Here is a 228,623-nt window from a genome sequence, read left to right as displayed (position 1 = left end):
AATCACCGACCCACTCCTCGACATTGCCGGAGAGGTCGTCGATGCCGTCGGGGGTCCGCCCGGAGACGAGCGAGCCCACGGGCGCGAGCTCGAGGAAGCCGTCGCTGCCGTCGAGCTCGTCGTACGACAGCCGCCCGTGGTTCGCGTGGAAGGGGTTGTAGACATGGCCCCACGGGTAACGACGCCCGGCGAGGCCGCGCGCCGCCCGCTCCCATTCGGCCTCGGTCGGGAGGCGACCGCCGGCCCAGGCGCAGTAGCGCTGCGCGTCGCTCCACGAGACGAGGACCACCGGGAAATCCGGCCGATCGAAGCGCTGCCCGCCGGAGGCATAGGGTGGCTCCGCGCAGAGTCCGGCCGAGACGCACCGGCGGTAGCCGGCGACGGTCACCTCGGTGCGGTCGATCCAGAAATCCGACAGGTACACCTCGTGCGGCACGAGCTCGTTCGCGAAGGCCGCCTCGGTCTCGTCGACGCACAGCTCACCCGCCGGCTCGAGCTTGCAGAGCGTCACCGCGTGCGCGATCTCGACCTCGCTCGAGCCCATCGTGAAGCTGCCCGCGCGCACGAGGACGGCAGGGGGGCCGGGCGCGCGCAGCGAGACGACGCTCGCCGGCGAGCGCCCGCGCTGGCCGACGGCGCCCGCCGGGAGCGCGGCCTCCGAGCCCGCGGGCAGGCGAGGGGCGCGGCGCGAGCGCGGAGGGGCAGCCACGCTGACCATGGAGACCGCGAAAAGCGAGGCCAGCGTGGCCAGCGTGAGGAGGGCCGCCGGACGCATGTCGGAGGCGTAGCATGCTCCAGGCTTGCGGACTGTTTCTGCCTCTTCTGACCTCGACCGGGGCGGCGGCCGCCAGTCGTCTGGGACGTCGTGAGCGCGCGCCGGCCGTCGAGCGCTGGGTCTGGCGACGCGCGTCGAACGCCGCGTGACGGCGCGCGACGCGCCGCAAAAGTGCGCTGGGCGCCGAGGAGCGATAGACTCGAGGGGCTCGATGCCAACCCTTATGGATAACGCGAACACGATGAGCGCGGAGGTCGACGCCGCGGTGATCGAAGAGCTGCATGAGGCGTTCGAGAGCGGAGAGCTCTTGCTCTTCGTGGGCGGGGGCATCTCGGCCGCGGCCGGGCTGCCGACGTGGCGCCAGCTCGTCGACCTGCTCGTCGAGAGGGTGCGCGAGCAGGTCGGCGACGAGGTCGTCGTCGCCGAGGTCGCGTCGCTCGCGCGATCGCAGCGCTACAGCGAGGCGCTCGCCGCGGCGGAGCACGCGCTCGGCGCGGCGGAGTTCAACGCGTTCGTCGAGGACGCGCTCGACGACGAGGGGCTCGAGCCGCCGCGGATCGCGATCGCGATCGCGGCGCTGCGGGACAAGCTGCGCGCGGTGCTCACCACGAACCTCAACCACCTGCTCGAGCGCGCCTTCGCGTTCGAGTGGGAGACGATGTGGCGCATCACCGACGAGGTCGCGTGGCGCCGTCGGTTCATCCTCAAGCTGCACGGCACGCTGAAGGAGCCGACCAGCTGGGTGTTCGCGCGCGAGCGCTTCCTCGCGTCGATCGCGGCCCCCGACGTCCGCAGGTCGCTCACGGCCGTGCTCTCGAAGTGCCCCGTGCTCTTCATCGGCTTCGGGCGCGCCGACAGCAACTTCGACGAGATGCTGTCGGACATCCACGCGCTGTCGGGCAGCTCGCCGCCGCCCCGCTTCCTGCTCGTCCCGAGCGCGAGCCTGACGCCGTACCGGCGCGCGATGCTCGTGGGCATGGGCTTCCGTCTCATCCCCTACGACACGCCCGACGGCAGCCACGACAGGGCGCTCGCGATCCTCGAGCGCATGAGCGCGCCCCGCTTGCGCGCGAGCGCGTCGCGCGCGTCGCGCTCGATCGTGCCGCCCCCGATCCCCGACCTGGAGCTGCCGCCCTCGTCGTCGTCGCCGCTCGGCTTCCCGTCGTACGATCTCCCGTCCGACCTGGCGGCCTACGACGACACGGTCACGATCCCCGGGGCGATCGATGCGCCGCGGCGCGAGCGGGCCTCCGAGCCGCCGGCGAGCCCGATCGAGGTGTTCTTCTCGTACTCGGAGAGCAACCGCGAGCTGCGCGACAAGCTCGAGACGCACCTCGCCATCCTCAAGCACAAGGGCGTGATCCGCGGCTGGCACGACGGCGAGATCGGCGCGGGCGAGGAGCGCGACCTGGCGATCGCCGAGCACCTCGAGACGGCGAAGATCATCCTCCTGCTCATCAGCGCGGACTTCCTGGCGTCGGACTTCTGTTACGACGTCGAGATGCAGAAGGCGATCGAGCGCCATGAGCGGCGGGAAGCGCGCGTCATCCCGGTCATCCTCGACGCCTGCGACTGGGAGGGCGCGCCCTTCGGAAAGCTGAAGAGCCTGCCGAGGGGCGGGCGACCCGTGACGAGCTGGGTCAACCAGAGCGAGGCCTTCACCGACATCGCCAAGGGCATCCGAGAGCAGGTCGAGCAGCTCAGCCAAAACCCCTCCTAGGCTCACCGACCGCCGGCGCCCAGCCGGTGAGCCACTCAGAGGTGCCGCCGCCCCCCGGGATCTGGAGCGTCCCGGCGTGGACAGGCCGGAATCTGGCCGCGCGCGACGCGCTGCTCGCCGAGATCGGCGCCACGCTCGCGAAGCGCGGCATGGCGCCGCTCTGCGGGCTCGGAGGCACCGGCAAGACCAAGCTGGCGATCGAGTACGCGTACCGCAACGCCAGCGCCTACGACATCGTCTTCATGATCGACGGCCAGAGCGCCGCGACGATGGACGCCGCCTTCGTCGCGCTCGCCGCCGAGATGCGGCTGCCCGACCACGAGCAGTTCGACGCGTCGCGCGCTGTCGCGGCGGTGCGCAACAGGCTCGGGCGCCGCGGGCGCTGGCTCCTCCTCTTCGACGGGGTGCGCGATCCCGTCGAGGTCGAGCCATACGTCCCGAGCGTCTCGCACGGCGGTCACATCCTCGCGACGTCGCAGAACCCCATCTGGCGCGGGCTCACCACGGTCAACGTGCGAGGCATCGAGCGTGCCGAGTCGGTGAACTTCCTGCTCCGGCGCACGGGGGAGACCGACGCGGAGGCGGCCGACGCGCTCGCGGAAGAGCTCGGCGATCTGCCGCTCGCCCTGGCGCAGGCCGGCGCGTACATCGAGGAGACGGGGCGCCCGCTCGCCGAGTACCTCGCGCTGTTCCGCCAGCGCCCGGCCGCGCTGCTGGAGCGTCCGGTCAGCTTCCCGGTCACCGTCGCGACGGCGTGGGAGAGCGCGCTCGCCGCGGTGTTCAGCCACCAGGCCGCCGCGGAGCTCCTCAGCCTGTGCTCGTTCCTGCCGATGGACGCGATCCCGCGGCGGGCGCTCAGCGAGTACGATCCGCTCGCGCTCGACGACGCGATCGCGATGCTGCGGCTGCACTCGCTGATCGAGGTGCGACCGCACGCGCTCAGCGTCCACCGCCTCGTGAAGATCGTCGTCCGCAACCAGCTGCGGCGGGACGACCGGCGCCAATGGATGGAAGCGGCGCGCCGCATCGTCCAGGCTTCCGGCAGGTTCTTCCCTGGCACGGAAGAGGAACGCGAAGGTAGGACGGAGCCGGATTCGACGTAAGGCACACCCCCCGAAGAAGATGGAGGTTCGACCCACATGTATCCGCCGAGAGCGTCATATACCGTCTCTTCCTGGGTCTTTCCCGACCGCGTATTCTCGTTGCGCTTCAGGTCCGTCGTGAGACCTTAAGGCCCGCGAGAGGAACTATGGTTGCCTTGGCGACGAGCCCCGCCGACGTGTTCTTCTCCTACTCCCCCAGGGACGAGGACCTGCGGCCCAAGCTCGAGACGCACCTCGACGCGCTCAAGCGGCAAGGGGTCATCCGGACGTACCAGGGCTTCGCGCTCGGCGGGGCGAAGGAGCGGCGGGAGGTGATCGCGGCGAGGCTGCGCGAGGCGCGCGTCGTGCTGCTGCTCGTGAGCGCGGACTTTCTCAACACCGACGCGTGGCTCTCGCCCGAGATCCGCGAGGCGCTCGCCCGGCACGACGCGGGCGAGTGCCGGGTCATCCCCGTCATCCTGCGCCCCTGCGCCTGGGAGAAGACGCCGCTCGGCAAGCTGGAGCCGCTGCCGAACGGCGCGCGGCCCGTGACGAGCTACCCCAACCAGAGCGAGGCGTTCACCGAGATCGCGAAGGGGATCCGGAGCGCCGTCCGCGAGACGGAGCCGCCCACGCAGAGGCCGGTCGTCCGGCGGCCTTCGAGCTCGCCCGACGCGGAGCCGCACATCAAGAAGCTGCCGCCGCGCAACCCGAGCTTCACCGGGCGCGACCAGCTGCTCAACGAGCTGCGGAGCGCGCTCACCACCGGCGGGCCCGCGGCGCTCACGCAGGCGATCAGCGGCCTCGGCGGGATCGGCAAGACGCAGGTCGCCGCGGAGTACGCGCACCGGTACGCGAACCAGTACAACGTCGTCTGGTGGGTCCGCGCCGAGGAGCCGGCGACGACGGCCGAGGACTTCGCCCGCCTCGCCGTGGCGCTCGACCTGCCGGAGCAGAACGAGGCCGACCAGCGGATCGCGATCGAGGCGGTCCGCTCGTGGCTGAGCCGCAACGACAAGTGGCTCCTCATCTTCGACAACGTCAACGACCCGAGGGACGTCGCCCCGTACCTCCCGCACCCGCGCACCGGGCACATCCTGATCACGTCGCGCAACCCGAGCTTCCGCGGCATCGCCACGCCGCTCACCGTGCCGGCGCTCGATCGCGCCGACTCGGTGAAGTTCCTGCTCGGCCGGACCGGGCAGAGCGACGAGCGGGCCGCGGAGAAGCTCGCCGAGACGCTCGGCGATCTGCCGCTCGCGCTGGTGCAGGCGGCGGCGACCATCAAGGAGACGAGGTCGTCGATCGCGACCTACCACGCCGTCTTCGGCGACCATCAGCGCGAGCTCTTGCTCCGCGGCGTCCCGATGGATTACCCGACGCCGGTCGCCACGACCTGGGGCCTCGCGTTCCAGGAGGCGCAGCGCTTCTCGCCCGTCGCCGTCGATCTCCTGAGCCTGTGCGCGTTCCTCGCGCCCGACGACATCCCGCGCGAGGGCCTCGCCGACGCCGCGCCGCACCTGCCGCCGGCGCTCGCGGAGGCGCTGAGCGATCCGCTGATGCTCGACGAGGCGGTCGCCGCGCTGCGCCGCTACTCGTTCATCGACGTGCACGAGGGCGCGCTCTCGGTGCACCGGCTCGTGCAGGCGGTCGTCCGCGATCGCCTCCCGCCCGAGGACCGGCGGATGTGGGCCGAGGCCGCGGTCCGCCTCGTCGACCACGCGTTCCCCGAGAGCAGCGAGGACGTGGAGACGTGGCCCTTCTGCGCCCGCTGGCTGCCGCACGCGCTCGCCGCGGCGAGCCAGGCCGAGGCCCACGACGTCGCGAAGGAGGTGCGCGGGCGGCTCCTCGCCCGGTTCGCCGTCTACCTGCAGGGGCGGGCGGCGTTCGCCGAGGCGAAAGGGTACCTGGAGCGGGCCCTCGCGCTGCACGAGGCGGTGTTCGGCCACGACGATCCGAAGGTCGCGCGCGTGCTGCGCAGCCTCGGCAGCGTCCTGCACGACCTCGGCGATCTCGGCGGCGCGCGGGCGCACCTGGAGCGCGCGCTCGCGATCGACATCGCGAGCGTCGGCCCGGACCACCCGGACGTCGCGCGCGACGTGAACGACCTCGGCAGCGTTCTCATGGATCAGGGCGACCTGCCGGGCGCGCGCAAGCACCTGGAGCGCGCGCTCGCGATCGACGAGGCGACGTACGGCCCCGACGACCCGAGCGTCGCGATACGGCTCAACAACTTGGGCGCGCTCTTCCGCGATCTCGGCGACTTCGCGGGCGCGCGCGTGTACCTGGAGCGCGCGCTCGCGATCGACATCCGCGCCTACGGGCCGGATCACCCGACGGTCGCGATCGGGCGCACGCACCTCGGCCGGCTGCTGCACGATCTCGGCGACCTGAAGGGCGCGCGCGAGCAGTTCGAGGAGGCGCTCAAGATCGATGAGCACACCTACGGCCTCTACCATCCGCGCTTCGCGCTGGCGCTGAACAACCGCGGGCGCGTGCTGCGCGATCTCGGCGACCTCGCCGGGGCGCGCGCCGACTTCGAGCGCGCGCTCGCGATCGTCGAGGACACCTACGGCCCGGATCACCCGGACGTCGCGCGGGACATCAACAACCTCGGCAGCGTGCTGCGCGATCTCGGCGACCTCGAGGGGGCGCGGGCGAACTTCGCGCGCGTGCTGAAGATCGCCGAGGCGACCTACGGCCCGGACCACCCCGCGGTGGCGATCGGCTGCAACAACCTCGGCAGCGTGCTTCAGGCGCTCGGCGAGCTGCCCGGGGCGCGCGAGCAGCTGGAGCGGGCGCTCGGCATCGCGCAGGCGACCTACGGCCCGGACCACCCGGTCGTGGCGAGCATCGTGAACAACCTCGGCCGCGTGCTGCAGGCGCTGGGCGACTTATCGGGCGCCTGGCAGCAGATCGAGCGCGCCGTCGCCATCGCCACGAAGGCGCTCGGGCCGACGCACCCGTCCGTGCAGATCTTCTCGCGGAACCTCGCGCGCCTCGGCGACGCGCTCGGGAGCAGCGTCGAAGCGACCTGAGCGCCCGCGGGGCGAGCGCGCGCCACTGGCGGCGCCGCGGCGCGCATCGCCGGCGGCGCCGCGGCGCACGTAGCGCGAGGCAGAGGGCGCCAGGGGAGGGGCCCCGGCGTCCTCTGCGTCTCGGTTGTCCTGGCGTGGGGCGAGGCGCTAGCCGATCAGGATCTGCGTCGGGTGCTCGAGGAGCTGGCGCAGCACCTTGAGGAAGGTCGCGCCGACCGCGCCGTCGACGACGCGGTGGTCGCAGGAGAGCGTCATGCTCAGGCGTCGGCCCGGCACGATCTGCTCGCCGCGCACGACGGGCTCGCGGCGGACCTGGCCGACGGCGAGGATCGCGCCCTCGGGGGGGTTGATGACGGCGCCGAAGTTGTCGATCCCGTACATGCCGAGGTTCGAGATCGAGAACGTCCCGTTCGCCATCTCCTCGGGCCGCAGCTTCTTCGCCTTGGCGCGCCCCGCGAGCTCGCGCACCTCGGCGGCGATGTCGAGCACCTGCTTGCGATCGACGTTGCGCACAACCGGCGTGACGAGGCCCTCGGGGACGGCGACCGCCACCGAGATGTCGACGCGCCGGTGAACGAGGATCGCGTCCGCGGTGAACTGCGCGTTGCACTCGGGCACGCGCACGAGCGCGATGGCGCACGCCTTGACCAGGAGGTCGTTGAAGCTGACCTTGGCCGGCTTCTCGCCCTCGCCGGCGGTCGCCGCGAGATCCGCGTTGATCTGCTCGCGCAGCGCGTTCAGCGGATCGGCGTCGACGTCGATCGAGAGGTAGAAGTGCGGGACCGTCTGCTTGGACTCGGTGAGGCGCCGCGCGATCGCCTTGCGCATCATGCTGAGCGGTCGCACCTCCGGCGCGGCGAGCTCGCCCGGCGCGGTCGCCGCGGGCGCGGCCGCCGCGGCCGGCGCCGCCTGCAGCCCGTCGAGGTCGCGCGCGACGATGCGCCCGCCGGGCCCCGTGCCAGCGACGCCGCTGAGGTCGAGCCCGCGCTCGCGGCCGAGCTTGCGCACGTAGGGCGACGCCTTCACGCGGCCCCCGGAGGACGGCTGCGGCGCAGCCGGCTGCGTGGGCGGCGAGACAGCGTCGCCGCGCGCCGCGGGCGGCGCGCTCGTCGCAGGGACGTCGCCGCTCGGCGCGCCGCCGCCACCTGCAGGCTGCGCCGGGCGTTCCCCCTTGGGCTGAGGCTCCGCCGCGCCCTGCTTCTGCGCCGCGGCGCCGCCGCTCCCCCCGGCGAGGGCGCTTATGTCCTCGCCCGGGGCGCCGATGATCGCGACAGGCTGGCCGAGCTGAACCACGCTGCCCGCAGGCACGAGGATCTTGAGCAACGTCCCTCGATCGAAGGACTTGTACTCCATGGTCGCCTTGTCGGTCTCGACCTCTGCGAGCAGATCGTCGATGTCGATCGCGTCGCCTTCCTTCTTGTGCCAGGCACTGATCTGCCCCTCCTCCATGGTCGGGGACAGCTTCGGCAGTTCCAGAACCTTCGCCATGGGTCTATCAACCTTGATCGGGGACGTGCGTCCGCTCAGTCAGCTTTTGTAGAGAACGCGGTGAACGTTTTCGATGATCCGCGCGGCTTGCGGGATCACGTACTGCTCCAGCCGAGCGTTGTAAGGCATCGGAACGTCGAGCGTCGTCGCGCGTAGCACGGGCGCGTCCAGCTCGTCGAACGCGAGCCGCTGGATGCGATCGGCGATCTCCGCGCCGACGCCGCCGTACGGCCAGCCTTCGTGCGCCACGACCGCGCGGTGGGTCTTCGTCACGCTCCGCACGATCGTCTCCTCGTCGAGCGGGCGCAGCGATCGCAGGTCCACGACCTCCGCGCTGATCCCCTCCTTCTCGAGCTCGGTGGCCGCCTCGAGCGCCACGTGCACCATCCGGCTCCACGCGATGATCGAGACGTCCGTCCCCTCGCGCACGATCGAGGCGACCCCGAGCGGCACGATGAAGTCGGGGTCGTCGGGCACCTCGCCCTTCACGCCGTAGAGCGTCTCGCTCTCCATGAAGAGCACCGGGTTGTCGTCCCGGATCGCCGACTTCAGGAGCCCCTTCGCGTCCGCCGGCATCGCGGGCGCGAGCACCTTGAGGCCAGGGACGTGCGCGTAGAAGTGCTCCATCGAGTGCGAGTGCTGCGAGCCGACCTGCCGCGCCGAGCCGTTGGGCGCCCGCAGCACGAGCGGGATGCTGAGCTGCCCGCCCGACATCTGCCGGAGCTTCGCCGCGTTGTTGAGGATCTGGTCGAACGCGACGGCGGAGAAGTTCCACGTCATGTACTCGACGATCGGCCGGAGCCCGACCATCGCGGCGCCGATCGAGATGCCGGTGAACCCGCTCTCGGTGATCGGCGCGTCGATCACGCGCTTCGGTCCGAACTTGTCGAGCATGCCCTCGGTCACCTTGTAGGCGCCCTGGTAGTGCCCGACCTCCTCGCCGACGAGATACACGCTCTCGTCGCGCTGCATCTCCTCGATCATGGCGGCGCGAACCGCCTCTCGGTATCTAAGGACGGTCATCGCGCAAAAGGTCCTGAATAGGTTGTGGGCTCGAGCACCTCGGGCCCGGGTTCGGGGCTCTCTTCGGCGAAGCGGACCGCATCGGCGATCTCTTCTTCGACCTCTTTCTCGATCGCCTCGAGGGCCGCCTTGTGCCCCTTCTCCTCGAGCTCGACACGCGAGCGCAGGAGCACGTCTTTCTTCTTTCGCTCCTCGAGCTCCTCCTTCGTCCGGTACTTGCCGGGATCGCTCATCGAGTGGCCCCGGAAGCGGTACGTCCTGATCTCGACCAGCGTCGGCTCCGAGTGCGTGCGCGCCCGCGCGATGGCCTCGCCGAGGCGGTCGCGCACCTGGAGGACGTGCTCGGAGTTGAAGCGGTCGCGCTCCATCCCGTAGGCGAGGGCCTTCAGCGAGACGTCCTCGACCGAGAGCGTCCGGGAGAGCGGCGTCCCCATCGCGTACTCGTTGTTCTCGCAGACGAACACGATCGGCAGCTTCCAGAGCGCCGCGAGCGACATCCCTTCGTGGAAGTCGCCGATGCTCACCGCGCCCTCGCCGAAGAACACCATCGAGACCCGGTCCTCGCCGCGGTACTTCGACGCGAACGCGGTCCCGACGGCGATCGGGATGTGGCCGCCGACGATGCCGTAGCCGCCGAGCATGTTGTGCTCTTTGTCGAAGAAGTGCATCGAGCCGCCGAGCCCCTTCGAGCACCCGGTGACCTTGCCGTAGAGCTCGGCCATCGCCGCGCGCGAGCTCATGCCGCGGGCGAGCGCGAGGCCGTGATCGCGGTACGTGGTCATCACGTAGTCGTCCGGGCGGAGCGCCGCGGACGCGCCGACGGCGATGGGCTCCTGACCGATGTACAGGTGAAGGAACCCACCGATCTTGCTCTGCGCGTAGGCGCGGGCCGCTTCTTCCTCGAAGCGGCGTATCTGGAACATCTTTCGGTAGAGCGACAGATGGAGATCGTCGCCGTTGGTCTGGGTAGTCATCGCGGAGATCTCAGGGGGCAAGACAGCAATTCAGAAAGTCGCCAGCGCGGCGATCGGCGTGATGGGTGTGCGCCGTCGGGCCCGCGAGGGTCCCGGCGAGGCGATCGACATCGGCCGTTCCGGACAGCGACGCCGCTTACCCGGGGTCCTTTAGGGGAGTTTTTCCGCCGTGACAACGCATCTGCGCTCTCTGCCGTTCAACGCGCGGCAGCATCGGCCGCTCCGGCGTCCGGCGCGCCCGGCTCGTTGGTCTCCGGCGCGCCGACGTCGGTGGCCTCCGGCGTCCCCGCGTCCGCCTCGCGCTCGTCGTCCTCGGGGATGGCGACCGACGCGGGCCGGCTCGGGGCGCTGCCCGTGGGGCTCGCGCTCGGCTCCGCGCTGCCCGTCGGCCGCGTCGCGGGCGCGGCGGTGTCCCCCGGCTCGTGCTTCGGCCGCGCAGGCCGCGCCGACGGGGTGACGCGCGGCCGCGGCGCCTCGACCTCGGCCGCGGCGGCGGACGACGCGGCCGGCGCCGTCTCCGCGGGGGGAGCCTCGACCGGCGCGTCCGTCGAGCGCATCGCCGTGCGGAGGAGCAGCATCGCCGTCGCCACGACCACGGCCGCGCCGAGCACGATCTGCCCCGTCTTGCGCTCGCGGGGAGGGAAGTCGTCGTCGAGCGGATCGGCGCGCAGCGCGCCCGGCTCCGTGGCCAGCGCCGCGGTCGCGGCGGCGGAGGACTCCAGCACGCGCCTCGGCATCTGGCTGGAGGCGGCCCACTCGAGGCTGTCGGCGAACGCGGCGCCGAACGCGTCGCAGCTCGGGTACCTCTCCTCGGGCCGCTTCGACAGGCCGCGCGCGAGCACCTGGTCGAGCGATGGCGGCACGCCGAGCTCGCGCGCGACCGGCGGCGGCTCGTCGCTCGCGATCTTCGACGCCACGGAGACCGCGTCGTCCCCCGGGAACGCGCGCTTGCCGGAGATCGCCTCGTACATGACGGCGGCGAGCGAGAACTGATCGCTCTCGGGCGAGAACTTCCCCGCGCGGAACGTCTCCGGCGCGCTGTACGCGGGCGTCCCCATGAGCCCTCCCTGGTGCGTCAGCGTCGAGTCCGGGATGCGGGCGATGCCGAAGTCGGCGATCTTGCCGCCCTTCGCGGACAGGATGATGTTCTCCGGCTTGATGTCGCGGTGAACGATGCCGGCCCGGTGCGCGATCGTGAGCGCCTCGCCGAGCTCGAGCGCGAGGCGCGCCGCCTGCGCCGCCGAGAGCGGGCGCTCGAGGAGGTGTTGCTTCAGCGTCGGCCCCTCGACGTACTCGAAGACGAGGTAGAGCCCGAAGTCCGGGTCCTCGCCGACGTCGTGGAGCGTGACGAGGTTCGGGTGCGTCACGCGGGCGGCGGCGCGCGCTTCGTGGCGCATCCTCACGATGAGCTGCTCGCGGACGTCGCGCGGGATGCGGAGATCGTCGCGCAGGTGCTTCAGCGCGACGTCGCGATCGAGCACCGGATCGTGCGCGAGCAGCACGCGCCCCATCGCCCCCTCGCCGAGCAGGCGCTGCACGTGGTAGCGGCCCAGGGCGGCCGGCAGCCCGGCGCAGTCGCTCGGCTGTGCGAGCGCGCCACGGCCGCCATCGGGGGACGAGGATCCAGGCACGTCGCGTCGTTTCTATCCGTCCGGCGGCCCCGGCGGAAGGCCTGGCCGGCGTCCGGCTTCCGGTTATTCTCTGCCGCAGCGCGCTCCGGGTTGATGCGCGGCGCCCGGGCTCTGCGGAGGCCGGGTCCCGGGCCCGGGCGGCACGCGAATCCAGAGAGGTCGCAGCGAGCACAGATGAGCACCGAGAGCGCGTCAAAGCCGGCCCAGGTCGCCGGACCTACCCGGAGGCGAGGCAAGGCCAAGTACATCGTCCTCCTCGGCCTCGTGGTCTCCATCGTTCTCGCCCAGCAGACGGGGCTCCTCGGCTTTGGCCTGGCGCACCTCCGCGCCGCCACGTTCCCGAAAGACGAGTCGCTGCTCGAATATGTCCACGGCAGCGCGCCCGGCGTCGTGATCGTCGACCCCCACCAGCTCGACCTGAAGGCGCTCGGCCCGGAGGGCAGCTCGGTGCGGCAGCACATCGAGCGCACCCGCGACGACATCAAGAAGGCGACGGGCGTCGACCTCGGCTTCGACGTCGACAAGCTGATCCTCTCCCCGTCGATCGTCGTCGCGCGCGGGCGCTTCAACGAGCAGAAGCTCGCCGAGCGGCTCGCGGAGCTCAGCTACGTCCAGGCGGAGCACAAGGGCGTGAAGTACCTGGTCCGCGCCGGCGAGGACGCGATCGCCGTGATCGGCGGGTCGACCCTCCTGTACGGCGCCGAGCCCGAGCTCCGGGCGAGCATCGACGCCGAGGAGGCCGGGACGTCGCTGGCGAGCCGGGAGGAGGCCACGTCGCGCCTCGCGCACATCGGCTGGGATCGCCCCGTGCTCGGCGTCGCCCTGCTCTCCGAGAGCAAGCCGAGCCTCCGCGCGATCCTCACCGGCTCCACCGGCCCGCGCGCGGTCACCGTCGGCATCTCGACGAAGGGCGGGCTCTCGGCGACCGTCGCGATCGACGCCGCGTCGGCCGACGCGGCCGAGGAGCTCCGGAAGCTCCTCGAGGAGAAGCGCGCGAACCTGGATGCGCTCAAGGCGCTCGCCGGGCCTGAGGCCGGCGCAGCGCTCGCCGAGGTCGCGAAGCGCGCGGCGCTCACCGTCGACGCGGGGGCGGGCCGGCTCATGGTGCAGGTGGACGTGCGCCCGGAAGAGCTCGACGTGCTGGCCAAGGCAGGCGCGAAGGCGGCCGGCTCGCTCGGGGAGGTGTACAAGAACGTGCGGCTGCTCCAGCTCCTCGCGCCGGGCCCCTGACGCCGTCGTCTCGGCGCGCGGCGCGCGTGGCCAGGGCCCCGCGCAGCGCGCTGGGCTAGGGCTCTGCGCAGCGCGGGCACTGCGCCTCGACCCTGTCGGTCGCGCTCTTCACCCGGGTGCGCGCCGCGTCGCACCGCTGGTCCGCGTCGCCGGCGAGCCCGCAGAGGTGCTGCGCGGCGCGGCTCATCGAGGCGAGCGCGCGGCACGCTGTCTCGCACGGCGCCGCGGACACCTTCTCGGCCTCGGCCTTCTTGCTCGGGCGCTCCGGGCCGGCCGTCGTGGCCCGCGGCGCGCTGTCGGGTGCCCTCGGAGGCGCTGGCGCCGCGGCCGGGGGTGGCGCCGGTGATGTCGCTACCGGCGACGGCTCCCCGGGCTGCGCCGACTGCGCCGCGCTTCGGTCCTCGCTTCCACCCGCTGGCGCGCCGAGGACCCGGTCGAGCTCGCCTTCCGCGCGCTCCAGCTCCGCGAGCGCGTCCTCGGCCGTCCCGGGGGCGCCCTCCGCCTGGCTCGACATGACGGTCGCACCGGCGGGCTCCGCCGCCGGCGCGTGCGCGACCGCGGCGCCGCCGCAACCCGAGAGCGCGACGGCGGCGATCCACAGGGGGGCGGCTGCGGCAGACCAAGCTCGGTGTCGGTTCATCGGTCCTCCTGCGCCTGACGCCTGGCGCCCGGCTTTCGGCTCATCGCCGCGTCGCGCTGCGCGCGCCGCGCGCGTGGGTGCTGCTCGCGGCGGGGCGCAGGTTGACTCCCGCTCCGTGCGCTATGCTCCGCGGCGATGAATCTGCTTCGACCGATCGGCGCACTCGTTCTGGCTCTCGGACTGATCGCAGGCTGTCAGCGGAGCAGCTCGCGCCGGCCTCCGTCACAGCCGTCGTACGGCCAGGGCTACCCGCCGTACGGCGCGCCTCCGCAGGGCTACCCGCAGCAGCCCGGCTACCCGCAGCAGCAGCCCGGCTACCCGCAGCAGCAGCCCGGCTACCCGCAGCAGCAGCCCGGCTACCCGCAGCAGCAGCCCGGCTACCCGCCGGCGCAGACCGGGCCCGCGCCGGCGCCCACCTTCTCCGTGCCCACGGTGCCCGGGCTGCCGGTGCTGGGCGATCCCATCAACGACATCAACCTCGGCTGGCTCCAGACCGAGGCCGGCGTCGTGATGGGCGCGCTGATCGGCGCGCTGCCGTCGGCCGCGCAGCAGAAGGTGAGGGGCATCCCGTTCATCGCCGATCCGACGGTGGGCGAGGTGAACGCGTTCGCCGGCTGCGACGATCAGCGGATGCCGTTCATGGCGATCACGGACGGGCTGCTCGAGATCCAGTCGCAGATCGCGCAGTTCAAGGCGACCGACGAGATCTTCGGGACGAAGAAGCTCGACGAGTTCCTGCGGATGCTCGCGCAGAGGCAGCGGCCCGGGCAGCCGATCCTCCGCCCGCCGGCGGGCTTCATCGATCCGGTGCAGCACACGGACGCGCGCAAGGTCGCGCGGCAGCGCCAGCTCTACGACGAGCAGCTCGCGTTCGTGCTCGGCCACGAGCTCGGCCACCATCACCTCGGGCACACGGGCTGCGCGAACGGGCAGGGCGGGAGCCGCGGCGTCACGCCCGCGGACCTCGGGCGGATGCTGTCGCGCGCGCTCCCCGTCTTCAACCAGCCGAACGAGATCGCGGCGGACGTCGCCGGCGTGAACAACCTGCTCAGCGCCGGCGCGCGCCAGCAGGGCTACCGGTGGACCGAGGGGGGCGCGATGCTCACGCTCGGCTTCTTCGCGTCGCTCGATCAGCTCACGCCCGCCGCGATCCTGTTCGCCTTCGAGCAGACGCACCCGCACCCGCTGCTGCGCCAGCCTGTCGTCCAGCAGACCGCCAACACATGGCGGCTGACGGGGGGCGCGACCTCATTTCCGTTCCCTGGCTTCGGCGGCTGAACCGCGGGGTTCCGCGCCGGTGCGCGCTCGCGAGCGCCCGGCCGGAGGGCCCGCGCGCTGCTTCGGCTTGACGCGACCGCGCAGCGCTCCTCCCATCGCGCCGAAAGGAGTCCACCATGCAAGCACAGCTCGGGATCGAGGACGTCAAGGAAGGCACGGGCGCCGAGGCGAAGCACGGACAGCTCGTGACGGTGCACTACGTCGGCACGCTGACCAACGGCAGCAAGTTCGACAGCTCGCGCGACCGCAACCAGGGCTTCTCGTTCAACCTGGGCGCGGGGCAGGTGATCAAGGGGTGGGATCAGGGGGTCGCCGGCATGAAGGTCGGCGGCGTCCGCAAGCTGACCATCCCGCCGGAGCTCGGCTACGGCGCGCGCGGGTTCCCGCCGGTGATCCCGCCGAACTCGACCCTCCTCTTCGAGGTCGAGCTGCTCTCGGTCAAGTGATGCGTCGCGTCGCCCCCGCACCGAAGGCGCCCGCTCGCCGCGCATGACGGCGCGGGCGCTGGCGGCGGGGCGGCGCTCGCGCCGTCGCGCGCGCCCGCGCCGCGGCTCACGGCTTGATGGGGGCGCCACACTCCACGCAGAAGCGGTTGCCGATGAAGAGCTCGTGCTTGCAGTGCGCGCACCGCGCGACCCGCACCTCGGTCGGGCGCTTCGCGGGCTTCGCCGGCGGAGCCTCCTTCACCGGGGCCCTCGGCGAGCTCGGCGCGGCCGCGACAGCGGCGTAGCGCCCCGAGCCGGTGGCTGCGCGAGAGCGCCGGTCCGTCAACGGCACGGCGGCCATGCGCGCCGCCCTTCCCGAGGCGCCCTGGGCCTGGCTGCGCAGGCCGCTGTCCGCGATCGAGTGGACCTGCTGCGCCGCGACGCGCTCGCCGTCCGACGACGCGGCCGCCTCGAGATCGACCTCCTCGACGAGCGACTGCGTCTCCTCGACCGCCGCCGCCGGCGGCATCGTCGCGCCGAACTCGTCGATGCGATGGGGCCGGGTGTCCTCGAGCTCCGCGCTGTCTGGCTGCCGCTCCTCCGGCGCTTCGGGCTGGATGCGGACGATCAGCGCCGAGATGTTGTCGGTCCCGCCCGCCTCGTTCGCCATCGCGATGAGGAGCTCGCAGGCATCTTGCGGCTCCTGGGTGATCTCGAACACATCGAGGATCTGCTGCTCCGACACCATCCCGCTCAGCCCATCGGAGCAGAGCAGGAAAACGTCGCCGGGCAGGATGCGCTCCGAGCGGATGTCGACCTTCACCGCGTCCTTCATGCCGAGCGCGCGCGTGATGATGTTCTTCGGGAGCCTCGCGAGCTCGTCCTGGCTCAGGTCGGGCTTGAGGGCGAGGGCGTCGTTGATGAGCGAGTGGTCCTTGGTGAGCTGCTCGATCGCGCCCTGCCGGATCCGGTAGCAGCGGCTATCGCCGACGTGCCCGACGTGGATCTGCTCCGTTTCGGAGCAGACGTAGGCGGCGACCACCGTCGACCCCATGCCCTGGTGCTGGGTGTAGGTGTTCGAGATGACGAACACATCGTGGTTCGCCTTGCGGATCGCGGCGACGATGCGTCGAGCTCCCGGGTCGAGCTCCTGTTCGTCGGCAGGGGCGGGGCCGGGCAGGATGCCGGCCCGGGTCGCCTCGAAGAAGTTGTCGAGCGACCGGGTCGCGAGCGCGCTGGCGACGTTGCCCGCGTTGTGCCCGCCCATGCCGTCGGCCACCACGAACAGGCCGAGCTCGGACTTCACGAGGACGTTGTCCTCGTTGTGCTTTCGCTGGCGTCCAACGTCGGTCACGGCAGCCGCGACGGGTCGGGTGCGGCTGCTCGTCCTGAACTCGCCCATTCGCGGCTGATTATACCTGCCCAGCCCTCCGGACCGCCCAGATTCCGGCTGCTTTACCGGCGGGGTTTTTCCTGGGGGCCCTCGGCCTGGAGGGCGATCCTCCGAGACGTACCGGCCGAGGCGGAGGGCGTACGTGCCCCCCGGGGCATGGGATCGAGCGCGAGACGCAGGCCGAACTGGAAGAATCCGTAGGCCGCCGCCCTGGATCCGTCGCCCGGGCGCGAGAGGTAGGTGCCCCCGTCGAGCTCGGCGAAGACCCCGAGGCCGAAGCTCGATACAGGGTAGAAATCGGCGCCCAGGGCGATGCGGGCGACATCGAGCCCATGGAACACATCGTCGGGGGCTGTCTGGCCAGCTGCCGAGTCCTCCGACCCCGTGAGGACGGCCCTCCGGTATCCCACGCCGTAGCTGATCCAGGGATCGACAGCGAGGCCCTGGGCGAGGTGGTAGACGAACCCGAGGCCCAGGTCGAGGCTCTGGCCGGAGCAGCCGCTGCAGCCTCCCGCGGCGGAGAGCAGGGCATAGGAGCCGCTTGCTTCCAGGACGGTCACGCGGCTCAGGCCGATGCCGATGTTGCCGCCGAACGCGAGCCCGCCCGACACCCTGTCGCTGACCGGTTGATCGACGGCCAGGCTGCCGAACGGCTGGCTGTAGCCGGCCCGCGCCTGGAGAAGGAGGTGTCCGGCTCGCTCGTCGGGCGCGGCGGGGCGCCTGGCGCCGGCTTCCGGCCCGAGCTCCTCTTCTTCTTCGTCGGCGGCGGTCGCCGTCTCTACCGGCTGGGGTGCCGGCTGGGCCAGAGCCTGGCTGGCCGAGAGCACCCAGCTCGCTGCCGCCATCGCCACGCCGAGCGCCGGCGCGGTCCACCTTGTTGAGCGCGATCTCACGGACGGCCTCTAGAACAGCGCGGTCCCGAGCGCAAAGGGGGCGACGGCTGCGGGCGCAGGAATGTGTCGGCCGGGCGGCGCGAGCGACGCAACTGCGCCCCGCGTGGGGACGACAGAGATCCTGGATATGGAAAACGCACCCTTCTGCTGCGAAGAGGACCTTCCCCTGGGACCCGCCACGTCGGCTCACCGCGCATCCGCGCCGGCCGCCGCGCTACCCGCGAGGGAGCTCGCCGGCGCGGGCCTGGATCGGCCGGGCCCCGCTGCTCACGGCGGCCTGCCGATGCGGGACATCACGCACGAGCTGACGGACGATCGCGAAGAGCTCACCACGGTGTGGCTTCGCTGCGAGGGCAGCGGCGGCGCTCCAGCGCACATCGCCGTCGCGCCGGGCGCCGAGCTCACCCTGGGCAGCGGGCCGGCGGCGGGCGTGAGGATCGACGACCCCGCGGTGAGCGCCCGCCACTGCCGCGTCGCGCACCGCGGCACCGCGATCGAGGTGACCGATCTCGACTCGCGCAACGGCGTCCGCGTCGGCGGCGTGCGGGTACGGCAGGCGAGGCTCGTCTCTGGCGGCTGCTTCGAGATCGGCCGCACCGCGCTGTGGGTCGAGGCGGCGCGGAAGGTGCCCACGATCGAGGAGGCGCCGCCGCTGCCGTCGCTCATCGGCCGCTCGCCGCCGATGCGACAGCTCGCCGCGGCGGTGCGGCGGGCGGCGCCGCTCCAGCTGCCCGTGCTCCTGCGCGGCGAGTCGGGCACGGGGAAGGATCTTGTCGCGCGGGCGATCCACGCGGAGAGCACCCGGGCCGGCCGGCCGTTCGTGGTCCTGAACGCCGCCACGATCCTGCGCGAGCTCGCCGAGTCCGAGCTGTTCGGGCACCGGCGGGGCGCGTACACCGGCGCGCACCGGGATCGGCGGGGCGCGTTCGTCGAGGCGCACGAGGGCACGCTCTTCCTCGACGAGATCGCGTCGCTCTCGCTGGAGGTCCAGGCGAAGCTGCTGCGCGTCGTGGAGGAGGGGGTGGTGCGGCCGCTGGGCGGGGAGGGGACGACGCAGGTCAACGTGCGGCTCATCGTCGCGACCTGCGAGCCGCTGGAGACGCTGGTCCTCGAGCGGCGCTTCCGCGCGGATCTCTACGAGCGCCTCGCTGTGTGCCGCATCCAGCTGCCCGCGCTGCGCGAGCGGCCCGACGACATCCCGCTCCTCGCCGAGCACCTGCTCTCGAGCTCGGAGCTCGGTCCGCGCCAGCTGTCCCCCGGGGCGCTCGTGGCGCTGAGGGCGCACCGCTGGCAAGGCAACGTCCGCGAGCTGCGGAACGTGCTCATCCAGGCCGCGCTCCGCTCGAACGGCCGCGTGCTCCCGGAGCACATCACGGCCGTCCTCGCGGATCGCGAGCCGCCGCCGCGCCGGAAGATCACGCCTGCCGAGGCGCTCCGCGCGTTCGAGGAGGTAGGGGGCAACGTCAGCGCCGCGGCGCGGCTTGCGGATATCCCGCGCACGACGATGCGGGATCTGCTGCGCGCGGCGAAGGAGAGGTGAGGGCGGCGAGGGGGCGCTCTCCCGGGAGCACGCGCCGAGGGGGTGAGCGTGGGGGCCGCGGAGCTCCCATGCCAGCGATCGATCGCGGGCGCCTTCACGCCACAACCCGCGGGCGCCGGGCGCCGAGGGCGGCGAGGGCGAGCACGAAGAGCGCCGCCAGCGTCCGGGGCGAGGGGGGAGGGGCGCCGGGGGCAGCGAGGGCGCAGCCGCTCGTGTCGTGGTGGTACGCGTCGAGCGGCGCATCGACGCATCGATGCGTCCGGTCGCAGACCTTGCCGTCCACGCAATCGCGGACCGACCCGCAGCGGGTCAGGCATTGTCCTGTGGCCTTGTCGCACGCATAAGAGGCGCAGGTCTTCGGCTCGCCGGCCACGCACACGCCGTCCTCGCAGTGGTCGTCTGGCGTGCACGGGTCGTGATCGCGGTCGCAGCGCGCGCCGTCGTCCTTCGCTGGGTTGTCGCACGCCCCCGTCGACGGATTGCAGCTGCCCTGCTTGTGGCACTCATCGGGCGACGGGCAGAGGACCTCGTCGAGCCCTGTGCAGATCTGGCCCTGGCACGCGTCGCGCCGGGTACAGAGGTTGCCATCATCGCAGGTGGCGCCCTCGTCTTTGGGCGTCTCCGGCGAGCAGATCCCCGTCCTCGTGTTGCACACGCCCGGCTCGTGGCAACCATCGGATCCCGTGCAGACCACGGGGTTCGTGCCCTGGCAGGCGCCGTCGTGGCAAACGTCGTCCTGGGTGCAGGCGTCGCCGTCGTCGCAGGCGACGTGGTCGACCAGCTCGCAGGTGCCCGGGCGCCGGGCGCCGGTGGAGATGAGGGTGATGTCGGTGGTGATCGCGCAGACGTCGCAGGGGCCGCCGTCGCAGGCCGCGTCGCAGCAGACGCCGTCGACGCAGAAGCCGCTCTGGCAGTCCCTCGCCCGGCGGCACAGCGTGCCATGGGAGAGGAGCTCGAACAGCTCGGCGGTGGCGAGCGGGATCCCGTCGGCTCCAACGCCGCCGACCACGAGCACCGTGCCGTCCTGGAGCAAGAGCCCCGCGGGCTCGTGCCTGGGCGTCCTCAACAAGCGGACCTCGTGCCAGACTTTCTCCGCTGGGTCGTAGAGCTCCACGCTCGCCAACGGGCCGCCGGCGTCGGCGCCACCCGCGACCAGCACCCGTCCGTCCGGCAGCACCGTGGCCACATGGCCAATGCGCGCATGGTTCATCGGAGCCGTAGGCGAAAAGGATCCGGTCGCTGGATCGAAGAGCTCGACCCGGGCAAGAACGCCATCGCTGCTCGCACCTCCAGCGATCAGGACCTGACCCGTCCTCAGAAGTGTGGCGGTATGGCCGGTGCGGGCGTCGCTCATCCCCAAGGGAACCGGTGCCCATTGGTCGGCTATCGGATCGTACAGCTCTGCGTCTCTGAGAGTGCCAACGTGTCCCCAGCCTCCGGCAGCCAGCACCTGCCCGCTCGGCAGCAGCGTTGCGGTGAACTGCCAGCGGGCCGTCTGCATGGCACCGTTGCAGGGAATCCATTCGTCGGTGCTCGGGTTGTATCGTTCGGCATCGCCGAGCGCGCCGCCGCTCCCCCAACCCCCGGCGACCAGCACCTGCTCGTTGTTGAGCCGGACCGCAGCGTGGTGGGCGCGGGCGCGGTTCATGGCGCCGGCGGGCAGCCAGGTTTCCTCCGCCGGGTCGTACCGCTCCGCGCTCGCGAGAGGACCGCCGGCGCTGTTGCCGCCCGCGACGAGCACCTGGTCGTCTGGCAGCAGCGTCGCGGTGTGAGCATGTCGGGCGCTGTTCATCCTGGCGGCCACGAGCCAGGTTCGTCTCCCTGGATCGTACTGCTCCACGCTCGCCTCGTAGCCGGCGTTGCTGAGCCCCCCGGCGACCAGCACGCGATGGTCGGGCAGCGGCGTCACGGTGGGGTGGACACGGCCCGTGCGCATCGACGCCGCGGTCGCCCAGCGCCCAGCTGGGTCGTACAGCTCCGCGCTCGCGAGAGGACCAGCAAGGGCGCCGCCACCCGCGATGAGCACCTGCCCGCTCGGCAGCAGCGTCGCGGTGTGATCCCTGCGGGTGATGGCCATCGAGCCGGCGGGCTGCCATGTTCCCGTCGCAGGGTCGTACAGCTCCGCGCTCGCGAGCCGACCACCGGAGGCGTAGCCGCCCGTGACCAGCACCTGCCCGTTCGGCAGCAGCGTCGCGGTGTGCGCACCACGGGCGTTGGCCATCGAGCCGGTGGGGAACCAGGTTCCCGTCGCAGGGTCGTACAGCTCTGCGCCCGCGATAAAGTGATAGGAGACGCCGTCATAGCCGCCCGCGACCAGCACCTGCCCGCTCGGCAGCAGCGTCGCGGTGTGTACAACGCGGGCGTTGGCCATCGAGCCGGTGGGGAACCAGGTTCCCGTCGCAGGGTCGTACAGCTCCGCGCTCGCGAGAAAATCAGCGGAGGCGAAGGCGTTGTCACGGCCGCCCGCGACCAGCACCTGCCCGCTCGGCAGCAGCGTCGCGGTGTGCTCATCACGGGCGGTGCGCATCGAGCCGGCGGGCTGCCAGCTTCCCGTCGCCGCGTCGTACAGCTCCGCGCTCGCGAGAGAATCATCGGAGGTGGAGGCGAAGTCATAGCCGCCCGCGACGAGCACCTGCCCGCGCGGCAGCAGCGTCGCGGTATGAAGAGTGCGGGCGGTGCCCATCGAGGCGGCGAGCAACCAGGTTCCCGTCGCCACGTCGTACAGCGCCGCGCTCGCGCCCGCGACGAGCACCTGCCCGCCCGGCAGCAGCGTCGCGGTGTGATCAGAGCCGTCGATGCCCATCGGGCCGGCGGGCTGCCAGGTTCCCATCGTGGGGTCGTACAGCTCCGCGCTCGCGGGAGAAGTATCGGAGTCGACGCCAACGCCGCCCGCGACGAGCACCTGCCCGCTCGGCAGCAGCGTCGCGGTGTGACCACTGCGGGCGGCGCGCATCGAGCCGGCGGGCTGCCAGCTGCCCGTCGCCGCGTCGTACAGCTCCGTGCTCGCGAGAGGATCACCGAACGTGGAGCCGAAGTCATGGCCGCCCGCGACCAGCACCTGCCCGCTCGGCAGCAGCGTCGCGGTGTGAAGAGCGCGGGCGGTGCCCATCGAGCCGGCGGGCTGCCAGCTGCTCGTCGCCGGGTCGTATAGCTCCGCGCTCACGAGAGAACCATCGGGATGGTCAGAGCCGCCCGTGACCAGCACCTGCCCGCTCGGCAGCAGCGTCGCGGTGTGAAGAGTGCGGGCGGTGCGCATCGAGCCGGCGGGCTGCCAGCTGCCCGTCGCCGGGTCGTACAGCTCCGCGCTCGCGAGAGAACTGTTGGAGGCGTCGTCATAGCCGCCCGTGACCAGCACCTGCCCGCTCGGCCGCAGCGTCGCGGTGTGCATAGCGCGAGCGGTGCGCATCGAGCCGGCGGGCTGCCAGCTGCCCGTCGCCGGGTCGTACAGCTCCGCGCTCGCGAGAGAACTGTTGGAGGCGTAGTCACGGCCGCCCGTGACCAGCACCCGCCCGCTCGGCAGCAGCGTCGCGGTGTGACGAGCGCGGGCGGTGCGCATCGAGCCGGCAGGTTGCCAGCTGCCCGTCGCCGGGTCGTACAGCTCCGCGCTCGTGAGAGGAGCCTCGCGGTCGACGCCAACGCCGCCCGTGACCAGCACCCGTCCGTTCGGCAGCAGCGTCGCGGTGTGCTCATCGCGGGCGGTGCCCATCGAGGCGGCGAGCAACCAGGTTCCCGTCGCCACGTCGTACAGCGCCGCGCTCGCGAGAGAACCACCGGCGCCGAAGCCGCCCGCGACGAGCACCTGCCCGCCCGGCAGCAGCGTCGCGGTGTGATCAGAGCCGGCGATGCCCATCGGGCCGGCGGGCTGCCAGGTTCCCATCGTGGGGTCGTACAGCTCAGAAGTATCGGAGTCGAAGCCAACGCCGCCCGCGACGAGCACCTGCCCGCTCGGCAGCAGCGTCGCGCTGTGACCAGCGCGGCCGGCGCTCATCCCGTCCGTCGCCTGCCACACCGGATCGACCAGCACCTCCTCCCCGCTGGCCTGCACCCACAGCTCGATCCGCTGCCCGCGCGCCGCGAGCCGCGCCGCGATCGCTCTCCCCCCGCCGGCATGCGCCTCGGGCGCCGTGACCCGCATCCGCGCTCTGCCGCCCTCGTCCAGCACCGCCACCGCCTCGCCTTCTTGTCGCAGCGCCGCGCCGTCCACCTCCCACACGGCGACCGGCGCATCGCTCGTCACGTGCTCCGCCTCGAGCAGCAGCCACTCCTCCGCGCCCCCGCCCGCCATCGCCGTCCAGTACGACCGACCTCCGGTTCGGGCATAGGTCACCGCGCTGCGTTCGAGCGCCGCCTCGCCCGCCGCGCCGATCTCGCGTACGGCGAACGCAAACCCCCTCTGGCCGCGGAAGCGCAGCCCCTGCTCGCCACGCGCAGGCAGCACCGCCTCGATCGTCTCTGCCGCGGGCTGGAACCGTCCCGGCACCTCCTCCCGCGACCTCGCCACAAACCCCTCACGGGTCGGCACGAACCCCGCGCCCGCCGCGAGGACCTGCGTCACCTGCTGCGGAAAGCGCGCGCGCAGCGCCTCGCTCGGCCCCTGCGAAGGCTCGCCCGCGTCGCTGTCGCTGCATCCAACCAGCCCCCCGAGCGCCACCACGAGCAGCACCACCCAGCAGCCAAGCAGCCCGCACCTCGACAAGAACGCGAAACGCATGACCCCTCCCGCAAGCGTGCAAGCGTCAAAAATCGAACCGCACCCCCACCGTCGGCGCCACGGCGACGACGACGCCGCCCACCAGCGTCTCGGCGCTGAACCACCCATAGCCGTCGGGACCGGCGCGGATCCCGTCCGCCTCGCGCCATGCCGGCCGCGACACCGCGAACAGCACCGGCACCTCCAGCCCCGCGTTCAGCGCGACATGCTCGCTGAGCGACCACGCGACGCGCACCTCGGGCGTGACGAACACGAAGCGCGCCGCCTGCGTCCCCACGACCGTTCCCAGCGAGTAAGCCTCCGCGCCCGCCGTGCGCGCGGTGAACGAGCCGCGCCGCGCGTCGGACATCGACCCGAAGACGCCGCCCGCGCCGAGCCGGAAGCGGATCGGCAAGCCCGCGTCGAGCGCGTAGCCGACCCACGCGCCGAGGAACAGGCCGCGCAGCCGGAGCACGTCGTCGACCTGGCCAGCGACGGTCGTATCGCCCGCGCCCGCGGCGTCCATCTCGCTCGCCGTCTGCGCAGCGGGGTCCCCGACGAGGTTGAGCGATGTGCGCCGCCCGCGCATCGCCTGCTTCACCGACAGCGCGCCGAACGATGCCCCGAACCCGATGCCCGAGCTCAGCTGGTACCCGCCGCGGAGCACGCCGTAGCTCCCGGCGCCCACGCCCGCGCTGCACCCCGTCCCGCACGTGCCCGCCACGTCGCCCCCGAAGCTCGGCGCGATCAGCAACGCCGTCCCCAGTTCCACGAGGAAGCGCGGCGGCGGCGGCGGCTTGCGCCAGAAGGGCGACCCGGGATCGCGCTCGAGCTCCACCGAGAGCGCCGCCCGCCCGTCGCGCGCGAGCACGATCGCTTGCGTCCCGGGCAGGAACCCCTCGGCCGTGACCTCGACGATGTGCTTCCCCGTGCGGACCTGACCTTGCCACGGACCCCGGCCGAGCGACACGCCGTCGAGCGACACGAGCGCGTCCACGGGCACGGGCGCGATGCGCAGCGCGGCGTCGAGCTCCTCCGCCTCGAGCCGCACCAGCGCGACCTCATCCACCCGGAGGCTCACGCGGACCGGCGCGGTGCCGAGGCGGCCCGCGCCGCGCAGGAGCACCACGTGCGCGCCAGGCGCGAGCGGCACCGAGAGCGGCGCCTCTGAGGTCTTGCCGACCTCGATGTCGTCGACGACCACCGAGAGCTCCCGCCCGCGCGCCTCGACGACGCGGAGCGTCCCTATCTGCTTCAGCCGGGCCAGGCGCGCCGCGACGCGCGCGGTCTTCCCGCCCGCGACCTCGACGCGCGTCTCGAAGGGCTCGAAGCCCTCCTTGTACACGCGCACGCCGTGGCTGCCCGCCGCGACCCGGAGCGGCGCGAGCAGCGGAAACTCCCCTCGGCGCTGCCCGTCGACGGTGATCGTCGCGCCGGGCTCGGCCTGCTCGATCTCGACGGTGCCGACGAGCCCGCGCAGCGCGATCACCTCGCGCTGGATCGCGTCCCGCCTCGCGGCCTCCAGGGTCTCCGAGAAGTCGCGCAGCACGACCTCGAAGAGATCGAGCGCCTCGTCGAAGCGCTGGAGGCGCTTCAGGCTCTCGGCGGCGCCGATCGTCGCGCCCTGGTTCGGGTAGAGCTCCCTCGACGCCTGGAACTCCGCGAGCGCGGCGCTGAAGGCCCCCTCCTGGTAGAGCTTCCTGCCCTTGTAAAAGCGCGCCGCCGCTTCGCCCTTCTTGTCCTCGGGCGACGCGCTCTCGCCGGCCTGCGGCTCAGGCTGAGCGAGCGCAACCCCCGGCGACAGAAGCGAGGCAGCGAGCAGGACCGCGATCGCTCTGGCCCGGCGTCGAAGCACGGTGAGGAAGGATACGGTCTATCGGAAGGTGTCGGGGATCAACGACCCCGCCGTGGAGGTCGCACTCGGGGGCGCGGACACCGCGGTCGCCTTCGGTGCGCCCGTCGCCCTCCCGATCGGCGGCGCCGCAGGCCTCGGCTTTGCCGTGTCGAGCTGCATCCTGGGCGGAGCGGCGCCGGCCTCGGTCAGGATCACCTCATCCCGCAGCTCGTCCTTGCCCTTGAAGAGCCGGACGCGATGCCGGCTCCCGGGCGCGCCCTCGATCGCTACCTCACCGCCGTCGACCTTCGCCGGCGCCCCGTCGATTTCAACCGATACGTCGGCCGGTGAAACGGCGAGCCTCGCACGCTGGAGGGCAGGGGGAGGCGCGGCGACGACGGGCGCCGTGCTCTCCGGCAGCGTGACCGGCGCCGGCGCCATCGCAGGGACCGAGGCCGCCGCCGCCTCGCTGGGCGAGGCGCTGTCCTGCTGGTTCGCCGCCCTCGAGAGGCTGAAGGCGATGACCCCGGCCGCCGTCGTGAGCCCCACCGCGGCGGCGGCCATGCGGCGCGGGCGCGCGCGAGAGCGAGGAGCACTCCGGCCGTTCGACCGCGCCGTCGCGTCGCCGGTGCCCATGGTGACGGTCGCCTGCAGGAGCGTCGTGGAGCCGGTGGCGGCTTCTCGCAGGGCCCCAGGCGCATCCTTGATCGTCGCCGGCTCGGAGGCCGCGCGCCCGACGCGCACCGCGATCCGCGTGATCATCCGCCGGTGTGCGTCGTCCGGTGGGAGCGACATCGGATGCTTCGGCGCGATCACGGCGCACGTCGCCTCGCTGACCGGGACCAGGTGCTCCTCGCGGAGCGAAGAGCCGTGGGGGAGGAGCGGGCGGATCGCGTCGAGCATCGCCGCCGCGCTCGGGAAGCGATCGCCGGCGTCGAACTTCAGCGCGCCATGGACCACGGCCGCTACCTCCGGGCCGACCCAGGGCGCGAGCTCCTGGATCGGCTCCGGGCTCACCGAGCAGATCGCCATGATCAGATCGCCGAACGCCCCGATGTGCTCGTGCGGAACCCTCCCCGAGAGCGCGCGGTAGAGGACCACGCCGAGCGACCAGAGATCGGTGTGGTAGTCGATGTCGCTGAGGCCCCGCGCCTGCTCGGGCGACATGTAGAGCGGCGAGCCGATGATCCCTCCGGTGCGGGTGAGGCCCGTGGTCGGGCCGCTCTGGTGCGGCTCCGGCTTGATCTTGGCGATGCCGAAATCGAGGATCTTGACCACGATCTCACCCTCCCCGCGGCGCGCGAGGAAGAGGTTCGCGGGCTTGATGTCCCGGTGCAGGATGCGCGCCTCATGGGCCTTCTGGAGACCCACGCAGACCTGCGCCGCGATGCGAAGGGCGGTGTCGGGCTCGAGCTTGCCGACCCTGTCGAGCAGGCGCTGGAGGTCTTCCCCTTCCAGGAGCTCCATCACCATGAAGGGCGCCCCGGTCGCCGGATCGGTCCCAGCGTCGCGCACCCGGACGATGTGCTCGGTGTCGAGCGCTCCCATCGCCCTCACCTCGCGCTGGAAGCGACTGACGCTGTTCTTGCTGCGGTTCAGCAGCTCGCCCTCGACGCACTTGAGCGCCAGGAGCTCGCCGGTCTCGACCAGCTCGACCTCATAGACCGAGCCCATCCCCCCTTGGCCGAGCAAGCGGAGCACCCGGTACTTGCCGTTGAACACCGCCCCGATCAAAGCGCACGCAGCATACGCGATGGACGAAGGCCGGGGAACGAGGGACGGCTGACTGGCAACGTCACATCGTCCCCCGCGCTCCTCGCCGTCCTGAGCGGGCTCTTCCTTCGACGCGCCCGCAGGTGCTCGCCGCGCGGCGCGCGAGGAGGCGTCGAAGGCCGCACAGCGATCGAGCAGGTCGAGGTCGCGGCGCAGAGTGGCGCACTGGCGAAGCACGCCCCCTGGAGGCGCCGGAGCGACGCGTCCATCCATCGCGCACAGCCAGACGCAATCCGTACGGATCCGACCCTCGGAGCGCACCTCCCGGCGCAACGCTGTGCCCTGCCAGCATCTCCCGGTGCCGTGCCAGCGCCTCCCGGCGGCTCCCCAGCAACCCCCGGACGCCTGCCTGCACCCGCTGGTACGGCTCCTCGGAGCCGCTGGTATGGCTCCTCGGACGTGCTGGTACGGCTCCTCGGACGTGCTGGTACGGCTCCTCGGACCTGCTGGTATGGCTCCTCGGACGTGCTGGTATGGCTCCTCGGACGTGCTGGTACGGCTCCTCGGACCTGCTGGTACAGCTCCCTGGAACCGCTGGTATGGCTCCTCGGACCTGCTGGTACGGCTCCCCGGCGCTGCGGACACGATCCGCGGCCGTCGCGGCGGCGCTGGCCGCGCTCCCGGGCCGCTGGACACGCGCGCCGGTCGGGTGGCGCGCATCCCGAGCGCGCTGGCGCAGCTCCCCGGCGTCGACACCGTGCTTCCGGACAGCCGGTATCTTGCCTGGAGCGGCCGCGAGCTCTGCCGTGGTGCTACGCCTGCCCGCTCGCCACCCCACTGGAGGTAGGTTCATGGGAATTGAACTGTCACAAGAGCAGCACGCCGTCCTGAAGGAGACCCGCGCGGTCGCGACCCCCGCGGAGTTTCAGGCCCTCCTCGATGCAGCGCGGCCCGAGATGGACCGCATCGTCCGCGAGGTCATGGAGCCGAGCCAGCCCATCTCGACCACCGTCACGGAGCTCCGGGACCTCTACCTGGCCGTCGTCCAGTACGAGGCGCCGCTCGCGAGCAAGGCTTACGGCCCCGAGCGTCGCGCGCTGCTCCGCGGCGCCATCCAGCTCCTCGACACGGCGAACCTCTGGTTCGGCGAGGGCAAGCGGACCGGCGCCTACCAGGTGCGGCCCGTCGACCAGGTGATCAAGGCGAGCCGGCCGTGGCGCGCGCGGCTCAAGGCGTTCGCCGACCAGGCGTTCGCGTTCGAGCCGGACGTCGCCGAGCAGTTCGCCGACGTCAACACGAGCGGCACGCTCGCCGAGGAGACCAGCGATCTCGCCATGCTGCTCCGGCTCGCCAAGCAGCACCAGGCCCGCCTCGCGCCCGTCGGCCTCACCGAGGACTTCCTGCGCGAGGGCAGCGCCTTGCTCGACGAGGTGAGCGGCCGCGACCTGCTCGGCATCCTCGGCCTGCGGAACCGGGAAGAGGCGATGGTGCTCCGCAACTCCATCGTGACGTATGCCACGCTGCTCGGGAACGAGGCGCGCGCCGCCGGCGTCAACGCCTGCTGGGACCTCCCCGAGGCGAAGCGCCGCTTCAGCGCCACCTCGTTCCGCAACGCCCTGCGGAGGCTCCGCCCGAAGCGCCGCGGCAGCGCCGCCGCGCCGGACGAGCCGTCGCCCGTCGAGACCAGGCCCGCGGACGCCAAGCCCGCCGAGACCAAGCCCGTCGAGCCGAAGCCCATCGAGCCCGCGCCGGTCTGAAGCCACTCCCGAACGAGAACGCGGCGTGCCAGCGCTGCGGACGCGCCGTAACCCCGCTGTCACGCTGGCAGGAGCGCCTGACTCAACCGGTCGCGCTTCGCCAGAGATGAGCTCTCCGCCGGGAAGACCCGATGGATGGCTCGATGCGCTGGCTCATGCTCATCAGGTATCGCTGCCCCTCCGTTGTCCCACGAGACCATGCGACCCTCCGCGGGCCGCTGATCGCGCACCGAGATCAGGCGGGCGAGGTCGTCCTCGAGGGCGCATCCACTGGGCCTTGCGCTCGCGATCCGCGCGTCACTGGGCGGTGCCCCGGAGGCGCTGCTTGACCGTCTCCTGAACGTCGGCGGGGAGCGACTGGAGATGCTCCTCGGAGAGCATGCGCAGCACCTCCACCGGGAGCAGGAGGATCACCTGCTCGGGGGTGAGGCCGGCGAGCCGCTGCTCGAGGGTGAGGCCGGCGAGCCGCTTTTCCAGAGGCATCGCCTCGACCAGTTTCTGGAACATCTCCTCGTACTCTGGGAGCTCCTCGATGTCCGGCTGCTTCATCCTCGTGTCCCTCATCCCCCGGGCCGCTGAGCGCGCACCGAGATTAAGCGGGCGACATCGTCACTCGAGGGCGCATCCAGTGGGCCTTGCTCTCGCGATCCGCACGTCAATGAGCGGTGCCCCGGAGGCGCTTCTTGATCGTTTCCTGAACGTCGGCGGGGAGCGACTGGAGATGCTCCTCGGGGAGCATGCGCAGCACCTCCACCGGGAGCGCGAGGATCGCCTGCTCGGGGGCGAGGCCGGCGAGCCGCTGCTCGGGGGCGAGGCCGGCGAGCCGCTGCTCGGGGGCGAGGCCGGCGAGCCGCTGCTCGGGGGCAAGCCCGGCGAGCCGCTGCTCGGGAGCGAGCCCGGCGAGCCGCTGCTCGGGGGCGAGGCCGGCGAGCCGCTGCTCGGGGGCGAGGCCGGCGAGCCGCTGCTCGGGGGCGAGGCCGGCGAGCCGCTGCTCGGGGGCAAGCCCGGCGAGCCGCTGCTCGGGGGCAAGCCCGGCGAGCCGCTTTTCCACGGGCATCGCCTCGACCAGCTTCTGGAACATCTCCTCGTACCCAGGGAGCTCCTCGATGTCCGGCTGCTTCATCCTCGTGTCCCTCATCCACTGCTTCAGCCACCGCGCTGCCTCGCCCGGCTGGGCGGGCCGATGGCTGAAGAGCCGCAGGTAGTCGTCGCGTTCCGCCTCGGTCACCTCGTCCGTGATGGCGAGGTACGTATCGTACATCGGTCCGTCGATGCGCGCATACCCGCCGCCGAGCGGGCTCAGAGTCCAGCCCTTGCGCGCCAGATCCTCGCGCAGCGTCGGCGTTACCGACGCGACCACCAGCACCAGCGTCAGGTCCCCTGGCGCCGGTAGCTCGTCGAGGTGGGCCGTTTCGTACAGTCCGCCATAGGTCACGAGCCGCACCAGATCCCCGGGCCGGAACGACGAGTCGACGGGGCTCTTGTACTCCACGATCGCCACCCGCCCGAGCCGCGCCCAGAGCGCGCGCAGCACGAGCGCTTGGTCATCCTTCCGCTCGGCGCCGACCCGGCGAAGGAGCAAGATGTCCGCGCGCTGCGGCTCGATCGTGAGCCGCACCTCGGACAGGACCTCGAAGTTTGGCGGAGCCCGGCCCGCGACGAGGCTCACGAAAGCCAGATGCCAGAGGTCGAATCGCAGCTCCACGACCGCGAGGCTACCTGGCGGCGAACACAGGTCAACCGAAGTGGACGGCTTGCGCCGCGGGCCGCGGCGCGAGCCGCCGCTATTGCTCGCACGCGTGGCGCGACATCACAGGATCGAGGGAAGATGACCCTGTCGCAACTCTCGGACCGGCGCCGCGCGAAGCCGCGGCAGAGCAGCCCGCGCTCGAGATAGGCATCGAGCTCCTTCTTCGTGTGCTCGGGCATCCGGACGGCGATGGCGCCGTCGTCGCTGGAGGGTGGTGGCGCGCTGCCGGCGGCCTACGCCGGATACCCGGCGCCGCGGGCGGCGGCCTCGAAGCGCTTGCCCAGCGCTCGGGATCACTGCGCGCGGAGTCGTGCCTTGCGTGGCCGGCCCCGCTTCACCGCCGGTAGCTCCCGCTGGCGGAACAGCACCCCAGGCCGGACGCCGAGCACGTCGGCCAGCCTCACAAGGACTGCCACCCCGACGTTGGTCTTGGCGCGCTCGACCTTCTGAAGGAAACCAAGGGCGATTTCTGCTGCGTCGGCGAGCTCTTGCTGCGTCATGCCGCGCTTGAGGCGGATGCGGCGGACGTTGGCCCCGATGGAGCTGAGCACCTCCGCCAACCGCGCATCAGGCATGGCGGAGGCGCCGCCCCTCGCGCAATCGATAATAGCATCTCATATGTCTCATTCGTGTTGCTGCACCCGCCTGCACCACCTAAGCTCTCCACAAGCAAGTGCTGCCCGCGACGGCGCCAACCGCCCGGGCAGCGTGGCCGAACCCCGCCAGAACGAGGTCCGACATGAAAACCGTACGTCCGCGCCCTGAAGAGGGCCAAGAGATCGATCCGCCCTCCCGCCGCCGCGTGCGCCCCGCCGCTCGCGGCCGGCTCGCCCGCCCGCCCGCGCCGCATCACCCGCCGTCTCACCCCGCCGTCTATCTCGAAGTCGCCGCGCTCCTCGAGCACCGCCTGCTCATCCGGAGCACGCTGCGCGCCCGCGGCGTCCGCACCGCGGATCTCGACGACGTCACGCAGGAGACCGTGCTCGGCGCCTGGCGCAGCATGGGCGCCGGCCGCTTCCGGCCGTCCCCCGATCAGCCGCCGCACGACGCCCTGCGCGCCTGGCTGGCCGCGGTCGCCTCGCGCCAGGCGTCGCACCACCGCGACAAGGCGTACCGCCGGCATGAGGTGCCCGCGGTCGAGCCGCACCGGCTCGCGGCGTTCGCCGCGCGCTCTCCGGAGCCGCGCCTCGTGGCGCGCGGGCTGCTCCGTGCCTTCCACCATCTCCGCGCGGAGCTCCGCGACGTCCTGGCGCTCACCGCCACCGGCCTCACGATGCGCGAGATCGCGGCGGCGCTCGCGATCCCGAGGCCGACCGTCGCCACGCGGCTCCGCCTCGCGCGGCGCCTCTTCGCCCGAGCCCTCACGCGCCGGCGGAGGTGGCCCCGATGAGCAGCGCTCCCCTTGGCGCCCCCGCCGAGACGGCGGCGGAGATCCCGACCGCGACCGAGGCCGGCTTGATCGAGATGGTGCTCGGCATCCCGGGTGTGGCGCCGCGCATCCTCGGCACGGCCGCCCTCCCGTCCCTCGGTCGCCTCTCTCCGGCGGCGCTCGCCGAGCGCGCCCAGCTCGCGCTCCCCGACGCGACCCGGCTCGCCGCTGCCTTCGAGCTCGGCCGCCGCTACCACGCCGCGCGGGCTCGTCGAGGAGCGCGTCTCACCGACGCCGCCCGCGTGGCGAGTTACTTCGGCCCGAGGCTCGCGTCGCTCGTCCACGAGGAGATGTGGATCGCGGCGCTCGACAGCCACGGCCGCGTGCGCGAGACGCGCATGCTGGCCCGCGGCGGCGCCGACGGGCTCTACGTGGGCTGCGCGGCCATCCTGCGCGCGGCGCTCGACATGGCGGCCCTCGGCTTCGTCCTCGCCCACAACCACCCGAGCGGCGATCCGACGCCGACGGAGGTGGACCAGGCGATGACCCAGGAGCTGCGAGATCTGTCCCAGGTGCTGAACGTCCCGCTCCAGGCCCACGTCATCGTCACGCCCAGCGGGCGCTACGCCGCCGTCCTGGAGTAGGTGGCCATCGCGGGCCGCAGCGCGCCGCTGCGGCCTGCTCCTCACCGCCTTGTCTCGCCTCGCGTCCCCGGGCAGGCTTGGCCCATGGGCCAGCCCGGCGAGAAGCAGCGCCGTGCCACGTACGCCGACCTCGAAGCCGTCCCGCCGAACAAGGTGGCGGAGCTCGTCCGCGGTACTTTGCACGTGTTCCCCCGGCCGGCACCGAAGCACGCTTGGGCGTCGTCCAGGCTAGGCGTCAAGCTGGGCGGGCCCTTCGACCTAGGCGACGGCGGGCCCGGCGGCTGGCACATCCTGGACGAGCCCGAGCTCCACTTCCCCGATCCGAACGCGCCCGGCGAGATCGACGCGCTCGTGCCCGACCTCGCGGGCTGGCGCGTCGAGCGCATGCGGGAGCTGCCCGACACGGCGTACTTCGAGCTCGCCCCGGACTGGATCTGCGAGGTGCTGAGCCCTTCGACGGAGGACGTCGACCGCGACGAGAAGATGCCGATCTATGCGCGCGAGGGCGTGCGGTACGCGTGGCTGGTCGACCCGATCGCGCGCACGCTCGAGGTCTTCGCGCTCGCGTCCGGGCGAGCCTGGACCCCCGTCGCGACCCACCGCGACGCCGCGCGCGTCCGCGTCGAGCCCTTCGATGCCATCGAGCTCGACCTCTCGGTGCTCTGGGCGAAGTAGCAGGCCGCCGCGCTGGCGACGGCAGCGGCGACGATCTGTGCCTTGAGGCCTCCTGCCGAGGCGAGGGGGGCCGGATCCCTGGTGGGCGGGACTAGAAGGTGCCCGCGACGGTGAGAGAGGCCTGGCCGGGCGCCACGAGCGGCGCGATCGCGGTGACGCGCGGGCCGTCGGACGCGGTCTGCTGCTTCTGGGGGTACCAATCGATCATGGCGTACGTCGCGGTGCCGACGACCCCGACGCCGAGGAGCACCCAGCCTGTGATCGCCCAGGGGAGCGCGCCGTCATAGCTGTCGAGCTCCTCCCGGAGGCTCCCGCACGCGTTCTCGAAGCCGGGGAGGTCGCCCGAGGGATCTTCGCGCCGGCCGCAGGGCTGAGCCCTGCGATTGGCGGGGATCGTGCTCTCGTTCTTGGCGACGAACGCCTTGATCTCGGTCCCGATCTCGTCGGCGTTGCCGCTGGCGTTCGCGGTGATGGCCGTGCCGACGATCCCCATGACCAGGCCGACCCCCGCGACGCCGGTCCCCACCCAGGCGAGCGGCTTGCGCGCGTACCAGTGGAAGAACGGCTCACGGCCGCCGGCGGTCTGGTCCGGGTTCATCGAGCCCATGGTGTTGCTCGTCGAGAGGGTGAATCCGCCGGAGCTCGTCGGGGCCGCGGGCGATGTGCCCGGCGCCGTCACGCCGGGGGTCGTCGCGCCGGGTGGCGTCGCGCCGGGCGTCGTTGCGCCGGGCGTAGTCGCGCCGGGGGCCGTCGTGCCGGGCGTGGGTTGCGTGGTGCCCGCCGGGGGCTGCCCCGGCAATGGCGTCGCCGCTCCGGGCGAGGTTGGCGTCGGCGTAGCCGGCGTCGGCGCGCCGGCGATCGGCGTGGGGGGAGCCCCGGTTGTTCCCAGGGTGAGCGTCGCAGGCGTGGCCACGCCGATCTTCGCGTCCACCTGGGTGGTCGCTGACCTGTCCTGGTAGGTCGCGAACAGGGTGTGCTTGCCCGGGGTCACGAACACCGGATCGGGCAGGGGCGCCTTGCCGACGAGGACGCCGTCCACGCTGATGTCCGCGCCGTTCGCGTCGGCGGCAACGACGATGAAGCCCGTCCTCCGCTTCACGTCGGCGATCGCCTTCTCCGCGGCGGCGCGCTGCTCCGGGGTCGCGCTGGCGTGCTCGCGCAGGAACTGCTGGAAGTGCTTGCCGGCGTCCTCCAGGTGATTGGAGCGAAGCTCGCTCTGTCCCAGGTTGAGCAGCACGGCCGGGTGTCGCTTGAGCGTGTAGACCTGGAGGAACGCGGTCCGCGCGTCCTCGAAGCGACCGGCGTCGTACGCCTTGACGCCGTCCTCGTAACGCTGTCGCGCGACCTCGGTGACGGGATCGGACGCCTGCGCGAAGCTCAGCGGCTCGCCGAGAGGGAAGGAGGTGAGCCCGGCCTCGGTGAGCACAGCAGGAGCGATGAGGGAGAGCAGGAGGACGGGGGCGCAGGCGCGTATTTTCATGGCTCCTCAGGTCGGGCTTCGCCTCGTCGGCGTCCGCGGAAGGTGACGGCTGCAAGCAAGCCTCGCTGCCGAGGCGGGAAACCGGGCCGCTTCAGAACGGCGCATCGCGGATGATGCCGCCGCCCTTGTTGCCTCCGGTCGAGCTTGTTCCGGGCTGCGTCGGCGCCGCAGGCGCAGGCTTCTTCGCCGGGGGCGTCGCCTTCGGCTCGGGCGGCGGCGCCGCGGGGGTCGTCCTGGCAGCGGAGGACGCCGCGGCGGCGGCGGAAGGCGGTGTCGCCGCGGGAGCAGGCGGGCTCGCCGGGGCGGAGGCGCTCGGCGGCGGTGCCGTCGTGGCGCCGCCTTCCGTGACCGAGGCGGCGGGCGACGCGCTGGCGGTCGGTTGCGCGGTGGCGACGGGGGTCGCGGCGGGCACGGTGGGCGGCGCCTCTGCCGCTGGCGAGGCCGACGTGGGCCCGGGCTCGGGGCCGGCGTCGTCGCGGCCCGGCCCGATCAAGGCGCGGCCGACGAAGAACAGGAAGGCCGCGCCCACGATCGCGATGCCGAGCCGCAGCGCCGTCTTGTTCGGGCTGGACACGGGGATCTCGATCGGATCGTGGTCTTCCGTGCGCGCGGCGGTCGCGGCCGCGGCGTCGGCCTTCCCCGCCGCCGGGTGCGCAGCGCGAGAGCGCGTGCGCGCAGCGCGCGCCGATCGCGGTTCATCGTCGGGCAGCGGCGCGGGCGCGGGTCGCGCCTGCGGCTCGGCCGCGCGCACGTCGGTCGGCGCGTCCGGCTCGGCCGCGTGCGCGCCGGGCATGTCGTCCGGCGCACCCATTCCGACGCGCGTTTTCCCGGCGGGCGCGGGATACTTGCCCCTCTTCCCCGGGCCGCCCTCCGGCGCGCTCGCGCTGGCAGCCCCGCCGGCCGCGTCGGTGTCCGTGAGCGGCAGAGCTGACGCCTGGCTGGGCTGCTCACCTCCGGCCGCTGCACCCGCGTCGCGGGACGCGGCCTCGGCAGCAGGAGCCCCCTTCGGCTCGTCTCCGACGGCGATGGTCGGGACACCGTCGATGACGGTGTCGGAGACGCCGGACGCACCGGCCGGCGGCGCCTGGAGGACGCCCGCAGCCGGCGCCCGTGGCGCAGCGCCGGTCGCCCCTGGGGCAGCGGCAGTCGCCGCCGGCGCGGCAGCGAAGGAGGCGACCGCGGGCTCGTGCCTCGCGCCGGACACGCCGACGATGGGCACCGCCGGGATCTCCGCCTGCTTCGCCGCGGGGGCGCCGGTCTCCGGTCCGGGGGCGCTGCCGCGCGCTTCACCCCGGGGGTTCGCCAGCTCGTCGAACCCCTCCCAGGATGGCCGGATCGACGCCGCGATCCGGTCCGCTTCCTCGGCAGAGAGGGAGCGCTCTTCAGGTTCCGCGGTCGTCGGTCGCTCCCCCGCAGTCATCGCGGGGAGGAACTTACCATCCGCGTCTACCGCACCGCAATCTCGCGACGGATCCGCGCTACCAGCAGCCGCCGCGCGAGGGCGGGGGAGCCCGCCCCGGGGCGCTCGGAGGTGGCCTCGAGCAGCTCATCCGCCGTGGGCCTCCAGCAGCAACGCATCGTCCCAGGTGTCGGCGACCTGGCTCACCGTCGTGACGATATCCTCGAACTCTTCGTACTCGAGCGCGCTGAGCCGCCGGAGGCAGCGCACCACCACCTCGTTGCGCGACCTGTCGATCGCGAAGGCCGCGTCGGAGGTGGCGACGAAGCTGAGCTCCAGGAGCCGCCGGTAGAACGCCTCGCGCCCGCTCAGGGGGACGGCCATGATGGGCGAGAAGACCATCAGGACGCCTCGCGCTTCCAGCACGTTGACGCCGATCGTCGCGCTCCCGTGCTGGAGCTGCGCGTACCCCGTCTCGTCGAGCGCGTTCGTGCCCGCTCCGCCCGGCGATCCGCCCCCGCCTCGAGAGCTCGCGGCGTACCGGGCGAGATACGCGTTGACCATGCTCGTCGCGTCGGCAAACCTCTCCCCCGACGCACGGTCCGCGTACAGGGGTGTCGTGGATGAAGTGGGCGTGAGGTCGGGCACGTGAAACCTCCGGGACGTATCGCCGTTCTCTCGTCGCGCAGGGCTGGCAGGGCTGGCAGGGCTGACCCGGCGAGTCGACGGCACACCAGCCCAGCGCAGCCCCATCGTACCGCCCCGGCGTTCGCGGCGATCACGCTTTTTGCCGTGGCAGCGCACGTCGCCGTGGCAGCGCACGCGCTCGGGTGCAGCGCCGAGGGCGGGGCGCCGGCCGCGCCCGCCGCCCTCTCCGACGAGCAGCGCGCCGCCGCGCTGCTCGATCCGGGCGCGCGGCTCCCGCCCCGCGCCGAGACGGTCGCCCTCGCCGACGCCGTCGCCATCGCGTCGTCGCGGGCCGGGGTGCCGGCGCAGGCGGCCGCGCTCGCGGAGCTCGCCGGCGATCTGCGCGTGCGGCTCTTCCGCCTCGATCAAGCGGTCACCGACGCGCGCGAGGCGATGGAGCTCTACGCCGCGGCCGCGACCGCCTTCCGCGGCACGGCCGAGCCGGCGCACGTCGAGCGCGCGTGCCAGGCCGAGCGCCGCCGCGCGCTGCTCGCCGGCGAGCTCGCCCACGACGCCGCCGCCGCGTACCGCGAGCTCTACCTGGTCTCGCGGCGCCACGCGGCCCTCGCCCCGCCCGCGCCCTCGGGCGGCGCGGCGCCGTCTCGCTCGCCGTGCCTCGGCGCGATCGCCGTCGCGCTGGCGCAGGCGGCCGCGTACCGGCCCAGCGGGGAAGCGCTGCGCGCGCTGGAGCAGGAGGGGCACCGCGTCGAGGGCGTCGCCCTCGCCCTCGCGCCCGCGTCCGCGCCCGCCTCCTCCGCCGCGCCGGCGAGCTCCGCGAGCGCGGCGCCGGTGCAGGTGACGACCGCGGACGCCGGCGGCGACCTCGTCGTCGCCCCGCGGGCTGTCGTGCCCTCCGGACCGGTGAAGATCACCGGGATCGAGCGGCACGGCTCGGACAAGGGGGCGCGCGTCGTGATCGAGCTCTCCGCGCCGACGACGTTCGACGTCGGCACGCTCGCGGCGGACGAGGACGCCGGCAAGGACGCCCGCGTCTTCGTCGACATCGCGGGCGCTACATCGCGCGGCGTCGCGCGGGAGATCGAGGTCGGCGGCGTCCTGCGGCGGGTGCGCGTCGGCGTGCAGCCGAAGGGCACCCGCGTCGTCCTCGATCTCGCGGCCAACCTGTACCGCCGGGTCTTCTACCTGCCCGAGCCGTTCCGGATCGTCGTCGACGTGAGCACCCGCCCTCCGGTGCGCGACGACAAGAGCAAGCCCGGCGGCGCCCGGGAGATCCGGCGCGTCGTGATCGACCCGGGGCACGGCGGCAACGACACCGGCGCGGTCGGCCCCACCGGGCTCCGGGAGAAGGACGTGACGCTCGACGTCGCCCACCGCGTCGCGCCGCTGCTCGCGCGCGAGCTCAAGATCGAGACGCTCCTCACGCGCGACAGCGACGTCTACGTCCCCCTGGAGCTCCGCACCGCCCGCGCGAACGCGTTCCACGCCGATCTGTTCGTCTCGATCCACTGCAACGCGAGCGACAACGGCCGCGCCCGCGGCGTCCAGACCTTCTCGCTCGCGGCGTCTCACGACGCCGAGACGACGTCGGCGCAGCTCGCCGCGCGCGAGAACGCCGCGCGCGCCGCGAGGGGAGGGCAGGGCGCGGATCCAGGCGACGCCGACGCCCGCCTCGAGGTGGAGGCGATCCTGTCGAACCTCAACGTCGGCGACATGGCCGCCCGGTCGCGCCACTTCGCCGAGCTGCTGCAGCGGTCGTCGCTCGCCTCGCTCGCGCCCCGCTACCCCGACACGAAGGATCAGGGCGTCAAGGGCGCGGGCTTCTTCGTCCTCGCCGGCGCCGACATGCCGGCCGCCCTGTTCGAGACGGCGTTCATCTCGAACCCCGAGGACGAGGCCCGCCTCGCCACCGCTGATTTCCGGCAGAAGATGGCGGACGCCGTCGTGAACGCGATCCGCGCCTACCGCGAGGGCAAGTGAGGGGCGCCGCCCGCCTGCGCAGACGTCGCCCGCGCGCGCTTCACCCTCGGTTCACCCTCGCTCGAGGCCCATGAGCCGCTCGAGCGAGTCGCGCAGCTCGCCGGCCTCGCCCTTCTTGATGAAGTCGTAAGCGCCGGCCTCGGTCGCGTTCTTCTTCATCTCCTCGTGGTTCGAGTACACGATACAGCGGATGTGCGAGGTCGCGTCGATCGACCGGAGGCGCTCCAGGCAGCGCACGCCGTCGAGGCCCGGCATCATGACGTCCAGGATGAGCGCGTCGGGCTGCAGGTTGCCCACCGCGACGAGGGCGTCGAACGGATCCTGGAACGTCGTCAGGTCGAACCGCCGCGAGAGGGTCTTGCGGAGCGCGGCGAGGACGGCGGGGTCGTCGTCGACCACGACGACCTTCGGCTTGCCCATCCGCAGGATCTCCGGGATCGGGTAGCCGTACTTTCGGAGGAAATCGAGCACGTCCAGCCGCCGGAAGCGGAGGTGCCGTCCGGGCGTGCGGAAGTGGCGGATCTCCCCCTTGTCCGCCCAGTTGTGGATGGTCTTGAGGTCCACCTGGCAAAAGCGCGCGACGTCGCTCGCGGTGAACAGCTCGGGCTGCGTCGTGTTCTCTTTCGGGTTCGTTTCCATGGCTCACTCCTCGAGATCAGGCGTCGCCGGCACGGAGGGGGCATTCGTCCGGGGGGCTTCGAGACTGGTCGGCACGGGTGGATCCGGGCTCTCGTTCCTGTTTGATGTAGATCGGGGATCCATGGGCGCAGCGCTCTTCGGCGACGAAGCGCCCGTGGCGCAGGACATAACGGGTCGGCCCCTCGGCGCGCCGCTCGCGGATCTCGTGCGAGGGGTCCCCCGGCAGCGCCAGATACGGCGGCTCGTCCCCGTCGCCCGGGACGAAGCGCGGGCAGATCGGCAGGAGCGACTGGCGCTCCGCCAGCGCCACGGCGCTGCGCACGTCCGCGGCCGCGGAGAGGAGCTCGAGCGTGCGCGAAGTCGGCGGGGCGAGAAAGATCTCGCCACGCTCGGCGCGCTCCAGGACCTCCCGCGGCCCGGCCCAGAAGCTCGTCGTCGTCTCGTGCCCGTCGTGTCGCCCGACCTGGCCGCGCGGCAGCGGCAGCAGGAAGAAGCGCGCGTCGAAGCGGCGCGGCTCGGAGAGGGGCGTGATCCATCGGGCCCATGGGACCAGCGCCCCGAGGGCGAGCTTCAGGCCACGCCGCTCGAGCGCCGCGTCGAGCGGCGTCCCGGCGGCAAGCTCCCGCAAGGCGGCGTCGATCGCGTCGTCGGACAGCGGCATGTCGGTCGGGACAATGGCCCCTTCCTCCAGCGTCTCGCGGCATGCCGCCACGCACAGCGCGCGCGCCGGCGCCTCGTCCGTCGCGAACAAGGCGGCGCGCGCCGGCGGCTCGGTCGCCCGATCCCTCCAGACTTCCGCGCCGTCCTGTGCGTCCACCTTCCCACCAGGGAACACAACGGCGCCGCCCATGAAGCTCGAGCTCGCGTGGCGGCGAACGCAGAACACCTCGAGCCCAGCGTGACCATCACGGAGAACGACCACCGTGGCGGCGTCGCGAGGTCGTACCGGGTTTCGGTTCTGATCAAAATCCAGCAATCTAGGATAAATTTGTTCCACGTGAGCTGTCTTTCGTCAAACCGTCCTCTGCGTCTCTTTTCTGGCGTGCTCTGCGGTGAGCATGCCTGTTCGGGGCCAATGCCGCCGCCCTTTCCGGCTGCTCGGGGCTTCCCCGTAGACGCTTTCCACTCTCTCCTGACACCGATGCCGCAACGCGCTGGCGGTCGCGGCCGTTTCACGGAAGCCTCGGTATTTGCCGGACGATACGAACGAACTCTGCCTTTGACGGAGGCGTCGTTGACGGGCTCGGCGCTCACGCCTAGAATCCCGCGCCTCGCAATTTCGGGGGCTGTCTGGCCTCTCCGGATATGTCGCGGAGCCGTAAGCCCCGTTTCGACAGCCGGGGGGGGCAGCGCCCCGCGGCTTGCATGCGCCAGGGAGCTCAGACGGCAGCGCCGAACGGCGCATTCGACGCGAGAGGACCTATGAACAAGGCCCAGCTGAAAAAGTTCAAGACCCTGCTTGAGACGAAGCGCGACGAGATCGTCAAGAAGGCCAAGCAAACGCTGACCGAAGACATGATGCTCGACGCGAACGATCTCCCGGACGAGATGGACCTCGCGTCGAGCGAGTACCTGCAGTCGTTCACGTTCCGGCTCCGGGGCCGCGAGAAGTCGTTCCTCGACAAGATCCAGAAGGCGCTGGTGAAGATCGAGGACGGCTCGTTCGGCAAGTGCGAGGAGTGCGAGGAGGAGATCTCGGCGAAGCGCCTCGAGGCGCGCCCCGAGACGAGCCTCTGCATCCGCTGCAAAGAGGACCAGGAGAGGGTCGAGAAGGATTACGGCTGACGCTGCGCCGCGCGAGGGCCTCCGGCTCGGCGGCCTCCGCGCGCTGCGGTCTCCGCGTCGTCGGGCGTGCGCTCCCGGCTCCGGTCCATGTCGTGGGGGCCGGGCGGGGCCACGCCCGTTTTTCTATTTGCGGGCGGCCGCGCGGCCGCGCGGCGCCTGCGCGCCGCGGCGCTTGGCCGCCGTGAGCACCTCGCGCAGGTACGCGCCGGTGAACGACGCCTCCTCCTGCGCCACGTCCTCCGGCGTGCCCGCCGCCACGATCGTCCCGCCGCGCTCGCCGCCCTCGGGGCCGAGGTCGATCACCCAGTCGCTGCAGGCGATGACATCGAGGTTGTGCTCGATCACGAGGACGGTGTTCCCGGCGTCGCGCAGGCTCATGAGGCTCGCGGTGAGCACCTCGATGTCCGAGAAGTGCAGGCCCGTCGTCGGCTCGTCGAGCACGTAGAGCGTGCGGCCGGTGGCCTTGCGGGCGAGCTCGCGCGCGAGCTTCACGCGCTGCGCCTCGCCGCCCGAGAGCGTCGTCGCGGGCTGACCCAGCGTGATGTAGCCGAGGCCGACCCGCGCGAGCGCGGCGAGCCGCTCCCGGACGCGCGGGAGCGCCTCGAACTGCTCGATCGCCTGCTCGACCGTGAGGTCGAGCGCGTCGGCGATCGACATCCCGCGGTAGAGCACCTCGAGCGTCTCGCGGTTGTACCTGCGGCCCCCGCACGTCTCGCACGTCACGAAGATGTCGGGCAGGAAGTGCATCTCGATCCGGAGCACGCCGTCGCCCTGGCAGGCCTCGCAGCGGCCGCCCTTCACGTTGAACGAGAAGCGGCCCGCCTTGTACCCGCGCGTCCTCGCCTCCGGGAGGCCCGCGTAGAGCTCGCGGAGCAGGCCGAAGACCCCCGTGTACGTCGCCGGGTTGGAGCGCGGCGTGCGCCCGATGGGGGCCTGGTCGATCGAGATCACCTTGTCGATGTGCGAGAGGCCCTCGATCCCGTCGCACGCGCCGATCGGCGCCGAGCTCCGGTACAGCTCGTTCTTCGCGGCGGGCAGCAGCGTGTCGACGATGAGGCTCGACTTGCCCGAGCCGGACACGCCGGTGACCGTGCAGAAGAGGCCGACGGGGATGTCGGCCGTCACATTGCGGAGGTTGTGCGCCCGCGCGCCGGCCACGCGGATGAAGCGCTCGTCGGGGCGCCGGCGCTTCGTCGGGATCGCCAGCTGCTTCTTGCCGCTGAGGTAGGGGCCCGTGATCGACGCGGGATCGGCGCTCAGCTCCTCCGGCGTGCCCTGCGCCACCACGTTGCCGCCGTGCACGCCCGCGCCCGGGCCCATGTCCACGACGTGGTCGGCCGCGAGGATGGCGTCGCGGTCGTGCTCGACGACGACCACGGTGTTGCCGAGGTCCACGAGCCGCCGGAGCGCCTCGAGCAGGCGCGTGTTGTCGCGCGCGTGCAGGCCCACCGACGGCTCGTCGAGCACGTAGAGCACGCCGACGAGCGCGGCCCCGATCTGCGTCGCGAGGCGGATGCGCTGGCCCTCGCCGCCGGAGAGCGTCTGCGCGGAGCGGTCGAGCGTGAGGTAGTCGAGCCCGACGTCGATGAGGAACCCGAGGCGGGCGATCACCGCCCGGAGCAGCGGCTCCGCGATCGCGCGCTCGCGCGGCGCGAGCCCGATGTCGACCGGGGCGTCGCCCGTCCCCGAGCCGTCGCCCCGCGGCGCCCCGTCCCTGGGCGGCATGAGCCCCTCGAGGAAGACGCGCAGCGTGCGCAGCGGCAGGGTGCCGACGTCGGCGATGTTGCGATCGCCGAGCCGCACGGCGAGCGCCTCGGGGCGCAGGCGCCTGCCGTCGCAGGCGTCGCACACCCGCGTGATGACGAAGCGGCCGATCTCGTCGGAGAGCGCGGCGCTGTCCTCGTCGGGATCGGCGTCCTCCTCGTCGCTCAGCGCGGGCTCGCCGCTGCTGAGCAGGCGCTCTAGCCGCGGGATGATCCCCTCGTAGGCGGCCTTCTTCTTCCCCCGGCCGCCGCCGGGCTCGCCCCCCTCGAGGATCGCCTGCCGCACGGCCGCCGGCAGCTTGGCCCACGGGACGTCCGGATCGCAGCCGAGCGCCTGGACGGCCCGGTCGGTCTCCGTGGCGAGCGCGAGCGACCCGCGGCGGCCCCAGGCCACGACGGCGCCCTCGCGGAGCGTCCGCCGCGGGTCGGGGACCACGCGGTCCGGATCGATGCGGGTCCTCGCGCCGATGCCGTCGCAGGCCGGGCAGGCGCCGTGGGGGCCGTTGAAGGAGAACATCCGCGGCTCGATCGGCGGCAGGGAGATGCCGCAGTCGATGCACGCGAAGCGCTCGCTCATCCAGAGCGGCTCGATCTTCATGCCCTCGCTGGAGATGTCGACGAGCAGCCTGCCTTCGCCCAGCTTGAGGGCGAGCTCGACCGAGTCGGTGAGCCGGCCCTTGATGCCCTCCTTGACCACGATCCGATCCACGACCACGTCGAGGTCGTGCGCGCGCGTTCGATCGAGGACGATCTCGTCGCCGAGGTCGACGACCTCGCCGTCGATGCGCGCGCGCACGAAGCCCTCGCGGCGCAGCCGCTCGATGTCGAGCTTCAGCTCTCCGCGGCGCCCTCGCGCGATGGGCGCCATGATCGTGACCCGCGTCTTGTCCCCGAAGTCGAGGATCCGGTCGACGATCTGCTGCACGGTCTGGGCCTCGATCCGCTTGCCGCACGCGGGGCAGTGCGGGGTGCCGACCCGCGCGAAGAGCAGCCGGAGGTAGTCCGAGATCTCGGTCACCGTGCCGACGGTGGAGCGCGGGCTCTTCGCCAGCGCGCGCTGCTCGATCGCGATCGCGGGCGAGAGGCCCTCGATCGACTCCACGTCGGGCTTGGACAGCTGCTCGAGGAACTGACGCGCATACGCGGAGAGCGACTCCACGTACCGGCGCTGCCCCTCCGCGTAGATGGTGTCGAACGCCAGGGACGATTTGCCAGAGCCGCTGGGGCCGGTGATCACCACCAGGCGGTCGCGCGGAAGCGACACGCTGACGTTCTTGAGGTTGTGCTGCCGAGCGCCTCGAACGACCAGTCGATCCATAGGGGGAACCGGAGAGCTATCACACACGGACGCGGGCGTGGCGCCGGTCCTGCGCGCGGCGCCACGCTCGCCCGCCCGCGCGCGGCGCGCGTCGCGTCGAAAACCGCCGGCGTATGGGGCGCGGGCCAAGGCCTTCCGGATGTCCTGGAATTCTTCTCACGTCGCTGCGCTGCGAGCTGGACTATGAGGGGGCGCGCGGGGTGACGTGGAAGCGCGCTCAAGAAGTGTCCTGATGGCGGTGGGCGCCGGCGTTGCGCTGGGCGCTGTCGCGCTCATGGCGCGCTACGCCCCCGAGCTGGACGCGCTGCTCCTGATGCCGTCCCCTCCGCCCGGGCGGCTCGATGCCCGCGCTGCCGCCCCGCGTCTCACCGAGCCCGCGGCGCCGTCCGCCTCGCCGCCAGCGCCTCTCTCGCCGTCGTCCACTCCGCCTGCGCCCGGCGCGGCCGCTCGCCCGGGGGAGCCTGCCGCGCCGGCTCCGGGCTCGCCCCCCGACGCCCCGGCCCCGCTCGTCGACCGCTTCGCCGCGGACCCGGCGGCGCGCGCCGCGTGCGCGGACGACATGACCCTCGTGGAGGGCGACTTCTGCCCGGCCCTTCCGTACGTGTGCGCTCGCGCCGGCGACGGGGCCGGCCACGGCTGCCCCGAGTACGCGCGCGGCGCCCGGTGCCGTGCGGCCGTGGATCCCCGGCGCTTCTGCGTCGACCGCCACGAGTGGCCGAACCGGGTCGGCGAGCTCCCGCGCGTCTACGTCGACTGGTACGAGGCGAAGTCGCTCTGCGCTTCGGTGGGCAAGCGGCTCTGCCGGCGCTCCGAGTGGATCCTCGCTTGCGAAGGACCGAAGCGCTTGCCCTATCCTTGGGGCTTCGTGCGCACGCCCAGCCCCTGCAACATCGACCGCGCCGCGATCGCGTTCGACATCGGCGCGATCGTGGACGAGGCGACCCGCGAGGACGAGATCGCCCGGCTGTGGCAGGCCGACCCGATCGGATCGCACCCGAACTGCATCAGCGCGTACGGCGCGTACGACCTCTCCGGCAACGTCGACGAGTGGACCGACAACCTCGCCGACGATCCGAGCACGGCGCGCCCGGCCACGCTCAACGGCGGCTACTGGGGGCCCGTCCGGAACACCTGCCGCCTCACGACGGGGGGGCACGGGCCGACCTTCAAGTTCTACCAGGCCGGCTTCCGTTGCTGCGCCGACACGGTCGACGGCGTCGTCACGCCGCCGCCGCGGCCGTTCATCGAGCAGCGCGACGGCGAGAAGGACGACGTGTACGACTGACATGCGGGAGCGCATCGCCTTCATCGCCGCCCTCGTCGTCGCCGCCCTGGTGAGCGCGCTCCTCTTCGCCCCCCGCTTCCAGAGGCCGCGGGAGCCGCTCGAGGTGGCGAGCGCCGCCTCGCCGGCGAGCGTCGCCCCGCCGGAGCCGGCGCCGCCCGTGTCCGCGCTCGCCCCGCCGCCGCCCCCTCCGCTGCCCGGGTACGTACGCGTCAACCCGGCGAGCGCCACGGCGTGCCTCTCGGGGATGGTGCTCGTCGACGGCATCTACTGCCCCTACGTCGGGCACCACTGCGCCGCGTACATCGACGAGGAGAAGGACGTCTGCGCGCGGTTCGAGCCCGAGGTCCTCTGCGAGGGGCGCCTCCAGCACCGGCGCTTCTGCATCGACGTCTTCGAGTACCCGAACCTCGAGGGCGTCCGCCCTGCGGTGATGGTCAACTGGCTGGAGGCGAAGCGCGCGTGCGAGGTCGAGGGCAAGCGGCTCTGCTCCGGCGAGGAGTGGGAGTTCGCGTGCGAGGGCCCGCAGATGTGGCCGTACCCCTACGGCATCGCGCGCGATCCCGAGGCCTGCAACATCGACAGGAAGATCTCGATGCCCGTGCTCGAGACGTTCTCCGACCCGTGGAAGATCTCCACGGAGGTCGAGCGGCTCGACCGCCGGGTCGCGTCCGGGGAGATGCACCGGTGCGTGAGCCCCTTCGGCGTGCGCGACATGACCGGCAACGTCGACGAGTGGGTGAACAACTCGCTCGGCAAGATGGACGAGAAGCCGTTTCGCTCGACGCTGAAGGGGGGCTACTGGGGGCCGATCCGCTCGAGGTGCCGCCCGGTCACGTCGACGCACAACCGGTGGTTCCGCTTCTACCAGGTCGGCTTCCGGTGCTGCGCCGACGCGCTCGACGGGGGCAAGGCCGTGGCCCCCGCCGACAAGGCAGCCCGCATCCCGCGGCGCAGCCCGATGGCCGATCCGGGCGGGCGGCAGCAGCCTTGAGCGAGGGGCAGCCTTGAGCGAGGGGCAGCCTTGAGCGAGGGGCAGCCTTGAGCGAGGGGCAGCCTTGAGCGAGGGCCGCGGCGCGCCGGGCTGCGGACCTGGCGCGGGCGGCTGCGCGCCGGCGAGGTGCCCGGGCGGCGAGCGCGCCGCCTGCGACCGGCTCTCCACGGCCGGGGCGGCGCGGACCGCCGCGGAACGTGCTCGATCACCGGTCCGCCGCGGTCAATCCGGGCCCGCCGAAACCGCTCCCCTTCCAACGGCGCGCCGCTTGGACTACGTTGTCCGCCGGTGCTTCAACAGGCGGACCCGCTCAGGGCTTCGCCCCTGCACCAGGGCCTATAGCTCAATCGGTCAGAGCCCCCGGCTCATAACCGGGCTGTTCCTGGTTCGAGTCCAGGTGGGCCCACGAAAGCCACGAAACAGAAGGAGACAAGGAAGCACGTGAGCATCCGCGAGCAGATCGCATTCCTCGAAGAGCTGTCGGCCATCGACAGCGAGATCCGCCGCATCGATGAGCAGCTCGACAAGCAGCGCGGCAGCCTGGAAGGGATGCGGTCCGAGCTGAAGCGGCTAGAGGAGCGGCTGAAGGGCGATCGAGAGACCCTGGCGGCGATGGAGAAGACGCGGTCCGAGCTCGTCATCGAGTTCCGCCAGATGTCGAACCAGATCGAGCGCTCGCGGGAGAAGCTGCAGCGCTCCCGCAACGAGCGCGAGTCGAACGCCGCTCAGCGCGAGATCGAGGAGCTGCGCAAGCTGCACCGCGATCGGGAGGAAGAGATCGAGCGGCTGAACTCGGCCGCCGAGGGCGCGCGCACCGCGATCGATCAAGCCGAGGCGAAGCGCGTCGAGCTGTCGGGGGCGATCGACGGCAGCGCGCCGGGGACGCAGGCGTCGCTGGCCTCGCTCGAGGCCGAGCGTGTCCAGCGCGCCGAGGCGCGCCAGCAGGTGGTCAGCCAGCTGCCGGTCGTCCTGTACCGCCGCTACGAGTCGATCCGCACGCGCAGGCCCGTCGCGATCGCCCGCACGTACGACGGCACGTGCCTCGGCTGCCACCTCTCGGTGCCGCCGATGATGTTCCAGAAGATGCGCCGTCAGGAGGAGTTCGAGCGGTGCCCGCACTGCGCCCGGATCCTCTACTACATGCCGCCAGAGCCCGCGCCGGGCAGCTCGCCGGCCGCGGACCCCTCCCGCGCCTGATCCCGGGTTGCGGCTTGAAGACCTGCTCCGCCTGCTTCAGGCTCTTTTCGCACGACAGCGGCTTCTGCCCGGTCGACGGCCAGCGCCTCATCCCGGTCAACGAAGCGTCCCCGCCCAGGCACCCGGATGACAGGCGCGTCGGCGCGACCCTCTGCGGCGGTCGCTACCAGATCTGGCGGATCGTCGCGGACGGGGGCATGGGGCGCGTCTACCAGGCGCTCGACCTCCAGGCCGGCCGCAGCGTCGCCCTGAAGATCCTCCACCCCGAGGTCGCGCTCGACGACGTGAGCGTCGAGCGGTTTCACCGCGAGTTCGAGGTCAGCGCGTCGCTGCCGCACGACCACATCGTCGAGGTGCTCGCCTTCGAGAAGACAGAGGACCACAGCTTCGCGCTGGTCATGGAGTACCTCGAGGGCGAGGAGCTGCGGACGGTCCTCAAGCGCGACAAGGTGCTGCGCCCCGAGCGCCTCGTGCGGATGCTGTCGCAGCTCGCGCTCGGCCTCGTGGAGGCGCACGAGCGCAAGGTGGTGCACCGCGATCTCAAGCCGGACAACATCTTCCTCGTCGGCACGCGCGACGGCGACAAGGTGAAGATCCTCGACTTCGGCAGCGTGCGCGACAACAGCGAGGGCGCGAAGAAGCTGACGGTCGTCGGCACGACGATCGGCTCCCCCTTCTACATGTCGCCCGAGCAGGCGCAGGGGCTGCTCGCGCTCGACCACCGCGCCGACGTCTGGTCGGTCGCGGCGATCGTCTTCGAGTGCGTCACGGGGCGGGTCCCGTTCCACGCGTCGACCGGCCCGATGATCCTCGTGACCATCATGGGCAGCAACCCGCTGCCCCCGAGCGAGGCGGGCAAGGCCCACGGCGTCCCGGCGTCGCTCGATCCGGTGATGGAAAAGGCGTTCATGAAGACCCCGGAAGCGCGCCTCTCCTCCGTCGGCCTGCTGGCGGACGGCGTCGGTCATGCGTACGGCCTCGCGGGGTCTCACCGCGACTGGGCTTACATGCCGCAGGAGGAGCTCGCGGCGCGCATCCGCGCGGCGCTGCCGGCCGTCCTGGCCCGCCACCAGAAGGCCGCCGAGGGCGCGAGCGTGGCCCACGCCGGCGCGGACAGCCGGGCTGTCGCCGCCGCGCTGGCTGCTCCCTCGGCGGGCGCTACCGACGCGTTCGCCGAGGATATGGTGATGGGAGTACCCCAGCGTTTGCCGCGCTGGGTCGTGCCCGCTGTGGCCGGCGTGGCGGTGCTGCTCTGCGCGCTCGTCGCCCTGCTGATCTCGCGCTGACGACGCGCTGAGCCGTGCCCCGTCCGGCGCGGCGTGCCGGTCCTTCGGGGAGCCTCCGGGAAGCCTCCGGGAAGCCTCCGGGAAGCCTCCGGGAAGCCTCCGGGAAGCCTCCGGGAAGGCCGACGGCCCCAGGTTCGCGCCGGCGCCGCCGCTGTGTTATTTGTGTTGACCATGAGCACTCATCCTTCAACTCGGACCCGCAAGCCCCTCTCCGCCGCGATGTGCCTGATTGCACTCTCCGGGATCGCCGCCCTCGGCTCGGGCTGTAACCAGAGCGAAGCGGCGACCTCTCGCGCAGCCGAGGCGCCCGCCGCCGCGCCGCAGGGCGGAAAGTCGAAGGTCGAGGATGCGGTCTACACCCTCGAAATGAAGCCGACGGGGACGTACACGGCCGGCAAGGAGGGCCTCGTGGAGGTGTCGCTCCTGTCGAAGGGCGACTACCACATCAACGACAAGTACCCCATCAAGTTCAAGGTCGCCGAGGCGGCCGCCGAGGGCGTTTCGTACCCGAAGCCCCTGCTGAAGCGTGAAGACGGCTCGTTCGAGGAGAACAAGGGCCTCCTCAAGGTTCCGTTCGTCGCGGCCAAGAAGGGCAAGACCAAGGTGGCGGGCGTGCTCTCCTTCAGCATCTGTAGCGCCGCGAACTGCTTGATGCAGAAGCAGGAGCTCGAGGCGGTCATCGACGTGCAGTAAGCACAGCGGTAAACTCGGCCCCACGTGAACAACGACACCTCCGGTAGCCGGGAGGGCCAGCCCGGCGCGGTTGGCCCCAGCCAGACAGTTCAGGGCAGCGCAGGGGAGCGGGCCCGGAAGGCCCTCTCCGAGCTCGATGCCATCGCTTCCTCGATGGCCCGGCGCTTCAGCGAGGAGCAGCGGGTCCTCTCCTTCCAGCAGTTCCTGGAGCTCTTCGCCTCGAATCCGGTTCGCTTCGGGCGTGACGCGGCCCGCTACGTCCGCGACATGTTCGATCACTTCGGCACGCGGACCATCAAGAAGCCCTGGGGAGAGCTGACCCGCTTCCAGCTGTTCGATCTGCCGTGGGAGGTCCCTGCGGACGAGGCGGAGAAGCAGCGCGCGACGGCCTCGTCGGCCTACCACGGCCGGGATTTCGCGCTGATCGGCCACGAGGAGCTCCAGGCCGAGGTGTACCGGGTGCTCTGCAATTTCGTGCGCGAGGGCAGGGCCAACCGGCTCATCCTGATGCACGGGCCGAACGGCTCGGCGAAGAGCACGCTCGCTGGCTGCATCCTGCGCGCCCTGGAGCACTACTCGACGCTCGACGAGGGCGCCGTCTACCGCTTCCACTGGGTGTTCCCGAGCCGCAAGACGATGCGCGGCTCGATCGGCTTCGGCGGCGACGTGAAGGCGAGCGCCGCGGACGGGACGAGCTACGCGCACCTCGCCGACGATCAGATCGACGCCCGGCTCGTGATCGAGCTCAGGGATCACCCGCTGTTCCTGCTCCCGGTGCGCGAGCGGCGGGCGCTCATCCTGAAGCTCTATGAGGACGCCGGCGCGACGGAGCCGCCGCCCGAGTGGCTGATGAGCGGCAAGCTGTCCCACAAGAACCAGCAGGTCTTCGAGGCGCTGCTCGTGGCGAGCGGCGGCTCGCTGGTCGAGACGCTGCGGCACGTCCAGGTCGAGCGGTACTTCATCTCGCGGCGCTACCGCGTCGGCGCCGTCACGATCGGGCCGGAGCTCTCGGTGGACGCCGGTGAGCGGCAGATCACGGCGGATCGCTCGCTCGCCTCGCTCCCGACCTCCCTCCAGGCGACGACGCTCTTCGAGGCGCACGGCGAGCTGATCGAGGCCGCCGGCGGGGTGCTCGAGTTCAGCGATCTGCTGAAGCGCCCGCTCGACGCGTTCCGCTACTTGCAGCTCACGCTGGAGACGGGCGAGGTCAGCCTGCCGCAGCAGACGCTGCAGACGAACGTCGTCATGATCGGCAGCGCGAACGACGTTCACCTCAACGCCTTCCGCGAGCACCCGGAGTTCCCGAGCTTCCGCGGGCGCTTCGAGCTGCTGCGCGCGCCGTACCTCCGGAGCTACGTCGACGAGCAGACGATCTACGACACGCAGATCGTCCCGTTCGTGACCCGCCACGTCGCCCCGCACGCGACGCGCGTCGCCGCGCAGTTCGCCGTGCTCACCCGCATGCGGCAGCCGGAGGCGAAGCGGTACCCCGACGCGCTCGCGCCGCTCGTCTCGAGCCTCACCGCCGTCGAGAAGATGGAGCTGTTCGCGACGGGCACGGCGCCGGAGCGGTTCGACGCCGAGGCGCAGAAGGTCCTGCGCGCCGGCATCGAGGCCATCTACCACGAGAGCGACGCGTCGGTGGACTTCGAGGGGCGGCTCGGCGTCTCGCCGCGCGAGGTGCGGACCCTCCTGCTCGACGCGGCGCAGAGCGTGGACCACGCGTGCCTCTCGCCGTTCTCCGTGCTGTCGGAGCTCGACGCGCTCTGCAAGCGCCAGGCGGAGTACGACTGGCTCAAGGAGAAGCAGCTCGCGGGCGGCTACCACGACCACCGTCTGTTCCGCGAGGTCGTGCGCACGCGGCTGCTCGACACGATCGAGGAGGAGATGCGGACCGCCAGCGGCCTCGTCGACGAGACCCGTTACGCCGAGCTGTTCGATCGCTACATCTCCCACGTCGGCGTCTGGGTGAAGGGCGAGAAGATCAGGAACCCGCACACGGGCGACTTCGAGAACCCGGACGAGCGCATGATGCGCGAGGTGGAGGCGCTGCTCGGGATCCGCACGAAGCACGACGACCACCGGCGCGGCCTGATCTCGGCGATAGCGGCGTGGGCCATCGACCACCCGGGCCAGAAGATCGTGAACGCGGTCGTGTTCCCGCAGCAGATCCGCAAGGTGCGCGAGGCGGTGTTCACCGAGCGGCGCAAGGGCGTCGCGCTGCTGGTGCGCGACCTCGTCGCCCTGCTCCGCGACGCGCAGGGCGCGCAGGGCGACGCCAAGCCCGACAAGGGCTGGGGCGAGCTGCGCGAGGAAGAGCGCCGGAACGCGACGCGCGCGCTGCAGCGGCTGCACGGAATGGGCTACTGCGATCGCTGCGCGCTCGACGCCGCGAGCGCGCTGCTCCGCGCGCGCTTCGCGGAGCTCGTGACCTGAAGCGAAGCATGATCATCGACTCGCACTGCCACGTCGATCCGCACCACTTCCGCGAGGGAGCGGACGCCGTCCTCGACCGCGCGCGGGCCGCCGGCGTGGACGCGTTCGTCGTCGTCGGCGTCGACGCCGACCTCTCGGCGGCGCGCTTCGCCGCGGACCTCGCGGCGCGGCGCGCCGACGTGCACGCCGCGGTCGGCGTGCATCCGCACGACGCCTCCGCCCTCGACGACAGGATGCTCGCCGAGCTCGAGGTGCTCGCGCGCCGCCCCGAGGTGGTCGCCGTCGGCGAGATCGGCCTCGACTACCACTACATGCACTCGCCGCGGGACACACAGCAGCGCGTGTTCGCCGACCTCGTCGCCCTCGCGCGCAAGGTCGAGAAGCCGATCGTCATCCACACGCGCGAGGCGGCCGAGGACACGCTCGCGATCCTGGAGCGCGCAGGGGCGAGCGAGGTCGGGGGCGTCATCCACTGCTTCTCCGAGGATCGCGCGTTCGCCGAGCGTGCGCTCGCGCTCGATTTCGACCTCTCGTTCTCGGGCATCGTGACCTTCAAGAGCGCGCGCGCGATCCAGGAGGTCGCCGCGTGGGCGCCCGGGGACCGGATCCTGGTCGAGACAGACAGCCCTTACCTCGCGCCCGTGCCGTTCCGGGGGAAGCGGTGCGAGCCAGGGCATGTGCTGCACACGGCCCGCTTCGTCGCGGAGCTCCGGGGCGAGCCGTTCGAGGCGCTCGCCGCCCGCACCGCGGAGAACACCTGCAGGCGGCTCCGGCTGCGCTCGCGCGCGCCGGAGCCCGCCGCGTCCGCCGCGCTCACCGGCTGAAACGGGCCCGCGCGGTCCGCGCCTCCGGGCTCGCGCCAGGCGCATTTCGAGGCATAGTGACAGGACGATGGCGCAGAGGTCTCGCGACGACGGCCGCCGGATCGCCTCCGCGTGGGCGCTCTCCGTCGCGGCGCACGCGGGGCTCCTCGGGGCCGGCGCGCTGATCGTCGCGGGCTCGCTCTCGGCGCGGGAGGTGGCGCTCGCGCGAACGGTCGGATCGCCGGCCGCGACGCGCGCGCCGATCGAGATCGAGCTGCCGGTGGTCTCGGACGGCACGCTCGACAGCGCGGCCGCGGTCGCGCCCGAGCGACCCGCGCGCCTGGCTCGCGGAGGAGGAGAAGGCGCAGCGCGGCCAGACACGGGCGCGAGCGGCCGCGGCGGTACGGACGCGGCCGAGCTGCCCGCGCTGAACCTCGCCGACAGGGACGACGCCACCTTCCTGTCTCCCGAGGTCCGGTCGCGCCTCGACAGGAGCCAGATCCAGCGCGTCCGCTCGTCGTCTCAGCGCGCCTCGCGCGAGGACTGGCGCGCGAGCCGCGAGCCCATGGAGCTCACGTTCCTCGCCGGTGGTCGCGCCGGCAGCCGGGTCGAACGGCGCGCCTCCGCCGAGCGCGATCCGTCGATGGGCGCGCGCGACCGCGGCGCGCCCGAGCGCCGGGGCAGCGCGCGCGGCGCTGCAGCCACGCCCGCAGGCGTCGAGAGCGCGGCCGATGCGCTCGGCGCGCCCGGCACGACGCTGCCGGTGGGAGCCAGCCCGCGCGCCGCTGGCGGGGCCGTGGAAGGAGGCGAGCGCGCGTCCGCGGGGCTGGGCGTGCGCGACGGGCGGCCTGGCGACGATCACCGCGACAGCGCGGCGGTCCCGCTGGCGCGGCCGATGGTCGCCGCGGGGACGCCCTCGGTTCCCGCCGACGTCGCGGGGCGACCGAACGACACGCTCGACAGCGAGCAGGAGGTGGCGACGGCGATCCAGTCGCTCGTTCACGCCAGCTCGGCCGGAGGCGCTCGCGGGCTCGGTCCGGGCGGGGAGGCAGGACCTGGCGCGACCGGCTCGGGCGGCGTGGCGAGGGCCGGCTCGCGCTCCAGCGCGCTCGGCTCCGGGCGCGGCCGCCTGCTCGACAACGACCCGCTCGATCGCCGGCGCAGCCTCTACATGCGGCAGGTCATGGCCAAGCTCGACCCGCTCTGGGCCGACGCCTTCCCCAAGTGGGCCGCGGGCGAGGGGCTCCAGGGGACCGTGATCGTGACCTTCGTGATCCGCGCGGACGGGAACGTGGGGAGCGCGTCCGTGACGCGGCCGAGCGGCATCCCCGAGTTCGACGAGAACTGCCGGCGCGCGGTGCTGCGCGGCGCGCCGTACCCGCCGGTGCCCCCCGAGCTCGGCGAGAGCTTCCGGTGGTCGATGCCCTTCGAGGCGAGGAACCCCGCGGTCCTGCCGAAGCAGCCAGGGCGCGCTCGGTGATCCCCGGCCGATGCGCGTCGGCCGCTCGTCGCAGCGCGCAAAACACCGCTTGACAGTGTGTGGACGGAGCGGTACTAGTCCGACCGCACTTCAGCCGAAGTAGCTCAGCTGGCCAGAGCAGGCGTTTCATACGCGCCGGGTCGGGGGTTCGATTCCCTCCTTCGGCACCAGAGATGGTGACAGTCGGCCGCTGGCCTCCCGCAAGGGACCGGTGATTGCGACTGGCTTATCAGGGGCGAACGTGAACGAGGGTGCCCTCCTCGTCGCCGTTGTACACGGCATGCCAGCCGTCGGGAACCTCCGGCTCGGCCCACAGGAAGAGGCGCCGCGCATCGACGGGCATCAGGGCGATGTCGTGGAAGCCTTGCGCTTCACCGACTCCGGCGCCCCAGTACATGCCGGTCAAGGCATGGCCCGGCGCGAAGTCCATCACCCACGGCGCGTCGGCGACGTCGAAGCTGTCGGCGACCTCGCGCGGATCGATGTCGCGCGTCACGTGCTTGCTCCGCACGCGGAAGGTGCCGCGCCCCGTGGACGCGCTCGACTCAGGGTCGCGGAGCTGATCGCGTCCGGAAGAGATCAGCGTCGCGTAGATCGGCTTCTGGCCCTCGTAGGCGGTCAGCGTCTGGTTGGCCAGGCTGACGTCGAGCCAGCGCTGCGAGCCCCTGGCGAACTCGGGGAACCTGGTGCGACGCACGATGACGACGAGGTCCTGCGCCCGCAGCCAGAAGCCGTCGCGCGCCTCCTCGAAGCGCGCGCCGTCCACCGTCCTGAACTTGCCCGTGAGCGGCACGCCCGTGTGCCGCTCGAGCTCCTCCTCGTTGGGGCTCGCCTTGCCCCGGACGAGCGACCACGTGCTCACGTCGTGGCGATGGACGAACGCCACCGGCAGCCCGAGCTTCTCTACATCCAGGCCATGCCAGGGTGACCCGAGCGCGGCCTGCAGCCGATCGGCCGGGATGAGCCGGCCATCCGGCGTCGCGCCCAGCCTGCGTCCGTCGTCCTCTCCCGCCGCAAAGGTGCGGGTGATCGCGACGCCGCTGCCCTTGCGCAGGGCTGCCGTCTTGAGGGCGGAGCGGAGATCGACGCGCTCGTTGCCCTTCGCGCTGAAGTCGATACCGAGCGCGGGGAGGGGAGGCAGCGGCGCGATCGCATCGGCGACAGAGAAGAGGAAATATCCGGCCTCGGTCCTCCGCCCGTCCTCGCCGATGCCGTCACCTCCCGGCAACAGCACCGGCGGCCCCGAGGCGACGCCGCGCGCGTCCAGCGGGACGTCGTTGGCCGACGCGCCGAGCTGAGCGTCGCTGCGCTGCGCGCGCTCGAGGTGGCGCTCGAGATCCGGCTCGGCGTGCCGCAGCTCCTCGCGGCTCGGCACCGCGAAGTACGCCGGAGTTCCCTGCGTCCGGGCGCGCCCGTAGCGGTAGGGGAGGGGTCGCGACAGGTCGGGCGGCGCCGGCAAGACCGAGAGCACCTCGGTGTCCAGCGTGGCGCCGTCGCCTGCGCAGACGAAGCCGCGCGGGCGGACCGCGTACCATCCGCCGGTGCACCCCGCGCGTCCGTACGGCTCCGAGGACCGCACGACCGCGCCGCCCGGGTAGAGCTCTCCCAGCTTCCGCGCGCCTGGCTGCGGTCGCGCGAGCACGGGCGTCCCGGCGCGCAGCGCGACGAGCCTGGGGCCGTCCGCAGGCAGCGCCGGGACCTGAAGAGCGCCCTCGTCGCGCGCCGCCTCCTTCGAGAGCTCCACCGCCGCGTCCGCGGCCTTGCAACCGGACAACGCCAGCGCGACGGTCATTCCTGCGAGCCGTCCGCGCAGGACGCGCGGCCCGGCAGCGCCGCCAGGGCAGGATTGCCCGCGAGGCAGCGGCCCCAGGCGGATCGGCAGGGAAAGCGGCCGGGAAAGGGCGGTCGGCCTGGCGGCGAGCGGCATCCGCCGACGCATGCCCGACTTGCGTATCGCGGGCCAAGTTCGACGGCGTTGCGCGCGCGGCGCCAGCGGCCGCCGCGCGCGAGCGCCGCCCGGCCGCTGGCGCCGCGCGCGCATCGACGCCATGAGAGGCTCGTGCGCCTTCGCCCCGCGTTGGTGTTGCTCCTGCTCGCGCCGTACGCCGTGGTTTTCTATGGTTTCCTGGCGCTGCGCCGCGCTACCGCGTCGTTCCGACCGCGGCACCCCTGGCGTACGTGGGTGAGCCAGGAGCTCCTCGTGGGTGGGTTCCTGCTCCCCGGGGACGTCGTCGAGCTCCGCCGCCTCGGCGTCCGCGCGGTGATCAACGTGTCCCGTGAGCTCTACGATCCGGTGCTCGCGCTGCGCGCGGCGGGCGTCGAGTACCTGCGCGTCCCTTGCTGGGACATGTGCGCCCCCACGATCGAGGAGGCGGCGCGCGGCGTGGCGTTCATCGCGCGCCATGTCGGCGCCGGCCACCGCGTCCACGTCCACTGCGCGAGCGGCGTGGGCAGGAGCGTCACGCTCGCGCTCTGCTACCTCGCGACCCGCGGCGGCCTCGAGGTCGGCGAGGCGATCGCGCTGCTCGAGCGGCGGCGCCCGCGCGTCGCGCTGCGCCCGGTGCAGCGGGAGTTCGTCGAGCGCTACGTCGCCTGGCACCGCGCGCAGGCGCGAGGGCCCGCGAGCGCGGCGCCGACCGCGATCACCGCCGGCGCAGGAGGGACCGCAGGCTGAAGAGCCCGAGCGCGGGCGCCGCGACGGCGAAGGCGCCGCCGCACGACGCGAGGATGAGCGCCGCGCCCCACGGCGTGGCGGCGAGCGCGTCCGGCAGCGCCGCCCGGAGCGCGAGGCCGCAGCCGACCGAGACCGCCGTGAGCGCGGCGACGCGGCCGATCCGGATCTGATCCAGCCCGAGCCCGCCGATCTCGCGCCGCACGCGCAGCGCGAGGGCGATCGCCTCGACCCAGCCGGCGACGACGGCGCCGAGCACCACGCCGAGCACGTCGAGCCGCTGCATCAGGAGCAGCGCGAGCGCCGTGCTGACGAGCACCCGGTAGAGCGCGTAGCGCGCCGGCGTCCTCGTATCTCCCAGCGCGAACGAGGCCGTGATCAGCACGCGCCCCGCGGCGTTCCCGAGCAGCGCGAGGCCGTACGCGCACACGAGCGGCTCGACCCGCGCCGTCGACTCCCGATCGAACGTCCCGGTCTGGAGCAGCACCGTGATGAGCTCCCGCCCGAGCAGCATGAAGACGGCCGTCGTCGGCAAGGTCAGCACGGTGATCCGCGCGAGCGACGCCCCGAGGCGGCGCGACAGCGCCTCGTTGCGCCGCGCGACGTCCGCCTCGGCCGTGTCGCGCGCCATCTCGGGCAGCGCCACCGCTGCCTCGCCGACGCCGAGGATGCTCATCGGCAGGAGGTAGACCGTCTGCGCGTAGTTGAAGGCCGCGTTCGCGCCGGCGCCGAGGAAGCTGACGAGGAGCGTGTCGACGAGCCCGGAGACCTGGATGATCCCGCGCCCCAGCAGCGCCGCTGGCAGCTTCCCGCCGGCCTCCCGGATGCTCGGGTCGCGCGCGTCGAGGCGCGGCGTCAGCCCGCCGAGCAGCGCGCGCGCCGCGGGGAGCAGCAGCGCGAGCTGCAGCGCGGCGCCGGCGAAGGCGCTCCACGCGAGCGCCTCGGCGAGCGGCTCTCCGCGCATCCCGAGCCACGCCCCGCACGCGAGCAGCCCGGCGATCTGCGCGGCGCTCCACGCGACAGGCGCGGCGTAGGGGAGGAAGAACCGCCGGTGCGCGTTCAGCACGCCGAGGCCCCACGCCGACAGCACGAGGAGCCCGGTCATCGGGAAGACGATCCGGACGATCCGGGTCGTGCTGGCGAGCTTCTCCTCGCTGAAGCCTGCCGCGACCAGGAAGGACAGCCATGGCGCCGCGAGCACGCCGAGGGCCGACGCGGCCGCGGCGGCGACGAGCAGGAGCCCGAGCGCCGAGAGCGCGAAGTGCGCGGCGCGGCGCGCATCGCCGCCCGCGCGGAGGCGCGCGTAGACGGGGATGAAGGTCGCGGAGAGCGTCCCCTCGCCGAGGAGGTTCTGGGTGATGTTCCCCGCGCGGAACGCCGCCGCGATCACGTCCGCGAGCTCGGACGTCCCGAAGAAGTGCGCCGTCACCCGCTGGCGGAGGAGGCCGACGAGCCGCGAGAGGATGATCCCGGCGGTGACCATCGCCGACGATCGCGTTGCGCTGGGCGCGGCCCCCTGTCCGGCGGCCGGCGGCGTCGCGCCGGCCGCCGCTGGCGCGCCCGGGGCTGCGTTCGCCGGCGTGGTCCCCGCCGGTGCGGCGGCGGGCGGAGCGGGATCGGGCGGCACGGCGGCGCTTCTATCAGACCTCCCGGCCCCGGGCGACTCGGCGTCGGCGATCCGGCGGCCGGCAGCTCAGTCGCGGATCCTCGCCGCGCCGAGCCGCTCGGCGCTGGCCAGCACCCGGCGCGCGATGTCGGGCCCCTCGCGCCGGCGATCCAGGTGCCGCGGGATGAGCCCGCGCTCCGCGGCCTCCCACAGCTCCGGCTGGGAGATCCCGGTCTCGGTCCGCCGGCGCAGCTGCGACAGGGAGATGTCGACCTGGGGCAGGACGATCGGCCGCTGGGGGTCGCGCAGGAGCGTCGGGTCGATGCAGCACGACAGGTCGTTCGCCGCGCCCGAGCGCGCGTTCAGCGAGGGGATGCCGAAGCGCGCCTCGAGCGTGCGGATGATCGACGCGTGATCGAGCAGCGTGCTCACCGCGCAGCCCCTCCGGACGAACGGGCCGGCGACGATCGATGGGACCCGGAACCCGAGCTGAGAGAACAGGGGATCGTCGTCCATCGTCGTGGGGGGCGCGACGTGGTCGAAGAAGCCTCCGTGCTCGTCGTAGGTGATCACGAAGAGGCACTGGCCCCACTGCGGGCTCCTCGCCAGCGCGTTGTAGATGCTGGCCATGAGCACCTGCCCGAGCTGGACATCGTGGTCGGGGTGATCGTCGTTCGCGGTGGCGCCGAAGAACTGGGGGTCGATGATCGAGAACGAGGGGAGGAGCCCCGCGGCCGCGTCCTCGAAGAAGCGCTCGATCCCGGAGACACCCTTGAACCTGAAGTACGCGCCCGAGCACCACGGCACGTCGTGGTAGTAGTTCCTGCTCGAGATCCCCGCGTCGCTCAGCAGCTCGAGCACGCTCGTGAACCCCGTGACCGGCACGTTCCTGGAGACGCCCCTCGACGTCGCGCCGTGCAGGAAGAACCGGTTTGGCCAGGTCGGGCCGAGCACCGAGCAGAACCAGCGATCGCAGACCGCCGACGCGTCCGCGAGCGCGTAGAGGATCGGCAGTTGCTCCCGCACGTGATACCCCATCACGTCGCGCTGATGGGGCCCTGCGTGGGCGACGACGAACCCGTCGTTGCTCCCCTGGTTCCACTGCGCGTGGGCCGCGTCCCAGCTGTGCGGCGGGTCAGCGGGCGTGAAGTTGTCGAGCTCGAAGGGCGAGACCAGCGCGCCATCCGGCGCCAGGTTCGACTCCCTCCCTGTAAGGCCGTCGATCTGCCTTCCTTCCTTCAGCAGCAGCGAGCCGAGGTAGTGGTCGAACGAGCGGTTCTCCATACAGAGGACGACGATCGTGCTGATGGGCGCCAGCAGCTCTGCGGGGCTCAGGCCCAGCGTCTCCACGCACCGATCCACAGGCGCGCCGCCCCCGACGTCTCCCGCCTCCACCGAGCCGCCCGCTCCTCCGGATCCGCCGGCTCCTCCCGGGCCGTCCGCTCCTCCCGAGCCGCCCGCGCCGCCAGATCCGCTGCCCCCGCCCGAGTGACCCGCGCCCGACGCGTCGTCCTCGTGCACCGTCGCGTTCTCCGTGGCACTGCACCCGAACGTCGCGGCGCCGAGCGCCGCGCCTAGCCCTGTCAGCACATGGCGGCGCGTCAGAGGATCACGCGGCGAAACGTTCCGTTTTTTCATCACACACAGGATCCTCAGGAACGCGGAGCCGCGGAAGGACTTTTGGTGAGCTCCTGGTCTGTTCGTTCACCGCGGCGTCCGGTCGGTGACCAGGAAAACCTTTCTTTTCGCGGAGTCTGCTGGGTGATATGAATAGAAATCGCGGGGGCCTACGTCTGCATTCCGTCACCATCCGATGAGCTCAAATCCACTCCCACCTACGCCCGCCGGGATAGACACCGTTGCGAACGGCCGGACGCTACGGCCGCTGCGTCTGTGCATCGTGGACATGAACAATGGCCACGCGAACCAGGCGATGCGGTGCCTACACGGGCTTGCCGCGGCGTTCTTCGAACGTGTCCAGACGCACAATCCGGGCGTGGCCTGCGAGGTCGTCGATGTGTCTCCCCGAGACACCAACGCGCCCATCCCCACGGACTGCGATCTCTACCTCTCGTCGGGCGGGCCCGGCTCTCCGTTTGATGGCGAGGGCGAGCCATGGATGCTCGACTTCGGTCGCCTGGTGGACGGCGTGGTCGAGTCGGCGATCCGCGGGGGCGCGGACCGGCGAGCTCTCTTCGCGATCTGCTACTCGTTCGAGCTCGTCGTCCATCACTACCGGCTGGCCGACGTCGTGCCGCGCGCCGACCGCAAATTCGGCGTCATGCCCATCTACACCACCCCCGTGGGTCAGCAGCATCCGCTGCTTTCCCCGTTCGGTGAGCGCCTCTTCGCCTTCGAGCACCGCAACTGGGAGGCCGTGAACCTCGACGAGCGCCAGCTGGGCTCCCTCGGGGGCCAGCTCCTCGCCCGCGAGAGCCGTGACGGTGTCTCCAAGGGCCGGGCGATCCTCGGGCTGCAGGTCGCGCCGGGTGTCGAGGCGGTCCAGTTCCATCCGGAGGCGGATCGCGCGGGCGTCATGAGCTGGGTCGCGCGTCCCGAGCAGGCGGCCGCCTTCAAGGCGAATTATGGCGAGGTCACCTACCAGGCGATGCTGCGCACCCTGGACGATCCCAGGCGGCTCGCGCGCACCTACGCGCTCGTCATCCCGGGCTGGCTCGGGCGGTGCTTCAACGAGATCGCCGGTCCGCGCGGCTACGCGGAGCTCCCGCCGCTCGAGGACGCCCCATGCTCGCGCTTCGACGCGCACTGCCGCGCCCAGGAGCTGGCCGCGGCCTCCGCGCGGTCGCCCGGCTCTGGCGAGCAGGTCACGCGCGGCGCGTGAGGCGCGTGAGGTGAATCAACAGCGCGCTGCGCGCCGCGCAGCGTGTCGCCGTGCGCAGTCGCCACGTTCCTGAAACGGACGAGAAGCGGCGGCGGGAGCGCGAAGCGACAGAAGCAGCGCAAACGGCGGCGGAGGGCAGGGACGGCCGAGGCGTGGACGGAGGTGTGAGCGAGGCGTGGTCGAGAGAGCTGCCCGCCGCCGGCCGGGTGTTCGCGCCTTGCGCGGTGGCCTACCCGCGGCTTATGGTCGTAAGATAAAGGATGAGCGCGAGCAGGGCTCGCGGGCCAGCATCCCGGCGCCGGGGGTTCCTCGGGCACGCATGAGAGAGAACGTATGAATCACTCGCGTCCGGCCGCTCCGTGGAGTTTCCCATCGCCGGACGATCGCGGGCCGGACGCGACCGAGGAAGGGCGTGCGGAGGGCGACTCGTCCCCGGAAGCCGCGGCCCCGCAGCCATCGGCGTCGCTCGAGGACCCCGCCGCGCCGGAGGTCCAGCCCGAGTCGCAGCTCGGCGTGACGGACCCGATCGCCATGTCACAGGTCCGCGACGCGCTGACGCAGCTGGGCCGCGACCGCGGGACGCAGCCGCACGTGCTGCTCATCATCTACCACCGGCAGGGCGCCGAGACGGTGCGGCTCACCGAGGGCGTCGGCGTCGTCGTCGGCCGCGATCCGACCGCCGACGTCGCCATCCCCGAGCGCAGCCTGTCGCGGCGTCACGCGCGCTTCACGTTCCAGCGCGGCGACGTGCTCATCGAGGATCTCGGCTCCACGAACGGCACCTTCCTGAGCGGGCAGCGCATCGAGCAGGGCGTCCTGAAGCCTGGTGACGAGGTGGTGCTCGGGGAGATCACGGCGTCGCTGCGCGTCATCGCGAGCGCCGAGCTGCCGGTGCTCAACATCGACGCGCTGGACGCGCGGCGCGGCGCCTCGGAGCGGCGGAAGCTGCCGAGCCTCGACAACCTGATGGGCGGGCCGACGCCGGCGGGCGGCGTGCGCACGGCCAACGACGAGGGGCTCGTGATGCGCAGCCCCGCGATGCGGCCGGTGCTCGAGACCGCCATGCGCCTCGCGCGCTCGTCTGCGCCGGTGCTGGTCCAGGGCGAGACGGGGACGGGCAAGGACGTGCTCGCGCGGCTGATCCACGAGGCCGGCCCGCGCCACAAGAAGCAGATGATCCGGGTTGGGTGCAGCGGTGTTCCCGCGCAGCTCCTGGAGAGCACGCTCTTCGGTCACGAGGCCAACGCCTTTCCCGGCGCGACCCAGCCGCAGGAGGGGGTCTTCGAGACGTGCTCGGGCGGCACCGTGGTGCTCGACGAGGTGGGCGACCTCCCGCCCTCCTCGCAGGCCGCGCTGCTGCGTCTTCTGGAGACCGGCCGCATGGTCCGCATCGGATCGACCAGGGAGATCGAGGTCGATGTGCGGATCGTCGCGACCACGTACCGCGATCTCGAGGCGATGTGCGAGGCGGGCGCGTTCCGCTCGGATCTCCTGTACCGGCTCAACGCGGTGCCGCTGCGCATCCCCCCGCTCTGCGAGCGGCGCGAGGACATCGCGCCGCTGGCGCAGCGCTTCCTCCGGCAGGCGAACGAGGTTCACCGACGGAACGTGCGGTCGCTCGATCCGGAGACGCTCGCGCTGCTGGAGCAGTACCCCTGGCCGGGCAACGTGCGCGAGCTGCGCAGCGCCATCGAGCGCGCCGTCGTCATCGCGAGGGGCAACGTGATCACGCAGCTCGATCTGCCGGAGAGCATCCAGACCCTCTCGGCGCGCAAGCGCTCCACGCCGCCGCCGTCCCGACCGCTCGTGGAGGTGGCGACGCCCAGTCCGGCGCCGACGATCGGGCTCAAGGCGCAGATGGACCGTCTCGAAGCCGAGATCATCCTCGACGCCCTCCGCGCGACCAACGGCAACCTGGCGATGGCGGCGCGGCGGCTCAGGATGCCGCTGCGCACGCTGCAGGAGAAGATCGCCAGCCACGGCCTGAAGCGCTCCGACTACCGGGACGGCCCCCCGTCGCGCTCGAAGTGAGGCCCTCGAGCGAGGCGGCGGGCGGAAGGCGGAAGCGACGAGCCCTGGCGCCTCCGCCACCGCCCTCGTCCTGCACCACCGCCGGGCCGCGCTCCTGACGCCACCGCCCTCGTCCTGCACCACCGCCGGGCCGAGCTCCCGATGACGCCTCAGCCCTCGTCCTGCAGGACCGCCAGGGCGGCGTTGCGGCCGCACGCTCCGTGGACCCCGGCGCCGGGGTGCGCATAGGACGAGCCGAGGTACAGGCCGCGGACCGGCGTTCGATAGCGGAAGTAGGGGAACACCGGCCGGAAGAAGATCTGATGCCGGATATCGGCGGAGCCTCCGCCGAGATCGCCGCCGATGAGGTTTGCGTTCATCGCCTCCAGATCGTCCGGCGCCCAGATTGCCCGGGCGAGGATCCGCTGCCGGAAGCCGGGGGCGAGCTCCTCGATCCGCGCCTCGACGCGATCGGCGAACCGCTCGCGCGAGGCCGCCCAGCCGCCGTCGACGGAGGAGGGGACGCGCGAGTAGGCATAGAGCGTGTGGCGCCCGGCCGGCGCGCGGGTCGGATCGGCCAGCGACTGCTGACCGATCACGAGGTAAGGGTGCTCGGGGAGCGCGCCGGCGCGCACCTGCCGCGTGAACTCGGCGAGATCGTCGAGGCTGTCCCCCGCGTGCACGACCGCCGCGCGCGCGGCGTCCTCGTGCGACCACGGCGCCGGGCCGTCGAGCGCCCAGTCCATCTTGAACGTGCCGAACCCCTGGCGAAACCGGCGCATCGCGCGCTGCACGCGGGCGGGCACGAGCTCTGGCGCGAGCAGGCGGAGGTAGAGCGTCGGCGCCGCGACGTCGGCGACGATCGCGCGGCGGGCGCTGATCTCCTCGCCGCTGGCGAGCCGGACGGCGGCGGCCCGGCCCTGCCTGGCGATGATCTGCTCCACCCGGGCGCCGCAGCGGAGGCTTCCTCCGCGCTCCTCGACGCGCCGGAGCAACGCGGCCGTGACCGCGCCGGCGCCGCCCTCGGGCACGGCGAACCCGCCGCTCGAGGCGAGCAGCGTGAGCATGAAGCCGACGATCGCCCCGCAGGGATCTTCAGGGCCCACGTCGGTGTGAAGGGCGAGGCCGGGGATCACGCGCCGGGCGGCCTCGGTCCGGAAGGTGCGCGTCGAGAAGCCACGGCCGCTCGAGAGCGCCACCTGCGCGAGGCGGAGCAGGTTGAGCGGCCCGAAGCGCAGCATCGACCCGAGCGCGGGCGGCGTGGACAGGAGCGCGTTCAGCAGCCGCTCGCGCGTCGCCGCGTGCCAGCCCGCGATCCGGCGCCACGCGGGGCCGTCCTCGCCGAGCGATCGCGCGGTCGCCTCCACGTCGCGCGCGATCGCGGCGCAGGTCCCGTCGGGCGCCGGGTGGGCGCTGTCGACCGGCGCGTGCCGCCAGACGAGGCCCGCTCCCGGGAGGTCGAGCGGCAGCAGCGCGGGGCTCGTCTGACCGAACGGGAAGAACGCCGCGCCGAGGTCATGGCGGAACCCCGGGAGCGTCACCTCGCGCGTGCGCACAGCGCCCCCCGGCTCCTGCTCGGCCTCGAGCACGAGCACCGAGAAGCCCGCGCGGGCGAGGTACGCCGCCGCCGTCAGGCCGTTCGGTCCCGCTCCCACCACGATCGCATCAGGATCTCGGCTTTGCATCGTCGTCACGGGCCCCTCAGCCCACGAGCTGCGCGCTCGGCATGTTGCGGTTCGAGGCGATCGCCTGGCCGCTCCTCCCCACGACCAGCACGCCGATCGCGACCACCTCGGGGAACATCGCGACGCCGCGCTGCGCGGCGCGGGCCGGGGCGACGCCGTCAGCGAGCCAGTCATAGATCGCGCGCGCGAGGAGGCGCCGCGCGATCTCCTCGCCGACGCCGGTCGCCGCCACGGCGCCGTGCGGGCCGGCGTAGATCCCCGCGCCCATCAGCGGCACGTCCCCCACGCGGCCGCGGAGCGAGTAGCTCGAACCGCCGGTCGACGCCGCGGCGGCGAAGCGGCCGTGCGCGTCGCGCACGACGGCCCCCACGGTGTCGCACTCGAGCGGCTCGGCGTCGAAGTTCCAGAACCGCTTCGCGGTGAGCGCATGGAACCGCGCCGCGTCGTCCGTCTGGTCGTCTCCCCCGCCGTCACGCAGCGCGGCGACGGCGCGGGCGTGCCGCTCGCGCGCCTCGTCGGTGGCCGGCTCGTGGTCGGCGAACCCGAGCCGGCGCGCGAAGGCGGTCGCGCCGGCGCCGGCGAGCAGCAGGTGCGGCGTCTCCAGCACCTTCGCCGCGACGAGGACGGGGTTCTTCACCCGCTCGATGCACGCGACGGCGCCGAACCGGCCGTCGCTGGCCATCACGGCGGCATCCATCTCGATGGTCCGCCCGTCGAGGCGGAGGTTCGAGCCCGTCCCGGCGTTGAGGCGCGGATCGTCTTCCAGCCGCGCGGTCGCCGCGATCGCCGCCGCGATCGCCTCTCCGCCCGCGTCGAGCGCGCCCAGCGCGTCGTCGGCGGCCCTGGCGCAGCTCTCCGCCCCGCTCTGCGGCGCGGTCACCCCGCCGTGCGTGAGGATGACGTACTTCACTCGTCCCCGTGCGCGTACCATGGCCGTGTGCCGCCGCGAAGCCGGCCGGACGACGCGCCGCGCGCGGGCGAGGGGCGGCGCGCGGCGCGCCTCGTCGGGCGGGGAGGCCGCGAGGCGCCGGGCGGGGCCGCTGCGCTCGACACCCTGTCGCGCTCCTGATACGTCGCGCGTGCAGTCCCGGAGCGGGGCAGGCGCCAGCCGCCCGCCCGCTGTGGGGCGAGCGCGGCCGGGTCGAAGGCCGCCTGCGAAGCCGCCCATCGAGGAGAGCAGAGACCGTGGCCAAGAACGAAGCGCCGAAGACCGCCATCACGCCCACGCGCAACCAGGACTACCCCGAGTGGTACCAGCAGGTCGTGCGCGCGGCCGACCTCGCGGAGAGCTCCCCGGTCCGCGGCTGCATGGTGATCAAGCCGTGGGGCTACGCGATCTGGGAGAACATCCAGCGCGAGCTCGACACCATGTTCAAGGCGACCGGGCACAAGAACGCCTACTTCCCGCTGTTCATCCCGAAGTCGTTCCTCGAGAAGGAAGCGGAGCACGTCGAGGGGTTCGCGAAGGAGTGCGCCGTGGTCACCCACCACCGGCTCGTGCCCGGCCCCGGCGGCGGGCTCATCCCCGACCCCCAGGCCCGGCTGGAGGAGCCGCTCATCGTGCGCCCCACGTCCGAGACGATCATCGGCGCGGCGTTCGCGAGCTGGGTCCAGAGCTACCGGGATCTGCCGCTGCTCATCAATCAGTGGGCGAACGTCGTGCGCTGGGAGCTGCGGACGCGCCTGTTCCTGCGGACGGCGGAGTTCCTCTGGCAGGAGGGGCACACGGCGCACGCGAGCGAGGCCGAGGCGCGCGAGGAGACGCTGCGCATGCTCGGCGTCTACGCGACGTTCGCGCGCGACTTCATGGCGATGCCCGTCCTCGAGGGGCCGAAGACGGCGAGCGAGCGCTTCCCCGGCGCGGTCGACACGTATGCGATCGAGGCGATGATGCAGGACCGCAAGGCCCTGCAGGCCGGGACGAGCCACTTCCTCGGGCAGAACTTCGCGAAGGCGAGCGGCATCAAGTTCCAGACCAAGGAGGAGACCGAGGAGTACGCCTGGACGACGTCCTGGGGCGTGTCGACGCGCCTCGTCGGCGGGCTCATCATGACCCACAGCGACGACGACGGCCTGGTGCTCCCGCCGCGCCTCGCGCCCGCGCACGTCGTGCTCCTGCCCGTTTACCGGGGCGACGACACGCGCGCCAAGGTCGACGAGTACATCGATGGGCTCGCGAAGGAGCTCCGGGCGCAGCGCTTCGGGGAGCGGCCCGTCGAGGTCGAGGTCGATCGGCGAGACATCCGCGGCGGCGACAAGCAGTGGGAGTGGGTGAAGAAGGGCGTCCCGCTCCGGATCGAGATCGGGCCGCGCGACGTCGACGGCGGCGTCGCCATGGTCGCGCGCAGGGATCGCTCGCCGAAGGAGAAGTCGAGCATGGCGCGCGCGGAGATCACGGGCCGCATCGCGGAGCTCCTCGGCGACATCCAGGCGACGCTCTACGCGCGCGCGCTCGCCACGCGCGACACGAACACGCACGTGATCAACAGCCGCGCCGACTTCGACGCGTTCTTCGGGTCGAAGGGGGACAAGGAGGCGCAAGGCGGGTTCGCGCTCGCGCACTGGTCGGGCGATCCCGAGATCGAGGCGGCGGTGAAGGACGCGCACAAGGTGACCATCCGCTGCATCCCGACCGGCGGGTTCGAGGGCGCGCCGTGGGCCGACGCGCTGAGCGGCGAGGGGCAGTGCATCTTCACCGGCAAGCCGAGCCCGCGGCGGGTGGTGTTCGCGAAGTCGTACTGAGCGGCGGAGCGCCCTTCAGCGGCCGAGCGCGGGCAGCACGTGCTCGGCCAGGATTGCGGGCAAGAGACGCAGCTGCGCGCAGTGCCCGCCGGGGCCCGTGCTGGCGTAGCCGCGCACGTAGAGGCCGCCGCCGTCGTACATCCGGGTGAGCCGCAGCGCGTCTCCCGCGTCGTCGGCGCCGCGTCCCTGCGCGCTGGAGAGGGCGTCGTCGCCGCTGGAGGTCACCGCGATGGGGCTCGCCCCGAGCTCCCGCAACAGGAAGGTCGCCGTCTCCTTCGTCGATGCATAGCCGCTCGTCGGGATCTCGGTGTGCGTGAGGTAGAAGACCGGCGCGCCGCGCGCGGCGGCGCTGGCCAGGGCGACGTAAGGGGCGAGCTGCCCCTGCACGAGCGACGTCTGCCCGGGCATGTAGGAGCCATAGAGGGAGTCGAGCAGGATCAGCGCATCGAGCTGCGCGCTCCCGCGCTCGATGATCCTCCCGATCGCGCCGGACCCGGCGCTCCACGACGACAGCACCAGGCGGCGCGCGCGCGCGCCCGCGATCCCCGCGGCGCTGGCGACCTCGCGGTCGATCGCCTGGAGCAGCGCCTCCCAGCCGCCGCCCTCCAGGGCGCGCGCGTAGTCGCTCGAGCGGGTGCCCAGGTCGACCCCGGCGATGACCAGCCCGAGGTCCCTGGGAGCCAGCTGCTTCCGGACAGGCTCCGCGCCGTGAAAGTGGACGAGGAGGTCGTAGCCGCCGTCCGCGCGGATCGCGCGTGCTGGCGGGACGAGGAGCCTGCCCATCGGGAGCGGGCGCCAGCCTTCGTAGACGCCGAAGCCGTTGTCCGCGAAATCGCACCCCGCTTGCGCCTCGTGCTCGTCGAGCGCCACGCGCTCGATCGCGCCGCCCCTGGGCAGCGGCGACGGCTCGGTGGACGTGGCCGCCGCCGCCTGGACGACAGGCGATGCGCTGGGCTCCTTGCTCCGACGGAGCAGCAGGGAGCCGCTGACGACGCCCAGGCTCGCCGCCAGGAGGAGCGCGTCGCGGAGCTGCCGCGCCGTGCGGCCGCTCAAAACCCGGGGTTGGTCACGGTCGGGACCCACTGCCTGGAGGGAGGTTTGCCCGGGGTTGCTCTGCGCGCGCTCGGCGCGCTCGTGCCGGGTGTGGTCGCGCTGCGCGCGGCGGCGCTCGGCCTCGTCGAGGCAGGCGCGCCATCGGCCGCGCGCGGCTGAGCGCTCGCCCCGCGCTCCTCGGGAGCGGCGTTCTCGCTCGCGTCGGGCGCCGGTGAAGCGCCGGCGTCAGCGCTGTTCTCCAGGCTCGCGACGGTGCCGGACGATCTCGCCGGCACGTCCGCCGTGGCGGCGGTTGTCACCGCGTCCGCGCTGCGGGCGAGCAGCATCAGCTGCTCGGACGAGGCCTGCTGTGGCGAGGGCCGCCGGAGCCACATGAGCCCCGCGCCGGCGGCCGTGATCAGCGCGAGCGCCACGGCGGCCACCAGGGTCCCCGAGCGGCGCCGCGTCGCCGGGACCTCGATCGGACCGAGCGGCGTCTGCTGGCCGGGCGAGCTCTGCGGCAGCATCTCCGGCAGCGACTGCCGCGCGAGCGAGGGCGCGCTCGCGCGAACCGTGGGGGCCTGGTCGGCCGGGTGGCCGGGGGGGAGCTGCGTGAAGAAGAACTCGCTGATGCTGTCGCGAACGAGCATCACCTCGGGCGGGCGGGAGGCGCGCTCGTCGAGCGTGCGGACCGTGTCGCGGAGCGCGGCGCGCCGGCGCTGGTTGCGCTCTCCCAGCAGCCCGCGCACGAACGCCCCGATGTCGCGGTCCGTCACCGGCGGTTCCTTGGCCAGCACGGACTCCAGCGCGCCCTCCAGCTCGAGCATCGTCTGGTAGCGGCGGTCCGGGTCCTTCTGCAGGCACGTCATCAGCACCTGCTCCAGCTCGGCGGGGAAGTCCGGGTTCTTGAGGCGAGGCGCCAGCGCGGGCCGGGAGATGATGTGATTCAGCGTGAGGAGGTCGTTCTCCGCGGTGAACGGGTGCTCTCCCGTCGTCATCTTGTAGAGCACGATCCCCATCGCGAAGATGTCGGTGCGCCGATCGATCCGGTCGCCCCGCGCCTGCTCCGGGGACATGTACGGGACCTTGCCCTTGATCTGTCCCGCGGTCGTGTCGTTGTGCGCCCGGTTGGTCGCCTTGGCGACGCCGAAGTCCACGAGCTTCACGTGGCCGTCGTACGTCACGAGGATGTTCTGGGGTGACACGTCGCGGTGCACGAGCCCGAGCAGCTGATCGTCGTTCTGCGGGTCGCGGAGCTCGTGCGCGGCGTGCAGGCCGAGGCAAGCGCGGCTGAGGATGCGGAGCGCGATGCGCAGCGGGATGGCGACGCCGCTCTTGTTCGCCGCCCTCGCGATGACCGACAGCGCTTCGCCGTCGACCCACTCCATCACGATGTAGAGGACATCGTCCTGCTCGCCGAGGTCGAGGATCTCGGCGACGTTCGGGTGATGGATGCCGGAGGCGAGCCGCGCCTCCTCGAGAAACATCTTCTCGAACTGCGCGTCGTCCGAGAGCGACGGCAGCATCGTCTTGATGGCCACCGTCTTCTGAAAGCCGCGAAGTCCCCTGTGGCGCGCGGCCCACACCGTGGCCATTCCCCCCTGCGCGATGGGCAGGAGGAGCTCGTAGTGCCCGAGCTCCTTTCCCGGCAACAGCTGGGGTTCAGGGATCATGGCTTCGTGCGGCGCGCTCCTGACCGATACGCGGGGAACCCGGAAAGCTCGAGCGAGTCTAGCATCCGGATCCCGCAGCAGCGCTATGTGGGATAACCTACAAAAGAACGCGGAAGGCTTGCTCCCCGCGGCAGGCGATCAGGCGCCGGGCGGGACCGACTGCCCCCAGAGCTGCTGGTAGATCTCGCTGAGCTTCTGGTGCGTCTCGGCCGAGAAGCCGTTGACCGCGTAGGGCCAGCGGAAGCCGTCACCCATGGCCTGGTTGCACGAGAAGGAGACGAGCAGGTCGACCGGCGTGGGGTTGTTCGGCCGGATCATGGAGATGCCGAGCCCGGGATAGAAGCAGTTGCCGCGGTCCGCGGTGAAGCTGTCCTCGTCGCCGAAGACGTCGAGGATCTGCTCCTTGAGCTCCTCGTCGCTGTCGCTGGTCGTCAGCTGGCGCTGCTGGAGGATGACGAAGTTCTTGAACCGGGGCTGAGCCGGGAGCACCGGCGCGGCCGCTGTCTGCCCGGGGATGAGGTTGGGCGGGATGAGGCCGGGGAGCGCCTGCTGCAGGCCCTGGAGAGCGGCCTGACCCATCTGCTGAAGCTCGGGCGGGATCCCCGGGATGAGGGTGGGGCCCTGGGTCGTCGCCGTCGGCGTCGGGGCCAGCTCCTGCCCCTGGAGGCGGAGCACCGTGATCTGCGCCTTGTCCATCTCGTCGAACGGCGCGGTGCGGGCCGCGCAGCCGAAGACAAGGGGGGCCAGCAAGGCGATGCCTGCGAATGTACGGGTGGTGAGGTTCATGTTCACTTTGACGTTCATCTAGCACGGCTATGCGGCGGAAGGTGAACAGCGACCGCACGCGTCAGGCCCTCGCGCTCGGCCTACCCCCGGTCGAGCTTCACATCGTGCTCGCGCCGAAGTCGTAAAGCGCCCGGATCTCGCTGAGGCGCGCCGTGATGTCGGCCCGGGTCACCGCCGCGATCCGCCGCGTGCCCACGGCCTCGACGCAGAACGAGGCGGTCGCCGTCGCGTGGAGCATGGCGCGCCGGAGCGCGAGCGCCGTGATCTCCGGCTGGCACGCGAGGTAACCGATGAGCCCGCCGGCAAAGGCGTCGCCGGCGCCCGTGGGATCGATGACGTCCTCGAGCGGGAAACCGGGCGCGGCGAACACGCCATCCTCGTCGAAGAGGAGCGCGCCGTGCTCGCCGCGCTTGATGATCAGCCGGCGCGGACCGCGGGACAGGATCTCCTTCGCGGCGCGGCGGATGTTGTACTTGCCCGAGAGCTGGCGCGCCTCCTCGTCGTTGACCACGAGCGTGTCGATGCGGCGCAGCATCGCCGCGACCGTCTTCGGCTCGCCCTCGATCCAGAAGTTCATCGTGTCGGCGAGGACGAAGCGCGGCGAGCGGACCTGCTCGAGGACGTCGAGCTGGAGCGCGGGGTGGATGTTGCCGAGCAGCACGAAGGGCGTGTCGCGGTAGGCCTCCGGCAGCTTCGGCGCGAACGACGCGAACACGTTGAGCTGCGTGTCCAGCGTCGTGCGGTGGATGAGATCCACGTCGTAGCGCCCGGCCCAGCGGAAGGTCTTCCCCGGGACGCGCTCGACGCCCTCGACGGCGATGCCGCGGGCGCGCATCGCCCCGAGCGTCTCCTCGGGGAAGTCGTCGCCGACCACGGCGACGGTGCGCACCGGAGCGAAGCAAGACGCAGCGAACGACGCGTACGTGGCTGAGCCACCCACGACGTCCTTGGCGTTGCCGGACGGGAGCTCGAGGTCATCGAATGCCATCGAGCCGATGATGAGAATCGCGGAGGAGGTCGTCACAGGGGGCCTCTTAGCCAGGTTTATGCGCAGCGGCTAGCCGCGCGTTTCGTTTCGGCGACGCTGTCGCGACCCCGGGGGGCCGCGCGCGGTGCCCGCCTGACGCTGGCCGCGCAGCGGGCGCGGCGATGGGCCGCGGTGGCGGGGCTCAGTCGGCCTTCTGCCGGGGGCCGATGAGCCACTCGAGCCGCGCCTGCGCGTCGGGCGACGTCGCGGCGGCTGAGGTCATGATGGATTTCTCCAGCGCGTTGCGGGCGGGGCTCTGCGACACGTCGGGGAGGCTGTGGGCGAGGGCCTTCGCGACGTTCCGCGCGTGCCCGATGTTGCGGTTCAGCACGGCGATGACCGCCTCGACGCTCACCGCCTCCTCGGTCACGTGCCAGCAGTCGAAGTCGGTCGTGAGCGCGAGCGTGGCGTAGGGGAGCTCGGCCTCGCGCGCGAGCTTCGCCTCGGGCAAGTTGGTCATTCCGATGACGTGCGCGCCGAAGGACCGGAACATGTGGCTCTCGGCCCGCGTCGAGAACTGCGGGCCCTCGATGCAGACGTACGTGCCGCCCCGGTGGACGCGGGCCGCCGTGGCGCGCGCGGCGTCGTGGACGGCGGCCGCCATGATCGGGCACACCGGATCCGCGAACGGCACGTGCGCCACCAGGCCCTCGTCGAAGAACGTCGAGGTCCGCCGCTTCGTGAAATCGATGAACTGGTCGACCACGACGAGGTCGCCGGGCTCGATGTCCTCGCGCAGCGACCCCACGGCGCTCACGCTGAGCACGTGCGTGGCGCCGAGCATCTTCAGCGCGCAGATGTTCGCGCGGTAGTTGATCGTCGACGGCGAGAAGCGGTGCCCGCGGCCGTGGCGCGGCAGGAAGAGGACGGTCGCGTCGCCGCCCTTGACCTTCCCGCGGAGCACCACGTCGCTCGGCAGTCCGAACGGCGTGGACACCGAGACCTCCTCGACGTCCTCCAGCCACCCCATCTCGTAGAGCCCGCTGCCGCCGATGACGGCGAGCACGTCGTGATTCGCGCTGGCGCTCATCTCTCGAACCTCCGTTCCGCGAGCAGCCGCTCGCAGAGGGCAGCGCGCCGCTGGCGGCGGCACCGCTCGGCGAACACGAGCGACCGCAGCTGCTCGTAGGCGCGGTTGATCTCGTCGTTCACGATCACGTAGTCGAAGAAGCCGTAGTGCTCGATCTCCCCCTTCGCGTTGCGGAGGCGGCGGAGCGTCGTGGGCTCGTCCTCGGTGCCCCGCCCGCGCAGGCGCCGCTCGAGCTCGGCGAGCGACGGGGGCAGGATGAACACGGCGACCGCCTCGGGGAGGCTCGCCTTGATCTGCCTCGCGCCCTGGTGATCGATGTCGAACAGGACGCCGCGCGCGGTGGCGCGGGCGATCTCGATCTCCTTCAGGCTCGTGCCGTAGAGGTGATCGTGCACCCGGGCCCACTCGGCGAAGGCGCCGATGCGGATCATCTGCTCGAACGTGCTCGGGTCGACGAAGTGGTACTCGCGGCCGTCGACCTCGTTCGGGCGCGGGCGCCGCGTCGTGTGGGAGACCGAGAAGCGCAGGTCGGGGAACTCGCTGCGCAGCCTCCCGCAGAGCGTGGTCTTCCCCGCGCCGGACGGGGACGACACGATGAGGAGGAGGAAGTCGTCACTGAGTGCTTCGGTCGACATGCTCTCCTGTCACTCGATGTTCTGGACCTGCTCCCGCAGGCGTTCGAGCTCCACCTTCATCGCCACGACGTGATGGGAGATGGCGGCGTCCTGCGCCTTGGAGCCCAGCGTGTTCGCCTCGCGTACCATCTCCTGAAGCAGGAAGTCGAGCCTCCTTCCGCACGGGTCGCCGCCCGGCCCCGCGAGCGCCCCGCCGAACTGGTCGAGGTGGCTCCTGAGGCGGGTGATCTCCTCGGTGATGTCGCTGCGCTCGGCGAGCAGCATCACCTCCGCCTCGATCCGCGCCGCCTCGAAGCCGGCCTCCACGCCCTGCAGCAGGCGCTCGACGCGCTCGCGCAGCCGCCGCCTGAGCGCCTCGCGCGCGTCGTCCGCGCGCGCCACGACCTCGGAGGCGAGCGCGCGCAGCGTCGCCACGCGCCCGCGCATGTCGCAGGCGAGCGCCTCGCCCTCGCGGTGGCACATGCCCTCCATCGCGTCGATCGCGCGCTCGATCGCGAGCTTGAGCGCGCCGCGGACGGCCGCGATCTCGTGGCCGCCGGCGGGCGCGAAGAGATCCGGCACGGCGCAGAGCAGCGAGAGCGGCACGTCCGCGCCCGGCGCGAGCTCGTCGCGCAGCTCGGCGATCGCTCGGAACGCCGCGCGCGCCTTCGATTTGTCGAGCGTGCTCGGGGCCAGCACCGCCCCCTCGGTGCGCACGATGATCTCGATGCGGCCGCGGCGCAGGCGCTCGCGCGCCACCTGTTCGGCGAACATCGTCAGATCGACGAGCTCGCGCGGGAGCCGCGCACGCACATCGAGGAAGCGCTGGTTCACCGAGCGTATCTCGGCGACGACGCGTCCTTCGGTGAGCGAAGCGTCACCGAGCCCAAAGCCGGTCATGCTCCGCACGAGGCGCTCCGCTCTACCTAGCTCGCCTGGTGCCCGGTGCCCGCGGCCGCCTGGGCCTTGGGCAGCGGGACGTTGCCGCACGTGACCGTCGCCGACGCGGCCGCGGGGCCCTTGTCGCGGAGCGTGCGCAGGTACGTGACCGTCGGCTCGATGCCGTCCTCCCACCGCACGCGGGGCTGGTAGCCGATGAGCTCCGCCGCGCGCGAGATGTCGGCCAGCGAGTGGCGGATGTCCCCCGCGCGCGGGGGCAGGTGCTCGACCGCGATGTCCCGCCCGAGCACCAGCGAGATCTCCTTGCAGAGCTCGTTCAGCCCGATCCGGCGCCCGCCGGCGATGTTGATGACCTCGCCCTTGAACTTCTTCGGCGACGTCGCGCCGAGCAGGTTCGCGGAGACGGTGTTCTCGATGAAGCAGAAATCGCGCGTCTGCTCCCCGTCGCCGTAGATGGGGATCGGCCGGTTCTGGAGGGCGGCGTCGACGAACCGCGGGATCGCCGCCGCGTAGGCGCCGTCCGGCGTCTGGTTCGGCCCGAAGACGTTGAAGTAGCGGAGGCTCAGCGTCTCGATGCCGTAGATGCCGGCGAAGACCTTCATGTAGTGCTCGCACGCGAGCTTCGTGACCGCGTACGGCGACAGCGGCATCGGCTCCATGGCCTCGTGCTTCGGGAGGACCGGCGTCTCGCCGTACGCGCTGGACGACGCGGCGAAGAGCACGCGGCGCACGCCCTGACGGCGCGCCACGTCGAGCACCGTGACCGTGCCGCCGACGTTGACGGCGTTCGACTCGACCGGCGTCTCGACGCTGCGCGGGACCGAGCCGAGCGCGGCCTGGTGGAGCACGACCTCGACCCCCTTCGCCGCCGCCGCGACCGCCGCCGCGTCGCGGATGTCGCCGGTGATGCGCTCGATCAGCGATTGGTGCGGCAGCCCGTCGAGGTTCTCCCACCGGCCCGTCGCGAGGTTATCGAGGACGCGGACCCGCTCCCCCGCGGCGGTCAGCGCCGCGACGAGGTTGCTTCCGATGAAACCGGCACCGCCGGTGACCAAGTAGCGAGGCGTGGACATGTGCGTGCTCCCCCGGCGGGCGCCTACTTCTTCTTGAAAAGGTTGTCGAGCTTGCTGCGCGAGTCGGCGATGCGCTTGGAGTTATCCTCCGGTACGCCGTTCTTGAACGTGAAGAAAGTACAATAGTTCGCTCTTTCCCGGTCCGGGATGTACTCGGCGATGTGCTCTTTGCACTGGTTGTGCGCGGCCGGGTCCCAGTTCTCGCAGTTCTTGCAGCAGTGGAGGTCGACACCGCAGTGGGGGCAGGTGTCCGCGCGCTGGAGCTTCACCTCGAAGATGAGCTCGTTCTTGCATTTATGACAGAAGTGTCGCTTCGCCTCGACCTTCGGAATCCAGCTCATGATGTCCTCCGGTACCACGACGGCGCCCGCTCTGGCAGGCAGAACGTTCCATAGGGGGTCCAGTCGGGATCAGTGTGTGTCTGTCCTACACTGGCTCCCCTGAAGAACGAGCTCGATTGGCGCGGCCCCGGGGGGCTCTTGCCCGACGGGGCAGGCCGGTGTCGCAGCCGCATGCGCGGAACTCGTGGAGATCGTCCGCCCGGCGCGGAGGGCTTACACGAGCCCCTTGCGCCGCTGGATCTCGCCCATGACCCGCTGGTACTCGACCTCCCAGGTTCGGGAGCCTTCCTGTACGTGGCGGAGCTTGCCGCGCACCTCCGTGTCGAGCGCCTCGTCCATGTCGAGGTATTTCCGGAGGATGGGCCTTATCCGGCGCCGCAGGTCGTGGTCCTCGACGAACACCTCCTCGACGTTGTTCGAGTGCATCAGCATCTCGAGCAGCTGGTCGAGGAGATAATCCATCGTTTCCTCGCCTGTCTTGATCCCCTTCTGCTCCGCGGCCAGGCGCTTGACCCGGTTGAACTCGCCCTGGGGGAGCCCGCGTGCCTGGAGGATCTCTTTCGCCCGCTCGGTCGCTTCGCGCTCGGCGTTCAGGTAGCTCGTGAACACCGACTCGACGTCGAGCGCGACCTCTTTCTTGGACGTGCACTCGATATCACGGTTGTCCACGAGCGCGCGGACGATTTCTTCTGTGAGAGGAGTAATTTTGCCGCTAAAGAGGCGCATCCAACGTCCGTAGCTGGAGGAGCGGTCGAACTGGCTCCCCCGTGCAGGGGTTCATTCACGGGGCGTGCCCGGCTCAAACCGAAAGGTACGGGCCGCGTCTCCGGGATGTCAACGCAAGTGGGAGGTTCCGGCACAAGTCGGAGCCGCCCGGCCGGTGGGGGCCCCCGGAAACAGCAGGACCGCGACACCGCAAACCGCAGGAGCAGCCGCGATGATGATGGGTAAGGATGCGATGGCACGGAGCGTCAGGGTCCAGCCTGGCGCGCTCGGGAACGACGGTGGACTGGACCTGGATTCGCGCAAACGACGGGTCGTCCGGCGCGGCGCGATCGGCAATGCGGCCTCCCCGGCCACGCAGGCGGCGCTGGCCGACGGAGGGACGATCCAACGCGTCGCGAAGGGGCGTCACCTCGTGACGCAGGGCGACGCCGCGACGGCCCTCGCCATGCTCAGCCTCGGCCGCGTCCGGCTGGTGCGGGGGATGAGCGACGGGCGCAGCCTGTCGCTCGGCTACCGAGGGGCCGGCGACGTGCTCGGCGAGGCGGCCCTCGGCGGCGTCACGGCCCACCGGGAGAGCGCGATCGCCACGGAGGACGTCGAGGCGCTCATCGTCCCCCTGGCCACGGTGCGGAACCTGATGGCGAGCGACGCCAACTTCGCGGCCGCGATCGTCACCACGCTGGTCGAGCGCCACACCGACACCGAGGAGCGCCTGGCCTCGATGCTCTTCCGCAACGTGGAGGCCCGCCTCTGTGAGTTCCTGCTCAAGGCAGCGACGCGCTGGGGCATCCCCGATCCGCGCGGGGTGCTCATCTCCGCGCCCTTCACCCATCAGGAGATGGCGAGCATGATCGGCTCCACGCGCGAGACCGTCACGCTCACCCTCGGCGACCTCCGTCGCAAGGGGGTGATCGAGATCGATCGCCGCCGGATCGTCGTCCTCGATCGCGACGCGCTCAAGGGCCGCATCTGAGATCGCTTGCCCGGCGGCGTCGTTGAGGGGACACGCCTCCTCATCAACGCGCCGCCTGCCGCCGCAGAGGCGGCTCGCTTCGCGGTACCCGCCCCGATCGCCCGCCTGCTCCCGGCGTCGCGGCGGCGTCCGTCTCCCTGCTCCAAGCGCTGCTCCCACCATGGACCCGCCCCAGAGCTCCTGCGGGGAGCTCTGGCCGTGCTCGCTTCCGCTGCGCCCGCGCGTCTAGCGGTCCCGCTTGGGTCCGCCGCCGCTCACTGGATCGCGGGTGGAGCGCACCCCGAGCTTGAGCCGGCGCATGACGGCGTGCTTCTGCCGCTCCTTGTACCTGGCGTGGCTCGCGTCGCCGACCTCGTTCGCCGCCTCGGTCTCGCGGTCGATCAGCTGGAACTCGCAGAGGACGAAGATGATCGGCCCGAGCGCCCAGGCCGCGGGCGGCGCCATGTCGAGGATCTCGGCGGGGAGGCGCACCGGCAGATCGACGACGAAGTGGATCACGCGGTAGCTCCGGTCGCTGAAGCTGTTGTCGCCGGCCGTCAGCCCGTCGTCGACGTCGGTCTGCAGCGCCTCGAGCATCGGCAGCAGGAAGGGGCGCGTCTCGCAGTAGCTCCGGAACCGCAGGATCGTGTTGGTGCTCTCGCCAGGCACCACGTAGTTGAACGGGAACAAGCGCTCGGAGAGGTACAGCAGGACGGGGAGCAGATCGTCCACGGTGCGGCAGACGATGCGGAAGCGGAGCTTGTCGTAGATGGCCGCCGCGGTCGTGTCCGTCTTCGACAGGAGCTTCGTGTAGAGCGAGTCCTTGTTCTTCCGACCGCCGATGAACTCGGTGATGGGGAAGCCCGCCGCGAGCATGCCGCCGATCACCCGGTACACCTTCTCCTCGACGAGGTGGAAGACGTCCTGGTCCGACATCGGGATCGAGAAGAGGAGCTCGCGCCCGGCCAGGTGATGGATGATGTGCATCGCCTTGAGGATCGTGCAGGCGCAGAGCTGACGGTGGCCCTTGCCCGAGGCGAGCATCAGGATCTCCTCGACCGACGCGCGCGCGACAGGGCTCGGGATCGGGAACTCGAAGTGGCGGCGAAGGTAGGCGATAGCCTCGTTCTTGACGCTCTCGAGGTGCGCGCGATCCCCCGGCTCGTCAGGCCGGAACTCCTGCGCGAGGAGGAGAGCGCGCGCGTCCTGCTCGCTCTGGAGGTTGAGCCTCCGCCAGTCGATGACCGAGTCGCCGCGCAGGATGAGGTGCACGGACTCCAGGTCCATCAGCGTGAACTCTTCGAGCCGCTTGAGCCGACCGACGGAGGCGTCGTGCGTCATGACCTCACGCTCCCCGAGCGTAAGCGCCAGGGCAGTCGAGCGCTTGAGAAACCGTCGCGTCGAGGTGCAGGAGGCGGCAGCTGGGCGAGAAAGTCAGGAGACAGGGGCGTTCGGCGGGGCAGGGCGAGAGCTCGGGGTGCGACCAAGCGAAAGGGTCCCGAGGAAGATGCCGACCGTCAACGCCACCACCGTGGCGTGACCGAGGTAGGCGCCACTGCAACCAATGGCAGCGAACGGGGCGAGCGCAGCCAGATACCACGGGGTGATCCTCATCGGTTCTCCTTCTCCGCCTCCAGCGGCACTGTACAGGCCGCATGGTCGCTCCCTCCGGGGGGGCACCACGGTGCATCACGATCGTCCCGGCAAGAGCGTGTAAGTGGTTGTAGGATAAGGTGCCACGCCCTGCTGCTGCGGGCCAAGAAGTAGCGGCTTCGGGGGGAACGCATCAAGGGAATTCGTTCTCACTTTCCATTCCCACTCGAACCGACGTCGCTGGATACCGGGAAAGTCGAACGAAAACAACATGTTGTCGCTGAAATCGAAGCCCTTGCATCACGGGTTGGGCGCGGCCTGCTGGACGCGAGGTGGTGCCTGAGGGACACGCCTCCAACTCACGGCCCTGCCTGGCTTGTCAGTTTCCGGGCGTCAACGGTCTCGTGCGCCGGCCGACGCAGGGCGCCGAGGCTGGCGCTGCGCGTGGGGCGGTCGCGCGTGTCCGGGGCTGATCAGCGGACGGGGAACGTGATCCGGGACGCGTCGCCGAGCGTGACCGACCGGCTGGTGACGTCGCGCCCGCTCGTCCTGTCCACCGCGATCTCGAGGCGGTAGAGGCCGTCCGGGAGCCGCACCTTCGTGAGTACCGCCCTGGGCGCCGTCCCCGCGGCGAAGTGCCATGAGCTGCCATGGATCGGCGCGTCGCCGGTCGCGCTGTCGCCCGACGATGGATCCGTCCACGTCATGTCGAGCTGCACGACGGTCGCCGCGTCGTCGAGCCGCAGCTCGACCTCCCGTTCCTCGGGCAGCCCCTTGAAGAGGACGCTCCCCGCGAGCAGCGCGCCCGCGACGAGGATCACCGGGGCGAGGCGCCTGGTCCAGGGGGGCCGCCGATCTGGCTCGGTCGGCTGCTCGTCCTGCTCGTGATCCAGAGCTTCCTGGTCGATCGAGCTCATCGGGCTTCAGCGGGCTCGGCTGGTGCGGATCCGCTTCACCAGGCCGTCGATCACCGGCTGCGGCAGATCGAAGGCGGGCATCTTGTTCTTGCCCTTCCTGATCGTCTCCGCCATCTGGGCGTCGGTCACGCGCTCCTGCCACGCCGCGTCGGTGAGATCGGGGGCGCGGACCATCGGGCCTTGAGGGCCATCGCCGCGCCCGGCCCTGCCGTGACAGGTCGAGCAGTTCCGCTGCCAGGCGAGCTCGATGAGCCCCGGATCGGTCTCGTTCGATGCGACCGGCCGAGCAGCGACCTTGCCGCCCTGGCCCTCGTTGGGGCTCGGGGGATCGTGATCGGCCGCCGTCCACTCGCGGACGTCGCCCGGCCCGGGATCGCAGCCAAAGAGGCCGACAGAGAGGACGGCCGCGCGAAGGAGGCGGCCCAGGGGCTTGTCGTGGCGTCTCCGCATGGGGTGGAGGAGTACGGATACTGAAGATGATGGGGGAGGCAAGCGAAGAAGGCCAAGTCGACGGAACCGACCGCCGGCGCGCCAGGTGAAGCGGCCTTGCGCCGGCGGGGTCCGCGTCAGCTGCCAGCGCGCCGCGACGGCGCGGGACCGCGCGCGATCGAGGCGCGCCGTCCGGAGGGCGCCCTGGCGGAGCGCGTCACTTGCAGGGATCGCCGGCGACCTTGCCGCCGCCGTCCACCGGCTGCTTGTCGACAGCCTTGCCCTCGATGGCCGCGATGAAGAACCCGGTGCGCCGGTTCTGGGCCTTGCCGTCGGGGGTGTTGTTGTCGGCGACCGGCTTGGTCTCGCCGAAGCCGACGGCGATGAAGCGCTTGCAGTCGTGGCCCTTCGCGACGAGCCAGCGAGCGACCGACATCGCGCGCTTCTCCGACAGCGTCTGGTTCAGGGCGTCGTCGCCGTCCGAGTCGGTGTGCCCCTCGATGCGGAGCAGGCTGACGTCCTTCCGCTGCTTCAGGAAGTCGTCGACGATGTTGAGGACCTCGTCGCTCTCGGGGAGGAGCTTGTCGCTGTTCGTCTCGAAGACCACCGGGCCGGGCAGCTCGACCTGGTTGCCCTTCAGCTTGAACGTGAGCTTGAAGCGCGGGCGGGGCTTCTTCTCCTCCTTCGGCTCGGGCTTCGGCTCCGGCGGCGGCGGGGGCGGGGGGGTGGCCGCCGGCTCCTTGCCGGAGCCGAACGAGGCGCTGGCCGTGCAACCCGCCGTCACGGCGGCAGTGCCAACCATCATCACGGCGCACAGAACGGAAGCGACGTATCTACGCATGGACGTTGTTCTCCTCTGAGGGGCACGAGCCGAGGCTCGCATCGGCAACCCGCCGGGCTGGCGCGCTTGGACGGCAGCTCGCCATGAAACTTCACCGCCGTCGGGTATTTGCGTGGTGGGCGCATCGAAGCGACGCCGCCTTCTAGCGAAAAGTCAGGACGAACGAAACCGGGAAGAGGGCGCCGCCGCGGACCCCGCGCACGCGGGCGGACCGACACGACACGCCGCCGAGGCCGCTCTCGCGGTGCGCGGACCCTGGACGGGCGGGGTTGCTCCTAGAGACGCTCGCAGGGCACGCGACGGCTCATGCGCGCGCACGATCTTCGCGAACCACGTGAACGCACGTGAATGTCGCAAACGACGCGAGCGCCGCGAAGGACGCGAACGGACTGAGCAGCGCGAGCTGCTCGCGCGTCGCAGGCGGGTCGTAGGGATGGGGGAGGGCACCCGGGAGGTGCCCCAGAGAGAGGGTCGCGGAGCCCTGGGCGAGGGCTCCGGAGCGTCATGCTGCGGAGAGGGCGCGAGAGCGCGACGTGCTCAGCCTCCGCTCCCGCCCGCGCCGCCGGCGCCTTCGCCGCCGGCACCTTCGCCGCCAGCGCCTTCGCCGCCAGCGCCTTCGCCGCCAGCGCCGCTGGCACCACCTTCGCCGCCTTCCCCACACGGCACGCCGGTCGTCTCGGCAGGGGGCGCGACCTCGCCCAGCTGGACCTGCTTCGCCGTGAACCCGATGCCGATGGAGATGGCATCGCACTCCTGGCTCGGATCCTGGCTGCCGTCCTTCATGATGTCCGAGGCGCGGCGGACCTGGTCGAGGGTGGTCTCGAGCCCGGAGCCCTCGCAGAAGCCCGGCTGGACGGCGCCGATGACGCTGCGCAGCTCCTCGACGAGGACCGCCGTCTCGAGCACGCCCGCGATGGTGCCTTTGACCACCGACTTGTGATCGGGCGCGAGATCCATCGCGATCCGCACGTTGCGGATCGTGAGGCCGATCGTGGTGCCCGAGATGGTCAGGTTCAGCTTGAAGGTGACCTGCGATTCCGGGCCCGACACCCAGGTGTCGTCGACGACGTAGCTGGCCGGGAACACGACCTTGGCGCTCTCGACGTCCTCGGCGTCATTGAGCAGCTCCGGAACCACGGGCCACTTGTCGCTGCCATCCCAGACGGGCGCCGCGCCCAGCGTGGCGCCGCCGTAGAGCTTCGCGGTGAGGGGGTTGTACGACGACTGAGCGCCGAGGCCGTCGAGCTTCAGGATCACGGTGAAATCGCCGTTGGCGATCGCCTCGGTGACCCGGGTCGACGGCTCGCTCAGGAGGCTGGAGATGAGGCCGACGAGCTTGTTGCCGAAGGAGTTGTCGATGCCGCCGGCGCCGTCCGGGTAGACGTCGGAAGGGGATGCGCCGTCGACCGGCTGGCAGAGGTCCTGCGATACGGTGCTGGACACCTTGCCGTCGAGGTTGAAGCCGTACTGCTTCCAGCTGCCGGGCGTCTTCTTCCCTTCGCGATCGGTCTCGCCGAGGAAGAGCCTGTCAATCGCGAACGCGGCGCCCTCGCCGTCACCGGCCTGCGCCGGACCAGGCGGCGGCGGCTGACCGGGGTCGACGCCTGTGTCGTCACCAGGATCAGCAGGATCCGCGGGGTCCGAGCCACAGCCGGTGACAGACAGGAGCGCCGTCGCCAAATAGACCGCGACGGCGATACGGGAATGACGCATCATCGACCTCACTTTCTGGAAACCCCACCCCACATCAGGCAAGTGCTCTCAAGCGGGCGCTCATGCTAGCGCCGGGCTGCGCGCCTCATCAAGGGCGATCCCCGCTGCGCAATGCGCTATATGTGAGCTCGAAGGCAAGCGCAGGTCGCTCGCCCAGATGCCTTCAAAATCCGCTCTCCCTGATTGCCCGCCTTTCCCGAGTCGCCACGCCATGAGAAGCCACCTGGAAGCCTGCTGTGACCGCTGAGTTCATCCACCTCCACGTGCATTCGCAGTACTCGCTCCTCGACGGCGCGCTGCGCATCAAGGACCTGGCGTCGCGCGCCAAGTCGCTGGGAATGCGGTCCGTCGCCCTGACCGACCACGGGAACATGTTCGGGGCGATTCAGCACTACAAGGCCTGCAAGGAGCAGGGCATCGGCGCGATCATCGGCTGCGAGGTGAACGTGGCGCGCAGCTGGGGCGCGTCCGCGGGGCAGGTGTCGCGCTCGGGCGCGGACGAGACGCCGGTCGATCACCTGGTGCTGCTCGCGGCGTCCGAGGAGGGCTACAAGAACCTCGTCCGCATCGTCTCCAAGGGGCACGTCGACCCCGCGAGCGGGCTCGGGCCGAGCGTCCGGCTCGACATGGTCGCGCAGCACAGCGCGGGGCTCATCGGGCTGACCGGCTGCATGGGCGGCGTGGTCGCCCAGCGGATCCTCGAGCAAGGCGAGGACGAGGGGCGCGAGGCGCTCAGCCGGCTCAGGGACTGCTTCGAGCCGGGCAGCCTCTATGTCGAGCTGCAGGACCACGGGCTGGTCGAGCAGTCGGTGCTCAACGGCATCCTGGCGCGCGCGGCGGGGGACCTGGGGCTGCCGCTGGTCGCGACGAACGACGCGCACTTCGGCGCGCGCGAGGACGGCGAGGGGCAGCTCTACCTCTCCTGCATCGCGGCCAACCGGACGTTCGCGGAGGCGAGCGACGCGCACCACGGCAGCTTCGAGATGTTCCTCAAGCCCGCCGACCAGATGACGCACCTCTTCCGCGACTACCCGGCGGCGATCCGCTCGACGCTCGAGATCGCCGAGCGGTGCTCGGCGCTCAAGCTCAAGCTCGGCAAGCCGATGCTCCCGACGTTCCCGCTGCCGAGCGGGTTCGCCGACTCGGCGTCGTACTTCCGGCACGTGGCGCGCGAGGGGCTCGCGGCGCGGCTCGCCCAGATCGCGCGGACCGGCCGGCCGGTGGACGAGGCGACCTACCGGGCGAGGCTCGAGGTCGAGCTCGACGTCATCGTGCAGATGGACTTCCCGGGCTACTTCCTCATCGTCTGGGACTTCATCAAGTACGCCAAGGACCACGGCATCCCGGTCGGGCCGGGCCGCGGGTCGGGCGCCGGCTCGCTCGTCGCCTACTCGATGGGGATCACCGATCTCGACCCGCTCCCGTACAACCTGCTGTTCGAGCGCTTCCTGAACCCGGAGCGCGTCAGCATGCCCGACTTCGACGTCGACTTCTGCATGGACCGGCGCGACGAGGTCATCTCGTACGTCACGAAGAAGTACAGCAAGGAGGCGGACAAGCCCTCCGTCGGGCAGATCGCGACGTTCCACGAGCTCAAGGCGCGGAGCGTGATCAAGGACGTCGCCAGGGCGATGGCGTTCCCCGCGATGGAGGCGCAGAAGATCGCGAGCCTGATCCCGCAGAAGAGCCCGGGGATCATGTACACGATCCCCGAGGCGCTCGAGATCGAGCCGAAGCTCAAGGCGCTCAAGGAGAGCGACCCCACGGTCGCGGAGCTGCTGAAGCAGGCGCAGAAGCTCGAGGGCCTGACGCGGCACGCCGGCATGCACGCCGCCGGCGTCGTGATCAGCGAGGGCCCGCTCTGGGATCACGTGCCGTGCTTCAAGAACGGCGAGCAGCTCGTCACGCAGTACTACAAGGACGACGCCGAGCTGGCCGGCCTCGTCAAGTTCGACTTCCTCGGGCTGAAGACGCTCACCGTCATCGACATCGCGGTCAAGCTCGTGAACGCGCGGCCGGACATCGCCGCGAGGGAGGGCGCGCGCTTCGACGTGAACACGGTGCCGCTCGACGACACCGCCACCTACGCGCTCCTCCAGTCCGGCGAGACCACCGGCGTGTTCCAGCTCGAGTCGAGCGGCATGCAGCAGCTCTTCAAGGACCTGAAGCCGGACGCCTTCGAGGACATCGTCGCCGCCGTGGCGCTCTACCGGCCCGGCCCGCTCGGCACCGGCATGGTGAAGGACTTCGTCGACTGCAAGCACGGCCGGAAGCCCATCGAGAAGATGCACGCGCTGGTCGACGAGCTGCTCAAGCCGACGTACGGCGTCATCGTCTACCAGGAGCAGGTCATGCAGATCGCGCAGCAGCTCGCGGGCTACACGCTCGGCGGCGCCGACCTGCTCCGGCGCGCCATGGGCAAGAAGAAGCCCGAGGAGATGGCGAAGCAGAAGGCGACGTTCGTCGACGGGTCGCTCAAGAACGGGGTGAAGGCCGAGGACGCCGAGCGCATCTTCGGGCTCCTCGAGTACTTCGCGGGATACGGCTTCAACAAGAGCCACTCGGCCGCGTACGCGCTGCTCACCTACCAGACCGCGTACCTCAAGGCGCACTACCCGGTCGAGTTCCTCTGCGCGCTCATGACCGCCGACCGCGACAAGATCGAGAAGGTCGTGCGGATCATCGCGGAGGGGCGCGCGTGGGGGGTCGAGATCCTGCCGCCCGAGATCAACGAGTCCAAGACGGACTTCACCGTCGTCTACAGCGCAAAGCCGGTGACGAACGGCAAGCGCGTGACGGGCACCCGGCGCGGCGGCTCGCGGGTGAGGGACCCGTACGACCCGAAGATCCGCTTCGGAATGGGGGCGATCCGCGGCGTCGGCGAGTCGGCGCTCGAGGCGATCCTCGAGGCGCGCGAGGCGGGCGGCGCGTTCTCGGATCTGTTCGACTTCGCCGAGCGCGTCGATCCGCGGCGGGTCAACAAGGGGGTGTTCGAGGCGCTCGTGCAGTGCGGCGCGTTCGACGCGAGCCTCCAGGCGCGGGGCATCTCGCGGGCGCGGGCGTTCGCCGGGATCGACAGGGCGCTCGAGCGCTCCCGCAGCGCGAACAAGGAGCGGAACAGCGCGCAGATCGGGCTGTTCGCGGCCGTCGCGTCCAAGAGCGAGGTGCGGCTCGATGACTACCCGATGGCCGAGGACTGGGACCTGCGCGAGACGCTCTCGCGCGAGAAGCAGTCGCTCGGGTTCTACGTCTCGGGGCACCCGCTCGATCGCTACGGCGTGGACCTGAACCGCTTCGACGTGACGGGCGTGAGCGCGCTGGCCGGCATGGACCCGTGGTCCAGGGTGCGCGTCGGCGGCATGGTCGAGGGCTACCGCGAGCGCATCTTCAAGGGGGGCGGCGGCAAGATCGCGTTCTTCGTGCTCGAGGACACGACGGGCCGCGTCGAGGTCAAGGTGCGCGAGAAGCAGATCGAGAACTACGGGGAGCTCCTGAACCGGGGGGAGCCGGTCCTGATCTCGGGGAAGATCAGCTTCCCGATGGTGGAAGAGGGGGCCGAGGAGGCCGAGTCCGCGCCGCGCGAGCCGACCCTCCTGCTCGACGAGGTGCAGCCGCTCTCCGACGCGATCCTCGCGCAGACCCGGAGCGTGGCGATCACGCTGAAGTCGCGCAGCGCCAGGCGCGAGCACATCGACCGGCTCGGGGCGCTGCTGCGAGCGAGCCCGGGGGTGTGCCCGGTGCAGCTCGTGATCCAGCTCGACGACGGGGCGGAGGCGGTGCTGTCGCTGGGGCGCGATCTCCGGGTCGAGCCGAACGACGCGATGCTCGGGCGGCTCGAGAAGCTGTTCGGCGAGAAGGTGGCCGAGCTCAGGTAGCCGGCTCGCTCGCCCCCGCGTGCTCGGCGGCCCGCGCGAGGGCGCCGAGCTTCGCCTCCGCGTCGCTGCGGTCGCCCTGGTGCTTGAGCAGGACGCCGAGGGTGTCGCGGGCGACCTCCGGGGTGATCGCGCGCTTGCCGAGCAGGAGCAGCGCGCGGGCCCAGTCGATGGTCTCGCTGATAGCGGGAGATTTCCGCAGATCCATCGCCCGCAGGGCGCCGACGAACGCCACGATCTGCGCGGCGAGGCGGGGCTCGATCCCGGGGAGCGCGACCTTCAGGATGGCGACCTCGCGCGAGGGCGGCGGGTAGTCCAGGAACGCGTGCAGGCAGCGGCGGCGCAGCGCCTCGGTCATCTCGCGCGTCGCGTTCGTGGTCAGCAGGACGAGCGGCGGGTGCGCGGCGCGGATCGTGCCGAGCTCGGGGATCGTGACCTGCATCTCGGAGAGCACCTCGAGCAGGAACGCCTCGAACTCCGGGTCAGCGCGGTCGACCTCGTCGATGAGGAGGACGACCGGCGCGGCGCTCCGCAGCGCCGCGAGGAGCGGGCGCGCGATCAGGAAGTGCTCGCTGAAGAACGACGCCTCGCTCCCGGCGATGGCGCGCGCGGCGGCAGAGAGGCTCGTCGCGCCGGCGATCTCCTTCGCCACGGCGTCGCGCAGCAGCTGCGTGTAGAGCATCTGCTTCGCGTAATCCCACTCGTACAGCGCCTTCGCCTCGTCGAGCCCCTCGTAGCACTGCAGCCGGATGAGCCCGCGGCCGAGCGCCTCGGCCGTGGCGCGGGCGAGATCGGTCTTGCCGACGCCCGCCGGCCCTTCGAGCAGGAGCGGCCGGTCCATCCGGAGGGCGAGCCAGAGCGCGAGCGACGTCGCCGGGTCGGAGATGTAGCGGGCCGCCGCGAGGCGCGCGTCGAGCTCGTCCGCGGAGGCCGGGACGTCGTCGCGAGCGCGCTGGTCACCGAGCGCGCCGCCGCCGAGCGCGCCGCCGCCGGGCGCGCCGCCGTCGTGATCCGGGGGGAGCGTCACGGCCAGACGGTAGCACGCCGCGCGCGAGCCTCGGGCGCATGACGCGGCATGGCGCGCCCGAGCGGGTCGTGGCCCGCGCCTGGATGCTGGGTTAGAAATCGCGACGATGACGGATGAACACCATTCCCTCGTGCGCATCGACGCGACCGGCACCGCTCACCCGGTCGATCTGGAGGCGAGCAAGCGCCTGCGCGCCCGGCAGGGGGTGTTCGAGCTGCTGCCGGCGCCCGATCGCCTCGTCGTGATGCGCCACGTGGGAAACGAGGCGCCGCGCGACGTGGGGACCGGCGCGGCGCTCCGGCTCGCCGGGCAGGTGACGGGGCCGGGCGCGCTCTGCGACGTCGTGTCCCTCATCGGACAGGCAGGGTGGTCCGGCGAGCTCGTCGTCATCGATGAGCTGGCGAGCCGGTCCCTCTTCTTCGAGCCCGGTCACGCCGTGGCGGCGCGCTCCAGCGTCGAGGGCGACCGCATCGGCGAGGTGCTCTACCGCTACGGCGCGCTCTCCCGCGAGCAGGTCGACGCGACGCTCGCCGCGGCCACGCCGGACGCGCGCTTCGGCGAGGTGGCGGTGAAGCTCGGCTTCGTGTCCCGCGAGCGGCTGTACCAGCTGCTCAGCACCCAGGCGGAGGAGATCGCGTACCGGCTGCTCCTCGCGGGCGAGGGGATGTTTTACTTCCTCGCGGGCTTCGACGAGGAGCAGCTCGCGAGCCGCCAGAACCTCCCCGTCCACGCGCTGCTCTTGGAGGCGGTGCGCCGCATGGACGAGATGCGCTACTTCCGCGAGCGGATCCCGTCGGACCAGCACGTGCCCGCGCGCGTGCCGGACCGGGGCCCGCCGCCCGAAGAGCTGCGCGCCGTGTACGACGCCATCGACGGCCAGAGCTCGGTCGCAGACGTGGCGCGCGCGCTCGGGCTCGGGGAGTTCGAGGCCACCAGGGCGCTCTTCCAGCTCGCGCAGTCCGGGCGGGTCGCGGTGCGAGCGCCGGGGCCGACGGGCGCCGCCGCCGGCATAGCGCTCTTCAACGAGGCGATCGCGTCGATCCTCTCGGCCGTCGACGCGGCCCAGCGGGGCGACGAGGTGCGGTGGCAGCTCGCCGCGTTCGTCGCGGGCGCCGGGATCTACGACGCCCTCTTCCGCGGCGCGGGGCCGGCGGCGGACGGGACGTTCGAGCCCGGGCGGCTCGTCGAGAACGCGACGCTCATCGCTGGCCCCGAACAGGTCGAGGCGATGCTGTCGCAGTGGATGTACGAGTACGTCTCGTTCGCGATGTTCGTCGCGGAGCCCTGCCTGCGCCTCTCGCCCGACGGCATCCCGCTCTCGAAGCGCGGCGACAACCAGCCCCCGCTGTCGAGGCGCGTCGCCGAGCTCGTGGGCCCGCTCGCGCCCAAGTAGCCGCGGCTAGCCCGGCGGCCCGGCGAGGATCTCCGCGGCCAGGAGATCGAGGCGCGGCGCGGCGCGATCGGGGCAGGGGAGAGCGGCCTCGCCGCGCAGCGGGCAGAGCTCGCACCGGCGGCCGTCGAGGAGCAGGCCCGCCCGCATGCCCGCGGCGCGCGCGGCCGCCACGTCGCTCGGCGCGTCGCCGATCATCCAGCTCGCCGCGGGGTCGAGATCGAGATCGCGCGCGAGCGCCGTGAGCATGCCCGGCCTCGGCTTCCTGCAATCGCAGGGGCCGATCAGCGACGGATCGCCGCCCGGGCCGCCCTCGGGGTGGTGCGGGCAGACAGCCAGCGCCGCGATCGGGACGCCCGCCGCGCGCAGCCCGTCGACGAGCGCGCGGTTCGTGCGCTCGATCGCGCTCCAGGGCACCTGCCCCTTCGCCGCGCCCGGCTGGTTGGTCGCGATCGCGAGCAGGAACCCCGCGTCCGAGAGGCGCCGCAGGCCCTCGAGCGCGCCGGGCAGGAGGCGGATCTGATCCGGGTGAAACGCCGTCACGACGACGCCGAGCTCGGGGTCGCGCACCACGTCGATGAGCGTGCCGTCGCGGTCGAGCAGGATCCCGCGCCTCGCCACGCGGCGCTCAGCTCTCGGCGACGAGCTGGAGAAGCCGCTCGCAGATCAGGTGGTGGTAGACCTCGTGGAACCCCTCCACGTGCGGCGTCGACGTGTAACCGGCCCGCGTCCTCGGCACGATCACGCTGGCGTCGGCCATCTGACGCAGGGCGCCGCCGTCGTAGCCGACGAGCGCGACCACCTTGGCCCCGGACCTCTTCGCGAAATCCGCGGCGGCCACCAGGTTCTGCGACCAGGGGCCGGCCCGGTCCGCGCCCGAGCCGCCGTGCACGCTGAGGCACACGAGGACGTCGCCCGCGACGAGGCGGCCGTCGAGCTGCTCGAGGAAGATCCGGTTGAAGCCGACGTCGTTGGTGAGGGCGCTGAGGAGCGCCGCGTTGTCGCAGAGGGAGGTGCACTTGAAGCGGCGCTTGCCCTCGACCCACGTGAACTTGGCGATGTCGCAGGCGAGGTGGCTCGCGTTGGCGGCCGAGCCGCCGTTGCCGCACGTGTAGATGGTGCGATCGCTCCGGTACGCCTCGAAGAGGATCTCGATGACGCGAGCCATGTCGTCCGGGCTCGTCGCGAGGGCGATCTCGGACGTCTCGCGAAGGTACTTTTCCACGAAGTCGTGCGTGCTCTGAGGCATGGTCGATTTATAGCCAGAGTCGCGCGCAAATGCCCAGCGGGAGGCGCGGCCGCGCGCCCGCTCACGATCGGTGCAGGTTCGCGACGATGCGCGCGCCGTCGAGATCGAAGCGGAAGCGCAGCACGCGCAGCCCCTTCGCGGCCAGCGCCTCCAGCACCTGGCGCTTCTCCGCCGGGCGGACGTAGAACATGAAGAAGCCGCCGCCGCCGGCCCCCATCAGCTTGCCGCCGAGCGCCCCGGCGCCCCGCGCGATCTCGTAGATCTCGTCGAGGACCTCGTCGGTCATCCTGGAGGCGAGCTTACGCTTCTGGGTCCAGTGGGCGTGCAGGAGCTCGCCGTAGTCGTCGAGCCTGCCCGAGACGAGGATGCGGTACACGTCGCGGCCGATGTCCTTGATGCGGTGCATCCGCTCGACCACGTCGGGCTCGAGGTCGTGCAGCCGCCGGCCCTGCTCCGAGAGGACGATCCTGGCCGGGCGCTCGATGCCGCTCCACACGATGAGCAGGTTGCTCTCGAGCTCGTCCAGCACCTCGTCGCGGACCGGGACGGGCTCGACGTGCACGGAGCCGTCCGGCGAGAACGTGAACGCCGTGACGTTGCCGTACGCGGCGATGTACTGGTCCTGCTTGCCGATCGGCTCCCCCAGGCGCTCGATCTCGATGGCGCAGGCCTCGCGGGCGAGCTGCTCGGACGACACGAAGTCGCGCTTGTACGTGTGCAGGGCGTTGAGCAGCGCGACGGTGAACGAGCTCGACGAGCCCAGGCCCGAGTTCGCGGGCAGGTCCGCGACGCTCGTGAGCTCGATCGAGTGCTCGATTCCCATCATCCGGAGCGCCTCCCGGAAGATGGGGTGCTCGATGCGGTCGACCGAGGCGACGATCTCGGTCTTGGAGTAGGCGAGGCGGATGTCGCGATGGAATCGCTTGTTGGCCGTGACGTAGATGTACTTGTCGATGGCCGCCGAGACGAGGTAGCCGCCGAAGCGGTCGGAGTACGCCGGCAGGTCGGTCCCGCCGCCGCCGAGCGAGAAGCGCACCGGGGCGCGAGAGACGATCATCGCCGCGCCTCGACCGCGGCGGAGAGGGCGGCCTCGACATCGCGGAGGCCCTGCTCGGAGCCGATCTCGTAAAAGCGCTCCGCGACCGGGAGGGCCCGCAGGCGGCCGCGGGCCGCGAGGTCGCGCTGCACCACGTCGAAGCCGAGCGGCGTGTCCGCCGGCAGCCCGGCGACGACCTCGCGGCGGAGCGCTGTCGCTCCGTAATCGATGTGGTCGAGCTCAGGGTCGGGCGGGGCGCCCGCGCGCCGCTTCTCGTAACGCGCGACGAGATCGCCCGAGACCGCGGTGTTCGACGCGTCGAGCCGGCCCTCGTTCCGGTACACGGCCATCGCGCCGAGCGCCTCGGGGTGCGCGCAGAGGTCCCGGAGCGGAGCCATGTAGTCGAAGGGGAGATAGGAGTCGCCGTAGGTCATGAGGAACACAGGGGCCAGGTGAGGCAGCGCGCGGCGCAGCGCGCCGGCCGTGCCGAGGAGGGCGGGGCCGTCGTCGGCGTAACGGAGCGGCAGCCCGGCGAACCGGTCGCCCATCGCCCCTCGAACCGCGTCGCCGAGGTGACCCACGCAGAGGACCACCTCGCCGAAGCCCGCCGTGGCGAGCCGCTCGAGGAGCCACGCCCCGAACGGCCTGCCGGCCACCGGCAGGAGGAACTTCGGCGTGCGCTCGGTGCGCGGGCGCATCCGGGTGCCGAGCCCGCCGGCGAGGATCACGGCTTGAGGAGGCGAGGCGTCGGCGCGCACGAGCGGGACGTACCACAGACGCAGGCCGCTTTCGGCGCGTCCGGGGCCCACCCGCCCGAGCCCGAAGAAATCGTCGCCACAAACTGTACGATCGTTCAGCTACTGAACTAGGTTCGGTGCCATGACCAACAAGGACATCGCTCCGCATCTTCTCCGGACGCTGGCCGCCCTCCAGAGCGAGGGCAAGACGGTGACCCTGGATACATTGACCACGGCCCTGGCGGTGCGTCGGACCGACGTTCGCCGGGCGATCACCGCCCTGCACCGCGAGGGCTATCTCGACGCCCTCCGGATGCGGCTGACGTTCCGCGGGCTCGCGCTCGGCGCGGCGTTCGCGGCGGCGCCGCTCCGCCCGCTGCGCCGCGCGCCGCAGCGCGCGGTCAAGGCGGCTTGAACGCCGCTGGGTCCACCCCGGCCGGCGCGGGGCGCCAGCGGCAAGTCAACCTCTGCCAAGCGCCTGGACGGCCCCCGAGATGATTTGTCGATGAGTTTCAAATCTTGCCAGCATTTCATTTGGTAGAGCGGCAAATTCACACCGCGCGTGCGGCCGCCAGGGGTCGCCGGCAGGGATCAAGCGCCCGGGTCGCGGGGGCCGGCCGGTGCGCGAAATGTCCGGGTTTCTCCGGCCTGCGCGCGCCTCTCCGCGTGGAAGACGTTGACATTCCGGGGGATTCGTGAGACGGCGGCAGCGTGATATCCGATGTCGAGATCGAGAATGAGATTCGGGCTTTGGTGGCCAAGTTCCTGGAGGGCATGAGAGCGCTGGTCCGTAAGGACGTCTTCCGGAACGCCGCGCAGTACCTGGAAGTCGACATCAAGGCCGCAGGGATATCGACCGGGCCCGCCGCGACTCCCATGAAGCCTGGCCGCAAGGCCGAGCGCGCGCCGACGCCAGCCCCGACGAAGAGCCGCAAGGCCGCGTCGGCCCGCAGCGCGCCGTCCCGCAAGGCTCCGTCGCGTCCGGCCCCGTCGCGCCCGGCCCCGTCGCGTCCGGCTCCGTCGCGCCCGGCCCCGCGCAAAAAGACGGCCGCGCCCCGGGCAGCCGGGGGCGCCGCGCGTCCAGCGGTCGCGCCGGCGAAGGCTCGCGCCAAGAGCGCCGGGAAGGCCCAGGCGCCCGCCGTCGGGGCGGGCGACAAGGGGACCCAGCCCGCCAATCCGACGAGCCCGGAGAACGCGCCGTCCGGGATCCCCGAGAACGAGATCGCCGAGGCGCTGCTCGCCCATGTGGAGATCGAGCCAGGGCAGGGGATCGACGACCTTGCGCTGGCGATGGGAACCCCCGCAGCGGATCTCCAGGAGCCGATCAAGAAGCTTCTCGAGGAAAACAAGATCACCGAGGAGCTGCGCCAGGGTCAGGCGTCGTACTACCCGACGTGAGCGGTGACATCGGCGCGTCGTCCCACCGGGCATGAGCGTTGCTCCGCCCGGTCGCGGCGTGCGGCCGGGGCGGGAACAGGTGGAAGCGGGCGCAGCGTCCGGGGCGAAGCTCCGGGCGATCTGGCGTGCGCTGCGCGCATCCCGCCACGACGCGGTGAGCAGGGACCCCGCGGAGACTCCGAACGGTTGGAAGGCCGGAGCTGAAGGCGGACGATCCGATGGCGAAGGCGCGCGGGCGGCGTCAGGTGGACACGACCCGACCCCGGGACGCGGACCGCTGGCGCCGAGCGAGCCTTGCGACCTACATCCAGGCGGGCACAGGCGTGTGCCGCGTGTCGGCCGCCGAACCCAGCGACGCCATCGCCGCGGACTCGACGCGGGGGCGGAGCCCCGGTAACCTGCCCTTCCAGGCTCTTCCCGGATGACTCCCGCGCACGAACAGATTCTCAACGTCCTGCTCGGCTATCTCTCGGCGATGAATGCAGAGGGTGTCCTGCTCCGGGCCATGCGGGAGGCGGAGATCCAGCCGGAGAAGTTCTCGCTCGAGGACCTCCCCGACATCCTTCCGAGCATCGAGCGCCGGGCCCGCCTCTACGTCGATCCGGGCCGGCTCGGGCGGCTCAAGTCGGAGATCTCCGCGATCGGCGGCGATCGACCTTCGCGGCGCTCGAAGGTCATGGTCATCAGCGTGGAGGCCGACATCAGCGAGGCGCGCCTCAGCGCGAAGGCCGTTTGCGACGCGGCCGGCGCAAAGAGCTTCACCTCGCACAAGGTCGCGACCATCGTCAGCGAGCTCGCCCGGAACATCGTCCACTACACCCCCGGCGGGACGATCGAGATCGCGGTGCAGCGCGACAGCCCGGTCCGCTTCGTCATCGTCGCTGTGGACGAAGGCAGCGGGATCCAGAACCTGCAAGAAATTCTGGCTGGACGTTACAAAAGCAAGACCGGGATGGGCCGCGGCCTCATCGGGGTCAAGCGGCTGGCCGATCGCTTCCAGATCGACTCGGGGCCGAAGGGCACGCGGGTGGAAATCGAGGTCCACCTGTGAAGGTCGCCGTGGAGTACACCATTCTGCCGAAGGATGGAGAGCGCGTCAGCGGCGACGCCGCGTTCGTCCGCGCCGGCGAGGGCGGGTGTCTCTTCGCGGTGATCGACGCCCTGGGTCACGGCGAGCACGCGGCGGCCGCTGCGGACGTCGCGCTCAAGGCGCTCGCCGACGCCCCGCCGGGCGACGACGTCCGCGCCCTCGTCGACCGCCTCCACGCGCGGCTCCGCGGGACCCGCGGCGCCGCGGGGATGATCTGCCGCTTCCGGGACGGGCGGCTCCAGGGCTGCGGGATCGGCAACGTCGAGCTGATGTCCCACGGCACGCGCGTGCAGTGGCTTCAGAGCCCGGGGATCCTCGGCGCGTCGCTCGGAAAGGTCCGCATCTTCGACGCGCAGCTCGCGCCGGGCGATCGCCTCGCCGTCTTCTCCGACGGGATCTCGCCCCGCTTCGACCTCTCGCTGTTTCGTGGAATGAAGGCCGCGGAGGCCTGCCGCGCCCTCATGAGCCGACACCGGCGCTCGCACGACGATTCAACCGTCTTGATCGCCGACATCGAACCTTAGGATGACCATGGAGCTCAAGCGCCTTCCGATCATCAACCTGTGGGACCGGATCCTGGTGCCCATCCAGGGGGACGTGACCGACGATCTCGCGGAGCAGCTGAACACCGAGGTGCTGCGGGCGATCCACGAGAGCGGGGCGAAGGGGCTGGTCATCGATCTCACGGCCGTATGGATCATGGATAGCCACCTGTGCGCCGTGCTCTCGAACCTCGCCTCCGCTGCGCGGCTGATGGGCACGCCGACCATCCTGTCCGGGCTGAGCCCGGAGATCGCGATGACGCTCCAGGCCATGGGGGTCGAGCTCGCGGCGGTGAAGACGGCCCTGACGCTGGAGCAGGCGCTCACGATGCTCGGGCTCGAGGTGCGCCGGGCCGAGGCGCGCGACGAGGACGACGACGAGGACGACGACGACCTCTTCGACGAGGACGAAGACGAGGACGAGGACGAGGACGGATGGGAGGCGGACGACCGCGGCGACTCGAGGCGAGCGTCGTCGGGCGCGCGGCCCTCGCGATCGACGTCGAGCGCCGACCGCCGGCAGAGCGCGAAGAGCCGGCTCCGTCGCCGCTGAGCTCGCGGGCGTGAGGCTGGCGTTCGCCGCGGGAACGTGCGGGAACGTCGACCAGCACGCCCGCCTGACACGCGCTCGCTGGCGATCCAGAGACGGCGGGGTGACGGCGTTGGTCTCGGTGGGCAACGCCGTGGGTCCCTGGTATGCCTCACGACCGCTCTCCGGGCGATCACCATGGACAAGCTGGATTGCCTCTCCGCTCCGCCGCCCAAGCAGCGGGGGATCTTCTGCAACCGGACGCTGAATCTGCGCTCGATCAAGGCGATCGGGTACGACATGGATTACACGCTGATCCACTACCGCGTGGAGGCGTGGGAGCGCCGGGCGTATGAGCACCTCCGCCATCTGCTGGAGGCCGAGGGCTGGCCGGTCGGGGATCTGACGTTCGAGCCGGATCTCGTGAGCCGGGGGCTCATCCTGGACACCGAGCTTGGCAACCTGCTCAAGGTGAACCGCTTTGGCTACGTGAAGCGGGCCTACCACGGCACGAAGCCGATCGACTTCGAGACCCAGCGCTCGACGTACGCGCGGACGATCGTCGACCTGGCGGACGGACGCTACGTGTTCCTGAACACGCTCTTCTCGCTCTCGGAAGGGTGCATGTACGCGAAGCTCGTCGACCTCCTCGATCAGCGCCGCCTGCCCGAGGTGCTCGGCTACAGCGACCTCTACGGCCGCGTGAAGGACCGCCTCGACGCGACGCACATGGAAGGGCAGCTGAAGGCCGAGATCATCGCGGACCCGGACCGGTTCGTCCTGCTCGACCCGGAGACCCCGCTCACGCTGCTCGACCAGAAGGAGGCGGGCAAGAAGCTCGTCCTGATCACGAACTCGGAGTGGGTCTATACGCGCGCGATGATGAGCTACGCCTTCGATCGCTTCCTGCCGGACGGCATGACGTGGCGCGAGCTGTTCGACGTGGTCATCGTGTCCGCGCGGAAGCCGGAGTTCTTCTCGAGCCGCAGCCCGCTCTTCGAGGTGGTCACGGAAGATGGCCTGTTGCGCCCGGCGGGCAGGCTGCGCGAGGGCGGGCACTACCTCGGCGGCAACGCGGGTCTCGTCGAGCACCACCTCCGGCTGTCCGGCGACGAGATCCTCTATATCGGCGATCACATCTATGGAGATGTGCACGTGTCGAAGAGCGTCTTGCGGTGGCGCACGGCGCTCATCATCCGCGAGCTCGAGGAGGAGATCCTCGCGATCGAGGAGGCGCGAGGCGCCGAGGCGCGCCTCGATCTGTGGATGCGAGAGAAGGAGGACATGGAGCGCGTCTACGCCAGGCTGCGCCTCGAGCTCCAGCGGATGCGCGCCGGCTACGGGCCGGTCGTCGGGGCGACGGAGGCCGAGGTCCAGGCGAAGATGAACGAGCTCAAGACGCGCCTCGCGGCGCTCGACGCGCGGATCGCGCCGCTCGCGAAGGCGTCGGCGGAGGCGCTGAACCCGCGCTGGGGGCTGCTCCTCCGCACGGGGAACGACAAGAGCCACCTGGCCCGGCAGATCGAGCGCTCGGCGGACATCTACACGTCGCGCGTCTCGAACTTCCTCCTGGCGACGCCCCACGTGCTGCTCCGCTCGCACCGCGGGAGCCTGCCGCACGATCCCATGGGGGCGCCGCCGGGCGCGGACCGGCAGAACGGCGAGCCCGCCCCGGTCGACGACGCGACGCCCGTGGGGATGTAGGCCGCCCGCGCGGCCGCGGCGGCGTCAGGCCGCGAGCTTCTGCGCGGCGCTGTCGAGGATGTCGAGGCACCCGGCGAGGCTGTCGCAGAAGAGCAGCTCGCGCCGGAGGGCGGACGCGCCGGGGAGGCCGCGGAGATAGCCGGTGAGGTGGCGGCGGGTCACGCGCACGCCGTGCGGCTCGCCGCGCGCCTCGGTGTTCGCGATGAGGTGCGCGCGGCAGAGGGCGAGGCGCTCCTCCGCGGTCGGCCCCGGGAGCCGCGCGCCGTGGTCGAGCAGGGCCCGGGCCTCGCGGAAGATCCAGGGGTGGTCGATCGCGGCGCGGCCGACCATCACGCCGGCGCAGCCCGTCTCGGCGAGGGCGCGGGCGGCGTCGTCGGCCGCCTTGATGTCGCCGTTCACGACGACAGGGATCGACACGACCTCGCGCGCGCGGGCGGCCCAGGTCCAGTCGGCCGCGCCGCTGTGCCCCATCTGGGCTGTGCGGCAGTGGATCGTGAGCGCGGCGACGCCGGCGTCCTCGAGGCGGCGCGCCAGGTCGACGATCGGCATGTGCGACTCGGGCCCCCAGCCGATGCGCGTCTTCACCGTGACCGGCAGCGCGACCGTGCGCGCCACGAGGCGGGCCATCGCCACCATGGCCTCCGGGTCGCGCAGCCAGCCCGCGCCCGCGCCGCGGCCGGCGATCTTCGGCACCCAGCAGCCGCAGTTGATGTCCAGGAACGCCGGCCCCGCCTGCTCGGCGACGCGCGCGGCCTCGGCGAGGCGCTCCGGGTTGGCGCCGTAGATCTGGATCGCGGTCGGCTGGTCGTCCTCGGCCAGGGCGAGCTTGCGCCGCGCCGTCTTGCACCCGCGCAGCAGCCCCTCGACGTTGACGAACTCCGTCACGCACAGCTCGGCGCCGAGCTCACGGCAGATGCGGCGGAAGACAGCGTCGGTGACGTCCTCCATGGGCGCGAGGACGACGGGGCGGCTGGCGAACAGCCGGCGGAAGCTTTCAGGCGAGAGCGGCACGATGGCGAGCTTTCAAGCATGGATCCGGCCGGTTGACCAGGGAGACCGCGCCGGCCTCGGCGCGCCGCGCCCGTGGACTCGGCTGGACCGGCGCGGCGGCGCCTGGAGGCCCGCTGCGCTCGGGCCCGCGGCCCAGGGCGAGCCACCCGGCGGCGTCTGACGCTGACGGCCGCGTGGTCGCGCGGTCGTCAGACGCCGAGGAGATCCGAGAGGCCTGCTCCCAAGTCGAGAGCGCTGCGTCGCGGCGCGGCGCGCCGCGGACCCGCAGCGGGGATTCACCATCTCGCCGACGTGTACGCGCGCAGCGCACGAACACGGCAGGTGGGGCGGCGAGTGGCCTTGTCGGTAGTTACAGCCTGGGTGGTGGGAGAGGGCGACCGGCAGAGCGGCGCGCCCCGCCGTCGTGATCGAGGAAACCAGTCGCGCCGAAGTCAGCAACGCTCGCTTGACGTTCGGCGCGGCTCTGGCGACCCTCGAGAGTGCCATGAAGCGTGCGCTGCTCAGAGATGCTCTCCGCGCTGAGCGCTCGGCGTCGTCGCGCATGCTGAAGGAGCGCGATACCCGCCAGATCGGGCCGCGGCGCAGCACGCTGACCGCCCACGACACGGAGAGCGTCCGCCGCGCGGTGCGCCGTGCTATTCGCGTCGCGCTCTGGATCTGGCCCGCGTTCACGCTCGTCGACGTGTTCATGGCGACCGTGTTGTACCCGGCGGCGCCGGTGTGGCGCTGCATCGTCCTGCGCGTGCTCGAGCAGGGGCTCGCCCTCCTCGTGTACCGGCTCTCGGGGCGCCCGACGCTCTCTGGCCGCGTCGTGCTCCTCGGGTACGACGCCGCGTTCCTCGCCGCCGCGCTCTTCATCTCGCTCATGGCGCTCGATTTCGGCGGCCTGACGAGCGCGTACATGCACGGGCTCTCCATCGTCGTGCTGCTCCGCACGGCGCTCGTGCCGGCGCCGTTCCGCAAGGCGCTCATCGCCTCCGCGCCGATGTTCCTCGCCTTCCCGGCCACCATGGGCATCGCCGCGTTCTTCTCGCCGTCGATCGAGGCGGCGTGGCTCGACCCGACGACGCTGCTCACGGCCGCTAGCCATTACATCTTCGTCCCGGCCTCGGGCGTGATCGGCGCCCTGTCGAGCCACGTCGTGTGGGCCGCGCAGCAGCAGGTGTATCAGGCGCGCAAGCTGGGCAGGTACCGGCTCGAGGCGCCGATCGGCAAAGGGGGGATGAGCGAGGTCTGGCTCGCCTGGGACGAGACGCTCCAGCGCGACGTCGCCCTCAAGCTCCTCCGGACGCGGGACGCGCCGGACCCGGCGGTGCTGAAGCGCTTCGAGCAGGAGGCGCACGCGGCCAGCAAGCTCAGCGATCCGCACACCATCCGGATCTTCGACTTCGGCGCGAGCGACGACGGCATCTACTACATCGCGATGGAGCACCTGCGCGGGGCCGATCTCGCCGCCATCGTGCGCAGCTACGGACCCATGCCCGTGGCGCGCGCCGTGCGCTTCGCCTTGCAGGCCTGCCGCTCGCTCATCGAGGCGCACGAGGCCGGGATCATCCACCGCGACATCAAGCCGCAGAACCTGTTCGTCACGCGCGTGGGCGACGACCACGACTTCCTGAAGCTGCTCGACTTCGGCGTCGCGCGGATGGTCGAGGGCGGCCGGGAAGCCGAGCTGACGAACAGCGGCATGCTCTGCGGGACGCCCGCGTACATGGCGCCCGAGGTCTGCCGCGGCGATCGCGCGGACGCGCGCAGCGACATCTACTCGCTCGGGGGCACGCTCTATTTCCTGCTCACCGGGGAGCTGCCGTTCGAGGGCTCGTCGTCGGGTCAGCTCTTCGCCGCGCACATGACGAGGGCGCCCCTCGCGCCGTCGGTGCGCCGCGGGGCGGTCGTCCCTCGCGCGGTCGATCGCCTCGTGCTGCGGTGCCTCGCCAAGGACCCGCGCCATCGCTTCCAGAGCGCGCGCACGCTGTTCGACGCGCTCCTCCAGCTGCTCGACGAGTCCGCCTGGAGCGCGGCGGACGCGGAGCGCTTCTGGGTGGTGAGCCGGGCAGAGAAGCTCGGCCAGCTCGAGGCGCCGCCCGAGCGCCTCGCCCCGACGCGCGGCGGCTCGACCCGTTCAGCCACGGCGCGATAGGCGCCGCGACACGGCGCCTCCGCGCGCGCGCGTCACCCTGCCGGCGCCCCCACAGGGGTCGTCGCGAGGGAAAAGTACGTCGAAACGGATCAGAAACACGAGAGAAACTCGAATGTTGGCTCCTCACCTGTAAGACGCAGAGGCCGATGCAGAGCGTCCATTGATCGGACATGGCAGCTTCGAATCGCCATGTTGCGTCGCGGCAGCGCCCGATCTGACGAGGAGGACAGATGTCGACTTTGATCACCGAGTGGAATCCCGACGATGACGTGTTCTGGGAGAAGACAGGGAAGCGTATCGCCCGTCGGAACCTCATCTGGTCGATCATCGCCGAGAACATCGGCTTTTCCGTCTGGCTGCTCTGGAGCGTGACGGCCACCCGGCTCCCCAAGGTCGGCTTCAACTACACAACGGACCAGCTGTTCCTGCTCGTCGCGATCCCGGGCCTCATCGGCGCGCTGATCCGGTTCCCCTACACGTTCGCGGTCCCGAAGTTCGGCGGGCGCAACTGGACCGTCGTCAGCGCGCTCTTGCTGCTCATTCCCACGATCTCGCTCTCGGTGCTCGTGACGAGGCCCGACACGCCGTTCTGGCTGATGGCGCTCGCGGCGGGGACCGCGGGGCTCGGCGGGGGCAACTTCGCCTCCAGCATGGCGAACATCTCGTTCTTCTATCCGGACAAGAAGAAGGGGCTGGCGCTCGGCCTCAACGCCGCCGGCGGCAACGTCGGCGTCAGCAACGTTCAGCTCCTCGTGCCCATCCTCATCGGGCCCGGCGCGGTGGCGACGGCCATCGGCGGGTACCACACGGAGTCGGGGATCTACCTGCAGAACGCAGGGCTGATGTGGATCCCGCTGATCCTCATCGCGGCGGCCGGCGCTTACTTCTTCATGAACAACCTGGCGTCGGCGAAATCGAACTTCAAGGACCAGATGGCCGCCACCAGGAACAAGCACACCTGGATCATCGCCTGGCTGTACATCGGGACCTTCGGCTCGTTCATCGGCTACTCGGCGGCGCTGCCGCTCCTGCTCAAGATGCAGTTCCCCGCCGTGACCCTCGAGCTCACGTTCATGGGCGCGCTCATCGGCTCGGTGGCCCGGCCGCTGGGCGGCTACCTCGCCGACAAGATCGGCGGCGCGCGCATCACGTTCTGTAACTTCGTGTTGATGGGGCTCGCGTCCCTCGGGATCATCCACTTCCTCGACGAGAAGAGCTACGCCGGGGTCGTCACGATGTTCATGGTCATGTTCATCACGGCCGGTGTCGGCAATGGCTCGACGTTCCGGATGGTCCCGGTCCTGTTCCGGCGCGACCACCTCCGCGCCGCGCAGGGCAGGGGCGAGGCGGCGCGCGTCGAGGCGCTCAACACGGCGCGCCGCCAGAGCGCGGCCGTCCTCGGCTTCACCTCGGCGATCGGCGCGCTCGGCGGCTTCTTCATCCCGCGGAGCTTCGGCGCCTCGATCAAGGCGACGGGCGGGGCCACGACGGCGCTCACGTATTTCTTCGTCTTCTATGTCACGTGCATGGCGCTCACGTGGTGGTGTTACCTGAGGACCCGCTTCCTCGTGAACCGCATCCCGAGCCTCGCCGAGGCCGACGCCTGAGCCGCGCTGGCCTTTCGCGCCGGCGGGCGCGCCGGCCGCTGATGGGCCCCTCCTGACGCCGAGGCTCCCGCCGCGCGCTGCGCGAGGGAGCCTCGGCCTGCCAAGCTACCGCGAGCGTCCTGAGAGCGGAGCGCGATGCCCTTGACGAGCGCCGAGCGCCGCGGCGAGGACCGTGCCGCGGCGCTCCGCCGCTGATCGAGGCCGCGCTGCCGCTCCATCGCGCCGCGCGGTCGTCAGCGCTCGCTACCAGCCGCCGCAGAAGCCGGCGCCGCAGCCGCCGCCCCAGCCCCAGGGCCGGAAGCCCCAGGGCCGGAAGCCCCAGGGCCGGAAGCCCCAGCCGCCCCAGCCCCAGGGCCGGAAGCCGCCCCAGCCCCAGGGCCGGAAGCCGCCGCCCCAGCCCCAGGGCCGGAAGCCGCCGCCCCAGCCCCAGGGCCGGAAGCCGCCGTGCCAGCCCCAGCCGCCGCCCCAGAAGCGCGACGCGTCGGGTTGCTCGCCAGCGCTCTCCTCACCACCCGCGCTCGTCGACCCGGCGTCCGCCGAGCCGGGGTCTGCTGAGCCCGAGCTCTCGGAGCTCACGCCCGTCGCCGGCAGCGCGCTCGACTCCTGATCCGCCGAATCCATCTCCTCGGTCTGGGATGCCTGCTTCGCCTCGTCGAGCGGGGCTCCCGTGTCCTCCGACGCCGTCGTCTTGGCCATGCAACCGGCCGCGGACAGAGCCGTCGAGAGGACCACGAGCGATGCGAACTTCGTCAATTGGCTCATGTTCCCATTCTCCTGTGCACATCAATCCATGTGGAATGGAGTCATCGCCCGTCGTGATCGCGGGCTCTGACACGCGGGGATCTGAGCTTCCCCGTCGCTGGGACATGTGCGGTGTCGGGGCGGTGATGTCGATTACCCCAGAAAGGACACCTGAGACACCATGGACGCTTTCAGCGCGGTCCGCGCGAAGCTGTTGTGGAGCGGTGTGGAGCGAGGTGGCGCAGGCTGCCGTGATGGTGACGTGGAGTGCAAGCGGCTCGATCAGCGGAGATGGCGCGACGCGCCAGCGGGCTCGGATCCGTGGGCGATCGCTGTGCTGCACAGGCGTCGTCGCCCAGCCAAGGATGCATCATGAAGGCTCGCGAGATCGTGACGTCTGCCCAGATGCTCCGGCTTGAAGACGATGGGATCAGCCGCGCGACTGCGTTTCCCGTGCACATGAGCCTGGCCTGCGCGCACGAGGTGGTCAGGGCGACCATCGATCGCGCCGACGGCACGCCGCGCCCCGTCCTGGTCGATACAAGGACGCAGAAGGCGGTGGACCGGGTGGCGCGGGAGTACTTCGCAGGAGCGGAGGCCGCGAAGGGGCGCTGCGCGCGCTCACGGTCAGCGAGGAGATCGTCGTGCTGCCGCTCGCAGGCGCGCTGGCGGCCCGGCGGCTCGGGGGCCGCTCACGCCATGATCTCGGCCTCGTAGAACGTGATGTGCGCGGCCCGGAGCGCCTGCTCCCCGCCCATGCCGCGGTGATGCCGCCGGAACACGTCGGACTTCGGGTACTCCTGGAAAGCCTCCCGGCTCGCCCACCGCGAGACCGCCTTGAGGCTGCCATCATCCAGCCAGATCTCGAGGCCGAGGAAGCCGGAGAACTGCCGCATCTCCGGCGCTGCCCGCCGGAAGCTCTCCACCATGGCCTGAAGCGCCGGACCCGAGGCGGTGATGGTGTTGACGACGATGAACATGGCGGACTTCTAGCGGCACGCTGGACGGCGGCAATGCGCGGCGCGCGAGCCGGCGCCGAGTCGGGCTCCCGCCGGGGATCGAGGCGGGGCTCGGCGCCTCCCTGTCGAGGCTGTCAGGGCAGTCGGAAGGACGGCGCGCCCCCGGGGCGGGGGCTGCCGTGGTCGCCTGGAGCGAGCGCTCAGCCCGCGAGCTTCGCGCGCACGGCGTCGCCCATCCCCTGGGTCGACAACTTGCCGCCGAGGTCGGCGGTCCTGGCGCCGCCGGCGATGGCCTGCGCCACGGCGCGCTCGAGCGCGGCCGCCTCCTTGTCGAGCCGCAGCGAGTGCCGGAGCAGCATGGCGGCGCTGAGGATCGTGCCGATCGGGTTCGCGATCCCCTTGCCGGCGATGTCGGGCGCCGAGCCGTGGATCGGCTCGTACACCCCGCGCGTGCCGTCGCCCAGCGACGCGCTCGGCAGCACGCCCAGCGAGCCGGCCAGCACGGCGGCCTCGTCGGTCAGGATGTCGCCGAACATGTTCTCGGTGACGATGACGTCGAACGCGGCCGCGGACGTGATGAGCCGCATCGCGCACGAGTCGACGAGCTGGTGCTCGATGCGGATGTCGGGGTGGCGGCCCGCGACCTCGGTCGCGACCGTGCGCCAGAGCCGCGACGACTCGAGGACGTTCGCCTTGTCGACCGACGTGACGAGCCGCCGGCGCGACGCGGCGAGGCGGAAGGCGAGCTCGACGACGCGCTGGATCTCCTCGTCCGTGTACTCGAGCGTGTCGACGGCGCGCCGCCGCCCGTTCACCTCCTCGCGGAGCCGCGGCTTGCCGAAGTAGAGCCCGCCCGTGAGCTCCCGGACGACCATGATGTCGACGTCCGCGAGCCGCTCCGGCTTGAGCGGGGAGGCCTGGACGAGCTCGGGGAACAGCCGGATCGGGCGCAGGTTCGCGTACAGGCCGAGCCCCTGGCGCAGCGCGAGCAGCCCCTGCTCAGGGCGGACGCTCGCGTTCGGGTTGTCCCACTTGGGGCCGCCGACCGCGCCGAGCAGGACGGCGTCCGCCGCGCGGCACGCGTCGAGCGTCTCCGGCGTGAGCGCGGTGCCGCTCGCGTCGATCGCGCAACCGCCGATCAGGTGCTCCGTGTACGTGAAGCTGTGGCCGAACTGGGCGGCGACGGCGTCGAGGGTGACGCGGGTTTCCGCGACGATTTCGACGCCGATGCCGTCGCCGGGCAAAAGAACGATATTGGCCTTCATGCGACCTCGCTGGCAGGCAACGTGGATGTGTACTGCTCTGGCTCTCTCGCTGCGAGCGTGAGCCCATACTCGATCCCGTCCGCGAGCGCATGCCAGGACGCGTCGATGATGTTCGTCGACGCGCCGACGGTGCTCCACTGGCGCTGCGCGTCGCGGCTGTCGATGAGCACGCGCGTCGTCGCCGAGGTGCCGTCGCGCCCGTCGAGGATGCGGACCTTGTAGTCGACGAGCTGGATGTCGCGCACGGCCGGGAACACGGGCGCGAGCGCCTTGCGGAGCGCGCCGTCGAGCGCGTTGACGGGGCCGGACCCCTCGGCCGCCGTGATCACCACCTCGTCGCCGACCGCGATCTTGATCATGGCCTCGGCGAAGGTGCCGACGCCCTCGCGCTGGCCCGCGATGACCTTGAAGTCGAGCAGCCGGAAGGGGGGCTGGTAGCCGGGCGAGCTCCGGCGGAGCAGCAGGGCGACGGACGCCTCGGCCGCCTCGAACGAGGAGCCGCGCGCCTCGCGCTCCTTGATCTGCTCGAGCACCTCGACCTCGGCGCCGGCCTTCACCTCGAGCCCGAACTCCTCGGCCTTGCTGAGCAGGTTGCCGCGCCCGGACAGCTCGCTGACCACGGTCCGCATCGCGTTGCCGACGAGCGCGGGGTCGATGTGCTGGTAGGACGCGGGCTCGCGCCGCATCGCCGCGACGTGCACGCCGCCCTTGTGCGCGAAGGCGCTCCGGCCGACGTAGGCCATGTGATCGTCGGGCGCGAGGTTCGCCACCTCGGCGACGTAGTGGGACAGCTCGGTGATCCCGCGGAGGGCCCCGTCCGGCAGCGCGGCGAGGCCGAGCTTCAGCTCGAGGTTCGGGATGATCGCGCAGAGGTTCGCGTTCCCGCAGCGCTCGCCGTAGCCGTTGATCGTGCCCTGCACGTGGCGGGCGCCCGCGCGCACCGCGGCGAGCGAGTTGGCGACCGCGCACTCGCCGTCGTTGTGGGCGTGGATGCCGAGCGGGTGGGCGAGCTTCGCCTTCACCTCGGCGACCACGGCCTCGATCTGCCACGGCAGCGAGCCGCCGTTCGTGTCGCAGAGCGTGACCACCTCGGCCCCGCCGCGCACCGCGGCGCGCAGCGTCTCGGTCGCGTACGACCGGTCGAGCGCGAACCCGTCGAAGAAGTGCTCGGCGTCGTAGACCACCCGGCGGCCGTGCGCGCGCAGGAAGGCGATGGTCTCCTCGATCATCCGGAGGTTCTCGTCGAGCGTCGTGCGCAGCACCGCCGTCACGTGCTGGGTCGAGCTCTTGCCGAAGATCGTGCAGACGCTCGTCCCGGCGGCGAGGAGCGCGCGCAGCCCGGGGTCGTCCTCGGGCGCGAGCGACGCCCGGCGCGTCGAGCCGAACGCGGCGATCTTCGCGTGCTTCCACTCGATGTCCCTCGCCCGCTCGAAGAACTGCGCGTCCTTCGGGTTCGAGCCGGGCCAGCCGCCCTCGATGAAGGTGATGCCGAACGCGTCGAGGTGGCGCGCGATCTGCAGCTTGTCCTCGCAGGCGAGCGAGATGCCCTCGCGCTGGGTGCCGTCCCGGAGGGTCGTGTCGTAGATGTCGACGCGGTCCGCGGGGCGGGGGCCCTGCTCCACGCCGTTGAGAGGCGGATTCATAAGGTTCGACTTCCTTGTGCGGCGAGGCGAGGCCGCGGAGCCCGCCGGCCCGCGACGGGGGCCCTCAGCGCTCCGCTCATCGGCCTATCTCGCGGTCTCGACGGCGGCGCCGTGGCCGCCCTGGTTGCTCTCTGACGCCGCCGCTTCTTCCTTGGCCTCGACGCCGTAGGTCGCGAGGAGCCGGTTCAAGGCGGTGAGGTACGCCTTCGCGCTGGCGACGAGGATGTCGGTGTCAGCGCCGTGGCCGTGGAAGACGCGCGCCGACGCGTCGTGCTGCGGGTGCCGCTTGCTCGACGTCACGTCCGCCCGGACGCGGACGCTCACCTCGCCGAGCGCGTCGATGCCCTCGGTCACCGCGTGCACCGAGAACTCGAGCAGGCTGCTCGGCACGCGGACGATCTCGTCGATCGCCCGGTAGGCGGCGTCCACCGGCCCGGTGCCGATCGCGGCGCGGACGTGCAGCGCCCCGTCCGGCCCGCGGAGGCGGACCGTGGCCGTGGGCATCCCCGTGGTCCCGCAGGCGACCTGGAGCGCGTCGAGCGTGTAGACCTCGGGGCCCTGCGCCCGCGTCGTCGAGACGATCGCCTCGATGTCGGGATCGGTGACGTGCTTCCGCTTGTCCGCGAGCGCCTTGAAGCTGGCGAACGCCGCCGCGAGCTGCGCCTCGTCGAGGTGGTAGCCGAGCTCCTCGAGCCGGTTCCGGAGCGCGTGCCTGCCCGAGTGCTTGCCGAGCACGAGCCGCGTCTGCGTGACGCCGACCATCTCGGGTCGCATGATCTCGTACGTCTCCTGGTGCTTCAGCATCCCGTCCTGGTGGATGCCCGACTCGTGCGCGAACGCGTTGGCGCCGACGATCGCCTTGTTCGGCTGGACGTTGAAGCCCGTGGCCGCGCTGACGAGGCGGCTCACGGTGGCGATCTGGGTCGTGTCGATCCCGGTGCGCAGCCCGAAGACCGCCCGGCGCGTCGCGAGCGCCATGACGACCTCCTCGAGCGCGGTGTTGCCGGCGCGCTCGCCGATGCCGTTGATGGTCACCTCGGCCTGGCGCGCGCCCGCGCGGATGCCCTCCAGCGCGTTGGCCGTCGCGAGCCCGAGGTCGTTGTGGCAGTGGACCGAGATGATGGCGCGGTCGATCCCCGGGACGTTCTTGCGGATCCCGGCGATGAGCGCGCCGAACTCGCTCGGGATGGTGTACCCGACCGTGTCGGGGATGTTGAGCGTGGTGGCCCCGGCCGCGATCGCGGCCTCGAGCACCTGGTAGAGGAACTCCGGCTCGCTCCGGCCGGCGTCCTCGGGGCTGAACTCCACGTCCGCGCACAGGTCGCGCGCGTAAGCGACCATCGCCCGGACGCGATCGAGCACCTCGGCGCGGCTCATCCGGAGCTTGTGCTTCAGGTGGATGTCGCTCGTGGCGAGGAAGGTGTGGATCCGCGGGTGCGCGGCCCGCGAGACGCCCTCCCACGCCTTGTCGATGTCGACCTTCGTGGCGCGGGCGAGGGCGCAGACGATCGGCGGGGTCGCCGCGGGGCGGCCGGGGATCGCGGCCCCGCCCACGCGCTCGGCGATCGTCTGGACGGCGAGCAGGTCGTCGGGGGAAGCGGCGGGGAAGCCTGTCTCGATGACGTCGACGCCGAGCTTCGCCAGCGCGAGCGCGATCTCGAGCTTCTCCGAGGACGTCATCGTCGCGCCCGGCGACTGCTCGCCGTCGCGCAGCGTGGTGTCGAAGATGCGGACGTAATCGGACGGGGGCATCGCTTGATTCGCAATCATCTCAGGCATGGTGTTCTCCGCCGCCTCCCACGAGTGGAGACGCTCAGTCGCCGGGCTTGATGGTGACGGGGTCGATGAACGGCATCATCTTGCGCAGCTTCGCGCCGACCACCTCGAGCCGCTGCTCCCGCTCCTTGGCGCGCGTCGCCTCGAAGTTCGGCCGGCCCTGCTCGTTCTCCGCGATCCACTTGCGGGCGAACTCGCCGTTCTGGATCTCGGCGAGGATGCGCTTCATCTCCTCGCGGGTCTGGTCGGTGATGACGCGCGGGCCCGACACGTAGTCGCCGTGCTCGGCGGTGTCGCTGATCGAGTACCGCATGTAGTTGAGGCCGCCGCGGTACATGAGGTCGACGATGAGCTTGAGCTCGTGCAGACACTCGAAGTACGCGATCTCCGGCTGGTAGCCGGCGTTCACGAGCGTCTCGAACCCGGCCTTCACGAGCTCGCTGGCGCCGCCGCAGAGCACCGCCTGCTCGCCGAAGAGGTCGGTCTCCGTCTCCTCCGCGAACGTCGTGGTGAGCACGCCGGCGCGCGTCGCGCCGATGCCCTTGGCGTACGCGAGCGCCTGCGCCTCGGCCTTGCCGCTCGCGTCCTGGTGGACGGCGAGGAGCGCCGGGACGCCGCCGCCCGCCTCGTACGTCTCGCGCACGCGGTGGCCGGGGCCCTTCGGCGCGATCAGCGAGACGTCGACCGACGCCGGGGGCGTGATCGTGCCATAGCGGATGTTGAACCCGTGCGCGAACATGAGCGTCTTGCCCTGGCCGAGGTGCGGCGCGATCTGCTCGTTGTAGATGCGCGGCTGCGACGTGTCGGGGGCGAGGATCATGATGACGTCCGCGGCCTTCGCGGCCTCGGACACCGTGGCCACCTGGAGCCCCGCGGCCTGCGCCTTGGGCCGGCTCTTGCTGCTCTCGGGCAGGGCGACGATCACCGTCGCGCCGCTGTCGCGCAGGTTGAGCGCGTGCGCGTGCCCCTGGGAGCCATAGCCTACGATCGCGATCTTCTTGCTCTGGATGAGCGACAGATCCGCGTCGTTATCATAGAAAATTTTCGCCATCTCACTCTCCTTCAACAGGGATCCGCACCTCGCGGCTTCCCTTCCTTCACGTCATCAGGCGGCGCTGTTCTCGGCCGAGCGCGCAGGCAGCATCGTGTCCAGCCTGGCCTCGGCCTCCTCGGCGCCGCGGGTCATCACGATCATCCCCGTCCGCACCATCTCGATGATCCCGAACGGCCGGAGCACGTCGAGCAGGCCCTCGATCTTGTCGCCGGTCCCGGTGATCTCGATGGTGAGCGCCTCCGGGGCGACGTCGACGGTGCGCGCGCGGAACACCTCGCAGAGCTGGAGCACCTGCGCCCGGGTCGTCGCGTCCGCCTTCACCTTGATCAGCGCGAGATCGCGCGCGACGGAGGCCGTGTGGGTCACATCCCGGACCCAGAGCGTGTTGACCAGCTTGTACAGGTTCGCCTCCAGGCGGCGCGCCCCGTCCTCGTCGGCCTCCAGGACCAGGGTCAGCCGCGAGACCCCGGCGATGTGGGTGCGCCCGACGCTCAGCGACTCGATGTTGTAGGCGCGACGCCGGAAGAGGGACGCGACTCGGTTGAGCACGCCGGGGCGGTCTTCGACGTAGGCGATGAAGGTGCGCAGGATGGGTCGATCCATGGATGCCTCTTGAAAGTCCCTCTTGTCTATGGTGCGCCCGGCGCTGGCCGTGACGCGTTCGGACGCGCCCCGCTCGTCCGACGAGCGCGACGGGCGCGTCGGACGGGCGTACGGGGCGCGTGCCTCTACGGGTGCGTTCACGGGTCCTCCCCGGTCTCCACGATGGGGCTCGGGCGTCGGATCATGTCCTTCAGGTCGGCGCCCGCGGGGACCATCGGATAGACGCTGTCCTCCTGCTCGACGCGGAAGTCGACGACCACGGTGCCCGGCGTCGCGCGGGCGCGCGCCACCGCGTCCGCGATCTCCTCGCGCTTCGTGACCCGGATGCCGGTCAGGCCGTGGGCCTCGGCGAGCTTCACGAAGTCCGGGCTGCGCATCGGGGTCGCCGAGTAGCGCCGGTTGTAGAAGAACTCCTGCCACTGGCGGACCATGCCGAGGTAGCCGTTGTTGATGACGGCCACGTGGACCTTGATGCCCTCCTGCGCACAGGTCGACAGCTCGCAGGCGGTCATCTGGAAGCCGCCGTCGCCGACGACCACCCAGACCTCCTCCTCCGGCTTCGCGAAGCGCGCGCCGATCGCCGCCGGCAGGGCGAAGCCCATCGTGCCGAGCCCGCCGGAGGTGATGAGCTTCCGCGGGTGATCGTGCTTGTAGTACTGCGCTTCCCACATCTGGTGCTGGCCGACGTCGGTTACCACAAGCGCCTTCCCGTCGGTGAGCCGCCAGAGGTCGTGCATCACGTGCGCGGCGTACAATTTCTCGTTGTACGGCAATTGTTGAATGTCACGGACCGCCGAGTCGCCCTTCAGCGCGCCGATGCGCTCGAGCCAGCTGCCCCGGTGGCGCTGCTTGACCCCGGGGATGAGCGACTGGAGGGTGTCCCGGACGTCCCCGACGAGGCCCACGTCGACCTTGACATTCTTGTTGATCTCGGAGCGGTCGATCTCGACGTGGATCTTCTTCGCCTTGACGGCGTAGGTCTTGAGGTTGCCGGTCACGCGGTCGTCGAAGCGCATGCCGAGCGCGATGAGGAGGTCGGCCTCCTGGATGGCGTGGTTCACCCACGCCTCGCCGTGCATGCCCATCATGCCGAGGCTGAGCGGGTGGGTCGCCGGGAAGCCGCCGAGGCCGAGGAGCGTGGACGCGACGGGGATGCCCGTCTTCTCCACGAAGGCGAGCAGCTCGCGCGTCGCCTCCGCCCTGACGATGCCCTGACCGGCCAGGATGAGCGGCCGCTCGGCGTCGTCGATGAGCTCGATCGCCTTCTCGATGTCCGTCTGGACGGCGTGGTGCGAGGGGCGGTAGCCGGGCAGGCGGACCTCGCCCTTCAGCGGCTCGTAGTCCATCGACGCCTGCTGGGCGTCCTTGGTGATGTCCACGAGCACGGGGCCCGGGCGGCCGGAGCGCGCGATGTAGAACGCCTCGCGGATGGCGGGGGCGATGTCCTCGACCTCGGTGACGAGGTAGTTGTGCTTGGTGATGGGCAGCGTGACGCCCGTGATGTCGGTCTCCTGGAAGGCGTCGGTCCCCAGCAGCTTGGAGGAGACCTGGCCGGTGATACAGACGATCGGCGACGAGTCGAGCATCGCCGTCGCGATCCCCGTGACGAGGTTCGTCGCGCCCGGCCCCGAGGTGGCGACCGCCACGCCGACCTTGCCCGACGCGCGGGCGTAGCCGTCCGCCATGTGCGCCGCGCCCTGCTCGTGCCGGACGAGGACGTGGCGGATCGGGTAGCCGAGGATCGTGTCGTAGGCGGGCATGATCGCGCCGCCCGGATAGCCAAAGACCACGTCCACGCCTTCGCTGACGAGGACTTCCCAGATAATCTGTGCGCCGGTTCGTTTCATATTCCTGACTCCATCGAGTCGCGCTGGTGAAGCTGGTGAAGGTGGCGCCCTCGGGCGCCCTGGCCGCTGGGTTCTGCCGTCTCTCGGGGGCTCATCGCGCTAGGCGATCGCGCGCTGCAGGTCCTCCCGCGGGCCGCCGCCGCTGCTCTCCTCGCGGCGGATCGCCTCGAGCACCCGGCGCGCGTCGTCGAGCGACACCACGCGCGCGTGGGCCTGCGCGTCCGATCCGGCGCGCGCGGAGGGCGGGTCGGAGTGGAACTCGAACGAGGCCTCGGCCACGCCGCCGCCGGGGCGCGCGCCCTTCAGGTGCGTCGAGGAGCGCTCGGGCGCGCGGACGACGCCCTCGCTGACGCGCGCGCGGATCTCGTGGACGAGCGCCTCGAACTCCTCCCGCACAGCGCTCGACGCGACGGGCACGCCACAGCCCGCGGCGACGAGCTCCGCGAGCTCCGCGATGCGCTGATCAACGGCCTCGCTGGAGGCGTCCTCGCGGTTCTTCCTCGAATGTTCCTTGCTCACCTGATCCTCCTTGGACGACGGCTGCTCTTCGTGAACCCTCAGGCCGAAAAAAACGAAAGCCCCCGGACCTTCTCGGTGCGGGGGCCTATCTCCATGCTGCTTCAGCTCAGAGCGGCGGCCCGCAACCGATTCCAACGCGAATCAGCCCGACGACGAATAGGCTGACGAGCGCAGGAATGGCTAGGCCCGCTAGGAGCCCGACGGACACACCGCCCTCGACGACGAGCGAGCGCGTCGCCGAGAACGCCGACGAAGCGCGGTGCACCAGCTTCACAGCGGGGGTCCCATCGCCGGAGGCGTGGGCGCTGGAGGTGCAGGGCGACTTCTGCATAGCGTGCGTGGGGTCACCTTACAGAAGCGCTGCGTCGCGTCAAGCTGTTTGTTTACAGATCGCTTGTTTCTGCGCTGTTTCGTGAGGTTTTTGTGAATGAGGCATGAGCAGAAACAGCGCGTGACGTCCTGAATGATCGTGCGCTGTTCGAGGCGCTCGGCGGCCCGCGTCTGGCCTAGCCTAGCCGCGCGCGGCGATGGCGATGCGGCGCGGCCCTGTCGATGCGATCGACGCCGACACACGCACGCACGACGCGCGCACGCACGCGCGACGTACGCGGACGACATGCACGGAAGGCGCCGACCCTGCGCGCGGAAGGCGTCGATCGAGCTCGACGCCAGGCGAACACGGCGCGGGCGCGCGACCCGCGGAGGTGAGCGGGGGCGGCGAAGATCCGGAGCGCCGGAGGTGATGTGCGCAAGCGCCGGACGGCGGCTCGTGCGCGCCCGAGGTCCGGAGTGCTGCCCTGAACCGACTGCGCCGGGCCGAGCCGCGCCCCCATGGATCCGGCATGCAAGCGCATCGCGTGGCGCAGGCGCGCCCTGCCGCCCGTCGGATCGTATCGCCCTGGCGTCGCCGGCGCAGCCGCGCGGCCGCTCTCGCCGCGACCGGGCTCGTCGCGCTCGGCGCCGCGACGACCGTCGCCACGGCGGCTCCTCTCGGAACCGCGCGTCCTGCGGCGCTCGCGCGCGCCCAGCCCGCGCGGCCGGCGCCGATCTCGCGGCCGCCGGCGACGCCGCGCCGCGGGGAGGAGCGGCGCGACGCCGCGGCGCCCCGGACGCAGGCGAAGGCGGCAGCCAACCTCGGCACGTTCGTCGAGCTGCGGAACGATTACGTCTCGCGCGGCAGGAACGGCTTCTTCTACGCCGCGGTGATCCGGGGGGACTACGCCTTCGACAGGAGCTTCTCGCTGCGCGCGGACGTGCCGCTCGCCTACGCGGGCGGGATCGAGGGAGAGCGCAACGCGGGGCTCGGCGACGTGCTGATCCGGCCGCTCGTCCGCGCCGTCGGCACGCCGCGGTTCGCGCTCCTCGTCGGCTCGGATCTCGTCCTCGACTCGGCGACGAACCGCGCGCTCGGCTCGGGGAAGAACCAGCTCGCGCCGCTCGTCGTCGGGTACGTCCGCGTGGCGCGGCCCGCGCGGCTCGGGCTGCAGCTGCAGCACGCGGTGTCGTTCGGCGGCGATCCGCGGCGGGACGATATCCAGACCTCGCTGATACGGCCCTTCGCGATCGTCGAGCTGCCGCGCGGGTTCTGGGTCGGGCCGGACCAGAGCTTCCAGTTCAACCACCGCGGCGCGCCCCGCGTCGTGTCCACCAGCGTGCTGGAGGTCGGCGCGGAGCTCAGCGACCGCGTCCAGGTGTACGTGGATCCCGGGATCCAGGTCGGCAGCCAGGGGGCGGTCGACTGGCTGGTCACCGGGGCCGTGCGCTGGGCCTTCCCGCAGCGGGCGCGCGGGCGCACGGTGGCCGCCGCGCCGCCGGCGCGACGCGCGGCCGCAGAGCGCGCCGCGGGCGAGTAGGGAGCCGACCTCCCTCCGCGCCCCCCCGGCGTCCGGCCGCGCTCAGCGAGCGCGCGCGCCGGCCGCGCGCCCGGGACGCCGGAGGGCCGCGCGCCCGGGACGCCGGAGGGCCGCGCCCGGGACGCCGGAGGGCCACGCCCGGGATGCGCGGGGGCGCGATTGTCCGGCTCGGGCGGCGAATCCTTGACCTGCGTCGTCGTCCCGAGCCTGATCCCTTATCGCACACTCATGCTTTCACGAGATCCGCTGCTCCTGCTCTCCGCCACGCGGCTCGCTGCGCTGATCCGCGCCCGGGCCGTGACGTCGGCCGAGGTCGTGGAGGCCCATATCCGGCACATCGAGCGCGTGAACCCGACGCTCAACGCGATGGTGGCGAACCGGTTCGACGCCGCCCGCGCCGAGGCGCGCGCGGCCGACGCGCGCCTCGATCGGGGCGAGGCCGCGAGCGCGCCGCCGTTCCTCGGCGTCCCGTGCTCCATCAAGGAGAGCTTCGCCGTCGCGGGCATGCCGAACTCCGCGGGGCTCGTCGCCCGCGCCGGCGTGCGCGCGGCGGAGGACGCGGTGACGGTCGCCCGCCTGCGCGCCGCCGGCTTCATCCCGCTCGGCGTCACCAACGTGTCGGAGCTCTGCATGTGGATGGAGACGAACAACCGGCTCTACGGCCGGACGAACAACCCCTACGACCCGGCGCGCACCGCGGGCGGCAGCTCGGGCGGGGAGGCCGCGGTGGTCGGCGCCGGCGGCGCGCCGATCGGGCTCGGCTCGGACATCGGCGGCTCGATCCGGATGCCCGCGTTCTTCAACGGCGTCTTCGGGCACAAGCCGACCGGCGGGCTCGTGCCGACCTCGGGGCAGTTCCCGCTGCCCGGCGAGCGAGGGCTCCGCTTCATGACCACGGGGCCGATCGTGCGGCGCGCCGAGGACCTCATGCCGGTGCTCCGCATCCTCGCCGGCCCGGACGCGCGCGACCCGAGCTGCGCGGCGCTGCCGCTCGGCGATCCCGCCGCGGTCGATCTCGCCGGGCTGACGGTGCTCTCGGTCGAGCACGACGGCGTGCTCCGGGTGAGCGGCGATCTCCTCGCCGCGCAGCGGAGGGCGGCGGCGGCGCTCGCCGCGCGCGGCGCGACGGTCCGCGTGGCGCGCGTCGATCTCCTCGCGCGGGCGCTCGACATCTGGACGGCGATGCTGGGCGTGGCGGGCGGCGCGACGTTCCGGTCGATGCTCGGGGACGGCCGTCCGATCAGCCTGCCGCGCGAGCTCGCCCGCTGGTCGCTCCGCCGCTCGGCGCACACGCTGCCCGCGCTCGGGCTCACGCTGCTCGAGGATCTCGGCCGGCTGTTCCCGGCGCGCGTCGCGCGCGGCCTGGAGCTCGGCGCGGCGCTCCGGGCCGAGCTCGTGTCGCGCATCGGCGAGCGCGGCGTGATGCTCTACCCGTCGTACCCGAGCGCCGCGCCCCGGCACTACGGGCCGCTCCTGCCGCCCTTCCAGTGGACGTACACCGCCGTGCTCAACGTGATGGAGATGCCGGCGACGCAGGTCCCGCTCGGCCTCGACGGCGAGGGGCTGCCGCTCGGCGTCCAGGTGGCCGCGATCCACGGCAACGATCACGTGACGATCGCCGTGGCGCAGCACCTGGAGCGCTCGTTCGGCGGCTGGATCCCGCCGTCTTTGTCGTGGTGCCGACGCTGACGTTCTCGCCCGCGGTCGTGGTATCAAGGCTGCCCCCATGAGCAGAAGCGACATCAGCGACCGCACGTACGATGTGATCGTCTTCGGCGCGACCGGCTTCACCGGTCGCCTCGTCGCCGAGTATCTCGCCACCAAGGGCAAGGACGCCGCCGCCCAGGGCGCTGCAGCGCGGCCGATCCGCTGGGCGATCGCTGGCCGGAACGCGGGGCGCCTCGCGGAGGTGAAGGCGGCGATGGAGGCGATCGACCCGGCCTGCGCTTCTCTGGGCGTCATCGAGGCGGCGTCGGAGGACGCGGCGTCGCTCGAGCGCATGGCCGGCGAGGCGCGCGTCGTGCTCACGACGGTCGGCCCTTACTCGACGCGCGGCGAGCCGCTGGTGGAGGCGTGCATCCGCGCGGGCGCCGACTATGCGGACATCACCGGCGAGCCCGAGTTCGTCGACCGCCTCCTCGAGCGCCACCACGAAGCCGCCCGCGCGCGGGGCGTGCGGATCGTCAACTGCTGCGGCTTCGACAGCGTCCCCCACGACCTCGGGGTGCTCTTCACCGTGACGAAGCTCCCCGCGGGCGAGCCGATCGTGGTGGAGGGCATCGTGCGCGCGCACGGCAGCTTCTCGGGCGGCACGTGGCAGTCGCTGCTCGAGGCGATGTCGCACCCCGGCCGCAAGAAGCGTGAGGCGCGCTCCGACGAGGCGCACGGCGCGCGGAAGGTGCAGGGGGTCAAGGCGCGCGTCCGCTACGAGAAGGGGCTGCGCGCCTGGGTCTGTCCGATGCCCAGCATCGACCCGCAGGTCGTGCTGCGGAGCGCGCGGGAGCTCGACGTCTACGGCCCCGACTTCCAGTACGGCCATTTCGTGCAGGTCAAGTCCGGGCTGCAGCTCGCCGCCGGGGTCGCTGGCTTCGGCGCCGTCGCGGCGCTCGCCAAGGTGAGACCGACGCGGGAGCTGCTGCGCAAGGTGCGCAGCCCGGGGGAGGGGCCGAGCGCGGAGGAGCGGGCGCGCAGCTGGTTCCAGGTGACGTTCCAGGGGAAGAGCGCGTCGCGCAAGGCGGTGACGCGGGTGAGCGGCGGCGATCCGGGCTACTCGGAGACGGCGAAGATGGTGGCCGAGTCCGCGCTCTGCATGGCGCTCGACCGGGACCGGCTGCCGGCGCGCGCCGGGGTCCTCACGCCGGCCGTCGCGATGGGGGAGCGGCTCATCGAGCGGCTGCAGGCGGCCGGGATCCGGTTCGAGGTGCTGGAGGGGTGAGCGGCGCGCCGCGCGTCCGCGCCTTCCGGCCGCGGCGTCCCGCTAGCCCTGCGGCGCGCGCGCACGCTCAGCGAGCGGGCGCCGTCCGCAGGAGCTCATGGATACGACCGCCTTCACCGGCGAAGAGGACGTTGCCGGGCGACGCGCCCCACACCGACGAGATCTGCCCGGGGTCCCAGCGCAGGGGCGACCAGGACTCGCCGTCATAATTCAGGACGGTGCCGCGGTCCCCGACGACGAAGACGTCGTTGCGCCCGGTGCCCCAGACGCCGTGGAGATCGGCGTCGGTGGGCAGGGGCATCCTTGCCCAGGAGACGCCGTCGTAGTGTAGCAACGTGCCTTCCACGCCGACGGCGAAGACATCGTGGTGCCCGGTGCCCCACACATCGTGGAGCTCTACCTCTCTCGGCAGGCGCATCGGGGTCCAAGTAGCGCCGTTGTAGTGCAGCACGCCGGTGTCTCCGACGGCGAACACATCGTCGTGCCTGGTGCCCCAGATGGCCCGGAGAAGCACGTCTGGCTGTGAGTACAGCTCTGTCCAGGTGGCGCCGTCGTAGTGCACCACGATGCCGTCGTACCCGACGGCGAAGAGGTCGTCGCGACTGGTGCCCCAGATGCCATGGAGGTCCACGCCGGTCAGTGAATCTAGCTCTGTCCAGGCGGTGCCGTCGTAGTGCAGCACGCCGGATGTCCCCGCGACGAAGACGTCGTCCTGGCCGGCGCCCCAGACGTCGCGGAGCTCCACGCCGAGATGGGAATAGACCTCTGTCCAGGCGGTGCCGTCGTAGCGCAGCACGCGCGCGTGCCCCGCGGCGAAGATGTCGCGCGGGCCGCTGCCCCACACGCCGCGGAGAGCGTCGCTGGACGGCGAAGGCATCTCCACGCGCGATGCGCCGTCGTAGTGCAGCACGACGCCGTTGTGCCCGGCGGCGAAGACGTCGTCGTGCCCGCTGCCCCACAGGTCGAGGAGCTCCGCGCCGGGCTGCGTGTCCATCCTTGTCCAGGATTCACCGTCGTAATGCACGAGCACGCCACCTGCGCCGACGGCGAAGACGTTGTCGCGCCGGCTGCCCCAGACGTCGAGGAGGAGCGTCCCGGCGTGCGTGTCCATCGGCGCCCACGTCTCGCCGTCGTAGTGCAGCACGATGCCCGTGCCGTCGACGGCGAACACGTCATCGCGCTCGCTGCCCCACACCCCCAGGAGCGCGTCGCCTGCGGAGACGTCCATCGGGGCCCACGCCTCGCCGTCGTAGCGCAGGACGAGGCCCAGGGTGCCGACGGCGAAGACGTCGTCGCGCCCGCTGCCCCACACGCCGAGGAACGTTTGCTCTGTCTGTACATCCATCTTCGTCCAGGAGACGCCGTCGTAGTGGAGCACGACACCGAGGGCGCTGTCGTCGGACCCGACGGCGAAGACATCGTCCTTCCCGCTGCCCCAGACGTCGAGGAGGTGTGCTCCGGGCTGCGAGTAGACCCGCGACCACGACTCGCCGTCGTAGCGCAGCACGCCGTGGTCACCGACGGCGAAGACCTCGCCGGGGCCGGCGCCCCACACCGCGTGGAGCGCCTCCCTTGTCGGGCTCTCCATCCGTGTCCAGGAGGTGCCGTCGTAGTGATGCACGGTGCCGTTGACCCCGACGGCGAAGACGTCGTCGGGGCCGCTGCCCCACACGCCCGTGATGTCGTCGACGGTCGGCACGGGCATGGCGCGCCACCCGAAGTCGCCGCAAGGCTGGATGAGCCACGAGTCGCAGGCGAGCGAGCACTCTGTGCGGCCGAAGTCGTAGCGAAGATCCACGCAGGAGACGGTCGCGGGGAGACCGGGATCGCACGTCTCATCCTGCGCGATCCGGCCATCTCCGCAGTGAAGGTTGCAGTCCAGGCGACATCTCCCGCCGGAGCGATCATTGAGCCTGTCGTGGCATGCACGGTCGCGGAAAGGGATGTCCGGGCGATCACCGCAGTCGCATTCCTCGCCTGGATCGAGGATCCCGTTGCCGCAGCGCTCGTCGACGCAGGTCGCGCTGCAGCCGTCACCCGGCTCGGTGTTCCCGTCGTCGCACTCCTCTCTCGTGTCGAGGATGCCGTTGCCGCAGCGCTCGTCGACGCAGGTCGCGCTGCAGCCGTCATCCGGCTCGGTGTTCCCGTCGTCGCACTCCTCGCCGCGCTCCTCGACGCCATTGCCGCACGGCGCGCCGGGCGCCACGCACCACGGCACGCCGTCGCGAGAGGTGACGCACCGATAACCCGAGAGGCAGTGGCCGTCACCGCACGACACCGACGTGCCGCTCCTGCAGGCCGTCACCGCCGCGACGAGCGCCGCGGCGAGCGGGATGAGCACCGAGCACGAACCTGTCTTCATCGAAGAACCACACGCCTCATGGCGCAACGCGCGTCGTCGAACCGGCGCCGGGCTGGACAGCGGGAGCGGGAGACCCGCGGCGTTCGACTGGACACTGCTCGATTGATTCATGCTACCACGCGCGCTGCGGGGAACGACCCCAGCGGATTCCACACGTCGCTCGGATCGGCGAGATTGTGAACAACCGGGCGCGTGGGCTACGCTTCGTCGACGTGACCGGCGCAGACGAGGAACGGCTCGGCGGGGAGGCTGCGATTGCCGTGTCGCCTGGCCGGGCGACAGGCCAGCTCCTCGCGGGAAGCGCCGGCCTGACGAGCACCCTCCTGGCCGGGCAAGAGGTCGCGGCGCGGACCACCCGCGAGCCGCTCGCGCCGGCGCCCGGCACGGAGAGGACCGCGCTGTCGCGGCGGGGACAGGTCGAGGAGGCGCCCGCGCTGCCGCTCGCCGCCGGCAGCACCATCGGGCATTACGAGCTCATCCGCGAGCTCGGCCGGGGCGGCATGGGCACCGTCTTCCTGGCCCGCGACGTCCGGCTGGGCCGCCTCGTCGGCATCAAGGTCGTCACCAGCCTGAGCGGCGTCCGGCTGCAGCGGTTCCTGGTCGAGGCCCGCGCGACCGCGCTCTGCAAACACGAGAACATCGTGACCATCCACGATGTGAACGAGCACGAGGGATACCCCTACATGGTGCTCGAGTACATCGAGGGGCAGAGCCTCCGCGCCTGGATGGAGCAGCGCAAACCGTCGGGCGCCGGGGAAGGCGCCGCGGCGGCGCCGGTCTCCGCGAGCGCGGCCGTGGAGATGATGGTGCCGGTGGTGCGCGCCCTCTCGTGCGCCCACAAGCTCGGCATCGTGCACCGCGATCTCAAGCCCGAGAACATCATGCTGGAGGCGTCCGGCGCCATCAAGGTGCTCGACTTCGGCATCGCCAAGCTGCTCGACACCGACGTTGCCGGCCCGGTCGAGCGCCCTCCCGTCTCGATCAGGACGACCCTCACGCGCGAGGGCGCGCTGATGGGAACGATACCGTACATGTCCCCGGAGCAGTGGCTCGGGGAGGGGATCGACCACGCCAGCGACATATGGGCCGTGGGCATCATGCTTTACGAGCTCGTCACCGGCGCGCACCCGCTCGCGCCGGTGACGGTCCACAGCCTCATGCAGGTCGCCGTGCTCGACCAGCCCATGCCCGAGCTCGACAGCGAGCGCCCCGAGCTCGGCGCGCTCGGCGCGATCGTCGACCGCTGCCTGCGCAAGCGGAAGGCCGAGCGCACCGCCTCGGCGCAGCAGCTCCTCGCCGAGCTCCTGCCGCTCCTGCCGGGGCGCCACGAGATCGTCCTCGGGGCCGACGAGAGCCCCTTCGCCGGCCTGTCGGCCTTCCAGGAGGCCGACGCGGACCGCTTCTTCGGCCGCGCGGAGGACGTCGCCAGCATGGTGACGCGCCTCCGGAGCCAGCCGCTGCTCGCGATCGTGGGCGCGTCCGGCGTGGGCAAGTCGTCGCTCGTGAGGGCGGGCATCGTCCCGGCGCTCAAGCGCTCCGGCGGAGGGTGGGAGTCGCTCATCCTCCGGCCTGGGCGCGAGCCGCTGGCGGCGCTCGCCGATCTGCTCGCGCACCCCGCCTTGATGTCGAAGGGGGGCTCGGAGCGACCCGAGCCGCTCGACGGCGACGCCTGGCGCGGGCGCCTGCGCGAGCGGCTGCGCGCCGAGCCGGGCTACCTCGGGGCCGAGCTGCGCGCGTGGTCCGCCCGCAAGCAGCGCCGCGTCGTGCTCTTCGTCGACCAGTTCGAGGAGCTCTACACGCTCTCCTGCGACGCCGCGGAGCGCGCCGCGTTCCTCTCGTGCCTCGGGGGCGTCGCGGACGACGCCTCGTCGCCTCTGCGCGTGATCCTGTCGATGCGGTCGGACTTCATCGAGCGGGTGGCCGAGGACAGGCACTTCATGGCGGCGGTGACGCGCGGGCTCGTGGTCCTGCCGCCCATCGGCCGCGCGGGGCTGCGCGAGGCGCTGACGAGGCCTGTCCACGCGGCGCGGTACGAGATCGAGGACCCGGCGCTGATCGAGGGCATCCTCGACGTGCTGGAGACGACCCGCGGCGCGCTGCCGCTCTTGCAGTTCATGGCGGCGCGGTGGTGGGACCTGCGCGATCGCGGGCGGCGGCTGCTGACGCGGGAGAGCTACGAGGCCATCGGCGGCGTGGCCGGCACGCTCGCGAGCCACGCCGACACGGTGCTGGCCGGGATGAGCGGCCGCCAGGCGAAGCTCTGCCGGGCCGTCTTCGAGCGCCTCGTCACGCCCGAGCGCACGAGGGCCATCGCGACCCTGAGGGAGCTCCGCGAGCTGCCGGGCGACCCGGACGAGCTCGAGGGCGTCGTCCACGTCCTCGCCGACGCGCGGCTCCTGGCGGTCGAGACGGGGCGCGACGACGCCGGCAGCACCGTGGAGATCGTGCACGAGTCGCTGATCGAGCGCTGGCCGACGCTGCTGCGCTGGCTCGACGAGCACCAGCAGGACGCGGCGTTCCTCGACAAGCTGCGCGTGGCGGCGAGGCAGTGGGAGTCGAGCGGCGCTGGCGACGACACCGTCTGGCGCGGCAAGATCGCCGAGGAGGCGCGCCGCTTCCGCGAGGACTACTACTATCAGGGTCGGCTGCCCGAGCGGGAGCAGCGCTATCTGGACGCCGTGCTCAGGCTGGCGAGCCAGGCGCAGCGCCGGCGGCGCATGCTGATCGTCGGGACCATGGGCGGCCTCGCCCTGCTGGTCGCGGGGGCGACGCTGGGGATCATCAAGGTGGTCCGCCAGAACCGGGTGATCACCGCGCAGCTCGAGGAGATCCGCCAGACCGAGTACAACCTCGAGCAGGCGCTCGCGAGCGAGACGGCGGCGCGCGAGGCGGCCGAGCGGGCCCGGCAGAACACCGAGGACCAGCGGCGGCGCGCCGAGCTCTTGCAGAAGGAGGCCGAGGACGCCCGGTACAAGGCCGAGGCTGCGGCCGAGAAGGCGCGCGCGGCGGCCCATGAGGCCCGGGCGGCGCGGGACATGGCGCGCGCGTCCGAGACCGGCGCGCGCGACGCGGAGGCCAGGGCCAGCGCCGAGGAGCGGCGCGCCAGGGAGGCGGCCGAGCACGAGCGTCGCAGCAAGGAGGCGCTGGAGCAGCTCATCCAGCGATCCGTGGGCAACATCCGGGAGGGGCTCCGGTAGCGGGCGTTCGTCATGGCCCTCCGTGCTTTGCCCACGCGGGAGACGCCGAGGCGGGCGCGCGCCGCCCTCTCTGCCGGGCTGACGCTCGCGCTCCTGTCGTCGCTTGCCGCGCCGGCGCCGGCGCAGGCGCAAGCTCAGGCCCAGGCGCAGGCCAGCGGAGCGCCGCGCCCCTGGCATGAGGGCGTCTCCGAGGAGCGCAAGCGGCGGGCGATCGAGCTCTTCGCGCAGGCGCGCGAGCTGCACCGGCAGATGATGCTCGGCGAGGCGAGGGCGAAATACGAGGAGGCGCTCGCGGCGTGGGAGCACCCGGATCTCCGGTTCTATCTGGGGAGGGTGCTCAAGACGATGGGGCTGCCGCTGCTCGCGCACGAGAGCCTGCGCCTCTCGATGCGGTGGGGGCCAGGCTCGCTCGAGCCGGAGGACTACGCGGAGGCGCGCGCGCTGATGCAGGAGCTCGTCGCGCGCGAGCTCGCCGTCATGGAGCTGCGCTGTGACGAGCCGGGCGCCGCGGTGTTGCTCGACGGGAAGCCCTGGTTCGTCGGCCCGGGCGTCGCGGAGCGGTTCCTGATGCCCGGGGAGCACGTCATCACCGTGAAGAAGGAGGGCTATACCCCCTTCACCGCCACGGTCGTCACGTATGCCGGGGCGCGGGCCTCTCGCGTGCTGAGCGTCGACCGCATCGTCACCGAGCGCCCGTGGGCCGCGTGGGTGCCGTGGTCCGTCATCGGGGCGGGCGCGGGGCTCGGCGTGGCTGGCGGGGTGCTGCGGTGGCAGGCCGGGGAGCACATGGACGAGGCGGAGCAGCAGTTCGAGGCCACCTGTGGCCTGCGCTGTGGTCCCGGCCGATCGGGCGAGTACAGCCGCAGCAGGACGGAGGGCCATGTCGCTGTCGGCCTTTTCATCGCTGCTGGAGCGACCCTCGCGACGGGCGCGGCCCTGGTTTACCTCAACAGGCCCCGTTCCTACCGTGTCGACGACCAGAGCGGCGTGAAGATCGAGATGGCTCCGGGGGCGTCCGACGCCGAGGTAGGGCTGTCCGCCCGGTTCTTCTTCTGAGCGGTCGGGTCCAGTCCACGTGGGGCCAGCCCGCCTGGCGTGACGAACGCGCGTGGCACGCCGAATCACGAGAGGGCACGCTGCGGCCCCGGCCGGCGGCGCGGTTTGGTAAGATGGCCCCGTGCATCGTGAGGCGTGGATCTTCGGTTACGGCTCGCTGATCTGGCGGCCGGCTTTTCGCTTCGAGCAGATGGCGCCTGGGTACATCACGGGGTGGTCGCGCCGATTCTGGCAGGGGTCCACCGATCACCGGGGCGTCCCCGGGGCGCCGGGCCGCGTTGTCACGCTGGTCCCGGAGCCCGGCGCGCGCTGCTGGGGGATGGCCTACCGGGTTGCCGACGCCGAGCTCGACGAGGTCCTCCGCGCGCTGGATCATCGCGAGAAGGGGGGCTATGCGCGCCACGACGTGCCGCTCCACGTCGCGGGCGCGGAGGGCGCGGCCCGGACAGCCATCGTGTACATGGCCACGCCGGACAATGCGGACTACCTCGGTGCGGCGCCGCTCGCAGCGATCGCCGCGCAGGTGCTCGCGTCGCACGGACCGAGCGGCTCGAACGTGGAGTACGTCCTGCGCCTCGCCGAGGCGCTCGCGGCCATGAACGCGGACGACGAGCACGTGACCGAGCTGGCGCGTCTCGTCCGTACCAGTGAACAGTCCCTCAGCGCCCGACCGGACCGCGCCGACGGACGGAGCGCGCACCGGACGCCGCGCAGCGACAGCCCTGGCGCGGAGCTCCTCCAGACAGGCGATTGACATCATCCCCCGTCCGCGGCGCTCCCGATCACGGGGCCGAGCCCATGAACCATCCGTAGGCCCCGAGCGAGGGAGTCGCGCGCGCGGGGTGGGGGATGGGCCGATGTCTGAGACCTGGACATGGCTCATCCGGCGAAGCCGGATGAGCCATGTCCAGGTCGAGTTCGGCGGGGCCCCCACCCCGCGCGCGCGACTCCCTCGCTCGGGGCCGGGCTTCTCTAGTTCACGTCGCCGCCGCCATCCACGCCGCCGCCATCCGCACCGCCGTCCGCCCCCGCGTGGTCCCCGCCCGTGTGATCCGCGACCCCGTTGGTCCCGTCCACCCCCGCCACCGGCGGCGTCGAGCCCCCGCTCTCCGCGGCCTCCGCCGCCTCCGCCGCGAACGCCTCGACCGCGACGACGCGCTCGTCCTGCCCCACGTGCATGATCCGCACGCCCTGCGCGTTGCGCCCCGTCTCGCGGATCTCGCTCGCCTTGGTGCGGATCATCTGGCCGCGGTCGGTCACGATCAGCACCTCGTCGCTCGGGCTCACCATGGCCACCCCGACGACGGGCCCGTTCCGCTCGCTCGCGTCGATGAGGATCACGCCCTTGCCGCCGCGGCTCTGGAGCCGGAACTCCTCGAGCGGCGTCTGCTTGCCGTAGCCGCGCTCGCACACCGCGAGCACCCTGTCGCGCCCGTCGTTGCTCACGCCGAGGCCGACCACCACGTCGCCCTCGTCGAGCTCGATGCCCTTCACGCCCATCGTGGCGCGGCCCGTCGGGCGCACCTGGTCCTCGGGGAAGCGGATGCTCATCCCGCTCCGCGTCGCGATCACGAGCTCGCGCTTGCCGTCGGTGAGCGCCGCCGTGAAGAGCTGATCGCCCTCCTCGATCCGCACGCCGATGATCCCCTTGTCCCGGTAGTTCTCGTACTCGTTGAGCGCCGTCTTCTTGATCTGCCCGCGCCGGGTCAACGTCACCACGAACGTCTCGCCGTCGAAGCTCGGCACCGGCGTGATCGCCGCGACCTTCTCCCCGGGCTCCATCCCGACGAAGTTCACGATCGCGCGGCCCTTCGCGTTCCTCGGGGCCTGCGGGATCTCGTAGACCTTCTTGACGAAGACCTTGCCCTTGTCGCTGAAGAAGAAGACGTACGAGTGCGTCGACGCCACGAAGAGCTGGCTCACCCAGTCCTCCTCGCGCGCCTCCATCCCCACCATCCCCTTGCCGCCACGGCGCTGCGCCCGGTACGTCGAGGTCGGCGTCCGCTTCAGGTAGCCGGCGTGCGAGATGGTCACGACCATGTCCTCTTCCTGGATCAGGTCCTCCATCTGGATCTCGGCCTCTGCCGGCACGATCTCGGTGCGCCGCTTGTCGCCGAAGCGCGCCTTGATCTCCTCGAGCTCCATCACGATCACGTTCATGAGCAGCCCCATGTCCGCGAGGATCGCCCGGAGCCGCTCGATCGTCTGCGACAGCTCGCCGTACTCCTTCGCGAGCTTCTCCCGCTCGAGGCCGGTCAGGCGCGACAGCCGCATCTCGAGGATCGCCTTGGCCTGCCGCTCCGACAGGAAGTAGTCGCCGCGCCCGTCGGCCTCGGCGCACTCGGGCTCCGGCCGGCCGGCGCGCCGGAGGAACTCGCCGAGCCCCCGGAGAGGAAGCTGCTGGAGGTTCTCCCGCGCCTCCTCCGGATCGCTCGAGGCCCGGATCGTCGCGACGATACGATCGATGTCGCTCGTCGCCATCCCGAGCCCCTCGACGAGCTCGCGCTGCGCCTCGGCCTGCCGGAGCTCGAAGCGACAGCGCCGGGTCACGACCTCGCGCCGGTGCTCGATGAAGTGCGAGAGCGTGTCCTTGAGGCTCAGGACCGCGGGGCGCCCGTTCGCGATCGACAGGTTGATGACGCCGAACGTCGCCTGGAGGTCCGTCAGCCGGTAGAGCTGGTTGACGACCACCTGCGGGAAGATGTCCTTCTTGAGCTCGACCACGATCCGCATCCCCTCGCGGTCGCTCTCGTCGCGCACCTCGCTGATCCCCTCGATGCGCTTCTCCTTCATGCACTCGGCGATCTTCGCGACCAGCCGGGCCTTGTTCACCTGGTAGGGGATCTCGGTGATGATGATCGCCTCGCGGTCGCCCTTGTTCGTCTTCTCGACCTGGTGGCGCCCGCGCATCGTGATCGAGCCGCGGCCGGTCGTGTACGCCTGCACGATCCCGCTCTTGCCGTAGATGAGGCCGCCGGTCGGGAAATCAGGGCCCGGGACCAGGAGCAGCAGCTCCTCCAGGGTGATGTCGGGGTTGCGGATGATGGCGATCGTCGCGTCGATGATCTCGCCGAGGTTGTGCGGCGGGATGTTCGTCGCCATGCCGACGGCGATGCCGCCGGAGCCGTTGACGAGCAGCTGCGGGAACTTCGCCGGCAGGACGCTCGGCTCGAGCTCCGAGTCGTCGTAGTTCGGGACGAAGTCGACCGTATCCTTGTCGAGGTCGGCGAGCAGCTCGACGGCCATCCGCGACAGGCGCGACTCCGTGTACCGCATGGCCGCGGGCGAGTCGCCGTCGACCGAGCCGTAGTTGCCCTGCCCGTCGATGAGCGGGTAGCGCAGGCTGAAGGTCTGCCCCATGCGGACGAGCGCGTCGTAGACCGCGAGATCGCCGTGCGGGTGGTACTTGCCGAGGACATCTCCGACCACGCGCGCGCACTTCTTGTGCGCGCCGCCGGGGCCGATCTTCTGCTCGTTCATCGAGTAGAGGATCCGGCGGTGCACCGGCTTCAGGCCGTCGCGCACGTCCGGGATCGCGCGGCCGATGATCACGCTCATCGCGTAGTCGAGGTAGCTCGTCCGGAGCTCGTCCTGGATGCTGACCGGAACCTTCTGCTGGATGTTCGACGTCTCTTCCATGGGATCTGCACCCGAGGCGCGGGGCGGGCGCGGCGCGCACGGCCCCGTCGTAGAGGCCCATCCCAGCGCGGCTCGAGCGTCGAGCGTGTCGGCGGAGGCGTCCGTGGCCTCGATCGACGAGCGACGAGGTCGAGGTCAGCCTCCGCCGCGCGCCCTTGACCCGCGCTGTTCAGGGGATGCGACGGATGCGTTCAGGTACTCCAAGGGGCAGGCCGGCGCAAAGGGTTTGCCGGCCTGGAGCCGTCTCTCTGGCCCCCCGAGGGGCGGGAGAGCGTGGACGGCGCCCCGAGGAGCTGGGAGGGGCGTCCGAGGAGCTGGGAGGGGCGCTGGAAGGCTGGCGGGGGCCGGGACCGCTCAGCGGGGTGCGCACGCCGCGCGGGTGGTCGCGCCGGGGCGGACCTCGCCGGTGCACGCGGCGGCGAGCGCCAGGGCCCCCGCGGCGTCGCGCACCTCGATCGAGGCCTCGTACGGACCCGGCAAGAGCGCCGGCAGGAGCGCGCGCTCGCCGCAAGGAACGGGACCGACGTGGAGCGCCTCCGTCCCGGGCTGCTCGGTGTCGATCAGCGGCACGGTCGCGGTGTAGGTGGACGCGCCCGTTCCGCAGGCGAGGTCTTCGTCCGCGAGGAGCGCGTCGAGGTCGAGCTCCAGCGCGCCCGTCGCGGACAGCGGATCGCAGGTCGCGGTCACCGTGACACCAGCGCTCGCCGCGGCGAAGCAGCTCGACCCGAACAGCAACTCGCCCGCGGCGTCCTTCGCCTCGAGACGGAAGAAATAGGCCCGCCCCGGGGCGGCCCCGAGGTCGTAGACGACAGGCTCGTCCGGCGGGCACGCGACCCCGAGCACCGGCGCCAGCGCGCTGTCCTGGGGGACGACATCGAACGACGCGATCGCGCCGTCGTCCGCCTCGCAGCGCAGCGCGCCGAGCGCGCTCGCCGGGTCGAGCACGATGGCCGCGCTCGCCGGGTCGGCGGGCCCGGCGAGCGGGGCGCAGCCCTGGACGACGACGTTGACGCCCGTCTTCGCCACGAGCTTGTCGGCGTCCTCCGCGGCCTCGGGGCCGGGGCACGCCCACGTCCAGCGCGGCGCGACAGGGGCCCCGTCGAGGAGCATGTGGCGGCTGCCGGACGTCTCGTCGCCGATCGGCGTGAGCTCCTCGGCGTACTGCTCGTAGCCGTCGATCCTCGCCGTGTACTCGTGCCCCTCGACGACGTACGTGAACGACACGCGCGACGAGCACGGGATCGGCGGGGACGAGGCGAGCGTGAACGGCCCTCCGGCCGCGCTCTCGTCCGTGAGCGTCGCGACGTAGCTGCGGATGGCCCCCGGCTCGTTCGAGCACCGCACGTCGCCCAGGAAGGCGAGCGGGTCGATGGTGAGCGACGTCTGAATCTCCTGCTCGTCGTTGCCGCCGCTCGACTCGTTGCAGGCCGCGAGCGCGAGCGCGGCGAGCGCGACGGCGCGCCGGCCAGGCAAGGCGCGAGAGAGGAGGGAGGCGCCTCGGCGACCCGCGCCGGACAGGGTTTCGAAAGCAGCACGAGCTAGGCCCATCGGCAGGGGGCACTAGTCCAAGCCGGGGAACGGCGCCACCTGAAACGCGGCGCCGGGCGCGCCGCGACGCTGGAGACGCGCAGGCGGCCTACCGGCAACCGGCGAGCGCGCGCCGGCCGGGATGACACGGGTCGCGCGCTCGCGGGATCGCGCTCGGGACCTCGTGCGGAGCGGGGCCTTGACCGCGCCGGGAGCGGGAGCCCTGGCCGTTGCAAGGCTTGAGACGGGCGACTCGGGAGGCGAGCGGCCCGTTGCAAGGCTTGAAGCAAGGCTTGAGACGGGCGACTCGGGCGGCGAGCGGCCCGTTGCAAGGCTTGAGATGGCCTACCCGGAGGCCGAGGAGGCGATCTCAAGCCTTGAGAGCGCCGGCGCGGGTGATCAGGAGGGCGCCGCAAGCCTTGAGATGGGCGACTCGGGAGGCGAGTTGCCCGTTTCAAGTGTTGAAACAGGCGAGTCGAGGACAAGGTCCTCTATCCGGACGCGGGATGCGGGCTGACGCTCCGCAGAACAGGTGCTTCAGGGATCGGCGCTGCCGCCTGCACCACCGCCGCTGCCGCCTGCACCACCGCCGCTGCCGCCTGCACCACCGCCGCTGCCGCCCGCACCACCGCCGCTGCCGCCCGCACCACCGCCGCTGCCGCCCGCACCACCGCCGCTGCCGCCCGCACCACCGCCGCTGCCGCCTGCACCACCGCCGCTACCGCTTGCACCAGCGCCGCTGCCGCTTGCACCAGCGCCGCTGCCGCCCGCGCCGCCGTCGTCCTCGAGGACGAAAGCGCAGGCCTCGAGCAGATGAGCCTTCTGGGTGATCACCACGCAGGGGCTGATCGAGTCGTCCTTGCTCTCCGCGAGCGGCGCAGCGGGGCACTCCGCCATGGAAGCGACCTTGGCGCTCGCGCAGTCGCGCGCCGCGCCGACGGCAGCGACGCAGGCCTGAACCTCGGCGTCCGTCGGCTCCGGCGCGATCTGAGCGTTCCCGGTGCCCGCGCTGGTGTGGTCCCTCTCGACGCCGTGCAGGCACTGATCCCAGTAGAACTCGATGCAGGTCTTCACCGGGTCGTCGGTGGTGGCTGTGCTGACCCACTCCGGGCACACGGCGGCGGCCTCGCACCGGGCCCGCTCGATCTGCCGGCAGGCGTCGACGCCCACGGCGTCGTTGCCGCAGCTCTGCGTGGCGAGGATCACGGTCCCGAGGCCGAGCAACGCGGCCGCGGCCCAGGACGCGGAGCTCCGCCTGGGGGCGGAGAGGACGGCGAGCGCATGGGAACCCACCCGGCGGAGCTACCACGCGACCGCCGCAGACGTCGAGTTTTCGCCGCCCACCGCGCTCCACCACGCCCGCAAGGAGGCCCGCGGATGCACCCGCGGCGGAGTGCGCCCGCGGCGGAGCAGCCGCCCGGCGCCGGCTCGCGTCCTCGACGCAACCGGGCCGACGCGGCCGCGCCACCCAACCCCGCGCGCTCGAGGTGGTGCGCCGTGCTCCGCACCGGCGTGGCGCGCCGTGCTCCGCACCGGCGCCGCGCGCCCGCGGCGGCGCGCAGCGCCCGGCGCGAACCCTGAACGGCCCGGGCCCGTCCGATCTATGCTCCTAGGGCCCCGATCACCCGATGGATCCGCCGAGCCTCGCGCAGCTCAAGCCCGACACGATCTTCCACGGGCGATACCGCGTCATCCGCTCCGTCAAGGCGGGCGGGATGGGCGCGGTGTACGAGGTCGTGGACGAAGTCACCGACCGCCGCCGCGCGCTCAAGGTGATGCTCCCGGGATCCATCCAGGACCCGGCCATGCGCGCCCGGTTCGCCCAGGAGGCCAGGATCACCGGCGGGATCGAGAGCGATCACATCGTCCCGATCTCCGACGCCGGCATCGACGCCGACTCCGGGATGCCCTTCCTGGTCATGGACCTCCTCCAGGGCGAGGAGCTCGCGACCCTCTCGGCGCGCCGCGGCCCGCTGCCGCCGGCGGAGGTGGTGCTCTACCTGGCCCAGGTCGCGCGCGCGCTCGACAAGATGCACGCGGCGGCGATCGTCCACCGGGACCTCAAGCCCGCGAACCTCTTCCTGACGCGGCGGGACGACGGCTCGCCGTGCGTCAAGGTCCTCGACTTCGGCCTGGCCAAGGTCGCGGCGCAGAGCAGCATGGCGGACCGCACCGCGATGGTCGGGACGCCCCTCTACATGGCGCCCGAGCAGATCCGCGGCGACGGCGCCGTCGGGCCGCGGGCGGACATCCACGCGCTCGCCCACGTCGCCTTCACGCTCCTCGTCGGCAGCCCCTACTGGCTGACCGAGGCCAACGTCATGCCGTCGATCTACGCGCTCCTGCAGCGGATGGCGGCGGGGCTGCCCGAGCCGCCGAGCGTCCGCGCCGCGCGGCGCCGCAACATCCGGCTGCCGCCCGCCTTCGACGCCTGGTTCCTGCAGGCGACCGCGATCGATCCGAAGGACCGGTTCGACCGCGCGACGACGGCCATCACCCTGATGGCCGAGGCCCTCGGCGCGCCCGCACCGTCGACGCCGCCGCCCTCGCCCGTCCCCTCCACGAACCCCCCGCCGTCATCCCGCCGGGGGCTCGAGGTCGACGAGCGACGCGCGGCCGCGCCGCCCGACCCCGCGCCGAAGCCTCCGGACCTCGCGCCGAAATCCCGCCGGGGGCTCGAGGTCGATGAGCGACGCGCGGCCGCGCCGCCCGACCCCGCGCCGCCCGACCCCGCGCCGAAGCCCGTCGACGCGCGGCATCGCGACGAGGACCTCGCCGCGGTCGTCCACGAGGAGCGGCTCCGGGCCTTCCTGAAGAAGGAGGTCCAGCGCGCCAGGGAGCAGCGGACCAGGCGGCTCTCCTTGCTGCTGCTCGGCGTGGAGGGCCTCCAGGAGATCGAGGAGAAGCACGGCCGGGCGGGGGTCGACCGCATCCTCGGCGACCTCGCGCGCGTGGTCGGGATCTACGTGCCGGAAGGCGGGCTGCTCGGGCGCTACCGCCGCGACATCCTCGCGATCGTCTGCCCCGGGATCGGCCGGACGCGGGCGTCGGCGTTCGCGAAGGTGCTCGGCGAGAAGGTGCGCCAGCACCGCTTCCGGCGGATCCCGTCGATGCCCTTCCGGATGGTCATCCGCATCGGCGTCGCGCACCTCGAGGAGGGCGACGTGAGCGGCCATGATCTGCTCGATCGCGCGACCCGGGAGCTCCACGAGCGGGGGGAGTGAGGGGGATGCGGAGCGGCGGCTCGCCGGCCGCGATCTCCCGTCTCGCCCTCGCGCCCTCGATTTCTTTGACGTTTCCCGCGGAGGGGCGATCCTCGCGCGCATGGCCTCTGCCATGATCCTGGCCGCGGGGCTCGGGACCCGGCTCCGCCCGCTCACGGACGAGCTGCCGAAGCCGCTGCTGTGGCTCGGCGATCGCCCGCTCATCGCGCACATCGCCGAGCAGCTCGCCGCGGGCGGCGTCCGGCGCGCCGCGCTGAACAAGTCCCACCTCGCGGAGCGCTTCTCGCGCGACCTGATCGCCGCGTTCCCGGTGCCCGTCGAGGTCCTGCACGAGCCGGAGCCGTTCGGCACCGCCGGGGGCCTCGCGAACGCGGCGGGCGCGCTCGGCGGCGGCGACGTGGTCCTCTGGAACGGCGACATCCTCATCGACCTCGACGTGGCGGCGCTCTGCGCGGCGCACGGCGAGGGCGGAGCGGCCGCGACCCTCGCTGTCGCGCCGCGGCCGGCCGGGGAGGGGACGGTGGGCGTCGGCGCGCGCGGCGAGGTGGTCCGGCTGCGCGGCGAGCGCTTCGGCGAGGAGGCCGCGGGCGGCGACTTCGTGGGCGTGCACGTGGTCGGCGAGGCGCTCCGGCGACGGCTGCCGCCGCGCGGCTGCATGGTCGGCGACGTGTACCTGCCGTGGCTGCGCGAGGGGCGCTCCCTCGCGACGTTCGCGGCGCCCGGCGTGTGGCACGACATCGGCACGCCGGCCGCCTACCTCGACGCGAGCGCGCGCTGGCTCGCGCAGCGCGGCCTGCGGAGCCACGTCGGCCCGGGCGCGTCCGTCGCCGAGGGCGTGGACGCGACCGGCAGCGTGGTCGGCGCGGGGGCGCGGGTCGAGGGGGCCGGGGCGCTCCGCGGGTGCGTGGTGTGGCCGGGCGCGCGGGTGGACGTGGACCCCGGCGCGCCCCTCGAGCGCGCCGTCGTGACGACGCAGGGACGGATCGTGCGCGCGGCCGTTTGATCGCGCGACCAGCGCCGGAAGACGCGGCGCGAGCGGGGAGCGCGACGGGCGCCAGGCGGCCGCCCCCACTGCAGCGACGCCGAGCGCCAGATGCACGCCGTGACACCCGGGACACTGGGCATGGGGCCGCCTTCGCTCCATGTGTCCCGAAACTGACCAAGAAAGGCACGGTGCAACGTTATGCGTCCGACGTCCTCGATGCCCCTGCGACACCTGCTCCTGCGGCTTCCCTTGATCCTGTCAGCGCTCGCCGGCGCCGCGTGCGTGAGCGATCCATCGCCGTCCGACCTCCCGCCCCCGAGCCCGCCCTCGGGGCCGCCCACCACGCCTCCTGTCGGGCAGAGCAGCGGCGACGGCGCCTCGGGCGACCAGGGCACCGGCGGGCGGAGCTCCGGCGATCAGGGCCCAGTCGGCAACGGGGCTGGAGGGCAGGGCGGCGCCGGGCAGGGCGGCGGCCTGGGTACCGGGCAGGGCGGTGCTGGCGGCCTCGGCGCCGGCGGCGACCTGGGCGCCGGCGGCGACCTGGGCACTGGTGGCGACCTCGGCACCGGCGGCGACCTCGGCACCGGCGGCGACCTCGGCACCGGCGGCGACCTCGGCACCGGCGGCGACCTCGGCACCGGCGGCGACCCGGGCGCTGGCGGGTAAGCGCCGGTCGAATCAGGCAGCTGACCCTGCGACAGATACCCAGGCGCCGCGGCGCCTGGGCGAGGCGGCCGCGGCTGGCGTGACGTGCTGGCGACAGCGGTCCCGGAGCGCTCGGGCGCGCGCCGCCCGGATCAGTTGCCGAGGTCGGCGAGCGCGGCCTTCGCGGCGTTGTGCCCCGCCGCGCCGATGACCGACCCGGCCGGGTGCGTGCCGGCGCTGCACGAGTAGAGCCCGGCGAGCCCGAACCGGTACGGCACGCGATCGGCGAAGCCGAAGCCGTTGTCGATGTGGTGGATGTGCCCGCGCGTGATCCCGAAGTGCCGCTCGATGTCCGGCGGCGCCAGCGTGAACGTGTCCAGCACGAGGTCGGACATCCCCGGCGCGAAGCGATCGCAGATCGACAGGAGGTGCTTCACGTAGCGCGGCGCGGCCTCGCCCCACGTCTCGCCGCTCGCGAGCGTGTAGGGCACCCACTGCACGAAGAGCGCGGCGTTGTGGTGGCCCTCCGCGTCGCGCAGGCTCGGGTCGATCGGCGTGTGGAAGTACCACTCGATCGCGGGGAACTCGGGGAGGCGGCCGCTCATCGCGTCGCGGTGGGCCTGCCGCAGCACGTCCATCACGACGCCCTCGTCGGGCAGGAGGTGGATCGTCGGCCCGAACTGCCCCCGATCCTCCGGGAGGCACGTGAACCTGGGCAGGCCGGTCAGGGCCATGTTGACCTTGAGCGTCGAGCCGTCCTTCGCGAGGGCGTCGAGCCGCGACGACAGCGCCTTCCCGATCGCCGCCTCGCCGGCGAGCGCGCGGGTGCGGAACGGATCGGCGTTCGAGACGACGACCCTGGCCGCGATGCGCGCCCCGTCCTCGAGGAGCACGCCGGAGACCGCGCCGCCGGACGACTCGATCTGCGCGACGCGGGCGCCGGTGACGATCGTCGCGCCCTCGGCCCTCGCCTTCTCGGCGAAGAGGCGGCTGACCGTGCCCATCCCGCCCTCGACGATCATCCAGGTGCCGTCCGCGCCGGGGAGGCGGCACATGTTGTGGATGAGGAAGTTCATCCCGGTGCCGGGCGTGTCGAAGCCGCCCGCGAGCCCCGAGAAGGCGTCGGTCGCGGCGTACATCGCCTGGAGGAGATCGCTCTTCCAGCCGAACCGGGCGAGGTAGTCGGAGATCGTGCCCCGGCAGAGCTCCACGAACGTCTTCCGGAGGGCGGGCCGCACGTGGCGCTCCGCGGTCTCCTCGATGGAGAGCGGCTCCTCTAGCCAGGTCGGGGCGATGTCGTCCCGGAGCGCGGCGAGCTCGGCCTGGAGCGCGCTGTTCGCGTCCCAGTCCTGCTGGGAGAAGAAGTCCAGGAACTGCCGCTTCATGGCGGCCTGGTCCGAGCCGAAGAGCAGGTAGCGCCGGTCGGTCGTCGGGAGGAAATAGTGTGGATCGCGCCGCCGCAGGGGCAGGTCGACGCCGACCTCGCGGAGCAGCTCGGGCGGGGCGAGCCCGAGCAGGTAGGCGCCGCTCGAGACGCCGAGCGCCGGCGCCTTCGCGAACGGGTGCTCGGTCTTCACCGCGCCGCCCACCGCGTCCTTCTCTTCGAGCACCACCACCTCGAGCCCGCGGCGGGCGAGGAGGACGGCGGCGACCAGACCGTTGTGGCCCGCGCCGACGATGACGACGTCGGCCCGGGCCGGAGCTTCACTGCGTTTCACTGGGCACCTCCAGCGCTGTGCGCGTCCTCGGCCGCGGCCCGGCGCGCCCGGGCCGCGGAGCGCGTGGTGTTGCACGGATGACGCGGAGAGGAGAGGCTTTTCGCGCCCCGGAATCCTGAGGAGCGCGTCGCGTTGGCCCGAGCGCCGCCGTCACGGGGGACCTTTCCAGCCTGTCCTCCGCGCGGGGCACGGAGCGCGCCGCTCGGCGGGCTGGCGGGAGCTCTCTGTCCTGGTCGGGATCACCTTCCCGCGGCCGCCGCTCGGGCCTCCCACGCCGCGGCGACCTCCTCGGCGATCGCGCGCACCGTGAGCGGCGCCGAGCCCTCGGCCTTGTTGTTCACCAGCACGAAGCTGTCGATGCGCAGCGCCGCGGCCTCGCACACGATGCGGGCGACCTCCGCGCGCATGGCGGGATCGGGCTCGACCATCCGGTCGAAGGGGTGGAATCGCCGCTGCTCTGCCTCGTAGCGGCGCCCGGGCTTGAGCAGGAGCCGGACGAGCGCGAAGGGGGCGTTCGAGACGGGCACCACCTCGGCCTGGGCGCCGGGAGACGGCATGGTGCGAAAGTAGCTGTAGGTATGGGCGACGCCGTGCGCGCCGAGGATCTCCCGGTACTCGCCGGTGAGGTAGGCGCGCTCCCTGATCTCGACGGCGTAGGAGAGCTCGCGCGGCAGCGCGCCGAGGAAGGCGTCGAGCCGCTCGAAGAACGCGCGCGGCGGGAGCCGGTGGGCCGGGCCGACGGGGGGCAGCTCGAGCAGCACCGGCCCCGCGTGGGCCCGGAACGCCGCGAGCAGCGGCGCGGCGACGCGCGAGAGGAAGAGCGGCACCGACAGGAAGTCCGGGTTCGGCTCGGCCGGACCGCGGCCGGCGCCTTGCCCTTCGCCCTCGTCCGGCGGCGCCTGCGACCGGTGCAGCGTCTGGGAGACGACGGCGTGCAGCGTCTTCGACACGCAGCGGAAGCCGTCCGGAAGCTGCGCGCCGTAGCGACGGTAGTCGCTGTCGGGGATGGGGGCGTAGAAGCTCCGGTCGATGCCGACCGTCGTGAGCAGCGGGTGGCGGGCGTACTCCGCGAGGCCTTCGCGCGCGAGCTCCTCGGTGCTGTGTCGCCGGGCGTAGACGAGGCCCTGCCAGCCGGGGAAGCTCCACGAGCTCGTGCCGAGGTGCAGCCCTCTCGGCAGCCGCGCCGCGACGCGGGCGGCGTCTTCGTAGACCGCCGCCATCGCGTCCGGCTCGCTCGCCGCGGGCGCCTCGGCGGCGGCGGGCGGCGGCGCCGGATCGAACAGCGAGAGCTGCGAGGGGGAGGCGCCGCGGCGCCCGGGGGAGCGGCTCACCTGGCGATTCTATGTCTTCTGGAGCTCTCCGGGCACCGCCAGCGCTGGCCAGCGCTGCCCGGCCGCGGGGGCCACGTCGCGGCGCCGACCACGGTCGCGCTGGCGGCGCGCTGCTGCCTCGGTCGAGGCGCCCTCGCGGGCTGGGCCCGTGTCCGTCCTCCAGCATGCGTTGCCGGCGAGCGAGCTGGCAGCGATGCGGTAAAAGCACGTGACGTGCTGCGCCGCTTCGCCCTCGTCCTGCGCGCCCTGGCCTCGACGGCCGGCAAGGACGCCGTCGCGCGCGCCATGCCGCTGTACATGGGGCTCGGCCTCGTCGGGGCGATCGTGTTCGGGGGCAACGGGATGCACCCGTCGCAGCTCACCGGCCTCGCGGCCGAGTCGCTGCCGTTCCGGCTCGCGCTGTGGGCGGTGTGGCTGCTCGTCGGCACGCCGGCGGCGCGGTCGCTGCTCCGCGCGCCGGCGACCTTCTTCCTCCGCGCTCTGCCGGTCCCGCGCGCCCACCTGCTCTCGGCGCACGCGTTGCTCCTCGCCGTGGCCGAGCTCCCCTGGGTGGCGCTCTGGGTCATCGGCGTCGGCGCGCTACACGGGACCGCGGCTGGCGCGCTCGCCGGCAGCGCCGCCGGCGCCGCGGTCATGGCGGCGCATTGCATGCTCCTCGCGCGGCCGCGCGGCGCGCGCGAGCTCGCCCCCCTGTCGCTGGTCGCCGGCGCGATCGTGCTCGGGGCGCCCGCGGCGATCCTGCTCGCCTGCGCCGCGCCGGCGCTCGTCGTCGGGCTGCGCGCGGCGTTCGTGCGTGCGCCGGAGGTCGCTGCCGGCCGCGATCCCTCGCTGATCCCGTCCGCCGTGCCCTTCCGCGGCGGCGCGCTCGCCTCGCTCTCGCTCGCTTACCTGGCGGCGCTCCTGCGCGGCCACCGCGCGGTGCTCGTGCGCGCCATGGCGCTCGCGGCGCTCGGCGCGTTCGTCGGGGCGGCCTATGCGCGGAGCATCGGGCCGCTCGCGGGCGAGCCGCTCGCCGCGGCGTCGCTCGTCGCGCTCGCGCCGTTCGCGCTCTGCGCGGGCGCCGGCCTGGCCGGCCCGGTGCTGCGCGAGGAGCGGCGGCTCGCGTGGCTCCTCGCCGCCTGCGGCGCGGCGGCGCCGCTCAGGGCGGGCGCCGCCGCCCTTGCGGTCGCCGCGCCGGTGACCGCGCTCGCGCTCGCGCACGGGGCGGCGGTCGGCGCCCTCCACCGCGCCGCGCCCTTCGCGGCGCTCCGCGTCCTCGGCGGGGCGGGGCTCGCGGGGCTGCTCCTGTCCGGGGTTGCGCTCGGCTGCGTCCGCTGGTCGGTGCGGGAGGACGGCCGCGACAGCAGCCGGGTGCTGCTCACGGTGCTCGCCGCCGTCGTGGCGGCGACCGCGACCGCGTGGACCCTGAGCGAGCTCGCGCTCGCGGCCTGGTCGCCTGCGGCCGCGCTGCTCGCGGGGCCCGCCGGCGCGCGCTGGTCTTCGCGCGGCGAGCGCGGCGTCGCTGCACGAGAGGGGACGGCGCGGTGATGCTGGAAGCGACGGGGATCCACAAGCGGCTCGCGGGCAGGGACGTGCTCTCCGGCGTCGACCTCCGCTGCGGGCCTTCGGACGTGGCGGTCGTGACGGGCGGCAACGGCGCCGGTAAATCGACCTTGCTGCGGATCGTCGCCGGGGTGCTGGAGCCCGATCGCGGCGCCGTGACGCTCTCGGGCGATCCCATCCACGGCGGCGGGGCCGCGGCGCGGCGCCGCCTCGGCTATGCGCCCGACGCGACCGAGGCGCTGCCCGACCTCCAGGTCTCCGAGCTCTGCGCCCTCGTGAGCGCGCTCAAGCAGGCGCCTCCGCTCGACCGCGCGTGGGTCGAGCGGATCGGCGCGGGCGCCTTCTACCGGCAGCGCCTCTCCGGGCTGTCGTTCGGCCAGCGCAAGCGCGCGCTCCTGCTCGCCGCGCTCGTGGGCGACCCGTGGCTGCTCGTGCTCGATGAGCCCACGAACGGCCTGGACGCCGACGGCGCGCGCACGGTGACCGAGCTCATCGAGCAGCGCCGCGCCGAGGGGAAGGCGACCCTCCTCACGACGAACGACCCGGCGCTCGCCGCGGCGCTCGGGGGGCGGCCGCAGCGGCTGAGCGCGGGGCGGCTCGGCGCGGAAGGCGCGGCGCCCGGCGCCTGAGACGCTGCGCGCGTGGTCCTCAGAGGCTGGAGCGGGCAGGGGATTCACGACCCGTGAGGCCCGGGCCGCCGGACGCTCGCTGCCGGGCGGTCTACTTGGCCGGCTTCGCGCAGAGCAGCTTCTTCAGGTCGTCCATCCCTGCTGCGCCGCTCTTCACCGTCGAGGCGAGACGTTGCACCTTGGGCGCGAAGGAGCAGTCAACAGGCTCATTGGGCGCGTTGTTCAGCAGGGATTCGACCTTGTCGGCGGGCCCCCATACCTCCTTCTTCGTGCAGAGGATCGGGCTGCCCTGGTGATAGTAGAACCTGCGCTGAAGAAGGCGGGTCTCCGTGGCGCCGCCGAAGGGCTCGGCGTCGTTCAGGGCGAAGATGAGCTGGCCGTTGTCATAATAGAAGTGGTACGTGGACCCGCCGTCTCCCGGGGGGATGTCCTTCAGCTCTGCGATCGAGACAGCGTTGTTCTTCTTGTGCAGCCGCACCTCGGCGCTCCCCTCGCGGCCAGGGCAGTCCATGCGGAGCTCGCTCTTCTCGAGCCCTCTGTCCGCCTGGATCTCCGCGTATCTCCTCCGGATTTCTTCGATGCGAGGGTCGCCCGGGGCCCCGTGGGCGGCCCTGGGGCTCTCCGCGCCAGCCGCTGCGTCGGGGGCCGCCGGGCCCGCCGCGGGCTGAGGGGACGCCGCAGAGGCGGCCGGGGTCGCGGCCGCGGGCGGCTGCGCTCGATCTTCGCTGCCAGACGCCGCGGTCGCCCTCGGTGAGGACGAGGCGGGAGCCACGTCGCCGCGCCCGCAGCCGGTAGCGAGCAGAACGCCCGCGAGGACCATCGCAGATCGACTCATGAAGGGACCCTATTCTCCATCGGGGGTTGAGGCCGCCTCGAGGTCGGCCGGACTCGGCAGCAGCCGCAGGACGCGTGTCTCGCGCTGCTCGCGACCCTCGAGGTCGAGCGACGTGGGGACCAGATAACGCGCGAGCTCCTCGACGCCTTCCGAGGGGCAGTAGGAGCGCCCGGGGTCCCCGACCAGCACCGCCACCGCGCTTCCGGCCTGGCGCCGCAGCCAGGGGAGCACGCGGTCGACCATCGCGCGCTCGTAACAGACGTCGCCGGCCACGATGACGTCCCACGCGCCGCGCGCGGCGCTCGCCGTGAGGTCCTCCGCGATCACCTCGACGGCGACGCCGTTCAGGGCCGCGTTCAGCTCCAGCGCCGCCGCGGCGAACGGATCGATGTCGGCGGCGCTCACGCTCGCCGCGCCGGCGCGCGCCGCGGCGATCGCGACGACGCCGCCGCCGGCGGCGAGGTCGAGCACGCGCTTGCCCGAGACCGCGGCGGGGTGATCGAGCAGGTACCGCGCGAGCGCCTGCCCGCCGGCCCACGCGAACGCCCAGTAGGGCGGCGGCACGCCCGCGCGCGCGAGCGCCGCCTCGGTCGCGTGCCAGAGCGGCGTGACCTCGGTCGCGAGGTGGAGCCTCACCTCGGGGACGAACGGCGGGCAGGCGACGGCGGTCTCGCGCGCCACGAACGCCGCGGCGCGCTCGGCGGGGCAGGGGGCCTCTGCCGGCTCCTCGGGCCGCGGCGCGCTCACGGGCTCCCTCGTCACAGCGCCTCGAAGATCCGCAGCGGCTCGGCGACGCGCGCCGCCCACGCCGCCTCGTCGTGCTCGGCCCCCGCGTGCCAGGCGTAGAAGAAGCTCTCGCCCTCCACGTACGGCGACCGCGCCCGCGTGAGGACGCCTCGCAGCTGGAGGTTCTCGCAGTAGTTGTCGGCCGCGGTCGGGTCGTCGTCCTCGATGCCGTCGCCGTCGTCGTCGACGCAGGCCCCGCTGCCGCCCGAGTCCAGATACAGCGTCGCCACCCGCTCGGTGTGCGCCGCGTACCGCTCGATCATCGTCTCGTGGCGCACGTCGGCCCCGATGCTGCCCCAGCCCATCGTGCCGGAGAGGCTCGCGGCGAAGGCGTACTCGCCCCGGTGGCGCTCGGCGGCGTGGAAGCTGATGAGCCCCCCGAGCGACGAGCCCATGATCCCGACCGGCCCCGGCTCGCCGTAGCGCGCCCTGATGAGCGGCCGCACCGTGTCCCTGAGGAAGTCCGCGTACGCGTCGCCCTTCCCGCCGACCAGGGCGCCCTCCTCCTCGATGCGGTCCGCGACGTGCGTGTACTCGTCCAGCCGCGCCGGGGTGCTGTCGATGCCGACGAGGAGCACCCCCGGCGGCGCGTGATCCTGCAGGTGCCAGCCGCCCGCCGGGCCCGCCGGATCGAAGAGGTTCTGGCCGTCGTGAACGTAGAGGACCCGGTCCACGGCCGCCTCCGGAACCCACACGCGCACGGTGCGCGGCTCCATGACCGCGTCTCCCACGCCGAAATGGCGATCGACGTGCGCTTCGCCGGGCGCGACGAGGCTCATCTCGCCGAACTCGTCGTAGGTGGCCGCGCGCGACCAGGGGTCGGCCGCCCACGCGGTCCGGTCGGTGAACTTGTAGCGATCGCCTGCGGGCACGTTCAGCACGATCCAGTGGAAGCCGGCGTCGCTGGTCATCGCCGCGCCGGCCCAGCCGTCGTGGTCCCCCGCGAGCAGGCGCAGGCTCACGCTGGTCGAGACGAAGAGGTAGCCGCCGTCCACGGGGACGGGCCAGCCGGTCCGCGCCGCGTGCGCGAGCAGCGCCGCGTCGCGGTCGGCGCGCAGCTCGGCGAGGATCGCCTCGACCGGCGCGCCGCTCGCGCCGCCGCCCTGGCCGCCCGCGCTGACGCTCGCCGCGCCGCCGCCCTGGCCGCCCGCGCCGGCGCTCGCCGCGGCGCCGCCGGACGCGCGCGGCGCGCCGCCGGCCTCCGCCGCGTCGCCGCAGCCGGCGAGCGCCACGAGCGCGCCGAGCCCCGCGCCCGCCGCCGCGCGCCGAACCGCCGCCTCCCAGCCCGGCGCGGCCATGGCTACCGCGCCGCGACCCGCGCTTCCGCCGCGCGCAGCGTGTTCTCGAGCAGCGAGGCGATCGTCATCGGCCCGACGCCGCCCGGCACCGGCGTGATCCAGGCCGCGCGCGCGCTGGCGGCATCGAAATCGACGTCGCCCGCCAGCTTGCCCGCTTCATTGCGGGTCTGGCCGACGTCGATCACCGCGGCCCCTTCCTTGACGCAGTCGCCGCCGATCAGCTTCGGCTTGCCGGCGGCGGCGACGAGGATGTCCGCCTCGCGGCAGATCGCCTGCAGATCGCGGGTGCGGGAGTGGGCGATGGAGACCGTCGCGTGCTGCGCGAGCAGCAGCTCTGCGATCGGCTTGCCGACGAGGTTGCTCCGCCCGACCACCACCGCGCGGGCGCCGGCGATCTGGACGCCCGCCTCGGCGAGCAGGCGCATGCACCCGACCGGCGTGCACGGCGCGAGGGCGCCCGGGCGGCCCAGCGCGAGCAGGCCTGCGTTCACCGGGTGGAGGCCGTCGACATCCTTCGCGGGATCGACGGCGCCGAGCGCGCGGTGCTCGCGGATGTGGCTCGGCAGCGGCAGCTGGACGAGGATCCCGTCGACGGTCTCGTCCGCGTTGAGCTCCGCGATGAACGCGAGCAGCTCCGCTTCGGTCGTCTCGGCGGGCAGCGCGCGGAGCCGGCCCCGCATGCCGACCTCGTTCGACATCCGCTCCTTGTTCCGCGTGTGCGTCACGCTGGCCGGATCGCCGCTGACGAGCAGCACGTCGAGCCCGGGCGGCCGGCCGTGGGCCGCCGCGAAGCGGGCCACCCCCTCGCGGACCTCGTCGCGGACCTTCTGGGCGATCGCCTTGCCATCCAGGATCTTCGCTGCCACGACGCGGAGCTTAGACCAGCCGCGGCCGTCGCGGGAGCGGCGCCCGCGGCGCCCTGCTGCCGGGGCCCCAACCTCGTCGTCGCGCCCGGCTCAGGCGAACGCGCGCACGCGCGCAGCCATGCACGGCGAGAGGAACAGCGCAGAACGGCGTGGAACGGAGCGACCCGTACGCCCGCCGCGCGATCTTCAGGTTGACCCTTACGTCCAGCGTCTCTAGCCATGAGCGGTGGACGCGCTGCACACGGACCTCTACCAGCTGACGATGGCGGCGGGCTACTTCCACCGCGGCATGACCTCGCGCGTCGCGACGTGCGAGCTCTTCGTGCGGCGGCTGCCCAGGCACCGGCGCTTCCTCGTCGCGATGGGGCTCGATCGGGTCGTGCGCTACCTCGAGGGGCTCCGCTTCACCGACGAGCAGATCGCTTACCTGAGCGCGATCCCCGCCCTCGCGGACGCGATGACGCCGGCGTTCTGCGATTACCTGCGGCGCTTCCGCTTCCACGGCGACGTCTGGGCTGTCCCCGAGGGGACGGTGTTCTTCCCGAACGAGCCGCTCCTGCGCGTCACGGCGCCGCTCATCGAGGCGCAGCTCATCGAGACGTTCGCCCTGTCGGCCATCAACCACGCGACAGCGGTCGCCTCGAAGGCCGCGCGCGTGGTCCTCGCCGCCGGCGACGCGGGGGTCATGGAGTTCGGCACCCGGAGGGCGCACCCGGACGCGGCGGTCGACGCGGCGCGGGCCGCCTACGCGGTCGGCTGCGTCGGCACCTCGAACGTCGAGGCAGGGATGCGCTTCGGCATCCCGGTGCTCGGGACGGCCGCGCACATGTGGACCATGGCCCACCCGACGGAGGAGGCGGCGTTCGAGGGCTACGTCGCCGTCTTCCCGAGCGCGGCGATCCTGCTCATCGACACGTACGACACGCTCGTCGGCGCCGCGCGCGCGGCCGCGATCGCGCGCGACAAGCTGAAGGGGGTGCGGCTCGACTCGGGCGACCTCGGCGCGCTCAGCGTGGCCGTGCGGCGGATCCTCGACGCCGCCGGGTGCGCGTCGGCCAAGATCGTCGCCTCGGGCGATCTCAACGAGCACCGCATCGCCGAGCTCAGGCGCGCCGGGGCGCCGATCGATCTCTACGGCGTCGGGACGGACCTCGTGACCTCGATCGACGCCCCCTCGCTCGGCGGCGTGTACAAGCTCGTGGAGATCGGCGGCGCCGATCCGGCCGCCGCGGGGGAGCGCACGCCGATCGCGAAGTTCTCGGAGGGGAAGGCGACCCTGCCCGGCGCGCACCAGGTGCACCGCTTCCGCGACAGGGCCGGCAAGCTCGCGCGCGACGTCATCGCGCTCGACAGCGAGCCCATGGGCCCGGGCGCCGAGCCGCTGCTCGCGCCCGTGATGAAGCGCGGCGCCCGCGTCGCGCCGCCCGAGGGGCTCGACGCCATCCGGGCGCGCGTGCGCGAGCAGCTCGGCGGGCTGCCAGAGGCGCTGCGGCGCATCGACGACGACCCCGCGCCGGGCGCGCCCTTCGCGGTCGAGGTGTCTGCCGAGCTCGGCGCGCTCGTCGAGGCGGTGCGCGCCCGCGTCGTCGCCGGCGCGGGATAGCGCGGGCCAGCGGAGCTGCGCCGCGCCGCTCGCCGCCGCGAGGTTGCGCGTCGCTGTGCGAGAGGTACGCGAGAGGAGAGAGGATATGGCGAGCGGCAACGTGAACCGGCAACCTTCGCCCCCCAGGGTGTTCGTCGACGTCGACGTGCAGCGCGACTTCTGCGAGGAGACCGGCGCGCTTTACGTGAAGGGCTCGCCGAACGCGCTGTTCCGCAGGCTCACCGAGCACGCCGTCGCGCGCGGGATCCCGATCGTCGGCTCGGTCGACTCGCACGCGTGGGACGCGTGGGAGTTCGGGTCGAACGACACGCCGGCGCCCGAGGGCGGCAAGCCGGGCTTCCCCGATCACTGCGTGAAGGGGACGCCGGGCTGGCTGAAGGTCGAGGGGACGCTGCCGCCGCGCTTCCGCTTCATCCCCAACGTCCCGCGCGCCCCCATCGACGCCGCGGTGCGCGAGCTCGCGACGGGCCAGACCCACGGCGTCTACTTCGAGAAGGAGGTCTACAGCCTGTTCGCGAACCCCCTGGCCGAGGGCTTCCTGCGCGAGCTCGCGGCGGCGCTCGGCGGCGCGCCGGAGTTCGTCGTCTACGGCGTGGCGACCGACTACTGCGTCCGCGCCGCCGCCCTCGGCCTGGCGCAGCGCGGCTACCGCACGACGCTCCTCACCGACGCCGTCGCCGGCATCACCGAGGCCGGCGTCGCCGCCGCGCTCGCCGAGGTGCAGGCCGCCGGCGTCACCCTCGCCACGTCCGCGGCCGTGCTCGGCTGAAGGTCGCCTCGCGCGGCGCCGCCCGCGCGGCGGCGCCACGCGACGACCTCGTCAGCGGCCCGCCGGGGAGCCCGTCGGGTCAGGGTCGCTCGGGTCGCCCTGCGCGCGCAGCGACGCGCAGAGGTCGACGAGCGGCTGCGGCTTGTCGAAGTGCCACCCCTGCGCGTAGTGGATGCCCATCGACGTGAGCAGGTCGGCGATCTCCTGGTTCTCCACCTGCTCGGCGACGGTCTTGATGCCGAGCGTGTCGCCGATGCGGTGCACCGACTCGACGATCGCGCGGTGGAGCGTGTTGTCCTGGAGATCGCGCACGAACATGCCGTCGATCTTCACGTAGTCGACCGGCAGGCTCTCCAGGTAGCCGTACGAAGCGTGGCCGCTGCCGAAGTCGTCGATCGCGAACCGACAGCCCATGGCGCCGAGCTCCTGCATGAACCACAGCACCTCGCCGAGGTTGGCGAGCGCCGCCGTCTCGGTGATCTCGAAGCAGATCTTGCTCGGCGGCACCTGCGCCCGGTGCAGCTGCTCGACCAGGAAGTCGAGCAGGCCTTCGCGCAGCAGCGACACGCCCGACAGGTTGATCGAGCACGTGTCGAGGCGCCGCAGCGCGTGCTGCGGCATCGCGCCGATCAGCCGGAACGCCTGCCGCGCGACGTAGCGATCGATGACGTGGATCAGGCCGCTCTGCTCCGCCGCCTGGATGATGCCGACCGGCGAGTAGAACCGCCCGTCCTCGCCGAGCTGCCGCACGAGCACCTCGAAGTGCGCGCCGTGGGGCGCGTGCGCCGCGCCCGGCTTCACGAGCGGGTGGATCCCCTGGGAGTAGAGCCTGAGCCGGCCCTCGGCGAGGTGGCGCTGCAGGCTCGCCACCCACTGCATCGAGCGCCGGCTCGTCGTCATCTGCTGGTCGTCGAGGTAGACCTGCAGCCTCCCGCGCCCGTTCTCCTTCGCGATCCGGCACGCGTGATCCGCCGCGCCGAGCACGTCGACCGCCCGCTCGAAGTGGGGGGTCAGCACCACGAGCCCGATGCTCGCGCCGATCGAGAACGTCTTCTCCGCCCACCCGAACCGGAACTCGAGCAGGCAGATCTGCAGGTCGCGCGCGATGCGCTCCGCCTCCCGCTCGCTCTTGTTCGCGAGCAGGAGGACGAACTCGTCGCCGCCGATCCGCCCGGCCGCGTCCTGCGGGCCGACGATCTCGTGCACGCGCGTCGCGACCCACTGGAGCAGGTCGTCGCCCGCCTCGTGCCCGCACGTCGCGTTCACGAGCCGGAACCGATCCAGATCGATGTAGCAGAGCGCGTACGGCGTCCCCGTCTTCCTGCAGTCGTTCAGCGCCTCCTCGATGCGATCGATGATCGCGTACCGATCGAGGAGGCGCGTGAGCGCGTCGTAGCGGGGCTTGGCCGGGTGGATCGGCAGCGGACCCGGCGCGCCGAGCTCGCGGAAGAGGATGAGCTGCCCGGGGGCGGGCGGCGGCTTCGAGTCGCGCTGGCCCTCGCGCGTGGGCCGCCCGGTGAGCGCGCCGATCGTGTGGAGGATCGGGATGACGGACCCGTCGCGACGCTCGAGCAGCGCCGTGTAGCGCCCCGACGGCCTCCCCGAAGGGCCGGCGTCCGGCGCGGCGAGCGGCGCGCCCGGCGTGCGCAGCGCGCCCTCGTCGATGATCACCGGGGCGAGCGGCGCCACGGGCTCGCGCCGCGGCGTGAGCGCGGGCGCCGCCTTCGCTGGCGCCGCCTCGTCGAACAGCTCGTTCATCTCGCCGACGTCGATGTCCGGCTCTCCGCTCGCCGTGCCCGCCGCGGGGATCAGGCGGAGCACGCGATCGAGCAGCGCGCCGCGCGCCTCGACGATCGACCAGCCCGTCAGCCGCTCTGCCGCGCCGTTGAAGCGCACCACGCGCTGCTCGGCGTCGATCTCGATCACGCCGACATCGACCTCGGACAACCACGCCGCAAGCTGTTTGTCCGGCGAGCCGCGGTGCGCGTCCGAGCGATCGAACGCGGCGTGCAAGCCCGACTCCGGCCGGTCATCGATCTTTGCCACCACCCCGTCATGGTAGTTGCATTCCCGGAGAAGCGGACTTGTTAAGCGCCGACGGCGCGGAAACTCGACGGCCGCGACCCCCCGCTGGGGTAGGCTCGGGGCCATGGGTGGTCACGAGGAGAACAGGTACCCCCGGACAGCCCCCAGCGCCGTCGCTGCCGCACTTTCACGGACGTCGCGGCGGTTTCACGACCCTCGCCGGGCCCCTGCCGGGCGCACGGCAGGCGAGGTGGAGGACAACGCGTTGCGTTATCAGGGCGCGTTGGGGTCGGATGGCGGCGAGGGGGCGTGGGTCGCCCTCTGGAGGGGCTGAGGCGATGGGGCTCGTCCTGTTCGGTCTCACCGGCGGCCTCGGATCTGGCAAGAGCACGGTGGCCGCTCGGTTTCGCGCGCAGGGGCTGCCGGTCATCGACGCCGACGCGCTCGCCCGCGAGGCGGTGGCGAAGGGGACCGAGGGGCTCGACGAGGTGGTCCGCGCCTTCGGCCCGGAGGTGCTGCTGCCGGACGGCTCGCTCGACCGCGCGCGCGTCGCCGCGGTGGTGTTCGCGGATCCGGGCAAGCGCCGGCAGCTCAACGCGATCGTGCACCCGCGCATCGCGGCGATCACGCTCGAGCGTGCCGCGGCGCTCGAGGCGCAGGGCGAGCCGCTGGCGTGCTACGAGGCGGCGCTCCTCGTCGAGAACCGGGTCGTCGACGCGTTTCGGCCGCTGGTGGTGGTCGCGGTGCCCGAGGCGGTGCAGATCGCCCGCGCGATGGCGCGCGACGGCGCGACCGAGGACGAGGTGCGCGCCCGGCTCGCCGCGCAGCTCCCGCTCTCCAGCAAGGTCGCCGTCGCCGACTACGTCATCGAGAACTCCGGCGATCGCGCCGCGACCGAGCGGCAGGCCGACGAGGTGCTCGCCTCGATCCGGGCGAGGTTCGCGCCCTCCGGCGCCGCCCGTCCGGACCACTGACTTGATGCGCAGTGCCCGGCGTGGAAGGCTCGCGGCCGGCCGATGACGTCGTTCAAGTCGAAGCTCGCGCGGCTCGGGCCGCTCCCGACGGAGCGGCGCAGCGGCGCGCCGCTCGCTCCCGCGCCGGCGTCGCACGCCCGCGGCGTCGCGGCGGATGAGGCTCAGCTGCCCGCCGCGCTGACGCCGTCGGCGCTCGCCGCGGGCGAAGCGGCGCCGGACGCGGGCGAGGCGGCGCTGGCTGCGGGCGAGGCGGCTCGGGCGGCGGCCGCGGCGGGTCGGCCAGCCGCCGCGCCGCCCGCCGCGGCGGGCGCTCGACCCTCGCTCGACGAGCTGCGCGAGCGTATCTCCCGCATCGTCGCCCGGGGCGCGCCGCCCACGCCCAGGGCCGACCCGGCGCGCGGCGAGCTCCCCTTCCACGTCGAGCAGATGCCCGGGGGGCCTCTCTACGTGAGCCGCACGCGCTCGCTCGCGGCGGCGCGCGTCGGCCGCGCGCCGCTCGTCGCCGCGCGCGACGCCGACCCGGCGATGCTCGCGCTCCTGGCGCTCGACCCGGCGCTCGCCGGCTGCGACGTCCGGAGGGCGCTGTTCCTCGACACGGAGACCACCGGCCTCGCCGGGGGCACCGGCACGGTGCCGTTCCTGATCGGCCTCGCCTGGTTCGACCCCGGGGGGGCCAGCGCGGGGCCGCTCGGCGAGCCGTCGTCCGACGGCTTCGTCATGGAGCAGCTCCTCCTGCGGCGCCTCGGCGAGGAGGAGCCCATCCTGCGGCGCCTCGCCGAGCGCCTCGCCGGCGCCTCGATGATCATCACGTACAACGGCAAGGCGTTCGACATGCCGCTCTTGCGCACGCGCTACGTGATGAACCGCCTCCCGCCGCCGCCGGAGCTGCCGCACCTCGATCTCGTCCACGTCGCGCGCCGCATCCACAAGGCCCGGCTGAAGACGCGCACGCTGATCGCCCTCGAGCACGACGTGCTCGGCCGGGTGCGCGTCGGCGACGTGCCGGGCGGCGAGATCGTCGCGTGCTACGCCCACTTCCTGCGCACCGGCGACGAGGAGGCGCTGCTCGGCGTGGTCGAGCACAACGCGGCCGACGTGCTCGCGATGGTGGCGCTCGTCGGCCTCTACGGCGAGCCGCTCGGCAGCCTCGCCGCCGGCGATCTCGCCGGGGTGGCCGCGACGCTGCGGAGGGCGGGCGCGCTCGATCGCGCGGCCGAGCTCGCGGACGCGGCCGTCGAGCGCGGCGGCGGCGCGGCGGCGCGGCGCGCGCGCGGCGATATAGCGAAGGCGCGCGGGGACAAGGCGCGGGCGCTCTCGGACTACGAGGCGCTCGCCGCCGAGATCGACGACCCCGCGGTGCGCCTCGAGCTGGCGAAGCTCTACGAGCACCACGTCCGCGCCTTCGCCCGCGCGCTCGAGCTGGCCGACCAGGGCACCGCCGAGCCCGAGCCCGCGCAGGCGCGCCGCCGAGCCCGCCTGCAGCGCAAGATCGACCGCCGCTCGGGCGGCGCCGCCGCGCTCGCGCTGCCGTTCGAGCAGGTCGAGAGCGCGGCCGCGGGCTCGGGCTCCGAGCGCGCCGCCGCGCCACGGCGCGAGGGCGAGGAGTGAGCGGGCGCGCCTCGCACCGCGGCGGAGCCGGGCGCCACGCGGGAGCCAGGCGCCGCGCGGCGCGCCAGGCCCCGGGAGCGCCTGGCGCCTCGCACCTGCGCGGGGCGCCATGCCCCGGGAGCGCTGCGCGCCTCGCGTCCGCGCGGCGTCCCCGGGCCTGGCGCGCCGGCCGGGATCCGCGCGGTCGGCGAGCGGCCGAGCCCTCGCCCGGGCGTCCGGGCGAGCCAGTCGAGAAATCCATCGGTGTGGCTTCTCGCCGAGGCGCGCGTGGGCTAGGGTGCGGACGATGATTACCGTCGGCTGCGCCGGTTTCCCCGTCCCAGCGACGCGCTATTTCCGCGAGTTCATGTTCGTGGAGGTGCAGGAGACCCATGTGTCCCTCCCGGGACCTGGAACGATCCGGCGCTGGAGGCGCGAAGCTCCGGTCGGCTTTCGCTTCGCCCTGCTCGGTCCCCGCGAGATCGGCCAGGAGGGGTTCCGGGACGGCAAGGTCATCGAGACGGCGCTGAAGAGCATCGAGGCCGTCGCGGACGAGCTCGAGGCGAAGAGCGCGGTCTTCGTCGGCCCCCCGGAGTTCACGCCGACGCGCGCGAACAAGGCCATCCTGCGCGACTTCCTGGTGAACGTGAAGAAGCGCTTCGACCGCGTCGTCTTCGAGCCGCCGCCCGGCTGGGATCCGGACGAGAGCGACGAGCTCACGCAGGAGGTCGGCGCCCTCGCCGCGCGCGACCCGCTGACCGCGGGGCTCTCGCGGCTGAAGGTGGCCTACTACCGCCTGCACGGTCCGGCGGGGCACAAGTCCCGCTACGAGGACCCGGCGATCGAGCGGCTCGCCGAGATCGCGCGCGGCGCGAAGCACGACGACGCGACGTACGTGTTCACGAACGTCGACATGTTCGCCGACGCGAAGCGCTTCAAGAAGGCGATGAAGCTGTAGGGCGCTGCGCGCCATCACGCCGGGGATGTTCCCGGCAGGTCCTGCCTCCGGTCTGTGGGTTGCTGACGGCCCAGTCCAGGGGCGTCCGAGCGGCTCTGATTTCGGGCCCGGTTCCTGCCCTCGGCGAATCTGCTAGGCTGCAGCTCATGACCCTCCCGGCCGAAGATCTCCTCGATGAGGCGATGAAGCTCCCCGAGAGCGAGCGGCGTGTCCTCGCGCTGCGGCTGCTGGAGAGCGTGGGCGACGATTCGCCGGAAGACATCGAGCGCGCATGGGCCGAGGAGGCCCGGAAGCGCCTCGACGACATCCGGTCGGGGCGTTCCCAGCCTGTCGCCTGGGACGAGGCCCGCCGCCGCATCTTCGCGCGAGGCTGAGGTGCCTCGCCGTCCTGTCGTCCTCGCGATAGAAGCAGAGCGAGAGGCCCACGAAGCGTTTCTTTGGTACGCCGCGCGCGCCCCGAACGTCGCCGATCGCTTCGAGGCGCAGGTGATCGCAGCGTTCGGCCGCATCGCCGAAGCTCCTGAGCAGGGCCCCGAGATCGAGCCCGGTGTCCGGCGCCAGGTGCTCCAACAGTTCCCCTACGGGCTGCTTTACGTCGTCGAGCCCGATCGCATCCTCGTGCTCGCGGTCATGCACATGCGCCGCCGCCCTGGCGTATGGCGGGGTCGCGGCCCATGAGCTCGGGCGAGGGCCACGGCGCCGCGCGTCGCGCCGCTCAGCCCTCGGCGCGCCGGCGCCGCCAGCGCTCCGGCCGCGTGAACAGCGCCATCGCGACGCTCGCGACCGCGGCGGCGTACCACGGGATGTCCTTCACGGTCCCGTAGACGGTCTGCGCGCGCATGAACCGGGCCTCGCCGAGGAGCGACTGCTCCTTGAACGTGTCGCCGTGCACCACGACCCGCCCGACCGGGTCCACGATCGCCGAGACGCCGCTGTTCGTGGCGCGCACCAGGTAACGGCGGTGCTCGATCGCGCGCATCTTCGCGAGCGCGAGGTGGATCCACGGCTCCGTCGTGTTGCCGAACCAGGCGTCGTTCGTGAGGTTGACGAGCAGGTCCGGGTCGCCCGCGGCGACCAGCTTGTTCACGAAGTGCGGCAGGATGTCCTCGTAGCAGATCATCGCCGCGAGCCGGTGGCCGTTCCACTCGAGCGGCGCGAGCGACGTGCCAGGGCTGAAGCGGCCGGAGTTCGGCGACAGCGTGTAGAGGTACGGGACCGCGTCGCCGAGCGGGAGGTACTCGCCGAAAGCGAGCAGGTACTGCTTGTCGTACCGCCCGAGGATCTCGCCGTCCTGGCCAGCCATCAGCGCCGTGTTGAAGCTCACGCCGCGCTCGTGCGTGTTGGGAGGGAGCCGGTGGATGACCGTGCCGACCACCGTGGGCACGCCGAGCCGGCCAGTGAGCGAGCGCTGGACCTCGTTCTTGTAGGCCGACTCGCGGAACGCCTGCGGCACGCCGGCCTCGCTCCACACGACCAGCCCGGCCCCCTGCTTCGCGAGCGCGCGGGTCCGGTCCACGTGGATCTTGAGCGCCTGCCGGCGGTCGAAGAGCGCGAGGTTCGGCTGGACGATCCCGATCTTGATCGGCTCGGCCGCGGCGGCGGCCGCGTCCACGGCGCGCATCCGGATGACGCCGTACACGGCGGCGAGCGCCGGGGCCGCGATGCCCACCGCGAGGACCGCGCGGTCGAGCGGGCGGCCGCGCGTCACGCTGCGGCGCGCGCCGGCGTCGTGGTCGGGGCGGGGCGCGTCCGGCCCGCCCTGCGACGCGGCGCGCGGCGGCGCGCGATCCAGCCGGAACTTCACGAGCTCGGCGATCGCGAGGTTCGCGGCGACGAGCACCAGGCCGACGAGGTAAGGGCCGCCGAGATCGGCCACCTGACCCATCACCGGCGCGTTGTGGACCGAAGCGCCGTAGTACCAGGGGAAGAGCAGCGGAAAGACGAGCTCGCTGGTCACGAACGCGAGCGCGAAGACCACGGGGCCCGGCCAGCCGCGCGCCTCGGCCCGGCCGTAGAGCCAGCCGCACAGCGCGATGCGCCCCGCCTGGTAGGCGCAGAGGATCGCCATGAAGAGCGCGCAGAGGATCGTGGGGAATCCGCTGAACACCCGGAGCATCTCGAGCAGCCAGTAGAAGCCGGTCATCGTCATGACGAAGCCGGCGATCCAGCCGAGCAGCGCCGCGCGCCCCGGCGTCTGCCCGCGCAGCGCCACGATGAGCGGAACGAGGCCGAAGAACGAGATCGGCCAGAGATCCATCCCCGGGAACCCGAGGAAGTAGAAGAACCCGCTGAGCGCCGCGAGCCCGTAAGCGAGGCGCGCGGGCAGGGGCCGCGCCTCGCCTGCCGCGCTCGCGGCGTTCGCGTCGCGCGGCGCCTCTGGCCGGGGGAGGCTCGCGGCCGCTCCGCCTCCGGGGTCTGCGCTGGCAGCCTCGCTCTCTTGCTGGTGCGCGGTCGTCATCGGGAGCGCCGGGGGAAGGAGAAGCAACGCGCCGTGGCGGCGCGGGGGAACAGGAGGGGGCCGGGCATGGCGGCCCCCGTATTGAAGGGGCGACGCCGCTACGTCAACCCGCTCGGCGCGGCGCGGTGACCCGCTCGGCGCGGCGTGGCGACCCGCTCGGCGCGGTGCGGTGACTCGCTCGGCGCGGCGTGGCGACCCGCTCGGCGCGGTGCGGTGACCCGCTCGACGCGGTGCGGTGACCCGCTCTGGATGGCGCGGTGACCCGCTCGAGACGGGATCAATTTCGCTCGACCTGGGCATATCGACCTGGTCGACGCGGCGGTCCGACTGCACCCGGCGCGGCGACCCGCTCGGCGCGATCACGACGGCGCACGAGCGGCGTGGCGACCCGCTCGACCCGCGGGGACGCCTCGAGCGGACGACCCGGACTTTGCCGCGTCGGCGACCCCTGACCATCCAGCGGAAAGTCGCGCAGAACGTGCCTGGATCGCGTTGTTCGTGACTAGTATGCGCACGTAGAGCCCATGTCGAAGATCCTTCATATCGAGGACGATCCCGCGAACCGCCTGCTCGTCCGCAAGCTCCTCCAGAACGCCGGCTACGAGGTCCTCGAGGCCGCCGATGGGCTCGAAGGGGTACGTCTCGCCTGTACCCAGCGCCCCGACCTCGTCCTCGTCGACCTGAACATCCCGGGCCTCGACGGGTTCGAGGTCACGCTGCGGCTGCGCGGCGAGGCGTCGCTCGCCGGCGTCCCCATCGTCGCGATCACCGCGGAGGGCGACCGGGACACGAGCCTCGCCGTCGGCTGCGACGGCTTCCTCCAGAAGCCGATCGACGCGCGCTCCTTCTCGGCGGTCATCGCCCGCTACCTCAGCGGCGCGCGCGAGGAGCTCCCGGCGTCGCAGGGGCCGCTCAGGCTCCGCGAGCAGAGCCAGCGCATCGTCGCCCACCTGGAGCAGAAGGTGGCCGAGCTCTCGCGCGCCAACGCCCGGCTCCGCGAGCTCGACGCCGCGCGCACCGAGTTCTACCGCAACATCTCGCACGAGCTCGCGACCCCGATGACCCCGATCGTCGGGTACGTGAAGCTCCTCGCCGACGAGGAGCTCGGCCCCCTCAACAAGTCCCAGAAGAAGGCCCTGCTCGCGATGGAGGACTGCGTCCGCAGGCTCCGCTCGCTCATCGACAACCTGCTCGACGTGACCGGCATCGAGACGGGCCGGATGCGCTTCATGCACTCCGAGTACGACTTCCTCGACACGACGCGCCGCGCCCTCGCCCAGGTGGCCGACCGCTTCGCCGAGGGGAAGGTGCAGCTCGTCGAGGACCTGCCGCGCGGCCCGCTGCCCGCGTGGGGCGACGCCGGGCGGCTGCAGCGCGCCATGATCCAGCTGCTCGAGAACGCGGCGAAGTTCACGCCGGCCGGCGGCACGGCGGGCGTGCGCGTCACCGTGCTCCAGTCGGGGCACTACGAGCTCTGCGTCGCGGACACGGGGCCCGGGGTCAAGGCGGACCGCCAGCCGCGCATCTTCGAGCCGTTCTACCAGATCGACGGCTCGGCCACGCGCGCCTACGGCGGCGTCGGCGTCGGGCTCGCGATCGCCCGGCGCACCGCCCGGGGGCTCGGCGGCGACGTGCGGGTCCTGTCGCCCAGCAACGAGATCATCGAGGGCGAGACGCTCACCGGATCGGCGTTCTACCTGACCGTCGCCCGCCGGGCGCCCCTCCAGGACGACCCCAGCTCGCCGGGCCGGCTCGGCCCGCCCTCCTCGCCGCCCGCCGATCCGTCGTCCCTCTGATGCGCTCGGCGGCTCGCGTCATCTACCTCGACTGGAACGCCACGACGCCGCCGCACCCCGAGGTCCTCGCGGCGATGCAGGCCGCCGCCGAGGTGGCCTGGGCCAACCCGGCGAGCGTGCACGGACCAGGGCGGCGCGCGCGCGCCTTCATCGAGCAAGCGCGGGAGGCGGTCGCCCGCCTGGTCGGCCTCGACGCGCGCGACGTGACGCTCACGTCGGGCGGGACCGAGGCGAACAACCTCGCGCTCGCGCACGCCTTCGGCGACGAGGCCGAGGGGGCGGGCGCGGCCGGCGCGCCGTCCGCCGGGGCGGGCGCGGCCGGCGCGCCGTCCACCGGGGCGGGCGCGGCCGGCGCGCCGCCGTGGGGGCGGCTCCAGGGCGCGCTCGTCGTCTCGCGGATCGAGCACCCCTCGGTGACCCGCGCGGCGGAGGGGCTCGCGCGCCGCGGCGTCGAGGTCGCCTGGGTCGATCCGGAGCCGTCTGGCCGGGTCGCGCCGGAGGCGCTCGCGGCCGCCCTCGATCGAGCGGCGGCGGTGGCGCCCGTGCGGCTTGTGAGCCTCCAGGCGGTCAACCACGAGACGGGCGTCATCCAGCCGGTCGCCGAGGCGGCGGCGATCGCGCACGCCCGCGGGGCGCGCCTCCACGTGGACGCCGTACAGGCGGTGGGGCGCCTCCCGCCGGAGGCGTGGGCCGGGGCGGACCTCGTGTCGGTCGCGGCCCACAAGATCCGGGGGCCCAAGGGGATCGGCGCCCTCGCGGTGCGTCCGGGCGTCCGGCTCCGGCCCGTCCTGCTCGGCGGGGCCCAGGAGCGCGGGCTCCGGCCCGGGACGCAGGATCCGCTCGCCGCGGCCGGCTTCGCCGCGGCCGCCCGGCGAGCGCTCGACGCCCCCGCCCGCTACGCGGCCCTGGCGCCGCTCCGCGACCGCCTCGAGGCCGCGCTCATCGAGGCCGGCCGCGCGGCCGGCGCCGCGCCGCTCCCCAACGGCGAGAGTGTGCGCGCCCCCCACATCACGAACCTGTCGTGGCCTGGCTGGCGCGGCGACGAGCTCTGCGCTGCCCTCGACTTGGAGGGCGTCGCCGTCTCCAGCGGCTCGGCGTGCAGCGCCGGGACCGCCGAGCCGTCCCCGGTCCTCACGGCGATGCTCGGTCCCGAGCGAGCGGCGTCCGCCGTCCGGTTCTCGATCGGCGACGAGACGACCGAGGCCGACGTCGCCGAGGCGGTGCGCCGCGTGGCCCGCGTGCTCGCCCGCCTGCGGTCGCTTCCAGCCGGAAGCTGAGTCGATCCAGCGGCTTACCCCGAGCCCATTCGTTCTTGAACCAGTCCTCGAGCCATTCCGGACAACCGCGGAGAGAAGGATGAGTCCACAGGGGTAACTCCGCGCAGCGACTGATGTTTCTCGGGGGGGTGTGGATTCTTTTTATCGATCCATTGAATGGATCGAATCGGTCGTCTTCCTGGGAGCCTGTTCAGCAATGGCTCCTGGTCTCGATCTCGCATGAGACCTTGATCATATCTACATGATATTGCTAAATAATTTGCTGAACTACGGGATCGACCTACGGAGCTTCCGGACGGCGTCGCCGCACGCGATCGCGCGGCCACGGACGCATTGCTCGAGGCAATGCGGCGCAAGTTTTCTGTAGATCACGGGCGCGACCCGCGGCGCTGCCAGGGGATCTCGCCGCGGGCGATCGCCCTCGTCGCAGCGGCGCATCCGCGCGGCAGCGCGGGTCGGCGGCTCTCGGGCTACGCGCGCGGCGCGCGGCGCTGCCGGACGACCTCGTAGAGCGCGATCGCGCCGGCGACCGAGGCGTTCAGCGAGGCAATGGGGCCGGTCATGGGAAGCCGGGCCACGTGCTGGCAGACGCGGCGGACCGAGCGGCGCGTGCCCTTGTCCTCGGCGCCGATGACGATCGCGACCGGGCCGGTCAGGGGCAGCTCGCCGAGCTCCACCGGGCCTTGGGCGTCGAGCGCGATCGAGGCCACGCCCCGGGCGGCGAGGGCCTCCAGGGCGTCGGGCAGGGAGCGGACGCGGCAGAGCCTCGCGTGCTCGATGGCGCCCGCCGAGGCCCGGAACGTCGCCGGGGTGAGCGGTGCGGAGCTGTGCTCTGGCCACAGGATCGCCCGGGCGCCCAGGGCGACGGCGCTGCGGATCACGGCGCCGAAGTTCTGCGGGTCCATCACGCCGTCGAGCGCCACCGTGATCGTGCCGGCGCCGGGCTGGCCCTCCTCGACGACAGGGATCGCCTCGACCCCGACGATCTGGAGCTCCGGCGCGGAGGCGACGGCCCCCTGATGGCGGCCGCCGGCGCTGCGGCGATCGAGCTCGCCGCGCGGGGCGCGCTCGGTGGGGATGCCCTGGCCCTCGGCGAGGCGCGCGAGCGCGTCGAGCTTGGGGCCGCCGTCCCGCTGGACGAGGACCCAGCCGACGCCGGCGCCGTGGGCGCGGATCGCTTCGCGGACCGGCTGGAGACCGTAGACGAGGCGGCTCACGTCAGCGCGGAGGGTGCAGCGTGTGCGCGATCTCCTGGACGATCGAGCGCGCCGCGGCGAGCGGATCGGCCGCGTCGCGGATCGGACGGCCGACCACCAGGAGATCGGCGCCAGCCGAGATGGCGGCCGAGGGCGTGGCGATGCGCTTCTGGTCGTCGATGCGCTCGCCGTCGGGCGCAGGACCGAGGCGGATGCCCGGCGTCACGATCAGCTCGCCCCGCCCGAGCGCCTCCCGCAGCGCTGGCACCTCCTGCGGCGAGGCGACGAACCCGTGGATTCCGGCGCCGCGCGCGAGCTGCGCCATCCGGACCACGTACTCCGACGCGCTCCCCTGGACGCCCTGCGCGGCGAGATCGCCTTCGTCGAGCGAGGTGAGCATGGTGACGGCGAGGAGGATCAGCTCCTGCGAGCGCGCCGCCTCCTGGGCCGCGCGCCTCAGCATCTCGGCGCCGCCGGCCGCGTGCACGGTCAGGTAGCGGACCCCGAGCGCGGCGGCGCTCGCCACCGCGCCCGCCACCGTCGCCGGGATGTCGTGCAGCTTCAGATCGAGGAAGACGTCGAGCCCGAGCGACTTGCCGATCTCGACCGCGCTCGGCCCCTCGCGGACGAACAGCTCCAGGCCGACCTTGAGCACGCCGACCGACGGCGCCACGCGCGTCGCGGCCGCCCGGGCGTCCTCGAGGTTCGGGTAGTCGAGCGGGAAGACGAGCCTGCGGCGCGCCTCGTCGAGCGAGCTGCCGCCGAGGCTCGTCCGCTGCCGCACGAAGCTGGGGTTGCCCATGCCGGTGACCCTGTCTCCGATCACAGGCAGCTGCAGAGCGGATCGCCAGGGGCGCAGTTGCAGGGCGCCTTGGCGCCGCCGCCGCTCGCCGGAGCGCCGCCCGCGGCCGGACGGCCGCCGCCGCCGCGGCGCAGCTGCTCCTGCTTCTGCTGCTCCGCCTCGAGCTGCTTCTGGAGCGAGAGGCGCGTCGCCTCGTCCTTGGCGCTCGCGAGCTGATCGCGCAGCCCGGACATCTTGGACTCGGACTCCTTGAACTGCGCCTCGAGGCGCTTGTTCGCCTCCTCGAGCTCGCGGGTCCTCGCGGCCTCGGCCGCGATGCGCGCCTCCTGCTCCTGCGCCGACTTGACGGCGACGACCGTGATGACGCCGACCACCAGCGCGCTGGCGATGGCGCCGCCGATGAGGAGCTTGCGCAGCTTCTTCTTCGACTCGTCCTGCTGCAGCGCCGCGAGCGAGCGCTCGTGGTGCTGCTGCGCGGCCATCGCCTCGAGCCGCGCCTTCTGCTCGGCCTCGACGCGCGCCTTCTCGATCTCGGCCTGCCGGATCGCCTCGAGCCGCGCCGCCTCTTCGCGCGCGCGGCGCTCCTCGCTGCGACGGCGCTCTTCCTCGGTGCGGATGCGCAGCTCCTCGGCCTCGCGCGCGGCGCGCTCCGCCTCGACCCGGGCCTTCTCGGCGGCGGCGGCGGCGGCGGCCTTCTGGGCCTCTTCGGTCTTGATTCGGTCCTCCTCGAGGTTCATCAGCTCCTTGAGCGAGAACAGGACCGAGCTTTCCTTCTGTTCCGACATGACCTCGTGGCTCCTTCGATCGAGCGCGTGCGGTTTGGCTACCAAGGGGCGGTGCGGAGAACCTGCGGGTCGCCCTGCGCGGGGCCACCAGGCAGGAGGATTGTGACCCGCAGAGCGGCTTTCACGCAATTATTCGCGACCACCGCGACCCTCGTCGTGCCGAGGGACCACGTAGCCGCCAGGCAGAGATTATCGCCGTGGTGCACCGCGGGTACCAGCGGAAATCGCAGCGCTCCGTCCCTTCCAGCCGTGTCACCTGTAGCGCGGGCAGCGCCGGCCCTGCCACCCTGGCCACATCTGCCACGTCTGCCACGTCCGTTTCCGAGAACCGTCCCGCAGGTCACGCCGGGCGACCTGTGCAGTCGGCGAGGGTGACCGGGGCATGCCCGGGCCAGGAGCGCCCGATATGGAGCGGACATCGCGGCGCCGCGCGCGACGGCCCCGTTGGATTCTCGATGGCTCTCCGGTAGGTTCGCGCGCCCATGGCAAACGTCATCAAGGCGCACATCACCGGTACCGTCTGGAAGATCGAGGTCAAGCCGGGCGACAAGGTCGAAGAGGGAACCGTCGTCGTCATCCTCGAGTCCATGAAGATGGAGATGCCCGTCGAGGCGGAAGATGAGGGCACGGTCGAGGAGATCCTCGTCACGGAGGGGGCGTCGGTCACGGAAGGCGCCCCGCTGATCAAGCTGGCCTGACCGGCAAGGCAGCCCAGCGCGCCAGCGCGCGGTCCGCTCCCGGACGGACCGCGCGACCGCCGTCCGGGCGGTCACTCGCGCCAGAAGAACTTCCAGGGGTTGTGCTTGAGGTCGCGCGCGAGCTCCTGCAGGTCGTCGAACAGCTGCTCGTCCATGACGAGCGCGCCGACCGTCCCCTTGCCGCGCTTGACGTGGGCGAGGACCTCCTGGGCGTCGGCGGTCGCCGCCTTCGCCCGGCCCGCGATCTCGGCGATGTCGTCGAGCGTCTTCTTGATCTTGGCCTGCTCCGTCTCGCTGCCCACCGTGGCCGAGAGCCGGCGCGCGTTCGCGAGCGTCTCGCGCGCGTCGTCCAGGAGCGGCGGCAGGTCGCGCGCGGCCGTGCCGCTCACCTGATCCGCGTTCGCGAGGATCCTGTCGATCTGCGGGTTGTTCACGTACTTCTGCCGGGCGTCCTTCACGAGCTCGGTGCCGTCGAGGCTGATCTGCTCGACGTTCTCGGCGATGCGGTCGAGCCGATCCTGGTTCCTGTGCATGAAGTCGCCGGTGCCCTTCAGCGTCTTCCGCAGCCCGTCGAACGCCTCGCCGACCTCCTCCCGGTGCTCGCGCATCGCCGAGACGGTCGCGTGCAGGAGCTCGTAGCCCTCGGCGAGGAGCATGTCGAGGCGCGGCGGATCGAGCCCCCGGACGACAGCGTCCTCGGGGAGCACCGGCCTGTCGCCCGAGCCAGGCTCGATCGCGAGGAACTGCTCGCCGAGCACGCCCTGCGTCGTCACGTAGAAGGTGGCATTGTCGTGGATGCTCTGCTGGTAGCGTTCCTCGATGCGCAGCTGGATCCGCACGAGCGGCTCGCGCCGGCCGTCCTTGCCGAGCTGGCCGCCGCGGAAGTGGATCTCGCTGAGCTTGCCGACTTCCACCCCGGCGATCTTCACCGGCGCCCCGGTCTGGAGGCCGCCCGGGTTGTCGAAGTCGACATAGATGGAGTACTTCGGCTGGAAGTTGACCCCGCCCATCACAAGGATGAACGTGGCCAGGAGCCCGATCGCCGTAAGGATGAGGATCCCGACTTTGACCTCGATCGACCGCGGGCTTGCCATGGGCCTTTCATCTTCTCCGATCTGGCGGCGGGGAGGGGAGGGAAATAGGCCTGGATCTGCGTGCCGCAGCGCGCATTTGCAGACCAGCACCGTGACGCTTCGCGCTGCCTTTGTCGTGACGCAACCGCTCTTGCCCCAGAAGCCGCGATGATTTCGTTCCGGAATGTCAGAAAATCCTTTGGCCCCAAAGAGGTGCTGAAGGACGTCTCGTTCGACGTCGCCGACGGCGAGGTGTTCTTCATCATCGGGCAGTCGGGCGTCGGAAAGAGCGTGCTCATCAAGCACCTCGTGGGCCTGCTCTACCCGGACGGCGGGGAGATCTGGCTGGACGGCGAGGACGTGAGCCGCTTCGACGAGGCCCGGATGTACCCGGTGCGGATGAAGTGCGCGATGGTCTTCCAGCACTCGACGCTGTTCGACTCGATGACGTGCGCCGAGAACGTCGCGCTCCCGCTCCGCAAGCACAAGGGGCTCAAGCCGAAGGAGGCGCTCGCGGAGGCGCGGCGGCGCCTCGAGCAGGTGCGCATGCGCGAGTTCGCGGACCGGTTCCCGCCGGAGCTCGGCGACGGGATGCGCAAGCGCGTCGCCATCGCGCGCGCGCTCACGCTCGAGCCGCGCTACGTGCTCTTCGACGAGCCGACGACGAGCCTCGACCCGGTGAGCGCGCGCCGCGTCGACAAGCTGATCCGCGAGCTCAGCGACACGCTCGGCGTGACGAGCATCGTCGTGAGCCACGATCTCGTGAGCATCTTCACGATCGCCGACCGGATCGTGATGCTGTATCAAGGGCTCGTCCGCCTGCTCGGCGATCGCGGCGTGTTCCAGAGCTCGCCGGACCCGATCGTGCAGCAGTTCATCACCGGGAGCGCCGAGGGGCCGATCGAGTGAGGCGCGCGGGCGCGCGGGCGCGCGGTGAAGATCACGCGGCCATGGCGCGCGCGCCGGGCTAGCGGAAGATCAGGAAGGCGGCCGCCGAGATCAGCATGTTCAGCACGATGACCGCGAGCGAGGAGTTCACGACCGCCCGCGTCGTCGCCCAGCCGACGCCCTCGCTGCCGCCGAAGGTCGAGAGGCCGGAGTGGCCGGAGACCACCGGGATCGCGGCGCCGTAGGCGAGGCACTTCGCGAGGCCGGTCGCGAGATCGCCCGCGTCGACGAGGCTGACGTTCATGAACGTCTCGGGGCTCACGTCGAACATGCTGTAGGCGGTGATCATCCCCGTGGTGAAGGCGACCGCGGCGCTCCAGACGAGCAGGCACGTGGTCATGAGCAGGCTCGCGATGAACCGCGGCTTGAGCAGGTAATCGATGGGATCGGCCGCGCACATGCGGAGCGCGTCGACCTGCTCGGTGACGACCATCGAGCCGATCTCGGCGGCGATGCCCGCGCCGACCCGCGTGGCGAGCATCAGCGCGCCGATCGAGGCGGCGAGATCGCGCACGAGCAGCTCGAGGTAGGTCGCGCCGAGCATGGTCAGATCCGGGATGACCCGCTTCGCCTGCTGGCCGGCCTGGAAGACCATGATCATCCCGATGAAGCCCATCACGACCGTCAGGAAGAAGAGCGACTTGTTGCCGATCTCGTACATCTGCACGAGCACCGCGCCCGGCTCGCGGCGGCCCTTCACGCAGTAGTAAAGGGTCCTGACAAATACAGAGTAGAGCTCGCGCCCCGACCGGAAGAGCGACAGCGCAGCTCCGCCGAGGGCGGCGACGCCGGAGAGCTCCGGCGCGAGGTCCCGGAGCTCGCTCGAGGGGGGGCCCGCGCTCGCGCGGTCAGGGACGCTCTGGTCGGGGGAGGGCATGCGCGGCGGCGTCGTTGATCGTCAGTCGAGCGTGAACGAGACGAAGTAGTCGAGGATGAAGATGCCGGCGGCCGAGGCGACCACCGTCGCGTTGACGGCGCGGCCGACGCCGGGGGCGCCGCCGGTCACGCCGAGGCCGTACTGGCAGCTCGAGAGCGCGAGGACGACGCCGAAGACGACGCTCTTGACGAGGCCGCTCGTGACGTCGCCGATGCCGAGGAGCCCGCTGGTGAGGCCGTTGTAGAAGACGGCCGGCGCGACGCCGAGCAGGAGATCGCCGGTGAGCGCGGCGCCGAGGAGGGCGAGCGCGTCGGCGAAGATCACCGAGAGCAGCAGCGTGAGGACCATCGCGAGGAAGCGCGGGGCGATGAGGAAGCTCACCGGGTCGATCGCGAGGACGCGCAGGGCGTCGATCTGCTCGGTGACGACCATGGTGCCGAGCTCCGCGGTGTTGTTGGCGCCGACGCGGCCGTTGATCATGAGCGCCGTGAGCAGCGGGGCGATCTCGCGGAGCGTGCCGAAGCCCGCGCCCCAGCCGAGCAGGCCGTGCGCGCCGAAGCGCTCGACCAGCGGCGCCGCCTGGATGACCATGATCGCGCCGGTGAAGAGGGCGGTCACGATGACGATGGGCATCGACTTGAAGCCCATCTTGTAGAGGTTGCGCATGAACTCGGCGCCGTCGACGCGGAGCGTGGCGACGCGCCTCGCGATCTGGCCCGCGAGCACGGCCATGCCGCCCACCGTGGCGGCGATCTGCAGGAAAGTGCCGCCGAGCTGGTGCACGCCGGAGGGCTCCGGCGCGAGCGGCGCGCGCTTCCGCCCCGGGGGCGGGCCGCCGGAGGAGGCGAGCGCCCCCGGGCCACGCGCTGCGGTGCCTGGGCCAGCGGGAGACGTCATGGGCAAAGGGAGCTTAGCCCAAGGCTCCCGCGGCGCGCGGCCCGAACCGACGCGATCCGACCAGCGCGGAGGCCCGGACCGCTGGCCAGGCGGGAGATCGTCCTCTACCTGAAAGCTGAAGGGCCGGCGCGACGGCAAACGCGTACTTCCACGCGCAATGCTGCCTCGCGCCGCGCGCGCCACGCAGGTGGAGCGCGCCGGCCGTCGCGGCCAGCGCCGATGAAGCCCCGTCTCTGGCGGCTCGAGCGTCGTGAAAAGAGCAGAGAAGCGGAGACCATGTCCCAGGAAGCGCGCGTACATACCTCGATCGACGAGCGCCGGGCTGGCCTCCTGGAGGATGGCCGGACGTTCGCCGTCCTCTCCGCGGCGACGTTCGCGCTGAAGGCGATCTTCGTGAAGCTCGCGTACGCCGCGCACCCGATCGACGCGGTGTCGCTGCTCGCGCTGCGGATGGGCATCGCGCTGCCGTTCTTCCTCTGGCTCGCCCGCCGCGAGCGCGGCGCGGCCGCGGAGCCCCTGACACCCCGCCTCTGGGGGGGTGTGCTGCTCGTCGGGTTCCTCGGGTACTACCTGTCGAGCCTGTTCGACTTCATCGGGCTGACGTACATCAGCACGGGCCTCGAGCGCCTGATCCTGTTCGTGTATCCGACGCTGGTCCTCCTGATCGGCGCGGTGTGGCTGAAGCAGCCCGTGCGCGCGAACGCCTGGTGGGCGCTCGCCGTGTGCTACCTCGGCCTCGCGGCGGCGGTCTGGCACGATCTCGAGCAATCCGGGGACGCGCGGGCGGTCGCCATCGGCGGAGCGTGGGTGTTCGCGAGCTCGGTGACGTACGCGCTCTACTACATCGGCGTCGGCAAGCTCGCGTCCAGGGTCGGCTCGACGCGCCTCGCGGCGTACTGCGGGGCGGTCTCGTGCGCGATGGTGCTCGCGCACTACGCAGTGACAGAGAGCCCGGCCAGGCTGGGTGAGCTCCCGGCCTCGGTGTGGGCGTACGCGGCGGCGATGGCGACGATCAGCACGGTGCTCCCGATCGTCCTGCTCGCGGCCGCGATCCGGCGGCTCGGCGCGGGGCGCGCGGCGACGTTCTCGACCCTCGGGCCGGTGCTCACGATCGCGTTCTCGTGGGTCATCCTGGGCGAGCCGTTCACGTGGCAGCAGGCCCTCGGGCTCGCGCTCGTCGTGGGCGGCGTCTCCTGGCTCGGCAAGGAGCGCTGAGCCGGACCGGCGTGGCGCGCGCGCCGCCGGGCCATCACGCGGGGAGGCGGAACAGCTCGCTCCGGACGCGCTCGCGCTCGCGCTCGACCTGCTCGGCCGTCGCGCCGAGCCGCACGAGCAGGCGCTCGGTCATCGAGAACGCGACCTCCGCCTCGCCCGTGACGACGACGTCGGCGCCCGCCTTCTGCAGCACGGGCACCTCGCGCAGGTAGAAGGCGCGGGCGAGGACGAACAGCTTCGGGTTCACGCCCTTCGCCTGCTCGATCACCCCGTTCCCAGGCGCGCCCGCCGACGTGAACAGCAGGCTGTCCGCCGCCCCGACCCCGGCGCGCTCGAGGATCTCCCGCTGCGTGGCGTCGCCGTAGATCGCGCGGATGCCCTGGCCCTGCAGCTCCTTCACCGTGTCGAGGTTCAGCTCGACGACGGTCGGCTCGATGCCGTTCTCCCGGAGCAGCCGCGTGAGCGTCCTGCCGACAGGGCCATAGCCCACGACGACGGTGCGGTGCGCGAGGTCGTCGGCCGGGGCCGCCTCGCCCTCGGCGCCCTCGGCGCCGTCGGCGCCGGCCGCAGGCCGCCGCCGGAGGAAGAGCGCCGACGTCCACCGCGCGAAGCGGCCCCGGGCGCTGAACAGCAGCGGGTTCAGCGTGATCGAGACGATCGACGCGAGGACGAGCACCTGCGTGGCCTCGTCCGGCATCACGCCGAGCTGCCGGCCGAGCGTCGCGAGGATGAACGAGAACTCGCCGATCTGCGCGAGCGAGAGGGCCACGGCGAAGGCCGTCTGCATCGGGCGGCGGAGCAGCAGCACCACGACGAGCGCGGCGAGCGGCTTGCCGATCAGCACCACGGCGAGCGTCGCCGCGGCCGCGGGCCAGCTCGCGGCGAGCTGCGAGGGGTCGAGGAGCATGCCCACGGAGACGAAGAAGAGCACCGCGAACGCGTCGCGCATCGGGAGCGCCTCCGAGGCGGCGCGGGAGCTGAAGTCGGACTGGCCGACGACGAGGCCGCCGAGGAAGGCGCCGAGCGCCATCGACGAGCCGAAGAGCTTCGCCGAGCCCACCGCGACGCCGAGCGCGACGACGAGCACCGTCAGCGTGAAGAGCTCCCGCGAGCCGGTCTTCGCCACGTACCCGAGCAGCGTCGGGATGACGCGCTGCCCGACGATGAAGGTGAAGGCCACGAGCCCGGCGAGCTTCAGGAGCGCGAGGCCCACGGAGAGCGCGATGCCCGTCGCGCCGCCGTCGCCGCCGCCGACGAGGCCGGGCAGCAGCACCAGCACGAGCACGGTGAAGACGTCCTCGAGCACGAGCCAGCCCACGGCGAGGTGGCCAGCGGGGGTGTGCAGGACGTGGCTGTCGCTCAGGACCCGCGTGAGCACGACCGTGCTCGCCACCGAGATCGCGATGCCGAAGACGACCGACGCGGCCCAAGACCAGCCCGCGACGCGGCCGACGACGACGCCGAGCGCCGTGGCGACGGCGATCTGGATGAGCGCGCCGGGGACCGCGACCTTCCGCACGGCGAGGAGCTCGCGCACGTGAAACTGCAGGCCGACCCCGAACATCAGCAGGATGACCCCGATCTCGGCGAGCTGATCCGCGAGCGGCTTATCCGCGACGAACCCTGGCGTGAACGGGCCAACGAGGATCCCGGCCAGCAGGTAGCCGACGATGGGCGACAGCCTCATGCGCTGGGTGATGAAGCCGAGCGCAAGGGCCGCCGTGAGGCCGCCCGTGAGCGTGAGGATGAGGTCGAGTTCGTGCGGCATGTCCGGGACAAGTAGCGCGTCCCGCCGTCAGGGGCAGCCACGGAGTTGCGGCGGCGGGCGTGATCTACTTGCCCACGACGCCGATCGCCTCGTACTCCTCGATGATGTGGGGCTCCTCCTTGGCCTTCGCGATCCACGCCTGCATCGCGGGGAGCCCCAGGATCGACGCCACGTAGCGCCGCGAGATGGCGTCGAGCTCGACCCCGTACGTGTCGAACCGCGTCGCGACCGGCGCGTACATCGCGTCCGCGACGCTGAAGCGACCGAACAGGAACTCGCCCCCCTGGCCGAAGCGCGAGCGGCAATCGCCCCAGATCGACTGGACGCGCGCGATGTCCTGCGCGGCCGCCTCCGTGATCGCCACGCCCTGGATCTTCCGCCGCACGTTCATCGGCAGCGCGGTGCGGAGGGCGGTGAAGCCGCTCGCCATCTCGGCGCTCACCGCCCGCGCGACGGCGCGCGCCTCGCGCGCCTCCGGCCAGAGCTTCGCATCGGGGAAGAGCTCCGCCACATACTCGCCGATCGCGAGCGACTCCCAGACCGTGAGCGCCCCGTGCTTCAAGGCAGGCACCTTGCCCGAGGGGGAGTGGCGCTGGATCTCCGGCGTGCGCACGCCCGGCGCCCGGAGCGGGATCACCACCTCGTCGAACGTGGCGCCGGCCTGCTTCAGGAGAAGCCAGGGCCGGAGCGACCAGGACGAATAGGACCTGTTTCCGATGTAGAGAGTGAGCTCGGCCATGCCGGGAGCCTACATCGTCGCCCGAGCGCGCGACAACGCGCCGAGCGCATCACGCCGCCGGCTCGCCCCCGAACACCTCGCTCGCCAGCGCCTCCACGGCCATGCGCACGGCCTCGTCGCTCGTGTGACGCACCCGAAACCCGAGCGACGCGAGCTTGCCCGGATCCATCCGCGAGCGCGGCACGTCGCCAGGCCAACCGCGCTCGCCGCCCTGATACCGGATCACCGCGTCCGGGTAGGGCGACGCCGCCACGCACAGCGCCGCGATGCGCGAGACGCTCGTCGCGTCCTCGGGCGCGAGGTTGAAGATGTTCAGCCGCTCTCGGGCGTGGTCGAAGCCGAACAGGATGCCCTCCGCGCAGTCGCGGACATCGAGGTACGGCTTGGACTGCCGACCATCGCCGAGCACCTCGAGCTCGGTCCGCCGATCGCGCAGCTTCTTCAGGAAGTCGAGCGCCGCGCCGTGCGTCCCGCGCGGCCCGACCACGTTGCCGAAGCGGTAGATCCACGCCGTGAGGCCGAAGCACTCGACATAGGCGCTGATGAGCGACTCGCCCGCGAGCTTGCTCGCGCCGTACAGCGAGATGGGCAAGGCGCCGAGATCGCCCTCCGCGCACGCGCGCGCCGTGTCGCCGTAGACCGTCCCGGAGGACGAGAAGATCAGCCGGCCCACGCCCGCGCGCCGCGCCGCCTCGAGCACGTTGTACGTGGCGATCGTGCCCTGATCGAGGTCGAGGCGCGTCCGCGCCAGCCCCCAGCGCGCCTCCGGGTTCGCCGCGAGGTGCACGACGAGGTCGTGGCCCGCCATGGCGTCGGCGAGCCGCTCCAGATCCAGGGCGTCCGCCTCGACGAGCGTCGCGCGCCCGGAGGCGAGGTGCGACGCCACGAACGCGCGGCGCCCGACCGAGAGGTTGTCGTACAGCGTCACGGGGCCGCGCTCGACCAGGCGATCGGTGAGGTGGCTCCCGATGAACCCGGCGCCGCCGACCACGAACGACCTGAGCTCCGTCATCGCGCGCTCCCCTCGACGAGGCGCTCGATCCGCGCCGCGAACTGCAGGCGATCCTGGGTCACGAGGCGGAACGGCAGATCGTGGACCCGCAGCGGCCACTGGAGGCCGGTGATGCGCCCGCCCGCGCCGCGCACGAGCGCGACGAGCTCGCCCGGGGTGAAGTAGGTCCCGCGCACCTCGACGCCCGGCGCCGCGTTCCCGACGAGATCCATCCAGAGCAGCACCTTCTCCGAGACCGGGCCGAAGCGGAAATGATCCTTGAGCGCGACGACGCGCGACGCGACCCGGAGCGCCTCGGCGAGGAGCGCGCCGGGGCGGGCGCAGTGGTGCAGCACGTCGGAGAGGAGCACCGCCTCGAACGCGCCGTCGGGGAAGGGGAGGCGCTCGCCGTCGTACGCGATGACCGGCAGCGCCGCCCCGGGCCGCGCCTTCACGTCCACGCCGACGACGCGCTGGGCGCCCGCGCGGCGCGCGACCTCCAGCGCGATCGTCCCGTCGCCCGCGCCCACGTCGAGCAGCGACGCGGCGCGACCCACCTGCGCGGCCAGCGCCCGGGCGACGCGGTCCACGCGCGGCACGTGGACCAGGCGATGGTGCAACGAGAACAGGGCGCGCTCCAGGTCCGTCATGCCACATCCCCATCCGAGCCCCGGCGCCGCCCGCGCCGGAGAGCCACGCCACGCTAGTCGAGCGCCCGGAGACCGGCAACGCCCTGGGCCATCCGCCGCCTCGCGGCGCCCGTCCGGCAGGAGGCCGCCGCCCGCCCGGGTGGCGCTGTCACGCGGACTGGAAGGTGGGAAGCCAGGAAGAGCACGCTGAACGTAGTCCTGTCTTCCACGCCTTCCCGTGAGACCTCGATGGGCAGAGGACTGCGCCAGAGCGGCCTCGCGGAACAGCGACGACACCGGGTAAAACAGCCACTCTCCAGGACTGCCACCATGGCGTCCAGCGCCCCTGACAGGGTGCATCGATCCCGGAGCTCACGGAGCCCGACCCGAACGGAGAGCTGCGCTGCGACAGGCGCTCTTCCAGGGTCTACGGCGATGACGGCTCCGGGCTCGACCCTCGAGCCGTTCTCGGCCCGCTCGCGCTTGACCGATTCGCGACATCGAACATAGCTGAATCGATGCTCGGCACGCGCGGAAAGGGGCTTATGAGACATCGTGTGCGCTGGTTCGCCCTGGGCTCCCTCTACATCGCTCTTTCAGGGTGCAGCGGAGAGCCTGAAGACACGGAGTCAGGCCAGAGCACGGCCCCTCCGGAGAGCTCGGCGCCCGGCGAGGCGACGTTCGCGCCGGATGAGCCGACGGAGCTCTGGTTCGTGGAGCTAGAGCGTGCGCCGGCCGCGAGCGGCGGCGCGCGCGCGGCCAGCAAGAGAGGCCTCCTCGACGAGCACCGCGAGCGCTTCCGTGAGGCGGCCGTCGAGCGAGGGCTCCGGTACAAACAGCGGTTCTCGTTCGAAAGGCTCTGGAACGGCCTCTCCGTCCGCGTCGCGCGCGAGGGCGCCGCCGCGCTCGTGGACATGCCCGGCGTCAAGGCCGTCTACCCCGTCCTGCCCGTCGAGCTCGACGTGGCGCCCGCCGCGGCCGCGATCGCGCCGGATCTCGCCGTCGCAGGCGAGATGTCGGGTGCGGACCGCGTGCGCCGGGATCTCGGCGTCACCGGCGAGGACATCCGCGTCGGCGTGATCGACAGCGGCGTCGACTACCATCACCCCGATCTCGGCGGGTGCTTCGGTCCGGGCTGCCGCGTGGCGTTCGGCCACGATTTCGTCGGCGATGACTTCGTCTCCGGCGACGCGAGCAAGCAGCCCGTCCCCGACGGCGACCCCGACGACTGCCTGGGTCACGGCACGCACGTCGCCGGCATCATCGGCGCGAACGGGATCGTGCAGGGCGTGGCGCCGGACGTGACCTTCGGCGCCTACCGCGTGTTCGGCTGCCGCGGCGGCTCGCGCGCCGACATCATCCTGAAGGCCATGGAGCGGGCCGCCGACGACGGCATGGACGTCGTCAACATCAGCATCGGGACGCCTTTCCAGTGGCCGGACTACCCGACGGCGATCGCCGCGAACGAGCTCGTCGCGCGGGGCGTCGTGGTCGTCGCCTCGATCGGCAACAGCGGCGAGAAGGGGCTCTGGTCCGCGGGCGCGCCCGGCGTGGGCGAGGCGGTCATCGGCACCGCGTCCGTCGACGGCGCCCGCGTCACCCGCCTGGCGTTCACCGTCGCGCCGGGCGACGTCGCGATCGGCTACACGCGCGCGGTCGGCAGCCCGCCCGCGCCGCTCTCGGGGAGCGCTCCCCTCGCGCGCACGGGGACGCTCACCAGCGCGCGCGACTGCTGCGCGGCGCTCCCGGCGAGGGGCCTCGCGGGCAAGATCGCGCTCGTCCGTCGCGGCGGGTGCCCGTTCCCCGAGAAGGCCGCGCGCGCGCAGGCCGCGGGGGCGGTCGGCGTCGTGCTCTACAACGACCGCGCCGGGGAGATGAACCCGTCGGTCGAGGGAGACACCGCGATCACCATCCCGGTCGTGGGGATCGCGCTGGCGGACGGCGAGCTCCTCAACGCGCGCCTCGACGCGGGGGCCGTGACCCACCGCTGGACCAACCAGGCCGTGGCAGCGCAGAACGGCACCGCGGGCCTCGTCTCCCGCTTCAGCTCGTACGGCCTGAGCGCGGCGCTCTCCTTCAAGCCCGACCTCGCCGCGCCCGGCGGCTCGATCTACTCGACGGTGCCGCTCGAGCGCGGCGCGTACGACACGCTCAGCGGCACGTCGATGGCGTCGCCGCACGTGGCCGGGGCGGTCGCGCTCCTGCTCGGCGCGCGCCCGGAGCTCCAGGCGGAGCGCGTGCGCGACGTCCTGCAGAACAGCGCCGTCCCCGCGCCGTGGAGCGGCGATCCCGGCGGCGGCGTGCCGGAGAGCGCGCACCGGCAGGGGGCGGGGATGATCCGCGTCGACCGCGCGATCCGGGCGACCACCGTGATCAGCCCCGGCAAGCTCGCGCTCGGCGAGAGCGAGGCCGGCCCCGTCGCGCGCACGCTGACGCTCGAGAACACGAGCTGGAACGACGTGACCTACGACCTGTCGCACGCGCCCGCGGCGTGCGCGACAGGCGGCGATCACTGGGCGCCGAGGGGCGCGACGGCCGGCGCCGCGAGCGTCGATTTCAGCGCCGCGAGCGTCACCGTGCCCGCCCGCGGGAGCGCGACCGTCTCGGTCACCGTCCGGGCGAGCAGCGCGCTCGCGGACGGCGGCCTGTTCGGCGGCTACGTCGTGTTCACGCCGCGGGGCGGCGCCAGCGACGCCACGCTGCGGGTGCCGTACGCGGGCTTCAAGGGCGACTACCAGAGCGTGCCGGTCCTCAAGCCGTCCGGTCAGGGTGCCCCGTGGCTCGGCAAGATGAGCGGGGAGCGCGTGACCCCCCGGCCGGGCGGCGCGACCTTCACGCTGGCGTCGAGCGACATCCCGTACGTGATGGTCCACCTCGATCACGGCGCGGAGCGCCTGACCATGGACGTCGTCGAGGCCTCCACCGGCAAGGCGTGGGGGCGCGCGCTGGAGCTCTCCCACGTCGGCCAGAGCTCGTCGGCGACGGCGGTCACGCGGTACGGGTGGAAGGGCACGACGAAGCTCGACGGGAGGTCGGTCGTCGTTCCAGACGGCGATTATCTGCTCAAGCTGCGCGCGCTCAGGGCGCTCGGCGACCCGGGCAACGACGCCCACTGGGAGACGTGGACGTCGCCGAAGATCACCGTGGACCGGCCGTGAGCGGCGCGCTCATGGCGCCTCGCCGCGCGCTCATGGGGCTTTGTAGACGAGCACCGGCCAGAGCCGGCGGACGACGCGCACGAGCGCGCGTTGCGCCCGCATGACCGCGCCGATGTCCTTGTAGGCCGAGGGCGCCTCGTCGCGCAGCCGGTCCGTGAGGCGGTGATCGAACCACACGCCGCCGGCCTCTCGCAGCAGCTGCCGCGCGCCGATGCGGCGGCGCGCCTCGCCCCGCGGCAGCGCGCGCCCGGCGCCGTGCGCGGACGAGCCGAGGGCGTCAGGGTGGCCGCGCCCTGCCACGTGAAAGCTCGGGCTCCCCATCGACCCGGGCACGACCCCCAGTTCTCCCTCGCGCAGCCCCATGGCGCCCTTGCGGTGCACCCAGAGCGCGCGTCCGCCGTGCTCCTCACGCTGGACGTGGTTGTGATCGACCTCGAGGCGCGACGGGGCGTCTATGTCGACGCCGAACAGCTCGGCGAAGAGCGCCGTGGCCTCGGCCTCCATGCGCGTGCGGCTCGCCCGCGCGTACCTCGCGGCCCAGGCGGCATCGTCGAGGTACGCGCGCCCGGCCTCGCTGTCGGCCTCGAGGAAGCGGACGCCCGAGGGGTCTCGCGCCGCGAGCGCCTCGTGGTGCTGCCGGATCGCCGGGCCCATCGCGCGCGAGCCGCTGTGCAGGAGCAGCCACAGCGCGCCCTCCTCGTCGCGCTGCACCTCCAGGAAATGGTTGCCCCGGCCGAGCGTGCCGAGCTCCATCCGCCCCTCGCGGCGCTTCATCGCCTCCAGCCCGGGAGCGCCGAGCCGCGCCTCGACGAGCTCGTCGGGCAGCGGCGGGGCGCTCGCGGTCGGGTGCAGCACGTGGGGAATGCGGCGGTACAGCCCGGCGAGGAGCCGCGCCGCGCGATCGCGATCCGCGAGCAGATCCGCGTCCGCGCGGAGCTGCAGCGCGACCATGCCGCACCCGATGTCGCCGCCGACCGCCGCCGGCAGGAGGCGGCGGGTCGTGGCGGTCACCGTGCCGACGCACACGTCGTCGGCCACGTGCGCGTCGGGCATCACCGCGACGTGCGCGACGTCCTCGGTGCGCGCGAGCCGCGCGAGCGACGCGCTGAGCGCCGCGCTCGCGCCGTCCGGGAGCCACGCGGCGACGCGCGCGCTCAAGGCTCCCCCTCCGGCGGCAGGACCTGGAAGGCGAGCGTCGGCGCGCGCTTGCGCGTGATCGCGCCCGCCACCTCCGCGCGCACGTAGCCCGCGACCTTCTCCAGCCGCGCCGCCGCCTCGGCCGGCGGCGTGCCGGGCCCGACCTGCACGACCACCGCGAGCCGGCTCGCGTCCGGCGCCGGCTCGACGTCCACCACCCAGACGTCCTGGAGGACGTCATCCTGGAGCGCGGCGAGCGCGTCGCTCACCGCCTCCTGCACCTGACGGCAGAGCTGGCGCTCCTTGCGCTGCGCCTTCCGCGCCGCCGTCCCACCGAACAACGAACCTGCATCCATGACGGGGCGCGCGCTCTCGCGGCCCCGCGATCGATCTTTGCCCATGCCATGCTCCCGAGGGCGCGGCGACACACCTACGCGTCGGCCGCGCAGTTCCAGCGACACGCGAGATGAGCTCGGGGATGTGAGCCTCGCTGGCGCGCTCAGCGGCGCGTCAGACCGAGGCTCGTCGATGCAATCGGGCGCATGGCGGGCCTCCTTCGCCGCGTAGGGTGCACGAGCGAGGGCAGGCGCGCAAGGCGCGCGCCCGGCGGTCGTCGGTGATCCGCGCGGGCCCGCGCGCCTGCCGCTGGGTGGCGCTCCGCTCGGCGAGCGGCGCTGCGCGGGAGCTGGATCACCTGTGGCGCCCCGCCTGGCGCAGGCGCTGCGAGGACGTGCGAGAACGTGCGAGAGCGTCAGATCGCCTGGCGGTGGCCCTGCGCGGCGCACTGGCGCTCGGCGACCCTCGCCGCGTAGCGGAGCATCCGGCTGGTGACGAGCCTCATCAGGGGCGCCGTCAGGGCGTCCCAGAGGAAGAGCTGCCGCCGCGTCCGCGTGTCGGTCGCGCGGATCCGCGCCTCGTACGAGAGCAGCGTCCGGCGCTGGCCGTAGGGCGTCACGACGAAGCCCGACGCCGCCTTGACGTGCCCGGGGCAATCGAACGCCTTGAACTCGGCGGCGGTCCGTCCCGCGAACATGCTCTCGGTGCTCATCAGGCGCGCGATCACGCCGACGGCGATCTCGGAGCCCTCCTTCTCGGCCAGCTTGATCTGCCCGTAGTCCTGGACGTTCTGGAGCGACACGCGCGCGGGCGCGGGCAGCGGCGCGAGGCCGAGCCGGCGCCGGGCGCGCCGCACGTCCGCCACGCGGAGCGCGAGCACAGCGCGCAGCAGGAGGGAGCGGCTCTTCGCGAAATCCACCCTCCGCAGCGCCGCGTACGTCACCTCCGGCGTCGCCATCACCACGATCTCGTGGTTCACGACGATGTCGGCCTCCGGCAGGAAAGACTCGAGCAGCGAGGGGCCCGCGGCGGAGCGCTGCTGTCCCTCGAGTGATCCCTCCGTGGTGGCCTGTCCCTCCCCGTGCCGGCTCTCACCCTGTTGTGTCGAGATGTTCTGCATGGCGAACTACCCCCCGCGAAGATCTGTGGGGACAGGCTCGACGGATCGCCACCAGGCGTCTCCTGCTTCTGGAGCCGCCAGGGAGAGAGCGCGCCAGGGGGCCAGATGGGCTGAAATGGCGAGTCACACAGAGAGCTTGGACCAGCGAGGCACAGCGGACACCACGGGGATCACGGACTCTGCGCTCTCTGCATCTCCGCATCTCCGCGGCTCATTCCTCGGAGCTTCGGGGCGCCCGCCGCCGCGGGCGTCCGGGAGATCAGCCCCTCAGGCGTCGGGAGGACTCCGCCATGCGGTGGGCGATGCGGAAGGCCATCTCGAGCGACTGGCGGTAGTTGAGCCTCGGATCGCACAGGCTCGCGTAGCGCCGGTCGAGATCGGACTCGGTGAGCCCCGCCCCGATGCACTCGGTGACATCGTCGCCCGTGAGCTCGAAGTGGACGCCGCCGAGGTGGGATCCGAGCGACTCGTGCGCCTCGAAGCTGGCCTCGATCTCGGTGAGGATGTCCTCGAAATTCCGTGTCTTGATCCCGCCGGACGTCGTCTGGGTGTTGCCGTGCATCGGATCGGACATCCAGAGCACCTTGCGCCCCGCCGCCCGCACCGCCTCGATGAGCGGCGGGAGCCCCTCGCGCACGCGGCCCGCGCCCATGCGCACGATGAGCACGATCTTGCCCGGCTCGTCCGCCGGGTTCAGCCGGTCGAGGAGGCGGATCACCTCGCCGGGGACCGTCTTCGGGCCGAGCTTGATGCCCACCGGGTTCGCTATCCCGCTGAAGAACTCGACGTGCGCGCCGTCGGGCTGCCGCGTGCGCTCGCCGATCCAGGGCAGGTGCGTCGTCAGGTCGTAATAGCCGGGGCGGCGCGCGACCTTCCGGGTCTGCGCTGCCTCGTAGTGCAGGTTGAGCCCCTCGTGGCTCGTGAAGAACTCGACCCGTGACAGCTCCCCGACAGGCACCTCGGCGAGCGCCTCCATGAACCGGAGGGCCTCCCCGACCTGCTCGGTCATCCGCTGGTAACGCTCGCGCAGCTCGCCGGGCAGATCCGCCCGCTCGAGGAAGCTCAGGTCCCAGTACTCCGGGTGGTGGAGATCGGCGAAGCCGCCCTCCGACAGCGAACGGATGAAGTTCAGGGTGAGCGCCGCGTGCTGGTAGCCCGCGACCATCAGGCCCGGATCGGGGCGGCGGGCGGCGGCCTCGAAGGGAGCCCTGTTGATGAGATCCCCGAAATAGCTGGGCAAGCTCACGCCGTCGCGCGTCTCCAGCTGGCTCGATCGCGGCTTGGCGTACTGGCCGGCGAAGCGCCCGAGGCGCACCACCGGCTGGCGGGCGCCGTGCACCAGCACGAGCGACATCTGCAAGAGGATCTTGAGCTTGTTCGTGACGATGTTCGGGCGGCAGTCGTCGAGCGTCTCCGCGCAGTCGCCCCCCTGCAGCACGAACCGGCGACCGATCTGCGCCTGGGCCAGGTGGCCTTTGAGCCGCTCGACCTCCCACGAGGTCACGAGCGGCGGCAGCGCCCGGAGCTTCTCGACGGCCGCGTCGACGGCCTCGGCGTCGTCGTAGGGGAGGGGCGCGGCGTTGGGACGTTCACGCCATGAATCTGGCGACCAGGATTGAGCAGGAACGTACATGAGTTGAGCCCTGATATGGCAAGGCTCCCACCCGCGCAACCCTCGGTCAACGTCACCGACTCTCGGGCGCGATCATGGGCGCTCGGGCTCGGTGGCCGCCCCGGGCGATGGCCCGGTGCGGGCCTCGATCGCCTGGATTGCCGCCTTGATCTCCTTCGCGAGCGAGGCGCACGGCGCCGCGCAGCGGCTCATCCCGAGAAAGCCGCATCCCTTGCTCTTGCCGACGATGAGCGGCGAGAGGACATCGATGGCGCGCCGATCGCCGTCGGCCGCCGCGCGCGCCAGCAGGGCCTGCCGCGCCTTGCAGGACGGGGCGACGCGCAGCTCGTGCGCGACGCGCAGCGCGGGCGACGCCCGCTCCTGGACCGCGGCCTCGGCGAAGCGGCGCGCGGCGCGCTCCTTCAGCGCCGAGCTGCCCGCCGCGAGGTCGTAGAGGAGCTCCGCCCCCTGGCTGCCCATGCTGCTCGCCATGAGATCGAGCGCGGCCGCGGCCACCTCGGGCGGCCCGCCGGCGGCGCCCGCGACGACGCGCTTCACGTCGTCGTCGGCGGCCGCGCCCGGATCGAGCTCCAGGAGCCGCTTCGCCGCGGCGAGCGAGGCGGCGTGGTAGGGCGGCGGGAGCGCGTGGCGCAGCATGAGGGCCCGGAAGATCGCGGGATCCTTGGGGTGGCGCGCGGCGAGCGCCTCGAGCGCGAGCACGCCGCCCGCGGTCGCCGCCGCGAGCTCGTCGGCCGGCGCCGCGTCGCTCGGGCGCGGCGCGACAGGGCGGCGGAGCGCGGTGCCCGCCGGCCCCACGTGCCCGGCGCCCCCGGCGGCCTCGAGCCGGGCGAGCGAGTCGCCGTCGCGCAGCAGGGGGGCGGCGAGCACGACGGCCACGGTCGCGGCCGTGCCCACGACCAGCCACCGCGCCGCGGCCGGCGTCCGCGCCAGCATCGACGCGCGCGAGCCCGAGGTGGTGAGGCCGGCGGCCAGGGTGTTGCCTGTCCCGGCGAGCGAGCCCGGTCTGTCGGGGACGCTGGCGCGGCTGGCGCCCGTTCCAGGTGCCTGCGCTGGCATGGTCCCGCTCCCCTAACACGGGCCCGGGCCGCGGCCCATGGCCGGCGTCGCGCCGGCCGGCCGCTGCCTCATCGCCGCTGCTCTCGCCACTGGAACACGGCGGCCGCGAGCGCGGCGCCCACGCTAACCAGGAAGAGCAGCGCGTCCCAGACCGGCCAGGCGATGCCGACGGCCCGCTGCAGGACCACCGCCTCGAGGAGCCGCACGAGCAGCGACGCGACGCCGTAGGCCACGAGGGCGAGCACGACCGGGGTCGTGAGCCTCGGCGCGAGCGCGTTCAACCTGACGTCGTCCCGCCAGATGTGGCGAAAGACGTAGAAGCCGCCGAGCAGCCCGACGCCGAACAGGGCGCACAGGATCCCGAACGTGAGCAGCGCGGCGCCCCGGCCTGACAGCGCGCTGGCGTCGCTCCGCGCGGCGCGCGCGAGGCCGGCGAGGCTGCTGACGAGACCCGCGCCGAGCCATCCCAGGCCGAGGCTCGCCGAGAGGAAGACCATCTGCCGCGTCAGGTACGCCTCGGACGCGGGCGAGGCGGGCAGGCCGAAGGCGTACGAGAGCGCGAAGGGCCTGCCGTAGGCCACGGACTGGCGCCCGAGCGCCGCGCGCGCGCTCGACGGTCCCCCGGGCGCGGCCGCCTCCTCATAGGGCGCGAGATCGCTGGCGAGCTCGCTCATCGAGGCGTGGCGGCCCTCCTTCTCCTTCGCCATGGCGCGCTGGATGACGAGCTCCAGCCCCTGCGGGATCTCCGGGTTGAGCGACCGCGGCGCCGGCGGCTCCTCCGTCATGACGGCGAGGAGCGTCGCCGTCGGGTCGCTGCGCTCGAAGGGGCGCTGCCCGGTGAGCGCGTGGTAGAGGACGGCCCCCACCGAGTAGATGTCGGCCCGGGGATCGGTCTCGTCCCCCTTCGCCTGCTCCGGGGCCATGTAGGCCGGTGTTCCGAGCACCATGCCGGTCCTGGTGAGCGCCGACGGCTCGGAGGTCTTCGAGATGCCGAAATCGAGGACCTTCACGGTCGGACACGCCGGGTCGCCGGTCAGGAAGATGTTCTCCGGCTTGATGTCCCGGTGCACGACCCCCGCGGCGTGCGCGGCCGCGATGCCCTCGCAGACCTCACGCGCGATCCGCACCGCCGTGCCGACCGGCAGCCGTCCTCCGGACGCGGCGAGGAGCTCGCCGAGCCCCTGGCCATCCAGGTACTCGGCGATGATGCACGGCCGGCCGTCGTCCAGCCGGTTCACGTCGAAGATCTCGACGACGTGCGGGCTCCGGATCGACGCCGCCGCCTCGGCCTCGCGCTGGAACCGCGCGAGGATGGTGGGGTGCTGAGAGAGCTCGGGGTGGAGCGTCTTCAGCGCGAACCGCTTGCCCGGGATGCGGGTGTGCTGCGTCTCGTAGACGCGGCCCATGCCGCCCTCGCCGAGGAGGCGGGTGATGAGGTACGCGCCCACCACCGTCGTGCCGACGAGCGGGTCCGCCTGCGCAGGCTCCTCGCCCGGCGCGCTGCCGGCGGGCGGCGTGGGCGGCGCGGGCGGACGGACTGTGTCGGCGGTCGCGTAGACCGCCTCGAGCCCGGCGGGGACCGCGAGCGGGCGAACCGTCTCGGGGGCGAGGTCGTGCGCCGCCGCGCTCCCGCCCGGGGGAGGAGGCGGTGGGCGGACCGTCTCCGCGGTCGTGGACGGGGCGGCGGCTGCCTGGGGCTGAGCCAACGCTCCGCGGACGGCGGCAAGAGCGGCCTGCCGCTCCGTGTCGCTCATGACGCGGGTGGGTCCGTCGCCCTCCTCAGGCGCAGTCGAGGGCGCGCCTCCGCCAGGACGGGACGCGGGTACGGCAGGGCTGCCCGAGCGACCGGGCGAAAAGCTCGAATCCGACACGCTCAGGGCCTCGCTCCCATGAATCCTGGTCAGCCCACGCCCGAGGCGGGGGCCGACGATCCGTCGCCGAACCGCAGGCGAACACCGCGAGGCGACGCTACCACGGATCGCGCCGCACGAGGACGCCGACCTGCCGGACCTTGATCGGCACGCGGTGTCGAGGTCTTCGCGCGGCCGGTCCGGCTATCGCCGCACGGTGGTCGGCGGGTCAGCTCGCGGTCTGCTCAGCCTGGACGGGCTTCTGCTTGGCTGCCTTGCGCTGCTCCGCGTCGAGCAGGCCGATCCGCGCCTTCTGGCAGCGCTTCAGGCGCTTCTTCTTGAGCGGGGTGGCGAGCCATTCGTGACGCAGACGGACATTCCACTTCGGAGTATTGGCCATGATCGTAGGACTTTCTCTGCGGGGGCGGCGGAGACTACACAAACGTACGGGGGCGTCAAGCTGCCAGTGGGGCCGCTCGGTTCGCTTTTCTCGCGCTCGCCTCGCGCTCGTCTCGCGCTCGTCTCGCGCTCGTCTCGCGTTCACCGTTTGCGTTGTCGCACTTTCGCATGTGCAGCTCGCTGTTTGGTATTCGCCGTGGGGGAGGCGTCGCGGCGCGCGTGCGCGACATTCATCCACGGCACGCCACGCCACGCCACGCTACGCCGCGTCGGGGCGGTGTGAATCGTCCGCGTCGTTCTCTTGACGTCTCTGACGTAGTTCCCTCGCGTTCACGCGATCGCGGCGACGCCAGGAGGATCGGGGAGCGGCGCGAGGCCGGGGCGCTCGTCGAGCTGCTGGCAGCACCGTCGCTCGAGGCGGAGCCAGAGCGCGCGCGCGACGGGCGCGGGGACGGGCGGAAACGCGCGCGCCGCCCGCAGCAGGGACGCGGCGGCGGCGTGGAGGGGGCGCTCCAGCGCGGAGAGGGCTCGCAGCGCGCTGCGGCGCTCGCGGGACTGGCGCGCGACGGCCGCGCGGAAGTCCTCGCGGGCGAGGCGCAGGCGGGAGCGGACGGTGTTCTCGTTGAGCTGGAGCTCGCGGGCGATGTCGGCCACCGCGACGCCGAGCAGGTCGTACATCACGAGGATCACGCGCCGCTCGGGCGCGACCTTCAGGAGCAGCGCGGTCACGATCTCGGCGCGGTCGGAGCTCGCGAGCGCTTGCTCCGGCGTCGGCGTCGGGGCGCACCCCTCGAACGGCCAGGACGCGCCAGCGCCGGAAGGGATCTCGCGGCGCCGGTGAGCGCGCGCATGGTAGTGGCTCACCTTCCGCCACGCGATGCCGAAGAGCCACCGGTGCAGCGCCGCCTCTGGCGTGATGCGCAGGGGCGGCGTTCCTGCCGCGGAGAGCTCGCCGCCAGGGGCCGCGTGGTAGCGCCACGGCTCGTAGGCGGCCAGGCCCCGGTAGGCGGCGAGAAAGACCTCCTGGAGCAGGTCGTCCAGGTCGTTCGTCGCGACGCCCAGCCACCGGAGCGCCTGGTGGAGGAAGGGAAGGCCCACCGCGTAGACCCTCTCGAACGACGGGCACGCCGGAGCGGAAGGCGGCGAGGGCAGCGTCATCCGGAGCCCCGAGCCCCCGGCAGATCCGCGCCGGCGAAGGTGGGGTAGGGGCGCGGCGTGGGCTGACCAGCGGGCAGCTGGAGCGCCGGCGGCGGACAGAGCCAGCGCTCGACCGGCTCGAGCTCGACGAGCATGTCGAGCGAGGTCCGGAGAGAGAGGCGGAAGTCGTCTTCCTCGGCAGCGCGAGCGCTGTGGAACGCGACATAGAACAGCACGGTGCCGAGCTGGATCGCCTGCGGATCCCCCCGGCGCTGCAGGAAGCGATCGGCGAGATCGCACAGGGCGTGAAACAGGCGCCCGCCCGGACGACGGCTCCCGGGACCGCACACATCGAGCGTGGCGCGCCGGCGCGGGCGCCGGGCCGCTTTCTTGGTGAAAGGCGCGCAGGACAGCGCCCTCGGACTGCTCCGTTTTGGCATACTCCGCTCCACCGCCAGGGTTGAGGTTGGGATGGGTGCTGTGGGCACCCATCGCCATGGATTACGGAGAGCGCTCGAGGATGATTTCGTGTTGCGCTGTCGCGCTCCGGGGGAGCGGCCCAGATCGGTGACGGTCGGTGACGGCGTGTGGCCCGGGCGGCGGTCAGCCCGGCGCCATCGTTCAGTCCGGCACCCGCGTCAGCTGCACCTGGAGGTGGATCGGCGGGTCGCCGCTGTTCGCCTCGACGAGGCGATCCCAGGCGAAGTAGCCCGCCTTTTCCACGGTGATGCGGTGCGCGCCGGGCGGCAGCGCGACGCCGCGGGCGGCGACGAAGGCGAGCGCTCCGATGTACTGGTCGTCGATCGTGACCGACGCGTCGGGCACGTTCCCCTTCACCCGCAGCGACACCGTCGCCGGCGTGCGCGCGGCGCACGCCGAGAGTCCGAGCACCAGGAGCGCCGCTCGGGCGCACGTCCTCTTCGCGCTCGCGCCGGCCATCGTCACTCCCACTCGATGGTCGAGGGCGGCTTCGAGGAGACGTCGAGCACCACGCGGTTCACGCCCCGCACCTCGTTGATGATCCGCGAGCTCACCCGGGCGATGAGGTCGTAGGGCAGCCGCGCCCAGTCGGCGGTCATGCCGTCGGTCGAGTGCACCGCGCGCAGCGCGATCGCCTCGTCGTAGGTTCGCTCGTCGCCCATCACGCCCACGGAGCGGACCGGGAGCAGCACGCAGAAGCTCTGCCAGAGCGACTCGTAGAGCCCGGCGGCGCGGATCTCCTGGTCGAAGATGGTGTCGGCCGCCCTGAGCACGCGGAGCTTCTCCGGCGTCACCTCGCCGAGGCACCGCACCGCGAGGCCCGGGCCCGGGAACGGCTGGCGATAGAGGATCTCCCGCGGCATGCCGAGCGCCTCGCCGGCGGCCCGCACCTCGTCCTTGAAGAGCTCCCGCAGCGGCTCGATCAGGCCGAGGTTCATCCGCTCGGGCAGGCCGCCGACGTTGTGGTGGCTCTTGATGACGGCGCTCGGCCCCTTGAACGAGACGCTCTCGATGACGTCGGGGTAGAGCGTGCCCTGGACGAGCCACTTCGCGCCTTGGACCCGCTTCGCCTCCTCCTCGAACACCTCGATGAACAGGCGGCCGATCACCTTGCGCTTCTGCTCGGGGTCGACGACGCCGCGCAGCCCCTCGAGGAACCGCGCCGACGCGTCGACGGCGTCGAGGTTCATGTGGAAGTGATCGCGGAACGTGCGCTCGACGCTCTCGGCCTCGCCCTCGCGCAGGAGGCCGTTGTCGACGAAGATGCACGTCAGCCGGTCGCCGAGCGCGCGCTGACAGAGGACGGCGGCGACCGAGGAGTCGACGCCGCCCGAGAGGCCCAGGATGACGCGGTCGTGCTGGCCAGCCTTCTCGCGGACCGCGGCGATCGCCTCCTCCACGAACGACGCGGGGGTCCACGTCGGCGAGAGGCCGGCGACGTCGAAGAGGAACGCCTGGAGGATCTCCTTGCCGCGCGGGGTATGGACGACCTCGGGGTGGAACTGGAGGCCGTAGAGCTTGTCGCGCTCGCGGGCGACGGCGCAGAGCGGGCTGCCGGCCGTGGTGCCGAGCGCGACGAACCCCTCGGGCAGCGCGGCGAGGCGATCGCCGTGGCTCATCCAGACGTCGATGGCGTCGCCCTCGGCGAAGCGGGAGAAGATGCCCGTCGGGCGCTCGATCCGCACCGTCGCCGGGCCGTACTCGCCCCCGGAGTGCGCGCGCTCGACCTTGCCGCCGAGGTGGTGCGCCATGAGCTGGAGCCCGTAACAGATGCCGAGCGTCGGGACGCCGAGCTCCAGGACCTCGCGGGAGCAGTGGGGCGCGCTCTCGCCGTACACGCTGGCGGGGCCGCCGGACAGGATGAGCGCCCGCGGGGCGAGCCGGCGCAGCTCGGCGACGGGCACGTCGAAGCGGTGGATCTCGCAGTAGACGCCAGACTCGCGCACGCGCCGGGCGATGAGCTGCGTGTACTGAGAGCCAAAATCGAGGATGACGACGAAGTCCCGACGGGGTGAGAGCATGGCTGCCGCTAGCATGGCGGGGCGGGATCCGCCATAGCCGGGCGGCGCGAGCCATGAAGCGCGAGCGCGGCGCTCCCGCTGGATGGCTCGCCCCGCTCGGCTCGCCGGGTCACGGCTGCGTGGGAGGCGGCGGTGGCGCGGGCGTGCCCGTCGGAGGCGCGCCCGTCGGAGGCGCGACCGGCGACGGGGCCAGCAGCGGCGCGCCCGGCGCGGCTGCGGCGTCGTCCGGCGGCGCGTCCGGGGCCGCGGGGGCTGCCGGCGCATCGCTGCCGGGCGCGCCGCCGTCGAACGCGCGCGGCGGCTCGTACTCGGGCGGCGGACCCGCCGGGAACGGCTTCGGGGAGGACGAGCACGCCGCGGCGAGGAGCGCGGCGGCGAGCGCGGCGAGCGGCGAGGCGTGGTGAGCTCGTTTCATAGCTGGACTCCGCTCCCGCCGGAGCTACCGGCAGGAGCCGGCTGCGGCGGGATCTCGGGAGGGCCGAACGGATCGGGCGGGATCTGGAGCCCCTCCGGGTCGACGTAAGGCGAGGGCGGGATGGACGGGGCCGGCGGCGCGGACTCCAGCGGCGCCCCGCGCGCGTCCGGCGCGGCGAGGGGGATGCCCGTGCTCGGCGGGGCGGGCGCGTCCTCGCCCGCGTCCGCGCCGCCGCACGCCGCGAGGAGCGCCCCCGCGAGCAGCACCGCCGCGCGCGGCGCGCGCCATGCCGGGCGGGAGCGGCGTGCGAGGAGCGCCTGGCTCGAGCTTCGTAGATCGCCGCGCACGGCCGGTACGCTAGCACGGACACGAAGGAGAACGGTTGGCCTGCGCAGGGAGGCGAGCTAGGTTCCCGCCATGGAGCAGAGCGACGTTGATGTTGGTATCGAGCGCACGCCGCTGGCGAACGCGTCGCCCCGGCTCAACGATGGCGGCGAGCTCGGCCTCGGCGCGGAGGTCGGCATCTCCACGACGATGCTCCATGCCCATGGCCCCATGGGGCTCTCGAGCCTGACGGCGATCGAGCGGATCGCGCGCGGCGAGGGCCAGACCCGCTGACGCGGGCGAGACGAGGGGCGCCCGGTGGAACCGACCGGGCACAAGAAAGCGAGAGAACGTTGGCGACGAAGAAGGACGCAGGCGAAGGGAGCAGCAAGCCGCGAGCGAAGTCGGGGTCGAAGGCGGGCGAGAGCGCGGAGCCTCGCACCCCGGCGCGGAAGAAGGCGACGACGGCGAAGGCGGGCGCGGCGGGGCGGGCGTCGTCCGCGACGAAGACGAAGCGGCCGGCGTCGCCCCGGATCCGCGCTTCCCACGCGGGCGTGGGCGAGCCCGGCGCGAAGAAGGCGGCGAGCGCGCGCCGCGCGGCCGGCGCGGGCGACGAGGTGGAGCAGCTGGCGCGCCCGGCGCGGCCGATCCCGGCGGATCGGCCGGCGACGCGGGCGCGGCGTCCGGCGCGGGACGACGGCGACGCGCCGCGCCCCACGCGGGGCGAGGGCGGGGCGAAGGCGATGCTGCCGCTCGCGGGGCGGGCGCCGGCGCGGACCAAGTCGCCGCTCGCCGGCCCGAAGCGCGCCGGCACGCGCCGCAGCACGCCGCCGCCGGTCCCCGAGCCGTCGGCGCCGGCGCGCGAGCTCGCGCTGACGCTGGCCGCGGCGGGGCTCGACAAGAAGGCGATCGGCGTCGAGATCCTGGAGGTGGTGGGGCGCGTCGACTACGCGGACTACCTGGTGATCATGACGGGCCGCTCCGACCGGCACGTCCACGCGATCGCGACGGGCCTGGAGGAGGCGACGCGCAAGCACAACGTCGCGCCGCTCTCGATGGAGGGCCTCGCCGCGGCGACCTGGGTGCTGATCGACTTCGGCGACGTGGTGGTGCACGTGTTCCAGGAGGAGACGCGGCGCCTCTATGACATCGAAGGGCTCTGGATCGACGCGGGCCGCGTGCCGGTCCCGCAGGAGGCCCCGCCGCCGGGGGCGCACCCCGCCCCGCGGTTCGACCCGAGCTGAGCGCGCCGTGCGTCTCGTCGTCGCGGCCGTCGGGCGCGTGAAGGACAAGCCGCTGCGCGCGGCGATCGACGAGTACCTCGGTCGGATCCGCCGCTACGTGGCGTGCGACGAGATCGAGATCCCGGACGGCCCGCCCGCGAAGGTCGGGCCGTTGCTCGCGCGCGCGGCGGTGGGGGCGAGCGTCATCGCCATGGAGGTGAACGGCAAGGCGCTCGGCAGCGAGGCGTTCGCGGCCGGCGTGGAGCGGTGGGGCTCGCGCGGCAAGGGGGTGGTCACGTTCCTGATCGGGGGAGCGGACGGGCTGCCGCCGGACGTCTCCGCCGCGGCGGACGACCGGTGGAGCCTGTCGCCGCTCACGTTCCCGCACCGCCTCGCGCGGCTCGTGCTCATCGAGCAGCTCTACCGCGCGATGACGCTGCTGCGGGGCGAGCCCTACGCGCACTGAAGCGTGGGGCGCGCGCGGTCACTCCCTGGGCCAGTCGGGGCAGGCGAGGTCCATCGGGCCGTTGAACCAGCTCGCGTACGCCGCCGCGTCGGCCTTGTTGTACGGGCCGATCGTCCGCGCGAAGTGCTCGCCCCAGTGGGGCTGCCGGCCGTCGACGTCGGTGAAGCCGTACTCCCTGGCGAGGTCCCACGAGCTGAAGACGCGGCCTGATCGCGCCGCGACGTCCGGGTCGGCGGCGAGCGCCGCGACGGCGCGGCCCACGTAGAAGGGGGTCTCCGAGGCGATGAAGTGCGGGTCCTTGGCGACCGCGTCTCGCCAGTTCTCCTCCGTGACGCCGAAGCCCTCGAGCATGGCCTCCGAGCGCAGGAAGCCCGGCGTGATCGCGAGCGCCGTCATGGCGGGGTGGCGCCGCAGCTCCCAGGCCATGGCGAAGGCGAGGCGGATGACGGACATCTTCGCCAGGTCGTAGAAGAGGTTGCCGCGGTAGCCGAAGCTGTCGCCGTCGGTGACCTCGACGATGAGGCCCCGGTCGCGCTCGAGCATGATCGGCACCGCGTGGCGGCTCGTGATGACGTGCGAGGTGACCGCGCGCTCGAGCAGGAGCTTCCCCCTGGGCAGGGAGAGCTTCCAGAACGGCTGGCCGAACTCGGTGAGCTCGTCGCCGCCCCAGACGTCGTTGACGAGGACGTCGAGCCGGCCTTGCTCGCGCCGGATCTGCGCGCAGAGCGCCTCGACCTGCTCCTCGACGGTGTGGTCGACCTGCACGGCGACGCCGTGCCCGCCGGCCGCGGTCACCCGCTCCGCGGTCTCCTCGATGGTCTCGGGGCGCTGGCCCGTGGCGGGCCGGCCGCGGACGCTGCGCCCGGTGCAGTAAACCGTCGCGCCGGCCTCGCCGAGCGAGCAGGCGATCGCGCGCCCGGCGCCGCGCGTGGCGCCGGCGACGAGGGCGACCTGTCCTTCAAGCGGTCTCATACGGTGTCTCCTCCTTCGGGACCGGCGCTCGGTCGGCGTGCGGCGCGCACGGGGCGTACGGCGCCCTCGGGTTCGTGGGGTGCGGCGCCGCCGGCTCCGGTCGTCCTGGGACGCTACGGGAGCATTCCTGACACCTCCTGTCATGAATTGCGCGTAGGCTTCAAAGCGGATCGGATCACGGTCAGGAACCAGGGACGGCCATGCGCGCGGATCGGCTGCTCAGCTTGATGTTGCTCCTCCAGCAGGCGAAGAGCCGTCAGCTGACGGCGGAGGAGCTCGCGCGCCGCCTGCAGGTCTCGGCGCGGACGATCTACCGGGACCTCGACGCGCTGTCGTCGGCGGGCGTTCCTGTCTACGCGCACCGCGGTCCGAACGGCGGGATCGCGCTGCTGGAGGGGTGGCAAACGAGCCTGACCGGGCTGACGCAGGCCGAGGTGCACGCGCTCTCCGCGGTCGCCGCGCCGGGTGCGCTGGCCGACATCGGGCTGTCGGCGGCGCTGGAGAGCGGGTTGATCAAGCTGTCGGCGGCGCTGCCGGTCGTGCAGCGATCCGCGGCCGAGCACGCGCGGCAGCGGCTGCACGTGGACTCGTCGGGGTGGTTCCAGGGCCGGGAGGTGGTGCCGCACCTGGATGTGCTGCGGGAGGGAGTCTGGCAGGACCGCAAGGTGTGGCTCGCGTACCGGGACTTCGACGGGGAGGCGAGCGAGCGGGTGGTGGATCCGTACGGGCTCGTGATCAAGGCCGAGCGCTGGTACCTCGTGGCGGGGGCCGAGCGGGGGCCGAGCGTGTTCCGGGGCGCGCGCGTGGAGGGGGCGCGGCTCCTGGAGGAGCGGTTCGAGCGGCCGGCGGGGTTCGATCTGGCGACCTGCTGGAAGGAGTGGTGCCAGCGGTTCGGGGAGCGCCGGGCGAGCTACGTGGCGACCCTGCGCGTGACCGAGGCGGGTGAAGAGGCGCTCCGGCGGATCCGGCCCCGCGGCGAGCACGAGCGGTGGGGGCAGGGGAGGCGCGGGCGCGATGGGGCGAGGACCGTGACGGTCGACTTCGAGCGCGAGTCGATCGCGGCCTCGCAGATCATCGGCCTCGGCAGAGAAGCGGAGGTGATCGAGCCGGCGGCGCTGCGGGCGCGGCTCGAGGCGATCGCGAGTGACCTCGGCGCGGTGTACGGGGCGCGCGACGGGGCGCGGGCGGCGGCGAGCGCCGGGGTGGCCGCGGCGCCGACGCGGCGGAGGCGCCGCGCAGCCGCCGAGAGGACGGGAGCCCGATGAGCCCCGGCGCGCACGACCGCGCCGCGCGCCGCTTCTTCGAAGTTGCCGCCATGGAGGAGCGGATCGCCGCCGCCCACGCGATCGCAGACCTGTGCATCGGCGCCCGCGGGTTCTTCGCATGGGATTCCGAGCGGATACCCGTGGAAACGCTCGACGGCAGCAGCAGTCGAGATCCTCGCTGAGGCGGATCCGCTGCGGCGCCCGCTCGGCCGCAGCTCGCCCTCGCCCGGGAAGGCTCATCTCACCCGCGCCGAAAGCTCATCTCACCCGCGCGGAGGCAGGCGCGCGCCATGCCCCTTCGGCTCATCACCTCACCTCGACGCCTCCAGGCCCGCACCTCTTACGACCGAATGCCGAGCCTGCCGCCGTGACGTGTGCGAAGCCGCCTATCCGGAGCGCGCAAGGAAGGATATCCATGAAGGCTCCAAGGCAAGATAAAGAGGGGAGCCCGGGTGAACCACGCTCGAACAGGAGTCTTGTTCTTCCTCGGCGCGACAGCCTGCGCAGCGAGCACCCCGGCCACGGAGGCGGCGCCCTCGGCGGTCGACGAGCACGCCGAGTCAGCGTGGTACGTCGATGACGACGGCAACGCGAAGCCCTGGGTCCCGGGTGGCAGCGCACACTCGGATCTCGGCCTTCAGGACGACATCATCGAAGTCCGTTGCCGCCTCTCCACCGAGGGCGAGTACTACGGCTGCAGGCGGCTGCGAGGGCCCCGCGCGGCCGAGGATAACGTATTCGCAGCGCTGAAGAGGATGCGCGCGGAGCCCGTCGTGAGCGACGGTGAGCCCGTCGAGGTCTGGCGAACGCTCACCTTTCGCGTCGGATTTCTCATGAAATAGCGTCGCGCGGCCCACGCGCGCACCTCGGCCGGAGACGGCTCCCCGCGGCGGCCCGAGGCCGCGACGCGACCGGCACCCGAGGCCGCCCGTGGATCGCTCACTCCGGGAAGAACGTCTCGATCGCGAGCGCCGGCGTCCCGTCCGGGTGGACCCCGCCGAGCAGCGCGAGCGTCCCGTTCGGCGCGGGCACGGCGGTCGCGCCGCGCCGCGGCTCGCGCAGCGGCAGCTCCTCGGCCTGGCCCCCGGCGACGTCGACCACGAAGCTCCTCGTCAGCCCGCCCTCGCCGGCCTCGGAGCCCACGGCGATGATGCGCCCGCCGGCCAGCGCGAACGCGGCGACCTCCACGATCGGCGCCGGCAGCGCGGCGCCCTCGACCCCCGCGGCGGCGCAGCTCGCCGCGCACCCCGGCGCCAGCCGCCGGGTCGGCGCCGCAGCGCCCTCCTGGATTCCGCCGACGAGCGCGATCTCCCCGGGCCCGATCACCGCGGCGCCCGCGCCGCGAGAGGCGTCCGGCGGGAACGGCCGCGGCAGGAACGCTGTCGCGCCGTCGCCGAGCACCTCCAGCCCTGCGCCGTCCGCGCTCCCGCCGGCGACCACCAAGCCCAGCCCCTCCACCCACACGGCCGCGGCGCCGGCCCGCGCGTGGCGGAGCCTCGCCACCGAGAGCGTCAGGTCCGCGCCGATGACGAGCACGGCGTCCGAGGGCTGACCCGGCGCCCCGGCAGGCTCGCCCCCGCGCGTCGCGCCGATGACGAACGAGCGCCCGTCCGTGGCCTCGACCGTCCGGCCGCCCGCCACCTCGGCGAACGAGCCGAGCCCCGCTGGCAGCGACGCCTCGGCGCTCTGCCCCGCCGCGAGGTCGGTCCACGTCGCGCCGTCGTCGTCGAGCGCGAGCAGCAGGTTTGCCCGGACGACGAGCGACCGCGCCGCCAGCGGGAGCGCGCCGCTCGAGGCGCTCCCGACCCACCCCGCGAGATCGTACGCGTCGAGCCGCGCCGGCTCGACGCCCGCGGCGGCGCCCGCCGCGGCGCCGCCGGTGAGGAACATGTAGCGCTCCGCGAGCGTGCCGCCGGGCGCGCCGACGCGCGAGGCCGCGAGCTCGCCGGGCGGACGCGCCCACTGGCCGGTCCGCTGGGCGAAGAGCTGCAGCGCGTCGCCCGCCAGCGAGGCGAGGTAGATGCCCGCAGCCGAGCGCCCTCGCACGACGGTCGCCCCGCCCGCGTCCAGGCCGCGCACCTCGAACGTGTACGCCTTCTCCGCCGGGATCTCGCCGAAGTCGAGCGCCCCGCCCGGCACCCCCGTCGCGGACACGGCGACGTCGCCCTCGATCGCCGTCGCGGTCACCTCGATGCGGGCGACGGGCGGGTCTTCCTGGAAGGCGCTCGCCTCGTGCCCGGGGACGACCTCGATGGTGATGGTGGGCGGCTCGGACGCGCAGCCGAGGAGCAGCAGGCCGAGCGCGGCGAGCGCGCGCCCCGGAAGCTTGTTCTTCATGAGGGCGCAGTCATAGCGCCTCGAGAGCGCGGACGCCCAGCGGCGGCCGCGCGGCGTGGCGGCGCGTCGGCGCGGCGGCGCGTCGGCGCGTCGGCGCGGCGGCGCGGCGGCGCGGCGAACCGCGCGCGGGTCGGTCGGCTCCACGCGGGGCGCGCCCGGAGCTCGCTCGGAGCGCGCCCGGAGCTCGAGGAGCGGCGGAGAGGCAGCTACAGGTCGACCTGCACGCCGAGCTCCACCACCCGCTCCGGCGGCAGCTTGAAGTAGCTCGGCGCCGAGCCCGCGTTCCGCGCCATCAGCGCGAAGATCGTCTCGGTGACCTTGCCCATCCGCCCCTTGTCGGTGGCGAGGATCGTCTCGCGGCCGAGGTAATAGGTCACGTCCGCGAAATCGATGGGTAGCTCGTGCTTCGCCGCCGCCAGCCGCAGGAGGGCTGGCACGTCGGTCGACTGCATGAACCCCGAGCGGATGAGGAGCTGGTGAACCCCCTTGTCGAGGCTCGCCAGCCGGAGGCGATCCCTGTCCGGGACCCGCGGGACGTGCTCCGTGACCACCGTCAGGAGCACCACGGTCTCGTGGAGCACCTTGTTGTGCTTGAGGTGGTGCGCGAGCACGTTCGGCGTCTTGCCCGCGCGCGAGCTCAGGAACACGGCCGCGCCGGGGACGCGCGCGCGGCAAGACGCGTCGAGCCCGCGGACGAACGCCTCGACCGACGGGACCGCCCGCGCGAAGCGCTCGGCGAGGATCACGCGGCCTCGCTTCCAGATCACCATCAGCGTGAAAAGGACCGCCGCGATGACGATCGGCACGTACCCGCCGTCGAGGAACTTGACGAGGTTGGCCCCGAAGAACGGCAGATCGAAGGCCAGGAACAGCAGCAGCAGCGGCAGCGCCTTCGCGAGCGGGACACCCCACGTGCTCCGCATCACGACGAAGTAGATGACCGACGTGATCCCCATCGTGCCGGTCACCGCGATGCCGTAGGCGGCGGCGAGCCGGCTCGAGTGCTGGAAGACCAGGACGAGCGCGAGGCAGCCGGCCGCGAGGGCCCAGTTCGTCACGGGGATGTAGATCTGCCCCTCGGCCTCGCTCGATGTGTGGAGCACCCGCGTCCGCGGCAGGTACCCGAGCTGGATCGCCTGGTGCGTGAGCGAGTACGCGCCGGAGATCAGCGCCTGCGACGCGATCACGGTGGCCATGGCGGAGAGCGCGACCAGCGCGTAGGTGAGGGGGCCCTTCGGCACCATCGCGAAGAACGGGCTCTCGGCGGCCTCGGGCGTCTGGAGCAGGAGCGCGCCCTGGCCGAAGTAGTTCAGCGCGAGCGCCGGCAGCGCGAGCCCGTACCAGGCGAGCCGGATCGGGCCGCGCCCGAAGTGCCCCATGTCCGCGTAGAGCGCCTCGCCCCCCGTGATGACGAGGACGACGGACCCGAGGATCCCGACCCCGTGGAGGCCGTGGTCGGCGAAGAAGCGCGCCGCGTGCAAGGGGCTCAGCGCGGCGAGCACCGCCGGGTTCCTGGCGATGAACGCGACGCCGAGCGCGGCGAGCGCGGTGAACCAGAGGACCATGATCGGGCCGAACACCTTGCCGACGCGCGCCGTCCCCCAGCGCTGCACGCTGAAGAGCCCCACGAGGATCGCGCAGGTGAGGGGCACGACGGCCGGCCGCAGCGCGGTCGTCGCCACGGCGAGCCCCTCCATGGCGCTCAGCACCGAGATCGCGGGCGTGATGACGCCGTCGCCGTACAGGAGCGCGGCGCCGAGCAGCACGAGCCCGGCGATCCACCCGACGCCCTTCGTCCCGCTGGTGCGCAGCCGCTCCGGCACCAGCGCGAGCAGCGCGAGGATGCCGCCCTCGCCGTCGTTGTCGGCGCGCGTGATGAAGGTGACGTACTTGACCGTGACCACCAGGATGAGCGACCAGAAGATCAGCGAGAGCAGCCCGAGGACGTTCCCGGGCGTGGGCGCCACGCCGTGCTCCCCGCCCACGCACTCCTTGAGCGCGTAGAGCGGGCTCGTGCCGATGTCGCCGAAGACGACCCCGAGCGCGGCCAGCGCGAGCGCGGCGGCGCCGCCGCGGTGGCCGTGCGCCTGCGGCGCGGCCTGCCCAGGTGCGCCGCCTGGCGCCGTTCCGCCGCCGTCGTGCGTCGCCTGCCGCTCCGTCGCGGAGGGAGCAGCGGTCGGCACGCCGGGGAGGCGCCGCGGGTCGTTCATGGGGCGCAGTCATAGCGCCTCATCGCCGTGAAAGCAGCGGCGCACGCGCGCCCGGCCGCGCGGCGAGCTATCCTGCGACGGCGGGCGATCCTCCGCAGGGCGCGCCAGCCTGCTGCGACCCACATGAAGAACACGACCGTGCCGACCGGCGATCAAGCGAGGAGCTCCGACGGAATCGACGCCGAGGGCAAGGAGGCGGAGCGCGTCGGCGCGGCGCCCGACGGGCGCCCCAGGGCGTCCCTCGTCGCGACGATGGCCGCGGTGCTCGCGGCCGCCTTCGCCGTGGCGCTCGCGGCCGAGTGGTGCGGCGTCGGGGCTCCCGCAGCGGACGCCGCGCGCCGGTGGACCTTCGTCGACGAGGTGAAGAGCCCCGAGACCCTCGGCTTCCGGACGCACGACGCGCGGGGCGGGGCGTGGGTCCTCGACGAGCACGCCGCGGCGACCGGCGCGCGCGCCCTCGTGAACCTCGCCGGCGCGCCCGGCGAGCCCCCGGCCATCGCGGTGCTCGACAGGCCGTCTGCGCGGGACCTGGAGGTCGATACGCGGTGCATGGTCTCCCCGGATCTGCCGGAGCAGGCCTGCGGCGTCGTGTTCCGGTACGTCGACGCGAAGAACTACTACCTCTCGCGCGTCGATGCGGTCGCGGGCGACGTCTCGCTGAGCGTGGTGGTCGGCGGGAGAGAGCAGCCGCTCGTCAGGGCGCGGGCGACGGTGCGCCCGTCGGTGTGGCAGGACCTCCGCGTCCGGGCCGTCGCCGATCGCTTCATCGTCGAGTGGAACGGCCGGCGCGTCATCGACGTCCCCGACGTCTCGCTCGGCGCCGCCGGCGGCGTCGGTCTGTGGGCCCGCGCGAGCTGCGTCGCCTATTTCGACGAGCTCGAGGTGCGGCCGCTCGCGGCGCGGCTGCACCCGGACGATCTGCTGCCCTCCCTGCTGTGATGCGCCCGCGGGCGGCGGCCCTCGGGCGGCGGCCAGCCGAGAACTTTCACCGCGCGCGCGCCGCGTGCGAGGCTGCCCGGCCCGAGCCGAAGCGCGGGCTCGCCGTCGAGCGCTCCAACGAGCGCTCGGGCCCCCTCCGGCAGATGTAGGATAAAGTAAGACACGAAAGTTGTCGTGTCCCGGCCGGGCAGGGTAGACGGGTCGTGGAGGCATCATGAGGCGCAGCAAAGGCGAGAGCATGGACACCGGGGCGGTGCGCAACCTGGAGGAGATCCAGGAAGAGGATCCCGGGGCTCGCCCATCGCGCGCGGGCGCGCTGGTGCTTGCCTCGCTCGGCGGGGCGTGCATCGTCTTCGCGGCCGTGGCGCTCCTGCGCGCCCCGCAGCGCGAGCGGCCGGTCAGTGCCGATCCGCTCGGCGATCTCGTCGCGCGCACCCACCCGGCCGGCGTGAAGCCGGCGCCGCGCGCCGCCACGATCGGCGAAGACGTGACCTTTCCCGCGATCCTGTCGGACGCGGAGCACCCGACGACAGCGCTCGAGGCCGTGCGCGATCCGCGGGCGGCCAGGGCGGCCGCCTCGGGTCAGCCCGGTGAGCCGGGCCAGCCGCCGGTCCTGGACGCCGGCCCGCCGCTCGCCGCGGACCGGCTCCCCGTGGTCCCGCTGCCGGCGCAGCACGTCCTCGGGCCCGCGGCGGGCGAGGTCGCCCCGAACGATACGCTCACGGCGATGGCCCGCCACGTGTCGCGCGAGGAGGGGCCGGAGACCGAGCGGGGCGGGCCGGGCGGCTACCAGCTCCAGGTGAGCTCGTTCAAGGAGCCCGCCGACGCGGAGGGCTTCGCGGCGGCCCTGCGACGCCGTGGGCACAAGGCGTACGTCGAGCCGGCGTACGTCAAGGGACGCGGCCTCTGGCACCGCGTCCGCATCGGCCCCTTCAAGTACAAGCGCTCGGCCGTCATCTACCGGCAAGAGTTCGAGGCCAAGGAGCGCCTGGTTACATTCATCGTCGATCCGCCCAAGACGACAGTCAAAGTGACTGACAGCCCCGGCGACGACGCGTAGATCAGAAGCTCAGGAGAGCTCTGATCCGATGTACCCACGAACGGCGCGGCGCCTGATGCCGCGGCGAATGGTGACGCTCCTCGTCGCGACCCTCGGAGCGCTGTCCGGGTGCACAGCGCTCTCGGGGGTGAACGAGCTTCAGTTCGGTCCCGAGGAGGCCTCGGGCGGCGCCGGCGGCTCCGGGACGGCCGGCGCCTCGGGCGGCTCCGGTGGGCTGGGCGGAGCAGGCGGCGCGGGCGGCGCCGGCGGCTCGGGCGGCGGCTGCCCGGAGGGCGCTCTCTGTCCCGTGGAGGTGGCCGTCGGGCAGAAGCGACCGCTCGGCATCGCCGTGGACGCGACGCACCTCTACTGCGCGAGTCGGGGCGACGCGGGGGCCGCCAACGGCTCCGTGGTCCGGGTGCCGCTCGACGGCAGCGACATGACGCCCCCGCCGCTCCAGGACGGCCTCGACGAGCCGGCCAGGATCGCCGTCGACGCGAGCTGGGTCTACTGGACGAACTACGCGGGCGGCGTGCCGGAGGCGGGGAGCGTCATGAAGGTGTCGCTCGACGGCAGCACGAAGCCCGACCCGATCGCCGCGCAGGTGAGCGGCCCCTTCGGGATCGCCGCCCACGCGGACAACGTTTACTGGGCGAACCGCACGGGCGAGCAGGTCATCGCGCCCGCCACGGTCCTGGCGGCGCCTGGCGAGCCGAGCAGCGTCGCCGTGCGCAACGACCGCCTCTACTGGTCAAACACGACCCGCGGCACGATCGCGGTCTGGGAGTTCGGCACCGGCGCGTTCTCCAGCATGGTGACCGGGCAGGCGGGGCCGACCGGGATCGCCGTGGACGACGCGAACGTCTACTGGGTGAACACCGACGGCGGCACCGTCATGAAGGCGCCCGTCGGCGGCGGTGAGCCGATCGAGCTCGCGTCCGGGCAGGACCATCCGTACCTCATCGCCGTGGACCAGGAGCATGTCTACTGGACCAATTTCGGTGTCCTTGGCGGCGTGAACGGCTCGGTGATGAAGGTGCCTGTCGCCGGCGGCGAGGCGCTCGTGCTCGCTGCCTCCCAGGACGCGCCGACAGGCATCGCCGTGGACGAAGGCCATGTCTACTGGGCCAACGAGGGCGACGGCACGATCATGAAGCTGCCCAAGTAACGACCAGATCGAGGCCATCGCGCGCGCGGAGCGGCCGCGCGAGGCAGCCGGCGGAGCACCTTCGCCGCGTCAGCCCCGCGGCCGGCGCGACCCCTCGGGGGGCGCCTCCGAGAGCGCCGCCGCCGGCGTGAGCGCGCAGGACAGCACCCCCTTGGCCCCGGCGAGCTGCCCAGCGAGCTCGGTCAGCGCCGCGCCGCGGCCCTTCAGCGCCATGACCTGCAGCATCCGGCCCTCGTCGAGGCGGACCAGCAGGCTGGAGATCACCGACCCCGCGTGCTGCTCCTCCAGCGCGGAGATCCGCTGCACGAGCTCCCGCACCTCGGGCGCGTAGACGACGGTCAGCGTGGCCGCCACCTCGGCCCCCTCGTCCCACGCGGCGCGCGTCAGGTCGGCGCGGACCAGATCCCGCAGCGCCTCCGAGCGGTTCTCGTATCCCTGCGCGGTGATGCGCCGATCGAACTCGGCCAGCAGCGCTCGATCCATCGCCACGCCGAAGCGGACCAGGTCGCTCATCGTGGGGCGCAGGCTAGCGGGGCAGGGGTCCAGGCGGGAAGGGGATCGCCGCCCTGGAGCAAGCCGCGCCGCGATCCGGGAGCAGGCCGCGCCGGCGAGCAGACGCAGGCCGCACCGTCGTCCGGGAGAAACCCGCGCCGGGCGGCCGCGGCGGGGAGCGGCTCGCCGGCCTGCTCAGCTCTTGCGCCGCTCGAGGTGCCGCCGCGCGGCGTCCTTCACCGGCGACGTGACGTTCTTGCTCTTCGCGATGCCCCGGAGGTCCGACTCGCGCAGGTGCTGGACCAGGCGCGTCGCCACGAGCACCGGCGTCCTCGGGTTCTCCACGAGGTGCCTCTTCACCGTGTAGCTCTTCAGCCACTCCGGCGTCGTCGAGATGATCCGCAGCACCTCGTCCGAGATGTTCCGGTTGCGGCTGATGAGGACGACCTCCTCCTCCTGCATCTGCGGGCTGCGCACGGCGGCGCTGGCCACGAGGCGGTTCGAGTCGCGCACGAGCAGCATCCGCTCCTCGCGCGTGCCGAGCATCGCCCGCCGGATCCGCTGCGACATGGTCATGTCGGCGAGCCGCTTGTAGAGCGGGACGTACTGCTCCTTGAGCTCCTCCTTGCCCTCCTCGTCCTCGACGTGGGTGTCCACGGCCTCGTCGGCCGCGAGCGCCTCCGCGAGCGCCTGCGTCTCGGCGAACAGCACGTCGTCCGGCGTGGGCTCCGGCGACGGCTCGGCGATGAGCTCGTCCTTGATCGCGAGGCTGACCTCGCGCCACGCCGGGATGCCCGAGAGCTCGACCCCGTTGCGGGAGGCGAGGTCGACGAGGCGGTCGGCCGTCGACATCCGCGTGTGCTTGTTGAGGTAGAGCTTCTCGATGACGCGCGGGTTCTTGAGCAGCCGCTCCTCGTTGACGGCGATGATCTCGGTCACCGCCTCATCGCCGGTCCGCGCGAGCTCCTCGAGCGTCTCCGCGGCGATGGCCGGCATCGCGCAGAGCCGCTCGACCACCGGGAGGCGATCCGCGTAGAGGCGGGCCAGCCGATCGACGACCGCGGGCTGCAGGTCACCCCCGAGCGCGCCCTGGAGGAGCGGCTCGGGGAGCGCGGAGAGCGTCTTCGCCGCGGCCTCGCGGGCGGGCTCCTCCTCGCGCGACGCGAGCAGCACGAGCAGCGTCACCACCTCGCCCGGCTTGAGCCCGGGGGCGATGCCGCGCGCGGCCATGTCCCGGAGCTTCTGCGGCGCTCCCGGCTGCGCCATCTTCTGCGCGGGCGCCGAGAGGGCGCCGACGTCGATCGGCGCGATCATCGGCCGCTCCTCCTCGGCCCGGCCGCGCGCCGGGAGGACGAGCGCGTCGTCGGCCGAGCGGCGGAGCTCGAAAGCAAACGTGAAGGACGTGACGCGCGTAACGCGCGTAACGCGCGTGATGAGCGTGACGGAGGTGGCGCGAGCGAGGCGAAGGGCATGCGATCCTCCACGGCGGGGGCATTGCTGCCCCGCGATCTGCGGATTATCCTGAGGTCGCTGTGTGCCTGAAAGGCGCGGCGATCGTCAACGGATAACCGACAGCGCAGGTGGAGCGCGCCATGTGCCGAGATGAGCCCGAGGTCCGGGGGCGCGGCGCTGGTACGTTCGTCAAATCCAGCACCGGCAGAGGAGCGCGACATGGGGATTTTCGATTTCGTGAAGAGCGGCGTCCGCGAGATGATGATCGCGCGCCCGGACGCGGCGAAGCATCTCATCGTCTACAAGCACCCGGACCAGAACGTCCCCTTCTGGTCGCAGCTGACCGTCGACAGCGATGAGTGTGCCCTCTTCTTCAAGGACGGCCGGTACGTCGGTTATCTACCGACGGGGCGCCACACCCTGCAGACGCAGAACATCCCGTTCCTGAACAACCTGGTCAACAAGTTCACGGGCGGGGACGTCTTCATCGCCGAGATCTTCTTCGTCAAGATGCAGCCGGTCCGCGGCGTGCCCTTCGGCGGGCCGCTGGAGTCGATGGAGGACCCCATCCTCTACGAGTTCGTGACGCCGCGCATCTTCGGCGAGTTCTCGCTGGTCGTGGTCGACCCGGTGCGGTTCGTCGTCGGCTACCACGGGCAGTGCGGCGGCAGCGGCGACAACGACGTCGTCTTGAGCTGGATCAAGGGCAAGTTCTTCATGAGCGTGAAGACCGTGATCGGCCAGGTCTGCGCGCAGCAGCAGAAGAGCCTGCTCAACCTCGGCGGCATGAGCATGGAGCTCGGCGCCCGCATCGTGCAATCGGCGCCGAACCTCGAGGAGATCGGCTGCAAGATCCTGGAGATCGGCAACTTCAACATCAACTTCTCGGCCGAGGACCAGAAGCTCCTCCGCGACGCGAACAAGGCGCGCGGCGAGGCGCGTCGGGGCATCGGCGTCGCGCAGGACACCGCCCGCGCGAAGCAGTTCGAGCTCGACCAGCGGTTCCAGCAGGACGCGCGGTACGTGCAGCAGCTGGCGGGCAACTGGCAGAACTACGCCGCCGGCCAGGCGATGCTAGGGGCCGGCGAGGGCATGGCGCAGGGCGGCGACGGCAGCGGCGTCGCGGGGCTCGGGGCCCAGGTGGCGATCGGCGCCGGCCTGGCGCAGGCGATGAACCCCGCGATGGCGGCGCAGGGCCAGCCCCACTTCGTGCCGCCGCACCTGCAGCAGCCGGGAGGCTACCCGGGCGCGCCGCAGCAGGGCTACCCGGGTGCGCCGCAGCAGGGCTACCCGGGCGCGCCGCAGCAGGGCTACCCGGGCGCGCCGCAGCAGGGCTACCCGGGCGCGCCGCAGGCCGCTCCCGCCGCAGGGCCTTCGATCGAGCAGCGCCTCGAGCGCCTCGCGGACCTCAAGAACAAGGGCCTCATCACGGACGAGGAGTTCCAGGCCCGCAAGGCGAAGATTCTGGAGGAGATCTGAGCCCTTCTGGGCACGTTGCCCGCCGCGTTCAGCGACGGGTCGCGGGGGGCCGCGCTCACCGCGGTCGCCACCTGTCGCTATCTGATCCGAACCACCGCGCGCGCTTTCGGCTAGACTCGCCGGGGTGCCAGTAACGCTCCGCATGGCCGGGGATGCTCAGCCCGAGATGACCGCCGGCGAGTCCGAGGCTGCCGAGCTGTTCCATCGGGAAGAGATCCCACGGCCGCACGGGGACAAGGTGAGCTCGCAGCCGCCGGCGCGCAGCGATGCGCCCCCGCGCGGCGACGCGCGCCCGCGCAGCGACGCGCCGGGCCCTCACGGCGACACGCTCCCCGTGATGCCGGTGCACCCGACCCGCGGCGACGCGCTCCCGGGGATGCCGGTACACCCGACCCGCGGCGACGGCCTCCCGGTGGTGCCGGTGCTGCCGACGCGCGGCGACCTGCTCCAGGCGCGCCGGGGGAAGGTGAAGCAGGTCCCGCGCGCGCGGCGCTGCCCGACCTGCAAGCTGACCTTCTCCGGGGACTCCAGGTTCTGCCCGTTCGACGGCGATCCGCTGGCCGACGCGCCGGACTGGAACCCGGCCGCCGATCCGCTGCTCGGGCGCACGATCGACGGCCGCTACGAGGTGCAGGCGGTCGTGGGCGAAGGAGGGATGGGGACCGTCTACGAGGTGCGCCACAAATCCCTCGGCCGCCTCTTCGCCCTGAAGGTGCTCCGGCGCGACATCGCGCAGGACGCCGAGCTGGTCGCCCGCTTCATCCAGGAGGCCAAGGCGGCGGCGGCGATCGGCCACCCCAACATCGTCGCGGTGAGCGACTTCGGCGCGATCGAGGTCGAGCCGGCGCAGCCGGAGCTGCCCTTCTTCGTCATGGAGTTCCTCACCGGGGCCTCCCTCGCGGCGCTGCTCCGCACCGAGAGGACGCTGCCGGCCGAGCGGGTCGGGCAGATCATGCTGCAGTGCGCCGCGGCGCTCGGCGCCGCGCACGCGGCCGGCGTCATCCACCGCGACCTCAAGCCCGACAACGTGTACCTGGTCCGCAACGGCGATCAGGAGTTCGTCAAGCTGCTCGACTTCGGCGTCGCGAAGGTCGCCGGCGGCAAGCGGCTCACCCGCATCGGCATGGTGTTCGGGACGCCGCACTACATGAGCCCGGAGCAGGCGGAGGGGAAGCGCATCGACGCCCGGGCGGACATCTACGCGCTCGGCGTCCTCATGTACGAGTGCTTCGCGGGGCGCGTCCCGTTCGAGGCGGACACCTACATGGGCGTGCTGACCAAGCACATGTACATGTCGCCCGAGCCGCTCGAGCAGGTGATGCCGGACGCGTCCACGCTCGGCGCGTTCGGTCCGATCGTCATGCGCTGCCTCGCGAAGAACCCCGAGGAGCGCTTCGCGTCGATGGCCGACCTCGCCGCGGCCATCGAGCTCGCGCTCGAGGCGCCGACCCGCGCGGCCGCCGCCATGCTCCAGGACGAGCACGCGCGCCGCGATCCGCTGAAGCTGCGCGAGCGCGACGAGATGCTCGGCCCGGTCCAGGTGCCCCAGGAGCCGGCCAATCCGCTGTCGATGGGCGCGCGCGTGGCGATCGCGCTCGCGGCGATCCTCGTGCCGATCGCGATCGCCCTCGGGTTCCGCGCCCTGCGCGCCTCGGCGCGCGAGGCGGCGCCCGAGGCGGCCGCCCCGGGCGCCCTCCAGGCGCCGCCCGACGACCGCGCGCCCGACGACCGCGCGCCCGATCCTCAGCCGCCGGCGGGCGACGAGCCGCCGCCAGCGACGGCGACCGCGAGCGCGGCGGCCGCGCCGCTCTCGCAAGAGCCGACGCGCCCGCCGGGGCCGGCCACGGTGAGCCCGGCGCGCCCGCCGGTCCCGACGGCCCGGCCGTCGGCGACCGCCGCGCCCAGCATGAGGCCGCAGTCCACCGGCGATATCGTCGATCCCTGGAAGCGCTGATCGCGCGCGCGGCCCACGACGAAACCTGGCCTTCCCAGGCGTCCTGTGCGCACGATGGACGCCGTCGATCGCCGGGCCCATGGCGGCGGGACAGGCGGTCGACGGCAGCGGCGACGCGCAGGGCGGAGCGCTTGACAGCGTCCGCTCGGGCTCGCCATCCTTCGCGAGGCGGAAACCTCTAGTGGCCAAGCAACAGCTCCTCCTGGTCGACGCGGATCCACGCAGCGTTCGGGTCCTCGAGGTCAGCCTGAAGAAGGCCGGTTACAGCGTGACCACCGCGAAGGACGGAGCGGACGCCCTCGCGAAGCTCGAGGTCTCCACGCCGGACCTCGTCCTCAGCGACACCCGCCTGCCGAACGTGGACGGCTACGCGCTCGTCCGCAAGATGAAGGAGCACGCGGACTGGGCCGCCATCCCGGTCGTCTTCCTCACGAGCCAGCGGTCGATCGAGGACAAGATCCGCGGGCTGGAGCTCGGCGTCGAGGACTACCTGACGAAGCCGATCTTCGTGCGCGAGCTCATCGCGCGGGTGACGCTGCTCCTCGCGCGGCGGACGCGCGAGGGGATCACGACGCGCCACTTCTCGACCACCGGGCGGACCCGGTTCTCGGGATCGATCCTCGACATGAACGTCGTCGATCTCCTGCAGACGTTCGAGGTGAGCCGGAAGAGCGGGATCGTCCACCTGTCGCACGGGGACAACGAGGCGCAGGTCTACTTCCGCGAGGGCAAGGTGGTCGACGCGACGCTCGGCCGGCTCTGCGGCGAGGAGGCCGTCTACCGCGCGCTCCTGTGGAACGAGGGGACGTTCGAGGTCGAGTTCTGCAAGGTCGACAACCCCGACGTGATCGAGACGTCGACGCAGGGCCTCCTGATGGAGGGCATGCGCCGGGTCGACGAGTGGGGCCGGCTCCTCGAGGCGCTGCCGTCGCTCTCCACCGTGTTCGAGGTCGACAGCGAGGAGCTGCTCGAGCGGCTGAACGAGATCCCCGACGAGCTGAACGGGATCCTGCGCCTGTTCGACGGCAAGCGGACGCTGATGCAGGTGGTCGACGCGTCCCCGTTCGAGGATCTCTCGACGCTCTCCACCATCTCGAAGCTCTATTTCGAGGGGCTGCTCGTCCCCGCCGCCGCGCTCCCGCCGGACGACGTCGTGCCGAGCGAGCCGGAGGCGGCGTTCCACGACGAGTTCTCGCCGCTCTCGTCGCCGTCGGGCGCGCGGCGCTCCCACTACCCCGACGGGGGCCCGGGGAACGCCGGCGGCGACGACCTCGAGGACGCCGCGGTGGTGCCGGCGCCGCTCTCGACCCGGCTGTCGCCGCAAGTGCTCCCGCGCTCCCGGTCCGGGCAGGAGCTGCTCGCGCAGGCGGCGGACCCCGGCGTGGAGTCCTCCGGACGCCCCCTGACGGCCCGCAGCGCGGTCCACGGGGCGGCCGGACAGACGGCCGGCGCGAGCGCCGCGGCGCGGCCAGGCGGTGCGGCGGGGGGTCGGTCGCCGTCGGATCCGCCGCGGAGCGCGGCGTCGGCGGCGCTGGGGCGGCCGGGCGGCGCGGCGGGGGGCCGGTCGCCGTCGGATCCGCCGCGGAGCGCGGCGTCGGCGGCGCTGGGGCGGCCGGGCGGCGCGGCGGGGGGCCGGTCGCCGTCGGATCCGCCGCGGAGCGCGGCGTCGGCGGCGCTGGGGCGGCCGGGCGGCGCGACGGGGGGCCGGTCGCCGTCGGATCCGCCGCGGAGCGCGGCGTCGGCGGCGCTGGGGCGGCCAGGCGGCGCGGCGGGGGGCCGGTCGCCGTCGGATCCACCGCGGAGCGCGGCGGCCGCCGCCGTCGCCGCCGCGGCGGTGCGGATCGCGCGCGCCGAGGCGCAAGTGGACCGGGATCAAACGCTCGCCAGCAGCGATGAGGCGCCGCTCACGCGGCCGCTGGTCACGCCCCGCAGCTTCGCGCAGAAGCAGGGCACCGCGAAGACCGAGAGTCCTCCTGCCTCGAGCGCTCCGGTCAGCGGTCCCATCGAGAAGCGCTTTCGATCCTGGCCGCCCGAGGCTGCCTCGGCGCCGCTGTCGCGCCCGCCGCCGCCGTCGCGCCCGCCGCCGCCGCCCGAGGCGCCCGCGCCAGAGCCGGCCGCCGACGAGGCCGAGCGCGCCGCGGCCGTTGCGTCGACGACCCCCACGCTGCGGCCCCGCCCGCCGAGCGACGCGCCGCCCGCCATCTCCATCCCGCGCGACGCGCCGCGGATCCTGGCGCTGCAGCCCGGCGATGCGGCGGTCGCGGAGGCACGCTCGCTCGAGCTCGCCGCGGCGGCGCCGGACGGCGCGCCGGCCGACGTGGTCCCGGCGGCGAGCCTCGCGGCGGCGCCGGACGACGCGCCCCCGAGCGACGCCGCGCCGCTCAGCGAGAGCGAGCGCTTCTTCCTCCGCGCAGAGGAGCACGCGCCGGCGAGGCTCGGAGCGCACGGGCTCCCGCCGGCCGCCGAGGATGCCGACACCACCGCCGGCGCGCTCGAGGCCACGCTCTGGAGACCCGGCCAGGAGGCGCGCCGGGCCCGCCTCGCCCGGATCGCCGCCGGCCTGGTCACGGCGGTCGCGATCGGGGCCGTCGGCGTGTGGCTGGTCAGCCAGACGCGACGCCCCGCGCCCGCCGCTCCGGTCGACGCGTCGCTGGAGGGCGCACGGCAGGGCCCGCCCCCCTCGGCTCCCGCCGCGCCGGAGGGCGAGCCGACCGGCGCTGCCGCACCAGGGCTCCCCACGGCGAGCCCCGCCGACACCCCGGCCGCGCCGGCCGGGACGAGCCCCGACGCGCCGGCCGGGACGACTCGCGCCGCGCCGGCCCCCACGGCGCAGCCGAGCGCGCCGTCGACGGCGGCGCACGGTGGCCCTCCGCCCCGAGCGGCGCCGCCGGCGCCCGCTTCCGCCGCGCCCGCTGCGCCGGACGAGGAGGGCGGGTCCCTCTCGTCGCGCGTGATGCGCGCGCTCGAGGCGGGGCAGGCCGGCAAGGCGGTCCAGCTCGCGCAGCAGCTCACGGCCGCCTCCCCGGGGAGCGCCAGCGCGTGGCACCTCCGCGGCGCCGCGGAGCAGTCCGCCGGGCGCGGCGGGCAGGCCTCGTTCCGCAAGTGCGCCGAGCTCTCCGCGCCCGACTCTCCGCTCGGCGCCGAGTGCCGCGCGCTCGCCGGCATGCCGTGATCGCGCGCGGCGAGCGCGCCGCGCTCAGCGCGACCGCGACCTGAGCCGGGGATCGAGGGCCAGGGCCGCCAGATCGAGCGCCACGGTGGCGAGCACGATGGCGGACGCGGCGAAGAGCACCGTGCCCACGATGAGCGGGCCGTCCCGGTTCTGCAGCGCCTCGACGGCCATGCTCCCGACGCCGGGCCAGCGGAAGAGCTTCTCCGTGACCATCGCGCCGCCCGCCATCGCGCCGAAATCGAGGGCGGCGAGCGTGGCGAGCGGCAGCAGCGCGTTGCGCAGCGCGTGAACGACGAGCGCGCGCAGGCGAGAGGCGCCCTTGGCCCGCGCGGTCCGGATGAAGTCCTGGCGGAGCAGCGCCCGGAGCTCCTCGCGGACGATGCGCGCGCAGAGGGCGCTGCCGAAGACGCCGAGGGTCAGCGCCGGCAGGGCCAGCGAGCGCAGTTGCTCGCCCGCCGTGGCGCCGTACCCGTCGTAGGGCAGGAGCCGGAGCTTGTAGGCGAGCACGTACTGCAGGGCGGGACCGATCACGAAGGTCGGGGCGCTGGCGCCGAGCAGGGCGGCGCCGAGCGCCGCGTCCTCCCAGGCCGTCCCGCGGCGGGCCGCCGCGACGATCCCGAGCGCGAGGCCGAGCACGAGCTGCACCAGGAGGGCGGCGAGCGCGAGCTCCACGGAGCGCGGCGCCTTCGCCTCCAGCAGATCCACGACCGGCTTGCGGTAGTGGAAGCTGTAGCCGAGGTCGACGTGCAGGCCGAGCGGCCCTTCCGCGCAGCTCCGGTGCTCGGGGTCGCCGCGGGCGCCCGCCCGCGCGCGGTCGTGGTCGACGCCGCCGGCGTCGCCGCCCCGCGCCGGGCCGACGTGGACGAGCCGGCGGACGAACCGCGCGAACTGCACGGGGACCGGGCGATCCAGCCCGTAGATCGTCCGGACGCGCTCGAGATCCGCGGCCGAGGCCTGCGGCCCGACGAGCATCCGCGCCGCGTCGCCGGGCAGCAGGTACGCGATCCCGAAGGAGACGGCCGTGACCCCGGCGATCAGGATCGCCGCCCACGCGAGGCGCCGCAGGACGTGCGCGAGCGCGGCGCGCACGGCGGAGGCGCGGCCAGCGCGCACCACGGAGGCGCGGGGGCGGGACGCGGAGCCGGGGAGCGCGGGCGTCGTGCTCATCGCGGGAGGGCGGCGCGCGCGAGCAGCGCGCGGAGCGGCCCGCCGGGCCTCGACCTGCTCGCGCGGGTCCCCGCGCCGCCCGCGGGCCGCGCGGACGGGTCGAGCCAGACCTCGTGGAAGCGCGACGGGACCAGGGCCGAGGGCTCGTAGCCGCGCACGTAGGGGTGCCAGAGCTCGAGCTGGCGCAGGGTGTACGTCGGCACCCAGGGCGCCAGATCGCGGACGATGCGCTCGGCGCGAGCGTAGAGCGCGAGGCGCCGCCCGCGGTCCTGCTCCGCGTGGGCGGCGTCGAGCGTGCGATCGAGCTCCTCGCTGCTGAAGAACGCGTAGTTCTGCGAGCCCTCGTCGCGGATGGCGCGCGTCGAGAGCGTCGGCTCGAAGATGCCCGCCGGATCGGGGAAATCGGCCTGCCACCCGACCCACCCCATGGGGACGGCGCGGCGCCGCGACGCCTCGGCGAGGTAGGTCGCCCAGCTGACGAGCCGCAGGCGCACGCGGAGGCCCACCCGCGCGAGCTGCTGCTGGACGATCTCGCCGATCGCCTGCTCCATGGTGTCCGGGACCGCGATGTAGTCGATCTCGTGCGGGTAGCCGCCCCTGCCGGTCGCCGGGTCGTACGGGTAGCCGGCAGCGGCCATCTGCGCGAGCGCGCGCGGGAGGTCGTGCCGCCGCATCGGCTCGTCGCGCGCGGGCCCCGGGATCGACGGCGGCAGCACCCGGTCGAGGGCGACGAGATCGGAGCGCACCTTCTCGAGCACGGAGGGGTCGAGCGCGAAGGAGACCGCGCGCCGGACGGCGAGCTGATCGAACGGGGCGACCTCGGTGTTGAGGAAGACGGCGTTGGTCCTGTTCCGCGTCACCCAGCGCATGCGCCCCTCCCACGCGGGGTCGGCGCGGTAGGTCGCCGCGTCGATCGCCGTCAGCTCGCGCAGGGCGTCGAGCTCGCCCTCCTCGAACTTGTAGCGCTGCGTCGTCGCGCGCACCCCGGTCTCCCACGCGATCCCGTCGAGGTACGGCAGGCCCGGGCGGAAGTACCCGCCGTGCCGGGCGAGCCCGATGCTGCCGTCCTGGTCCCACCGCTCGACGCGGAACGGGCCAGCGCCGCACGGCGGGGGAGGGCTCGCCGCGTCGACCACGGCGCCGGACGAGGGGCACACCGGCGCCATGAACGCGAGCGTCATGCGCGGCAGGAAGGTCGCGTCCGGCGCGCGCAGGTCGATGGCGACGGTGTGGTCGCCGAGCACCCGCACGCCGGCGAGGTGCGGCGCCGCGCCCGCCCGGTACGCGGCGAAGCCCTCGATCATGTCGTACTCGCTCGCGCCCGGGCTCGGCGTCCTCGGGTGGAGCGTCCGCTCGATCGAGCGCTTCACGTCCGCGGCGCGGAGCTCCGCGCCGTCGTGGAACCGCACGCCCTCGCGCAGCGCGAAGACGTACGTCCGCCCGTCCCGCTCGACCGCGATGGAGCGCGCGAGATCCGGCGTGAGCTGACCGCCCCGGTCCCACGTGACGAGGCGGGAGAAGACGAGCTCCGCGACGGAGCTCGCGAGCTCGTCGTAGGCGAGCGCCGGGTCGAGCGTGCGGGCGTTGACGGTGGTCGCGAGGCGCAGCGTCCCGCCCCGCGCGGGCGCGTCTGGGTCGGCGCCGGACGGATGAAGCGCCGCCGCTCGGCCGAGCGGCGGGCGCACGCGGCCCGGCGAGCCGAAGGAGAGGAGGAGCAGCGCCGCGCCCGCGAGGAGCAGGTCGACGGGCAGGCGCCGGCCGCGCGGCAGCTCGGCGCCGGCTGGATCGAGCGCGTCGCGGAGCCCCTCGCTCGCGCGGTGGAAGCCGAGCACGGCGAGCAGGATGGCGAAGCCCGGCGCCGCGAGGAGGAGCGGCTTCACCCCGAGGTACGGCTCGGCCTCGTGCAGCATGCGGCCCCAGGTCGCTGTCGGCGGCTGCACGCCGACGCCGAGGTAGCCGAGGGCGGCCTCGGCGAGGAGCATCTGCGCGGCGCTGATCGTCGCGAGGGCGAGCAGCGTCCCGCCGACGTTCGGCAGGACGTGCCGCCGGACGACGTGCAGCGGCCCGGCGCCGAGCGCGCGCGCGGAGGCCACGAAGTCGCGCTGCGCGAGCTCCAGGGTCTTGGCCCTGACGACCCGCGCCGCCCCGGTCCACCCCGTCAGGCCGAGCACGAGCAGGATCGTCCCCACGTCCGCGCGCCCCACGGCGACGCCGATCGCGGTCACGAACAGGAGGTAGGGCAGGGCGAGGATCACGTCGACGAGCCGCATGAGCGCGCCGTCGAGGGCGTCGAGCCGCGTGCCGCTGGCCATGCCGGCGGCGACGCCGACGAGCGCGCCGAGGCCCGTCGCGAGGGCCGTGGACGAGATCGCGATGGCGAGCGAGAGCCGCGCGCCGTGCGCGAGGCGCGCGAGCAGGTCGCGGAAGAGCGGGTCCGTCCCGAGCCAGTGGTCGGCCGACGGCCCGGGCGGCGCGCCGAAGGCGTCGCGGGACAGGCTGAAGTCGCTCGCGTTCGGGTCGACGCCGATGACGGCCGGCCCCGCCGCGGCGAAGAGCGCGAGGAGCGCGACGATCCCGAAGCCGAGCAGCGCCGCCCGGTCGTGCAGCAGGCGCCGCGCCGCCTCGTCGCCGAGGAGGGCCCGGGCCACGCGCCGGCCTGCTCGCGCCGCCCGCGCCGCCCGCGCCGCCCGCGCTGCCCGCGCTGCCTCACCACCGGGCGCGCGCCGCGCCCAGCGCCCCATCACCGCTTCCCTTCGAGGAACTGCGTCACGAGCGCGACGAACTCCTCCGGCCGCTCCTCGTGCGGCGAGTGCCCCGCGTCCATGATCTCGAGCATCGCCCCGGAGATCTCGCGGGCCAGCCGCTGCGCGCCCGAGGCCGGGAAGATGCGGTCGTCGCGCCCCCACACGACGAGGGTCGGCGCCGTGACCCGGGTGAGGCGCGCGACGACGGGGCGCGCGTCGAGCACCGCGCGCATCACCGCGTGGGCGCTCTCGCGCGCCGAGGGGGCGTTGAAGAGGTCGTAGTGCCGGTCGACGCGCGACAGCGGCACCGTCGCGTCGGCCCGGAAGACGTCCTCGCGGAAGAACGACCGGAACATGCCGCGGCCGTGGAGCTGCTTGAAGACGATGCCGCCGACGACGGGCAGGAGCGGGAGCTTCATCCTGAAGCTCATCGGGAACGGGTAACAGAGCGCGTCCTCCAGGACGAGCCGCTGGACGAGCTCCGGGTGCTCGGCGGCGAGGGTGATCGCGACGGCGGCGCCCATCGCGTGGCCGACGAGGTGCGCCCGGCCGACGCCGAAGGCGGCGATGAGGTCGGCGATGGCCTCGGCGAACGTCTCGATCCCGTAGGCGTACCGCGCCGGGCTCGGCTTCTCGCTCTCCCCGAACCCCGGGAGGTCCGGGGCGATGACATGGAAGCGCTGGGCGAGCGCGTCGATCACGTCGTCGAACTCCAGGTGGCTGACGAGGAAGCTGTGGATCAGCAGGAGCGCCGGGCCATTGCCGGCCCCGGCGACCAGGACCCGCATCCTGACACCCCGGGCGGTGACGTCCCTGATGACGCGTTCGACCGGTCGGGAGGTGGCGGGCGAGGCCGCGCCCCGACCCTCGCTGGCAAGGACCTTGGCCATGGTGGCGACGAGACTATCAGCCCTTTTGTCTGAATTGACCGATGTGTGTCACGGTAGGGGCGATGTCGCCGCACGAGCCTCCTCGCGCGCCAGATGCCTCCTGGCGCGCACCCATTGCCCCATGCGCCGCGCTTTTCCCGCCCGGACCCCGACTTCGCGACGTACGGAGCGGATCGAGCCGCGACCCCGACGGACGAAAAATGTCCGAGGCATGTCAAGAACCCCGGGAAAGCACCGCGTCCCGCGACAGCCACACAATAATCGTAGTCGCGTCAATTGACTGTATTCCATTCAGTGGAATAGAGTCGCCCGCGTCGGTTGGGTAGGGCCTCCGGCAATCGATGGGAGGACCGGTGCAGAGGATCCCCGAGGACGTGCTGGATCGCATTGAGCGGGAGCACGCCCAGGGGATCACCTCGAGCGATATCCTGGAGCTTTTCGCAGCGCATGGCATCAAGTTCAGCGAGGCGACGCTCCGGAAGTACGTGCAGCTCGGCCTGCTCCCGCGCAGCGTGCGCGTGGGGCGTAAGGGCAAGCACCAGGGTTCGCAGGGGATGTATCCGGCCACGGTAGTCCGCCAGGTTCAGCGCATCAAAGAGATGATGGCCCAGGACTACACCATCGAAGAGATCCAGCGTGAATTCCTGTTCGTGAGAGGTGATATCGAGGAGCTCGAGCGCACGATGACCAAGGTCTTCAATGCGCTCAGGGACGCCGCCAAGGAGAGGCGGAGCGAGACGAGCGGGAGGGCGATAGCCCAGGACCTCGCGAGCGCGGAGACGCTCGCGAGGGAGCTCGTCGCGAAGCTGTCGTTGATAGAAGAGCGCTTGATGGCGCAAGCGCGGCTCACGAAACAGGCGGCCTCTTCCTGAGGGGCCGAGTCACTGGGGTCTTCGTCTTCGTGGAGTGAATGGGGCGGCGGGCGCGGCCCCTCCTGGGTTTGATGCGATCGACGGGGCGAGCGCTGGCTCGTTTCGTCGCGATTTTTTCAGGGACGGCATCCGGCGTTACGTCGGGCAATGAGCGGTGCTCTTTGCGCTCGAGCTGGGACTCGGGCGTGGGGGGAAACGCGCGCGCTTGAGAGCGGAGACGCTACCAAACGGAGGCAGCGCATGGCGACGGTGTCTGACAGCGAGCTCGAGATCTTCGGCCTGGACGGTGCGGATGCGGTGGGCGGTGAGTGCGACCCGGCGGGCTCGAACGAGCCAGTCGTCGAGGGGGCGCTCGCGCTCCAGGTCGACCCCGCGGCGCCCGGGAACCCCATCACGCGCGAGCAGCGCAGGTCCCGGCGCAAGCGCGAGATCCGGGCGCGGACGATCAGCGTCAAGCGCATGACCAAGCGCGAGCTGGAAATCGGCCGGATGCTGTACCCCGAGACCGATTACTACAAGCCGCGGACCCGCGCCGAGTGCGTCGACGGCCCGCGGCCGTGCCCGTACGTCTCGTGCCAGCACCACCTCTATCTCGACGTGTCCGCCAGGACGGGCGCGATCAAGCTGAACTTCCCCGACCTCGAGGTCTGGGACATGAACGAGACGTGCGCGCTCGACGTCGCCGATCGCGGCGGCACGACGCTGGAGGACGTGGGCGCGATCATGAACCTGACGCGCGAGCGGATCCGCCAGGTCGAGGTCAAGGCGCTCGCGAAGCTCGAGGCGCTGAAGGACATGTCGGCGCTGCGCGACTACGTCGACGAGGGTCCGGTCGGCAAGCGCCGCCTCCCCGTGCTGGCCCAGCCCGAAGAGGACGAGGACGAGGACGAAGACGAGGTCGCGCTCGACGAGGACGAGGAGGAGGGCGCCGGCGCCGACGCGGAGGACGAGGGCCTCGAGGCGACGCCCGTCGGGCGGACGGCCGAGATCGAGGACGCCGGCGACTTCGACGGCGGGGAGTGATCAGTCGGGCCGCGCTTCCACGGTCACGATCGCGTCCGCGCCGAGCGCGCCCGCCAGGAAGGCGCGCCACGCGGCCAGCGTGACCTTCGCCGGAGGCGTGCGGGAGGCGCGGCCGCTGAACAGGTTGATGAGCCGGCGCCGGGGCTCCGCGAGCGCGTCGCGCTCGCTGCGGGCGAGGTGGGCCTCGGCGCGGCCGAGATCGGCGTCGGTCACCCGCTGCGCGAGGCCGGCGAGGAGCTCCTTCACGCGGGACGAGGCCTCGGCGAGCTCCGCGCTCGGCGCCCGGATCTCCACGGCGAGCGCCGCCGCGCGCGTGCCGCCGAGGACGCGGGCGCTCGCGCGCGCCGCGAGCTGCCGCCTGGGGGCCGCCGCGGGAGGAGCGGCAGCGTTGACAGAGAGCGCCGCCGCGAGCAGGCCGCCTTCGCCGTTCAGGGCGGCGACCGTGAGCTCGGCGAGCTCGCGCGCTGCAGTCGTTGCGTCGCGCGCGGCCGGGAGCCGCGCGCCGGCAGCGGTCATTGCGTCGTGCGCGGCCGGGAGCCGCGCGCCGACGACCGCCTGCGAGAGGGGCGTCCCGGCCGGCAGGCGGGCGTCGTGGTGACCGGGCCGGGGCACCACCGCGCCGTCCGGTGAGCCGCAGCTCCGCGGCGCGAGCCGCGGCGCGAGCCAGCGCTCGGCGGCCTCCCCCGCGGCGGCCGCCTGGGAAGCATCGGCGTTCGCGAGGACGGCGAGCCGGAGCGGGCCGGTCGCGAGCGCCTGCCAGCGGAGCTGCACGGTCTCGAGCGCGCCGCTCGCCACCCGGTCCCAGACGCCGAACGGCTCGATCCACGAGGGGTGGTCGGGCGCGATCGCGGAGGCGAACGCCTCGAGCGCCGCGGCCCGCCCGCCAGAGAGGCGCTCCAGGTGCTGGAGCGCCGCGGCGCGCGCGAGCGTGAGCGCCTCGGGGCCCAGGGTCGTCGCGGCGACCGCGCGCGCGGCGGCGCTCGCGACGCGGCGCCCGAGCTCGGCCGGCGTCTCGCGGTCGTCGCGGAACGGCGCGTGCGCGATCACCCCGACGGCATCCGCCGTGACCCAGGGCTCGATCGCCACGTCGAGCTCGCGCCGCCGGGTCTGCACGGCCGCGAGCGCGGCCAGCGCCGTCGCGCCGGCGTCGTACACCCCCTCCTCGGCGACGCCGCACGGGCTCGCGAGCAGCACCCAGACCTCGCCTTGCCCGCGCTCGACCAGGGCGCGCCGCTCCAGCGCCGGCTGAGCGCCCGCGGCGAGCGCGCGCCCGAGCTCGGCCTCGAAGAGCCGCGCGCCGGCCTCGCCAGGCGCCGCGGGCCTCGGCGGCTCGGCGCTCGGGGGCACGCCGAGCGCCGTCGCCCACCGCTCCGGCGGCGCGCTCGGGGCGCTCCCCGAGAGCGCCCACCAGGAGGCGCGCGCGCCCGCGTCGCGCGGGTCCTGCGCGGTGAGGATCTGCCGCGTGGCGACGGCGGCGTCCGCCGGGGCCGCGAGGCCGCGGCGGATCTCCTGCCGCACCACCGCGGCCGCGAGCGCCGCCGAGGTCTCGACCGGCGGCGCCGCGGGCAGATCGGACGCCTCGATGGTCACGCTCACGCAGCCGCCGCGCGGGCGGGCGACCCCGAGCACCTCGACGGTGCGGAACGGGGAGGGGAGCGCCGAGAGCCGCGCGCGGAGCGGCGACCCGGGCGCGCCGAGCCGCTCCGCCGCGGCGACCGCCGCCTGCGGGCTCGCGACGCGCGCGGCGACGGTGACGCGGGCGGCGCGCCGCTCGAGCTGGTTCGTCGTGTACACGCCGATCGTGTCCGCCGCCGGCCACGCGTCCGCGGGCGGCCCGCCCGCGGGCCAGCGGTCGACGCCCTCGGCCGCGCGCGCCGCCGCCGCGCAGAACGCGGCGGGGCCGACCGCGGCGATCGAGGTGCGCCCGGCGTGCAGCGCCGCGGCCCGCCACCCCTCGAGCTCCCGCACGCCCGCGGGGGTCGCGAGGTCGACCACGGGCTCGGCGCCCGCGAGCCCCAGCCGGCCGGTGCACGCCGCGACAGGCGCGAGCTCCGGCGCGTCGAGCGGGCTCGATCTGAGCGCCTGCACGCGCTCCATCGCGCGGGCGACCTCCGGGCTGCCGGCGGCGATGGGCTGGGCGAACGCCGCCGCGAGCGCGCGCAGGAACGGCTCGACGCGCGCCGCGTCCCTGGCGAGCAGGCGCACGCGGAAGGCGCTGCGGTCGATGCGCGCGTCGACGTCGAAGCCGGCGGCGAGCAGGCGCGCCTCGACCACGCTGGCGAGCGCCGTCGTGGCGACGGAGCCGAGATCGGTCGCGACCGAGGCGACGATCGCGGGCGCGGGGTCGCCGTCGCGCGAGACGAGCGTGAGCCGCGGCCGGGCTTCGAGGTGGCGCACCTCGATGCGGCCGACGCTGCCCTCGGGCGTCGAGACGAGGGCGTGCCCCGGCGCCGGCGAGGCGCCGGGCGCCGGGCCGCGGCAGGCCGCGAGCAGGACGAGCGGCAGCGCGGGCCTCAGGGAGCGCATGCGTCGTCGACCGGGAGCGGCGCGTCTTCCAGCTGGAAGTCGGCCGGGCAGCGCGGGGCGATCTTGAAGCCGTAGAAGTAGGTGAGCACGCCGGTGACCGAGCGGAAGGTCGCGCCTGCCGAGAGGGGCGGCCCCTGGGCTTCCAGGTCGTAGAGCTCGTTCGACAGGCTCGGGACGTCGGAGACGGGCACGCCGGCGCCGACGTTGATCGACGCGGTGTAGCGGCCGCGGCTGCTCGACGGGTCGCCGGCGATCGTGATGCCCTCGACCCGGACGAGCATGCCGATGTACCTGCGCGCGGACGCGTAGCTCTTCAGGTCGCCGAGCGGCACGCGCGCCGGCCGGGCGGGGCGATCCTCGAAGCGGAAGCTCATGGTCCCGCCGATCTCGGGCAGGGTGCGGCAGTCGCCGAACCGGCCGGAGGAGGGGCCGAGGAACTCGGTCAGCACGCCTTGCAGATCGACCACGTCGCCGGGGACGAGCCGCAGGTCCGGGGGGCTGAACGCGGGCTGGAACACCGTGATGCCCGAGTAGGCGACCGGCTCGTCGGCGCTGTCTTGCACGTAGTGGTTGCCGTGCGCTCCCTCGCCGGTCTCGTCGAAGCGATCGATCGCGACGAGGGCGGCGCCGGTCACGTGGGCGCGGCGGTCGGGCGGCACGGCGCAGCGCTCGCTGTCCTCGTCGGCCGGGTCGAGCCACTCGGCCTCGCCGACGAGCTCCGCGATGCGCGCGCCGCTGCCGTGCTCGTCGGCGAGGGGGATCCAGGGGGCGTCTCCGTTGCCGCCGCCGCACGCGGCGAGCAGCGCGGCGGCGGCGACGCCGACCAGGAGCGGGAACGCGGAGGAGGGGCGGGGCGAGCGGGCCATCCTCCCCGGCTCATACCACAGGCCCGACGGCCGCCGAGCCCCCTTCGGGCGCTCCGGTCGCGTCTCACGCCGCGATGCGCGCGTCGGACAGCATCGCCTCGAGGCGGCTCTGGATCTTGTGCCGCTTCGAGTAGACCGTCTTCACGCTGATCCGCATCCGCTCGGCGATCTGGTCCGGGGGCAGGCCCTCGCCGAAGTAGAGCGCGACGAACTCGCGATCCTTGTCGGAGAAATCGTGGAGCACCTGCCCCACGAGCGCGGCGCGCTCGCGGCGCTCCGCGTGCTCCTGCGGGGAGGGGCGCTCGCAGGGGAGCTCGACCGCGGCGTCGTCGAGCGGGGCGCAGCGCGGCGCGCGCCTCGCCCCGCGCAGGTGGTCGTAGGCGCAGTGGACGGCGAGCGTGCCGATCCAGGAGCTCAGGCGGGTGCCCCGCTCGGCGTCGAAGGTCCTCAGCTTGCGCATGTCGTTCGAGAGCAGCTGCATCAGCAGCGTCGCGTGGATGTCGCGGATGTCGTCCTGCGCCACCACGGCGGAGAAGCGCGCGATCACGCCGCTGATGCAGCGGTGGACGAGCCGGTCGTACCGGACGTGGAAGGCGCGCCAGGCGCGCTCGTTCCCCGCGATCATCTCCTTCACGAGCGCCCCTTCGGCGACATCGCCGAGGTCTTCCGAGCATCCCTTCCCGCAGAGAAGCAAGTCGTTGTTCATGCCGCGAGCGAGTGCACCCGACGTGCCAGCTCGGTTCGAGCGCGCGCTGGAGCGCGGGCGCCTCGCGCTTCAGCGCGGCTCCCTCGCGGCGCGACGCCCGCGTCCGCGCGGCGCGTGCGGGATTGGCGCTCGAAGCGCGGGCGGCCGCCATGGGCCGCGGTGAGCCAGCGCCGCCGACAGCGGCGGCCCGCGGCGGCAGCGCCTCGTGGGCCTCCGTGTGCTCGCGGAGCTGTTAACGGGTTGTTAACGAAGGTTCACGGTGCGGTGCGCACGCGCCGGCCGGGCCCTCGGCGGGGCGCCGTTCGGGCGGCCCCTCGCGTATCGGCTCTGCGCGCGGGCCTGTTTCGGGCTATGGACCGATCGTGCTTTCCGGTCGAGCTCTGGCCCTTGCGGTCCTCGCGTGGTCGTTCCTCAAGGTCGTGGTGCGCCGTCTCTTCGACGGTCCGAGCGGGCTCGCGCTCTTCCACGAGAACTACGACGCCGATCGCCTGCCGTCGCTCTCACCCGCCGAGCGCGCGGCCCTGCCCGGCTTCTCCCGCTGCATCGCGTGCGGGCGGTGCGATCTCGGCGAGGCCGAGCGCATCGCCGCCTCCAGGGGGGCCTACCCCGGCCTCATGACCGTGGTGCTCGCGTCCTCCCGGAGCATGCCGGACTTCGACGCCGCCGCGCTCGCGCTGGCGCACGTGCCGGAGGAGGTGCTCGCCGAGAAGGAGCGGATCTGCCCGACCGGCGTGCCGTTCCGCGAGCTGGCCAGGTTCGTGCGGTCCAAGGCCATGGCCCAGGCGGCGCTGTCCGCGGACGGGGAGGGGAGCGAGCCTGCCGCCCTGGCGCTCGCCGCCGCGGTGCCCCTGCCCCCGGCCGACCTCGACCCCTCGTCGGCCGATCGCGCCGCGCCCGAGGCGACGTGATCGCGCTCGCGGGGCGCCGCGTCGCGGCGAGGACGCTCGCCTTCCTCTTCCTCTTCTGCACCCCCGCCTGCTCCGCTCACCAGCCGGTCGCGCCCCGGACGAGCGACGACGCGCCGATCTCGCGCACCGTCGCGCCGAGCACCCCGCCGGCGCCCCCGCCGAGCCGCGCCGAGGACGACGACGCGGGCGAGGACGACGGCCGCATCTCCACGCCGCTCGCGCCCGCGAGCGCCCGGGGCGCGAAGAAGGGGACCCCGATCCAGCGCGGGCGCGCCACGTACTACGCCGACAAGTTCAGGGGACGCGCCACCGCGAGCGGGGAGCCCTACAACCCGCGCGCCCTCACGGCCGCGCACCGCACGCTCCCCTTCGGCGCGCTCGTCGATGTGGTCCGCCGGGACGGCCGCCGCGTGCGCGTGCGGATCAACGACCGCGGCCCGTTCAAGCGCGGCAGGATCATCGACCTGTCGCGCCGGGCCGCCGAGCGGATCGGGCTGGTCGAGGACGGCGTCACCGACGTGACGCTCGAGCTCATCTGGAAGCCGGCGCGGCGCCCGCGCTGACCGCCTGCCGCAGCGCCCGGAGGGGCCGCTGTCGGCGCGCGGCGAGCGCCACGCCGCGCGCGCCGCCGGCCTGGATCAGGAGAGCCATGGCGGCCCGAGGAGTTTCCGGCGCGGCGAGGGCAGTAAGATTCCCGTCATGGTGCCGCCCCTCGGGTGGCGTTATGGCTGCACGCACATCGCTCGGCCGCCAGCGCGGGGACGAGGGACGCGGGAGGAATCCATGTTCAACAACCATGCTCTCATCATCGCTGTCGAGGATTACAGCACGTATGACCGCTCTACCGGTCGACCGAAGGGCACGAGCGACGTCCCCGGCGCGCTGAACGATGCCAGGGCCATGTTCCGCCAGTGCCTCGCGATGGGCTTCTCACCCGAGCGGATCCGCGTGCTCACGTCGCCGAAGCTGTCCCCTGCCGACCTCGGCCCCGGGGCCACGGAGGACAGCGTGGGGGAGGCGACGCACGCCGCCATCGACGCGGGGGTCGAGTGGCTCGCCCAGGCGCTCTCGGGCACCGCGGTGGCCGCCGGGCTGCTCACGTTCTCGGGGCACGGCCTCGAGGACCACGGCGTCGCGCTCTGTCCCGCCGACGTCGACGGCTCGCTCGACAACCTCGTCCACGTCGCCGAGGTGCGCCGCCGGGTGGGCGTCGGCCAGGCCGCCGACAACCTGACGATGCTGCTCGACTGCTGCCACGCGCAGGTCGGCGTGGACGCGGAAGGGAGCCTGTGCGCGCGGCTCAGGGGCAAGGTGGAGGCGAGGGGCCTCTCGGGGCAGGGCGTGCGCGAGCGGGTGATCGCGGCCTCCCGGCGCGACGAGCCGGCGCAGTGGAGCACCTTCGGCGGCCTCGTGCACGGCGCGTTCACGTGGGCGATCACCTCGGCGCTCGGGCAGTGGAAGACGACCGAGGAGCGCGGCGTCTCGCGGCTCGACGTGTCCTACGGCGAGCTGGTCGCGGTGACGAAGGCGCTGCTGGGAACGCTGTCGTTCAAGCAGGAGCCGGTGCTCTCGGGGCCGAGCGGGGTGGAGGCGCTCGCGTTCCTGCACCCGGGCCTCGCGGGCCAGAGCGGCGAGGCCACGGCGGCGCCGGACGGGGTACGCGGGTGCATGGAGATCGATACCGGGTACTACAAGCTCGAGTACCTGAAGAGCGGCACGTGGAAGCTGCTCGCCTACGCGCACAGCAACGGGACGACGACGTCCTTCAAGATCGACGCCTCCGGCGTCAAGAACCTCTCGTCCTCGTACCCCATGAAGCTCAAGGTCTCGAGCCAGAGCTCGTACGACGGATCGAGCCTCCCGGAGACGACGCCGACCTGGTCGGGGTGGGGCAGCCAGGTCAGCTCTCCGACGTACACGACGGGGTCCGGATACCTCACGTTCGCCGGGCCCTACGGGGCACAGACGACCCTGGCCATCACCTTCCAGACCTCCGGATCGAGCATCGTCTCGATGAAGTGGTATAACCCCACGAACCAGCTCATCTCGGTGTCGGCCAACGACCCGATCGAGCTCCAGTCCGCGACCGGAAGTTACTCCGGCAATTGCTACATCGGGACGGACAGCTTCACCTGAGGCGGTCCCTCACGGGTACGGCCGCGCCACCCGGAGCCCGGTCGTGCTCCGGGGCTGAGCGGGGCGGCCCGCGAGCCGCCCGGCGGCGCGGCAGTTGTTCTCGACGCTGCTCCACGCGCCGCCGCGGCAGGAGCGGAACGCGTCCCCGTCCGCCGGCGCGGCCTCGATGACGAGCCGGCCATCGGCGTCGACGCGCGGCCCGCTCCGGGTCCAGAGGTTCAGGCACCAGTCGCGGCTGTTCCCCGCCCCGCCTCGCAGCCCATAAGGGCTCTCGTCCAGCGGATACTCGTCGACATCCACCCTCGACGGCTGCCCGGCGCTGTGGCTGTTCGGCGTGCGAGCCCAGGTGGAGTCGAAGTGGTCGCCCCACGGGTAGAACCGCCCGTCGACGCCCCGAGTGGCCTTCTCCCGCTCGAGCTCGTGGATCAGACGATAGGGATGCCCGGTGCGCACAGCGAGCCAGCGCGCATAGGCCATGGCGCCGTGCCAGGTCATCAGGACCGCGGGGCCTCGCGGGCGCCAGACCTCGGGGAGATCGTGCGCCTTGAGCCCGAACCGCCCGTCTGGCAAGCGCTCGTAGGCGAGCTTCTCGTCGGCGCCGGCGACGACCCCTTGCGGCGCCCGCGGGCACGCGGCGAGCGCCTCTTCGTGGCGCGCCGAGGCGACCAGATCGTTGAGGAACGCGAGGTACTCCTCGTTGGTCACCGCGAAGCGCCCGGCGATGAAGCCGTCGATCCACACGAGGCGCCGCGGCAAGCTGTCGGGCGCCTCCCGGTCGCCGCCGAGCCACGCCCACCCGGCAGGCACATAGATCTCGTCGGGAGCCACCTCCTCGACGGCCGGCAGCGGGACCGGAAGCGGCTGCGCGCTCCCCGGCGGGCGCCCGTCCCACCGCTCGCCCCGCGCGATCAGGACCGGATACGACACCTCCGCGCGCCCCGGAGCGGCGATGCGGAGCAGGTAGCTCCCCTGCGGGAGCGGCCGGTCGACGATCGGCGTCGGCCCGATCTCCGCCACGAGCTCCGGGACCAGCCGGCGCTGGAACGTCGCGTACCGGTAGAGCGTCACCCGCGCGCCCGCCGGCTCCGTCACCAGCGTCAGCGCCCCCATGCCGCTCAGGAAGGCCGCGTGCCTCCCCCGGTCGTGCGCGCGCAGCAGCACCTCCAGGCGCGCCGCCTCCGCGGGCCACCGCGCCCGCTCGGCGTCGTCGAGCTTGTCCCGGTAATGGTCAGCGAGGGCCGCGTGCGCCTCCGGCAGGTCGGGATCGATGGCGAGCGCGCCGTGCACCTCCTGCTCCCAGCGCGTCTCGCCGAGCGCCGCCTCGCCGAGGAGGCGCTCGGACTCGTCCTCGCGCTCCCAGCCCGGCAGCTTGGCCTCCACCGGATCGAACGGCCGCACCGGATCGAGCAGCTGCTTCGCCTCCGCGCGCAGCGCCTCCGCCCGCGCGCGCAGGCGCGAGATCTCCGGCCTGCGCGCGGCGGCCTTCGCCAGCTCGGCGAGCGCCCGCTCGCGCCGCTGCGCGCCGCCCAGGAACGCCTCGATGTCCGCGGCGAGCGCGCCCGCGTCCGCGTGGCGCCGCTCTGGCTCGCGCGCCATGGCCTTGCTGCAGATCGCCACGAGGTCCGGCGGCGCGTCGGCCGCGGCGAGCGGCTCGGGCGTGCCTTCGCGCACCTGCCGGAGGCCCGCGGCCCCGTGGACCGTGTACGGCGGGCGGCCGGAGAGCACGTGATAGAGGATCGCGCCGAGCGCGTAGACGTCGGTGGTCGGCCCGTGGCGGCCGACGTCGCCGCGGGCCTGCTCGGGCGCCATGTACGCGGGAGTCCCCAGGATATCGCCGTGCCGGGTCAGGCCGTCGACGCGGTGCTCGAAGCGGCCCGGGGACGGCGACCCCCCATCGTCGTCCGGCCGGGCGTCGAGGCGCCGGGCGATGCCCCAGTCCATCACGAGCACGCGGCCGAAGTCGCCGACCATGATGTTGTCGGGCTTGAGATCGCGGTGGATGACGCCGCGGCTGTGCGCGTAGGCGACCGCGTCGCAGACGCGGGCGAACACGTCCAGCAGGCGGCGCCGGGCCACGCTGGAGGCGCCGCCCGGGGCGGCGAAGGCCTCGTCGAGGACGGCGCGCAGGGTGCGGCCGTGCACCTCGGCCATGGTGAACCAGAGGCGGCCGTCGGGCAGGTCGCCGAAGTCGTGGACGGACACGATGCCGGGGTGATCGAGCCCGGCGGTGAGCTTGATCTCGGCGAGGAAGCGGGCGCGGAGCGCCGGGGCGACGGCGTCGGGGCGGAGGATCTTCATCGCGACGGTGCGCTCGAGCCGCACGTCGAAGACGAGGCGCACCTCGCCGAAGCCGCCGCTGCCGAGCAGGCGAATGTCCTCGTAGCGCTCCGTGAGGGCGAGGCGCCGCGCCGGCTGCGCCGCGTCGCCCGCGAGAGGCAACGTCCGCTCCGTCGCGCTCGGCGGCCGGACGGCCGCTGCCTGCCCCGCGCTCGGGAGCTTCTTCACGGTGTTCTGCTCGCCCCCGGAGAGCGGAGCGCCCGTGACTCTCGGAGGATCATCGTCGGGCATCGGGACGCCCGCGAAGGTATGTGTGGGGGCGCGGCGCAGCAAGCGCGTAAGCCGGCGACAGCGGGGCCAGCGGCGACGAGGCGAGCGCCGTCGCGACGGGCGCCGCTCGCGGGCGAGGCGCCTGCCGCGGCGGCGCCAGCAGCTCGGCGCCGCCGCGGCAGGCATCGAGCTGCTGGCGTCGAGCTACTGGACGAGGCTGAGCCGCGGGGCCGCGGCGAAGGAGGCGAGGTGGCCGCTCTCCTCGGCGACGTAGACGTCGCACCGCTCGTCCACCCGCAGGAGATCCGGGATGAGATCGGTCGGCACCTTGCCGAGCAGCGCGCCGTCGCGCGGCCGGACCACGTGCACCTCGCTCTGCGGCACGAACAGCGCCCCCGAGCGGAGCACCGGCTCCAGGCGCCGCGGCCGGTCGCCCTCGGCGCCGCCCGCGATCACGTGGCGGTACCGGACCGCGCCGTCGTGCGCGCCGACCCCGATGATCTCGCCCGCCTCGCTGTTCACGACGACCACGTCGTCGACCATCAGGCACGAGGCCGTCGCCGCGCACGCGGTCAGGTCGAAGCGCGTCGCCCCGGTGCGGCGATCGAGCCCCACGAGCCCCGTCCCGCGCCGCCCGTGGGTCACCACGCACACCGTCTCGGGCCCGAGCAGCGGCGCGCCGACCGGCGCCACGTGCTTCGGCAGATCGACCGTCCACCGCGCCTCGCCGGACCACGGGTCGAGGTGGTGCAGCCGCGCCCCGCCGCGGCCGACGAAGGCGCCGTCGCCCGCCACCGCGAAGAGCGCGTCGTGGTCGACGGCGACCGGCGACGCGAACGGGAGCCGGTCGCAGAAGCGCCAGACGACCTCGCCGCTCAGCACGTCGAGCGCCGCGAGCGCCGGCTCGCCGCTGCCGACGACGACGAGCTTGCCCGCGCGGCGCAGCCGGAAGTTCTCGCCGCGGCGCGCGGCGTAGCGCCAGCGCACCTCGCCGGAGTAGAGGTCCACGGCCGCGAGGTGGCGCGTCCCCTCGCTCACGATGAGCATCCGGGGCAGCCCGGGGGCGCTCACCACCGCGCCCGAGGCGTTCGCGCCGACGCGCGGGGAGAGCCGCGTCGACCAGGCGACCTCGCCGCTCGACAGCTCGTGCAGCTGCAGCGTGCCGTCGGGCAGGAGCCGGCCGAGGCCCACCGGCGTCATCACCGAGACAGCGCGCGGCGCCTGCTTGCGCCACAGGCACTCGCCGGTGCGCCGGTCGATGCACGTGAGCTCGCGCGTCGAGCCCACCACGAGCACGTCGCCGCAGAGGAACGTGGCGCGCAGGTCGAGCGACGGGATGGCCGCGACCCACCGGGCGGTGAAGCGCAGCCGCGTCCGGCCGAACGTGTCCTCGGCCGCTGCCTGCGGGCGCGCCGCCGCCGCCGCGAAGGCGCGGTACGTCTCCGGCGCCACGTTGATCTTCGCGTCGTTGCGCGTCAGCTCGCGGAGCCGCTCGGCGAGCTCGCGCACGCGCGCTCGGAACTCGAACAGGCGCAGGTTCGACGCCTGCCCGCGGTCGCGGCGCACGAGGCTGCGCGCGAGCGCCCGCCCGAACGCGACGACGCCCTGGGCGAGCGCCGCCACGTCGACGGCCGGGAAGGTCCAGGTCTGCGCCCGGTCCTCGGCCGCCGAGAAGGCCGAGCTGCGGCCCGGGCCGAGCGCGCGGGGATCCGCGGGCGGCACGCGGCCCACGCGGGGCACGCCGAGCGTGAGCGACAGCGCCCCCTCGCTGTGCAGCCGCACGCCGAGGATCGCGCCGCCGACGGTGAGCCGCCGGTGGTACGGCTGGCGCCGCGCCCACGCGTCGAGCGACTCGAGCGAGAGCGACGCGAGCTGCTCGGCGAACGGGAAGATGAAGACGTCGGGCAGCTCCCGCGCCTCCTCGCCCACGAGCACGCGGACCTTGCCCCGGAAGAGGAGCGAGAAGAGGTCGGCCCGCAGCACGGCCGGCTGCGCGACGGCCGCGCCCTGCGACGTGCGCAGGAGCGCCTCGGCCGCGATGACGATCGGGATCTCGCCGGTCGGCTCGACGCCCACGATCGCGGGCTCTCCCCCCGGCTCGTCGGACGAGAACGGGAGGGCGGCGACGAGGGCCCGCCGCGCGGCGGGGAGCCGGTGCTCGCCGAGCCCGACGTGCTCCGCGTCGTTGTCGGCGAGGGAGCCGTCGCGGCGCAGGGGCGAGCTCCTCGGCGGGGCGAGCCGGTCCATGGCGGCGAGCAGGCGCGCGCAGAGCGCGTCGCCATCGAAGCGCCGCTCGTGCAGGGCGATCTCGGGCACGTCGCCGCCGTGGAAGACGGTGACGAGGAGATCGCGGCCCACGCGCTCCAGCCCGAGCTCCCAGGGATCGGGCTCGAGGCACAGGCGCACGACGGCGCGCGCGCGGCGTCCGGAGGCGAGCTCCGCCGCGGCCTCGGCGAGGTCGCAGAGCAGCGGGAGCGCCTCGGTCTCGGCGCGTAGCGGCAGCGCCGCTTCATCGAGCGGAGGAGGCGCGTTGCGCGCCCCCTCCAGGACGAAGTCGAGCAGCTCGTGCAGCGACGTGCGCTCGGGCTCCGGTGAGCATCGGGTGGTGTCGGCGACAAGAGACAGTCCGGGCATCCGTTGCTGGATGCTAGGCAGGGCGCAGCCGAGTCCTAAGTTTTGTGCGCGGATAGCCGCGGAGTGGACAAGCACGTGGCACCTGACTAGACAGCGCCGGCGCCGGGAGGCCGCCGCCGCCGTCGTCGAGGCCGGAGCTCTGTGCCGAGCCGCGCCGCTGAAGGCCGAGCGGCTCGGCACGCGGCACGCGGCACGCCGCACGCGGAATGAGCGCTGCGGCGCGAGCGCGGCTCGAGTACGCTGACGCGCCCGCGCGGATTGGTTGGCAATCCAACCGGACGTGCGACAATCCGCACCTCGAGCGCCATGCCTCCCGAAAGACCGCCCCATTTCTCGATGCTCCGGTCGTTCGCGCTGGCCGATTTCGTCACGCTGGCGAACGCGGCGAGCGGCACGCTGAGCATCCTGCTCTGCCTGAACTACGTGGCCGAGCGCGAGCGCATCTACATCTGGGTCGCCTTCGGGCTCCTGCCGTTCGCGCTCGCGTGCGACGTGCTCGACGGCACGATCGCGCGCTGGCGCCGCAAGCACTCGCCGCTCGGGGCCGATCTCGACTCGCTGGCCGACGTTGTCTCGTTCGGCGTCGCGCCGGCGGTGCTCGGCTACGCGCTCGGCCTGCGCGGGCCGTGGGACGCGGCCGCCCTGGTCTACTTCGTCGCTTGCGGGATCAGCCGCCTCGCCCGGTACAACGTGACGGCGGCCGAGCTGTCGGACGAGCGCGGCAAGGTGCGTTATTACGAGGGCACGCCGATCCCGACGAGCCTGCTGATCGTGCTGCTCTTCGGGGTGCTTTTCGCCCAGGAGCGCGTCCACGAGCAGCTCTGGCTCGGCTCCATCGCGCTCGGCCCCTGGGCGTTCCACCCGCTCAGCCTGGTCTACGCCGTGAGCGGCAGCGCCATGGTGAGCGGCACCCTGCGCATCCCGAAGCCGTAGCGGCGCGCCGGCTTGCCTTGCGCCGCCTTGCCTCACCGCGCGTGCCCGGGCAGGCTCCGTTCATGGGCCAGCCCGCCGAGAAGCAGCGCCGCGCCACGTACGCCGATGTGGCGGCCGTCCCGCCGAACAAGGTGGCGGAGCTCGTCCGCGGCACCCTGCACGTGTTCCCTCGGCCGGCGCCGCGGCACGCAAACGCCGAAGGAGCCCTGCAGGGCGAGCTGTTCGGCCCCTTCCATCGCGGTCGCGGCGGTCCGGGCGGGTGGTGGATCCTCCCCGAGCCCGAGCTGCACTTCCCGGACCCGGCGGCGCCTGGCGAGATCGACGCGCTCGTCCCCGATCTCGCCGGCTGGCGCCGCGAGCGCATGCCCGACCTGCCGGAGACGGACTATTTCTCGCTCGCTCCGGACTGGATCTGCGAGATCCTGAGCCCGTCGACGGAGGGCATCGACCGCACGGAGAAGATGCCCGTCTACGCGCGCGAGGGCGTGCGGTACGCGTGGCTCGTCGACCCGATCGCGCGGACGCTCGAGGTGTACCTGCTCGGCCGGGATCGCAGCTGGGGACCCGCGGTGGTCCACCGCGACGCTGCGCGCGTACGCGTCGAGCCCTTCGATGCCATCGAGCTCGATCTCTCGGTGCTCTGGGCGACGTAGCGGAGGGAGCCCCCACGGCTCCCGGCGGGCAGCGACCCCGACGTCCCTGCTCGCCCGAGTAGCGGGAGGGACTCGGCCTGTCGCTGTGACCTCCTTCCCCTTCGACCCTCGACCCACACCGCCACGTACGGTGGGCGAAGCCGCGCCGCTCACGGTCGCCTCTCGATCGCGGGCAGCCCGCGGCGATAGACTGTCGCGATGCGGCCCTGCGGGAACTGTGGCGCCTCGATCGAGGCAAGTGGTCATGGGGTCACATGTCCGCGCTGCGGCGCCGAGAACCCCGGCGTCCGAGGCGCGGCCGCGCAGCCGGTAGCGCACCCCGTCGCGCAGCCGGCCGCGCCGGCGCCGGGGCCGCCGAGGGCGGTGAAGGTGATCCTCGCCGTGGCGATGGCGGCCGTGGGGGTCGGCTTCGCGGTGATGTTCTTCGCGCAGGTCGACCCGCCGCAGGAGCCCGCGCCGCGCGCCCGCCAGCTCTCGACGCAGCTCGACGCGCTCTGCTTCGTGGACGCGAACGGAGACGACGCGCCCGATGCGGTCCTGTGGCAGGACGGCAAGACGCGCGGGCGGGTGGTGGCCATCGACGGGCGCAGCGGGCAGGGGATCTGGTCCTCGCAGGTGATCGAGAAGCCGGACGCGCTCGCCTGCCCGGACCGGGGCATGGTGCTCGCGGGCGGCGGCGAGGCCAACCAGCTGCACGCGCTCGACGCCCGCTCGGGCAAGGAGCGCTGGGCGGCGGAGCTGCCCGGGGTGCCCGACGAGGTCGCGGGCGGCGATGGCTGCGCGACCGTGGTGATGAAGGACGGCACGGCGATGGGGATCTCGCTCGCAGCAGGGGCGGCGGCGGACTGCCCGACAGCGCCGGAGCCGGCGGCGATCACGGGGCAGTTCTGGGAGCGCAAGAAGAACCCCCGCGTGGTCCAGGTCGGCGACGTGGAGGTCGCGCTCACGGTGCAGCCCGAGGGGCCGCCGCGGCTCATCGCCGAGGGGCGGCGCGGCGGCGCGTCGCTCTGGAAGAAGGATCTCCCGGCGCGCGCGCCCGTCTCCGGCGGGCGGCCGGACCTTTTCCTCGTCGCGAGCGGCGGCGCCGCCCTCGTGCTCGGCGTCGACGTGGTGGGCGGCACGGAGCCGCGGCTCATCGCGCTCGACCCCGCGTCCGGGGCGAGCCGGTACGAGGTCCCGGCGGGCTACCTCGGCGAGCGGCTCGCGGTGGCGAAGGCCGCCGGCGCCTACGTGTACATCATCAGCGGGGCCGCGGTGAGCGGCGCCGCGCTGCGCGCGATCGACCCGGCGACCGGAGGCACCGTGTGGCGCGCGACGCCGCCCCCGTGACCCGGCCAGGCGCGCGCCCGGTCAGCAGAGGCAGCCGACGAACGTGCCCGAGAACAGCGGCCGCTCCATGACCGCGGCGCCGCAGGTCGGGCACGTGTCGCCGGGCTTGAGCTCGCGGGGCGGAGGCGCCGACTTCGCCGGCTTCCCGGGCGGCGCGCTCGCGAAGGGGGCGGCGACGGCGAGCGGCTGGAACTCCACGATCGACACGCGCGAGAACCCCTGTCGCGGGGTGGCGCTGCGCTGCGGGGAGGCCAGGAGATCCTGCTTGTTGCGCACCGGCAGGATCGGCCGCGACATGTTGATGTACGCGAGCTCGGACGTGTAGAGCGCCGGATCGAGCATGCGCGGGTCTTCGGGCTGGACGATCCCGTGCTGGAAGGCCTCGATCAGCATGTCGACGTCCGTGCGCGCGTTGCGGTTGCGCGCGGCGTCGACGAGGAAGAGGCCGTTGCCGTAGTAGGCGGCGTTGAGCCAGAAGCCGGTGCCCGCGGTGTGGTACCCGCCGGTCGCCCACTTGTAGCCGCGCAGCGAGCGGACGTGCACCGTCAGCGCGTTCGCCAGCGCGTACGACGTCATGCCGAGCGGCAAGAGGCTCACGAGCGCTGCCGGGTGGAAATTCAGGCAGTCGCTGCAACAGACAGGCACAGTCGGCACGAGCGCCTGCGCCGGATCGATGCAGACCTGGACTTCCGATTCGCTGCGATAGCAGCCGGTAAAACACGAGTGCCGCTCGACGGCGGTCAGGAGCGCGGCGGGAAGTGCCATGCGAGCAACTATACCGTTCACGAGGGCGCATGGCTGCCGCCGCGACGCGCAGCGGAGCAGTCGCCGTTCGCTGTCGCCCTCGCTGTCGACCTCGCTGTTTGCCGCGCGCGACGCAACGTCGGGCCCGGGCGTTCGCGACGTCCGCGCGCGTCACGCGGAGCGCGGACGATTGCAGGCAAGCGAGCGCAATTGCGTCCTTCGTGCGCCTGTCACAGGATCGCCGCGCGTGGCGAAGTCCGTACAACCCGAACGCATGTTCCTCTGCAGGTTCGTCCTCGATGGAGCGTGGCCGGCGGACCGCGAGGGGGTGCGGGGGGTGGCTGTCGGCGCTCGCTGCCCGCCGGAGCGCTGCGTCGACGTACGGACAGGCGCACGGGCGGCGTGACGGGGCGGAGGCGCGCGCTGCTCGTCGCGCTCGTCGGCGCCCTCTCGGCGCTGCTCCCGGCGCTCGCACTCTCCGGGTTCACGGTCGACGACGCGCTGATCACGGCGCGCTACGCGCACCACCTCGCG

The 228,623-nt window shown here is 72.9% G+C and carries 187 protein-coding genes, 2 tRNA genes and 1 pseudogene (2 of these 190 running past the window's edge); 86 read left to right on the top strand and 104 right to left on the bottom strand.

Going from position 1 to position 228,623, the window contains the following annotated elements; all coding sequences use genetic code 11:
* A protein-coding gene (locus tag WME85_RS23285) for a formylglycine-generating enzyme family protein (protein ID WP_437841053.1) crosses the window boundary here: on the bottom strand, window positions 1-775 show its 5' portion. It extends 188 nt beyond the left edge of the window; only the first 775 of its 963 coding nucleotides appear in the window; its start codon is at window positions 773-775; its stop codon lies off the left edge, out of view.
* A 223-nt stretch (window positions 776-998) separates the two neighbouring features.
* On the opposite strand from WME85_RS23285, the gene WME85_RS23280 reads away from it, so the two are divergent.
* From WME85_RS23280 to fxsT, 3 genes are all read left to right on the top strand, one after another.
* Window positions 999-2,495: an SIR2 family protein gene (locus tag WME85_RS23280; protein WP_437841051.1), complete on the top strand. Its 1,497-nt coding sequence runs from the start codon at window positions 999-1,001 to the stop codon at window positions 2,493-2,495.
* Between the two features lie 26 nt (window positions 2,496-2,521).
* Complete coding sequence (locus WME85_RS23275) at window positions 2,522-3,598, top strand: ATP/GTP-binding protein (protein ID WP_437841049.1); 1,077 nt, start codon at window positions 2,522-2,524, stop codon at window positions 3,596-3,598.
* 146 nt (window positions 3,599-3,744) lie between these two features.
* Window positions 3,745-6,615, top strand: coding sequence for an FxSxx-COOH system tetratricopeptide repeat protein (gene fxsT / locus WME85_RS23270; RefSeq protein ID WP_437841047.1), 2,871 nt, complete (start codon window positions 3,745-3,747; stop codon window positions 6,613-6,615).
* Between the two features lie 147 nt (window positions 6,616-6,762).
* Here fxsT and WME85_RS23265 read toward each other — a convergent pair whose 3' ends face one another.
* From WME85_RS23265 to WME85_RS23250, 4 genes are all read right to left on the bottom strand, one after another.
* Window positions 6,763-8,103 (bottom strand): dihydrolipoamide acetyltransferase family protein, encoded by a 1,341-nt coding sequence (locus tag WME85_RS23265; RefSeq protein WP_437841045.1) that lies wholly within the window; start codon window positions 8,101-8,103, stop codon window positions 6,763-6,765.
* A 39-nt stretch (window positions 8,104-8,142) separates the two neighbouring features.
* Window positions 8,143-9,126, bottom strand: coding sequence for a pyruvate dehydrogenase complex E1 component subunit beta (locus tag WME85_RS23260; protein WP_437841043.1), 984 nt, complete (start codon window positions 9,124-9,126; stop codon window positions 8,143-8,145).
* Window positions 9,123-10,100, bottom strand: a complete 978-nt coding sequence (gene pdhA, locus WME85_RS23255) for a pyruvate dehydrogenase (acetyl-transferring) E1 component subunit alpha (RefSeq protein WP_437311627.1) — start codon at window positions 10,098-10,100, stop codon at window positions 9,123-9,125. Before pdhA ends, WME85_RS23260 begins: the two co-directional genes overlap by 4 nt.
* A gap of 197 nt (window positions 10,101-10,297) precedes the next feature.
* Window positions 10,298-11,731: a serine/threonine-protein kinase gene (locus tag WME85_RS23250; protein WP_437841041.1), complete on the bottom strand. Its 1,434-nt coding sequence runs from the start codon at window positions 11,729-11,731 to the stop codon at window positions 10,298-10,300.
* Between the two features lie 174 nt (window positions 11,732-11,905).
* Here WME85_RS23250 and WME85_RS23245 point away from each other — a divergent pair, with 174 nt between their 5' ends.
* The gene (locus WME85_RS23245; RefSeq protein ID WP_437841039.1) at window positions 11,906-12,961 is read left to right on the top strand and encodes a hypothetical protein; all 1,056 of its coding nucleotides are present in this window, start codon (window positions 11,906-11,908) and stop codon (window positions 12,959-12,961) included.
* A 55-nt stretch (window positions 12,962-13,016) separates the two neighbouring features.
* Here the strand turns inward: WME85_RS23245 and WME85_RS23240 are convergent, their stop codons facing one another.
* Window positions 13,017-13,601 carry a hypothetical protein gene (locus WME85_RS23240; protein ID WP_437841037.1) on the bottom strand — a complete coding sequence of 195 codons (585 nt, stop codon included), beginning with the start codon at window positions 13,599-13,601 and terminating at the stop codon, window positions 13,017-13,019.
* Window positions 13,602-13,736: 135 nt separating this feature from the next.
* Between WME85_RS23240 and WME85_RS23235 the strand changes: the two genes are divergently transcribed.
* Window positions 13,737-14,879 (top strand): M48 family metalloprotease, encoded by a 1,143-nt coding sequence (locus WME85_RS23235; RefSeq protein WP_437841035.1) that lies wholly within the window; start codon window positions 13,737-13,739, stop codon window positions 14,877-14,879.
* A gap of 116 nt (window positions 14,880-14,995) precedes the next feature.
* Window positions 14,996-15,325: an FKBP-type peptidyl-prolyl cis-trans isomerase gene (locus WME85_RS23230; RefSeq protein ID WP_437841033.1), complete on the top strand. Its 330-nt coding sequence runs from the start codon at window positions 14,996-14,998 to the stop codon at window positions 15,323-15,325.
* Window positions 15,326-15,431: 106 nt separating this feature from the next.
* Here WME85_RS23230 and WME85_RS23225 read toward each other — a convergent pair whose 3' ends face one another.
* On the bottom strand, window positions 15,432-16,706 hold the full coding sequence (locus tag WME85_RS23225) for a Stp1/IreP family PP2C-type Ser/Thr phosphatase (RefSeq protein ID WP_437841032.1): 1,275 nt from the start codon (window positions 16,704-16,706) through the stop codon (window positions 15,432-15,434).
* Window positions 16,707-16,759: 53 nt separating this feature from the next.
* Window positions 16,760-17,590, bottom strand: a complete 831-nt coding sequence (locus tag WME85_RS23220) for a hypothetical protein (RefSeq protein WP_437841030.1) — start codon at window positions 17,588-17,590, stop codon at window positions 16,760-16,762.
* Window positions 17,591-17,873: 283 nt separating this feature from the next.
* Here WME85_RS23220 and WME85_RS23215 point away from each other — a divergent pair, with 283 nt between their 5' ends.
* Entirely contained in the window at window positions 17,874-19,130 is a 1,257-nt protein-coding gene (locus WME85_RS23215) for a sigma 54-interacting transcriptional regulator (RefSeq protein ID WP_437841028.1), read from the top strand.
* 94 nt (window positions 19,131-19,224) lie between these two features.
* Here WME85_RS23215 and WME85_RS23210 read toward each other — a convergent pair whose 3' ends face one another.
* Genes WME85_RS23210 through WME85_RS23200 form a run of 3 tightly spaced genes read right to left on the bottom strand, consistent with a single transcriptional unit; the run spans window position 19,225 to window position 27,376 of the window.
* A complete protein-coding gene (locus WME85_RS23210) occupies window positions 19,225-23,841 on the bottom strand; it encodes a kelch repeat-containing protein (RefSeq protein ID WP_437841026.1) in 4,617 nt (1,538 codons plus the stop codon).
* Between the two features lie 25 nt (window positions 23,842-23,866).
* Window positions 23,867-25,675 (bottom strand): PEGA domain-containing protein, encoded by a 1,809-nt coding sequence (locus WME85_RS23205; protein ID WP_437841024.1) that lies wholly within the window; start codon window positions 25,673-25,675, stop codon window positions 23,867-23,869.
* Between the two features lie 18 nt (window positions 25,676-25,693).
* Window positions 25,694-27,376 (bottom strand): protein kinase domain-containing protein, encoded by a 1,683-nt coding sequence (locus WME85_RS23200; protein WP_437841022.1) that lies wholly within the window; start codon window positions 27,374-27,376, stop codon window positions 25,694-25,696.
* An 842-nt stretch (window positions 27,377-28,218) separates the two neighbouring features.
* On the opposite strand from WME85_RS23200, the gene WME85_RS23195 reads away from it, so the two are divergent.
* Window positions 28,219-29,124, top strand: a complete 906-nt coding sequence (locus tag WME85_RS23195) for a hypothetical protein (protein ID WP_437841020.1) — start codon at window positions 28,219-28,221, stop codon at window positions 29,122-29,124.
* A gap of 297 nt (window positions 29,125-29,421) precedes the next feature.
* Here WME85_RS23195 and WME85_RS23190 read toward each other — a convergent pair whose 3' ends face one another.
* The 3 genes from WME85_RS23190 to WME85_RS23180 all read right to left on the bottom strand — a co-directional run bounded on the left by WME85_RS23190 (window position 29,422) and on the right by WME85_RS23180 (window position 31,449).
* Window positions 29,422-29,673, bottom strand: a complete 252-nt coding sequence (locus WME85_RS23190) for a hypothetical protein (RefSeq protein WP_437311614.1) — start codon at window positions 29,671-29,673, stop codon at window positions 29,422-29,424.
* A 106-nt stretch (window positions 29,674-29,779) separates the two neighbouring features.
* Window positions 29,780-30,829 (bottom strand): hypothetical protein, encoded by a 1,050-nt coding sequence (locus WME85_RS23185; protein ID WP_437311613.1) that lies wholly within the window; start codon window positions 30,827-30,829, stop codon window positions 29,780-29,782.
* 338 nt (window positions 30,830-31,167) lie between these two features.
* On the bottom strand, window positions 31,168-31,449 hold the full coding sequence (locus WME85_RS23180) for a helix-turn-helix domain-containing protein (RefSeq protein ID WP_437311612.1): 282 nt from the start codon (window positions 31,447-31,449) through the stop codon (window positions 31,168-31,170).
* 164 nt (window positions 31,450-31,613) lie between these two features.
* Between WME85_RS23180 and WME85_RS23175 the strand changes: the two genes are divergently transcribed.
* From WME85_RS23175 to WME85_RS23165, 3 genes are all read left to right on the top strand, one after another.
* Window positions 31,614-32,264, top strand: coding sequence for a sigma-70 family RNA polymerase sigma factor (locus WME85_RS23175; protein ID WP_437311611.1), 651 nt, complete (start codon window positions 31,614-31,616; stop codon window positions 32,262-32,264).
* Window positions 32,261-32,887 (top strand): JAB domain-containing protein, encoded by a 627-nt coding sequence (locus tag WME85_RS23170; protein WP_437841018.1) that lies wholly within the window; start codon window positions 32,261-32,263, stop codon window positions 32,885-32,887. The genes WME85_RS23175 and WME85_RS23170 overlap by 4 nt, the downstream gene beginning before the upstream one ends.
* 84 nt (window positions 32,888-32,971) lie before the next feature.
* The gene (locus tag WME85_RS23165) at window positions 32,972-33,562 is read left to right on the top strand and encodes a Uma2 family endonuclease (RefSeq protein ID WP_437841017.1); all 591 of its coding nucleotides are present in this window, start codon (window positions 32,972-32,974) and stop codon (window positions 33,560-33,562) included.
* 91 nt (window positions 33,563-33,653) lie between these two features.
* Here WME85_RS23165 and WME85_RS23160 read toward each other — a convergent pair whose 3' ends face one another.
* The 3 genes from WME85_RS23160 to WME85_RS23150 all read right to left on the bottom strand — a co-directional run bounded on the left by WME85_RS23160 (window position 33,654) and on the right by WME85_RS23150 (window position 37,005).
* Window positions 33,654-35,042 carry a hypothetical protein gene (locus WME85_RS23160; RefSeq protein WP_437841015.1) on the bottom strand — a complete coding sequence of 463 codons (1,389 nt, stop codon included), beginning with the start codon at window positions 35,040-35,042 and terminating at the stop codon, window positions 33,654-33,656.
* A 91-nt stretch (window positions 35,043-35,133) separates the two neighbouring features.
* A complete protein-coding gene (locus tag WME85_RS23155) occupies window positions 35,134-36,462 on the bottom strand; it encodes a hypothetical protein (RefSeq protein WP_437841013.1) in 1,329 nt (442 codons plus the stop codon).
* Window positions 36,463-36,588: 126 nt separating this feature from the next.
* Window positions 36,589-37,005 (bottom strand): YbjN domain-containing protein, encoded by a 417-nt coding sequence (locus WME85_RS23150; RefSeq protein ID WP_437841011.1) that lies wholly within the window; start codon window positions 37,003-37,005, stop codon window positions 36,589-36,591.
* 228 nt (window positions 37,006-37,233) lie between these two features.
* Here WME85_RS23150 and WME85_RS23145 point away from each other — a divergent pair, with 228 nt between their 5' ends.
* Window positions 37,234-39,066 (top strand): N-acetylmuramoyl-L-alanine amidase, encoded by a 1,833-nt coding sequence (locus WME85_RS23145; RefSeq protein ID WP_437841010.1) that lies wholly within the window; start codon window positions 37,234-37,236, stop codon window positions 39,064-39,066.
* 51 nt (window positions 39,067-39,117) lie between these two features.
* On the opposite strand, the gene WME85_RS23140 is transcribed toward WME85_RS23145, so the two are convergent.
* Window positions 39,118-39,705, bottom strand: coding sequence for a response regulator (locus WME85_RS23140; protein ID WP_061609761.1), 588 nt, complete (start codon window positions 39,703-39,705; stop codon window positions 39,118-39,120).
* 16 nt (window positions 39,706-39,721) lie between these two features.
* Window positions 39,722-40,702: an NUDIX hydrolase gene (locus tag WME85_RS23135; protein ID WP_437841008.1), complete on the bottom strand. Its 981-nt coding sequence runs from the start codon at window positions 40,700-40,702 to the stop codon at window positions 39,722-39,724.
* 425 nt (window positions 40,703-41,127) lie between these two features.
* Here WME85_RS23135 and WME85_RS23130 point away from each other — a divergent pair, with 425 nt between their 5' ends.
* Window positions 41,128-41,490 carry a TraR/DksA family transcriptional regulator gene (locus WME85_RS23130; RefSeq protein ID WP_433937002.1) on the top strand — a complete coding sequence of 121 codons (363 nt, stop codon included), beginning with the start codon at window positions 41,128-41,130 and terminating at the stop codon, window positions 41,488-41,490.
* A gap of 123 nt (window positions 41,491-41,613) precedes the next feature.
* On the opposite strand, the gene uvrA is transcribed toward WME85_RS23130, so the two are convergent.
* Window positions 41,614-44,571, bottom strand: coding sequence for an excinuclease ABC subunit UvrA (gene uvrA, locus WME85_RS23125; protein WP_437841006.1), 2,958 nt, complete (start codon window positions 44,569-44,571; stop codon window positions 41,614-41,616).
* A 232-nt stretch (window positions 44,572-44,803) separates the two neighbouring features.
* Between uvrA and WME85_RS23120 the strand changes: the two genes are divergently transcribed.
* The 10 genes from WME85_RS23120 (at window position 44,804) to WME85_RS23075 (ending at window position 54,912) form a co-directional block, all read left to right on the top strand.
* Window positions 44,804-45,856, top strand: coding sequence for a formylglycine-generating enzyme family protein (locus WME85_RS23120; protein ID WP_437841004.1), 1,053 nt, complete (start codon window positions 44,804-44,806; stop codon window positions 45,854-45,856).
* A 1-nt stretch (window position 45,857) separates the two neighbouring features.
* The gene (locus WME85_RS23115; protein WP_437841002.1) at window positions 45,858-46,847 is read left to right on the top strand and encodes a formylglycine-generating enzyme family protein; all 990 of its coding nucleotides are present in this window, start codon (window positions 45,858-45,860) and stop codon (window positions 46,845-46,847) included.
* A 332-nt stretch (window positions 46,848-47,179) separates the two neighbouring features.
* Window positions 47,180-47,253 (top strand) — tRNA-Ile (locus WME85_RS23110).
* 35 nt (window positions 47,254-47,288) lie between these two features.
* Window positions 47,289-48,044 (top strand): zinc ribbon domain-containing protein, encoded by a 756-nt coding sequence (locus WME85_RS23105; protein WP_437311600.1) that lies wholly within the window; start codon window positions 47,289-47,291, stop codon window positions 48,042-48,044.
* A 14-nt stretch (window positions 48,045-48,058) separates the two neighbouring features.
* Complete coding sequence (locus tag WME85_RS23100) at window positions 48,059-49,330, top strand: serine/threonine-protein kinase (RefSeq protein ID WP_437841000.1); 1,272 nt, start codon at window positions 48,059-48,061, stop codon at window positions 49,328-49,330.
* A gap of 171 nt (window positions 49,331-49,501) precedes the next feature.
* Window positions 49,502-50,023 (top strand): hypothetical protein, encoded by a 522-nt coding sequence (locus WME85_RS23095; RefSeq protein ID WP_437840999.1) that lies wholly within the window; start codon window positions 49,502-49,504, stop codon window positions 50,021-50,023.
* Between the two features lie 24 nt (window positions 50,024-50,047).
* Complete coding sequence (locus tag WME85_RS23090) at window positions 50,048-52,459, top strand: PrkA family serine protein kinase (protein WP_437840997.1); 2,412 nt, start codon at window positions 50,048-50,050, stop codon at window positions 52,457-52,459.
* A gap of 8 nt (window positions 52,460-52,467) precedes the next feature.
* Window positions 52,468-53,283, top strand: a complete 816-nt coding sequence (locus WME85_RS23085; protein WP_437840995.1) for a TatD family hydrolase — start codon at window positions 52,468-52,470, stop codon at window positions 53,281-53,283.
* 67 nt (window positions 53,284-53,350) lie between these two features.
* Window positions 53,351-54,742 carry a TonB family protein gene (locus tag WME85_RS23080; protein WP_437840994.1) on the top strand — a complete coding sequence of 464 codons (1,392 nt, stop codon included), beginning with the start codon at window positions 53,351-53,353 and terminating at the stop codon, window positions 54,740-54,742.
* Between the two features lie 93 nt (window positions 54,743-54,835).
* A tRNA-Met gene (locus tag WME85_RS23075) sits at window positions 54,836-54,912 on the top strand.
* 59 nt (window positions 54,913-54,971) lie between these two features.
* Here WME85_RS23075 and WME85_RS23070 read toward each other — a convergent pair.
* Window positions 54,972-56,534: a L,D-transpeptidase family protein gene (locus WME85_RS23070; protein ID WP_437840992.1), complete on the bottom strand. Its 1,563-nt coding sequence runs from the start codon at window positions 56,532-56,534 to the stop codon at window positions 54,972-54,974.
* 267 nt (window positions 56,535-56,801) lie between these two features.
* Between WME85_RS23070 and WME85_RS23065 the strand changes: the two genes are divergently transcribed.
* Window positions 56,802-57,416 carry a protein-tyrosine phosphatase family protein gene (locus WME85_RS23065; RefSeq protein WP_437840991.1) on the top strand — a complete coding sequence of 205 codons (615 nt, stop codon included), beginning with the start codon at window positions 56,802-56,804 and terminating at the stop codon, window positions 57,414-57,416.
* On the opposite strand, the gene murJ is transcribed toward WME85_RS23065, so the two are convergent.
* Both murJ and WME85_RS23055 read right to left on the bottom strand, forming a co-directional pair.
* Window positions 57,385-59,040 carry a murein biosynthesis integral membrane protein MurJ gene (gene murJ / locus WME85_RS23060; protein ID WP_437840989.1) on the bottom strand — a complete coding sequence of 552 codons (1,656 nt, stop codon included), beginning with the start codon at window positions 59,038-59,040 and terminating at the stop codon, window positions 57,385-57,387. The two genes, WME85_RS23065 and murJ, sit on opposite strands and share 32 nt — an antisense overlap.
* 66 nt (window positions 59,041-59,106) lie before the next feature.
* Window positions 59,107-60,609 carry an alkaline phosphatase family protein gene (locus WME85_RS23055; protein ID WP_437840987.1) on the bottom strand — a complete coding sequence of 501 codons (1,503 nt, stop codon included), beginning with the start codon at window positions 60,607-60,609 and terminating at the stop codon, window positions 59,107-59,109.
* A 316-nt stretch (window positions 60,610-60,925) separates the two neighbouring features.
* Here WME85_RS23055 and WME85_RS23050 point away from each other — a divergent pair, with 316 nt between their 5' ends.
* Window positions 60,926-61,861: a hypothetical protein gene (locus tag WME85_RS23050; RefSeq protein WP_437840986.1), complete on the top strand. Its 936-nt coding sequence runs from the start codon at window positions 60,926-60,928 to the stop codon at window positions 61,859-61,861.
* Between the two features lie 333 nt (window positions 61,862-62,194).
* Window positions 62,195-63,892 (top strand): sigma 54-interacting transcriptional regulator, encoded by a 1,698-nt coding sequence (locus WME85_RS23045; protein WP_437840984.1) that lies wholly within the window; start codon window positions 62,195-62,197, stop codon window positions 63,890-63,892.
* Window positions 63,893-64,041: 149 nt separating this feature from the next.
* On the opposite strand, the gene WME85_RS23040 is transcribed toward WME85_RS23045, so the two are convergent.
* Window positions 64,042-65,556 (bottom strand): phytoene desaturase family protein, encoded by a 1,515-nt coding sequence (locus WME85_RS23040; RefSeq protein ID WP_437840982.1) that lies wholly within the window; start codon window positions 65,554-65,556, stop codon window positions 64,042-64,044.
* Between the two features lie 16 nt (window positions 65,557-65,572).
* Entirely contained in the window at window positions 65,573-66,466 is an 894-nt protein-coding gene (locus tag WME85_RS23035) for an isoaspartyl peptidase/L-asparaginase (protein WP_437840981.1), read from the bottom strand.
* Window positions 66,467-66,493: 27 nt separating this feature from the next.
* Here WME85_RS23035 and WME85_RS23030 point away from each other — a divergent pair, with 27 nt between their 5' ends.
* Together WME85_RS23030 and proS are read left to right on the top strand one after the other, a co-directional pair.
* A complete protein-coding gene (locus WME85_RS23030; RefSeq protein WP_437840979.1) occupies window positions 66,494-66,625 on the top strand; it encodes a hypothetical protein in 132 nt (43 codons plus the stop codon).
* Window positions 66,626-66,741: 116 nt separating this feature from the next.
* Window positions 66,742-68,298 (top strand): proline--tRNA ligase, encoded by a 1,557-nt coding sequence (gene proS, locus WME85_RS23025; protein WP_437840978.1) that lies wholly within the window; start codon window positions 66,742-66,744, stop codon window positions 68,296-68,298.
* 15 nt (window positions 68,299-68,313) lie between these two features.
* On the opposite strand, the gene WME85_RS23020 is transcribed toward proS, so the two are convergent.
* The 10 genes from WME85_RS23020 to WME85_RS22975 all read right to left on the bottom strand — a co-directional run bounded on the left by WME85_RS23020 (window position 68,314) and on the right by WME85_RS22975 (window position 77,500).
* The gene (locus WME85_RS23020; RefSeq protein ID WP_437840976.1) at window positions 68,314-69,351 is read right to left on the bottom strand and encodes a hypothetical protein; all 1,038 of its coding nucleotides are present in this window, start codon (window positions 69,349-69,351) and stop codon (window positions 68,314-68,316) included.
* On the bottom strand, window positions 69,348-71,003 hold the full coding sequence (locus tag WME85_RS23015) for a serine/threonine protein kinase (protein ID WP_437840975.1): 1,656 nt from the start codon (window positions 71,001-71,003) through the stop codon (window positions 69,348-69,350). Before WME85_RS23015 ends, WME85_RS23020 begins: the two co-directional genes overlap by 4 nt.
* 138 nt (window positions 71,004-71,141) lie before the next feature.
* On the bottom strand, window positions 71,142-71,807 hold the full coding sequence (locus tag WME85_RS23010; RefSeq protein ID WP_437840973.1) for a hypothetical protein: 666 nt from the start codon (window positions 71,805-71,807) through the stop codon (window positions 71,142-71,144).
* A gap of 79 nt (window positions 71,808-71,886) precedes the next feature.
* Window positions 71,887-72,813, bottom strand: a complete 927-nt coding sequence (locus tag WME85_RS23005; protein ID WP_437840971.1) for a PfkB family carbohydrate kinase — start codon at window positions 72,811-72,813, stop codon at window positions 71,887-71,889.
* A gap of 145 nt (window positions 72,814-72,958) precedes the next feature.
* On the bottom strand, window positions 72,959-73,846 hold the full coding sequence (mtnP, locus tag WME85_RS23000) for an S-methyl-5'-thioadenosine phosphorylase (RefSeq protein ID WP_436618701.1): 888 nt from the start codon (window positions 73,844-73,846) through the stop codon (window positions 72,959-72,961).
* Window positions 73,843-74,481 (bottom strand): guanylate kinase, encoded by a 639-nt coding sequence (gene gmk / locus WME85_RS22995; protein ID WP_436618700.1) that lies wholly within the window; start codon window positions 74,479-74,481, stop codon window positions 73,843-73,845. Before gmk ends, mtnP begins: the two co-directional genes overlap by 4 nt.
* 9 nt (window positions 74,482-74,490) lie before the next feature.
* Window positions 74,491-75,360 (bottom strand): YicC/YloC family endoribonuclease, encoded by an 870-nt coding sequence (locus WME85_RS22990; RefSeq protein ID WP_437840969.1) that lies wholly within the window; start codon window positions 75,358-75,360, stop codon window positions 74,491-74,493.
* A 26-nt stretch (window positions 75,361-75,386) separates the two neighbouring features.
* Complete coding sequence (locus WME85_RS22985) at window positions 75,387-76,433, bottom strand: SDR family oxidoreductase (RefSeq protein WP_437840967.1); 1,047 nt, start codon at window positions 76,431-76,433, stop codon at window positions 75,387-75,389.
* Window positions 76,434-76,456: 23 nt separating this feature from the next.
* On the bottom strand, window positions 76,457-76,774 hold the full coding sequence (locus WME85_RS22980; protein ID WP_044988583.1) for a hypothetical protein: 318 nt from the start codon (window positions 76,772-76,774) through the stop codon (window positions 76,457-76,459).
* A gap of 213 nt (window positions 76,775-76,987) precedes the next feature.
* A complete protein-coding gene (locus tag WME85_RS22975; RefSeq protein ID WP_437840965.1) occupies window positions 76,988-77,500 on the bottom strand; it encodes a DUF507 family protein in 513 nt (170 codons plus the stop codon).
* Window positions 77,501-77,732: 232 nt separating this feature from the next.
* Between WME85_RS22975 and WME85_RS22970 the strand changes: the two genes are divergently transcribed.
* A complete protein-coding gene (locus WME85_RS22970) occupies window positions 77,733-78,473 on the top strand; it encodes a Crp/Fnr family transcriptional regulator (protein ID WP_437311578.1) in 741 nt (246 codons plus the stop codon).
* Between the two features lie 225 nt (window positions 78,474-78,698).
* Here the strand turns inward: WME85_RS22970 and WME85_RS22965 are convergent, their stop codons facing one another.
* From WME85_RS22965 to WME85_RS22945, 5 genes are all read right to left on the bottom strand, one after another.
* A complete protein-coding gene (locus WME85_RS22965) occupies window positions 78,699-79,793 on the bottom strand; it encodes a TIGR04552 family protein (protein ID WP_436618695.1) in 1,095 nt (364 codons plus the stop codon).
* Window positions 79,794-80,518: 725 nt separating this feature from the next.
* A complete protein-coding gene (locus WME85_RS22960) occupies window positions 80,519-80,962 on the bottom strand; it encodes a hypothetical protein (protein ID WP_437840963.1) in 444 nt (147 codons plus the stop codon).
* Window positions 80,963-80,968: 6 nt separating this feature from the next.
* On the bottom strand, window positions 80,969-81,412 hold the full coding sequence (locus WME85_RS22955) for a c-type cytochrome (protein ID WP_437627482.1): 444 nt from the start codon (window positions 81,410-81,412) through the stop codon (window positions 80,969-80,971).
* A gap of 196 nt (window positions 81,413-81,608) precedes the next feature.
* Window positions 81,609-82,232 (bottom strand): OmpA family protein, encoded by a 624-nt coding sequence (locus WME85_RS22950; RefSeq protein ID WP_437311574.1) that lies wholly within the window; start codon window positions 82,230-82,232, stop codon window positions 81,609-81,611.
* Window positions 82,233-82,769: 537 nt separating this feature from the next.
* Window positions 82,770-83,948, bottom strand: a complete 1,179-nt coding sequence (locus tag WME85_RS22945; RefSeq protein ID WP_437840961.1) for a hypothetical protein — start codon at window positions 83,946-83,948, stop codon at window positions 82,770-82,772.
* Between the two features lie 233 nt (window positions 83,949-84,181).
* On the opposite strand from WME85_RS22945, the gene dnaE reads away from it, so the two are divergent.
* Window positions 84,182-87,820 carry a DNA polymerase III subunit alpha gene (dnaE, locus tag WME85_RS22940; protein WP_437840959.1) on the top strand — a complete coding sequence of 1,213 codons (3,639 nt, stop codon included), beginning with the start codon at window positions 84,182-84,184 and terminating at the stop codon, window positions 87,818-87,820.
* On the opposite strand, the gene WME85_RS22935 is transcribed toward dnaE, so the two are convergent.
* Entirely contained in the window at window positions 87,813-88,844 is a 1,032-nt protein-coding gene (locus WME85_RS22935) for an AAA family ATPase (protein ID WP_437840958.1), read from the bottom strand. The genes dnaE and WME85_RS22935 overlap by 8 nt on opposite strands.
* Window positions 88,845-88,950: 106 nt before the next feature.
* On the opposite strand from WME85_RS22935, the gene WME85_RS22930 reads away from it, so the two are divergent.
* Window positions 88,951-90,237, top strand: coding sequence for a DUF4388 domain-containing protein (locus WME85_RS22930; RefSeq protein ID WP_437840956.1), 1,287 nt, complete (start codon window positions 88,951-88,953; stop codon window positions 90,235-90,237).
* Window positions 90,238-90,243: 6 nt separating this feature from the next.
* Here WME85_RS22930 and WME85_RS22925 read toward each other — a convergent pair whose 3' ends face one another.
* From WME85_RS22925 to WME85_RS22910, 4 genes are all read right to left on the bottom strand, one after another.
* Window positions 90,244-90,855 (bottom strand): D-glycero-alpha-D-manno-heptose-1,7-bisphosphate 7-phosphatase, encoded by a 612-nt coding sequence (locus WME85_RS22925; protein WP_437840954.1) that lies wholly within the window; start codon window positions 90,853-90,855, stop codon window positions 90,244-90,246.
* 7 nt (window positions 90,856-90,862) lie between these two features.
* Entirely contained in the window at window positions 90,863-91,483 is a 621-nt protein-coding gene (locus WME85_RS22920; protein WP_437840952.1) for a D-sedoheptulose-7-phosphate isomerase, read from the bottom strand.
* Window positions 91,484-91,544: 61 nt separating this feature from the next.
* Window positions 91,545-92,540, bottom strand: coding sequence for a GHMP family kinase ATP-binding protein (locus WME85_RS22915; protein WP_437840951.1), 996 nt, complete (start codon window positions 92,538-92,540; stop codon window positions 91,545-91,547).
* Window positions 92,537-93,277 carry an NTP transferase domain-containing protein gene (locus WME85_RS22910; protein WP_437840949.1) on the bottom strand — a complete coding sequence of 247 codons (741 nt, stop codon included), beginning with the start codon at window positions 93,275-93,277 and terminating at the stop codon, window positions 92,537-92,539. The genes WME85_RS22915 and WME85_RS22910 overlap by 4 nt, the downstream gene beginning before the upstream one ends.
* 121 nt (window positions 93,278-93,398) lie before the next feature.
* Between WME85_RS22910 and WME85_RS22905 the strand changes: the two genes are divergently transcribed.
* From WME85_RS22905 to WME85_RS22880, 6 genes are all read left to right on the top strand, one after another.
* Window positions 93,399-93,671, top strand: coding sequence for a hypothetical protein (locus WME85_RS22905; protein WP_437311566.1), 273 nt, complete (start codon window positions 93,399-93,401; stop codon window positions 93,669-93,671).
* A gap of 338 nt (window positions 93,672-94,009) precedes the next feature.
* A complete protein-coding gene (locus WME85_RS22900; protein WP_437840947.1) occupies window positions 94,010-94,654 on the top strand; it encodes a hypothetical protein in 645 nt (214 codons plus the stop codon).
* A 421-nt stretch (window positions 94,655-95,075) separates the two neighbouring features.
* Window positions 95,076-95,705: an ATP-binding protein gene (locus WME85_RS22895; RefSeq protein ID WP_437311564.1), complete on the top strand. Its 630-nt coding sequence runs from the start codon at window positions 95,076-95,078 to the stop codon at window positions 95,703-95,705.
* An 8-nt stretch (window positions 95,706-95,713) separates the two neighbouring features.
* Entirely contained in the window at window positions 95,714-96,268 is a 555-nt protein-coding gene (locus WME85_RS22890) for a SpoIIE family protein phosphatase (RefSeq protein WP_437840946.1), read from the top strand.
* Between the two features lie 7 nt (window positions 96,269-96,275).
* The gene (locus WME85_RS22885) at window positions 96,276-96,839 is read left to right on the top strand and encodes an STAS domain-containing protein (RefSeq protein WP_437840944.1); all 564 of its coding nucleotides are present in this window, start codon (window positions 96,276-96,278) and stop codon (window positions 96,837-96,839) included.
* Window positions 96,840-97,013: 174 nt separating this feature from the next.
* On the top strand, window positions 97,014-98,519 hold the full coding sequence (locus tag WME85_RS22880; protein WP_437311561.1) for an HAD-IG family 5'-nucleotidase: 1,506 nt from the start codon (window positions 97,014-97,016) through the stop codon (window positions 98,517-98,519).
* Between the two features lie 24 nt (window positions 98,520-98,543).
* Here the strand turns inward: WME85_RS22880 and dusB are convergent, their stop codons facing one another.
* Window positions 98,544-99,530, bottom strand: a complete 987-nt coding sequence (dusB, locus tag WME85_RS22875) for a tRNA dihydrouridine synthase DusB (RefSeq protein ID WP_437840941.1) — start codon at window positions 99,528-99,530, stop codon at window positions 98,544-98,546.
* A 541-nt stretch (window positions 99,531-100,071) separates the two neighbouring features.
* Between dusB and WME85_RS22870 the strand changes: the two genes are divergently transcribed.
* Window positions 100,072-101,670, top strand: a complete 1,599-nt coding sequence (locus WME85_RS22870; protein ID WP_437840940.1) for a serine/threonine-protein kinase — start codon at window positions 100,072-100,074, stop codon at window positions 101,668-101,670.
* 230 nt (window positions 101,671-101,900) lie between these two features.
* Window positions 101,901-103,277 (top strand): MFS transporter, encoded by a 1,377-nt coding sequence (locus WME85_RS22865; RefSeq protein WP_437840938.1) that lies wholly within the window; start codon window positions 101,901-101,903, stop codon window positions 103,275-103,277.
* A gap of 243 nt (window positions 103,278-103,520) precedes the next feature.
* Here WME85_RS22865 and WME85_RS22860 read toward each other — a convergent pair whose 3' ends face one another.
* A complete protein-coding gene (locus tag WME85_RS22860; RefSeq protein ID WP_437840936.1) occupies window positions 103,521-104,039 on the bottom strand; it encodes a hypothetical protein in 519 nt (172 codons plus the stop codon).
* Window positions 104,040-104,390: 351 nt separating this feature from the next.
* Between WME85_RS22860 and WME85_RS22855 the strand changes: the two genes are divergently transcribed.
* A complete protein-coding gene (locus WME85_RS22855; RefSeq protein WP_437840934.1) occupies window positions 104,391-104,735 on the top strand; it encodes a DUF7793 family protein in 345 nt (114 codons plus the stop codon).
* Here the strand turns inward: WME85_RS22855 and WME85_RS22850 are convergent.
* From WME85_RS22850 to WME85_RS22815, 8 genes are all read right to left on the bottom strand, one after another.
* Window positions 104,711-104,998 carry an antibiotic biosynthesis monooxygenase family protein gene (locus WME85_RS22850; RefSeq protein ID WP_437840932.1) on the bottom strand — a complete coding sequence of 96 codons (288 nt, stop codon included), beginning with the start codon at window positions 104,996-104,998 and terminating at the stop codon, window positions 104,711-104,713. The genes WME85_RS22855 and WME85_RS22850 overlap by 25 nt on opposite strands.
* A 179-nt stretch (window positions 104,999-105,177) precedes the next feature.
* Complete coding sequence (leuB, locus tag WME85_RS22845) at window positions 105,178-106,242, bottom strand: 3-isopropylmalate dehydrogenase (protein WP_437840930.1); 1,065 nt, start codon at window positions 106,240-106,242, stop codon at window positions 105,178-105,180.
* Window positions 106,239-107,885: a citramalate synthase gene (gene cimA, locus WME85_RS22840; RefSeq protein ID WP_437840929.1), complete on the bottom strand. Its 1,647-nt coding sequence runs from the start codon at window positions 107,883-107,885 to the stop codon at window positions 106,239-106,241. The genes leuB and cimA overlap by 4 nt, the downstream gene beginning before the upstream one ends.
* Window positions 107,886-107,969: 84 nt before the next feature.
* Complete coding sequence (locus WME85_RS22835) at window positions 107,970-109,664, bottom strand: 2-isopropylmalate synthase (RefSeq protein WP_437840927.1); 1,695 nt, start codon at window positions 109,662-109,664, stop codon at window positions 107,970-107,972.
* Window positions 109,665-109,698: 34 nt separating this feature from the next.
* Entirely contained in the window at window positions 109,699-110,712 is a 1,014-nt protein-coding gene (gene ilvC, locus WME85_RS22830) for an NADP-dependent ketol-acid reductoisomerase (RefSeq protein ID WP_437311551.1), read from the bottom strand.
* 54 nt (window positions 110,713-110,766) lie between these two features.
* Window positions 110,767-111,318, bottom strand: a complete 552-nt coding sequence (gene ilvN / locus WME85_RS22825; protein WP_437311550.1) for an acetolactate synthase small subunit — start codon at window positions 111,316-111,318, stop codon at window positions 110,767-110,769.
* 137 nt (window positions 111,319-111,455) lie between these two features.
* Entirely contained in the window at window positions 111,456-113,165 is a 1,710-nt protein-coding gene (gene ilvB, locus WME85_RS22820; RefSeq protein ID WP_437840925.1) for a biosynthetic-type acetolactate synthase large subunit, read from the bottom strand.
* Window positions 113,166-113,264: 99 nt separating this feature from the next.
* On the bottom strand, window positions 113,265-113,684 hold the full coding sequence (locus WME85_RS22815) for a hypothetical protein (RefSeq protein ID WP_437840924.1): 420 nt from the start codon (window positions 113,682-113,684) through the stop codon (window positions 113,265-113,267).
* Window positions 113,685-114,526: 842 nt separating this feature from the next.
* Between WME85_RS22815 and WME85_RS22810 the strand changes: the two genes are divergently transcribed.
* The 3 genes from WME85_RS22810 to WME85_RS22800 all read left to right on the top strand — a co-directional run bounded on the left by WME85_RS22810 (window position 114,527) and on the right by WME85_RS22800 (window position 118,472).
* Window positions 114,527-115,537 carry a hypothetical protein gene (locus WME85_RS22810; protein WP_437840922.1) on the top strand — a complete coding sequence of 337 codons (1,011 nt, stop codon included), beginning with the start codon at window positions 114,527-114,529 and terminating at the stop codon, window positions 115,535-115,537.
* Between the two features lie 228 nt (window positions 115,538-115,765).
* A complete protein-coding gene (locus WME85_RS22805) occupies window positions 115,766-117,226 on the top strand; it encodes an amidase (protein WP_437840921.1) in 1,461 nt (486 codons plus the stop codon).
* 37 nt (window positions 117,227-117,263) lie between these two features.
* On the top strand, window positions 117,264-118,472 hold the full coding sequence (locus tag WME85_RS22800) for a saccharopine dehydrogenase family protein (RefSeq protein WP_437840919.1): 1,209 nt from the start codon (window positions 117,264-117,266) through the stop codon (window positions 118,470-118,472).
* Window positions 118,473-118,539: 67 nt separating this feature from the next.
* Here WME85_RS22800 and WME85_RS22795 read toward each other — a convergent pair whose 3' ends face one another.
* The gene (locus WME85_RS22795; protein WP_437840917.1) at window positions 118,540-120,834 is read right to left on the bottom strand and encodes a DUF4215 domain-containing protein; all 2,295 of its coding nucleotides are present in this window, start codon (window positions 120,832-120,834) and stop codon (window positions 118,540-118,542) included.
* A 260-nt stretch (window positions 120,835-121,094) separates the two neighbouring features.
* Here WME85_RS22795 and WME85_RS22790 point away from each other — a divergent pair, with 260 nt between their 5' ends.
* The 3 genes from WME85_RS22790 to WME85_RS22780 all read left to right on the top strand — a co-directional run bounded on the left by WME85_RS22790 (window position 121,095) and on the right by WME85_RS22780 (window position 125,841).
* Entirely contained in the window at window positions 121,095-124,031 is a 2,937-nt protein-coding gene (locus tag WME85_RS22790; RefSeq protein WP_437840916.1) for a serine/threonine-protein kinase, read from the top strand.
* Window positions 124,032-124,043: 12 nt separating this feature from the next.
* Window positions 124,044-125,087, top strand: a complete 1,044-nt coding sequence (locus tag WME85_RS22785; protein WP_437840915.1) for a PEGA domain-containing protein — start codon at window positions 124,044-124,046, stop codon at window positions 125,085-125,087.
* A 121-nt stretch (window positions 125,088-125,208) separates the two neighbouring features.
* Window positions 125,209-125,841: a gamma-glutamylcyclotransferase gene (locus tag WME85_RS22780; protein ID WP_437840913.1), complete on the top strand. Its 633-nt coding sequence runs from the start codon at window positions 125,209-125,211 to the stop codon at window positions 125,839-125,841.
* A gap of 218 nt (window positions 125,842-126,059) precedes the next feature.
* Here WME85_RS22780 and gyrA read toward each other — a convergent pair whose 3' ends face one another.
* Both gyrA and WME85_RS22770 read right to left on the bottom strand, forming a co-directional pair.
* Window positions 126,060-128,726, bottom strand: coding sequence for a DNA gyrase subunit A (gyrA, locus tag WME85_RS22775; protein ID WP_437840912.1), 2,667 nt, complete (start codon window positions 128,724-128,726; stop codon window positions 126,060-126,062).
* A gap of 354 nt (window positions 128,727-129,080) precedes the next feature.
* On the bottom strand, window positions 129,081-130,199 hold the full coding sequence (locus tag WME85_RS22770) for a hypothetical protein (protein ID WP_437840910.1): 1,119 nt from the start codon (window positions 130,197-130,199) through the stop codon (window positions 129,081-129,083).
* 253 nt (window positions 130,200-130,452) lie between these two features.
* On the opposite strand from WME85_RS22770, the gene WME85_RS22765 reads away from it, so the two are divergent.
* On the top strand, window positions 130,453-130,770 hold the full coding sequence (locus WME85_RS22765; protein WP_437840908.1) for a hypothetical protein: 318 nt from the start codon (window positions 130,453-130,455) through the stop codon (window positions 130,768-130,770).
* 20 nt (window positions 130,771-130,790) lie between these two features.
* Here the strand turns inward: WME85_RS22765 and WME85_RS22760 are convergent, their stop codons facing one another.
* Window positions 130,791-131,546 (bottom strand): hypothetical protein, encoded by a 756-nt coding sequence (locus WME85_RS22760; protein ID WP_437840906.1) that lies wholly within the window; start codon window positions 131,544-131,546, stop codon window positions 130,791-130,793.
* A gap of 335 nt (window positions 131,547-131,881) precedes the next feature.
* Here WME85_RS22760 and WME85_RS22755 point away from each other — a divergent pair, with 335 nt between their 5' ends.
* The 3 genes from WME85_RS22755 to WME85_RS22745 all read left to right on the top strand — a co-directional run bounded on the left by WME85_RS22755 (window position 131,882) and on the right by WME85_RS22745 (window position 135,128).
* A complete protein-coding gene (locus WME85_RS22755; RefSeq protein WP_437840904.1) occupies window positions 131,882-133,477 on the top strand; it encodes a protein kinase domain-containing protein in 1,596 nt (531 codons plus the stop codon).
* Window positions 133,478-133,577: 100 nt separating this feature from the next.
* Entirely contained in the window at window positions 133,578-134,480 is a 903-nt protein-coding gene (locus tag WME85_RS22750; protein WP_437840902.1) for a sugar phosphate nucleotidyltransferase, read from the top strand.
* Window positions 134,481-134,678: 198 nt separating this feature from the next.
* Window positions 134,679-135,128 (top strand): hypothetical protein, encoded by a 450-nt coding sequence (locus tag WME85_RS22745; RefSeq protein ID WP_437840900.1) that lies wholly within the window; start codon window positions 134,679-134,681, stop codon window positions 135,126-135,128.
* A 131-nt stretch (window positions 135,129-135,259) separates the two neighbouring features.
* Here WME85_RS22745 and WME85_RS22740 read toward each other — a convergent pair whose 3' ends face one another.
* Together WME85_RS22740 and WME85_RS22735 are read right to left on the bottom strand one after the other, a co-directional pair.
* Window positions 135,260-136,825, bottom strand: a complete 1,566-nt coding sequence (locus WME85_RS22740; RefSeq protein ID WP_437840899.1) for a phytoene desaturase family protein — start codon at window positions 136,823-136,825, stop codon at window positions 135,260-135,262.
* A gap of 239 nt (window positions 136,826-137,064) precedes the next feature.
* Complete coding sequence (locus WME85_RS22735) at window positions 137,065-138,156, bottom strand: DUF72 domain-containing protein (RefSeq protein ID WP_437840897.1); 1,092 nt, start codon at window positions 138,154-138,156, stop codon at window positions 137,065-137,067.
* Window positions 138,157-138,369: 213 nt separating this feature from the next.
* On the opposite strand from WME85_RS22735, the gene WME85_RS22730 reads away from it, so the two are divergent.
* Window positions 138,370-139,683, top strand: coding sequence for a hypothetical protein (locus tag WME85_RS22730; protein ID WP_437840895.1), 1,314 nt, complete (start codon window positions 138,370-138,372; stop codon window positions 139,681-139,683).
* The gene (locus WME85_RS22725) at window positions 139,683-140,327 is read left to right on the top strand and encodes an ABC transporter ATP-binding protein (protein ID WP_437840894.1); all 645 of its coding nucleotides are present in this window, start codon (window positions 139,683-139,685) and stop codon (window positions 140,325-140,327) included. The genes WME85_RS22730 and WME85_RS22725 overlap by 1 nt, the downstream gene beginning before the upstream one ends.
* Window positions 140,328-140,418: 91 nt before the next feature.
* Here the strand turns inward: WME85_RS22725 and WME85_RS22720 are convergent, their stop codons facing one another.
* Genes WME85_RS22720 through folD form a run of 4 tightly spaced genes read right to left on the bottom strand, consistent with a single transcriptional unit; the run spans window position 140,419 to window position 144,112 of the window.
* Window positions 140,419-141,162 carry a hypothetical protein gene (locus tag WME85_RS22720; RefSeq protein WP_437840892.1) on the bottom strand — a complete coding sequence of 248 codons (744 nt, stop codon included), beginning with the start codon at window positions 141,160-141,162 and terminating at the stop codon, window positions 140,419-140,421.
* 9 nt (window positions 141,163-141,171) lie between these two features.
* Window positions 141,172-141,909, bottom strand: a complete 738-nt coding sequence (locus WME85_RS22715) for a class I SAM-dependent methyltransferase (protein WP_437840891.1) — start codon at window positions 141,907-141,909, stop codon at window positions 141,172-141,174.
* Window positions 141,910-141,920: 11 nt separating this feature from the next.
* The gene (locus WME85_RS22710) at window positions 141,921-143,246 is read right to left on the bottom strand and encodes an alpha/beta hydrolase (protein ID WP_437840889.1); all 1,326 of its coding nucleotides are present in this window, start codon (window positions 143,244-143,246) and stop codon (window positions 141,921-141,923) included.
* Between the two features lie 2 nt (window positions 143,247-143,248).
* Window positions 143,249-144,112 (bottom strand): bifunctional methylenetetrahydrofolate dehydrogenase/methenyltetrahydrofolate cyclohydrolase FolD, encoded by an 864-nt coding sequence (gene folD, locus WME85_RS22705; RefSeq protein ID WP_437840887.1) that lies wholly within the window; start codon window positions 144,110-144,112, stop codon window positions 143,249-143,251.
* A 226-nt stretch (window positions 144,113-144,338) separates the two neighbouring features.
* On the opposite strand from folD, the gene WME85_RS22700 reads away from it, so the two are divergent.
* Together WME85_RS22700 and WME85_RS22695 are read left to right on the top strand one after the other, a co-directional pair.
* Entirely contained in the window at window positions 144,339-145,715 is a 1,377-nt protein-coding gene (locus WME85_RS22700) for a nicotinate phosphoribosyltransferase (protein WP_437840885.1), read from the top strand.
* An 85-nt stretch (window positions 145,716-145,800) separates the two neighbouring features.
* On the top strand, window positions 145,801-146,484 hold the full coding sequence (locus tag WME85_RS22695) for a cysteine hydrolase family protein (RefSeq protein WP_437840883.1): 684 nt from the start codon (window positions 145,801-145,803) through the stop codon (window positions 146,482-146,484).
* 51 nt (window positions 146,485-146,535) lie between these two features.
* Here WME85_RS22695 and WME85_RS22690 read toward each other — a convergent pair whose 3' ends face one another.
* The gene (locus tag WME85_RS22690; protein WP_437840881.1) at window positions 146,536-148,530 is read right to left on the bottom strand and encodes a putative bifunctional diguanylate cyclase/phosphodiesterase; all 1,995 of its coding nucleotides are present in this window, start codon (window positions 148,528-148,530) and stop codon (window positions 146,536-146,538) included.
* Window positions 148,531-148,847: 317 nt separating this feature from the next.
* Between WME85_RS22690 and coaE the strand changes: the two genes are divergently transcribed.
* The 5 genes from coaE (at window position 148,848) to WME85_RS22665 (ending at window position 152,706) form a co-directional block, all read left to right on the top strand.
* Entirely contained in the window at window positions 148,848-149,483 is a 636-nt protein-coding gene (coaE, locus tag WME85_RS22685) for a dephospho-CoA kinase (RefSeq protein WP_437840879.1), read from the top strand.
* Window positions 149,484-149,525: 42 nt separating this feature from the next.
* Window positions 149,526-151,091, top strand: coding sequence for a ribonuclease H-like domain-containing protein (locus WME85_RS22680; RefSeq protein WP_437840877.1), 1,566 nt, complete (start codon window positions 149,526-149,528; stop codon window positions 151,089-151,091).
* 286 nt (window positions 151,092-151,377) lie between these two features.
* A complete protein-coding gene (locus WME85_RS22675; RefSeq protein ID WP_437311521.1) occupies window positions 151,378-152,028 on the top strand; it encodes a DUF72 domain-containing protein in 651 nt (216 codons plus the stop codon).
* A gap of 146 nt (window positions 152,029-152,174) precedes the next feature.
* Window positions 152,175-152,402: an addiction module protein gene (locus WME85_RS22670; protein WP_437840876.1), complete on the top strand. Its 228-nt coding sequence runs from the start codon at window positions 152,175-152,177 to the stop codon at window positions 152,400-152,402.
* Window position 152,403: 1 nt separating this feature from the next.
* Window positions 152,404-152,706 carry a type II toxin-antitoxin system RelE/ParE family toxin gene (locus tag WME85_RS22665; RefSeq protein WP_437840874.1) on the top strand — a complete coding sequence of 101 codons (303 nt, stop codon included), beginning with the start codon at window positions 152,404-152,406 and terminating at the stop codon, window positions 152,704-152,706.
* A 37-nt stretch (window positions 152,707-152,743) separates the two neighbouring features.
* Here WME85_RS22665 and lnt read toward each other — a convergent pair whose 3' ends face one another.
* A complete protein-coding gene (lnt, locus tag WME85_RS22660; protein ID WP_437840872.1) occupies window positions 152,744-154,486 on the bottom strand; it encodes an apolipoprotein N-acyltransferase in 1,743 nt (580 codons plus the stop codon).
* Window positions 154,487-155,010: 524 nt separating this feature from the next.
* Between lnt and WME85_RS22655 the strand changes: the two genes are divergently transcribed.
* Both WME85_RS22655 and WME85_RS22650 read left to right on the top strand, forming a co-directional pair.
* Window positions 155,011-156,282 carry a hybrid sensor histidine kinase/response regulator gene (locus tag WME85_RS22655; RefSeq protein WP_437311517.1) on the top strand — a complete coding sequence of 424 codons (1,272 nt, stop codon included), beginning with the start codon at window positions 155,011-155,013 and terminating at the stop codon, window positions 156,280-156,282.
* Window positions 156,282-157,559 carry a cysteine desulfurase family protein gene (locus WME85_RS22650; RefSeq protein WP_437840870.1) on the top strand — a complete coding sequence of 426 codons (1,278 nt, stop codon included), beginning with the start codon at window positions 156,282-156,284 and terminating at the stop codon, window positions 157,557-157,559. Before WME85_RS22655 ends, WME85_RS22650 begins: the two co-directional genes overlap by 1 nt.
* A 470-nt stretch (window positions 157,560-158,029) precedes the next feature.
* Here the strand turns inward: WME85_RS22650 and WME85_RS22645 are convergent, their stop codons facing one another.
* Genes WME85_RS22645 through WME85_RS22635 form a run of 3 tightly spaced genes read right to left on the bottom strand, consistent with a single transcriptional unit; the run spans window position 158,030 to window position 160,342 of the window.
* Entirely contained in the window at window positions 158,030-158,776 is a 747-nt protein-coding gene (locus WME85_RS22645) for a TrmH family RNA methyltransferase (RefSeq protein WP_437840868.1), read from the bottom strand.
* Window position 158,777: 1 nt separating this feature from the next.
* The gene (gene pyrF / locus WME85_RS22640; RefSeq protein ID WP_437840866.1) at window positions 158,778-159,557 is read right to left on the bottom strand and encodes an orotidine-5'-phosphate decarboxylase; all 780 of its coding nucleotides are present in this window, start codon (window positions 159,555-159,557) and stop codon (window positions 158,778-158,780) included.
* A 20-nt stretch (window positions 159,558-159,577) separates the two neighbouring features.
* On the bottom strand, window positions 159,578-160,342 hold the full coding sequence (locus tag WME85_RS22635) for a hypothetical protein (RefSeq protein ID WP_437311513.1): 765 nt from the start codon (window positions 160,340-160,342) through the stop codon (window positions 159,578-159,580).
* A gap of 482 nt (window positions 160,343-160,824) precedes the next feature.
* On the opposite strand from WME85_RS22635, the gene WME85_RS22630 reads away from it, so the two are divergent.
* The gene (locus tag WME85_RS22630) at window positions 160,825-161,040 is read left to right on the top strand and encodes an acetyl-CoA carboxylase biotin carboxyl carrier protein subunit (protein WP_437516863.1); all 216 of its coding nucleotides are present in this window, start codon (window positions 160,825-160,827) and stop codon (window positions 161,038-161,040) included.
* Window positions 161,041-161,111: 71 nt separating this feature from the next.
* On the opposite strand, the gene WME85_RS22625 is transcribed toward WME85_RS22630, so the two are convergent.
* Window positions 161,112-162,134, bottom strand: a complete 1,023-nt coding sequence (locus WME85_RS22625) for an MlaD family protein (RefSeq protein ID WP_437840864.1) — start codon at window positions 162,132-162,134, stop codon at window positions 161,112-161,114.
* A 147-nt stretch (window positions 162,135-162,281) separates the two neighbouring features.
* Between WME85_RS22625 and WME85_RS22620 the strand changes: the two genes are divergently transcribed.
* Window positions 162,282-163,022 carry an ABC transporter ATP-binding protein gene (locus WME85_RS22620; protein WP_437311510.1) on the top strand — a complete coding sequence of 247 codons (741 nt, stop codon included), beginning with the start codon at window positions 162,282-162,284 and terminating at the stop codon, window positions 163,020-163,022.
* Window positions 163,023-163,080: 58 nt separating this feature from the next.
* Here WME85_RS22620 and WME85_RS22615 read toward each other — a convergent pair whose 3' ends face one another.
* Together WME85_RS22615 and WME85_RS22610 are read right to left on the bottom strand one after the other, a co-directional pair.
* Window positions 163,081-163,938, bottom strand: a complete 858-nt coding sequence (locus WME85_RS22615) for an MlaE family ABC transporter permease (protein ID WP_437311509.1) — start codon at window positions 163,936-163,938, stop codon at window positions 163,081-163,083.
* A 21-nt stretch (window positions 163,939-163,959) separates the two neighbouring features.
* A complete protein-coding gene (locus WME85_RS22610) occupies window positions 163,960-164,835 on the bottom strand; it encodes an MlaE family ABC transporter permease (RefSeq protein WP_437840862.1) in 876 nt (291 codons plus the stop codon).
* Between the two features lie 276 nt (window positions 164,836-165,111).
* On the opposite strand from WME85_RS22610, the gene WME85_RS22605 reads away from it, so the two are divergent.
* A complete protein-coding gene (locus WME85_RS22605) occupies window positions 165,112-166,050 on the top strand; it encodes a DMT family transporter (protein WP_437840860.1) in 939 nt (312 codons plus the stop codon).
* A gap of 34 nt (window positions 166,051-166,084) precedes the next feature.
* On the opposite strand, the gene WME85_RS22600 is transcribed toward WME85_RS22605, so the two are convergent.
* The 4 genes from WME85_RS22600 to WME85_RS22585 form a co-directional block, all read right to left on the bottom strand.
* Window positions 166,085-167,818, bottom strand: a complete 1,734-nt coding sequence (locus tag WME85_RS22600; protein ID WP_437840858.1) for a cation:proton antiporter — start codon at window positions 167,816-167,818, stop codon at window positions 166,085-166,087.
* 64 nt (window positions 167,819-167,882) lie between these two features.
* Entirely contained in the window at window positions 167,883-168,557 is a 675-nt protein-coding gene (locus WME85_RS22595; protein WP_437840856.1) for a glutathione S-transferase C-terminal domain-containing protein, read from the bottom strand.
* Between the two features lie 49 nt (window positions 168,558-168,606).
* Window positions 168,607-169,569, bottom strand: a complete 963-nt coding sequence (locus tag WME85_RS22590; protein WP_437840854.1) for an NAD-dependent epimerase/dehydratase family protein — start codon at window positions 169,567-169,569, stop codon at window positions 168,607-168,609.
* Entirely contained in the window at window positions 169,566-170,198 is a 633-nt protein-coding gene (locus WME85_RS22585; protein ID WP_437840852.1) for a class I SAM-dependent methyltransferase, read from the bottom strand. The genes WME85_RS22590 and WME85_RS22585 overlap by 4 nt, the downstream gene beginning before the upstream one ends.
* Window positions 170,199-170,734: 536 nt before the next feature.
* Here WME85_RS22585 and WME85_RS22580 point away from each other — a divergent pair.
* Window positions 170,735-173,335, top strand: coding sequence for a S8 family serine peptidase (locus tag WME85_RS22580; protein ID WP_437840851.1), 2,601 nt, complete (start codon window positions 170,735-170,737; stop codon window positions 173,333-173,335).
* Window positions 173,336-173,365: 30 nt separating this feature from the next.
* Here the strand turns inward: WME85_RS22580 and WME85_RS22575 are convergent, their stop codons facing one another.
* The 13 genes from WME85_RS22575 to WME85_RS22515 form a co-directional block, all read right to left on the bottom strand.
* Window positions 173,366-174,493 carry an RtcB family protein gene (locus WME85_RS22575; RefSeq protein ID WP_437840850.1) on the bottom strand — a complete coding sequence of 376 codons (1,128 nt, stop codon included), beginning with the start codon at window positions 174,491-174,493 and terminating at the stop codon, window positions 173,366-173,368.
* Entirely contained in the window at window positions 174,490-174,873 is a 384-nt protein-coding gene (locus WME85_RS22570; RefSeq protein WP_437840849.1) for a ribosome-binding factor A, read from the bottom strand. The genes WME85_RS22575 and WME85_RS22570 overlap by 4 nt, the downstream gene beginning before the upstream one ends.
* A gap of 350 nt (window positions 174,874-175,223) precedes the next feature.
* A complete protein-coding gene (locus WME85_RS22565) occupies window positions 175,224-175,928 on the bottom strand; it encodes a hypothetical protein (RefSeq protein WP_437840847.1) in 705 nt (234 codons plus the stop codon).
* A gap of 259 nt (window positions 175,929-176,187) precedes the next feature.
* The gene (locus WME85_RS22560) at window positions 176,188-177,561 is read right to left on the bottom strand and encodes a 3-deoxy-7-phosphoheptulonate synthase class II (protein ID WP_437840845.1); all 1,374 of its coding nucleotides are present in this window, start codon (window positions 177,559-177,561) and stop codon (window positions 176,188-176,190) included.
* Between the two features lie 72 nt (window positions 177,562-177,633).
* Window positions 177,634-178,617, bottom strand: coding sequence for a hypothetical protein (locus WME85_RS22555; protein WP_437840843.1), 984 nt, complete (start codon window positions 178,615-178,617; stop codon window positions 177,634-177,636).
* Window positions 178,618-178,685: 68 nt separating this feature from the next.
* A complete protein-coding gene (locus WME85_RS22550; protein WP_437840842.1) occupies window positions 178,686-180,323 on the bottom strand; it encodes a serine/threonine-protein kinase in 1,638 nt (545 codons plus the stop codon).
* A 373-nt stretch (window positions 180,324-180,696) separates the two neighbouring features.
* The gene (locus tag WME85_RS22545) at window positions 180,697-180,867 is read right to left on the bottom strand and encodes a hypothetical protein (RefSeq protein ID WP_437311497.1); all 171 of its coding nucleotides are present in this window, start codon (window positions 180,865-180,867) and stop codon (window positions 180,697-180,699) included.
* A gap of 329 nt (window positions 180,868-181,196) precedes the next feature.
* Window positions 181,197-182,024, bottom strand: coding sequence for an RNA polymerase sigma factor (locus tag WME85_RS22540; RefSeq protein WP_437840840.1), 828 nt, complete (start codon window positions 182,022-182,024; stop codon window positions 181,197-181,199).
* Window positions 182,021-182,443 (bottom strand): hypothetical protein, encoded by a 423-nt coding sequence (locus WME85_RS22535; RefSeq protein ID WP_437840838.1) that lies wholly within the window; start codon window positions 182,441-182,443, stop codon window positions 182,021-182,023. Before WME85_RS22535 ends, WME85_RS22540 begins: the two co-directional genes overlap by 4 nt.
* A 181-nt stretch (window positions 182,444-182,624) precedes the next feature.
* Window positions 182,625-182,942, bottom strand: a complete 318-nt coding sequence (locus WME85_RS22530; protein ID WP_437840836.1) for a PEGA domain-containing protein — start codon at window positions 182,940-182,942, stop codon at window positions 182,625-182,627.
* 2 nt (window positions 182,943-182,944) lie between these two features.
* Complete coding sequence (gene guaA / locus WME85_RS22525; RefSeq protein WP_437840834.1) at window positions 182,945-184,519, bottom strand: glutamine-hydrolyzing GMP synthase; 1,575 nt, start codon at window positions 184,517-184,519, stop codon at window positions 182,945-182,947.
* Between the two features lie 94 nt (window positions 184,520-184,613).
* Window positions 184,614-184,919: a hypothetical protein gene (locus WME85_RS22520; RefSeq protein ID WP_437840833.1), complete on the bottom strand. Its 306-nt coding sequence runs from the start codon at window positions 184,917-184,919 to the stop codon at window positions 184,614-184,616.
* Entirely contained in the window at window positions 184,916-185,266 is a 351-nt protein-coding gene (locus WME85_RS22515) for a hypothetical protein (RefSeq protein ID WP_437840831.1), read from the bottom strand. Before WME85_RS22515 ends, WME85_RS22520 begins: the two co-directional genes overlap by 4 nt.
* 112 nt (window positions 185,267-185,378) lie before the next feature.
* Between WME85_RS22515 and WME85_RS22510 the strand changes: the two are divergent.
* From WME85_RS22510 to WME85_RS22500, 3 genes and pseudogenes are all read left to right on the top strand, one after another.
* Window positions 185,379-185,537: pseudogene (locus tag WME85_RS22510) on the top strand (glutamate-5-semialdehyde dehydrogenase); the annotation flags it as partial.
* A 59-nt stretch (window positions 185,538-185,596) separates the two neighbouring features.
* A complete protein-coding gene (gene rsfS / locus WME85_RS22505; protein WP_437840830.1) occupies window positions 185,597-186,487 on the top strand; it encodes a ribosome silencing factor in 891 nt (296 codons plus the stop codon).
* A 7-nt stretch (window positions 186,488-186,494) separates the two neighbouring features.
* The gene (locus tag WME85_RS22500; protein WP_437760236.1) at window positions 186,495-186,932 is read left to right on the top strand and encodes a 23S rRNA (pseudouridine(1915)-N(3))-methyltransferase RlmH; all 438 of its coding nucleotides are present in this window, start codon (window positions 186,495-186,497) and stop codon (window positions 186,930-186,932) included.
* An 18-nt stretch (window positions 186,933-186,950) separates the two neighbouring features.
* Here WME85_RS22500 and WME85_RS22495 read toward each other — a convergent pair whose 3' ends face one another.
* Window positions 186,951-187,904, bottom strand: coding sequence for an SDR family oxidoreductase (locus WME85_RS22495; RefSeq protein WP_437840829.1), 954 nt, complete (start codon window positions 187,902-187,904; stop codon window positions 186,951-186,953).
* A 200-nt stretch (window positions 187,905-188,104) separates the two neighbouring features.
* Here WME85_RS22495 and WME85_RS22490 point away from each other — a divergent pair, with 200 nt between their 5' ends.
* The 3 genes from WME85_RS22490 (at window position 188,105) to WME85_RS22480 (ending at window position 190,011) form a co-directional block, all read left to right on the top strand.
* Window positions 188,105-189,169, top strand: a complete 1,065-nt coding sequence (locus WME85_RS22490; RefSeq protein WP_437840827.1) for a helix-turn-helix transcriptional regulator — start codon at window positions 188,105-188,107, stop codon at window positions 189,167-189,169.
* On the top strand, window positions 189,166-189,351 hold the full coding sequence (locus tag WME85_RS22485; RefSeq protein ID WP_437840825.1) for a hypothetical protein: 186 nt from the start codon (window positions 189,166-189,168) through the stop codon (window positions 189,349-189,351). The genes WME85_RS22490 and WME85_RS22485 overlap by 4 nt, the downstream gene beginning before the upstream one ends.
* Window positions 189,352-189,621: 270 nt before the next feature.
* Complete coding sequence (locus WME85_RS22480; RefSeq protein WP_437840823.1) at window positions 189,622-190,011, top strand: hypothetical protein; 390 nt, start codon at window positions 189,622-189,624, stop codon at window positions 190,009-190,011.
* 97 nt (window positions 190,012-190,108) lie between these two features.
* Here the strand turns inward: WME85_RS22480 and WME85_RS22475 are convergent, their stop codons facing one another.
* Window positions 190,109-191,506, bottom strand: a complete 1,398-nt coding sequence (locus tag WME85_RS22475) for a hypothetical protein (RefSeq protein ID WP_437840821.1) — start codon at window positions 191,504-191,506, stop codon at window positions 190,109-190,111.
* Window positions 191,507-191,712: 206 nt separating this feature from the next.
* Window positions 191,713-193,716 (bottom strand): potassium transporter Kup, encoded by a 2,004-nt coding sequence (locus WME85_RS22470; protein ID WP_437840820.1) that lies wholly within the window; start codon window positions 193,714-193,716, stop codon window positions 191,713-191,715.
* 123 nt (window positions 193,717-193,839) lie between these two features.
* Between WME85_RS22470 and WME85_RS22465 the strand changes: the two genes are divergently transcribed.
* From WME85_RS22465 to WME85_RS22455, 3 genes are all read left to right on the top strand, one after another.
* Window positions 193,840-194,655 carry a hypothetical protein gene (locus WME85_RS22465; RefSeq protein WP_437840819.1) on the top strand — a complete coding sequence of 272 codons (816 nt, stop codon included), beginning with the start codon at window positions 193,840-193,842 and terminating at the stop codon, window positions 194,653-194,655.
* 214 nt (window positions 194,656-194,869) lie between these two features.
* The gene (locus WME85_RS22460; RefSeq protein ID WP_437311481.1) at window positions 194,870-195,715 is read left to right on the top strand and encodes an SPOR domain-containing protein; all 846 of its coding nucleotides are present in this window, start codon (window positions 194,870-194,872) and stop codon (window positions 195,713-195,715) included.
* A gap of 28 nt (window positions 195,716-195,743) precedes the next feature.
* Window positions 195,744-196,862: a hypothetical protein gene (locus WME85_RS22455; RefSeq protein WP_437840817.1), complete on the top strand. Its 1,119-nt coding sequence runs from the start codon at window positions 195,744-195,746 to the stop codon at window positions 196,860-196,862.
* A gap of 69 nt (window positions 196,863-196,931) precedes the next feature.
* Here the strand turns inward: WME85_RS22455 and nikR are convergent, their stop codons facing one another.
* Entirely contained in the window at window positions 196,932-197,375 is a 444-nt protein-coding gene (gene nikR, locus WME85_RS22450; protein WP_437840815.1) for a nickel-responsive transcriptional regulator NikR, read from the bottom strand.
* A gap of 174 nt (window positions 197,376-197,549) precedes the next feature.
* Window positions 197,550-198,668, bottom strand: a complete 1,119-nt coding sequence (locus tag WME85_RS22445) for a hypothetical protein (RefSeq protein WP_437840813.1) — start codon at window positions 198,666-198,668, stop codon at window positions 197,550-197,552.
* Window positions 198,669-199,025: 357 nt separating this feature from the next.
* Here WME85_RS22445 and WME85_RS22440 point away from each other — a divergent pair, with 357 nt between their 5' ends.
* From WME85_RS22440 to WME85_RS22430, 3 genes are all read left to right on the top strand, one after another.
* On the top strand, window positions 199,026-200,285 hold the full coding sequence (locus WME85_RS22440; protein ID WP_437840811.1) for an SPFH domain-containing protein: 1,260 nt from the start codon (window positions 199,026-199,028) through the stop codon (window positions 200,283-200,285).
* Window positions 200,286-200,427: 142 nt separating this feature from the next.
* On the top strand, window positions 200,428-202,239 hold the full coding sequence (locus WME85_RS22435) for a protein kinase domain-containing protein (protein WP_437840809.1): 1,812 nt from the start codon (window positions 200,428-200,430) through the stop codon (window positions 202,237-202,239).
* A gap of 181 nt (window positions 202,240-202,420) precedes the next feature.
* Window positions 202,421-205,411, top strand: coding sequence for a response regulator (locus WME85_RS22430; RefSeq protein ID WP_437840807.1), 2,991 nt, complete (start codon window positions 202,421-202,423; stop codon window positions 205,409-205,411).
* 24 nt (window positions 205,412-205,435) lie between these two features.
* Here WME85_RS22430 and WME85_RS22425 read toward each other — a convergent pair whose 3' ends face one another.
* From WME85_RS22425 to WME85_RS22415, 3 genes are all read right to left on the bottom strand, one after another.
* Complete coding sequence (locus WME85_RS22425; RefSeq protein ID WP_437840805.1) at window positions 205,436-206,578, bottom strand: ABC transporter permease; 1,143 nt, start codon at window positions 206,576-206,578, stop codon at window positions 205,436-205,438.
* On the bottom strand, window positions 206,575-209,226 hold the full coding sequence (locus tag WME85_RS22420; protein ID WP_437840803.1) for an ABC transporter substrate-binding protein: 2,652 nt from the start codon (window positions 209,224-209,226) through the stop codon (window positions 206,575-206,577). The genes WME85_RS22425 and WME85_RS22420 overlap by 4 nt, the downstream gene beginning before the upstream one ends.
* Before the next feature lie 92 nt (window positions 209,227-209,318).
* The gene (locus WME85_RS22415; protein ID WP_437516786.1) at window positions 209,319-210,110 is read right to left on the bottom strand and encodes an alpha/beta fold hydrolase; all 792 of its coding nucleotides are present in this window, start codon (window positions 210,108-210,110) and stop codon (window positions 209,319-209,321) included.
* Window positions 210,111-210,586: 476 nt separating this feature from the next.
* Between WME85_RS22415 and WME85_RS22410 the strand changes: the two genes are divergently transcribed.
* A complete protein-coding gene (locus WME85_RS22410) occupies window positions 210,587-211,084 on the top strand; it encodes a MerR family transcriptional regulator (protein WP_437311471.1) in 498 nt (165 codons plus the stop codon).
* A 240-nt stretch (window positions 211,085-211,324) separates the two neighbouring features.
* Entirely contained in the window at window positions 211,325-212,107 is a 783-nt protein-coding gene (locus tag WME85_RS22405; protein ID WP_437311470.1) for a sigma factor-like helix-turn-helix DNA-binding protein, read from the top strand.
* Here WME85_RS22405 and WME85_RS22400 read toward each other — a convergent pair whose 3' ends face one another.
* The 3 genes from WME85_RS22400 to WME85_RS22390 form a co-directional block, all read right to left on the bottom strand.
* A complete protein-coding gene (locus WME85_RS22400) occupies window positions 212,108-214,633 on the bottom strand; it encodes a hypothetical protein (protein WP_437840801.1) in 2,526 nt (841 codons plus the stop codon).
* Window positions 214,621-215,499: a hypothetical protein gene (locus tag WME85_RS22395; RefSeq protein WP_437840799.1), complete on the bottom strand. Its 879-nt coding sequence runs from the start codon at window positions 215,497-215,499 to the stop codon at window positions 214,621-214,623. Before WME85_RS22395 ends, WME85_RS22400 begins: the two co-directional genes overlap by 13 nt.
* 64 nt (window positions 215,500-215,563) lie before the next feature.
* A complete protein-coding gene (locus WME85_RS22390) occupies window positions 215,564-216,205 on the bottom strand; it encodes an RNA polymerase sigma factor (protein ID WP_437840797.1) in 642 nt (213 codons plus the stop codon).
* A gap of 362 nt (window positions 216,206-216,567) precedes the next feature.
* Here WME85_RS22390 and WME85_RS22385 point away from each other — a divergent pair, with 362 nt between their 5' ends.
* The 3 genes from WME85_RS22385 (at window position 216,568) to WME85_RS22375 (ending at window position 219,249) form a co-directional block, all read left to right on the top strand.
* Entirely contained in the window at window positions 216,568-217,113 is a 546-nt protein-coding gene (locus tag WME85_RS22385; protein ID WP_437840796.1) for a hypothetical protein, read from the top strand.
* Entirely contained in the window at window positions 217,110-217,676 is a 567-nt protein-coding gene (locus WME85_RS22380) for a septal ring lytic transglycosylase RlpA family protein (RefSeq protein ID WP_437840794.1), read from the top strand. The genes WME85_RS22385 and WME85_RS22380 overlap by 4 nt, the downstream gene beginning before the upstream one ends.
* Window positions 217,677-217,896: 220 nt before the next feature.
* Window positions 217,897-219,249 carry a hypothetical protein gene (locus tag WME85_RS22375; protein ID WP_437840792.1) on the top strand — a complete coding sequence of 451 codons (1,353 nt, stop codon included), beginning with the start codon at window positions 217,897-217,899 and terminating at the stop codon, window positions 219,247-219,249.
* Window positions 219,250-219,258: 9 nt separating this feature from the next.
* Here WME85_RS22375 and WME85_RS22370 read toward each other — a convergent pair whose 3' ends face one another.
* Window positions 219,259-221,754 carry a bifunctional serine/threonine-protein kinase/formylglycine-generating enzyme family protein gene (locus tag WME85_RS22370; RefSeq protein WP_437840791.1) on the bottom strand — a complete coding sequence of 832 codons (2,496 nt, stop codon included), beginning with the start codon at window positions 221,752-221,754 and terminating at the stop codon, window positions 219,259-219,261.
* A gap of 246 nt (window positions 221,755-222,000) precedes the next feature.
* Window positions 222,001-224,430, bottom strand: a complete 2,430-nt coding sequence (locus WME85_RS22365) for a PQQ-binding-like beta-propeller repeat protein (RefSeq protein WP_437840789.1) — start codon at window positions 224,428-224,430, stop codon at window positions 222,001-222,003.
* Between the two features lie 306 nt (window positions 224,431-224,736).
* On the opposite strand from WME85_RS22365, the gene WME85_RS22360 reads away from it, so the two are divergent.
* From WME85_RS22360 to WME85_RS22350, 3 genes are all read left to right on the top strand, one after another.
* On the top strand, window positions 224,737-225,363 hold the full coding sequence (locus tag WME85_RS22360; RefSeq protein WP_436618578.1) for a CDP-alcohol phosphatidyltransferase family protein: 627 nt from the start codon (window positions 224,737-224,739) through the stop codon (window positions 225,361-225,363).
* A gap of 62 nt (window positions 225,364-225,425) precedes the next feature.
* A complete protein-coding gene (locus tag WME85_RS22355) occupies window positions 225,426-226,016 on the top strand; it encodes a Uma2 family endonuclease (protein ID WP_437840788.1) in 591 nt (196 codons plus the stop codon).
* Between the two features lie 198 nt (window positions 226,017-226,214).
* On the top strand, window positions 226,215-227,345 hold the full coding sequence (locus WME85_RS22350) for an outer membrane protein assembly factor BamB family protein (protein WP_437840786.1): 1,131 nt from the start codon (window positions 226,215-226,217) through the stop codon (window positions 227,343-227,345).
* Window positions 227,346-227,366: 21 nt separating this feature from the next.
* Here WME85_RS22350 and WME85_RS22345 read toward each other — a convergent pair whose 3' ends face one another.
* The gene (locus WME85_RS22345) at window positions 227,367-228,110 is read right to left on the bottom strand and encodes a hypothetical protein (protein ID WP_437840784.1); all 744 of its coding nucleotides are present in this window, start codon (window positions 228,108-228,110) and stop codon (window positions 227,367-227,369) included.
* A gap of 381 nt (window positions 228,111-228,491) precedes the next feature.
* Here WME85_RS22345 and WME85_RS22340 point away from each other — a divergent pair, with 381 nt between their 5' ends.
* Window positions 228,492-228,623 carry the start of a hypothetical protein gene (locus tag WME85_RS22340; RefSeq protein ID WP_437840782.1) on the top strand. 1,338 nt of this gene lie beyond the right edge of the window, so 132 of the gene's 1,470 nt are visible here — the first part of the coding sequence; the start codon lies at window positions 228,492-228,494; its stop codon lies beyond the right edge, outside the window.

Origin of the sequence: Sorangium sp. So ce1153, from assembly GCF_051521595.1 — a bacterium.
Lineage (GTDB): Bacteria > Myxococcota_A > Polyangia > Polyangiales > Polyangiaceae > Sorangium.
This window is presented reverse-complemented; position numbering and strand designations above follow the sequence as displayed.

What these genes read in the sequence shown, in the direction of transcription:
- nikR (WP_437840815.1), bottom strand. Translation starts at nt 197,375, where the DNA reads ATGAGCGACCTGGTCCGCTTCGGCGTGGCGATGGATCGAGCGCTGCTG.
- WME85_RS22990 (WP_437840969.1), bottom strand. Translation starts at nt 75,360, where the DNA reads ATGACCGGCTTTGGGCTCGGTGACGCTTCGCTCACCGAAGGACGCGTC.
- WME85_RS23140 (WP_061609761.1), bottom strand. Translation starts at nt 39,705, where the DNA reads ATGGAAACGAACCCGAAAGAGAACACGACGCAGCCCGAGCTGTTCACC.
- WME85_RS22850 (WP_437840932.1), bottom strand. Translation starts at nt 104,998, where the DNA reads ATGTTCATCGTCGTCAACACCATCACCGCCTCGGGTCCGGCGCTTCAG.
- WME85_RS22630 (WP_437516863.1), top strand. Translation starts at nt 160,825, where the DNA reads ATGGCAAACGTCATCAAGGCGCACATCACCGGTACCGTCTGGAAGATC.
- WME85_RS22465 (WP_437840819.1), top strand. Translation starts at nt 193,840, where the DNA reads ATGAAGAACACGACCGTGCCGACCGGCGATCAAGCGAGGAGCTCCGAC.
- WME85_RS22375 (WP_437840792.1), top strand. Translation starts at nt 217,897, where the DNA reads ATGTTCAACAACCATGCTCTCATCATCGCTGTCGAGGATTACAGCACG.
- WME85_RS22585 (WP_437840852.1), bottom strand. Translation starts at nt 170,198, where the DNA reads ATGACGGACCTGGAGCGCGCCCTGTTCTCGTTGCACCATCGCCTGGTC.
- WME85_RS22650 (WP_437840870.1), top strand. Translation starts at nt 156,282, where the DNA reads ATGCGCTCGGCGGCTCGCGTCATCTACCTCGACTGGAACGCCACGACG.
- WME85_RS22670 (WP_437840876.1), top strand. Translation starts at nt 152,175, where the DNA reads ATGACCCTCCCGGCCGAAGATCTCCTCGATGAGGCGATGAAGCTCCCC.
- WME85_RS23050 (WP_437840986.1), top strand. Translation starts at nt 60,926, where the DNA reads ATGAACAATGGCCACGCGAACCAGGCGATGCGGTGCCTACACGGGCTT.
- ilvB (WP_437840925.1), bottom strand. Translation starts at nt 113,165, where the DNA reads ATGAAACGAACCGGCGCACAGATTATCTGGGAAGTCCTCGTCAGCGAA.
- WME85_RS22805 (WP_437840921.1), top strand. Translation starts at nt 115,766, where the DNA reads ATGCTTTCACGAGATCCGCTGCTCCTGCTCTCCGCCACGCGGCTCGCT.
- pdhA (WP_437311627.1), bottom strand. Translation starts at nt 10,100, where the DNA reads ATGACTACCCAGACCAACGGCGACGATCTCCATCTGTCGCTCTACCGA.
- WME85_RS23115 (WP_437841002.1), top strand. Translation starts at nt 45,858, where the DNA reads ATGCGGGAGCGCATCGCCTTCATCGCCGCCCTCGTCGTCGCCGCCCTG.
- gmk (WP_436618700.1), bottom strand. Translation starts at nt 74,481, where the DNA reads ATGTCGACCGAAGCACTCAGTGACGACTTCCTCCTCCTCATCGTGTCG.
- WME85_RS23225 (WP_437841032.1), bottom strand. Translation starts at nt 16,706, where the DNA reads ATGGGCGAGTTCAGGACGAGCAGCCGCACCCGACCCGTCGCGGCTGCC.
- WME85_RS22555 (WP_437840843.1), bottom strand. Translation starts at nt 178,617, where the DNA reads ATGCCAGCGCAGGCACCTGGAACGGGCGCCAGCCGCGCCAGCGTCCCC.
- pyrF (WP_437840866.1), bottom strand. Translation starts at nt 159,557, where the DNA reads ATGGGCAACCCCAGCTTCGTGCGGCAGCGGACGAGCCTCGGCGGCAGC.
- WME85_RS23155 (WP_437841013.1), bottom strand. Translation starts at nt 36,462, where the DNA reads ATGACTGCGGGGGAGCGACCGACGACCGCGGAACCTGAAGAGCGCTCC.
- lnt (WP_437840872.1), bottom strand. Translation starts at nt 154,486, where the DNA reads ATGACGACCGCGCACCAGCAAGAGAGCGAGGCTGCCAGCGCAGACCCC.
- WME85_RS22985 (WP_437840967.1), bottom strand. Translation starts at nt 76,433, where the DNA reads ATGTCCACGCCTCGCTACTTGGTCACCGGCGGTGCCGGTTTCATCGGA.
- WME85_RS22870 (WP_437840940.1), top strand. Translation starts at nt 100,072, where the DNA reads ATGCTGAAGGAGCGCGATACCCGCCAGATCGGGCCGCGGCGCAGCACG.
- ilvC (WP_437311551.1), bottom strand. Translation starts at nt 110,712, where the DNA reads ATGGCGAAAATTTTCTATGATAACGACGCGGATCTGTCGCTCATCCAG.
- WME85_RS22545 (WP_437311497.1), bottom strand. Translation starts at nt 180,867, where the DNA reads ATGGCCAATACTCCGAAGTGGAATGTCCGTCTGCGTCACGAATGGCTC.
- WME85_RS22395 (WP_437840799.1), bottom strand. Translation starts at nt 215,499, where the DNA reads ATGGCCCGCTCGCCCCGCCCCTCCTCCGCGTTCCCGCTCCTGGTCGGC.
- WME85_RS23175 (WP_437311611.1), top strand. Translation starts at nt 31,614, where the DNA reads ATGAAAACCGTACGTCCGCGCCCTGAAGAGGGCCAAGAGATCGATCCG.
- WME85_RS22535 (WP_437840838.1), bottom strand. Translation starts at nt 182,443, where the DNA reads ATGCCAAAACGGAGCAGTCCGAGGGCGCTGTCCTGCGCGCCTTTCACC.
- WME85_RS22365 (WP_437840789.1), bottom strand. Translation starts at nt 224,430, where the DNA reads ATGCCCGGACTGTCTCTTGTCGCCGACACCACCCGATGCTCACCGGAG.
- WME85_RS22755 (WP_437840904.1), top strand. Translation starts at nt 131,882, where the DNA reads ATGGATCCGCCGAGCCTCGCGCAGCTCAAGCCCGACACGATCTTCCAC.
- ilvN (WP_437311550.1), bottom strand. Translation starts at nt 111,318, where the DNA reads ATGGATCGACCCATCCTGCGCACCTTCATCGCCTACGTCGAAGACCGC.
- WME85_RS23195 (WP_437841020.1), top strand. Translation starts at nt 28,219, where the DNA reads ATGGGAATTGAACTGTCACAAGAGCAGCACGCCGTCCTGAAGGAGACC.
- WME85_RS22520 (WP_437840833.1), bottom strand. Translation starts at nt 184,919, where the DNA reads ATGAAACGAGCTCACCACGCCTCGCCGCTCGCCGCGCTCGCCGCCGCG.
- WME85_RS23085 (WP_437840995.1), top strand. Translation starts at nt 52,468, where the DNA reads ATGATCATCGACTCGCACTGCCACGTCGATCCGCACCACTTCCGCGAG.
- WME85_RS22470 (WP_437840820.1), bottom strand. Translation starts at nt 193,716, where the DNA reads ATGAACGACCCGCGGCGCCTCCCCGGCGTGCCGACCGCTGCTCCCTCC.
- WME85_RS22915 (WP_437840951.1), bottom strand. Translation starts at nt 92,540, where the DNA reads ATGATCGTCTCTCGCGCCCCGGTGCGCTTCTCGCTCGGCGGCGGCGGG.
- WME85_RS23040 (WP_437840982.1), bottom strand. Translation starts at nt 65,556, where the DNA reads ATGCAAAGCCGAGATCCTGATGCGATCGTGGTGGGAGCGGGACCGAAC.
- WME85_RS22530 (WP_437840836.1), bottom strand. Translation starts at nt 182,942, where the DNA reads ATGGCCGGCGCGAGCGCGAAGAGGACGTGCGCCCGAGCGGCGCTCCTG.
- WME85_RS22570 (WP_437840849.1), bottom strand. Translation starts at nt 174,873, where the DNA reads ATGGGCAAAGATCGATCGCGGGGCCGCGAGAGCGCGCGCCCCGTCATG.
- mtnP (WP_436618701.1), bottom strand. Translation starts at nt 73,846, where the DNA reads ATGAGCGCCAGCGCGAATCACGACGTGCTCGCCGTCATCGGCGGCAGC.
- WME85_RS22485 (WP_437840825.1), top strand. Translation starts at nt 189,166, where the DNA reads ATGAGCCCCGGCGCGCACGACCGCGCCGCGCGCCGCTTCTTCGAAGTT.
- WME85_RS22885 (WP_437840944.1), top strand. Translation starts at nt 96,276, where the DNA reads ATGGAGCTCAAGCGCCTTCCGATCATCAACCTGTGGGACCGGATCCTG.
- WME85_RS22865 (WP_437840938.1), top strand. Translation starts at nt 101,901, where the DNA reads ATGTCGACTTTGATCACCGAGTGGAATCCCGACGATGACGTGTTCTGG.
- WME85_RS22460 (WP_437311481.1), top strand. Translation starts at nt 194,870, where the DNA reads ATGAGGCGCAGCAAAGGCGAGAGCATGGACACCGGGGCGGTGCGCAAC.
- WME85_RS22405 (WP_437311470.1), top strand. Translation starts at nt 211,325, where the DNA reads ATGGCGACGGTGTCTGACAGCGAGCTCGAGATCTTCGGCCTGGACGGT.
- WME85_RS22655 (WP_437311517.1), top strand. Translation starts at nt 155,011, where the DNA reads ATGTCGAAGATCCTTCATATCGAGGACGATCCCGCGAACCGCCTGCTC.
- WME85_RS22800 (WP_437840919.1), top strand. Translation starts at nt 117,264, where the DNA reads ATGAGCAGAAGCGACATCAGCGACCGCACGTACGATGTGATCGTCTTC.
- WME85_RS23245 (WP_437841039.1), top strand. Translation starts at nt 11,906, where the DNA reads ATGAGCACCGAGAGCGCGTCAAAGCCGGCCCAGGTCGCCGGACCTACC.
- WME85_RS22560 (WP_437840845.1), bottom strand. Translation starts at nt 177,561, where the DNA reads ATGTACGTTCCTGCTCAATCCTGGTCGCCAGATTCATGGCGTGAACGT.
- WME85_RS22895 (WP_437311564.1), top strand. Translation starts at nt 95,076, where the DNA reads ATGACTCCCGCGCACGAACAGATTCTCAACGTCCTGCTCGGCTATCTC.
- WME85_RS22455 (WP_437840817.1), top strand. Translation starts at nt 195,744, where the DNA reads ATGTACCCACGAACGGCGCGGCGCCTGATGCCGCGGCGAATGGTGACG.
- WME85_RS22675 (WP_437311521.1), top strand. Translation starts at nt 151,378, where the DNA reads ATGATTACCGTCGGCTGCGCCGGTTTCCCCGTCCCAGCGACGCGCTAT.
- WME85_RS22620 (WP_437311510.1), top strand. Translation starts at nt 162,282, where the DNA reads ATGATTTCGTTCCGGAATGTCAGAAAATCCTTTGGCCCCAAAGAGGTG.
- WME85_RS22445 (WP_437840813.1), bottom strand. Translation starts at nt 198,668, where the DNA reads ATGATCGCGCCGATCGACGTCGGCGCCCTCTCGGCGCCCGCGCAGAAG.
- WME85_RS22680 (WP_437840877.1), top strand. Translation starts at nt 149,526, where the DNA reads ATGACGTCGTTCAAGTCGAAGCTCGCGCGGCTCGGGCCGCTCCCGACG.
- WME85_RS22905 (WP_437311566.1), top strand. Translation starts at nt 93,399, where the DNA reads ATGACCAACAAGGACATCGCTCCGCATCTTCTCCGGACGCTGGCCGCC.
- WME85_RS23095 (WP_437840999.1), top strand. Translation starts at nt 49,502, where the DNA reads ATGAGCACTCATCCTTCAACTCGGACCCGCAAGCCCCTCTCCGCCGCG.
- uvrA (WP_437841006.1), bottom strand. Translation starts at nt 44,571, where the DNA reads ATGGATCGACTGGTCGTTCGAGGCGCTCGGCAGCACAACCTCAAGAAC.
- WME85_RS22390 (WP_437840797.1), bottom strand. Translation starts at nt 216,205, where the DNA reads ATGAACAACGACTTGCTTCTCTGCGGGAAGGGATGCTCGGAAGACCTC.
- WME85_RS22960 (WP_437840963.1), bottom strand. Translation starts at nt 80,962, where the DNA reads ATGAGCTCGATCGACCAGGAAGCTCTGGATCACGAGCAGGACGAGCAG.
- WME85_RS22495 (WP_437840829.1), bottom strand. Translation starts at nt 187,904, where the DNA reads ATGAGACCGCTTGAAGGACAGGTCGCCCTCGTCGCCGGCGCCACGCGC.
- WME85_RS22720 (WP_437840892.1), bottom strand. Translation starts at nt 141,162, where the DNA reads ATGAGTCGATCTGCGATGGTCCTCGCGGGCGTTCTGCTCGCTACCGGC.
- cimA (WP_437840929.1), bottom strand. Translation starts at nt 107,885, where the DNA reads ATGAATCCGCCTCTCAACGGCGTGGAGCAGGGCCCCCGCCCCGCGGAC.
- WME85_RS22750 (WP_437840902.1), top strand. Translation starts at nt 133,578, where the DNA reads ATGGCCTCTGCCATGATCCTGGCCGCGGGGCTCGGGACCCGGCTCCGC.
- WME85_RS22435 (WP_437840809.1), top strand. Translation starts at nt 200,428, where the DNA reads ATGGCCGGGGATGCTCAGCCCGAGATGACCGCCGGCGAGTCCGAGGCT.
- WME85_RS23190 (WP_437311614.1), bottom strand. Translation starts at nt 29,673, where the DNA reads ATGAAGCAGCCGGACATCGAGGAGCTCCCAGAGTACGAGGAGATGTTC.
- WME85_RS22745 (WP_437840900.1), top strand. Translation starts at nt 134,679, where the DNA reads ATGCCCCTGCGACACCTGCTCCTGCGGCTTCCCTTGATCCTGTCAGCG.
- WME85_RS22540 (WP_437840840.1), bottom strand. Translation starts at nt 182,024, where the DNA reads ATGACGCTGCCCTCGCCGCCTTCCGCTCCGGCGTGCCCGTCGTTCGAG.
- WME85_RS23120 (WP_437841004.1), top strand. Translation starts at nt 44,804, where the DNA reads ATGGCGGTGGGCGCCGGCGTTGCGCTGGGCGCTGTCGCGCTCATGGCG.
- WME85_RS23260 (WP_437841043.1), bottom strand. Translation starts at nt 9,126, where the DNA reads ATGACCGTCCTTAGATACCGAGAGGCGGTTCGCGCCGCCATGATCGAG.
- WME85_RS23165 (WP_437841017.1), top strand. Translation starts at nt 32,972, where the DNA reads ATGGGCCAGCCCGGCGAGAAGCAGCGCCGTGCCACGTACGCCGACCTC.
- WME85_RS22360 (WP_436618578.1), top strand. Translation starts at nt 224,737, where the DNA reads ATGCCTCCCGAAAGACCGCCCCATTTCTCGATGCTCCGGTCGTTCGCG.
- WME85_RS22600 (WP_437840858.1), bottom strand. Translation starts at nt 167,818, where the DNA reads ATGCCGCACGAACTCGACCTCATCCTCACGCTCACGGGCGGCCTCACG.
- WME85_RS22970 (WP_437311578.1), top strand. Translation starts at nt 77,733, where the DNA reads ATGGCACGGAGCGTCAGGGTCCAGCCTGGCGCGCTCGGGAACGACGGT.
- WME85_RS23265 (WP_437841045.1), bottom strand. Translation starts at nt 8,103, where the DNA reads ATGGCGAAGGTTCTGGAACTGCCGAAGCTGTCCCCGACCATGGAGGAG.
- guaA (WP_437840834.1), bottom strand. Translation starts at nt 184,519, where the DNA reads ATGCTAGCGGCAGCCATGCTCTCACCCCGTCGGGACTTCGTCGTCATC.
- WME85_RS22635 (WP_437311513.1), bottom strand. Translation starts at nt 160,342, where the DNA reads ATGTCGGAACAGAAGGAAAGCTCGGTCCTGTTCTCGCTCAAGGAGCTG.
- WME85_RS23045 (WP_437840984.1), top strand. Translation starts at nt 62,195, where the DNA reads ATGAATCACTCGCGTCCGGCCGCTCCGTGGAGTTTCCCATCGCCGGAC.
- WME85_RS23235 (WP_437841035.1), top strand. Translation starts at nt 13,737, where the DNA reads ATGAATCTGCTTCGACCGATCGGCGCACTCGTTCTGGCTCTCGGACTG.
- WME85_RS22955 (WP_437627482.1), bottom strand. Translation starts at nt 81,412, where the DNA reads ATGCGGAGACGCCACGACAAGCCCCTGGGCCGCCTCCTTCGCGCGGCC.
- WME85_RS23215 (WP_437841028.1), top strand. Translation starts at nt 17,874, where the DNA reads ATGCGGGACATCACGCACGAGCTGACGGACGATCGCGAAGAGCTCACC.
- WME85_RS23130 (WP_433937002.1), top strand. Translation starts at nt 41,128, where the DNA reads ATGAACAAGGCCCAGCTGAAAAAGTTCAAGACCCTGCTTGAGACGAAG.
- WME85_RS22860 (WP_437840936.1), bottom strand. Translation starts at nt 104,039, where the DNA reads ATGAGCCAATTGACGAAGTTCGCATCGCTCGTGGTCCTCTCGACGGCT.
- leuB (WP_437840930.1), bottom strand. Translation starts at nt 106,242, where the DNA reads ATGAAGGCCAATATCGTTCTTTTGCCCGGCGACGGCATCGGCGTCGAA.
- coaE (WP_437840879.1), top strand. Translation starts at nt 148,848, where the DNA reads ATGGGGCTCGTCCTGTTCGGTCTCACCGGCGGCCTCGGATCTGGCAAG.
- WME85_RS22920 (WP_437840952.1), bottom strand. Translation starts at nt 91,483, where the DNA reads ATGCCTCAGAGCACGCACGACTTCGTGGAAAAGTACCTTCGCGAGACG.
- WME85_RS22425 (WP_437840805.1), bottom strand. Translation starts at nt 206,578, where the DNA reads ATGAGCACGACGCCCGCGCTCCCCGGCTCCGCGTCCCGCCCCCGCGCC.
- WME85_RS23160 (WP_437841015.1), bottom strand. Translation starts at nt 35,042, where the DNA reads ATGAAAATACGCGCCTGCGCCCCCGTCCTCCTGCTCTCCCTCATCGCT.
- WME85_RS23170 (WP_437841018.1), top strand. Translation starts at nt 32,261, where the DNA reads ATGAGCAGCGCTCCCCTTGGCGCCCCCGCCGAGACGGCGGCGGAGATC.
- WME85_RS22710 (WP_437840889.1), bottom strand. Translation starts at nt 143,246, where the DNA reads ATGGCCGCGCCGGGCTGGGAGGCGGCGGTTCGGCGCGCGGCGGCGGGC.
- WME85_RS22415 (WP_437516786.1), bottom strand. Translation starts at nt 210,110, where the DNA reads ATGCGGGTCCTGGTCGCCGGGGCCGGCAATGGCCCGGCGCTCCTGCTG.
- WME85_RS22475 (WP_437840821.1), bottom strand. Translation starts at nt 191,506, where the DNA reads ATGAAGAACAAGCTTCCGGGGCGCGCGCTCGCCGCGCTCGGCCTGCTG.
- WME85_RS23230 (WP_437841033.1), top strand. Translation starts at nt 14,996, where the DNA reads ATGCAAGCACAGCTCGGGATCGAGGACGTCAAGGAAGGCACGGGCGCC.
- WME85_RS22975 (WP_437840965.1), bottom strand. Translation starts at nt 77,500, where the DNA reads ATGCGCCTCTTTAGCGGCAAAATTACTCCTCTCACAGAAGAAATCGTC.
- WME85_RS23015 (WP_437840975.1), bottom strand. Translation starts at nt 71,003, where the DNA reads ATGATCCCTGAACCCCAGCTGTTGCCGGGAAAGGAGCTCGGGCACTAC.
- WME85_RS22835 (WP_437840927.1), bottom strand. Translation starts at nt 109,664, where the DNA reads ATGCCTGAGATGATTGCGAATCAAGCGATGCCCCCGTCCGATTACGTC.
- WME85_RS22785 (WP_437840915.1), top strand. Translation starts at nt 124,044, where the DNA reads ATGGCCCTCCGTGCTTTGCCCACGCGGGAGACGCCGAGGCGGGCGCGC.
- WME85_RS22930 (WP_437840956.1), top strand. Translation starts at nt 88,951, where the DNA reads ATGACGGATGAACACCATTCCCTCGTGCGCATCGACGCGACCGGCACC.
- WME85_RS22610 (WP_437840862.1), bottom strand. Translation starts at nt 164,835, where the DNA reads ATGACGTCTCCCGCTGGCCCAGGCACCGCAGCGCGTGGCCCGGGGGCG.
- WME85_RS22400 (WP_437840801.1), bottom strand. Translation starts at nt 214,633, where the DNA reads ATGCGCTCCCTGAGGCCCGCGCTGCCGCTCGTCCTGCTCGCGGCCTGC.
- WME85_RS22490 (WP_437840827.1), top strand. Translation starts at nt 188,105, where the DNA reads ATGCGCGCGGATCGGCTGCTCAGCTTGATGTTGCTCCTCCAGCAGGCG.
- gyrA (WP_437840912.1), bottom strand. Translation starts at nt 128,726, where the DNA reads ATGGAAGAGACGTCGAACATCCAGCAGAAGGTTCCGGTCAGCATCCAG.
- WME85_RS23240 (WP_437841037.1), bottom strand. Translation starts at nt 13,601, where the DNA reads ATGAACCGACACCGAGCTTGGTCTGCCGCAGCCGCCCCCCTGTGGATC.
- WME85_RS23010 (WP_437840973.1), bottom strand. Translation starts at nt 71,807, where the DNA reads ATGAACGTCAAAGTGAACATGAACCTCACCACCCGTACATTCGCAGGC.
- WME85_RS22810 (WP_437840922.1), top strand. Translation starts at nt 114,527, where the DNA reads ATGCAAGCGCATCGCGTGGCGCAGGCGCGCCCTGCCGCCCGTCGGATC.
- WME85_RS23180 (WP_437311612.1), bottom strand. Translation starts at nt 31,449, where the DNA reads ATGCCTGATGCGCGGTTGGCGGAGGTGCTCAGCTCCATCGGGGCCAAC.
- WME85_RS22945 (WP_437840961.1), bottom strand. Translation starts at nt 83,948, where the DNA reads ATGATGCGTCATTCCCGTATCGCCGTCGCGGTCTATTTGGCGACGGCG.
- WME85_RS22605 (WP_437840860.1), top strand. Translation starts at nt 165,112, where the DNA reads ATGTCCCAGGAAGCGCGCGTACATACCTCGATCGACGAGCGCCGGGCT.
- WME85_RS23070 (WP_437840992.1), bottom strand. Translation starts at nt 56,534, where the DNA reads ATGACCGTCGCGCTGGCGTTGTCCGGTTGCAAGGCCGCGGACGCGGCG.
- WME85_RS22565 (WP_437840847.1), bottom strand. Translation starts at nt 175,928, where the DNA reads ATGCAGAACATCTCGACACAACAGGGTGAGAGCCGGCACGGGGAGGGA.
- WME85_RS23210 (WP_437841026.1), bottom strand. Translation starts at nt 23,841, where the DNA reads ATGCGTTTCGCGTTCTTGTCGAGGTGCGGGCTGCTTGGCTGCTGGGTG.
- WME85_RS23080 (WP_437840994.1), top strand. Translation starts at nt 53,351, where the DNA reads ATGGCGCAGAGGTCTCGCGACGACGGCCGCCGGATCGCCTCCGCGTGG.
- WME85_RS22595 (WP_437840856.1), bottom strand. Translation starts at nt 168,557, where the DNA reads ATGGCCGAGCTCACTCTCTACATCGGAAACAGGTCCTATTCGTCCTGG.
- fxsT (WP_437841047.1), top strand. Translation starts at nt 3,745, where the DNA reads ATGGTTGCCTTGGCGACGAGCCCCGCCGACGTGTTCTTCTCCTACTCC.
- WME85_RS22795 (WP_437840917.1), bottom strand. Translation starts at nt 120,834, where the DNA reads ATGAAGACAGGTTCGTGCTCGGTGCTCATCCCGCTCGCCGCGGCGCTC.
- WME85_RS22980 (WP_044988583.1), bottom strand. Translation starts at nt 76,774, where the DNA reads ATGAGCTGGATTCCGAAGGTCGAGGCGAAGCGACACTTCTGTCATAAA.
- WME85_RS22590 (WP_437840854.1), bottom strand. Translation starts at nt 169,569, where the DNA reads ATGACGGAGCTCAGGTCGTTCGTGGTCGGCGGCGCCGGGTTCATCGGG.
- WME85_RS22350 (WP_437840786.1), top strand. Translation starts at nt 226,215, where the DNA reads ATGCGGCCCTGCGGGAACTGTGGCGCCTCGATCGAGGCAAGTGGTCAT.
- WME85_RS22965 (WP_436618695.1), bottom strand. Translation starts at nt 79,793, where the DNA reads ATGACGCACGACGCCTCCGTCGGTCGGCTCAAGCGGCTCGAAGAGTTC.
- WME85_RS22625 (WP_437840864.1), bottom strand. Translation starts at nt 162,134, where the DNA reads ATGGCAAGCCCGCGGTCGATCGAGGTCAAAGTCGGGATCCTCATCCTT.
- WME85_RS22615 (WP_437311509.1), bottom strand. Translation starts at nt 163,938, where the DNA reads ATGCCCTCCCCCGACCAGAGCGTCCCTGACCGCGCGAGCGCGGGCCCC.
- WME85_RS23280 (WP_437841051.1), top strand. Translation starts at nt 999, where the DNA reads ATGGATAACGCGAACACGATGAGCGCGGAGGTCGACGCCGCGGTGATC.
- WME85_RS22880 (WP_437311561.1), top strand. Translation starts at nt 97,014, where the DNA reads ATGGACAAGCTGGATTGCCTCTCCGCTCCGCCGCCCAAGCAGCGGGGG.
- WME85_RS22725 (WP_437840894.1), top strand. Translation starts at nt 139,683, where the DNA reads ATGCTGGAAGCGACGGGGATCCACAAGCGGCTCGCGGGCAGGGACGTG.
- WME85_RS22855 (WP_437840934.1), top strand. Translation starts at nt 104,391, where the DNA reads ATGAAGGCTCGCGAGATCGTGACGTCTGCCCAGATGCTCCGGCTTGAA.
- WME85_RS23150 (WP_437841011.1), bottom strand. Translation starts at nt 37,005, where the DNA reads ATGGTCAACGCGTATCTCGCCCGGTACGCCGCGAGCTCTCGAGGCGGG.
- WME85_RS22695 (WP_437840883.1), top strand. Translation starts at nt 145,801, where the DNA reads ATGGCGAGCGGCAACGTGAACCGGCAACCTTCGCCCCCCAGGGTGTTC.
- WME85_RS22345 (WP_437840784.1), bottom strand. Translation starts at nt 228,110, where the DNA reads ATGGCACTTCCCGCCGCGCTCCTGACCGCCGTCGAGCGGCACTCGTGT.
- WME85_RS22440 (WP_437840811.1), top strand. Translation starts at nt 199,026, where the DNA reads ATGGGGATTTTCGATTTCGTGAAGAGCGGCGTCCGCGAGATGATGATC.
- WME85_RS22355 (WP_437840788.1), top strand. Translation starts at nt 225,426, where the DNA reads ATGGGCCAGCCCGCCGAGAAGCAGCGCCGCGCCACGTACGCCGATGTG.
- WME85_RS22950 (WP_437311574.1), bottom strand. Translation starts at nt 82,232, where the DNA reads ATGCGTAGATACGTCGCTTCCGTTCTGTGCGCCGTGATGATGGTTGGC.